At 63.8% G+C, this 227,860-nt stretch carries 225 protein-coding genes, 1 tRNA gene and 3 pseudogenes (2 of these 229 only partly in view); 164 read left to right on the forward strand and 65 right to left on the reverse strand.

The window, feature by feature from the left end; translation table 11 throughout:
* On the forward strand, positions 1–243 hold the final stretch of the coding sequence (locus tag AC5RWO_RS09015) for a LuxR C-terminal-related transcriptional regulator (RefSeq protein WP_139005717.1). 408 nt of this gene lie to the left of the window's left edge; only the last 243 of its 651 coding nucleotides appear in the window; its start codon lies off the left edge, out of view; it ends in the stop codon at positions 241–243.
* A 69-nt stretch (positions 244–312) separates the two neighbouring features.
* On the opposite strand, the gene AC5RWO_RS09020 is transcribed toward AC5RWO_RS09015, so the two are convergent.
* Positions 313–1,521, reverse strand: coding sequence for a pyridoxal phosphate-dependent aminotransferase (locus tag AC5RWO_RS09020; RefSeq protein WP_498731082.1), 1,209 nt, complete (start codon positions 1,519–1,521; stop codon positions 313–315).
* Positions 1,522–1,815: 294 nt separating this feature from the next.
* On the opposite strand from AC5RWO_RS09020, the gene AC5RWO_RS09025 reads away from it, so the two are divergent.
* The 6 genes from AC5RWO_RS09025 to AC5RWO_RS09050 all read left to right on the forward strand — a co-directional run bounded on the left by AC5RWO_RS09025 (position 1,816) and on the right by AC5RWO_RS09050 (position 4,855).
* Positions 1,816–1,888, forward strand: a tRNA-Trp gene (locus AC5RWO_RS09025).
* A gap of 114 nt (positions 1,889–2,002) precedes the next feature.
* The gene (gene secE, locus AC5RWO_RS09030; RefSeq protein ID WP_083339782.1) at positions 2,003–2,272 is read left to right on the forward strand and encodes a preprotein translocase subunit SecE; all 270 of its coding nucleotides are present in this window, start codon (positions 2,003–2,005) and stop codon (positions 2,270–2,272) included.
* A gap of 107 nt (positions 2,273–2,379) precedes the next feature.
* Complete coding sequence (gene nusG / locus AC5RWO_RS09035) at positions 2,380–3,246, forward strand: transcription termination/antitermination protein NusG (RefSeq protein WP_498731083.1); 867 nt, start codon at positions 2,380–2,382, stop codon at positions 3,244–3,246.
* A gap of 125 nt (positions 3,247–3,371) precedes the next feature.
* A complete protein-coding gene (rplK, locus tag AC5RWO_RS09040; protein WP_074701258.1) occupies positions 3,372–3,803 on the forward strand; it encodes a 50S ribosomal protein L11 in 432 nt (143 codons plus the stop codon).
* Between the two features lie 174 nt (positions 3,804–3,977).
* Positions 3,978–4,685, forward strand: a complete 708-nt coding sequence (rplA, locus tag AC5RWO_RS09045; protein WP_074701259.1) for a 50S ribosomal protein L1 — start codon at positions 3,978–3,980, stop codon at positions 4,683–4,685.
* A 59-nt stretch (positions 4,686–4,744) separates the two neighbouring features.
* Positions 4,745–4,855 (forward strand): pentapeptide repeat-containing protein, encoded by a 111-nt coding sequence (locus tag AC5RWO_RS09050; RefSeq protein ID WP_498731382.1) that lies wholly within the window; start codon positions 4,745–4,747, stop codon positions 4,853–4,855.
* Here the strand turns inward: AC5RWO_RS09050 and AC5RWO_RS09055 are convergent.
* Positions 4,852–5,319, reverse strand: a complete 468-nt coding sequence (locus AC5RWO_RS09055) for a hypothetical protein (RefSeq protein ID WP_498731084.1) — start codon at positions 5,317–5,319, stop codon at positions 4,852–4,854. The genes AC5RWO_RS09050 and AC5RWO_RS09055 overlap by 4 nt on opposite strands.
* A 137-nt stretch (positions 5,320–5,456) precedes the next feature.
* On the opposite strand from AC5RWO_RS09055, the gene AC5RWO_RS09060 reads away from it, so the two are divergent.
* The 3 genes from AC5RWO_RS09060 to rplL all read left to right on the forward strand — a co-directional run bounded on the left by AC5RWO_RS09060 (position 5,457) and on the right by rplL (position 7,868).
* Entirely contained in the window at positions 5,457–6,557 is a 1,101-nt protein-coding gene (locus AC5RWO_RS09060; RefSeq protein ID WP_498731085.1) for a GNAT family N-acetyltransferase, read from the forward strand.
* A 256-nt stretch (positions 6,558–6,813) separates the two neighbouring features.
* Positions 6,814–7,416 (forward strand): 50S ribosomal protein L10, encoded by a 603-nt coding sequence (rplJ, locus tag AC5RWO_RS09065; RefSeq protein WP_074701262.1) that lies wholly within the window; start codon positions 6,814–6,816, stop codon positions 7,414–7,416.
* Between the two features lie 74 nt (positions 7,417–7,490).
* Positions 7,491–7,868, forward strand: coding sequence for a 50S ribosomal protein L7/L12 (gene rplL, locus AC5RWO_RS09070; RefSeq protein ID WP_498731086.1), 378 nt, complete (start codon positions 7,491–7,493; stop codon positions 7,866–7,868).
* 76 nt (positions 7,869–7,944) lie between these two features.
* Here the strand turns inward: rplL and AC5RWO_RS09075 are convergent, their stop codons facing one another.
* Together AC5RWO_RS09075 and AC5RWO_RS09080 are read right to left on the reverse strand one after the other, a co-directional pair.
* The gene (locus tag AC5RWO_RS09075) at positions 7,945–8,424 is read right to left on the reverse strand and encodes an aminoacyl-tRNA deacylase (protein ID WP_498731087.1); all 480 of its coding nucleotides are present in this window, start codon (positions 8,422–8,424) and stop codon (positions 7,945–7,947) included.
* A 3-nt stretch (positions 8,425–8,427) separates the two neighbouring features.
* The gene (locus tag AC5RWO_RS09080; RefSeq protein WP_498731088.1) at positions 8,428–9,627 is read right to left on the reverse strand and encodes an acetyl-CoA C-acetyltransferase; all 1,200 of its coding nucleotides are present in this window, start codon (positions 9,625–9,627) and stop codon (positions 8,428–8,430) included.
* A gap of 515 nt (positions 9,628–10,142) precedes the next feature.
* Here AC5RWO_RS09080 and rpoB point away from each other — a divergent pair.
* The 19 genes from rpoB to tuf all read left to right on the forward strand — a co-directional run bounded on the left by rpoB (position 10,143) and on the right by tuf (position 36,867).
* Positions 10,143–13,661 carry a DNA-directed RNA polymerase subunit beta gene (gene rpoB / locus AC5RWO_RS09085; protein WP_498731089.1) on the forward strand — a complete coding sequence of 1,173 codons (3,519 nt, stop codon included), beginning with the start codon at positions 10,143–10,145 and terminating at the stop codon, positions 13,659–13,661.
* 114 nt (positions 13,662–13,775) lie between these two features.
* Complete coding sequence (locus AC5RWO_RS09090; RefSeq protein WP_498731090.1) at positions 13,776–17,669, forward strand: DNA-directed RNA polymerase subunit beta'; 3,894 nt, start codon at positions 13,776–13,778, stop codon at positions 17,667–17,669.
* A gap of 267 nt (positions 17,670–17,936) precedes the next feature.
* Complete coding sequence (locus tag AC5RWO_RS09095) at positions 17,937–18,692, forward strand: IclR family transcriptional regulator (protein ID WP_498731091.1); 756 nt, start codon at positions 17,937–17,939, stop codon at positions 18,690–18,692.
* Positions 18,693–18,796: 104 nt separating this feature from the next.
* Positions 18,797–19,987 (forward strand): 4-hydroxybenzoate 3-monooxygenase, encoded by a 1,191-nt coding sequence (locus AC5RWO_RS09100; protein ID WP_498731092.1) that lies wholly within the window; start codon positions 18,797–18,799, stop codon positions 19,985–19,987.
* A 37-nt stretch (positions 19,988–20,024) separates the two neighbouring features.
* A complete protein-coding gene (gene pcaH, locus AC5RWO_RS09105; protein WP_498731093.1) occupies positions 20,025–20,870 on the forward strand; it encodes a protocatechuate 3,4-dioxygenase subunit beta in 846 nt (281 codons plus the stop codon).
* Entirely contained in the window at positions 20,870–21,442 is a 573-nt protein-coding gene (gene pcaG / locus AC5RWO_RS09110; RefSeq protein WP_498731094.1) for a protocatechuate 3,4-dioxygenase subunit alpha, read from the forward strand. Before pcaH ends, pcaG begins: the two co-directional genes overlap by 1 nt.
* Positions 21,443–21,448: 6 nt before the next feature.
* A complete protein-coding gene (locus AC5RWO_RS09115) occupies positions 21,449–22,873 on the forward strand; it encodes a lyase family protein (protein WP_498731095.1) in 1,425 nt (474 codons plus the stop codon).
* Entirely contained in the window at positions 22,870–23,664 is a 795-nt protein-coding gene (locus AC5RWO_RS09120; RefSeq protein ID WP_498731096.1) for an alpha/beta fold hydrolase, read from the forward strand. The genes AC5RWO_RS09115 and AC5RWO_RS09120 overlap by 4 nt, the downstream gene beginning before the upstream one ends.
* A gap of 60 nt (positions 23,665–23,724) precedes the next feature.
* Positions 23,725–24,150 carry a 4-carboxymuconolactone decarboxylase gene (gene pcaC / locus AC5RWO_RS09125; protein WP_498731097.1) on the forward strand — a complete coding sequence of 142 codons (426 nt, stop codon included), beginning with the start codon at positions 23,725–23,727 and terminating at the stop codon, positions 24,148–24,150.
* A gap of 187 nt (positions 24,151–24,337) precedes the next feature.
* On the forward strand, positions 24,338–25,543 hold the full coding sequence (locus AC5RWO_RS09130) for a thiolase family protein (protein ID WP_498731098.1): 1,206 nt from the start codon (positions 24,338–24,340) through the stop codon (positions 25,541–25,543).
* Positions 25,544–25,564: 21 nt separating this feature from the next.
* Complete coding sequence (locus AC5RWO_RS09135; protein WP_074701276.1) at positions 25,565–26,263, forward strand: 3-oxoacid CoA-transferase subunit A; 699 nt, start codon at positions 25,565–25,567, stop codon at positions 26,261–26,263.
* On the forward strand, positions 26,260–26,901 hold the full coding sequence (locus tag AC5RWO_RS09140; protein ID WP_074701277.1) for a 3-oxoacid CoA-transferase subunit B: 642 nt from the start codon (positions 26,260–26,262) through the stop codon (positions 26,899–26,901). The genes AC5RWO_RS09135 and AC5RWO_RS09140 overlap by 4 nt, the downstream gene beginning before the upstream one ends.
* 35 nt (positions 26,902–26,936) lie before the next feature.
* The gene (locus AC5RWO_RS09145) at positions 26,937–27,725 is read left to right on the forward strand and encodes an IclR family transcriptional regulator domain-containing protein (RefSeq protein WP_498731099.1); all 789 of its coding nucleotides are present in this window, start codon (positions 26,937–26,939) and stop codon (positions 27,723–27,725) included.
* Between the two features lie 123 nt (positions 27,726–27,848).
* On the forward strand, positions 27,849–29,960 hold the full coding sequence (locus AC5RWO_RS09150; protein ID WP_498731100.1) for an acyltransferase family protein: 2,112 nt from the start codon (positions 27,849–27,851) through the stop codon (positions 29,958–29,960).
* A 72-nt stretch (positions 29,961–30,032) separates the two neighbouring features.
* The gene (locus AC5RWO_RS09155; protein WP_498731101.1) at positions 30,033–32,138 is read left to right on the forward strand and encodes an acyltransferase family protein; all 2,106 of its coding nucleotides are present in this window, start codon (positions 30,033–30,035) and stop codon (positions 32,136–32,138) included.
* Positions 32,139–32,404: 266 nt separating this feature from the next.
* Positions 32,405–32,779, forward strand: a complete 375-nt coding sequence (gene rpsL / locus AC5RWO_RS09160) for a 30S ribosomal protein S12 (protein WP_074701279.1) — start codon at positions 32,405–32,407, stop codon at positions 32,777–32,779.
* Between the two features lies 1 nt (position 32,780).
* Positions 32,781–33,251, forward strand: coding sequence for a 30S ribosomal protein S7 (gene rpsG, locus AC5RWO_RS09165; protein ID WP_139005738.1), 471 nt, complete (start codon positions 32,781–32,783; stop codon positions 33,249–33,251).
* 84 nt (positions 33,252–33,335) lie between these two features.
* Entirely contained in the window at positions 33,336–35,450 is a 2,115-nt protein-coding gene (fusA, locus tag AC5RWO_RS09170) for an elongation factor G (RefSeq protein WP_498731102.1), read from the forward strand.
* A gap of 226 nt (positions 35,451–35,676) precedes the next feature.
* A complete protein-coding gene (gene tuf / locus AC5RWO_RS09175) occupies positions 35,677–36,867 on the forward strand; it encodes an elongation factor Tu (protein ID WP_139005740.1) in 1,191 nt (396 codons plus the stop codon).
* Positions 36,868–37,035: 168 nt separating this feature from the next.
* On the opposite strand, the gene AC5RWO_RS09180 is transcribed toward tuf, so the two are convergent.
* Entirely contained in the window at positions 37,036–37,416 is a 381-nt protein-coding gene (locus AC5RWO_RS09180) for a VOC family protein (RefSeq protein ID WP_498731103.1), read from the reverse strand.
* Between the two features lie 692 nt (positions 37,417–38,108).
* On the opposite strand from AC5RWO_RS09180, the gene AC5RWO_RS09185 reads away from it, so the two are divergent.
* Positions 38,109–41,417: a hypothetical protein gene (locus tag AC5RWO_RS09185; RefSeq protein WP_498731104.1), complete on the forward strand. Its 3,309-nt coding sequence runs from the start codon at positions 38,109–38,111 to the stop codon at positions 41,415–41,417.
* A 21-nt stretch (positions 41,418–41,438) separates the two neighbouring features.
* Positions 41,439–41,567, forward strand: coding sequence for a hypothetical protein (locus AC5RWO_RS09190; RefSeq protein WP_498731105.1), 129 nt, complete (start codon positions 41,439–41,441; stop codon positions 41,565–41,567).
* A gap of 71 nt (positions 41,568–41,638) precedes the next feature.
* Here AC5RWO_RS09190 and AC5RWO_RS09195 read toward each other — a convergent pair whose 3' ends face one another.
* Positions 41,639–43,111 carry a GH1 family beta-glucosidase gene (locus AC5RWO_RS09195; protein WP_498731106.1) on the reverse strand — a complete coding sequence of 491 codons (1,473 nt, stop codon included), beginning with the start codon at positions 43,109–43,111 and terminating at the stop codon, positions 41,639–41,641.
* Between the two features lie 540 nt (positions 43,112–43,651).
* Here AC5RWO_RS09195 and rpsJ point away from each other — a divergent pair.
* From rpsJ to AC5RWO_RS09375, 36 genes are all read left to right on the forward strand, one after another.
* Positions 43,652–43,960, forward strand: coding sequence for a 30S ribosomal protein S10 (gene rpsJ, locus AC5RWO_RS09200; RefSeq protein ID WP_003803825.1), 309 nt, complete (start codon positions 43,652–43,654; stop codon positions 43,958–43,960).
* 16 nt (positions 43,961–43,976) lie between these two features.
* Positions 43,977–44,630 (forward strand): 50S ribosomal protein L3, encoded by a 654-nt coding sequence (rplC, locus tag AC5RWO_RS09205; RefSeq protein ID WP_139005742.1) that lies wholly within the window; start codon positions 43,977–43,979, stop codon positions 44,628–44,630.
* A gap of 4 nt (positions 44,631–44,634) precedes the next feature.
* Positions 44,635–45,237, forward strand: a complete 603-nt coding sequence (gene rplD, locus AC5RWO_RS09210; protein ID WP_074701286.1) for a 50S ribosomal protein L4 — start codon at positions 44,635–44,637, stop codon at positions 45,235–45,237.
* Complete coding sequence (gene rplW / locus AC5RWO_RS09215) at positions 45,234–45,539, forward strand: 50S ribosomal protein L23 (RefSeq protein ID WP_074701287.1); 306 nt, start codon at positions 45,234–45,236, stop codon at positions 45,537–45,539. The genes rplD and rplW overlap by 4 nt, the downstream gene beginning before the upstream one ends.
* 30 nt (positions 45,540–45,569) lie before the next feature.
* On the forward strand, positions 45,570–46,409 hold the full coding sequence (gene rplB, locus AC5RWO_RS09220) for a 50S ribosomal protein L2 (protein WP_074701288.1): 840 nt from the start codon (positions 45,570–45,572) through the stop codon (positions 46,407–46,409).
* Positions 46,410–46,421: 12 nt separating this feature from the next.
* Positions 46,422–46,703 (forward strand): 30S ribosomal protein S19, encoded by a 282-nt coding sequence (gene rpsS, locus AC5RWO_RS09225; protein WP_074701289.1) that lies wholly within the window; start codon positions 46,422–46,424, stop codon positions 46,701–46,703.
* 39 nt (positions 46,704–46,742) lie between these two features.
* Positions 46,743–47,108, forward strand: a complete 366-nt coding sequence (gene rplV / locus AC5RWO_RS09230; protein WP_074701290.1) for a 50S ribosomal protein L22 — start codon at positions 46,743–46,745, stop codon at positions 47,106–47,108.
* The gene (gene rpsC / locus AC5RWO_RS09235; RefSeq protein WP_074701291.1) at positions 47,109–47,951 is read left to right on the forward strand and encodes a 30S ribosomal protein S3; all 843 of its coding nucleotides are present in this window, start codon (positions 47,109–47,111) and stop codon (positions 47,949–47,951) included.
* Positions 47,952–48,368, forward strand: coding sequence for a 50S ribosomal protein L16 (rplP, locus tag AC5RWO_RS09240; protein WP_074701292.1), 417 nt, complete (start codon positions 47,952–47,954; stop codon positions 48,366–48,368).
* 2 nt (positions 48,369–48,370) lie between these two features.
* Entirely contained in the window at positions 48,371–48,703 is a 333-nt protein-coding gene (rpmC, locus tag AC5RWO_RS09245) for a 50S ribosomal protein L29 (protein WP_498731107.1), read from the forward strand.
* Entirely contained in the window at positions 48,700–48,990 is a 291-nt protein-coding gene (gene rpsQ / locus AC5RWO_RS09250) for a 30S ribosomal protein S17 (RefSeq protein ID WP_074701294.1), read from the forward strand. The genes rpmC and rpsQ overlap by 4 nt, the downstream gene beginning before the upstream one ends.
* Positions 48,991–49,386: 396 nt before the next feature.
* Positions 49,387–49,755, forward strand: a complete 369-nt coding sequence (rplN, locus tag AC5RWO_RS09255) for a 50S ribosomal protein L14 (RefSeq protein ID WP_074701295.1) — start codon at positions 49,387–49,389, stop codon at positions 49,753–49,755.
* Positions 49,756–49,758: 3 nt separating this feature from the next.
* On the forward strand, positions 49,759–50,127 hold the full coding sequence (gene rplX / locus AC5RWO_RS09260) for a 50S ribosomal protein L24 (RefSeq protein ID WP_074701296.1): 369 nt from the start codon (positions 49,759–49,761) through the stop codon (positions 50,125–50,127).
* On the forward strand, positions 50,127–50,696 hold the full coding sequence (gene rplE, locus AC5RWO_RS09265; protein WP_074701297.1) for a 50S ribosomal protein L5: 570 nt from the start codon (positions 50,127–50,129) through the stop codon (positions 50,694–50,696). The genes rplX and rplE overlap by 1 nt, the downstream gene beginning before the upstream one ends.
* A gap of 82 nt (positions 50,697–50,778) precedes the next feature.
* Entirely contained in the window at positions 50,779–51,177 is a 399-nt protein-coding gene (rpsH, locus tag AC5RWO_RS09270; RefSeq protein ID WP_074701298.1) for a 30S ribosomal protein S8, read from the forward strand.
* A gap of 18 nt (positions 51,178–51,195) precedes the next feature.
* Positions 51,196–51,732 (forward strand): 50S ribosomal protein L6, encoded by a 537-nt coding sequence (gene rplF / locus AC5RWO_RS09275; protein WP_498731108.1) that lies wholly within the window; start codon positions 51,196–51,198, stop codon positions 51,730–51,732.
* Positions 51,733–51,734: 2 nt separating this feature from the next.
* Entirely contained in the window at positions 51,735–52,106 is a 372-nt protein-coding gene (gene rplR, locus AC5RWO_RS09280) for a 50S ribosomal protein L18 (protein WP_074701300.1), read from the forward strand.
* Positions 52,103–52,819, forward strand: coding sequence for a 30S ribosomal protein S5 (gene rpsE, locus AC5RWO_RS09285; RefSeq protein WP_074701301.1), 717 nt, complete (start codon positions 52,103–52,105; stop codon positions 52,817–52,819). The genes rplR and rpsE overlap by 4 nt, the downstream gene beginning before the upstream one ends.
* Positions 52,819–53,037, forward strand: coding sequence for a 50S ribosomal protein L30 (rpmD, locus tag AC5RWO_RS09290; RefSeq protein ID WP_139005753.1), 219 nt, complete (start codon positions 52,819–52,821; stop codon positions 53,035–53,037). The genes rpsE and rpmD overlap by 1 nt, the downstream gene beginning before the upstream one ends.
* A 2-nt stretch (positions 53,038–53,039) precedes the next feature.
* Positions 53,040–53,495: a 50S ribosomal protein L15 gene (gene rplO / locus AC5RWO_RS09295; protein ID WP_498731109.1), complete on the forward strand. Its 456-nt coding sequence runs from the start codon at positions 53,040–53,042 to the stop codon at positions 53,493–53,495.
* Positions 53,496–53,693: 198 nt separating this feature from the next.
* A complete protein-coding gene (gene secY, locus AC5RWO_RS09300; protein WP_498635766.1) occupies positions 53,694–55,007 on the forward strand; it encodes a preprotein translocase subunit SecY in 1,314 nt (437 codons plus the stop codon).
* Entirely contained in the window at positions 55,004–55,579 is a 576-nt protein-coding gene (locus tag AC5RWO_RS09305) for an adenylate kinase (protein ID WP_498731110.1), read from the forward strand. Before secY ends, AC5RWO_RS09305 begins: the two co-directional genes overlap by 4 nt.
* A gap of 100 nt (positions 55,580–55,679) precedes the next feature.
* Complete coding sequence (gene map / locus AC5RWO_RS09310; protein WP_498731111.1) at positions 55,680–56,507, forward strand: type I methionyl aminopeptidase; 828 nt, start codon at positions 55,680–55,682, stop codon at positions 56,505–56,507.
* A gap of 338 nt (positions 56,508–56,845) precedes the next feature.
* On the forward strand, positions 56,846–57,604 hold the full coding sequence (locus AC5RWO_RS09315) for a hypothetical protein (RefSeq protein ID WP_498731112.1): 759 nt from the start codon (positions 56,846–56,848) through the stop codon (positions 57,602–57,604).
* Positions 57,605–58,201 (forward strand): RNA polymerase sigma factor, encoded by a 597-nt coding sequence (locus AC5RWO_RS09320; RefSeq protein WP_498731113.1) that lies wholly within the window; start codon positions 57,605–57,607, stop codon positions 58,199–58,201. It begins immediately after the preceding gene.
* A 2-nt stretch (positions 58,202–58,203) separates the two neighbouring features.
* Complete coding sequence (locus AC5RWO_RS09325) at positions 58,204–58,800, forward strand: hypothetical protein (RefSeq protein ID WP_498731114.1); 597 nt, start codon at positions 58,204–58,206, stop codon at positions 58,798–58,800.
* Positions 58,801–58,807: 7 nt separating this feature from the next.
* A complete protein-coding gene (locus AC5RWO_RS09330; protein WP_498731115.1) occupies positions 58,808–59,614 on the forward strand; it encodes a phosphotransferase enzyme family protein in 807 nt (268 codons plus the stop codon).
* A gap of 9 nt (positions 59,615–59,623) precedes the next feature.
* Positions 59,624–60,604 carry a P1 family peptidase gene (locus tag AC5RWO_RS09335; RefSeq protein ID WP_498731116.1) on the forward strand — a complete coding sequence of 327 codons (981 nt, stop codon included), beginning with the start codon at positions 59,624–59,626 and terminating at the stop codon, positions 60,602–60,604.
* 161 nt (positions 60,605–60,765) lie between these two features.
* Positions 60,766–60,987: a translation initiation factor IF-1 gene (gene infA, locus AC5RWO_RS09340; protein WP_005267757.1), complete on the forward strand. Its 222-nt coding sequence runs from the start codon at positions 60,766–60,768 to the stop codon at positions 60,985–60,987.
* A 72-nt stretch (positions 60,988–61,059) separates the two neighbouring features.
* Positions 61,060–61,173 (forward strand): 50S ribosomal protein L36, encoded by a 114-nt coding sequence (gene rpmJ / locus AC5RWO_RS09345; RefSeq protein WP_005267758.1) that lies wholly within the window; start codon positions 61,060–61,062, stop codon positions 61,171–61,173.
* A gap of 152 nt (positions 61,174–61,325) precedes the next feature.
* Positions 61,326–61,700, forward strand: coding sequence for a 30S ribosomal protein S13 (rpsM, locus tag AC5RWO_RS09350; protein WP_074701314.1), 375 nt, complete (start codon positions 61,326–61,328; stop codon positions 61,698–61,700).
* A 44-nt stretch (positions 61,701–61,744) separates the two neighbouring features.
* Positions 61,745–62,146, forward strand: a complete 402-nt coding sequence (rpsK, locus tag AC5RWO_RS09355; RefSeq protein WP_074701315.1) for a 30S ribosomal protein S11 — start codon at positions 61,745–61,747, stop codon at positions 62,144–62,146.
* 151 nt (positions 62,147–62,297) lie between these two features.
* Positions 62,298–63,308 carry a DNA-directed RNA polymerase subunit alpha gene (locus AC5RWO_RS09360; protein ID WP_074701316.1) on the forward strand — a complete coding sequence of 337 codons (1,011 nt, stop codon included), beginning with the start codon at positions 62,298–62,300 and terminating at the stop codon, positions 63,306–63,308.
* Positions 63,309–63,376: 68 nt separating this feature from the next.
* A complete protein-coding gene (gene rplQ / locus AC5RWO_RS09365) occupies positions 63,377–63,934 on the forward strand; it encodes a 50S ribosomal protein L17 (protein ID WP_498731117.1) in 558 nt (185 codons plus the stop codon).
* A gap of 34 nt (positions 63,935–63,968) precedes the next feature.
* Complete coding sequence (locus tag AC5RWO_RS09370) at positions 63,969–64,895, forward strand: tRNA pseudouridine synthase A (protein WP_498731118.1); 927 nt, start codon at positions 63,969–63,971, stop codon at positions 64,893–64,895.
* Between the two features lie 124 nt (positions 64,896–65,019).
* Entirely contained in the window at positions 65,020–65,877 is an 858-nt protein-coding gene (locus AC5RWO_RS09375; protein ID WP_498731119.1) for a Rieske (2Fe-2S) protein, read from the forward strand.
* Here the strand turns inward: AC5RWO_RS09375 and AC5RWO_RS09380 are convergent.
* The 12 genes and pseudogenes from AC5RWO_RS09380 to AC5RWO_RS09435 form a co-directional block, all read right to left on the reverse strand.
* Positions 65,863–66,498 carry a prepilin peptidase gene (locus AC5RWO_RS09380; protein ID WP_498731120.1) on the reverse strand — a complete coding sequence of 212 codons (636 nt, stop codon included), beginning with the start codon at positions 66,496–66,498 and terminating at the stop codon, positions 65,863–65,865. The genes AC5RWO_RS09375 and AC5RWO_RS09380 overlap by 15 nt on opposite strands.
* A 22-nt stretch (positions 66,499–66,520) precedes the next feature.
* Positions 66,521–67,405 carry a type II secretion system F family protein gene (locus AC5RWO_RS09385; RefSeq protein ID WP_498731121.1) on the reverse strand — a complete coding sequence of 295 codons (885 nt, stop codon included), beginning with the start codon at positions 67,403–67,405 and terminating at the stop codon, positions 66,521–66,523.
* 13 nt (positions 67,406–67,418) lie between these two features.
* Positions 67,419–68,354 (reverse strand): type II secretion system F family protein, encoded by a 936-nt coding sequence (locus tag AC5RWO_RS09390; protein WP_498731122.1) that lies wholly within the window; start codon positions 68,352–68,354, stop codon positions 67,419–67,421.
* 2 nt (positions 68,355–68,356) lie between these two features.
* Positions 68,357–69,808, reverse strand: a complete 1,452-nt coding sequence (locus tag AC5RWO_RS09395) for a TadA family conjugal transfer-associated ATPase (protein ID WP_498731123.1) — start codon at positions 69,806–69,808, stop codon at positions 68,357–68,359.
* Positions 69,805–71,001, reverse strand: a complete 1,197-nt coding sequence (locus AC5RWO_RS09400; RefSeq protein WP_498731124.1) for a CpaE/TadZ family protein — start codon at positions 70,999–71,001, stop codon at positions 69,805–69,807. The genes AC5RWO_RS09395 and AC5RWO_RS09400 overlap by 4 nt, the downstream gene beginning before the upstream one ends.
* Positions 70,998–71,738, reverse strand: coding sequence for a Flp pilus assembly protein CpaB (gene cpaB, locus AC5RWO_RS09405; RefSeq protein ID WP_498731125.1), 741 nt, complete (start codon positions 71,736–71,738; stop codon positions 70,998–71,000). The genes AC5RWO_RS09400 and cpaB (AC5RWO_RS09405) overlap by 4 nt, the downstream gene beginning before the upstream one ends.
* 24 nt (positions 71,739–71,762) lie before the next feature.
* Positions 71,763–72,563: a hypothetical protein gene (locus tag AC5RWO_RS09410; RefSeq protein WP_498731396.1), complete on the reverse strand. Its 801-nt coding sequence runs from the start codon at positions 72,561–72,563 to the stop codon at positions 71,763–71,765.
* Positions 72,564–72,614: 51 nt separating this feature from the next.
* A pseudogene (locus AC5RWO_RS09415) lies at positions 72,615–72,779 on the reverse strand (pilus assembly protein TadG-related protein); the annotation flags it as partial.
* On the reverse strand, positions 72,767–73,171 hold the full coding sequence (locus tag AC5RWO_RS09420) for a TadE/TadG family type IV pilus assembly protein (RefSeq protein ID WP_498731126.1): 405 nt from the start codon (positions 73,169–73,171) through the stop codon (positions 72,767–72,769). The gene AC5RWO_RS09420 and the pseudogene AC5RWO_RS09415, both read right to left, overlap by 13 nt.
* 95 nt (positions 73,172–73,266) lie before the next feature.
* Positions 73,267–73,500 carry a Flp family type IVb pilin gene (locus AC5RWO_RS09425; protein ID WP_498731127.1) on the reverse strand — a complete coding sequence of 78 codons (234 nt, stop codon included), beginning with the start codon at positions 73,498–73,500 and terminating at the stop codon, positions 73,267–73,269.
* A 344-nt stretch (positions 73,501–73,844) separates the two neighbouring features.
* Positions 73,845–74,109, reverse strand: a pseudogene (locus tag AC5RWO_RS09430) (HPr family phosphocarrier protein).
* Positions 74,110–74,121: 12 nt separating this feature from the next.
* A pseudogene (locus tag AC5RWO_RS09435) lies at positions 74,122–75,818 on the reverse strand (putative PEP-binding protein).
* Positions 75,819–75,885: 67 nt separating this feature from the next.
* On the opposite strand from AC5RWO_RS09435, the gene AC5RWO_RS09440 reads away from it, so the two are divergent.
* From AC5RWO_RS09440 to glmM, 7 genes are all read left to right on the forward strand, one after another.
* A complete protein-coding gene (locus tag AC5RWO_RS09440; RefSeq protein WP_498731128.1) occupies positions 75,886–76,611 on the forward strand; it encodes a TetR/AcrR family transcriptional regulator in 726 nt (241 codons plus the stop codon).
* Positions 76,612–76,675: 64 nt separating this feature from the next.
* Positions 76,676–78,715 carry a PTS mannitol transporter subunit IICBA gene (locus AC5RWO_RS09445; RefSeq protein ID WP_498731129.1) on the forward strand — a complete coding sequence of 680 codons (2,040 nt, stop codon included), beginning with the start codon at positions 76,676–76,678 and terminating at the stop codon, positions 78,713–78,715.
* Entirely contained in the window at positions 78,715–79,863 is a 1,149-nt protein-coding gene (locus AC5RWO_RS09450; RefSeq protein ID WP_498731130.1) for a mannitol-1-phosphate 5-dehydrogenase, read from the forward strand. The genes AC5RWO_RS09445 and AC5RWO_RS09450 overlap by 1 nt, the downstream gene beginning before the upstream one ends.
* A gap of 145 nt (positions 79,864–80,008) precedes the next feature.
* Complete coding sequence (locus AC5RWO_RS09455; protein WP_498731131.1) at positions 80,009–81,094, forward strand: inositol-3-phosphate synthase; 1,086 nt, start codon at positions 80,009–80,011, stop codon at positions 81,092–81,094.
* A gap of 389 nt (positions 81,095–81,483) precedes the next feature.
* Positions 81,484–81,927, forward strand: a complete 444-nt coding sequence (gene rplM, locus AC5RWO_RS09460; RefSeq protein ID WP_074701333.1) for a 50S ribosomal protein L13 — start codon at positions 81,484–81,486, stop codon at positions 81,925–81,927.
* Positions 81,928–81,966: 39 nt separating this feature from the next.
* Positions 81,967–82,467: a 30S ribosomal protein S9 gene (gene rpsI / locus AC5RWO_RS09465; RefSeq protein ID WP_498731132.1), complete on the forward strand. Its 501-nt coding sequence runs from the start codon at positions 81,967–81,969 to the stop codon at positions 82,465–82,467.
* 153 nt (positions 82,468–82,620) lie between these two features.
* Positions 82,621–83,988 carry a phosphoglucosamine mutase gene (glmM, locus tag AC5RWO_RS09470; protein WP_498731133.1) on the forward strand — a complete coding sequence of 456 codons (1,368 nt, stop codon included), beginning with the start codon at positions 82,621–82,623 and terminating at the stop codon, positions 83,986–83,988.
* Positions 83,989–84,006: 18 nt separating this feature from the next.
* Here the strand turns inward: glmM and AC5RWO_RS09475 are convergent, their stop codons facing one another.
* On the reverse strand, positions 84,007–84,999 hold the full coding sequence (locus AC5RWO_RS09475) for an SMP-30/gluconolactonase/LRE family protein (protein WP_498731134.1): 993 nt from the start codon (positions 84,997–84,999) through the stop codon (positions 84,007–84,009).
* 163 nt (positions 85,000–85,162) lie between these two features.
* Here AC5RWO_RS09475 and AC5RWO_RS09480 point away from each other — a divergent pair, with 163 nt between their 5' ends.
* Positions 85,163–86,242: a cation:dicarboxylate symporter family transporter gene (locus tag AC5RWO_RS09480; protein WP_498731135.1), complete on the forward strand. Its 1,080-nt coding sequence runs from the start codon at positions 85,163–85,165 to the stop codon at positions 86,240–86,242.
* Positions 86,243–86,380: 138 nt separating this feature from the next.
* Here AC5RWO_RS09480 and mscL read toward each other — a convergent pair whose 3' ends face one another.
* The 3 genes from mscL to coaA all read right to left on the reverse strand — a co-directional run bounded on the left by mscL (position 86,381) and on the right by coaA (position 88,696).
* Positions 86,381–86,761, reverse strand: a complete 381-nt coding sequence (gene mscL, locus AC5RWO_RS09485) for a large conductance mechanosensitive channel protein MscL (protein WP_498731136.1) — start codon at positions 86,759–86,761, stop codon at positions 86,381–86,383.
* Positions 86,762–86,826: 65 nt separating this feature from the next.
* Entirely contained in the window at positions 86,827–87,717 is an 891-nt protein-coding gene (locus tag AC5RWO_RS09490; RefSeq protein ID WP_498731137.1) for a M15 family metallopeptidase, read from the reverse strand.
* A gap of 1 nt (position 87,718) precedes the next feature.
* Positions 87,719–88,696, reverse strand: a complete 978-nt coding sequence (coaA, locus tag AC5RWO_RS09495) for a type I pantothenate kinase (RefSeq protein ID WP_498731138.1) — start codon at positions 88,694–88,696, stop codon at positions 87,719–87,721.
* A 147-nt stretch (positions 88,697–88,843) separates the two neighbouring features.
* On the opposite strand from coaA, the gene glmS reads away from it, so the two are divergent.
* Positions 88,844–90,766 (forward strand): glutamine--fructose-6-phosphate transaminase (isomerizing), encoded by a 1,923-nt coding sequence (glmS, locus tag AC5RWO_RS09500; RefSeq protein WP_498731139.1) that lies wholly within the window; start codon positions 88,844–88,846, stop codon positions 90,764–90,766.
* A gap of 110 nt (positions 90,767–90,876) precedes the next feature.
* Positions 90,877–91,227: a holo-ACP synthase gene (locus tag AC5RWO_RS09505; protein ID WP_498731140.1), complete on the forward strand. Its 351-nt coding sequence runs from the start codon at positions 90,877–90,879 to the stop codon at positions 91,225–91,227.
* Positions 91,228–91,362: 135 nt separating this feature from the next.
* On the opposite strand, the gene AC5RWO_RS09510 is transcribed toward AC5RWO_RS09505, so the two are convergent.
* The 3 genes from AC5RWO_RS09510 to AC5RWO_RS09520 all read right to left on the reverse strand — a co-directional run bounded on the left by AC5RWO_RS09510 (position 91,363) and on the right by AC5RWO_RS09520 (position 94,399).
* Entirely contained in the window at positions 91,363–92,424 is a 1,062-nt protein-coding gene (locus tag AC5RWO_RS09510; RefSeq protein ID WP_498731141.1) for a CHAT domain-containing protein, read from the reverse strand.
* A gap of 143 nt (positions 92,425–92,567) precedes the next feature.
* Positions 92,568–93,236, reverse strand: a complete 669-nt coding sequence (locus AC5RWO_RS09515) for a response regulator transcription factor (protein WP_498731142.1) — start codon at positions 93,234–93,236, stop codon at positions 92,568–92,570.
* The gene (locus AC5RWO_RS09520; protein WP_498731143.1) at positions 93,233–94,399 is read right to left on the reverse strand and encodes a sensor histidine kinase; all 1,167 of its coding nucleotides are present in this window, start codon (positions 94,397–94,399) and stop codon (positions 93,233–93,235) included. The genes AC5RWO_RS09515 and AC5RWO_RS09520 overlap by 4 nt, the downstream gene beginning before the upstream one ends.
* A gap of 145 nt (positions 94,400–94,544) precedes the next feature.
* Here AC5RWO_RS09520 and AC5RWO_RS09525 point away from each other — a divergent pair, with 145 nt between their 5' ends.
* Genes AC5RWO_RS09525 through AC5RWO_RS09535 form a run of 3 tightly spaced genes read left to right on the forward strand, consistent with a single transcriptional unit; the run spans position 94,545 to position 97,667 of the window.
* Positions 94,545–94,970: a hypothetical protein gene (locus tag AC5RWO_RS09525; RefSeq protein WP_498731144.1), complete on the forward strand. Its 426-nt coding sequence runs from the start codon at positions 94,545–94,547 to the stop codon at positions 94,968–94,970.
* Entirely contained in the window at positions 94,967–96,469 is a 1,503-nt protein-coding gene (locus tag AC5RWO_RS09530) for a multicopper oxidase family protein (RefSeq protein ID WP_498731145.1), read from the forward strand. The genes AC5RWO_RS09525 and AC5RWO_RS09530 overlap by 4 nt, the downstream gene beginning before the upstream one ends.
* Positions 96,470–96,512: 43 nt before the next feature.
* Positions 96,513–97,667, forward strand: coding sequence for a DUF6226 family protein (locus tag AC5RWO_RS09535; RefSeq protein ID WP_498731146.1), 1,155 nt, complete (start codon positions 96,513–96,515; stop codon positions 97,665–97,667).
* A gap of 42 nt (positions 97,668–97,709) precedes the next feature.
* Here AC5RWO_RS09535 and AC5RWO_RS09540 read toward each other — a convergent pair whose 3' ends face one another.
* Entirely contained in the window at positions 97,710–99,386 is a 1,677-nt protein-coding gene (locus tag AC5RWO_RS09540) for a glycoside hydrolase family 10-like protein (RefSeq protein WP_498731147.1), read from the reverse strand.
* Between the two features lie 102 nt (positions 99,387–99,488).
* Here AC5RWO_RS09540 and AC5RWO_RS09545 point away from each other — a divergent pair, with 102 nt between their 5' ends.
* Positions 99,489–99,839, forward strand: a complete 351-nt coding sequence (locus AC5RWO_RS09545) for a VOC family protein (protein WP_498731148.1) — start codon at positions 99,489–99,491, stop codon at positions 99,837–99,839.
* Between the two features lie 64 nt (positions 99,840–99,903).
* Positions 99,904–100,131, forward strand: a complete 228-nt coding sequence (locus AC5RWO_RS09550) for a hypothetical protein (protein ID WP_498731149.1) — start codon at positions 99,904–99,906, stop codon at positions 100,129–100,131.
* A gap of 18 nt (positions 100,132–100,149) precedes the next feature.
* Here the strand turns inward: AC5RWO_RS09550 and AC5RWO_RS09555 are convergent, their stop codons facing one another.
* Entirely contained in the window at positions 100,150–100,515 is a 366-nt protein-coding gene (locus AC5RWO_RS09555) for a TfoX/Sxy family protein (protein ID WP_498731150.1), read from the reverse strand.
* Between the two features lie 158 nt (positions 100,516–100,673).
* Between AC5RWO_RS09555 and glgX the strand changes: the two genes are divergently transcribed.
* From glgX to AC5RWO_RS09575, 4 genes are read left to right on the forward strand one after another with little or no spacing between them, the layout of a single operon-like run.
* A complete protein-coding gene (glgX, locus tag AC5RWO_RS09560) occupies positions 100,674–102,863 on the forward strand; it encodes a glycogen debranching protein GlgX (RefSeq protein ID WP_498731151.1) in 2,190 nt (729 codons plus the stop codon).
* Positions 102,860–105,163: a malto-oligosyltrehalose synthase gene (treY, locus tag AC5RWO_RS09565; protein ID WP_498731152.1), complete on the forward strand. Its 2,304-nt coding sequence runs from the start codon at positions 102,860–102,862 to the stop codon at positions 105,161–105,163. Before glgX ends, treY begins: the two co-directional genes overlap by 4 nt.
* Positions 105,160–106,920: a malto-oligosyltrehalose trehalohydrolase gene (gene treZ / locus AC5RWO_RS09570; RefSeq protein ID WP_498731153.1), complete on the forward strand. Its 1,761-nt coding sequence runs from the start codon at positions 105,160–105,162 to the stop codon at positions 106,918–106,920. Before treY ends, treZ begins: the two co-directional genes overlap by 4 nt.
* A 4-nt stretch (positions 106,921–106,924) precedes the next feature.
* A complete protein-coding gene (locus AC5RWO_RS09575; protein ID WP_498731154.1) occupies positions 106,925–108,514 on the forward strand; it encodes an NAD(P)H-hydrate epimerase in 1,590 nt (529 codons plus the stop codon).
* A gap of 43 nt (positions 108,515–108,557) precedes the next feature.
* Here the strand turns inward: AC5RWO_RS09575 and AC5RWO_RS09580 are convergent, their stop codons facing one another.
* The gene (locus AC5RWO_RS09580; protein ID WP_498731155.1) at positions 108,558–109,229 is read right to left on the reverse strand and encodes a helix-turn-helix transcriptional regulator; all 672 of its coding nucleotides are present in this window, start codon (positions 109,227–109,229) and stop codon (positions 108,558–108,560) included.
* 91 nt (positions 109,230–109,320) lie between these two features.
* Here AC5RWO_RS09580 and AC5RWO_RS09585 point away from each other — a divergent pair, with 91 nt between their 5' ends.
* Together AC5RWO_RS09585 and mgrA are read left to right on the forward strand one after the other, a co-directional pair.
* Positions 109,321–109,731, forward strand: coding sequence for a hypothetical protein (locus tag AC5RWO_RS09585; RefSeq protein WP_498731156.1), 411 nt, complete (start codon positions 109,321–109,323; stop codon positions 109,729–109,731).
* A 45-nt stretch (positions 109,732–109,776) separates the two neighbouring features.
* Positions 109,777–110,814, forward strand: coding sequence for an L-glyceraldehyde 3-phosphate reductase (mgrA, locus tag AC5RWO_RS09590; protein ID WP_498731157.1), 1,038 nt, complete (start codon positions 109,777–109,779; stop codon positions 110,812–110,814).
* On the opposite strand, the gene AC5RWO_RS09595 is transcribed toward mgrA, so the two are convergent.
* Positions 110,792–111,385: a hypothetical protein gene (locus AC5RWO_RS09595; RefSeq protein WP_498731158.1), complete on the reverse strand. Its 594-nt coding sequence runs from the start codon at positions 111,383–111,385 to the stop codon at positions 110,792–110,794. The genes mgrA and AC5RWO_RS09595 overlap by 23 nt on opposite strands.
* A gap of 325 nt (positions 111,386–111,710) precedes the next feature.
* On the opposite strand from AC5RWO_RS09595, the gene AC5RWO_RS09600 reads away from it, so the two are divergent.
* The 4 genes from AC5RWO_RS09600 to AC5RWO_RS09615 all read left to right on the forward strand — a co-directional run bounded on the left by AC5RWO_RS09600 (position 111,711) and on the right by AC5RWO_RS09615 (position 116,212).
* Complete coding sequence (locus AC5RWO_RS09600) at positions 111,711–112,313, forward strand: hypothetical protein (protein WP_498731159.1); 603 nt, start codon at positions 111,711–111,713, stop codon at positions 112,311–112,313.
* A gap of 55 nt (positions 112,314–112,368) precedes the next feature.
* On the forward strand, positions 112,369–113,007 hold the full coding sequence (locus AC5RWO_RS09605; protein WP_498731160.1) for a TetR/AcrR family transcriptional regulator: 639 nt from the start codon (positions 112,369–112,371) through the stop codon (positions 113,005–113,007).
* Positions 113,008–113,010: 3 nt separating this feature from the next.
* Positions 113,011–115,629, forward strand: coding sequence for an MMPL family transporter (locus AC5RWO_RS09610; RefSeq protein ID WP_498731161.1), 2,619 nt, complete (start codon positions 113,011–113,013; stop codon positions 115,627–115,629).
* Between the two features lie 88 nt (positions 115,630–115,717).
* Positions 115,718–116,212, forward strand: coding sequence for a GNAT family N-acetyltransferase (locus tag AC5RWO_RS09615; protein ID WP_498731162.1), 495 nt, complete (start codon positions 115,718–115,720; stop codon positions 116,210–116,212).
* Here the strand turns inward: AC5RWO_RS09615 and AC5RWO_RS09620 are convergent.
* On the reverse strand, positions 116,209–116,523 hold the full coding sequence (locus tag AC5RWO_RS09620) for an MmcQ/YjbR family DNA-binding protein (protein WP_498731163.1): 315 nt from the start codon (positions 116,521–116,523) through the stop codon (positions 116,209–116,211). The genes AC5RWO_RS09615 and AC5RWO_RS09620 overlap by 4 nt on opposite strands.
* Before the next feature lie 235 nt (positions 116,524–116,758).
* On the opposite strand from AC5RWO_RS09620, the gene AC5RWO_RS09625 reads away from it, so the two are divergent.
* Together AC5RWO_RS09625 and AC5RWO_RS09630 are read left to right on the forward strand one after the other, a co-directional pair.
* Positions 116,759–116,977: a hypothetical protein gene (locus AC5RWO_RS09625; protein ID WP_498731164.1), complete on the forward strand. Its 219-nt coding sequence runs from the start codon at positions 116,759–116,761 to the stop codon at positions 116,975–116,977.
* Positions 116,978–117,380: 403 nt separating this feature from the next.
* Positions 117,381–119,543, forward strand: coding sequence for an HNH endonuclease signature motif containing protein (locus tag AC5RWO_RS09630; protein ID WP_498731165.1), 2,163 nt, complete (start codon positions 117,381–117,383; stop codon positions 119,541–119,543).
* Positions 119,544–119,641: 98 nt separating this feature from the next.
* Here the strand turns inward: AC5RWO_RS09630 and AC5RWO_RS09635 are convergent, their stop codons facing one another.
* Positions 119,642–120,991 (reverse strand): GAF domain-containing protein, encoded by a 1,350-nt coding sequence (locus AC5RWO_RS09635; RefSeq protein WP_498731166.1) that lies wholly within the window; start codon positions 120,989–120,991, stop codon positions 119,642–119,644.
* A 177-nt stretch (positions 120,992–121,168) separates the two neighbouring features.
* On the opposite strand from AC5RWO_RS09635, the gene AC5RWO_RS09640 reads away from it, so the two are divergent.
* On the forward strand, positions 121,169–122,959 hold the full coding sequence (locus AC5RWO_RS09640; protein ID WP_498731167.1) for an NAD(P)-binding domain-containing protein: 1,791 nt from the start codon (positions 121,169–121,171) through the stop codon (positions 122,957–122,959).
* Positions 122,960–123,098: 139 nt separating this feature from the next.
* Here AC5RWO_RS09640 and AC5RWO_RS09645 read toward each other — a convergent pair whose 3' ends face one another.
* Positions 123,099–124,439, reverse strand: coding sequence for a family 4 glycosyl hydrolase (locus AC5RWO_RS09645; protein ID WP_498731168.1), 1,341 nt, complete (start codon positions 124,437–124,439; stop codon positions 123,099–123,101).
* A 72-nt stretch (positions 124,440–124,511) separates the two neighbouring features.
* Here AC5RWO_RS09645 and AC5RWO_RS09650 point away from each other — a divergent pair, with 72 nt between their 5' ends.
* The 9 genes from AC5RWO_RS09650 to tsaD all read left to right on the forward strand — a co-directional run bounded on the left by AC5RWO_RS09650 (position 124,512) and on the right by tsaD (position 131,758).
* Positions 124,512–125,609: a carbohydrate kinase family protein gene (locus AC5RWO_RS09650; protein ID WP_498731169.1), complete on the forward strand. Its 1,098-nt coding sequence runs from the start codon at positions 124,512–124,514 to the stop codon at positions 125,607–125,609.
* Positions 125,610–125,685: 76 nt separating this feature from the next.
* Positions 125,686–126,966, forward strand: a complete 1,281-nt coding sequence (gene alr / locus AC5RWO_RS09655; RefSeq protein WP_498731383.1) for an alanine racemase — start codon at positions 125,686–125,688, stop codon at positions 126,964–126,966.
* 23 nt (positions 126,967–126,989) lie between these two features.
* On the forward strand, positions 126,990–127,580 hold the full coding sequence (gene tsaE, locus AC5RWO_RS09660; protein WP_498731384.1) for a tRNA (adenosine(37)-N6)-threonylcarbamoyltransferase complex ATPase subunit type 1 TsaE: 591 nt from the start codon (positions 126,990–126,992) through the stop codon (positions 127,578–127,580).
* 208 nt (positions 127,581–127,788) lie between these two features.
* Positions 127,789–128,202: a hypothetical protein gene (locus AC5RWO_RS09665; RefSeq protein ID WP_498731170.1), complete on the forward strand. Its 414-nt coding sequence runs from the start codon at positions 127,789–127,791 to the stop codon at positions 128,200–128,202.
* The gene (locus AC5RWO_RS09670) at positions 128,199–129,059 is read left to right on the forward strand and encodes a hypothetical protein (RefSeq protein WP_498731171.1); all 861 of its coding nucleotides are present in this window, start codon (positions 128,199–128,201) and stop codon (positions 129,057–129,059) included. The genes AC5RWO_RS09665 and AC5RWO_RS09670 overlap by 4 nt, the downstream gene beginning before the upstream one ends.
* A 40-nt stretch (positions 129,060–129,099) precedes the next feature.
* Positions 129,100–129,456, forward strand: coding sequence for a hypothetical protein (locus AC5RWO_RS09675; RefSeq protein ID WP_498731172.1), 357 nt, complete (start codon positions 129,100–129,102; stop codon positions 129,454–129,456).
* Positions 129,457–129,474: 18 nt separating this feature from the next.
* Entirely contained in the window at positions 129,475–130,143 is a 669-nt protein-coding gene (tsaB, locus tag AC5RWO_RS09680; RefSeq protein WP_498731173.1) for a tRNA (adenosine(37)-N6)-threonylcarbamoyltransferase complex dimerization subunit type 1 TsaB, read from the forward strand.
* A 41-nt stretch (positions 130,144–130,184) separates the two neighbouring features.
* A complete protein-coding gene (gene rimI / locus AC5RWO_RS09685; RefSeq protein ID WP_498731174.1) occupies positions 130,185–130,694 on the forward strand; it encodes a ribosomal protein S18-alanine N-acetyltransferase in 510 nt (169 codons plus the stop codon).
* Positions 130,691–131,758, forward strand: a complete 1,068-nt coding sequence (gene tsaD / locus AC5RWO_RS09690; RefSeq protein WP_498731175.1) for a tRNA (adenosine(37)-N6)-threonylcarbamoyltransferase complex transferase subunit TsaD — start codon at positions 130,691–130,693, stop codon at positions 131,756–131,758. The genes rimI and tsaD overlap by 4 nt, the downstream gene beginning before the upstream one ends.
* 102 nt (positions 131,759–131,860) lie before the next feature.
* Here tsaD and AC5RWO_RS09695 read toward each other — a convergent pair whose 3' ends face one another.
* Entirely contained in the window at positions 131,861–133,009 is a 1,149-nt protein-coding gene (locus tag AC5RWO_RS09695) for a glutamate--cysteine ligase (protein ID WP_498731176.1), read from the reverse strand.
* 111 nt (positions 133,010–133,120) lie between these two features.
* Here AC5RWO_RS09695 and AC5RWO_RS09700 point away from each other — a divergent pair, with 111 nt between their 5' ends.
* A complete protein-coding gene (locus tag AC5RWO_RS09700) occupies positions 133,121–134,764 on the forward strand; it encodes a glycoside hydrolase family 3 protein (RefSeq protein ID WP_498731177.1) in 1,644 nt (547 codons plus the stop codon).
* Between the two features lie 76 nt (positions 134,765–134,840).
* Here the strand turns inward: AC5RWO_RS09700 and AC5RWO_RS09705 are convergent, their stop codons facing one another.
* The gene (locus AC5RWO_RS09705) at positions 134,841–136,103 is read right to left on the reverse strand and encodes a THUMP-like domain-containing protein (protein ID WP_498731178.1); all 1,263 of its coding nucleotides are present in this window, start codon (positions 136,101–136,103) and stop codon (positions 134,841–134,843) included.
* A gap of 118 nt (positions 136,104–136,221) precedes the next feature.
* On the opposite strand from AC5RWO_RS09705, the gene AC5RWO_RS09710 reads away from it, so the two are divergent.
* The 7 genes from AC5RWO_RS09710 (at position 136,222) to AC5RWO_RS09740 (ending at position 140,370) form a co-directional block, all read left to right on the forward strand.
* A complete protein-coding gene (locus tag AC5RWO_RS09710; protein WP_498731179.1) occupies positions 136,222–136,569 on the forward strand; it encodes a DUF6507 family protein in 348 nt (115 codons plus the stop codon).
* Position 136,570: 1 nt separating this feature from the next.
* Entirely contained in the window at positions 136,571–137,902 is a 1,332-nt protein-coding gene (locus AC5RWO_RS09715) for a hypothetical protein (RefSeq protein WP_498731180.1), read from the forward strand.
* A gap of 76 nt (positions 137,903–137,978) precedes the next feature.
* Complete coding sequence (locus AC5RWO_RS09720; protein WP_498731181.1) at positions 137,979–138,392, forward strand: hypothetical protein; 414 nt, start codon at positions 137,979–137,981, stop codon at positions 138,390–138,392.
* Positions 138,389–138,868: a hypothetical protein gene (locus AC5RWO_RS09725; RefSeq protein ID WP_498731182.1), complete on the forward strand. Its 480-nt coding sequence runs from the start codon at positions 138,389–138,391 to the stop codon at positions 138,866–138,868. The genes AC5RWO_RS09720 and AC5RWO_RS09725 overlap by 4 nt, the downstream gene beginning before the upstream one ends.
* Complete coding sequence (locus AC5RWO_RS09730) at positions 138,868–139,719, forward strand: hypothetical protein (RefSeq protein WP_498731183.1); 852 nt, start codon at positions 138,868–138,870, stop codon at positions 139,717–139,719. The genes AC5RWO_RS09725 and AC5RWO_RS09730 overlap by 1 nt, the downstream gene beginning before the upstream one ends.
* A gap of 52 nt (positions 139,720–139,771) precedes the next feature.
* On the forward strand, positions 139,772–140,113 hold the full coding sequence (locus AC5RWO_RS09735) for a maleylpyruvate isomerase N-terminal domain-containing protein (RefSeq protein ID WP_498731184.1): 342 nt from the start codon (positions 139,772–139,774) through the stop codon (positions 140,111–140,113).
* A gap of 35 nt (positions 140,114–140,148) precedes the next feature.
* Complete coding sequence (locus AC5RWO_RS09740; protein ID WP_498731185.1) at positions 140,149–140,370, forward strand: hypothetical protein; 222 nt, start codon at positions 140,149–140,151, stop codon at positions 140,368–140,370.
* Positions 140,371–140,377: 7 nt separating this feature from the next.
* On the opposite strand, the gene AC5RWO_RS09745 is transcribed toward AC5RWO_RS09740, so the two are convergent.
* A complete protein-coding gene (locus AC5RWO_RS09745; protein WP_498731186.1) occupies positions 140,378–141,532 on the reverse strand; it encodes a sulfite oxidase in 1,155 nt (384 codons plus the stop codon).
* 31 nt (positions 141,533–141,563) lie between these two features.
* Entirely contained in the window at positions 141,564–142,328 is a 765-nt protein-coding gene (locus AC5RWO_RS09750) for a Crp/Fnr family transcriptional regulator (protein WP_498731187.1), read from the reverse strand.
* A gap of 195 nt (positions 142,329–142,523) precedes the next feature.
* Between AC5RWO_RS09750 and AC5RWO_RS09755 the strand changes: the two genes are divergently transcribed.
* Positions 142,524–142,901, forward strand: coding sequence for a VOC family protein (locus AC5RWO_RS09755; protein ID WP_498731188.1), 378 nt, complete (start codon positions 142,524–142,526; stop codon positions 142,899–142,901).
* A 39-nt stretch (positions 142,902–142,940) separates the two neighbouring features.
* Here the strand turns inward: AC5RWO_RS09755 and AC5RWO_RS09760 are convergent, their stop codons facing one another.
* The 4 genes from AC5RWO_RS09760 to AC5RWO_RS09775 are packed head-to-tail and all read right to left on the reverse strand — an operon-like array spanning position 142,941 to position 146,732.
* Complete coding sequence (locus tag AC5RWO_RS09760; RefSeq protein ID WP_498731189.1) at positions 142,941–143,699, reverse strand: iron ABC transporter ATP-binding protein; 759 nt, start codon at positions 143,697–143,699, stop codon at positions 142,941–142,943.
* Complete coding sequence (locus AC5RWO_RS09765; RefSeq protein ID WP_498731190.1) at positions 143,696–144,712, reverse strand: iron chelate uptake ABC transporter family permease subunit; 1,017 nt, start codon at positions 144,710–144,712, stop codon at positions 143,696–143,698. The genes AC5RWO_RS09760 and AC5RWO_RS09765 overlap by 4 nt, the downstream gene beginning before the upstream one ends.
* On the reverse strand, positions 144,696–145,727 hold the full coding sequence (locus tag AC5RWO_RS09770; protein WP_498731191.1) for an ABC transporter permease: 1,032 nt from the start codon (positions 145,725–145,727) through the stop codon (positions 144,696–144,698). The genes AC5RWO_RS09765 and AC5RWO_RS09770 overlap by 17 nt, the downstream gene beginning before the upstream one ends.
* Positions 145,728–145,778: 51 nt before the next feature.
* Positions 145,779–146,732, reverse strand: coding sequence for a siderophore ABC transporter substrate-binding protein (locus AC5RWO_RS09775; RefSeq protein ID WP_498731192.1), 954 nt, complete (start codon positions 146,730–146,732; stop codon positions 145,779–145,781).
* A gap of 442 nt (positions 146,733–147,174) precedes the next feature.
* Here AC5RWO_RS09775 and groES point away from each other — a divergent pair, with 442 nt between their 5' ends.
* The 11 genes from groES (at position 147,175) to AC5RWO_RS09830 (ending at position 163,352) form a co-directional block, all read left to right on the forward strand.
* Positions 147,175–147,471 carry a co-chaperone GroES gene (groES, locus tag AC5RWO_RS09780; protein ID WP_074701392.1) on the forward strand — a complete coding sequence of 99 codons (297 nt, stop codon included), beginning with the start codon at positions 147,175–147,177 and terminating at the stop codon, positions 147,469–147,471.
* Between the two features lie 63 nt (positions 147,472–147,534).
* Positions 147,535–149,145, forward strand: a complete 1,611-nt coding sequence (gene groL / locus AC5RWO_RS09785) for a chaperonin GroEL (RefSeq protein WP_498731193.1) — start codon at positions 147,535–147,537, stop codon at positions 149,143–149,145.
* 246 nt (positions 149,146–149,391) lie between these two features.
* Entirely contained in the window at positions 149,392–150,897 is a 1,506-nt protein-coding gene (gene guaB, locus AC5RWO_RS09790) for an IMP dehydrogenase (RefSeq protein ID WP_074701396.1), read from the forward strand.
* 403 nt (positions 150,898–151,300) lie between these two features.
* Positions 151,301–152,491: a BtrH N-terminal domain-containing protein gene (locus AC5RWO_RS09795; RefSeq protein ID WP_498731194.1), complete on the forward strand. Its 1,191-nt coding sequence runs from the start codon at positions 151,301–151,303 to the stop codon at positions 152,489–152,491.
* A gap of 106 nt (positions 152,492–152,597) precedes the next feature.
* A complete protein-coding gene (locus AC5RWO_RS09800; RefSeq protein WP_498731195.1) occupies positions 152,598–153,737 on the forward strand; it encodes a GuaB3 family IMP dehydrogenase-related protein in 1,140 nt (379 codons plus the stop codon).
* A gap of 28 nt (positions 153,738–153,765) precedes the next feature.
* A complete protein-coding gene (locus AC5RWO_RS09805; protein ID WP_498731196.1) occupies positions 153,766–155,490 on the forward strand; it encodes a glycerol-3-phosphate dehydrogenase/oxidase in 1,725 nt (574 codons plus the stop codon).
* A gap of 38 nt (positions 155,491–155,528) precedes the next feature.
* Positions 155,529–155,999 carry a PTS sugar transporter subunit IIA gene (locus AC5RWO_RS09810; RefSeq protein ID WP_074701402.1) on the forward strand — a complete coding sequence of 157 codons (471 nt, stop codon included), beginning with the start codon at positions 155,529–155,531 and terminating at the stop codon, positions 155,997–155,999.
* A gap of 80 nt (positions 156,000–156,079) precedes the next feature.
* Positions 156,080–156,916, forward strand: a complete 837-nt coding sequence (locus AC5RWO_RS09815; RefSeq protein ID WP_498731197.1) for an SURF1 family protein — start codon at positions 156,080–156,082, stop codon at positions 156,914–156,916.
* Positions 156,917–156,924: 8 nt separating this feature from the next.
* The gene (locus AC5RWO_RS09820) at positions 156,925–157,422 is read left to right on the forward strand and encodes a DUF3817 domain-containing protein (protein ID WP_074703308.1); all 498 of its coding nucleotides are present in this window, start codon (positions 156,925–156,927) and stop codon (positions 157,420–157,422) included.
* Between the two features lie 202 nt (positions 157,423–157,624).
* Positions 157,625–159,214 carry a glutamine-hydrolyzing GMP synthase gene (gene guaA / locus AC5RWO_RS09825; RefSeq protein ID WP_498731198.1) on the forward strand — a complete coding sequence of 530 codons (1,590 nt, stop codon included), beginning with the start codon at positions 157,625–157,627 and terminating at the stop codon, positions 159,212–159,214.
* A gap of 115 nt (positions 159,215–159,329) precedes the next feature.
* Positions 159,330–163,352, forward strand: a complete 4,023-nt coding sequence (locus AC5RWO_RS09830; protein WP_498731199.1) for a DUF4011 domain-containing protein — start codon at positions 159,330–159,332, stop codon at positions 163,350–163,352.
* A 3-nt stretch (positions 163,353–163,355) separates the two neighbouring features.
* On the opposite strand, the gene cpaB (AC5RWO_RS09835) is transcribed toward AC5RWO_RS09830, so the two are convergent.
* The 3 genes from cpaB (AC5RWO_RS09835) to AC5RWO_RS09845 form a co-directional block, all read right to left on the reverse strand.
* Positions 163,356–164,015, reverse strand: coding sequence for a Flp pilus assembly protein CpaB (gene cpaB, locus AC5RWO_RS09835; RefSeq protein ID WP_498731200.1), 660 nt, complete (start codon positions 164,013–164,015; stop codon positions 163,356–163,358).
* Between the two features lie 162 nt (positions 164,016–164,177).
* On the reverse strand, positions 164,178–164,459 hold the full coding sequence (locus tag AC5RWO_RS09840; protein ID WP_498731201.1) for an FmdB family zinc ribbon protein: 282 nt from the start codon (positions 164,457–164,459) through the stop codon (positions 164,178–164,180).
* Between the two features lie 80 nt (positions 164,460–164,539).
* Positions 164,540–165,154: a 5-formyltetrahydrofolate cyclo-ligase gene (locus tag AC5RWO_RS09845; protein WP_498731202.1), complete on the reverse strand. Its 615-nt coding sequence runs from the start codon at positions 165,152–165,154 to the stop codon at positions 164,540–164,542.
* Positions 165,155–165,258: 104 nt separating this feature from the next.
* On the opposite strand from AC5RWO_RS09845, the gene galU reads away from it, so the two are divergent.
* The 4 genes from galU to AC5RWO_RS09865 all read left to right on the forward strand — a co-directional run bounded on the left by galU (position 165,259) and on the right by AC5RWO_RS09865 (position 169,231).
* Positions 165,259–166,161 carry a UTP--glucose-1-phosphate uridylyltransferase GalU gene (gene galU / locus AC5RWO_RS09850; protein ID WP_498731203.1) on the forward strand — a complete coding sequence of 301 codons (903 nt, stop codon included), beginning with the start codon at positions 165,259–165,261 and terminating at the stop codon, positions 166,159–166,161.
* Between the two features lie 19 nt (positions 166,162–166,180).
* A complete protein-coding gene (locus tag AC5RWO_RS09855; protein ID WP_498731385.1) occupies positions 166,181–166,804 on the forward strand; it encodes a GNAT family N-acetyltransferase in 624 nt (207 codons plus the stop codon).
* A 269-nt stretch (positions 166,805–167,073) separates the two neighbouring features.
* A complete protein-coding gene (locus AC5RWO_RS09860; protein ID WP_498731204.1) occupies positions 167,074–167,883 on the forward strand; it encodes a hypothetical protein in 810 nt (269 codons plus the stop codon).
* Positions 167,884–167,998: 115 nt separating this feature from the next.
* Positions 167,999–169,231 (forward strand): aminoglycoside phosphotransferase family protein, encoded by a 1,233-nt coding sequence (locus tag AC5RWO_RS09865; RefSeq protein ID WP_498731205.1) that lies wholly within the window; start codon positions 167,999–168,001, stop codon positions 169,229–169,231.
* Here AC5RWO_RS09865 and AC5RWO_RS09870 read toward each other — a convergent pair.
* The 4 genes from AC5RWO_RS09870 to AC5RWO_RS09885 are packed head-to-tail and all read right to left on the reverse strand — an operon-like array spanning position 169,207 to position 173,528.
* Positions 169,207–169,875, reverse strand: a complete 669-nt coding sequence (locus AC5RWO_RS09870; RefSeq protein WP_498635623.1) for a response regulator transcription factor — start codon at positions 169,873–169,875, stop codon at positions 169,207–169,209. The genes AC5RWO_RS09865 and AC5RWO_RS09870 overlap by 25 nt on opposite strands.
* On the reverse strand, positions 169,872–171,308 hold the full coding sequence (locus AC5RWO_RS09875) for a sensor histidine kinase (RefSeq protein ID WP_498731206.1): 1,437 nt from the start codon (positions 171,306–171,308) through the stop codon (positions 169,872–169,874). Before AC5RWO_RS09875 ends, AC5RWO_RS09870 begins: the two co-directional genes overlap by 4 nt.
* A gap of 26 nt (positions 171,309–171,334) precedes the next feature.
* Entirely contained in the window at positions 171,335–171,766 is a 432-nt protein-coding gene (locus tag AC5RWO_RS09880; protein WP_498731207.1) for a hypothetical protein, read from the reverse strand.
* Between the two features lie 46 nt (positions 171,767–171,812).
* Entirely contained in the window at positions 171,813–173,528 is a 1,716-nt protein-coding gene (locus tag AC5RWO_RS09885) for a tetratricopeptide repeat protein (RefSeq protein WP_498731208.1), read from the reverse strand.
* Positions 173,529–173,732: 204 nt separating this feature from the next.
* Here AC5RWO_RS09885 and AC5RWO_RS09890 point away from each other — a divergent pair, with 204 nt between their 5' ends.
* From AC5RWO_RS09890 to AC5RWO_RS09920, 7 genes are read left to right on the forward strand one after another with little or no spacing between them, the layout of a single operon-like run.
* Positions 173,733–174,254, forward strand: coding sequence for an NUDIX hydrolase (locus AC5RWO_RS09890; protein WP_498731209.1), 522 nt, complete (start codon positions 173,733–173,735; stop codon positions 174,252–174,254).
* A gap of 47 nt (positions 174,255–174,301) precedes the next feature.
* The gene (locus AC5RWO_RS09895; protein ID WP_498731386.1) at positions 174,302–175,369 is read left to right on the forward strand and encodes an ABC transporter ATP-binding protein; all 1,068 of its coding nucleotides are present in this window, start codon (positions 174,302–174,304) and stop codon (positions 175,367–175,369) included.
* Positions 175,369–176,124, forward strand: coding sequence for an ABC transporter permease (locus AC5RWO_RS09900; RefSeq protein WP_498731210.1), 756 nt, complete (start codon positions 175,369–175,371; stop codon positions 176,122–176,124). The genes AC5RWO_RS09895 and AC5RWO_RS09900 overlap by 1 nt, the downstream gene beginning before the upstream one ends.
* A complete protein-coding gene (locus AC5RWO_RS09905; RefSeq protein ID WP_498731211.1) occupies positions 176,111–176,830 on the forward strand; it encodes an ABC transporter permease in 720 nt (239 codons plus the stop codon). Before AC5RWO_RS09900 ends, AC5RWO_RS09905 begins: the two co-directional genes overlap by 14 nt.
* Before the next feature lie 40 nt (positions 176,831–176,870).
* Positions 176,871–177,791, forward strand: coding sequence for an ABC transporter substrate-binding protein (locus AC5RWO_RS09910; protein WP_498731387.1), 921 nt, complete (start codon positions 176,871–176,873; stop codon positions 177,789–177,791).
* Between the two features lie 27 nt (positions 177,792–177,818).
* Positions 177,819–179,033: a pyridoxal phosphate-dependent aminotransferase gene (locus AC5RWO_RS09915; protein ID WP_498731212.1), complete on the forward strand. Its 1,215-nt coding sequence runs from the start codon at positions 177,819–177,821 to the stop codon at positions 179,031–179,033.
* A gap of 25 nt (positions 179,034–179,058) precedes the next feature.
* A complete protein-coding gene (locus AC5RWO_RS09920) occupies positions 179,059–179,910 on the forward strand; it encodes a PPK2 family polyphosphate kinase (RefSeq protein ID WP_498731213.1) in 852 nt (283 codons plus the stop codon).
* Positions 179,911–179,920: 10 nt separating this feature from the next.
* Here the strand turns inward: AC5RWO_RS09920 and AC5RWO_RS09925 are convergent, their stop codons facing one another.
* Together AC5RWO_RS09925 and xseA are read right to left on the reverse strand one after the other, a co-directional pair.
* Positions 179,921–180,187 carry an exodeoxyribonuclease VII small subunit gene (locus tag AC5RWO_RS09925; protein ID WP_498731214.1) on the reverse strand — a complete coding sequence of 89 codons (267 nt, stop codon included), beginning with the start codon at positions 180,185–180,187 and terminating at the stop codon, positions 179,921–179,923.
* 38 nt (positions 180,188–180,225) lie between these two features.
* Positions 180,226–181,500 (reverse strand): exodeoxyribonuclease VII large subunit, encoded by a 1,275-nt coding sequence (gene xseA, locus AC5RWO_RS09930; RefSeq protein WP_498731215.1) that lies wholly within the window; start codon positions 181,498–181,500, stop codon positions 180,226–180,228.
* 148 nt (positions 181,501–181,648) lie between these two features.
* Here xseA and AC5RWO_RS09935 point away from each other — a divergent pair, with 148 nt between their 5' ends.
* Entirely contained in the window at positions 181,649–182,473 is an 825-nt protein-coding gene (locus AC5RWO_RS09935) for a hypothetical protein (protein WP_498731216.1), read from the forward strand.
* 16 nt (positions 182,474–182,489) lie between these two features.
* Complete coding sequence (locus AC5RWO_RS09940; RefSeq protein ID WP_498731217.1) at positions 182,490–183,575, forward strand: 4-hydroxy-3-methylbut-2-enyl diphosphate reductase; 1,086 nt, start codon at positions 182,490–182,492, stop codon at positions 183,573–183,575.
* A gap of 33 nt (positions 183,576–183,608) precedes the next feature.
* On the opposite strand, the gene AC5RWO_RS09945 is transcribed toward AC5RWO_RS09940, so the two are convergent.
* A complete protein-coding gene (locus AC5RWO_RS09945; protein WP_498731218.1) occupies positions 183,609–184,820 on the reverse strand; it encodes a DNA recombination protein RmuC in 1,212 nt (403 codons plus the stop codon).
* 112 nt (positions 184,821–184,932) lie between these two features.
* Here AC5RWO_RS09945 and ychF point away from each other — a divergent pair, with 112 nt between their 5' ends.
* The 5 genes from ychF to AC5RWO_RS09970 all read left to right on the forward strand — a co-directional run bounded on the left by ychF (position 184,933) and on the right by AC5RWO_RS09970 (position 191,388).
* Positions 184,933–186,018, forward strand: coding sequence for a redox-regulated ATPase YchF (ychF, locus tag AC5RWO_RS09950; RefSeq protein WP_498731219.1), 1,086 nt, complete (start codon positions 184,933–184,935; stop codon positions 186,016–186,018).
* 29 nt (positions 186,019–186,047) lie between these two features.
* On the forward strand, positions 186,048–186,419 hold the full coding sequence (locus tag AC5RWO_RS09955; RefSeq protein ID WP_498731220.1) for an iron chaperone: 372 nt from the start codon (positions 186,048–186,050) through the stop codon (positions 186,417–186,419).
* 392 nt (positions 186,420–186,811) lie between these two features.
* On the forward strand, positions 186,812–188,623 hold the full coding sequence (locus tag AC5RWO_RS09960) for an ABC transporter family substrate-binding protein (protein ID WP_498731221.1): 1,812 nt from the start codon (positions 186,812–186,814) through the stop codon (positions 188,621–188,623).
* A 192-nt stretch (positions 188,624–188,815) separates the two neighbouring features.
* Positions 188,816–190,357 carry an ABC transporter permease gene (locus AC5RWO_RS09965; RefSeq protein WP_498731222.1) on the forward strand — a complete coding sequence of 514 codons (1,542 nt, stop codon included), beginning with the start codon at positions 188,816–188,818 and terminating at the stop codon, positions 190,355–190,357.
* Positions 190,354–191,388: an ABC transporter permease gene (locus AC5RWO_RS09970; RefSeq protein ID WP_498731223.1), complete on the forward strand. Its 1,035-nt coding sequence runs from the start codon at positions 190,354–190,356 to the stop codon at positions 191,386–191,388. Before AC5RWO_RS09965 ends, AC5RWO_RS09970 begins: the two co-directional genes overlap by 4 nt.
* Positions 191,389–191,422: 34 nt before the next feature.
* Here the strand turns inward: AC5RWO_RS09970 and AC5RWO_RS09975 are convergent, their stop codons facing one another.
* Positions 191,423–192,046, reverse strand: a complete 624-nt coding sequence (locus AC5RWO_RS09975; RefSeq protein WP_498731224.1) for a PH domain-containing protein — start codon at positions 192,044–192,046, stop codon at positions 191,423–191,425.
* Between the two features lie 88 nt (positions 192,047–192,134).
* On the opposite strand from AC5RWO_RS09975, the gene AC5RWO_RS09980 reads away from it, so the two are divergent.
* The 8 genes from AC5RWO_RS09980 (at position 192,135) to AC5RWO_RS10015 (ending at position 202,811) form a co-directional block, all read left to right on the forward strand.
* A complete protein-coding gene (locus AC5RWO_RS09980) occupies positions 192,135–193,952 on the forward strand; it encodes an ABC transporter ATP-binding protein (protein WP_498731388.1) in 1,818 nt (605 codons plus the stop codon).
* A gap of 112 nt (positions 193,953–194,064) precedes the next feature.
* Positions 194,065–194,601, forward strand: coding sequence for a hypothetical protein (locus AC5RWO_RS09985; RefSeq protein ID WP_498731225.1), 537 nt, complete (start codon positions 194,065–194,067; stop codon positions 194,599–194,601).
* 275 nt (positions 194,602–194,876) lie between these two features.
* On the forward strand, positions 194,877–196,508 hold the full coding sequence (locus AC5RWO_RS09990) for a peptide ABC transporter substrate-binding protein (RefSeq protein ID WP_498731226.1): 1,632 nt from the start codon (positions 194,877–194,879) through the stop codon (positions 196,506–196,508).
* Between the two features lie 125 nt (positions 196,509–196,633).
* Complete coding sequence (locus tag AC5RWO_RS09995; protein WP_139004726.1) at positions 196,634–197,560, forward strand: ABC transporter permease; 927 nt, start codon at positions 196,634–196,636, stop codon at positions 197,558–197,560.
* On the forward strand, positions 197,553–198,509 hold the full coding sequence (locus AC5RWO_RS10000) for an ABC transporter permease (protein ID WP_498731227.1): 957 nt from the start codon (positions 197,553–197,555) through the stop codon (positions 198,507–198,509). The genes AC5RWO_RS09995 and AC5RWO_RS10000 overlap by 8 nt, the downstream gene beginning before the upstream one ends.
* Positions 198,506–200,197 (forward strand): dipeptide ABC transporter ATP-binding protein, encoded by a 1,692-nt coding sequence (locus AC5RWO_RS10005; RefSeq protein ID WP_498731228.1) that lies wholly within the window; start codon positions 198,506–198,508, stop codon positions 200,195–200,197. Before AC5RWO_RS10000 ends, AC5RWO_RS10005 begins: the two co-directional genes overlap by 4 nt.
* Positions 200,198–200,387: 190 nt before the next feature.
* A complete protein-coding gene (gene typA, locus AC5RWO_RS10010) occupies positions 200,388–202,310 on the forward strand; it encodes a translational GTPase TypA (RefSeq protein ID WP_498731229.1) in 1,923 nt (640 codons plus the stop codon).
* Between the two features lie 48 nt (positions 202,311–202,358).
* On the forward strand, positions 202,359–202,811 hold the full coding sequence (locus AC5RWO_RS10015; RefSeq protein WP_498731230.1) for a hypothetical protein: 453 nt from the start codon (positions 202,359–202,361) through the stop codon (positions 202,809–202,811).
* Here the strand turns inward: AC5RWO_RS10015 and AC5RWO_RS10020 are convergent.
* Positions 202,808–203,302 (reverse strand): ArsR/SmtB family transcription factor, encoded by a 495-nt coding sequence (locus AC5RWO_RS10020; protein ID WP_498731231.1) that lies wholly within the window; start codon positions 203,300–203,302, stop codon positions 202,808–202,810. The genes AC5RWO_RS10015 and AC5RWO_RS10020 overlap by 4 nt on opposite strands.
* A 72-nt stretch (positions 203,303–203,374) precedes the next feature.
* Entirely contained in the window at positions 203,375–203,617 is a 243-nt protein-coding gene (locus AC5RWO_RS10025; RefSeq protein WP_498731232.1) for a putative acetyltransferase, read from the reverse strand.
* Positions 203,618–203,708: 91 nt separating this feature from the next.
* On the opposite strand from AC5RWO_RS10025, the gene fdxA reads away from it, so the two are divergent.
* The 3 genes from fdxA to AC5RWO_RS10040 all read left to right on the forward strand — a co-directional run bounded on the left by fdxA (position 203,709) and on the right by AC5RWO_RS10040 (position 206,639).
* The gene (fdxA, locus tag AC5RWO_RS10030; protein WP_074703313.1) at positions 203,709–204,032 is read left to right on the forward strand and encodes a ferredoxin; all 324 of its coding nucleotides are present in this window, start codon (positions 203,709–203,711) and stop codon (positions 204,030–204,032) included.
* A 2-nt stretch (positions 204,033–204,034) separates the two neighbouring features.
* Positions 204,035–205,162, forward strand: coding sequence for a succinyldiaminopimelate transaminase (gene dapC, locus AC5RWO_RS10035; protein WP_498731233.1), 1,128 nt, complete (start codon positions 204,035–204,037; stop codon positions 205,160–205,162).
* A gap of 193 nt (positions 205,163–205,355) precedes the next feature.
* Positions 205,356–206,639, forward strand: coding sequence for a citrate synthase (locus AC5RWO_RS10040; RefSeq protein WP_139004734.1), 1,284 nt, complete (start codon positions 205,356–205,358; stop codon positions 206,637–206,639).
* 153 nt (positions 206,640–206,792) lie between these two features.
* Here the strand turns inward: AC5RWO_RS10040 and galE are convergent, their stop codons facing one another.
* The gene (galE, locus tag AC5RWO_RS10045; RefSeq protein WP_498731234.1) at positions 206,793–207,806 is read right to left on the reverse strand and encodes a UDP-glucose 4-epimerase GalE; all 1,014 of its coding nucleotides are present in this window, start codon (positions 207,804–207,806) and stop codon (positions 206,793–206,795) included.
* A gap of 107 nt (positions 207,807–207,913) precedes the next feature.
* On the opposite strand from galE, the gene AC5RWO_RS10050 reads away from it, so the two are divergent.
* Positions 207,914–208,525 carry a hypothetical protein gene (locus AC5RWO_RS10050; protein WP_498731235.1) on the forward strand — a complete coding sequence of 204 codons (612 nt, stop codon included), beginning with the start codon at positions 207,914–207,916 and terminating at the stop codon, positions 208,523–208,525.
* A 22-nt stretch (positions 208,526–208,547) separates the two neighbouring features.
* Here the strand turns inward: AC5RWO_RS10050 and AC5RWO_RS10055 are convergent, their stop codons facing one another.
* Positions 208,548–209,396, reverse strand: a complete 849-nt coding sequence (locus tag AC5RWO_RS10055; RefSeq protein WP_498731236.1) for a hypothetical protein — start codon at positions 209,394–209,396, stop codon at positions 208,548–208,550.
* Between the two features lie 18 nt (positions 209,397–209,414).
* Entirely contained in the window at positions 209,415–210,383 is a 969-nt protein-coding gene (gene dapD / locus AC5RWO_RS10060) for a 2,3,4,5-tetrahydropyridine-2,6-dicarboxylate N-succinyltransferase (protein WP_498731237.1), read from the reverse strand.
* A 54-nt stretch (positions 210,384–210,437) separates the two neighbouring features.
* Here dapD and dapE point away from each other — a divergent pair, with 54 nt between their 5' ends.
* On the forward strand, positions 210,438–211,529 hold the full coding sequence (dapE, locus tag AC5RWO_RS10065) for a succinyl-diaminopimelate desuccinylase (RefSeq protein WP_498731238.1): 1,092 nt from the start codon (positions 210,438–210,440) through the stop codon (positions 211,527–211,529).
* A 73-nt stretch (positions 211,530–211,602) separates the two neighbouring features.
* On the opposite strand, the gene AC5RWO_RS10070 is transcribed toward dapE, so the two are convergent.
* The 4 genes from AC5RWO_RS10070 to AC5RWO_RS10085 form a co-directional block, all read right to left on the reverse strand.
* Positions 211,603–212,466 carry an amino acid ABC transporter permease gene (locus AC5RWO_RS10070; protein WP_498731239.1) on the reverse strand — a complete coding sequence of 288 codons (864 nt, stop codon included), beginning with the start codon at positions 212,464–212,466 and terminating at the stop codon, positions 211,603–211,605.
* A complete protein-coding gene (locus AC5RWO_RS10075) occupies positions 212,463–213,158 on the reverse strand; it encodes an amino acid ABC transporter permease (protein WP_498731240.1) in 696 nt (231 codons plus the stop codon). Before AC5RWO_RS10075 ends, AC5RWO_RS10070 begins: the two co-directional genes overlap by 4 nt.
* A 69-nt stretch (positions 213,159–213,227) precedes the next feature.
* Positions 213,228–214,076, reverse strand: coding sequence for a glutamate ABC transporter substrate-binding protein (locus tag AC5RWO_RS10080; RefSeq protein WP_498731241.1), 849 nt, complete (start codon positions 214,074–214,076; stop codon positions 213,228–213,230).
* Between the two features lie 50 nt (positions 214,077–214,126).
* A complete protein-coding gene (locus AC5RWO_RS10085) occupies positions 214,127–214,942 on the reverse strand; it encodes an amino acid ABC transporter ATP-binding protein (protein ID WP_498731242.1) in 816 nt (271 codons plus the stop codon).
* A gap of 156 nt (positions 214,943–215,098) precedes the next feature.
* Here AC5RWO_RS10085 and AC5RWO_RS10090 point away from each other — a divergent pair, with 156 nt between their 5' ends.
* The 5 genes from AC5RWO_RS10090 (at position 215,099) to AC5RWO_RS10110 (ending at position 219,537) form a co-directional block, all read left to right on the forward strand.
* Positions 215,099–215,908: an LOG family protein gene (locus AC5RWO_RS10090; protein WP_498731243.1), complete on the forward strand. Its 810-nt coding sequence runs from the start codon at positions 215,099–215,101 to the stop codon at positions 215,906–215,908.
* A gap of 30 nt (positions 215,909–215,938) precedes the next feature.
* Positions 215,939–216,313 (forward strand): DivIVA domain-containing protein, encoded by a 375-nt coding sequence (locus tag AC5RWO_RS10095; protein ID WP_498731244.1) that lies wholly within the window; start codon positions 215,939–215,941, stop codon positions 216,311–216,313.
* 95 nt (positions 216,314–216,408) lie between these two features.
* Positions 216,409–217,542: a hypothetical protein gene (locus AC5RWO_RS10100; protein WP_498731245.1), complete on the forward strand. Its 1,134-nt coding sequence runs from the start codon at positions 216,409–216,411 to the stop codon at positions 217,540–217,542.
* Positions 217,543–217,723: 181 nt separating this feature from the next.
* Entirely contained in the window at positions 217,724–217,903 is a 180-nt protein-coding gene (locus AC5RWO_RS10105) for a DUF3117 domain-containing protein (RefSeq protein WP_074703315.1), read from the forward strand.
* Positions 217,904–217,914: 11 nt separating this feature from the next.
* Positions 217,915–219,537: a leucyl aminopeptidase family protein gene (locus tag AC5RWO_RS10110; RefSeq protein ID WP_498731246.1), complete on the forward strand. Its 1,623-nt coding sequence runs from the start codon at positions 217,915–217,917 to the stop codon at positions 219,535–219,537.
* A gap of 2 nt (positions 219,538–219,539) precedes the next feature.
* Here the strand turns inward: AC5RWO_RS10110 and AC5RWO_RS10115 are convergent, their stop codons facing one another.
* Positions 219,540–220,172, reverse strand: a complete 633-nt coding sequence (locus AC5RWO_RS10115) for an O-methyltransferase (RefSeq protein ID WP_498731247.1) — start codon at positions 220,170–220,172, stop codon at positions 219,540–219,542.
* A 255-nt stretch (positions 220,173–220,427) separates the two neighbouring features.
* On the opposite strand from AC5RWO_RS10115, the gene sigE reads away from it, so the two are divergent.
* The 3 genes from sigE to AC5RWO_RS10130 are packed head-to-tail and all read left to right on the forward strand — an operon-like array spanning position 220,428 to position 222,584.
* The gene (gene sigE / locus AC5RWO_RS10120; protein ID WP_498731248.1) at positions 220,428–221,045 is read left to right on the forward strand and encodes an RNA polymerase sigma factor SigE; all 618 of its coding nucleotides are present in this window, start codon (positions 220,428–220,430) and stop codon (positions 221,043–221,045) included.
* Between the two features lie 7 nt (positions 221,046–221,052).
* Positions 221,053–222,069, forward strand: a complete 1,017-nt coding sequence (locus AC5RWO_RS10125) for a zf-HC2 domain-containing protein (protein ID WP_498731249.1) — start codon at positions 221,053–221,055, stop codon at positions 222,067–222,069.
* 50 nt (positions 222,070–222,119) lie between these two features.
* Entirely contained in the window at positions 222,120–222,584 is a 465-nt protein-coding gene (locus tag AC5RWO_RS10130) for a twin-arginine translocase TatA/TatE family subunit (RefSeq protein ID WP_498731250.1), read from the forward strand.
* On the opposite strand, the gene AC5RWO_RS10135 is transcribed toward AC5RWO_RS10130, so the two are convergent.
* The 3 genes from AC5RWO_RS10135 to AC5RWO_RS10145 are packed head-to-tail and all read right to left on the reverse strand — an operon-like array spanning position 222,581 to position 225,605.
* Positions 222,581–223,729, reverse strand: a complete 1,149-nt coding sequence (locus AC5RWO_RS10135; RefSeq protein WP_498731251.1) for an Mrp/NBP35 family ATP-binding protein — start codon at positions 223,727–223,729, stop codon at positions 222,581–222,583. The two genes, AC5RWO_RS10130 and AC5RWO_RS10135, sit on opposite strands and share 4 nt — an antisense overlap.
* 3 nt (positions 223,730–223,732) lie before the next feature.
* Positions 223,733–224,329: a DUF1003 domain-containing protein gene (locus AC5RWO_RS10140; RefSeq protein WP_139004750.1), complete on the reverse strand. Its 597-nt coding sequence runs from the start codon at positions 224,327–224,329 to the stop codon at positions 223,733–223,735.
* Positions 224,322–225,605, reverse strand: coding sequence for a magnesium transporter MgtE N-terminal domain-containing protein (locus AC5RWO_RS10145; RefSeq protein WP_498731252.1), 1,284 nt, complete (start codon positions 225,603–225,605; stop codon positions 224,322–224,324). The genes AC5RWO_RS10140 and AC5RWO_RS10145 overlap by 8 nt, the downstream gene beginning before the upstream one ends.
* A gap of 119 nt (positions 225,606–225,724) precedes the next feature.
* Here AC5RWO_RS10145 and AC5RWO_RS10150 point away from each other — a divergent pair, with 119 nt between their 5' ends.
* The gene (locus tag AC5RWO_RS10150; protein ID WP_498731253.1) at positions 225,725–226,615 is read left to right on the forward strand and encodes a YflT domain-containing protein; all 891 of its coding nucleotides are present in this window, start codon (positions 225,725–225,727) and stop codon (positions 226,613–226,615) included.
* Between the two features lie 125 nt (positions 226,616–226,740).
* Here the strand turns inward: AC5RWO_RS10150 and AC5RWO_RS10155 are convergent, their stop codons facing one another.
* Positions 226,741–227,860 carry the 3' portion of an aminopeptidase P family protein gene (locus AC5RWO_RS10155; RefSeq protein WP_498731389.1) on the reverse strand. The gene runs 338 nt beyond the window's last position, so the window shows 1,120 of its 1,458 coding nt (coding positions 339–1,458); the start codon falls outside the window, past its right edge; it ends in the stop codon at positions 226,741–226,743.

The following is a 227,860-nucleotide window of genomic DNA, read 5'->3' on the forward strand; positions in this document are numbered from 1 at the left end:
GTGCTGGATGCCTTCGGTACCGCCGCTGTTGCTTCCGTTGACGACGAGCTGGACAAGCTCTCGGCCCGCGAGCTGGAGGTCATGCGGCTGATCGCCCGCGGCTACAGCTACAAGGAGGTGGCCAAGGAACTGTTCATCTCCATCAAGACCGTGGAAACACATGTGTCGGCTGTGCTGCGCAAACTCCAGCTGTCCTCCCGCCACGAGCTGACCCGCTGGGCAGTGGACCGCCGGATTCTCTGAACACGGTTATAAAGACGGGATGCCGGCCCCGCAAGGAGGCCGGCACCCGAATAGCGGTGCTGGATTGGTTTACTTGGCGGTACCCAGGAAGTCCTGCAGGCGGCCGATGCCGGTGGCCAGGTCCTCGTCGCCGAGCGCGTAGGAGAGGCGCACGAAGCCGGACGGACCGAAGGCTTCACCGGGAACGATGGCGACCTCCACCTTGTCCAGCACCAGCGAAGCCAGTTCGGCCGAGGTTGACGGGCGGACGCCGTCGATCTCCTTGCCCAGCAGCCCGCGGACATCCGCATACGCGTAGAAGGCACCCTTCGGCGTCGGGCATTCGATGCCTTCGATGGCGTTGAGCCCGTCAACCATGGCCTTACGGCGGCGGTCGAAGGCGACCTTCATCTCGTCCACAGCCGTCAGCGGCCCGGAGACGGCGGCCAGCGCAGCCATCTGCGAAACGTTTGCGACATTGGAGGTGGCGTGGGACTGCATGTTGGTGGCGGCCTTGATGACATCCTTCGGGCCGATCATCCAGCCCACCCGCCAGCCGGTCATGGCATAGGTCTTGGCCACACCGTTGAGGATGACCACCTTGTCTCCGAGTTCCGGAGCTGCCGTGGCAATGGAAGTGAACGGCACGCCGTCGTACGTGAGGTGTTCGTAGATTTCGTCGGTAATGACCCACAGGCCCTTGGACGCGGCCCACCGGCCAATTTCCGCAACCTGCTCCGGCGAGTACACAGCACCCGTGGGGTTGGACGGCGAAACAAACAGCAGGACTTTGGTGTTCTTGGTCACCGCTGCTTCAAGCTGGTCGATGTTCACCAGGTAGCCCTGTTCGGGGCCGGCGAAAATCTCCACAGGGACACCGCCGGCCAGCCGGATGGCTTCCGGGTAGGTGGTCCAGTACGGAGTCGGCACCAGAACCTCGTCCCCCGGATCCAGCAGCGTGGCGAAGGATTCGTAGACGGCCTGCTTGCCGCCGTTGGTGACCAGCACCTGGGCGGCATCGATCTGGTAGCCCGAGTCCCGCATCGTCTTCTCGGCGATAGCCTGCTTCAGCTCCGGAAGCCCGCCGGCGGGGGAGTAGCGGTGGAACCGCGGCTCGCGGGCGGCCTTCACAGCGGCCTCGACAACGTAGTCCGGGGTGGGGAAGTCGGGCTCGCCCGCGCCGAAGCCAATGACCGGACGCCCGGCTGCCTTCAGTGCCTTGGCTTTTGCGTCAACAGCCAGGGTGGCGGATTCGGCGATGGAGGCTATGCGCTGTGAGATGCGCGCGTTGGCAGGCATGGATTTCCCGTCTTTGAGGCGTCAGAACAAATGGTCCATGGCCCAGTTTAGGGGCTTGCCCCGCGGCCTGTCCTGCCTCGGGCCGGCAAAAGCGTCCAGATGAATGCCCCGCGAGCCGTTCGGTTTAATAACGACGCCGGAAATGTTGCATAATGGAGAGTCGCTTGGTGAAGGCGGCATGAGGGCTGGTTCGACGTGAGGGTTTCCCTGACGTAGACTTAGACCTCGGTGTTGAAAAACGCCATGATGGTTTGCGCCCGTATTCCGGACGCTCGCCTCTTGGTTTCAACGCATAGGGTAGTGGCGCAATTGGTAGCGCAGCGGTCTCCAAAACCGCAGGTTGCAGGTTCGAGTCCTGTCTGCCCTGCGCATAACCGTCTTGGACGGGAAGCAGCAGTTCAGCAATCCAACGTATGAAGCTAGCGGCGTTGCCGGCCTCCGCCGGCGGGCCGTGTACCGGACTAGATGAGTGAGGCACAGGTTGACCGAAACGGCTGCCAACAGCTCCAAGGGACGCCCCTCAGGCAGGAAGTCCGACAAGCGCGGATTCTTCGGCAAGATCGTCCTTTTTGTCCGCCAGGTAATCGGTGAGCTGAAAAAGGTGGTCACACCCACCCGCAAGGAACTGCTGAATTACACCCTCGTGGTGATTGCCTTCGTGGTCATCATGATGCTGATCGTGACAGTTTTGGATCTGGCTTTCGGCCAGGGCTCGCTCTACATCTTCGGTGACGGAGCGCCCGAACGGTAGCGTCTTTGCTCAGGATTCTGCCGTGTGCACCGGAGACGGCAACGCGCCGGGCCTGAGCGTCAGGCGCCATTGAATCAACAGAGCTGAAGAAGAAAGCAGGAAGCTAAGTGTCCGAGCAGGAACTCGAGTCGCAGACCACCGAGGAAACCGCTGATCTGGAAGCCGAGGATCAGGCTACTGAGACCGGTGCCGATCAGGCACCGGCTTCCGACGTTTCCGGGGAAGTTTCCGAGGAAGCGGAACCGGCCGACGAAGCAACCGTTGAAACCGCACCGGCCGAAGGCGAAGAGCTTGCCGAAGGCGAAGAGCCGGCCGACGCCGACGCAGAAGAAGCTTCCGCAGTGGAGCCCGCCGCAGCCCCTGAAGAGGATCCGGTCGAGGCATTCCGTGCAAAGCTGCGCCGCCAGGAGGGTGACTGGTACGTCATCCACTCGTACGCCGGCTACGAAAACCGTGTGAAGGTCAATCTGGAGACCCGTATCCAGACCCTGAACATGGAGGACTACATCTTCGAGATCCAGGTCCCCATGGAAGAGGTCGTGGAAATCAAGAACACCACGCGTAAGATCGTCAACCGCGTGCGCATCCCCGGCTACGTGCTGGTCCGCATGGAACTGACGGATGCTTCGTGGGGCGCCGTGCGTCACACTCCCGGTGTGACCGGCTTTGTCGGCAACGCCCACAACCCGGTTCCGCTAAGCCTGAACGAAGTGTTCTCCATGCTGGAGCACACCGTCACCGCGGGCAAGACCGAGGGTGGCAAGCCCTCCAAGGCCGCACAGCCCTCGGCCCCGATCACGGTGGACTTCGAGGTCGGCGAATCGGTCACGGTCAACGACGGTCCGTTCGAGACCCTGCCTGCGACGATCTCCGAGATCAAGCCGGAATCCCAGCAGCTGGTGGTACTGGTGACCATCTTCGAGCGCGAGACCCCGGTTACGCTCTCGTTCAACCAGGTCACCAAGATCCAGTAGTAAAGACTTCGCGCAGCCCGGCCCGCTTTAGCCGGACCTGCGCGGGCGGCCGCCACGCCATGGCGGCCAAACCACCGCCGGCACGCTCCTGTGTCTGCGGTACGTAAATTAGAGAAGGACCCGATATGGCCCCGAAGAAAAAGGTCACCGGCCTCATCAAGCTGCAGATCCAGGCAGGCGCCGCCAACCCGGCACCGCCGATTGGTCCGGCACTTGGTCAGCACGGTGTCAACATCATGGAATTCTGCAAGGCGTACAACGCCGCTACGGAAGCCCAGCGCGGAAATGTGATCCCGGTTGAAATCACGGTTTACGAAGACCGTTCCTTCACCTTCATCACCAAGACCCCGCCGGCTGCAGAACTGATCAAGAAGGCTGCTGGCGTGCAGAAGGGTTCCGCAACCCCGCACACCACCAAGGTAGCCAAGCTGACCCAGGCTCAGGTTGAAGAGATCGCTTCCACCAAGATGGATGACCTCAACGCCAACGACATCCAGGCTGCTGCCAAGATCATCGCCGGCACCGCCCGCTCCATGGGTATCACCGTCGAGGGCTAATTCCCCTAGGCGTTACCGCTGAACGGCTGCAGGTTTTCCCAGGCCGGAAAGCAAACAAGACAAAACTAAAGAACGACGGCGCCGAAAACGTCACCTTTCCAAGGTGGCAACGCCGTCGTAGTGGCAGGGCCGGGCGCGGTCCGCAGACCACAACTGCACAAGGAGAAAAAGCAGATGGCAAAGCGCAGCAAAGCATATGAGGCAGCTGTAGCCAAGATCGAGGCGGACAAGCAGTACGCCCCGGTCGAGGCAATCACCCTGGCGAAGGAAAGCAATCCTTCCAAGTTCGACGCCACCGTTGAGGTTGCACTGCGCCTCAGCGTCGACCCCCGTAAGGCCGACCAGATGGTCCGCGGTACGGTCAACCTGCCGCACGGCACCGGTAAGACCGCCCGCGTCCTCGTTTTCGCAACGGGTGACAAGGCTGAAGCCGCAATCGCGGCCGGCGCCGACTTCGTTGGTTCCGATGACCTGATCGAAAAGATCCAGGGCGGCTGGACCGACTTCGACGCCGCCGTGGCAACCCCGGACCTGATGGGCAAGGTTGGACGCCTCGGTAAGGTCCTCGGCCCGCGTAACCTGATGCCGAACCCGAAGACCGGCACCGTGACCCCGGACGTAGCCAAGGCTGTCAACGACATCAAGGGTGGCAAGATCGACTTCCGTGTCGACAAGCACGCCAACCTTCACTTCATCATCGGCAAGGTGTCCTTCGACACCAACAAGCTGGTGGAGAACTACGCAGCCGCACTGGAAGAGGTCCTTCGCCTGAAGCCGTCCGCTTCCAAGGGCCGCTACATCTCGAAGGCCACCGTGGCAACGACCTTCGGCCCGGGCATCTCCATGGACCCGAACGTCACCAAGGTTTCCACCGAAGCCTAAGGAAGCAATCCTTCCGGATTTTCCATAACAGAACGGCCCAGCATCACGCTGCGGCCGTTCTGTTTTTAAGCGGCACCGACCTAAGCGGCACCGACCTAAGCGGCACCGACCTAAGCGGCACTGGCCCTGGCCCGGCCCTGGCCCGGCCGCGGTTGTCGGCAGCCGGCTAGGCCTTGGGTCCCAGCAGGCGGTCAAAGACGAGCCCCGTCGCCTGGGCCTGGACATAGATGTCCACGACGTCCACGGTCCAGTCCTGTGCGCTCCATTCGGACGGCCGGGAGAAACCGGACAGCGATCCGCCAAGCAACTCACCCCCGTACACGACGGCGAAGACGATATTGATGGCCTTCTGGCCGTGCAGCCCCAGTGCCGCGGCGATGCCATAGGCTGCTCCCCACATGGCTCCGATGGCGAAATGCGTACTGTAGTTCAGCAGTTTCCGTCCGCGGATCGACTCAACCTCCACCGGCAGGAACTTCTCCGCGAGCTCTGCGGGCGCATAACTCTCCGGGCGGCCGGTGATCGGCATTTCCACCAGCCTCTGGAAGGCTGTCATGACCGCCGTTCCGGCCATTCCTGCCAGCATGCCGCGACCGATGTATGCCACCGCTCGTTTGCCAGCGCGTCCGCTCAAGAGCTCCATACTGCATCGTAGGTCCGTTGAGGGATGCCTGGGAAAGGCTTTGTCGGAAAGGCCGGATCCCGCTGGCATCGAATTGATGGAGCGGGTAATCTGATTGGGGAAGGTCAATCACTCTAGCGAGGGACGCCATGTCGACGACGTCGATCACCGTACAGCCCATCCGCATTCCGGTCTCATTGGAGACCGGGGATGCAGAGGATTTCGTTGCTTCCTCCGAGCTGGCCAATCTGGTGACCGGTTTGCTGTGGGGCAATAACGACCTGTGGGTCAGCCCTGCCGTGCGGCTGGAGGGCGCCCGTTCCAATGATTACGAGCAGTCGTTGCTGTGGGCGGCCAAGGACGGGGACAGGCACGTTGGCCGTGCCGTCTTGGAAATGACGAAACAGGACAACGTGCACAGCGCCTACGTCCACGTCATGGTCCATCCCGGCTTCCGCAGGCAGGGGATCGCAGGCGAGCTGCTGCGGACAGCTGAAATCTCGGCCCGAGACCACGGCAGAAGTGTGCTGCAGTCATATAGTGAGCACCCGGCAGGCTTTGACCCGGATGCCGCGGACGTCCTGCGGCCGAAGACCGGTGCAGGATCCCTGCCGGGCAATTCGGCGGCCGTCCGCTTCGCGCAGTCCCATGGATATGAGTTGGAGCAGGTGGACCGCTTCAGTGTACTTGGGCTGCCACCGGACGTTGCCAAGGTCGAGTTCCTGGAGTCGCGGGCGGCTGCGAAGGCTGCCGGTTACCGGTTGGTGGTTTGGGGGGACACTTGCCCGGAGGAATTCGTCGACCAATATGCCTTGCTGCGCCAGAGAATGAGCACGGACATGCCGTTGGGTGAGATCGATTATGAGGAGGAGGCCTGGGATCGCGCGAGGGTCCGCCAAGGCGAAGAAGAACTTCGGCGTAAAGGCGGCCATTCCCTCGTCGTCGCCGCCCTGCATGACCCTAGTGGGGAACTGGCCGGACATACTTTTTTGGATTACTACCCGGAGAAGCCGGACGTCGTTTACCAGGAGGACACTTTGGTCCTGCGTGCCCACCGCGGCCACAGTCTTGGCATGCTCATGAAGGCGCATAACCTGCTGCGGGTCGGGACGCTCTGGCCTGAGGGGCAGCGCATGCTGACCTGGAACGCGGCCGAGAACGAGCACATGCTCGCCATCAACGTTGCCCTGGGTTTTGCCCCCGCCGGGTATGAAGCTGCATGGCAGAAAAGGCTGGGCGCCGGTGGCTGACCGGAACGATAGTACGGCCGATTTGGCCGTGGTCATCCCTTCGCGTAAGCTTGAACTACCAAAGACCGTCGGTCGTTGATTTCCCCTAAGAATTCAACCGAAAGTCCCATGCCTGGGACGGCCTGCGCAGGTGAACGAAGCAATCCTCCATTTCCGGTCCCGCCGGTAGTGTGAAGGCCAAGCCCCGTGCATCTGCCCGGGGCGTTTTTTATGCGTGCGACCCGAACCACCGGCACTATTCCCCGGAAGGAGGGTTATGGCAACGCCAAACAAGGTGGCAGCAGTTGAAGAGATCACCACTGATTTCAAGGAATCCAACGCTGCAGTCCTAACCGAATACCGCGGGCTTACCGTTGCACAGCTCAAGGAGCTGCGTGTTTCTCTCGGCCAGGAGACCAAGTTCTCCGTCGTCAAGAACACCCTGACTGGCATTGCAGCCAAGGAAGCCGGCATCGATGCATTCGATGACCAGCTCTCCGGACCCACTGCTATCGCCTTCATCAAGGGTGACGCTGTTGCAGCCGCAAAGTCCCTGACGGATTTCGCAAAGTCCAACCCGCAGCTCGTCATCAAGACCGGTTTCTTCGAGGGCAAAGCCCTGGACGCACCCGGTGTTGCAGCGCTGGCCGCACTCGAGTCCCGTGAGTTCCAGCTGGCACGCGTTGCCGGCGTCCTCAAGGCCCCGATGGCTGCCCTGGCCCGCACTGTCGAGGCACTGCGCGTCAAGCAGGAGGAGAACGGCGGTGCGGCAGACACTGCTGCTGCCGAAGCTCCGGCCGCAGAAGCACCCGCTGCTGAAGAAGCTCCCGCTGCCGAGGCAACCGAGGCTCCGGCCGAGGCTGCTGCCGAAGAGAAGTAAGACTCTCTTCCCAATCCACAACTCTTGGTGCGCGGCCAATGCGCTGAACACCACCTATAGGAAGGACGCCAACCATGGCGAAGCTCACCAACGAAGAGCTCATTGAAGCTTTCAAGGAACTGTCCATCATCGAGCTCTCCGACTTCGTGAAGCTCTTCGAAGAGACCTTCGACGTCACGGCTGCTGCCGTTGCCGTTGCCGGCCCCGCTGCCGGTGGCGCCGCTGAGGCTGCTGAAGAGCAGACCGAATTCGACGTTATCCTCGAAGCTGCTGGCGACAAGAAGATCGCAGTGATCAAGGAAGTTCGCGCCCTGACCTCCCTGGGTCTGAAGGAAGCCAAGGACGTTGTCGACAGCGCTCCGAAGGCTGTTCTCGAAGGTGCAACCAAGGAAGCTGCCGAGAAGGCCAAGGAAGCTCTCGAAGCTGCCGGCGCCACCGTCACGGTCAAGTAAGCTTTTCGCAACACCCAAAAGAGCCCCGCACTCAGGTGCGGGGCTCTTTTGTCGGCTCTGGCGGAATGCCGAGGTGCTATTCCGGGTCGCTGATATCCGCGACGGTAGCGTCCAGTGCCTTGATCAGGGCATCCGAATCCACAAAAGCCGAATAGCCGTGCTCCCCGGCGCCCATGGAGATGCGCCGGCCGGCGATCGCGGAATCGGCATAGACCGGCCAGGCCGTGGTGCTGCCCAGCGGCGTGATGGTACCGCGCTGATAGCCGGTGGCCTCGAAGGCGACGTCTGCAGCAGGCATGGACAGCTTGTTCACTCCGAGCAAGGCGCGCAGCTTCGGCCAGGAGATCTGCCGGTCCCCGGGAATCAGCGCGAACAGGAACGTGCCGTCCTTGTGCTTTACCACGAGGGACTTGACGATGTCAGCCGGTGCGATCCCGAGCAGCTGCGCCGCCTCCACCAGGCTCCGAGCCGCCGGACGGGCGATCAATTCCACGTCTAGCCCGCGGTCTCCCGCGTTAGCCAGGAACCTGTCCTTGCCGGCAGCAATGTCAGCCACTGGCTACTCCTCGTCGCGGTACAGCAGCAGCGCCTCGCCCTGGCCTCCGCCGCCGCACAGCGAAACGGCAGCCTTGCCCTGCTTGCGGCGCTTGAGCTCATGGGCCGCATGCAGCGCCAGCCGCGCACCTGAGGCTCCGATCGGGTGCCCCAGTGCGATGGCGCCACCATGGAGATTGCACTTCTCCAGCGGGTAATCCAGGTCCTTCAGCGACTGCACGGCAACGGAACCGAAGGCCTCGTTGATTTCGATGAAGTCAAGGTCCGAGGTGCTCCAGCCGGCGCGCTTCAAAGCCTGGGCAATGGCGTTGGACGGCTGCGAATGCAGGGAGGTGTCCGGTCCGGCCACCTGGCCCGGTTTGCCGACGACGGCGAGCCACTGAAGTCCGTTGTCTTCGGCATAACCGCGGGTCGCCAGGACGACGGCGGCTGCGCCGTCGGAAAGCGGTGACGAGTTGCCTGCCGTGATGGTGCCGTCCTTGTCAAAGGCCGGCCTCAGCGGCGCCAGCGATTCCACCGTGGTCTGCGGGCGGATACCTTCGTCTTTGGTCAGCACCAGGTCATCGCCTTTGCGCTGGGGGACCGCGACCGGGACGATCTCCGCATCGAACACACCGGACTCGGTGGCAGCGGCGGCGCGCTGGTGCGATGCCGCGGCGACCTCGTCCTGGGCGGTGCGGTCGATGGCTAGTTCGGTATTCCGCCGTTCCGTTGAGGCACCCATGGACTCGTGGTCGAAAGCATCGGTCAGTCCGTCATGGGCCACCGAGTCGACGACGTTGATGTTGCCGTAGGTCCAGCCCTGCCGGGAACCGGGAAGGACATGCGGTCCGTTGGTCATGGATTCCTGGCCGCCGGCAACGACTACCTCTGCCTCGCCGGCGCGGATCAAGCGGGCCGCATCGGTGATCGCCGCCAGGCCGGAGAGGCACACCTTGTTGATGGTCACGGTGGGAACGTCCCAGCCGATGCCGGCTCCGATGGCGCTCTGCCGGGCCGGATTCTGCCCGGCGCCGGCCTGGATGACCTGTCCCATGATGACCGAGTCGACGTTCTCCGCCGGTACGCCGGAGCGCTCGAGGGCCGCTGCGATGGCCTTGCTGCCGAGCTCTACGGCGCTGAAAGCCGCCAGCTGTCCGTTGAGCCGGCCCTGCGGAGTGCGTGCGCCGCCGAGAATTACCACGTCGTTTCTATTACCTGACACTGTCCTGTGCTCGCTTTCATCCTTGAAATAGCTGTTCCCGACAGGCTACAGTTAGCTGGCGCGGGAGTTCGATAAGCTTCCAATCAGTGGAACGCGGCAACAGCCGCAGATGTTCCGCAGGATGGCCGCCGCAGGATAAGCAGGGAAGCTGCTGCAGGGGAGCCGCGCGGAAGACAATGCGCTCCGTTGGCAGGGGAGCAGGGCCGGGGCCGGAGATTACGATTCGGCTTCCGCGGCCCGACACGCCGGAGGCAGTTCACCGGCGCAGACAGGCCAGGGGATACTCTGCCTGCTGGACAATTTAGGGGACGTGGCGTAGAGTATAAATCTGCGTCTTCCCTCTTAACCTTCAGCCTTCATATAGCGGTGGGCTTTGCCACGCCTTCCTGTATTTAACAGGAATCCGGGCGGGCCTGGATCATATAGCGGATCCGGTCTGGTTGTGCTTGGCATCTCATGATGCCGGTAGTGCGGAAGCGCGTACAAGCCTGAAGGTCTGTGGAAGGATCCCTCTCTTGGTCGCCTCGAGCACCTCTAATACTGACACCGCTAACAGCCTGCTTGACGCTTCATCGAACGATGGCGCCACCCGCAGGATCTCATTCGCTAAGATTCACGAACCTCTGGACGTTCCCAATCTTCTCGCCCTGCAGACCCACAGCTTCGATTGGCTGGTCGGCAACGAGCGCTGGAAGACCCGCCTTCAGCAGGCGCTGGCCGAAGGCCAGAAGGGCATGGCCACCACATCGGGTCTGGCGGACATCTTCGAAGAGATCTCCCCGATCGAGGACTTCCAGGGCACCATGTCCCTGAGCTTCTCCGAGCCGGAGTTCGCTGATCCGAAGTACACGATGGCGGAGTGCAAGGACCGCGACGCCACCTATTCCGCTCCGCTGTACGTCAAGGCGGAGTTCATGAACAACAACACGGGCGAAATCAAGCAGCAGACCGTGTTCATGGGCGACTTCCCGCTGATGACCGACAAGGGTACCTTCGTCATCAACGGCACCGAGCGTGTTGTCGTCTCCCAGCTGGTCCGTTCCCCGGGCGCTTACTTCGAGCGTTCCGCCGACAAGACCAGTGACAAGGACATCTTCACCGCCAAGATCATCCCGTCGCGCGGTGCCTGGTTCGAGCTGGAGATCGACAAGCGCGACCAGGTCGGCGTACGCCTCGACCGCAAGCGCAAGCAGTCCGTCACCGTCCTGCTGAAGGCCCTCGGCTGGACCGAAGGCCAGATCCTGGAGACCTTCGGCGAGTACGACTCCATCCGTGCCACGCTGGAGAAGGACACAACCGAGACCCAGGAAGACGCACTCCTGGATATCTACCGCAAGCTCCGTCCAGGCGAGCCGCCCACGGTGGAAGCTGCCCAGTCCCTGCTGGACAACCTCTACTTCAACCCGAAGCGCTACGATCTGGCCAAGGTTGGCCGCTACAAGATCAACCGCAAGCTGGGCATCGACAAGCCGCTGGATGATCCGGACGCGTCGGTTCTGAACAATGACGACATTGTCGCCATGATCAAGTTCCTCGTAGCCCTGCACGCCGGCGAGAAGTCCATCTCGGGCAAGCGCGACGGCGAGGACCACGAGATCCGCGTCGAGGTCGACGACATCGACCACTTCGGCAACCGCCGCATCCGCGCCGTCGGCGAACTGATCGAGAACCAGGTCCGCACCGGTCTTTCCCGTATGGAGCGTGTCGTCCGCGAGCGGATGACCACCCAGGACGTGGAGGCCATCACTCCGCAGACCCTGATCAACATCCGTCCCGTTGTGGCAGCCATCAAGGAGTTCTTCGGAACCTCCCAGCTGTCCCAGTTCATGGACCAGAACAACCCGCTGGCCGGCCTGACGCACAAGCGTCGTCTGTCCGCACTGGGCCCGGGTGGTCTGTCCCGTGACCGTGCAGGCATGGAAGTCCGTGACGTTCACCCGTCGCACTACGGACGTATGTGCCCCATCGAAACCCCTGAAGGCCCGAACATCGGCCTGATCGGTTCGCTGGCTTCCTACGGCCGCATCAACGCCTTCGGCTTCATCGAGACCCCGTACCGCAAGGTCGTGGACGGCCTGGTCACCGACCAGATCGACTACCTGACCGCGGATGACGAGATCGAGGCCGTGATCGCCCAGGCCAACGCGCCGCTGGACGAGGACAACCGCTTCTCCGAAGAGCTGGTCCTCTGCCGCGAACGCGGTGGCGGTGGCGAGCCGATCCTGACCGAGCCGACCGAGATCGACTACATGGACGTTTCCCCGCGCCAGATGGTGTCCGTGGCAACCGCCCTGATCCCGTTCCTCGAGCACGACGACGCCAACCGCGCCCTCATGGGTGCGAACATGCAGCGCCAGGCTGTGCCGCTGCTGCGTTCGGAAGCTCCGCTGGTCGGTACCGGCATGGAGCGCTACGCCGCTGTTGACGCCGGTGACTCCGTGGTTGCCGCCAAGGCTGGTGTGGTCACCGAGGTTTCGGCTGACATGGTCACCACCTTGAACGACGACGGCACCGAAACGCACTACCCGATCATGAAGTTCGCGCGCTCCAACCAGGGCAACGCCTACAACCAGCGCGTGCTGGTTGCTGAAGGCCAGCGGGTTGAGGTCAAGAGCATCATCGCCGACGGTCCCTCCACGGACCAGGGCGAACTGGCTCTGGGCAAGAACCTGCTCGTTGCGTTCATGTCCTGGGAAGGCCACAACTACGAGGATGCGATCATCCTGAGCCAGCGCATCGTCTCCGACGACGTGCTGACCTCCATCCACATCGAGGAGCACGAGGTTGACGCCCGCGACACCAAGCTTGGTGCCGAGGAAATCACCCGCGATATCCCCAACGTGAGCGAAGAGGTCCTCTCCCAGCTGGACGAGCGCGGCATCATCCACATCGGTGCCGAGGTCGAAGCAGGAGACATCCTGGTTGGCCGTGTGACCCCGAAGGGTGAAACCGAGCTGACCCCCGAAGAGCGCCTGCTGCGCGCCATCTTCGGTGAGAAGTCGCGCGAAGTCCGCGACACCTCGCTGAAGGTTCCGCACGGCGAGTCCGGTACGGTCATCGGCGTACGCATCTTCGAGCGCGACAACGACGACGAACTGCCCCCGGGCGTGAACCAGCTGGTCCGCGTCTACGTGGCACAGAAGCGTAAGATCACCGACGGCGACAAGCTCGCCGGCCGCCACGGCAACAAGGGCGTCATCTCCAAGATCCTGCCGATCGAGGACATGCCGTTCATGGAAGACGGCACTCCGGTCGACATCGTCCTGAACCCGCTGGGTGTTCCGGGCCGTATGAACGTCGGCCAGGTACTGGAAATCCACCTCGGCTGGGCCGCCAAGCAGGGCTGGACCATCGAAGGGGATCCGGATTGGGTCAAGAACCTGCCGAACCTGCCCCGCGAGAGTGGTTCCACCACCGTTGCCACCCCGGTGTTCGACGGTGCTTCCGAGCATGAGATCACCGGCCTGCTGGACTCGACCAACGTGACCCGCGACGGCGAACGCCTGATCGGTTCCTCCGGCAAGGCGCGTCTGTTTGACGGCCGCTCCGGTGAGCCGTTCCCGGACCCGATCTCCGTGGGCTACATGTACATCCTGAAGCTGCACCACCTTGTCGACGACAAGATCCACGCACGCTCCACCGGTCCGTACTCCATGATCACCCAGCAGCCGCTGGGTGGTAAGGCCCAGTTCGGTGGCCAGCGCTTCGGTGAGATGGAAGTGTGGGCCCTGGAAGCCTACGGTGCCGCGTACACCCTGCAGGAACTCCTGACCATCAAGTCCGATGACATCCACGGCCGCGTCAAGGTCTACGAAGCCATTGTCAAGGGCGAGAACATCCCCGAACCGGGTGTTCCGGAGTCCTTCAAGGTCTTGATCAAGGAAATGCAGTCGCTGTGCCTGAACGTGGAAGTCCTTTCCACCGACGGCACCACGATTGAAATGCGTGACTCGGATGAAGAAGTCTTCCGGGCCGCGGAGGAACTGGGTATCGATCTGTCCCGTGCAGAGCCCAGCTCCGTCGAAGAGGTCTAGATGAGCGGGCTGGCACGGAACCTTCGGAACCCGTGCCGGCTGCCGCCGTCGTACCTCTTTCCGTACCCGACACAAGACATTCAGATTTAGAGAACAAGAGAGAACAGGGACCATATGTCCAGCGAATCCTCCTTCGGCCTCATGCGAATTGGCCTTGCCACCGCGGAAGAAATCCGCGACTGGTCTTACGGCGAGGTCAAGAAGCCGGAAACCATCAACTACCGCACTCTCAAGCCCGAGAAGGACGGACTCTTCTGCGAGAAGATCTTCGGCCCGTCCCGGGACTGGGAATGCTACTGCGGTAAGTACAAGCGCGTGCGCTTCAAGGGCATCATCTGCGAGCGTTGTGGCGTTGAGGTCACCCGCGCCAAGGTCCGCCGTGAGCGCATGGGCCACATCGAACTGGCCGCACCTGTCACGCACATCTGGTACTTCAAGGGCGTGCCCTCCCGTCTGGGCTACCTCCTTGACCTGGCACCGAAGGACCTCGAAAAGGTCATCTACTTCGCCGCCTACATGATCACCAGCGTGGACGAAGAGCGCCGCCACGAAGAACTGCCGAACCTGCAGGCCGAACACGACCTGGAGAAGAAGCAGCTCTCCGACACCCGCGACTCGGACATCGCCGCGATCGCCCGCGACCTGGAAGACGAGCTTGCCCGTCTCGAGGGCGAAGGCGCCAAAGCACCCGAGAAGAAGAAGGCCCGCGACTCCGCCGACCGCCAGATGGCCAACGTCCGCAAGCGCGCGGATGCCGACATCGAGCGCCTCGAGCAGGTCTGGGACCGCTTCAAGAACCTCAAGGTCGCCGACCTCGAAGGTGACGAGGGCCTGTACCGCGAACTGCGTGACCGCTACGGTCTGTACTTCGAGGGCTCCATGGGTGCCGAGTCGATCAAGAAGCGCCTGGAAACCTTCGACATGGTTGCCGAGGCAGAGTCCCTGCGCGACACCATCAAGAACGGCAAGGGCCAGCGCAAGACGCGTGCCCTGAAGCGCCTGAAGGTTGTCAACGCGTTCCTGACCACCACTAACAGCCCGCTGGGCATGGTGTTGGACGCCGTCCCGGTGATCCCGCCGGAACTGCGCCCGATGGTCCAGCTAGACGGTGGCCGTTTCGCTACCTCGGACCTGAACGACCTGTACCGCCGCGTGATCAACCGCAACAACCGCCTGAAGCGCCTGCTGGATCTCGGTGCCCCCGAGATCATCGTGAACAACGAAAAGCGCATGCTTCAGGAAGCTGTTGACTCGCTGTTCGACAACGGCCGCCGCGGCCGTCCGGTCACCGGACCGGGCAACCGTCCGCTGAAGTCGCTGTCCGACATGCTCAAGGGCAAGCAGGGACGTTTCCGTCAGAACCTGCTGGGTAAGCGCGTTGACTACTCCGGCCGTTCGGTCATTGTTGTCGGCCCGCAGCTGAAGCTGCACCAGTGTGGTCTGCCCAAGCAGATGGCGCTGGAGCTCTTCAAGCCGTTCGTGATGAAGCGCCTGGTTGACCTCAACCACGCACAGAACATCAAGAGCGCCAAGCGCATGGTGGAGCGTTACCGTCCGCAGGTTTGGGACGTGCTCGAAGAGATCATCACCGAGCACCCCGTCCTGCTGAACCGTGCACCAACCCTGCACCGCCTGGGCATCCAGGCCTTCGAGCCGCAGCTCGTTGAAGGTAAGGCTCTCCAGCTGCACCCGCTGGTTTGTGGCGCGTTCAACGCCGACTTCGACGGCGACCAGATGGCAGTCCACCTGCCGCTGAGCCCCGAAGCGCAGGCTGAAGCCCGCATCCTGATGCTGTCCTCGAACAACATCCTGAAGCCGTCGGACGGCCGTCCGGTCACCCTGCCCTCGCAGGATATGATCATCGGTCTGCACCACCTGACGACCAAGCGAGAAGGTTCCGCAGGCGAAGGCCGCGTGTTCACCTCGCCGGCCGAAGCCATCATGGCGTTCGACGCCGGGGAACTGCACCTGAACTCCGTGGTCAAGATCCGGATCTCCACCGGGTATGTGCCCAGTCCCGACCAGCCGGCTCCGGAAGGTTGGGAAGAAGGCCAGCCGGTGCTCCTCGAGACATCGCTGGGCCAGGTCATCTTCAACCAGACGCTGCCCGATGACTACCCCTGGGTAGAGAAGGTTGCGGACAAGGGCCAGCTCTCCACGATCGTCAACGATCTGGCCGAGCGCTACCCGAAGGTTGTTACGGCGTCAACGCTGGACAACCTGAAGGATGCCGGTTTCTACTGGGCTACCCGCTCCGGTGTGACCGTGGCTATCTCGGACATCGAGGCACCGGCCGAGAAGCCCGCCATTATGGAGGGCTACGAAGCGCAGGCTGCCAAGGTTGAGTCCCAGTACGGCAAGGGCCTGATTGCGGATGACGAGCGCCGCCAGGAACTGATCGACATCTGGAACAAGGCCACCAACGAGGTTGCCGACGCGATGCGCAAGAACATGACCAAGGAGAACACCATCAACCGCATGGTGTCTTCGGGTGCACGTGGTAACTGGCTGCAGGTCCGCCAGATTGCCGGTATCCGTGGTCTGGTGGCTAACCCGAAGGGTGAAATCATCCCGCGTCCGATCAAGTCCTCCTACCGCGAGGGCCTGTCGGTTCTGGAATACTTCATCGCCACCCACGGTGCCCGTAAGGGTCTTGCCGATACCGCTCTGCGTACCGCCAACTCGGGTTACCTGACCCGTCGTCTGGTGGACGTGTCCCAGGACGTCATCGTCCGCGAAGAGGACTGCGGTACCGAGCGCGGACTGAACACCCCGATTGCAGTAGCGGACGCCAATGGCGAGCTGCACCTGCATGAGGACGTGGAGAACTCGGCTTACGCACGTACCCTCGCCACCGACGTCGTTGACGCCGACGGCAAGGTACTGGCTGCGGGCGGTTCCGACGTGGGCGACGTGCTCATCCGCGAGCTGTTCGAGGCCGGCATCACCGACATCAAGGTCCGCTCCGTACTCACCTGTGAGTCCGCCGTCGGTACCTGTGCACTGTGCTACGGCCGCTCCCTGGCCACGGGCAAGACCGTGGACATCGGCGAGGCCGTCGGCATCATCGCGGCACAGTCCATCGGTGAGCCCGGTACCCAGCTGACCATGCGTACCTTCCACACCGGTGGTGTTGCCTCCGCAGGCGATATCACCCAGGGTCTGCCGCGTATCCAGGAGCTCTTCGAGGCACGTACCCCCAAGGGTGTTGCTCCGATCTCCGAGGTTGCCGGCCGTGTCACCATCGAGGACGGGGAGCGCCAGATGCGCCTCATCGTCACTCCGGATGACGGCTCCGAGGAAATCGCCTACCCGGTGCTGCGCCGTGCGCGTCTGCTGGTCGAAGACGGCCAGCACGTCGAGGTCGGCCAGCAGCTGGTGGTCGGTGCCATCGACCCGAAGCAGGTTCTGCGTATCCTCGGCCCGCGCCAGGCACAGAAGTTCCTGGTAGACGAGGTCCAGCTGGTGTACCGCAGCCAGGGTGTTGGTATCCACGACAAGCACGTCGAGGTTATCGTCCGCCAGATGCTCCGCCGCGTGACCGTCATCGAATCCGGTGAAACGGATCTGCTGCCGGGCGAACTGGCAGAGCGCAGCCGCTTCCAGAAGGAGAACCGCAAGGCGGTATCCGAGGGCAAGACCCCGGCCAACGGCCGTGACGAGCTCATGGGTATCACCAAGGCCTCTCTGGCGACCGAGTCGTGGCTGTCCGCGGCTTCCTTCCAAGAGACCACCCGCGTCCTGACGCAGGCGGCCATGGAAGGCAAGTCGGATCCGCTGCTGGGTCTGAAGGAGAACGTCATCATCGGTAAGCTGATCCCGGCCGGTACCGGCCTGGACCGCTACAACAACGTCACTGTTGAACCGACTGAGGAAGCAAAGGCCAACCTGTTCACCGGCCCGAGCGCGTTCAGCGACTTCGATTACCCCGGTGTCGACGGCGGTCTGACCCCCGAGTTCCACGCCATCCCGCTGGATGACTACGACATGGGGAACGACTACCGCTAGGAACCGGACCCGGGCGTGCCGGCAATGCCGCCACCTTGGGGCCCTCTAGGCACGTAGCAACAGAACACCCCTTGTACCCGGAAACGGGCGCAAGGGGTGTTCTGCGCTTAACCGCGGAGCCGCTTCCAGGTTTTGGGGCCAGGGGCCTCCCAGGCCATGGCCCTTGAACGCGAGATCGTTCCGTGGCTCCGAGATCGTCCCTTGCACCAGAACCGGCAAACCGGCAGGCGTTCCCGCGGGAACCGGCTGTTGTGAGAACCTGTTGCCATGGCCAATTCGCGTTCGGGTGACTCCATGCTGGAGCGGTTTGTTCGCATCCTCAGCGCTTTCGATGCCACCCGGTCCTCCATGAGCGTGGCCACGCTGTCGCGGCGTGCCGAGGTGCCGCTGGCCACCACCTACCGGCTGGTGGACGAAATGGCCCGTCATGAACTGCTGAGCCGGGAGCCGTCCGGGGAGGTTCGGCTCGGCCTGCGCCTGTGGGAGCTGGCCAACCGCAGCTCGCCGGCGGTCGACCTGCGCCAGGCGGCCATGCCTTTTATGGAGGACATCCAGTCCGTGGTCCGCCAGCACACCCAGCTGGCCGTCCTCAAAGACGATGAAGTACTGATCATCGAGCGGCTCTCGAGCAGGGGATCGGTGGTCAACCAGGCCAAGATCGCCGGCCGGATGCCGGTACACCGCACGGCGATGGGCATGGTGCTGCTGGCCTATGCGCCCAACCATATGCAGGAGTCCTACCTCGCCCGGCACCCCGAAGCGGTCGCCGTGGTGGACGCGGTTTCCTTCGACTTCCGCCGGCATCTGGCGGACATCCGCAAGCGGGGTTATGCCGCCTTCGACGGCAGGGTGGACACCGACACTACCGGCCTGGCTGTTCCCGTCCTGGGCAAGCACGGGCAGGCCATCGCCGCGATCGGCGTGGTGCTGCCGCTCGGCCTGGAAAACCTGACCGCGATCGTTCCCGTGCTGATGGCCGGTGCCCGTGGCATCGCCCGCGCGGTGGGGGAACTGCCGGACTAACGGCCCGTCGTAATTCTCATTCAATGCGAACAGGGGCGCGGGAACGCTGTCGCCGCAGTCACACTGGTTCAAGACGTGCCCCACATTCCTCGAGGAGATTCTCTATGGCTGCCAATGCTCAGATCATCAAGACCCAGGTCGGGATTGTCGGCGGCGGCCCGGCCGGCCTGCTGCTCTCGCACCTGCTGGCGAAGAGCGGCGTCGAGAACATTGTGGTTGAATCCCGCGACCACGACACGATCACCCACACCCATCGCGCAGGCATTCTTGAGGCAGGCTCGGTCAAGCTCCTCACCGATACCGGCGTGGACGGCCGCGTGCTGACCGAGGGCGACGAGCATGCCGGCATCGACCTGCGGTTCAACGGCGAATCGCACCCGCTGGACTTCCGCGATCTGGTTGACGCCACCGTCACCCTCTACGCGCAGAACGAAGTTTTCGTCGATCTGGCGGCGGCGCGAAAGCGCGACGGCGGCGACGTACGTTATGAATCCGAGGTCACCGAGGTGTTTGACCTGGAAACCGAGACCCCGAAGTTCCGTTTCTCCGACAAGGACGGTGCCACGTTCGAGGTCCACTGCGACATCCTCGTGGGCGCAGACGGCTCCCGCAGCTTCTGCCGCCGCGCCGTTCCCGGCACCCAGGACTACAAGACCGAATACCCTTTCGCCTGGTTCGGCATCCTCACCGAAGCACCGAAGAGCGCCCCGGAACTGATCTACGCCAACTCCCCGCACGGCTTCGCGCTGATCTCCCAGCGGAGCGAGACCGTCCAGCGCATGTACTTCCAGTGCAGCCCGGACGAGGACGTCAACCAGTGGAGCGATGACCGGATCTGGACCGAGCTGCAGAAGCGCGTGGACGGACCGGACGGGTTCCAGCTGAAGACCGGCCCGATCTTCGACAAGACGGTGCTGGGCTTCCGCTCCTTCGTCCGCGAACCGCTGAGCCACGGACGCATGTTCCTGGTCGGCGACGCCGGCCATACCGTTCCGCCGACGGGTGCCAAGGGCCTGAACCTCGCGCTGGCCGATGTGAAGGTCCTCTTCGAGGCGATCGACTCCTTCTACTCCACCAAGGATGACGCGCTGCTGCAGGGGTACTCGGACCTGGCGCTCAAGCGTGTCTGGAAGGCGCAGAACTTCTCCTACTGGATGACCTCCATGCTGCACACCTCGCCGAACGCGGATCCGTTCTCGCTCAAGCGCGCGCTCGGGGAGCTGGAGACCGTGACCAGTTCGCGCTACGGGCAGCAGTACCTTGCCGAGTCCTACACGGGCTGGCCGCACAGCTAATCACCACCCACAAGCACCTTAAGAGAGGAGCGCGACCATGACAGCAAATACCGACGAGACGTTTGACGAGAGCCACGTGATCGAAAATGACAGCGCCGTGATTGATTCCGACGCAGCCGCTGACAGCCAGGACTTCATCACCAACCAGATCAATAAGATCCACGATGAGTACCAGCAGGGCAAGGTTGAGGGGAAGCCGGAGGAAACGCAGCCGCGGATCGACTTCGCCCCGTACCGCAGCTCCGTGCTGCGCCACCCCACGAAGGACCTGCACCACGCGGATCCGGAGACCATCGAACTGTGGTCGCCCGCCTTCGGCCACCGCGACGTGCACGCGCTGGAGGCGGACCTGACCATCCAGCACAACGGCGAGCCCCTCGGTGAGCGCATTGTGGTCCGCGGCAAGGTGCTCGACGGCGCCGGCCGGCCGGTCCGCAACCAGCTGGTGGAAATCTGGCAGGCCAACGCCGCCGGCCGCTACATCCACAAGCGCGACCAGCATCCGGCCCCGATCGATCCGAACTTCACCGGCGTCGGCCGCTGCCTGACCGGCGACGACGGCTCGTACGAGTTCACCACCATCAAGCCGGCGCCGTACCCGTGGAAGAACCACCACAACGCGTGGCGCCCGGCGCACATCCACTTCTCGCTGTTCGGCACCGACTTCACCCAGCGCATGATCACGCAGATGTACTTCCCGGGCGATCCGCTCTTCTCCCTGGACCCGATCTACCAGTCCATCACGGACCAGAAGGCCCGCGACCGCCTGGTCGCCACCTACGACCACAATGTCACCAGCCACGAGTGGGCCACCGGCTACACCTGGGACATTGTGCTCTCCGGCAGCAACCGCACCTGGATGGAAGACGAGGACGCAGAGTAATGACGCAGAACTCCACACAGCTTGTAGCAACCCCCGGCCAGACCATCGGCCCGTTCTACGGTTATGCGCTGCCGTACGAGAAGGACAGCCAGTTGGTCCACCGCGCGCACCCCGGCTCCATCCGGCTGCACGGCGTGGTCTACGACGGCCAGGGCGCACCCATCCCGGACGCCCTGCTGGAAATCTGGCAGGCCGACGAAAGCGGTGTCATTTCCCGCGAGACCGGCTCGCTGGTACGCGATGACCACACCTTCACCGGCTTCGGCCGCGTGGCGGTGGACAATGAAGGCCACTACACCTTCACCACGGTCAACCCGGGCGCCACCCAGGAGGGCAAAGCCCCGTTCATCTCGCTGGTGGTTTTCGCCCGCGGCCTGCTGAACAAGCTGCACACCCGCATCTACCTGCCCGAAGACACCGAGGCATTGGCCAAGGATCCGCTGCTTTCTTCGCTGCCGGAGGAGCGCCGCAAGACCCTGATCGCCACGCGTGAGGCCAACGGAGACCTGTATTTCGACATCCGCCTGCAGGGTGAAAACGAGACGGTCTTCCTGAGCTACCCGGGAGCATAACTACACATGAATCCAGCGGATAACGCTGATTTCGGGCTGCTGTCCCCGGCTACGGCCGGGACAGCAGCATCCCGTTTAACCAGCGATTACCAATTCATCCAGGCCATGCTCGACGTCGAACTCGAGTGGGTCCGCGTCCTCGCCGATGCGGGCTATATCGACGCCGGACTCATCCACGCGGTCGAAGCGGCCTGCACCGCCGAGCAATACGATGCGGCGTCGCTGGCCGAACGCGCCCAGGGCGGCGGCAACCCCGTCATCCCGCTGCTCGGCGACCTGCGCGCACGGGTGAAGGAGTCCTCGCCTGCGGCCGCGGCGGCGATCCACAAGGGCGCCACCAGCCAGGACATCCTGGACAGCGCCCTGCTGCTGATGGCCAACCGCACCCTCGACGTGATTCTCGCGGACCTGAAGGCCGCCGCTTCGGCGCTGGCGCGGCTGGCCGATACGCACCGCGGCACGGTCACGGTGGCCCGCACACTGACGCAGCACTCGCTGCCGAGCACATTCGGGCTCAAGGCCGCGAACTGGCTCTCCGGCATCGGACAGGCCGGTGTGCAGCTGTCCGAGGTGGCCGGCAGGCTGCCGCTGCAGTGGGGCGGCGCTGCCGGAACCATGGCGGCGCTGACCTCCGTGGCCGCCAAAGGTCCCCAAAACAAAACCGCAAACAACGACGGCGGGGCGCTGGCTTTGGCGGCGCAGCTCGCCGAACGTCTGGGGCTGGCCGATCCGGTGGCGCCGTGGCAGACCAACCGGCTGCCGGTCACCGCGCTGGCCGCAGCCCTGGCCGATGTGCTCGCCGCTTCGGGCAAAGTGGCCAACGACGTGCTGCTGCTCAGCCGCCCCGAATTCGGCGAACTCTCCGAACCTCGGGCGGAAGGGCGCGGGGTTTCCTCGGCCATGCCACAGAAGCAGAACCCGGTGCTCTCCGTCCTGATCCGCAGTGCAGCCCTGGCCGCACCGGGCCACCTGGCCCAGGTCCAGGCCGCCGCGGCGGGAGCCATCGACGAACGGCCGGATGGTTCCTGGCATGTGGAGTGGCAGGCCCTGCGCCAGCTGCTGCGCCTGGCCGGGGGAGCGGCCGCCAAGCTGGCCGAACTCGCGGACGGCCTGGTGGTGCACGCGGACCGGATGCAGGACAACCTGGCCATCACCGGTCCGCTGGTCGTCAGCGAGAAGATCATGGCCACCGTCGCCCCGCTGCTGGACGAGGGCGTGCCCGGATCAGGCAAGCCCAAGGTACAGGCGCTGGTCAACGAGTCCCTCTCCGGCGGAACACCGTTCGTGCAGCTGCTGCGCGGTGCCGTGCCGGAGGACAAGCTGCCGGATGCGGATCTGCAGGCGCTGCTGGACCCGGCCGCCTACCTGGGCCAAAGCGACGAACTGATCACCCGGATCATTGAACATTTTTCAGATTGGAGCCAAGCATGACCATTCCCCAGATCACCCCCACGCTGCTGTCCGAGGGCCGCGGCAAGCCGGTCCTGATCGCCGGCGCCGGCCTGGGCACGGGCACCAAAGCCCTGTGGATCGACGCCGTGCCGTTCCTGGATGACTTCCAGGTAGTCGGCGTGGACCTGCCCGGCCACGGTGCCAGCCCCGCCTCCACCGAAACCTTCACCGTGGCCGAGCTCGCCTCCGGCGTCGTCAATGCGGTGGAGAAGCTGCGCGCGGCCGGCGACATCGCCGCGGACCAGAAGATCTATTACGCCGGCGTCTCGCTGGGCGGCGCCCTGGGGCTGCAGCTCGGCCTGGACTACCCGGAGTTCTTCGCCGGCATCGGCGTCATCTGCTCGGGCGCCAAGATCGGCGAACCGCAGTCCTGGCTGGACCGCGCGGAGACCGTCCGGGCGTCCGGGACGCCGACCATGGTGACCGGATCGGCGCAGCGCTGGTTCGCCCCGGGCTTCATCGAGAAGAACGCGGAGGCCAGCACCCGCCTGCTGCACACCCTGCAGGACGCGGACCGCTTTGCCTACGCGCACTGCTGCGAGGCGCTGGCCGGCTTCGACGTGCGCGGGCAGCTCGGCGAAATCTCCACCCCGGTGCTGGCGATTGCCGGCGGCCAGGACGAGGTCTGCCCGCCGCCCTTCGCCGAAGCCACGGCGGCCGGCGTACGCAACGGACGCGCCGCCGTCGTCGATTCGGCAGCCCACCAGGCGCCGCTGGAGGCGCCGGAGGAAACGGCCAAGCTGCTGCGCGAATTCTTCCTCGCCGGCTAGCACCAAAGCCAAGCCACCTGAAGAGAACTACCACCACCAAGCCAACAAGGAGCACCACCGGTGAGCGAAACAACCCCGACATTCGATCCGGCCCAGACCCAGCAGGACGTGTACGACGGCGGCATGAAGGTACGCCGCGAAGTGCTCGGCGATGCGCACGTGGACCGGGCCAACAGCTCGATCGACGAATTCACACAGGAGTTCCAGGAACTGATCACGCGCTACGCCTGGGGGACCATCTGGACCCGCGAAGGGCTGCCGCGGACCACCCGCAGCGCCATCACGCTGACCGCCATGATCGCCAACGGCTACTGGGAGGAGTTGGCCATGCATGTGCGGGCCGCGCTGACCAACGGCATGACCCGGGACGAGATCAAGGAAGTCATCCTCCAGTCCGCCATTTACTGCGGTGTTCCCGCTGCCAATGTCGCCTTCAAGGTGGCCCAAGGCGTGTTCGCCACCCTTGACGAGGATCACGCGAAGTAGCTATAGTTCATATCACGTACATCTGTTCGTGAAGCGAACACCATTCCGGTGGTCAGCCGGCGGACAGAGGCGAGAACTTTTTCAGCACCTCATCCGGCCCGGCCGCACATCCTGAGCAAGGCTGCGCGGCCGGGGCCGGGACTGAATCCGCGCCCCGAGTGAAGGGCCGCGGTCTAAGGAGCCCGTAGTGAACCAGGCGTACCTCTATGACGCTATCCGCACTCCCTTCGGTAAATTCGGCGGTGGATTGGCAGGCGTCAGGCCTGACGATCTGGCCGCCGAGGTAGTCAAGGCCTCCGTAGCGCGGGCGCCCGGCCTGGACCCGGAGCGCATTGACGAAGTCATCTTCGGCAACGCCAACGGTGCCGGCGAAGAAAACCGCAACGTGGCCCGCATGGCCACCCTGCTGGCGGGCCTGCCCACCTCCATCCCGGGCACCACGGTGAACCGCCTCTGCGGCTCCAGCCTGGACGCAGCCATCATCGCCTCCCGCCAGATCAATGCCGGTGAAGCCGACGTCACGCTCATCGGCGGCGTCGAGTCCATGAGCCGCGCCCCCTGGGTGCTGCCCAAGACCGCCAAGCCTTACCCGGCCGGCGACATGACGCTGGCTTCCACCACGCTCGGCTGGCGCCTGGTGAACAAGAACATGCCCAAGGAGTGGACCGTCTCGCTGGGCGAGGCCACCGAGCAGTTGCGCGAACGCCACGGCATCAGCCGCGAACGCCAGGACGAGTTCGCCGCCGCCTCGCACAGGCTGGCCGACGCCGCCTGGAACGAGGGCAAGTACGGGAACCTCGTGGTCACCGTCCCCGGCACCGACCTCACACGGGACGAGAGCATCCGCCCCACCAGTACATCGGACGTCCTGACCGGCCTGAAGACCGTGTTCCGCCCGGTCGGCGACGGCCCCGAGGGCGGCACCGTGACCGCCGGCAACGCCTCACCGCTTAACGACGGCGCCTCCGCGGCCCTGCTGGGCAGCGAAGCCGGCGCCGAGGTGCTCGGCATGGAACCGCTGGCCCGCATCGCCGGCCGCGGCGCCGCCGCCCTGGAGCCGCAGTTCTTCGGGTTCGCGCCGGTCGAGGCCGCCAACCAGGCCCTCAAGCGCGCCGGCATCAGCTGGGGCGACGTTGCCGCCGTCGAACTCAATGAGGCCTTCGCCGCGCAGTCGCTGGCGTGCATCGACGCCTGGGACATCGACCCGGCGATCGTCAATGCCTGGGGCGGCGCCGTGGCCATCGGCCACCCACTCGGCGCCTCCGGCATCCGCATTCTCGGCACCCTGGCCCGCCGCCTGCAGGCCAGCGGCCAGCGCTGGGGCGTGGCCGCAATCTGCATCGGCGTGGGCCAGGGCCTCGCCGTCGTGCTTGAAAACGTCAACGCCAAGTAAGTAATCAAGAGAGGCTTGAGCATGCTCAACATTGCACAAACAGCCCAGGAAGCGGTGGCGGGCGTTCATGACGGCGCCACCGTGCTGATCGGCGGCTTCGGCAACGCCGGCCAGCCGATGGAGCTGATCGACGCGCTGCTCGAATGCGGCGCGAAGGACCTGACCGTGGTCAACAACAACGCGGGCCAGGCCGACGCCGGCCTGGCGCTGCTGATCAAGGAACGCCGGGTCAAGAAGATCATCTGCTCCTTCCCGCGGCAGTCCGACTCCTGGCACTTTGACGCCGCCTACCGGGCCGGCGAGATCGAACTGGAACTGGTGCCGCAGGGCAACCTGGCCGAGCGCATCCGTGCCGCCGGGGCCGGCATCGGCGGTTTCTTCACACCCACCGGCTACGGCACCATGCTCGCCGAGGGCAAGGAAACCCGCGAGATCGACGGGCGGGGCTACGTCTACGAGACGCCGATCCACGCCGACTTCGCGCTGATCAAGGCCCTGAAGTCGGACAAGACAGGCAACCTGGTCTACCGCAAGACCGCCCGGAACTTCGGCCCGATAATGGCAGCAGCCGCCAAGAAGTCCATTGTGCAGGTTTCCGAGATCGTGGAAACCGGGCAGCTGGATCCCGAGGTGGTTGTCACCCCGGGCATCTACGTGGACACCGTCGTCAAGATTGCGGCGCCTGCAACCGCCGCGGCAGAACAGAAGGTAAGCAAGTGAGCGAGAAAATCGGCCGCGACGAGCTGGCCCAACTTGTAGCCAAGGACATCAAGCCCGGATCCTTTGTGAACCTGGGCATCGGCCAGCCGACGCTGGTTTCGAACTACCTGACCCCGGAGCAGGACATCACCCTGCACACCGAGAATGGCATGCTGGGCATGGGTCCGGTAGCCCAGGGTGACGAGATCGATGAAGACCTGATCAACGCGGGCAAGATTCCGGTCACGGAACTGCCCGGGGCGTCCTACTTCCACCACGCTGACTCGTTCGCCATCATGCGCGGCGGCCACCTGGATGTCTGTGTGCTCGGGGCCTTCCAGGTCTCCGCCACCGGCGACCTGGCCAACTGGCACACTGGCGCCCCGGACGCCATTCCGGCCGTGGGCGGGGCCATGGACCTGGCCACGGGTGCGAAGGACGTCTACGTGATGATGTCCCTGTTCACCAAGGACGGCCAGTCCAAGCTGGTTCCGGAATGCACCTACCCGGTGACGGGCGTGAACTGCGTGACCCGGATATACACTAATGAGGCTGTATTCCTGATTACGAAGGACGGCGTCCGCGTGCGCGAAACCTTCGGAACCACCATCGAGGAACTGCAGGCCAAGATGGAAGTGAAACTGCTTCCGGCTGAATAACCGCAACTGACCTGCGCACCGCGCAGTAGGGAATGATGACCGAGACCAAACTGCCGGGCGACCAGTTCGTCCAGTCGCTCGCCCGCGGCCTTGCCGTGATCCGTGCCTTCGACGCCGATCACATCAGCATGACCCTCAGCGAGGTCTCCAAACGAACGGGACTGACCCGCGCCACGGCCCGCCGTTTCCTGCACACCCTGGTTGACCTGGGGTACGTGCGGACGGACGGGCGGGTGTTCGAGCTGACGGCCCTGGTGCTGCAGCTCGGATACTCCTACCTGGCCGGGCAGTCCCTTCCCCAACTGGTGCAGCCGCTGCTCGAAGAGCTCTCCGAGGAACTGCACGAATCCACCTCGGCTTCGATTCTCGACGGCGATGACATCGTCTACATCGCGCGCATCCACACCCGGCGGATCATGACTGTGGGCATTACGGTGGGCACCCGGTTCCCGGCCTACGCCACGTCGATGGGACGGGTGCTGCTCGCCGGGCTGCCGGCTGACCAGCTGGACGAGTACCTGTCCCGGGCAGAGCTCAAGCCACTCACCCCGCGGACCATCAGCGACCCCGAGAGGCTCCGCACCGAACTGGACAAAGTCCGCGCCCAGGGCTGGGCGCTGGTGGACCAGGAACTCGAAAACGGCCTGCGTTCCGTGGCCGTCCCGATCCTCCAGCCGGACGGCACGGTGGTCGCCGCGCTGAACATGTCCATGCAGGCCTCGCTGGCCGACGGCACGGACCTGGACCAGGCCGTCTTCGAGGCGCTGCCCAAACTCCAGGCAGTCTCCGCCAAGATCACCGACGCCCTGCGCGCTCAGCACTAACTTTCTGCCGCCGGTTTTTTTTACCGGCGGTTTTCTGCCGGCGGCGGAATCCAATGCCTTTCCGCCGGCGATCCGGACCGCGCCAGGCTCCTGCCTGTTATCTTTTTGTTATATTGGCTGTCTATGCCTGAATCGACCAGACAAGCCGCCGAACCCGGGGGAGAGCAGCCCGCTGCCAAGCCGCAGCGGCGCAAATTCCTGCCCGAAGTCCAGGCCTTGCGCGCCCTTGCCGTGCTCCTCGTGGTGATCTACCACCTGCAGCCCGGCTGGCTGCCCGGCGGATTTGTCGGCGTCGATGTCTTCTTCGTCATCTCCGGGTTCCTGATCACCGGGCACATGCTGCGCGAGGTCCGGCGGACGGGCAGACTCTCGCTGTCCGCATTCTGGGCGGCGCGGGCCCGGCGCATCCTGCCCGCGGCCCTGGTGACCATCGCAGCGGTCTGCCTGGCCACCTTCCTGCTGAGCCCGGCGACCCAGTGGGGCAGGATCGGTTCGCAGGCGCTGGCCTCCACGTTCTACACGCAGAACTGGGTGCTCGCCGCCGACTCCACCGACTACATGGCCGCCGGCAACAGCGCCACGCCGCTGCAGCACTTTTGGTCGCTGGCCGTGGAGGAACAGTTCTACCTGTTCTGGCCGCTGCTGATGCTGCTTGCCGTGGCGCTCGGCCGGCGCTGGCGCGGAAAACACGGGCGACAACTGCCTGCCGTGGTGCCGGTCTTCGCCGTGGTGGCGGCGGCGTCGCTGGTCTTCAGTATCTGGTTTACGGCCACGGGCAATCCGGCCGCGTACTTCATCACCCCCACCCGGATCTGGGAGCTCGCCCTCGGCGGGCTGCTCGCGGCGACCTTGACCTACACAGACCGCTGGCTGCGCACCCGCAAGGTCCTGGCGCTGGCCGGAGCGGCCGCCATTCTTACCGCTGCCGTGGCCTTCAGCGGCGCCACCCCCTTCCCCGGTGCTGCCGCGCTGCTGCCCGTGCTCGGGACCATGGCCGTCATCGCCGCCGGCCGCACCACGGGCGCAGCGTCGCTGCACACCGTCATTGACCGCAGGCCCGTGCAGTGGCTGGGAAACGTTTCCTACTCCCTCTACCTCTGGCACTGGCCGCTGGTGGTGTACTACCGCACCCTCGCGGACCGGCCGCCGGGCCCGTGGGAGAGCCTGCTCCTGCTGGCCGCCTCGCTGGGGCTGGCGGCGGCGAGCTACTACTTTATCGAGACCCCGGTCCGCAAGGCCGGCTGGTTGTCGGCGCATCCGTGGCGTCCCATCGGCGCCGGCGTTGTGGCCATGGGCCTGATCGGGACGCTGGCGCTGGCCCCCGGGCAGCAGCGCGAGCAGCTGGTGGCCGAGCGCGCGGTGCAGACGCAGCAATTGCTGGACGCCCCGCCGTCGCAATTCGGTGCGAAGGCGATGGACCCCGGCGCCGACAAGAGCTTCGCCGGCGCAAACGAAGCCATCGTGCCGGATCCGAACAAGGCGGTGGAGGACGAGTTCGACTTCGGCGACTGCGTGGCGCAGCAGCGCGACGCCGAGACCCCGGAGTGCGAATACGACTACCGCAAGAACGACGGCGGACCCACCGTTGCGCTGGTGGGAGACTCCCATGCGGGGCAGTGGGCGCCCGCGCTGGAAGTCCTGGCCCAGGAGCGTGGCTGGAACCTGGTCACCTACATCCACAACTCGTGCCCGTTCACGCCGGAGCGGCGGGTGCTCGAGGCCGAGGGCAAATCCGTCTGCACCGAACCCAACGCGCAGACCCTTCAGCGGCTGGTCGACCGGGGCGATGTGGATGCGGTCATCACGTCCTACTTCTCCTCCTCGGTCTTCGAGGACACGGCTACCGGCCACCGTCCTGGAGTTGCGGGCATAGCCGGATACTGGAACACGCTGGCCGATGCCGGCATCGATGTCTATCCGATCGTGGACACGCCGGCACCGCGGCCGGGAGCGGACCCGCGGGACTGCGTGGACCTGCACTATGGCGAGCCCGAGCGCTGTAGCCAGCCGCGGGCGGAGGGCTTCGACGGCAAGGACATCACCCGCGAGGCAGCCGCCCTGGCGCCACGGGCCCGGGTGGTCGACCTCTCGGACAAGTTCTGCGGCGCGGATTCCTGCCCGATGGTCATCGGTAACGTCATGCTCTACCGGGACTTCAACCACGTCACCCGGACCTACATGCTGACCCTGGTCGACCGGCTGGGGGAGGAGCTCGAGGCCGCCAAGGCGGAGTGAAACTAGCAGAAGTATGCCGCGTTCATGTCGAGTGCACCGTTTGTTTACCTGGGCATGACTGACTTAGCACCCATGGAGACCAAACAGGCGGAAGGAAAAGTACGCAAGTTCCTGCCCGAAATCCAGGCCCTGCGGGCGCTGGCAGTCCTGATGGTGGTGGTCTACCATCTTGAGCCGCGGTGGCTGCCCGGCGGGTTTGTCGGCGTCGACGTTTTCTTCGTCATTTCCGGTTTCCTGATCACCGGACACATGCTGCGCGAGGTGGCCCGGACGGGTACTGTCTCGCTGCGCCACTTCTGGGGCGCACGCATCCGGCGGATCCTGCCCGCGGCGCTGCTCACCGTCGTCGTTGTCCTGGTGGTCACGCTGATGATCGCTCCGATGACGCAGTGGCCGCAGATCGGCATTCAGGCGCTGGCCTCCACCTTCTACGTGCAGAACTGGGCCTTGGCCTCCAACTCGGTGGACTATCTGGCCGCCACGGAATCCGCCACCGCTCTCCAGCACTTCTGGTCGCTTGCGGTGGAGGAGCAGTTCTATGTGTTCTGGCCGCTGCTGGTCCTGCTGGCGGCCTACCTGGTCCGCAGGTCCAACGCCCGACTGCAGGCCGGCGGGCAGTTGCGCCGTGCGAGTTACTCGGTCACCCGCTGCGTGGGCCTGCTTTTCGCGCTGGTCACCGCGGCCTCGCTGGTCTTCGGGATCTGGTACACCGCAGGCGGCAGCCCGGCTGCCTACTTCATTACGCCTACCCGGATCTGGGAGCTCGGGCTTGGCGGGCTGCTGGCACTCACCCTGACCTACACGGACCGCCTGCCGCATCTGCGCAGCGTCCTCGCGGCCGCGGGCCTGGCCATGATCCTTGCAGCGGCCTTCCTGCTGGACGGGTCGACGCCCTTCCCCGGCACCGCCGCGCTGCTCCCGGTCCTGGGCACCATGGCGATCATTGCCGCCGGCCGTACCGGCGGAGAGCTGTCGCTGCACCGGCTGGTGGACCTGAAACCGGTGCAATGGACCGGCAACATCTCCTACTCCCTCTACCTGTGGCACTGGCCGCTGATCGTCTTCTACAAGACGGTGGCCGGCAGCGAGCCCGGGCCGGTGGCCAGCCTGGCGCTCCTGGCGGCGTCCTTCGGCCTCGCCGCGCTGAGCTACTACTATGTGGAAACCCCGGTGCGCCGCTTCGGTTGGCTCAATACCCAGGCCTGGCGCCCGCTGGCCGCGGGAGCCGCGGCCACCGCGCTGGTGGGCACGCTGGCCTTCGTCCCGGGCAACCAGCAGGAGCGGATCCTGGCGGAACGCGCGGTCCAGACATCGGCACTGCTGGCCGCGCCTCCCGAGGACTTCGGCGCCGAGGCAATGTCACCCGCCGCGGACCGCGCGTTCGCCGCTGAGTCCGAGGTGATCGTGCCGGACCCCAGTCTGGCGAAGGAAGATAATTTCGACGTCGGCGACTGCGCCTCGCTGGCATCGGATCCGGAGACGAAGGAATGCGAATTCGGGGACGAGGACGCGGCGAAGACCGTGGCGCTGGTCGGGGACTCGCACGCCGCGCAATGGTTTGCCGCGCTGGAGCCGGTTGCCGAAAAACAGGACTGGCGGCTGGTGACGTACCTGCACAACTCGTGCCCCTTCACCACGGAAATGCGGGTGGCCGAACGGGACGAGGACCTGCAGTGCACCGAGCCAAACCGCGAAACCCTGGACCGGATCATCGACAGGGGAGACGTGGACGCCGTCGTGACCTCCTACTACGCCAACGTGAACTTCGTGGATTCCGGCACCGGACACCGCCCGGGAGCTGCCGGCTTTGCCGAGAACTGGAACGCGCTGGCCGACGCCGGAATCGAGGTCTATCCACTGATGGATACGCCGCGGCCGCGCGAAGGGGCCATCGCTCCGGACTGTGTCGCGCAGTCCTATGAGGAACCGCAGGAGTGCAACCAGCCGCGCAGCGAAGGGTTCGACGGCCAGGACCTCACGCGGGAAGCCGCGGAACTGGCACCCCGGGCGCGGGTGCTGGACCTCTCGGACGCCTTCTGCGGAGAGGATTCCTGCCCGGCCGTGATCGGCAACGTGCTGCTCTACGCGGACAAGAACCATATCACCAGGACCTACATGAAGACGCTGGTGCCCCGGCTCGAGGAAGAGCTGCTGGCAGCCATGGAAGAGGCGCAGTGAACCTGCTGTCAGATGCTTCGTTAATCTCTGATAGACTATTACCCGATTGTTTTGTGTGGCAGTGGATGAAGGCCGTTCCGAAGTTTCCGCAGGTTGGGAATTTGGGGATGGAGCCTGTTTCCGGTCCGCGGGGTTCTTGCGCGGTGAATGCCACACCTTTGCATGCCTACGGTCGTTTCAATCCGCAGTAGGCGTGGAGACGACTGGAAAGTGCCTGGCCTCGCAAAAGTGGCGGGGCAAAGCCTAGATAAACGGAGATCACGTAAGTGCCTACGATTAACCAGCTGGTCCGCAAGGGCCGCTCACCCAAGGTCAATAAGACCAAGGCGCCCGCGCTTAAGGGCAGCCCCATGAAGCGCGGCGTCTGCACCCGCGTTTACACCACCACCCCGAAGAAGCCGAACTCCGCTCTTCGTAAGGTAGCCCGTGTCCGCCTCAACGGTGGCATCGAAGTTACCGCCTACATCCCCGGTGTAGGCCACAACCTGCAGGAACACTCCATCGTGCTCGTTCGCGGCGGCCGTGTTAAGGACCTGCCGGGTGTCCGCTACAAGATCGTCCGTGGTGCACTCGATACCCAGGGCGTGAAGAACCGCAAGCAGGCTCGTAGCCGCTACGGCGCGAAGATGGAGAAGAAGTAATATGCCCCGCAAGGGTCCGGCCCCCAAGCGGCCGCTAGTTGTAGATCCCGTCCACGGTTCCCCCCTGGTCACCCAGCTGATCAACAAGGTTCTGGTCGACGGCAAGAAGTCCACCGCAGAGCGCATCGTTTACGGTGCCCTTGAAGGTGTCCAGACCAAGACCGGCGGCGATCCCGTTGCCGCTCTGAAGAAGGCCATGGACAACGTCCGGCCCACCCTCGAGGTCCGCTCCCGCCGTGTCGGTGGCGCCACGTACCAGGTTCCCGTTGAGGTCAAGCCGGGCCGTGCCACGGCTCTGGCCCTGCGCTGGCTGGTTGGCTACTCCAAGGCCCGCCGCGAGAAGACCATGACCGAGCGTCTCATGAACGAGATTCTGGACGCCTCGAACGGTCTGGGTGCCGCTGTGAAGCGTCGCGAAGACACCCACAAGATGGCCGAGTCCAACAAGGCCTTCGCTCACTACCGCTGGTAAAAAACCGCTACCGACGACGGCGGCTGGCTGGCTCAGCTGCCCACCGCCGTCGTTGGTTGTGGCTCACCTAAAAAGGGAGAAACTGTGGCACTCGACGTGCTTACCGACCTTAATAAGGTCCGCAATATCGGCATCATGGCCCACATCGATGCCGGCAAGACCACCACTACGGAGCGCATCCTGTTCTACACGGGTGTGAGCCACAAGATCGGCGAAACGCACGACGGTGCTTCGACGACCGACTGGATGGAGCAGGAAAAGGAACGCGGCATCACCATCACCTCTGCCGCGGTGACCTGCTTCTGGGACCAGAACCAGATCAACATCATCGACACTCCGGGCCACGTGGACTTCACGGTTGAGGTCGAGCGCTCCCTGCGGGTCCTCGACGGCGCCGTTGCAGTGTTCGACGGCAAGGAAGGCGTCGAGCCGCAGTCCGAGACTGTGTGGCGCCAGGCCGACAAGTACGAAGTTCCGCGTATCTGCTTCGTCAACAAGATGGACAAGCTCGGTGCGGACTTCTACTACACCGTTGACACCATCATCAACCGCCTGGGTGCCAAGCCGCTGGTTATGCAGCTGCCGATCGGCTCCGAGAGCGAGTTCGTCGGTGTTGTGGACCTGCTGACCATGACGGCCCTGACCTGGCCCGGCGATGCCAAGGGTGACGTCACCATGGGTGCCGCCTACGAGACCGGCCCGATTCCGGCGGAGCTGCAGGCCAAGGCCGAGGAATACCGCGCCAAGCTGGTCGAGGATGTTGCAGAATCTTCCGATGAGCTGATGAACAAGTTCCTCGAGGGCGAAGAGCCCACCATCGAGGAGCTGAAGGCCGGCATCCGCAAGATGGTCGTGAACTCGGAGATCTACCCGGTCTTCTGTGGTTCCGCGTTCAAGAACCGCGGTGTGCAGCCGATGCTGGACGCCGTCATCGATTACCTGCCCTCCCCGCTGGACGTTGCGTCGATGATCGGCCACGACCCGCAGAACGAGGAAAAGGAACTGACGCGTAAGCCGAGCGAGGACGAGCCGTTCTCCGCACTTGCGTTCAAGATCGCCGCTCACCCGTTCTTCGGTCAGCTGAACTTCATCCGCGTCTACTCCGGTAAGGCCGTGGCGGGTCAGCAGCTGCTGAACTCCACCAAGGGCAAGAAGGAGCGCCTGGGCAAGCTGTTCCAGATGCACGCCAACAAGGAAATGCCGGTCGACGAGCTGCATGCCGGCCACATCTACGCCGTCATCGGCCTCAAGGACACCACCACCGGCGACACCCTGTGTGCTCCCGATGCCCCGATCGTCCTCGAATCGATGTCCTTCCCGGAGCCGGTGATCTTCGTGGCCATCGAGCCGAAGACGAAGGGTGACCAGGAGAAGCTGTCCACGGCTATCCAGAAGCTCTCCGCTGAGGACCCGACGTTCACCGTCAGCCTGAACGAAGACACCGGCCAGACCGAAATCGGCGGCATGGGCGAGCTCCACCTGGATATCCTGGTGGACCGCATGCGCCGCGAGTTCAAGGTTGAGGCCAACGTCGGTAAGCCGCAGGTGGCGTACCGCGAAACGATCAAGAAGGCCGTCGACAAGGTCGACTACACCCACAAGAAGCAGACGGGTGGATCCGGCCAGTTCGCAAAGGTCCAGGTGGCCTTCGAGCCGTTGGATACTTCCGAAGGCGTCTTCTACGAATTCGAGAACAAGGTCACTGGTGGCCGTATCCCCCGCGAGTACATTCCCTCGGTGGACCAAGGTATCCAGAGTGCCCTGCAGCTCGGTGTGCTGGCCGGCTACCCGCTGGTCGGCGTGAAGGCCACTCTGCTTGACGGCGCCTACCATGACGTCGACTCTTCGGAAATGGCGTTCAAGATCGCCGGTTCCCAGGTGCTGAAGGAAGGCGTCAAGCGCGCCAACCCGGTCCTGCTCGAACCGCTGATGGCCGTTGAAGTACGTACCCCTGAGGAATACATGGGCGACGTCATCGGTGACCTGAACTCCCGCCGTGGCATGATCCAGTCCATGGAAGATGCCTCGGGTGTGAAGGTTGTCCGCGCCAACGTGCCGCTGTCCGAAATGTTCGGCTACATCGGCGACCTGCGTTCCAAGACGCAGGGCCGTGCTGTGTACTCGATGCAGTTCGAGAGCTACTCTGAGGTCCCGAAGGTAGTTGCCGACGAGATCATCCAGAAGACGCGCGGCGAGTAAGTTCCGGTAGCGTCCCGGTTCGCCGGGGCAACACCAAACGCAGTGGGCCGGTCACTCCGGTGGACGGCCCGCTGCACCGCAGGCCGAGGGTAACGGCAAGTTGCCGGTACCTGAAGAAATCTGTAATTTCACCAAATACAAAAGCCCGAAGTAGACTTGTTCAGGTTTCGGTAACGAAAAGCGTTACCGAAGAGCAATTCTTCTCAAAACGTTCTAGGAGGAACCCGTGGCGAAGGCAAAGTTCGAGCGGACTAAGCCGCACGTCAACATTGGCACCATCGGTCACGTTGACCACGGTAAGACCACGTTGACCGCTGCTATTTCCAAGGTGCTTCATGACAAGTACCCCGATCTCAATGAGCAGCGTGACTTCGCAGCTATCGACTCTGCCCCGGAAGAGCGCCAGCGCGGTATCACCATCAACATCTCGCACATCGAATACCAGACCGAGAAGCGCCACTACGCACACGTAGACGCTCCCGGTCACGCTGACTACATCAAGAACATGATCACTGGTGCAGCTCAGATGGACGGCGCAATCCTCGTGGTTGCCGCTACCGATGGCCCGATGGCTCAGACCCGCGAGCACGTTCTGCTGGCCCGCCAGGTTGGTGTTCCCTACCTGCTGGTCGCGCTGAACAAGTCCGACATGGTTGAAGACGAAGAGCTCCTCGACCTCGTCGAAATGGAAGTTCGCGAACTGCTCAGCTCGCAGGAATTCGACGGCGACAACGCTCCGGTAGTCCGCGTTTCGGGCCTGAAGGCTCTGGAAGGCGACCCGCAGTGGGTCAAGTCCGTTGAGGACCTGATGGAAGCCGTCGACGAAAACGTTCCGGACCCGGTCCGCGACAAGGACAAGCCGTTCCTGATGCCGATCGAGGACGTCTTCACCATCACCGGCCGCGGTACCGTTGTTACCGGCCGCGCCGAGCGTGGTACCCTCGCCATCAACTCCGAGGTCGAGATCGTCGGTATCCGTCCGATCCAGAAGACCACGGTTACCGGTATCGAGATGTTCCACAAGCAGCTCGACGAGGCATGGGCCGGCGAGAACTGTGGTCTGCTGCTCCGCGGTATCAAGCGCGAAGACGTAGAGCGTGGCCAGGTTGTTGTGAAGCCGGGTTCCATCACCCCGCACACCGACTTCGAGGCCAACGTCTACATCCTGTCCAAGGATGAAGGCGGCCGCCACAACCCGTTCTACTCGAACTACCGCCCGCAGTTCTACTTCCGTACCACGGACGTAACCGGCGTTATCACCCTGCCGGAAGGCACGGAAATGGTTATGCCCGGCGACAACACTGAGATGACCGTTGAGCTCATCCAGCCGATCGCTATGGAAGAGGGCCTCGGCTTCGCTATCCGTGAGGGTGGCCGCACCGTTGGATCCGGTCGCGTTACCAAGATCATCAAGTAATTACTTGGTTCTTGGGTAATCGGCCCGGTGCAACTGCACCGGAATGAGACCAGGAAAACCCCCGCTGTTCATGCAGCGGGGGTTTTCTGTCTTAACTTTCGTGGCCCGCTCCGGCTGATCCGGAATATTTCCGGCTGGTCGGAGTGGTGCGTGCCGGCAGGACTCCTCTCAGACGGGCTGGTGGAGGCAGAGAACGTTGCCTTCCGGATCCGCAAACCACGCGCAGCGGAGATTGTCGCTGGTTGCGATGTGGTTGATGGTCTTCAGACCCGGCAGGTCGTAGTCTTCGAACTTGATGCCACGGCCCTCGAGATCCTTCATCTCTGCTTCCAGATCGGCTACCTCGAAACTCACGGCAGTGTTCTGCGACGGAGTGGCATCCGGCCGCCGGAGCAGTTCGAGCGCGGTAGCTCCGTCGGTGGAGAAAATGAAGGTGTCGTCATCCATGAGGCCCTGGGGTTCGAGACCTAGGGACTTCTCGTAGAAATCGCGTGCGCGGTCCAGATCTTTCACGGGCAGGACCGCGGTCATTTTGGTAGTGCTGAGCACTGCGTCCAACTCCCTTCGTGCAATCGGCGTGCGGACACCTACAGAATAGTCTTTCCGGCGCTCTTCGGACCGGCCCAACAGCGACAAATTTCAGCATGCACCGGACTGGTTGAAACGGCCCTGCCCGCGGACGTGCTGCTGGATATCCACAGCCATGGAATGCAGCTGCGTTGCCCCGCCATGTGGCTACATATACTGGCGGAACAGTCTCAAAAAAATGAAGAGGTCCGGGGGATATGGAGCTATTTGGGGTCATCGTGCTGGCCGGCGTGGCGTTTGTTGCGGGATGGTTCAGCAGCCTTCGCAATGCCGGTGCCAGAGAAACCCCGGGAAATTGGGCGGCCAAGCTGCCTCCGCCGGCCCAGGTGTATGAGGAGGGCTACCGCCAGGGATTCCTTGATGCACAGGCAGCAATGGAGCCGGCCGGCGTTCCAGCCGCGTCCGTTGGCGAGGCACCGCCGCCACCGGTTCCCACGCAGCTGGCGCCGTCACCGCAGACTACGACGGTGCAGCCCAGTCCCGCTTTTAGCCCGCCTTCGCAGGACATACCGCAGGTGCCTCTCGACGGGCAGCAGCCCGGCGTTCATCGGGGACAACCTCTGCCCGGATATGGTCCCATGCCAGGGCAACACCCCGTGCCGAACGCTTTGGGGCCCGATATCGCTCCGTCCGGAAGATCGGAGCAGACTCACGTGCTTGATCCTGCAGTGGCCGCGCGTCACCGCGAAGAGGAGGAACGAAAGCGGGTGCGGGCTAAGCAGCGGCGGGACCTGCGCAATATCAACATCACCCTCTACTCTGCGAGCCTGCTGCTAGTGGCCGCGGCGGCGCTGTTCATCGGCTCCGCGGTGCCTGCCGGTGCCCGTGCGGTGACGATATTTGCCGTGACCCTGCTGTTTTACACTGCCGGCTTGGGCGTTTATTCGCGAGCACCACGGCTGCGCCCGGCCGGCATGGCCTTCACCGGTACCGGACTGGCACTGCTGCCAGTGGCAGGCCTGGCGCTGTACAACTTCGTCCTCGCCGATGCCGCCAGCAGCTGGCTGATTACGGCACTGGTGGGCACAGCGGCCTACGCCTACGCCGCCGTGCGGATGCAAAGCCGGGTGGTGGCGTACCTGAGCTTGCCATTCTTTATCTCCATCGCTTGGTCAGCTGTAGCCGTGCTGGGCGGTGCGCTGGTCTGGTACTTCACCTTGTCCATTGCCCTGGCGGTCGGGTTCAGCCTCGTCTCCTACTTCCACCCTCGGTGGATGCCTGGCGTGTATTCCGCGGCCCTGGTAGAGGTGCACCGTTACCTCACACCCCTAGCCGTGCTGGCCGCGTTCTTCGTAGGGGACCAGTTGCAGGCGGGAGACTACGCGCTGCTGCTCGCTATGGCGACGGGATACTACGGGACCATGCTGTTCACAGGCGGCGGGCAGGACAAACTGGCCAACACCTACGGACTCCGCATCGCGGTGACTTTGGCTGCCATGTATCTAGTTGTGGCCGCCGGCGGCAGCTGGCCCTGGGCGTTGTTCACTGTGGCCACAGCGCTGGCGCTTCAGGCTGCGGCGATGGCGGTTTTCGGCCCGGTCTGGCTTCGGTTCCTCAAGGACCAACCGTGGGTGCGGCACCGGACGTCGGACGGTTCCGGCCCGGCCGAATCGATCTTCCGTATTGATCTGGGAACGGTCGTCGTCCTCCAGATACTGCTGACCTTGCTCCAGATCCTTGATGGCATCGGCGCGGCAGGCAGGCCGGGGCCGGAGCCGGTGCTCATGCTGCTGGTCCTTGCCGCTTCCGCCTTCACTATCGCGTGGAAATTCCGTGGCTGGACTGAGCCGTTGATAGTGCTGCCTGTCCTTTTAGCCGTGGTCCTGCTGGAGTGGCATAACCCGTGGCGGCAGGAACTGCTACTGGGTTTGGCCCTGGCCTATCTCTTGGCCCGCATCCGGGCATCGACCGGCCAAGACCGGCTTTGGGCCGTGTCTGCGGCGCGTGGCGCGGCGACGCTGCTATTGCCGATCACGGCCCTGACCCATCTGCCCCAGCTGGGCATGGAGCAGGACCTGACAGGACGAGTGGCCTTGCTCGTCCTGGCGCTGGGCTTCGTGGCGAATCAGGTCGCCAGCACCGTGCTGCTGGACCGCGGCGTCGGCAGTGCGGCACCCCGGCTGACCGTGCTCGTCTCCGCGGCACTAGGTTTCGGGCCCACCTGCGGGCTCGTAGCTGCGGAACTCTCCGCAGACCCGGGTCTTCAAGACAGCGGCGTCCAGTTGGGGTATGTGGCGTTCTGGACCTGGACTGCCGCCTGTGTGGCGTCTTCCTTTATGCTGACGCCGCGGGTCCGGCACGATCCCGCCAAATCCGAAAGACGGGCAGAGACCACGCTGGATGCGCCGGTCGGACTGATGGAACCGCTGGCCCCCGTCGTCCTGGCCGCAGGGGCGTTACTTGGAACATCCTTCCTCGGCATCCGGGGATACGAGATCCTGGTCGGCGTTGCCTTGGTTTACGCCGCGGCCATGGCCGCCGTCTTGCGCAACCGTGGGCGTAAGGGCATGTATCTGCTCGCGGCCCAGCTGTCGCTGACCGGACTGGTGGCACTGGTCGGGCAGGATCTGGACGTTAGCATCCATGTGCTCTTCGTCCTCGTCGCGTGTACAACTGCACTCCAGGAAACCGCGCGGCTGCTCATCCGGCGGCGGCTGGGGGAGTACGGGCTGCAAAGGGTTTCTGCGTGGCTGGGGCTTGCCCTGCTCGCGGTTCTGCCATGGGTATATGCCGCGGCAGTTGCTGCGCCGCAACGCGGCGTCGTCGTACTGCAGCTGCTCCTGTTGATCGCCGTTGCCGCCGCCCGGTTCGGGCAGCGGCAGGGCGCCGGATCCAGCGGGTACGTCAGCGGGTACGGCCTGGCTGCGCTCGTTGCCGCGGTCACCGATGCGGCTCCGCTGGCAGACACGGGATGGCTGCCGGCCCTGCTGTCCGCGGAGGGCGGCTCGGTGGCAGCACTGCTGATCGGGACCGTTGCTGCAGTTCTGCGCGTGTTCAGGCCGGGGGAGCGGCTGCGCTATCTGCTCCTTGCCGCCACGGCTGTTTTCACCTTGGAGGCATTGGCGTTGTCGCTGGTGGAAGATGCCTGGATGACGCCGGTGGCCTTGCTCGGGGCAGCGGTGCTGTTCTTCGTACTTTCGCACCGCGAGCAGCTGCCTTGGCTTTACGCCGGTGGTGCCGTTTCAGTCCTCGCAGCCGCGCTTGCATTGATGCAGCGACTGCAGGAATCGGCATTGCTGGACTTTGCCAGCGGGCCTGCACAATGGCTGGCCGCAGCCTGGCTCACGGCTGTGCTGCTATATGGCTTCCGGCTCACGCTGCGTGAACGGGAAGATGCGGATCCGGTGCGGGCGGTCATCCTGACAGGTATGGCTCTTGGTGTGCTCGGCTTGGTTTCATTGCTTGCCATTTTCCCCGGACCCACTGCTATTGCGGCGTCCTTAACCATCATCGTGGCAGCCGCTCTGGTCGTGATTGAAACTCCGGAGCGGGCGCGCGAGGCGGCGGCTGAGGGGGCCTTCTTTGTGTTCGTCCTCGCTATGCAACGTCTCTATGCGGTCGCCGCGGGCTGGATCGATCCGTTTTGGGCGTTGCAATGGTGGGTGGTTGCCGGCGCTCTGGTGGCTGCCTACGAGTTCGTCCGCGGTCGGGATCAACGCGGCACGATTGTGCTGGCCGTCGCAGCCGGCGGGCTGTCGCTGTCCGGCTTCGGAACGATTATTCTGAGCGACGCCGGCAAGCAGGTCTGGGCCTTGCTGGGCCATGGCGGGCTGCTCGTCGCGGGAGTCATGCTGTCGCGCAAACTGTTCACCGTATGGGGAGAGGTGGGTATTGCCCTGGCTCTGCTGTGGTTTATGCGCGGCTTCACCTTCCTGCTGCTGGCCGTCGCCGCGTTGGCCCTGCTGGCCTTCGCCGTCTGGAAATTGATGCGGCACGGTAAGCAGGACGCGGAGCGGCAGTAGGATCGGACCATGGAGTGGATAGTGTTTTGGATCGTAATCGGCATTGTGGTGGCCGTGGCCGGGGCCGCCATGTGGGGCCGCAAGTACTTTCGGCATGAAATCGACCGGGCCAAGCGGATCCGTCGCGCCAACCAGGACGGCGAACGTTAAGCGCGCACGGGCTCAAGGCGCAAGCGCGGGTCGGTGCCGGGCTGGAGGCTGCAGATTGCCGTGCCGGCACCTCAGCGCCGGAGGCTGCTGGTGTCAGCTGCCCGTAGCGACGTTATTTCCTGGAGCCAGTTATAGGAGGATTTCGGGATGCGCTGCTGGGTTTCGAAGTCCACATAAACCAAGCCGAAACGCTGGCTGTAACCGGCGGCCCATTCGAAGTTGTCCATCAGCGTCCAGATGTAATAGCCGCGCAGGTCGATCGATTCGGCGGGGCCGCCGGGTGCGGTGGCATTCAAGGCAGCCGCCAAATGGTCACCGAGGTAATTGATCCGGTTTACATCGGCAACGTGCGGCTCCGATGTCAGTGCATCCTGGACCACCACATCGGGGAAGCTTGCGCCGCCCTCAGTGATGAAGACGGGGGGCAACCCTGGATACCTGTTGGCCATTTCCGTCAGGGCCACTGCTAGGTACTCCGGTGCGATCGGCCAGCCGAAGGCCGTGCGGTCGTACTGAGGCCAACCGGTGATGTGGAAGGGAAGGTCCGGACTGTCCTCGAGCATATGCTCCGGAACTCCCTCCGGGATGGCATGCGGGCCGGTGTTAGGCCCCGGGCCGGGCGCGATTCGGGTCGGGAAGTAGTAATTGAGGCCATAGAAGTCCAAGGGCTGGCTCATGATCGCCAGGTCTTCCGCGGAAACATCCGTGAGGTAGTGCAGGAACGGCGTCAGCAGCGGATTGAAGTCCGAGTACCGGCCGAGCAGCACTGGGTCCGAGAACATCGCGTTGTGCAGGATATCGAAGAGTTCCACCATCAGGTCGTTGGCAAAGCCGCCGCGGGCGGAGACAACGGGCGAGTACACATTGGTAATGCCTACCTCGCCCGGGACGTTGGCGCTGCGCAGTGCCTGGACGCTTAGCCCGTGGGCCAGGATCATATGGTGCGCTGCGGGCAAGGCTTCGAACAGGCCCGGATAACCCGGGGCATGAATGCCCAGGGCATAGCCGTTGAGGGTTACGGTGGTGGGTTCATTGATAGTGACCCAGCGGTGGACCCGGTCACCGAAGGCCTCCGCGGCGAGCCCGGCGAAGTCAGCCAGCCGATATGCGGTCTCGCGGTTGAGCCATCCACCGGCCTGCTCGAGCGGCAGTGGGGTGTCCCAGTGGTAGAGCGTGCACATGGGTGAAATTCCGCGCTCGAGCAGCTGGTCGAGGAGCCGGTCATAGAAATCGATGCCTGCCTGGTTGACCTGACCGCGGCCGTCGGGCTGGATACGCGGCCAGGAAAGAGAGAAACGGTACGAGTCGACGCCGAGCGCGTGCAGCAGCTCGACGTCTTCGGGCATCCGGTGATAGTGGTCGCAGGCGACGTCGGCCCGGTCACCGTTGACGATGTGGCCTTCCTGCTGGGAGAAGGCGTCCCAACCCGAGGGCCCGCGGCCGTCTTCGGCCACGGCACCTTCAATCTGAAAGGCGGCCGTGGCAACTCCCAGCGTGAAGTCGGGCGGGATCAGTGCTGCCAGGCTCTGCGGTGTCATGCCCATGATCAAGTCCTTAGATCAAGCCGCCGGCGGCCGGAAGAGCCGTCGATAATCAGAAGCATCTCACTTCAAGACGGCTGCGTCACGGCAATTTGTGGCGTCCGCAGCCAAATGGCTATGGTTGGGAAGGAACACCTAGGTTGTTCCAGTCGGGCCGGAGTGTATACCCGGCCGGTGCAGATGCCCGGCAATCCGGCGCAGATTGGCGTTTCATGCCGATATCTGCCACACTAGATGAGTTGTTCAAGCGCTTCCTTATGTCGTCGTGCGAAACCGCGTCCCGCCCGGGATAATGCCCGGGGCCAGGGTCAGGTTCCACTAGGCGGAGAAGCCCAAATATAACCCGCCCCAATTTTGCATGGGTTCGTGCGCAGAATATTCGCGACACGCCCGAGCGCGGGGGTCGGAGCCTCGGCAGGGTGAGGAACCCGGAAATATCCGGATTCAGTCTGTTGGAGGAGCGCCAGGTGCGGACTTGATCCGGCCGGAGGGGCGCAGACCGGAAATTAACAGAGCAGCACTGAGAAAGAGAGCGGAGACGCCATGGCGGGACAGAAAATCCGCATCCGTCTGAAGTCATATGACCATGAGGTCATTGATGTTTCAGCACGGAAGATCGTTGAGACGGTCACGCGTGCAGGCGCAACGGTAGTCGGCCCCGTGCCGCTGCCCACCGAGAAGAACGTGTACTGCGTTATTCGTTCGCCGCACAAGTACAAGGACAGCCGTGAGCACTTTGAAATGCGTACTCACAAGCGTCTGATCGACATTATTGACCCCACGCCGAAGGCCGTTGACTCGCTCATGCGTCTTGACCTGCCTGCTGACGTGAACATCGAAATCAAGCTGTAGGGGAGTGCGGATAAATATGTCTACCACTACACGCCAGGTAAAGGGACTGCTGGGCACCAAGCTCGGCATGACCCAGGTCTGGGACGAGAACAACCGCCTTGTGCCGGTAACTGTCGTCCAGGCTGACTCCAACGTCATCACTCAGCTGCGCAATGCAGATGTTGATGGTTACACCGCCGTTCAGATCGGCTTCGGCCAGATCGACCCCCGCAAGGTGTCCAAGCCGCTGGCTGGCCACTTTGAGAAGGCCGGTGTCACCCCCCGCCGCCACGTAGTTGAACTGCGCACCTCAGATGCAGACACCTACGAGCTGGGCCAGGAGCTCTCCGTGGAGACCTTCGAAGCCGGCCAGAAGGTCGACGTCGTCGGAACCTCCAAGGGTAAGGGCTTCGCCGGTGTTATGAAGCGTCACGGCTTCCATGGTGTTGGTGCCTCCCACGGTGCCCACAAGAACCACCGTAAGCCCGGTTCCATCGGTGGCGCGTCCACCCCGGGCCGCGTCTTCAAGGGCCTCAAAATGGCCGGCCGCATGGGCGCCGTCCGCCACACCACGCTGAACCTGACCGTTCACGCTGTGGACACTGAGAAGTCGCTGCTCTTGATCAAGGGCGCCGTTCCCGGTGCCCGCGGCTCGGTCGTTCTCGTCCGTTCCGCTGTGAAGGGAGCCTAGTTCAATGGCTAACACTGTAAATGTCGATCTGCCTGCAGAGATCTTCGACGTACAGACCAACGTGCCGCTGCTGCACCAGGTTGTCGTCGCGCAGCTCGCTGCCGCCCGCCAGGGCACGCATAAGACCAAGACCCGCGCCGAGGTTTCGGGTGCAGGCCGCAAGCCGTTCAAGCAGAAGGGCACCGGCCGCGCCCGTCAGGGTTCCATCCGTGCACCTCACATGACCGGCGGTGGCGTTGTCCACGGTCCGACCCCGCGCGATTACAGCCAGCGCACCCCCAAGAAGATGAAGGCTGCTGCCCTGCGCGGCGCCCTGTCCGACCGGGCACGCAACGGCCGCATCCACGTTCTCGAGTCTCTGGTTGCCGGCGAGAAGCCGAACACCAAGGGTGCCCTCGAGTCCCTGCGGTCCGTCTCTGACCGTAAGAACCTGCTCGTTGTTATCGAGCGCGCCAACGATGTTGCGGCCCTGAGCCTGCGCAACATCACGGAAGTTCACACGATCTACGTAGATCAGCTGAACACCTACGACGTGCTGGTTTCCGACGACGTGGTCTTCACCAAGGCAGCCTACGAGGCTTTCGTCAACAAGGAGGACGCCAAGTGAGCGCGACCACCGTAAAGGACCCCCGCGACGTCGTCATTGCACCCGTCGTTTCGGAGAAGAGCTACGGCCTGATCGACGAAGGTAAGTACACCTTCCTGGTCGACCCGCGCTCGAACAAGACCGAGATCAAGCTGGCCGTGGAGAAAATCTTCTCCGTGAAGGTCGACTCGATCAACACCATCAACCGTGCCGGGAAGCGCAAGCGCACCCGTTTCGGATGGGGACAGCGCAAGAATACCAAGCGCGCAATTGTCACCCTGAAGGAAGGCACAATCGACATCTTCGGCGGTCCGCTTTCTTAAGCGGAGACCACTTTAACGAGGAAATAAACTATGGGAATCCGTAAACACAAGCCGACTACGCCGGGCCGCCGAGGCTCTAGCGTTGCCGACTTCGCTGAAATCACGCGATCGACGCCGGAAAAGTCGTTGGTTCGTCCCCTGACCAAGTCGGGCGGCCGTAACAACTCCGGTAAGATCACTACCCGCCATAAGGGTGGTGGCCACAAGCGCGCCTACCGTCTGATCGACTTCCGTCGTCATGACAAGGACGGCGTGCCGGCCAAGGTTGCCGAGATCGAATATGATCCGAACCGCACCGCCCGTATCGCGCTGCTGCACTACGTTGATGGCACCAAGCGTTACATCCTTGCTCCGGCCAAGCTGAAGCAGGGCGACGTTGTTGAGGCCGGCGCCAGCGCCGACATCAAGCCCGGCAACAACCTGCCGCTGCGCAACATCCCCGTGGGTACTGTTATCCACGCCGTTGAACTGCGTCCCGGCGGCGGTGCCAAGATGGCCCGCTCCGCCGGTGCCTCGGTACAGCTCGTTGCCAAGGAAGGCAAGTACGGCCAGGTCCGTCTGCCCTCCGGCGAAATCCGCAACGTTGACGTGCGCTGCCGCGCATCCATCGGTGAGGTCGGCAACGCCGAGCAGTCCAACATCAACTGGGGCAAGGCCGGCCGCATGCGCTGGAAGGGCGTTCGCCCGACCGTCCGCGGTGTGGCCATGAACCCGGTCGACCACCCGCACGGTGGTGGTGAAGGTAAGACCTCCGGTGGACGCCACCCGGTCAACCCGAACGGTAAGCCTGAGGGCCGCACCCGCCGTCCCAACAAGGAAAGCGACAAGCTCATTGTGCGTCGCCGTCGTACTGGCAAGAACAAGCGATAGGAGCCTGGAGACATGCCACGCAGCCTGAAGAAAGGCCCCTTCGTCGATCAGCACCTCTTTGTCAAGGTAGCTGCAGAGAACGAAAAGGGCACCAAGAACGTCATTAAGACGTGGTCCCGCCGTTCGATGATCGTCCCCGACATGCTCGGGCACACGATCGCCGTACACGACGGACGCAAGCACATTCCGGTGTTTGTCACCGAGTCGATGGTCGGGCACAAGCTCGGCGAATTCGCCCCGACGCGGACCTTCCGCGGCCATGTGAAGGACGACCGTAAGGGCAAGCGCCGCTAGGCGCTCGCTCGTACGGCAGAAGACGAGAGAAGGAAAGCAATGGAAGCCAAGGCTATTGCGCGCCATATTCGCGTGACGCCTATGAAGGCCCGGCGCGTCGTCAACCTTGTTCGTGGCAAGCAGGCGAATGAGGCTCTGGCAATTCTGAAGTTTGCCCCGCAGGCAGCTTCGGAGCCGGTCAGCAAGGTACTCGCATCGGCAGTCGCCAACGCCCGCGTTCTCGCGGACCGTGACGGCGTCGCCTTTGACGAGAGCGACCTGTACATCAGTGAAGCATTTGTCGATGAAGGCCCGACCATGAAGCGGTTCCAGCCGCGTGCCCAGGGCCGCGCTTACCGCATCAACAAGCGGACCAGCCACATCACACTTGTTGTCGCTACCCCGGAGAAAGAGGAGGACCAGTAAGTGGGACAGAAAGTAAACCCGCACGGATTCCGACTCGGTATCACCACCGACCACGTTTCCCACTGGTTCGCTGACAGCAACAAGGCCGGCCAGCGTTACAAGGACTTCGTTCGCGAAGACGTCAAGATCCGCCAGCTTATGTCCACGGGCATGGAGCGGGCAGGTATTGCCAAGGTTGAGATCGAGCGCACCCGTGACCGTGTCCGCGTGGACATCCACACCGCACGGCCCGGTATTGTTATCGGCCGCCGTGGTGCAGAAGCTGACCGCATCCGCGGCGAGCTCGAAAAGCTGACCGGCAAGCAGGTTCAGCTGAACATCCTTGAGGTCAAGAACCCCGAGATCGAAGCACAGCTCGTTGCCCAGGGCATCGCCGAGCAGCTGACTTCCCGCGTGGCTTTCCGCCGCGCGATGAAGAAGGCCATGCAGTCCGCACAGCGGGCCGGCGCCAAGGGTATCCGCGTTCAGTGCTCCGGCCGCCTGGGTGGCGCCGAAATGAGCCGTTCGGAGTTCTACCGCGAAGGCCGTGTGCCCCTGCACACCCTCCGCGCGAACATCGACTACGGCTTCTTCGAAGCCAAGACCACCTTCGGCCGCATCGGCGTGAAGGTCTGGATCTACAAGGGCGACGTTACTGCCAAGGAACTGGCTGCGCAGCAGGCTGCAGCTCCGTCCCGTGGCCGTGGCGGAGACCGTCCGGGCCGCGGCCCGGCAGACCGCGGTGGCGAACGCCGTCGTCGTAATGACCGTCCTGCACAGGCTTCGGCCGATGCAGCTCCCAAGGCCGAGGCTCCGGCTGCTGAAGCAGCTGCCGCTCCGGCTGCCGAAGGAGGACAGGCTTAAATGCTTATCCCACGTCGAGTCAAGCACCGTAAGCAGCACCACCCGGGTCGTTCCGGCGCTGCAACGGGCGGCACCCAGGTCAGCTTCGGCGAGTGGGGTATTCAGGCGCTCACGCCTGCATACGTCACCAACCGGCAGATCGAAGCAGCCCGTATCGCTATGACCCGCCACATCAAGCGTGGCGGTAAGGTCTGGATCAACATTTATCCGGACCGCCCCCTGACGAAGAAGCCGGCCGAAACCCGTATGGGTTCCGGTAAGGGTTCGCCGGAGTGGTGGGTTGCCAACGTCAAGCCGGGCCGGGTTCTGTTCGAACTCTCCGGTGTCAGTGAAGAGGTAGCTCGCGAGGCACTGCGCCTGGCGATCCACAAGCTCCCGTTGAAGGCACGCATTGTGCGTCGCGAAGGTGGTGAATAGAAATGGCAATTGGTTCAAAAGAATTGGCAACTGACCAGCTCGAGACTTTCGATAAGGACCGTCTCGTAGAAGAGCTGCGCAAGGCCAAGGAGGAACTGTTCAACCTCCGTTTCCAGTCCGCCACCGGTCAGCTGGAGAACCACGGGCGCCTCAAGGCAGTCAAGCGCGACATCGCCCGCATCTACACGGTGCTGCGTGAGCGCGAGCTGGGCATCCGCCCCGAGGTCGTAGCTCCCGTTGAGGAAGCTAAGACCGAGAAGAAGGCAAAGAAGTCCACGAAGGCTGAGTCTGCAGAAGAAGCAGAGGCTCCGGCCGCCGAGGATGATGCCAAATGAGTGAGAAGGAAGCATCTGTGACTGAAGCAGCACAGGCTCGTGGCAATCGGAAGACCGCCCGCGGCTACGTTGTCTCGGACAAGATGGATAAGACCATCGTCGTCGAGATCGAAGACCGCAAGAAGCACGCCCTTTACGGGAAGGTTCTTCGTCGGAATTCCAAGATCAAGGCCCATGACGAGCAGAACACCGCCGGCATCGGCGACCTGGTCGTCGTCGCCGAGACTCGCCCGCTGTCCGCTACCAAGCGGTGGCGTCTGGTCGAGATCGTCGAAAAGGCCAAGTAGACCCTAGGGTTTACGGTTGGGCCCGTCCGTTTCGGCGGGCGGGCCCAACCCCTTAGATTTCCCGCCCCATAGCTGGTTTCCGGCAGTTGCCGCAAACCGGTCGGGACCGGGTTTGAAGGGGAGCGATCCTCTTGAAAAATACGAGCCCCTGGCCGCTTAGTTCTCGGGAAAATCCGGTGAATTTCGCGTCTGGGGTGTCTTAGTAATAAACTAGTAATCTTGCCTGTGCCGTTTGGAAAGACTATCCACCTTTCCGTATGGACAGAATAGGCAAATTCCCACTTCCGCCTTCGGTCCGCGCTTGCGCGCGGGCAGGGGGAGCTCGGGGTGGGGGTATCCCATATCCGTTCCGCAAGGCTCACATGATGAGAACCAGCGCGACGACAGGAGTAATAAGTGATTCAGCAGGAGTCGCGGCTTAAGGTCGCCGACAACACGGGTGCCAAGGAAATCTTGACCATCCGCGTTCTCGGTGGATCTGGACGTCGCTACGCAGGCATTGGCGACGTCATCGTTGCCACCGTTAAGGATGCAATTCCCGGCGGCAACGTCAAGAAGGGTGACATCGTCAAAGCTGTCATCGTTCGTACCAAGAAGGAACGCCGCCGTGTGGACGGTTCCTACATCAAGTTCGATGAAAACGCTGCAGTGATCCTGAAGAACGACGGTGACCCCCGCGGTACCCGTATCTTCGGCCCGGTTGGCCGTGAGCTTCGCGATAAGAAGTTCATGAAGATCATCTCGCTTGCTCCGGAGGTGCTGTAGTTCATGGCTGCAAAGTTCAAGATCAAGAAGGGTGACCTGGTTCAGGTCATCACCGGTGCCAAGCAGGAACGCGGCGGCGACCGCGGCAAGCAGGGCAAGGTCCTCAAGGTTTTCCCGGAGACCAACCGCGTATTGGTTGAAGGCGTCAACACCGTCACCAAGCACACCAAGGTCGGTCAGTCGCAGCGCGGCACGAAGACCGGTGGCATCGAGACCGTAGAGGCCCCGCTGCACATCTCCAACGTTGCCGTTGTTGACCCCGAGACCAAAAAGCCGACCCGTGTTGGCTACCGCACCGAGACCGTCGAGCGTGATGGCCGTGAGCGCACTGTGCGTATCCGCGTTGCCAAGAGCTCCGGGAAGGATCTCTAATGACTGAGACCGTCACCAAGATCGTCCCCCGTCTGAAGACCCGTTACGCAGAAGAGATCAAGCAGACTCTGCGCGACGAGTTCAATTACGTCAACGTCAACCAGGTTCCCCGCCTTGTCAAGGTTGTTGTGAACATGGGTGTTGGAGATGCCGCCAAGGACTCCAAGCTCATCGACGGTGCTGTGCGCGATCTGACCCAGATCACCGGTCAGAAGCCCCAGGTCACCAAGGCCCGCAAGTCCATCGCACAGTTCAAGCTGCGCGAAGGCATGCCGATCGGCGCGCACGCAACACTGCGTGGCGACCGCATGTGGGAATTCGTTGACCGCCTGGTCAGCCTGGCTCTGCCCCGTATCCGCGACTTCCGCGGCCTCAACGGCAAGCAGTTCGACGGCAATGGTAACTACACCTTCGGTCTGACCGAACAGGCGATGTTCCACGAAATCGATCAGGACAAGATCGATCGCGTCCGCGGTATGGATATCACTGTAGTGACTACCGCAAAGACCGACGACGAGGGTCGTGCGCTGCTCAAGGCGCTTGGCTTCCCGTTCAAGACCGAAGATTAATTCAACTACGTAAAAGGTCCCGTTCCGCTGGTTGAGCCTGCCGGAACAAGGAAACCGTTACGAGGAAGGGCAAGAGCCCACAATGACTATGACAGATCCTGTCGCAGACATGCTGACTCGTCTGCGCAATGCAAACTCGGCTTACCACGAATCCGTGTCCATGCCGTACAGCAAACTCAAGGCACGCGTTGCCGACATCCTGAAGGAGCAAGGCTACATCGCCGGCTGGAAGGAAGAGGAAGCTGAGGTTGGCAAGAAGCTGACCATCGAACTGAAGTTCGGCCCGAGCCGCGAGCGTTCTATCGCCGGTATCCGCCGCATTTCCAAGCCCGGTCTCCGTGTTTACGCGAAGTCCACCAACCTGCCGCACGTGCTGGGTGGCCTGGGTATCGCAATCCTGTCCACCTCTTCCGGGCTGATGACTGATCGTCAGGCCGGCAAGAAGGGCGTGGGCGGCGAAGTCCTCGCTTACGTCTGGTAACGGAAAGGAAGAGATAAAATGTCACGTATTGGACGTCTCCCCATCACCGTTCCCGCCGGCGTAGAGGTTAAGGTCGACGGCAACGTTGTCTCCGTCAAGGGCACCAAGGGAGAACTGACCCACGCGGTTGCTTCCCCGATTCAGGTGGCCCTGGACGAGAGCACGCTGACCGTGTCCCGCCCGAACGACGAGCGCGAATCCCGGTCCCTCCACGGCCTGACCCGCACCCTGATCAACAACATGATCATCGGTGTGACCGAAGGCTACAAGAAGAACCTCGAGATCGTTGGAACCGGTTACCGCGTACAGGCCAAGGGCTCGGACCTCGAGTTCGCCCTGGGCTACAGCCACCCGGTTGCCATCAAGGCCCCCGAAGGCATCACCTTTGCAGTAGAGGGTCCGACCAAGCTCTCTGTATCGGGAATCAACAAGCAGCAGGTCGGCGAGGTTGCTGCCAACATCCGCAAGCTGCGGAAGCCGGACCCCTACAAGGGCAAGGGCATCCGTTACGTAGGCGAGCAGATCCGCCGCAAGGTCGGAAAGGCTGGTAAGTAACCATGGCTCTCGGAATTAAGGGTAAGAGCAAGTCCGCTGCACGCGGCCGCCGCCACCTGCGCGTCCGTAAGCGCATCACCGGCAGCGCGGTCCGTCCGCGTCTGGTAGTCAACCGCTCCGCACGCCACGTATTCGTCCAGGTTGTCGATGACAGCAAGGGCATCACCGTGGCTTCGGCTTCCACCATGGAAGCCGATCTGCGCGGATTCGAAGGTGACAAGACCGCAAAGTCCAAGCGCGTTGGCGAGCTCGTAGCAGAGCGCGCCAAGGCTGCCGGCATCGAGGCCGTTGTCTTCGACCGTGGTGGTAACAAGTACCACGGCCGTGTCGCAGCTGTTGCCGAAGGCGCACGTGAAGGTGGGCTGGCACTGTGACCGCAGAGAATAACGAAAAGGATACTCAGGTGACTGAAGCAACTGAGACCACCGCAACCGCGGGTACCGCCGATAAAGCTGCTTCTTCCCAGGATGACCGCCGCGGCGGCCGTCGTGGAGAGCGTGGCGACCGCGGTGGCCGTGGCGAGCGTGGTGGCCGTGGTGGCCGCGACAACGCACGCGACGCCGAGAAGGACAAGTACCTCGAGCGCGTCGTCACTATCAACCGTGTTTCCAAGGTCGTCAAGGGCGGTCGTCGCTTCAGCTTCACCGCTCTGGTAGTTGTCGGCGACGGCAACGGCCTGGTCGGCGTTGGTTACGGCAAGGCGAAGGAAGTTCCCGCAGCTATCGCCAAGGGTGTTGAAGAAGCCAAGAAGTCCTTCTTCCGCGTCCCGATCATCGGCGGCACGGTGCCTCACCGTGTCCAGGGTGAGGCCGCTGCAGGCGTCGTCATGCTCCGTCCGGCCGCCGCCGGTACCGGTGTTATCGCCGGTGGCCCGGTCCGCGCCGTACTAGAGTGCGCCGGCGTCCACGATGTGCTCTCGAAGTCGCTCGGCTCTGCCAACGCGATCAACATTGTGCACGCAACGGTGGACGCACTGCGCCGTCTCGAAGAGCCTCAGGCAGTAGCAGCCCGTCGTGGCCTGCCGCTGGATGAGGTTGTTCCTCCGATCCTGCTCCGCGCAATGCAGCAGCAGAAGGCAGGTGCGTAATGATCCAGACGACTCGTAACAACTTGGTTGCGTCTGATGCACAGTTGGAAATCACCCAGATTAAGTCCGTCATTGGCGGCAAGCAGAATCAGCGCGACACGCTGCGTTCATTGGGCCTGAAGCGTATCGGACACACCGTTGTCCGTAACGCCGATGCCGTGACCGTGGGCATGCTCAACACTGTTTCTCACCTGGTAAAGGTTGAGGAGGCGAAGTAGAGATGGCAGAAGAGAACAACACTCTGAAGGTCCACCACCTGCGTCCTGCCCCCGGCGCCAAGACCGCCAAGACCCGTGTTGGTCGTGGTGAAGGCTCCAAGGGTAAGACTGCAGGCCGTGGTACCAAGGGTACAAAGGCGCGCTACCAGGTCAAGGCAGGATTTGCGGGCGGCCAGTTGCCCCTGCACATGCGCCTGCCGAAGCTGCGTGGCTTCAAGAACCCGAACAAGGTGGAATTCCAGGTTGTGAACCTGGATAAGCTCAACGAGCTGTTCCCCGAGGGTGGCGAGGTCACCGTGGATAACCTGGTCGAAAAGGGCGCGGTTCGCAAGAACCAGCTCGTCAAGGTTCTGGGCACCGGCGACATCACCGTCAAGGTTGATGTGAAGGCTCATGCCTTCTCCGCCAGTGCTGCTGAGAAGATTGCCGCCGCCGGCGGTTCCATCACGGAGCTGTAGCCAAACGGCTTCGGTAGTGATCTCTCACAACCAATGACTAAACTCTTGGTGGTCGGTGTATTCCGGCCACCAAGAGTTTCATTGGGTTAAAGGCAGCTCACTTTTTGTCCGCGAGTTATTCCGGACGCGGCCGAGCAGATAGACTCGGTTCTTGTGCATCGCCGCTCGGCGGCATCAAAAGACTTTTCAGGAGGACGCTTGCTCAGCGCAATTGGCCGGGTTTTCCGGACGCCGGACCTGCGGCGCAAGTTGTTGTTCACCCTCGGCATCATCACCATCTACCGCCTGGGTGCCTTCATCCCTGCCCCCGGTGTTGATTACGGAAACGTTCAGCAATGCTTGGCGCTCGGCAACACCAGTGGCGGGCTGTACCAGTTCGTCAACCTCTTCAGCGGCGGCGCCCTGCTGCAGGTGTCCATCTTCGCCCTCGGCATCATGCCGTACATTACGGCGAGCATCATCGTGCAGTTGCTGCGGGTGGTCATTCCCCGCTTCCAGGAGCTGCATCAGGAAGGCGCGCAGGGCCAGTCGAAGCTGACCCAGTACACCCGCTACCTGACCATTGCCCTCGGCCTGCTGAACGGCACCACGCTCGTCTCGCTGGCCCGCTCCGGTGCCCTGCTGGGCGACTGCCCGGTGCCGATCATCCCGGACGACAGCCTGATCGTGATCGTGCTGCTCATCCTGACGCTGACGGCCGGTACAGGCCTGATCATGTGGATGGGTGAACTGGTCACGGAAAAGGGCGTCGGCAACGGCATGTCCCTGCTGATCTTCGTTTCCATCGCCGCGGGCTTCCCGAGCTCGCTGGGTGAAATCCTGCGCGCTCAGGGCGTCAACATCTTCATCGGCGTGATCATCATCGGCCTCTTCACGGTGGCCGCGGTCATCTTCGTGGAGCAGTCCCAGCGCCGGATCCCGGTCCAGTACGCCAAGCGTATGATCGGCCGCCGCACGCTCGGCGGCACCAGCACCTACATTCCGATCAAGGTGAACATGGCCGGTGTTATCCCGGTCATCTTCGCTTCGTCGATGCTCTACCTACCCTCGCTGGTAGCCCAGTTCAACACTCCGACGGACGGCACCACCCCGCCGCCGGAATGGGTCAACTGGATCAACACCTTCCTGGTCAGCGGCGACCACCCGGTCTACATGGCCGTGTACTTCGGCCTGATCGTCTTCTTCACCTACTTCTATGTGGCCATCACCTTCAACCCCGAAGAGGTGGCGGACAACATGAAGAAGTACGGCGGTTTCATCCCGGGGATCCGGGCCGGCCGCCCCACCGAGGAATACCTCTCCTACGTGCTGTCCCGGATTACCCTTCCGGGCGCGCTCTACCTCGGCGTGATTTCTCTGATTCCGCTGATCGCCCTGGTGCTGATCAACGCGAACCAGAACTTCCCGTTTGGCGGCGTCTCGATCCTCATCATGGTTGGTGTTGGTCTGGAAACCGTGAAACAGATTAATGCCCAGCTACAGCAACGTCACTATGAAGGACTACTGCGATGACAAAGATGCTCATTATTGGCCCGCCCGGATCCGGCAAAGGAACCCAGGCTTCACGTATCTCCGAACGGCTGGGCATCGTCGCCATATCCACCGGTGATATCTTCCGCGCCAACGTCAAGGAAGAGACCCCGCTGGGCCTCGAGGCGAAGAAGTACATCGACAACGGGGACTTCGTACCGGACAGCGTCACCAACAACATGGTGCGCGACCGCCTTTCCAAGGACGACGTCGAACCGGGTTTCCTCCTCGATGGCTACCCGCGCACCACAGCGCAGGTGGATGAGCTGGACAGCATCCTGGCCGAGAGCGAGGATCAGCTGGACGTAGTCCTGCAGCTGACCGCCGACGACGAGGAACTGGTCAAGCGCCTGCTGGGCCGCGCAAAGCAGGAAGGCCGCGCCGATGACAACGAAACCGTCATCCGGCACCGCCTGGACCTGTACCACGAGCAGACCGAGGCAGTCGTCTCCCGCTACCAGGAACGCGGCATCGTGACCAAGGTGGACGGGCTGGGCGCCATCGACGACGTCACCAACCGCATCATGGATGCGCTCAAGAGCGTCACCGCTTAGCAACAGGAGCTGCCGCTCCAACCTGAGCCCAGGCCCTGATCCTTCGGAATCGTTGGACAGGGCCTGCGGCATTTCGCAGAACAGAAGGAATACAGAAACCATGGCATTCGGCCAGCCCAGCATCGAGTACAAGACCAAGGACCAGATCCGCAAAATGCGCAAAGCGGGTCTGGTGGTCAGCCGCGCGCTCGACGCTGCGGTGGCCGCCGCCGTCGTCGGTGCCACCACCAGCGACGTGGACGCTGCCTTCGAAGCGGTGCTCAACGAGGCGGGCGCCAAGAGCAACTTCAAGGGCTACCACGGCTTCCCGGCCACCGTCTGCGTTTCGGTGAACGAGGAAGTTGTCCATGGCATCCCCGGCCCCAAGGTGCTCCAGGACGGGGATATCCTCTCCATCGACGGCGGCTGCAGCATCGACGGCTGGCACGGCGACTCCGCACGGGGAGTCATTGTGGGCACGGCCGATCCTGAAGACCAGCGGCTCTCCGACGTGACCGAGGAAGCCATGTGGCGGGGGATCGCTGCGCTGGCCAACGGCACGCGCGTCGGCGACATCGGCAACGCCATCGATGACTATGTCAGCAGCGTTGAGGGCAAGCCGCTGGGCATCCTAGAGGACTACGTGGGCCACGGCATCGGCACCGCCATGCACCAGGCGCCGGACGTGCTGAACTACCGCACCAGCCACCGCGGGCCGAAGATCCGTCCGGGCCTATGCCTGGCCATTGAGCCCATGCTTGTCCGCGGAGACATCGAGACCAAAACCCTGGACGATGACTGGACCGTCGTCACCACCGATGCCTCGCGCTCGTGCCAGTGGGAACACACGGTTGCCGTGCACGACAAGGGCATCTGGGTCCTCACCGCCGAAGATGGCGGAGTTGCCAAGCTGGCGCCGCTGGGCGTCACCCCGGTTCCGCTGGACTGACCGGCCCTTAATTTCAAGCGAACGACGGCGGCTCTTGGCTTGGCCTTTGACGTTGCGTTCCGCGGGTCTCGCCCGGGATGAAAAAACTTTCATTCCAGGCGAGACCTTTTGCGCTCCCGGCACATTTACTAAGTAGATGGCCCGCAAGGGACCTGAATCCGGCTGAGGAACGAACGGCTTCGGCCCGTCAGGATGCATTGCATGGAGAGAGGGTCATCGAGGGTATGGCCGCGGGGCGGTGGGAGCGAACGGCTCACCGCTCCGTTGGCCGGCCACACCTTTCCTTCCAATCCACAGGGCTTTAGGAGCCCGGGAAGGGGCTCTTATATGGTAGAAACATGGGCCGCAAAGTACTGAAACAGCGCAAGCATGCCGTCTTCGCGGCAGTGATCACGGCAGGACTGATCGGAATAGGCGCCGTTCCAGCGGTCGCCGCCGCCAGCCCAGCTCCCTTCGCAACCTCGGAGACAACCTCGACTAAGCAGTCCACCGGCGCGGAACATTGCTGGTTCAACGCCGTTACCTCGGCGTCCGAATGCTATGGAACTGAAGCCGCCTTGGACACGGCACTTGAGCAGCTGGGTGTGGACCAGCCGGTGGGCACTGTTGAGCAGACCGTAACCGACCAGTTGGCTGAACCCGCCGCAACCACCCATACGATAGAACCGGCCTTGACAACCCCGGCGGCTGAGCCGGCAGCGGCCACGCAGCAAACCGTCGAACCGGCCATGGCAACATCGGCAACAGCGGAGCCCGCGATGGCGACCCAGCCAACAGCTGAGCCGGCACCCGTGACCGAGGAGGCGCCGCCGTCGTCGTTGGTTACAGCGGGAATTGTGTATGCGAACGCCGGGTACTCCGGGGCCTCGTACCGGATCCTGAATTACGGGGGCTGCTCCGCGGGAGGCTCGGCCTTCATCAACCTGGCCGACGTCGGCTGGAATGACCGGGTCACGTCCTTCCGCGGCTACAACGGCTGCAACGTGCGGCTGCACGAAAACCGCGACGGCGAAGGGGCAACTTATGGTGACTACCAGTTCTCAAGCTGGATCGGTGACTTCAACGACCGGGCTTCATCAGCCAGTTTCTTCGGCTAGATGGCAGTGGATGACGAGCCGGCGGCCCCTCCGCCGCCGGATGAGTCCGCGCTGCTCCGGCGCTGCGGAAGCAGGGACGAAGACGCGTTCGGCGTGCTCTACGAGCGCCATGCCGACGGCGTGCTGCGGTACCTGGGCAGGATCACCGGCGATGTCGGGGCCGCGGAGGAGCTTGCCCAGGAAACCTTCTTCCTCATGTGGGAGAAGGCGAAGCGGATCAAGTGCGTCAACGGCTCCGTGTTCCCCTGGCTCTACACCACAGCCAAGTATCTGGCGGCAAACCATCTGCGCAAAAAGGGCAACCAGCACATGCTGGACATCGACCAGATGGACGTCGGGCGGGTCCTCGCCGAGGTCTCGACCGAAGAGAAGGTCATCGCGCAGGACACCCTCAACCGGGTCCACCGCGCGGTGTCGGCCATGCCCGAAGCAGACCAGCGGATCTTCCTGGTCCACTTCGTCGGCGGCCGCCCGCACGGCGACATTGCCAAGGAACTCGGCCTGACCAAGGCCGCCGTCAAGAACCGGGTGCTGCGCCTGCGCAACCGGCTGAAGAACCAGTTTTCGGACGTGCTCACAGCGGAAGAAGGTGAATAGGAATGGACGAACTCCAGCTCAGTAAAGCGCGCGTGCGTTCGGCGCTGAACGCGCGGATTACGCAGGACATCGCCCGCCACAAACGACGACGGCGGGTGGTCACCGCTGCTGTCGCCGTGCCGGTGCTGGCCGGTTCCGCCACCGCGGGCTTTGCCATTCTGAACCTCACCGACGACCAGAAGCGCTTCACCGCAATCTGCTACATGGGCTCCACGCCCGACGCCCCGCAGCAGGAGGCGGGCTTCGCCAGCGGCGGCGAGATCGTCGGCACCAATCCGGACGGCAGCGTCATGGTGGACCTGTCCGGCGTACCGCAGCGGATTGACCCGCAGGAACTCTGCGGCGCACTCTGGCAGGAGGCGCCGTTGCCGGAACCTGGGCAGCCTTCGCCGGAGGAAGCGGCACCGGGGGAGGGCCGGTCCCAGGAAGGACAGGACCAGCAGACCCCGGGAAGCGAACCTCCGGCGATGGTGACCTGCATCCGGGACGACTGGCGCTACGCCGTCTTCGCCACGCCGGATGGGCTGCCCGCGAATGTTGAGCAGTTCTGCGAAGCCGTCGACATGAAGCCCGGAACCATCGACGTCACCAAGCTCTGAGGATCCAATGAACGACGACGGCGGGCAACAGTTGGGCGAGGGCGGCTGGACCGAGGTGGTCAGAATGGGGGACACGGTCCGCCGTCCGGTCCGCCCGTTCACCGCCACCGTCCAGCAGTACCTGGCGCACCTGCACGCCCAGGGCTTCGATGCCGCTCCGGTCCCGCTCGGCTACGACGACGCCGGACGGGAAGTCCTCTCCTACGTCCCGGGCGACATTCCGGCGGAGCCGCTGCCCGCAGAGGCAACGGGTCCGGAGGTTCTGACCGCGCTGGCCCGGCTCATCCGCCGGCTGCATGACGCCGCGCAGGGATGGGCGCCGCCGGAAGGCGCGGTGTTCGGCAGCCTTCCCGGTATCCGTCCGCCAGGTGTCATGCCCCTGTTCGCCACGCCCGAACTGGTATCCCACCAGGACTACTGCCCGGGCAATGTCGTCTTCCGCAACGGCGTGCCGACGGCCCTGATCGACTTCGACCTCGCCAGGCCAACCACCCGCGTCGCCGACATCGTCAACGCGCTCTACTGGTGGGCGCCGCTCCTGCACCCGGCAGACCGGGCTCCGGCCTTGGTCGAAGCTGACATTCCGGCACGGGTGCGGCTGTTCTCCGATGCCTACGGCATGAACGCCGAGCAAAGGCGCACGCTGGTTGATGTCGCCATCCAGCGCGGCCGCAACGCCTCGCTCACCGCCAAAGCTGCCGCCGACGCCGACCCGGTCTTCCGGCGCTGGTGGAACGAAGGGGTAAAGGACCGGATGCCCAGGGCCGAAGCCTGGCTCAGCGACAACGCAGATCTGATCAGGGCAGCCCTCTAGAGTGAAGGCATGACTTCCTCCATCACCGATGTTCCCGGAATCAAGGTCGGCCAGGTCCAGCGGATCGGCGAGGGCTGGCTGTCCGGCGTGACCGTGGTGCTGCCGCCGCCGGGAACCATCGGTTCCGTGCACGTGGGCGGGGGAGGGCCGGCCACCCATGAAACCGATGCGCTCGATCCGACCACGCTGGTTCCCACAGTGGACGCGGTGGTCCTCACCGGCGGCAGCGCATTCGGGCTGATCACTGCCCACGGCGCACAGCGATGGCTCGAGGAGCAGGACAGAGGCTTCCGGACAGATGCCGGTGTGGTGCCGATCGTGCCCGCGGCAGCGATCTTCGACCTCGGCCGCGGCGGCGATGCCAAGGCCCGCCCAACCGAACAGATGGGGTACGACGCCGCCGCTGCAGCAGGTGCCTCTCCAGACTTTGCGTCCGTGCAGCGGGGCAACGCCGGTGCCGGCACCGGAGCGGCGTTGGACTATCAGCGCTATAAAGGGGGAGTGGGCAGCGCTTCGCTGCGGATGAGCGGCGGCAACTCCGACGTGGTCATCGGTGCGATCGCGGTGGTCAACGCGGCCGGCGCACCCGTTGGGCTCGGAACCGAACAGGTCTCGCGTGCTGCCCCCGCGCTGCCGCCGCTGCCTACCCAGGCCCCGCCTCCCACCCAGGCCCCGCTGAACACTACGCTTTGCGTCGTCGCCACCAACGCCGTGCTGGATCCCGCGCAGGTCAAACGCACCGCTTCGGCCTCGCACGCGGGACTGGCCCGCGCGCTCAATCCGTCCCACACGCTGGGCGACGGGGACGTGGTCTTCGGCCTGGCCACCGGCGAGAAGCCGCTGGTACAAGAGGGCCCGGTCACCCCGGTCCTGGAATTACAGATTTTGGCGGCGGAAGCCGTCCGCCTTGCCATCCTTGACGCGGTGGCGAGTGCCGAGACTGTGGAGACTCCCGCCGTCGTACTTGCAAAGCACCCCGATTTAACTTAAAGCGGCGCGCGGAGTACAGTTATCTGTTGGTTGTCTCTACTTTCGTGCCCGTTCCCGGGCCGGGGGCCGCTCAACGAGCGCATTCCACCGGAAGTCTAGTGGCAAGCAACACCCAAAAACTAGCCCCACGCAAGTGGTGGTTACTGACGTTAGCGGAGGATATGGCTAAGAAAGACGGTGTCATAGAGATTGAAGGCACTGTGCAGGAAGCTCTGCCCAACGCGATGTTCCGCGTTGAGCTGACTAACGGACACGTTGTGCTTGCTCACATCTCGGGAAAGATGCGTCAGCACTACATCAGGATCCTCCCAGAGGATCGTGTTGTAGTGGAACTCAGCCCGTACGACCTCTCACGGGGCCGTATCGTCTACCGCTACAAGTAAAGACTTAGCTCCGCGGGCCACCGCGGTAATAGGTAGTTACGCAAGCGACAACTGCAAACGCAAAGGATAACCATGAAGGTCCAGCCGAGCGTCAAGCGGATCTGTGATAAGTGCCAGGTGATTCGTCGCAAGGGCAACGTCATTGTGATCTGCGAGAACCCGCGCCACAAGCAGCGCCAGGGCTAAGCTTCCTGCTTCGAAGCAGGAACTACCCACGCGTAGTAATTCAATAGGCAGTGCAGCAGGATTTCCTGCACACCCCCGGGCTCGGAGGCCGGGGACCTGGTAACAGGGATGCATTGCTTCAGACCTCCGGATACAACAAGGAGAACCGCCATATGGCTCGTCTCGCTGGCGTAGATATTCCCCGCGAAAAGCGGGTAATCATCGCCCTGACTTACATCTACGGCGTGGGTAAGACCCGTGCAGAGCAGATCGTCGCGGAGACCGGCATCAGCCCGGACACCCGCGTCAAGGACCTCACCGATGCAGAGCTCGTGCAGCTGCGTGACTACATCGAGGGCAACTACAAGGTGGAAGGTGACCTCCGCCGTGAGGTTGCCGCCGACATCCGCCGCAAGGTTGAGATCGGTAGCTACGAAGGTATTCGCCACCGTCGTGGCCTGCCCGTTCGCGGTCAGCGCACCAAGACCAACGCTCGCACCCGTAAGGGCCCGAAGCGCACCGTCGCCGGTAAGAAGAAGACCCGCTAAACAGCCGGTCTGCTAGCTACCAACCAACTTTGTAGGAGAAATATATGCCCCCCAAGACTCGTGGAGCGGTACGTAAGCCGCGTCGCAAGGACAAAAAGAATATTGCGCTCGGACAGGCGCACATCAAGAGCACCTTCAACAACACCATCGTGTCCATCACGGACCCGAACGGTGCTGTCATCTCGTGGGCTTCGGCCGGCGAGGTTGGCTTCAAGGGTTCGCGTAAGTCCACCCCGTTCGCAGCGCAGATGGCTGCTGAGTCCGCTGCAAAGCGTGCCCAGGAGCATGGCCTGAAGAAGGTCGACGTTTTCGTGAAGGGTCCGGGTTCCGGACGCGAGACTGCAATCCGTTCGCTGCAGGCCGCTGGCCTCGAGGTTGGCTCCATCTCGGATGTCACCCCCAGCGCCCACAACGGTTGCCGTCCCCCGAAGCGCCGCCGCGTCTAACCAGCCGCCTTTGGTTCCTTCGGCCGCCGTCGGTCCCCATGTAATGGGAATTACGACGGCGGCTGAAGGTTCCGCTCCCGGCTGTCTAGCCGTTCTTTTCCACCAATTCGTGCTGCGTCATATAGCGGACGCTCGCTGAAAGGAAATCTAAGTGCTCATTGCACAGCGCCCCACCCTTACCGAAGAAGTAGTGGCCGACAACCGCTCACGGTTCGTTATCGAACCGCTTGAGCCGGGCTTTGGCTACACCCTGGGAAACTCTCTTCGCCGCACCCTGCTGTCCTCGATCCCCGGTGCTGCTGTTACCAGCATCCGGATCGACGGTGTGCTGCATGAGTTCACCACCGTTCAGGGTGTGAAGGAAGATGTCACCGAGATCATCCTGAACATCAAGAACCTGGCTGTCTCCTCCGAGCATGACGAGCCCGTGGTCGCCTACCTGCGCAAGCAGGGACCCGGTGTTGTCACCGCTGCGGATATTGCACCGCCGGCCGGCGTGGAATTCCACAACCCGGATCTGCACATCGCCACGCTGAACGAGAAGGGCAAGTTCGAGCTCGAACTGACCATCGAACGCGGCCGTGGCTACGTTTCGGCGAGCCAGAACAAGTCCGGCGACTCGGAGATCGGCCGCATTCCGGTTGACTCCATCTACTCGCCGGTCCTGAAGGTTACCTTCAAGGTTGAGGCAACCCGTGTTGAGCAGCGCACCGACTTCGACCGCCTGATTGTCGACGTCGAAACCAAGGATTCCATTGCACCGCGCGACGCCGTCGCCTCTGCCGGAACCACCCTGGTTGAGCTGTTCGGCCTGGCACGCGAGCTGAACACCCAAGCTGAAGGTATCGAAATCGGCCCGAGCCCCACAGATGCCGCGCTGGCAGCTGACATGGCTCTGCCGATCGAGGACCTTGAGCTGACCGTGCGGTCCTACAACTGCCTCAAGCGTGAGGGCATCCACACCGTGGGTGAGCTCGTTGCCCGCTCCGAGGCTGACCTCATGGACATCCGCAACTTCGGTGCGAAGTCCATCGATGAGGTCAAGGCAAAGCTTGTTGAGCTTGGTCTGTCCCTGAAGGATTCCCCTCCAGGATTCGACCTTGCCGCACGTGCCGCAGCCATCGAAGAGGACGAAGAAGCCTTCGGCGAGGACGAACTCTAAATCGCAAGAATTCTGCCGTCATGGTGCTCTGTAGCGCCAAGAGCGGCACCATTTGAGGAGAAAACATAATGCCTACCCCCCCTAAGGGTCCGCGCCTCGGAGGCGGTCCGGCGCACGAGCGACTGATGCTCGCTAACCTGGCCGCTGCTCTGTTCGAGCACAAGCGCATCACCACCACCGTTACCAAGGCAAAGCGTCTGCGTCCGTACGCCGAGCGCCTGGTCACCTTCGCCAAGCGCGGAGACCTGGCCTCGCGTCGTCGCGTGCTGTCCCTGATCAGCAACAAGGGCGTCGTCCACGAGCTGTTCACCGACATCGCTACCGCCGTCGAGAACCGTGATGGTGGCTACACCCGCATCACCAAGATCGGCAACCGCAAGGGCGACAACGCTCCCATGGCTGTCATCGAACTGGTCCTGGATCCGGTTTCCCCGAAGCAGGCCGTCGTGGCCGAAGCTGAGAAGGCTGCCGCCAAGTCCGCTCCCGCTCTGGTTGAGGAAGAGGCCGTTTCGGCCGAATCCGCATCCTCCGCTTCGGCTGAGTCCGCTGACTCACCGGCTTCCGCTCCCTCGGCTCCTTCCGCCGAAGAAGCTGCTGAGGCTCCGGAAGCTGACGAGAAGAAGTAATTCTTCGAGTCTGAATCCGGCTAGCATTTAGAGCATGCATTCCCAGAAGCCCGCTGTCCCGCAACCGGACAGCGGGCTTCTGCGTGTCCGGATGAATTTGGCGTACGACGGCGGTCCGTTCAGTGGGTGGGCAATTCAACCCGGACTGCTGACCGTCCAGGGGGCGCTGGAAGAAGCGCTGGCCACGCTGCTGCGCCGGCCCATCCGGCTGACCGTGGCCGGTCGCACCGACGCCGGTGTCCACGCCCGCGGCCAGGTGGTGCACTTCGATCTGGAACCGGGGGAGTGGGAGTCGCTGGCCCGCGGCAGAATGATCGACCCGTCGGCTTCCCTGCTGCGCCGGCTGCGCGGCGTCATCACCAAGGTTCTCGGCGGCCGGGTCGGCGCGCCGGTGCCATACCGCGATCTCGCCGGCGCCATTGAAGTCCACACCGCTGAGTTGGCTCCGGTCGGTTTCGACGCGCGGTTCTCCGCCCTCTGGCGCCGGTACAGCTACCGCATCGCGGACCGTGCCGAGTCGTGGGATCCGCTGACGCGCAACATCACCCTCTGGCACAGGCACGCCCTCGACGTCGACGCCCTGAACTCCGCGGCGGAACGCATCCTGGGCGTGAACGACTACCTGTCCTTCTGCAAGCCGCGCCAGTTCTCCACCACCATCCGTGAACTGCAGGACTTCAGTTTCACCCGCAATAACGACGGCGTCGTGGTCGCTACCGTACGGGCGGACGCCTTCTGCCACAACATGGTCCGTGCGTTGATCGGCGCCTCGCTGACGGTCGGCGCGGGGGAGGAAAAGCCGGAGTGGCTGCACGAACGGCTCGTCGCCAGGGTCCGGGACTCCAAAACCATACTGGCCCCGCCGCATCCGCTGGTCCTCGAAGAAGTGAAATACCCGGACGACGCCGCCCTATCCGGCCGCGCCGAGCAGACCCGCGCCCTGCGCACCTCCGAAGACTGACTTCAGCGACTTCCCTTGCCAGCCCTCTCGCTCGATGGCAGACTCTGGTGAACCGGGGATGATGCCCGTTGTGCTGGCGTCGTTCCAATCCCGACGCATCAGGTAACGGCACCAGGAGGCTGCAATGAAGATGCTGCATCAGGTAGTGGACAATCTGGAAGGCCTTGAATTCCTGGACAAGATTGCTGAACCATATGCAGCCATCGTTCATCGGGTATTCAAACCGAAAATGCTGCGCAATGTGCTTAGCGGTACCTACGTGGGGCACGCGATGCATCCGCTGCTGACCGACGTCCCCATCGGCGCGTGGAGTATGGCCACCCTCCTTGATGGTGTCGGCGGAGAGTCTTCCGAACCGGCAGCTGATCTGTTGGTTCTGGCTGGGATTATCACAGCGGTTCCGACGGCTGCATCTGGTTCTAACGACTGGTCCGATACACAGGGCAAGGAGCGCCGGATCGGACTGGTGCACGCACTGTCGAACTCGACAGCGGTGAGTCTTTACACGGCATCGCTCATCGCCCGCAAGAAGGGCAACCGCAGAGCAGGCAAGATTCTCGGATTAGCCGGCTTCGGCGTCCTGATGGCCGGAGGCTACCTCGGCGGCCACCTGTCGTACTCCAAGGGTGTCAACGTCAACCGCACGGCGTGGCGTGAAGGGCCAACCGAATGGCAGGCCGTGCTTTCGGAGACAGAGCTGAGCGAGGGCAATCTGCGAAAGGCGGATCTAGACGGGGTGTCCGTGGTGCTCTACCGGGATGGCGGCCAGATCCACGCGCTGGACAGCGTGTGCAGCCACATGGGCGGCCCGCTGGAAGAAGGAACTGTCAGCGAAGGCTGTGTGACGTGCCCCTGGCATGGCAGCACCTTTCGGTTGTCCGATGGCGGCATAGTCCGCGGCCCGGCCAGCAATCCGCAGCCAGTCTATGAAGCTCGTGTCACCGACGGCGGGATAGAAGTCCGCCGCTCATCCGACTCGTGAGAACAGCGGTACTAGAAGGGTCGCCGCGATCATGGACGGGCCAAAGGGGATCTCGGACTTCCTGTTCAAAACGCGTCCCATCATGAGGACCAGTATGACCACGGCATTCAAGACGAACCCTCCGGCCAGAACCAGCAGCCATGCGTGGAGTCCAAGGTAGCCAGCATAAAGCCCGACGACGGCTGCCAACTTCACATCGCCCATGCCTATCCCACCCGGTTTGATCAGTGCTATGACCAGGTAGACGGCGAACATCCCCGCCCCGCCTAGCACTCCTCCGAGCAGTTGCAGCCAATCGCCGTTTATCTGGCTGGCAAAACCGAGGAGGCCGACAGCACCGAGCAGGAACGGCAGAACCAGCCTGTTGGGCAGCAGCTTATGCCGGGCATCGATCGCGCCGAGCACCACCCCCATCACCGCGAAGTAGAGGAACGCAGGCAGAGCGGAGGCAACGCCGAACATCCATGCCAGCAGTCCGCAGAGCAGCCCAACCAGCACCGCTAGCGGCACACGCCAGGTCCCCGACAGCGATGTGCGCTCCTCGCGTTGCGCGAAGGGAAAGAGCAGCCAGGTGGCGATAGTTCCGGCAAGGACACATGCAAGATAAAGGACGATGGTCACGGTCTGAGCCTGACAGCTGCTGTCACCGGCCGCTGAAGGTGTTGAGGGTGTTGATGGCGGCAGGTCCTAGAATCGCGATGAAGAGGACCGGGAAAATGAAGAAAAGCAGTGGAAAGAGAACCTTGACGGGCAGCTTCATGGCCTTCTCTTCGGCGCGTTGGCGCCGCTTGACCCGCATGACCTTGGCTTGGGTACGGAGCACACCGCTGAGGGCGATGCCGTAGGCGTCAGCCTGCACGATCGCCTTTACGAAGCTCTTGAGCTCGGGAATGCTTGTCCGTTCCGCCAGGGCTAGGTACGATTCTCTCCGGCTCCGGCCGACCTGCATATCCTGTAGTGTCCGAACCAGTTCTTCTGCCAAAGGCCCCTTTCCGTTGGCGCCCGCTCGAGCCATGGCCGCTTCGAAGCCAAGACCAGCTTCTACAGAGATCAGCATCTGGTCAAGGGTGTTGGCCAATTCTAATTGCATAGCCTGCTGGCGCTCCTGTCCTTTGCTGTATAGCAGCAGATCCGGAATGAAGTACCCCAGTGTAGTGACGAAGACTCCCAGCAAGAGCATTGTCGACGTCGGGTTGGCCCTGATGATCACGAACGCAAGAAGCAGGCCCAGCAGAGCCAGCGCGGGCTTTCCCGCCAGCAACCGGTTCAACGGCATCGTTGCCGGTCTACCGGCCAACGCCAACAAGCGGTCGAGCTTCTTTACATAACCTTCAGGAGTGAGCCTTTTGCCAATCTGATACAGAGCTCCCAGATCACTACGGCTTTGGACGCCACTCGATTCAACGCCCCGCATCAGATTAGCTCTGACCGCTTTCAATCCCTTCTTGTCATGCGCAAGTAGAGTCCAGACGACAAACCCCGTCGAGCCGCAGATCAGAATGGCTCCGATGATCACTAGTAGGTTCATTTTTGAGCCACCATCAGAATTTAAGATCGATTATTTTGCGCAGCCACAGCCCGCCAATGACCATGAGGACGACTGATACGCCGATCATTACCCAACCAAGAGGCTCAGTGTATAAAACGCCAATATAATCTGGATTCACCACGCTAAGCATAACGACAATACCAAAGGGCAATGCCATCAGAATATAAGCGGAAAACTTGCCTTCCGCGGCCAGAGCCTTGATGTGTCCCTTGATCTCTGTCCGCTCTCGAATAGTGCCACTCACCTGGTCCAGTACCTCTGCGAGATCTCCGCCGACTTCCCTATTGATCTGGATGGCTTGGGCGATCCACATGAAGTCCTCGCTAGCCATGCGGTCCGAGGTGTCATTTAGAGACTGCTGGAGATCTTTGCCGAGGCTTGTCTCCGTGATAATTCGGCGCATTTCCTCTGCTGTAGGGCTGTCAGCTTCAACAGCAGCTGCATCGATGGCCCGGAGTATGCTGTGGCCAGCGCGCAGGCCTCCGGTCAGTAGTTGCAGGGTATCGCCCAGCTGGGAATCGAACTTGGTGCGCCGTCGCATGGTAAGTACCACCAGAACAAAGTGCCCGGCGAACGGGGCAATCAGGAAAAACAGTAGCGCGAGGCCGATGCCGCTCAGGATGAGCCCAATCAAGCCGCCCACGACGGTCCCAGACACAACGAGGATTATGTAGTCCGCTTGGCTGAGCTTGAGGCCAGCCATCTCAAGAAGCTCTCGACGGTAGAGCTTGGTCGGCCGACGTGCCAACTGTTCTTCGATAAAGCGGACGGCAGATCCTGCGAAGCGGGAAAGCTGGGAGGTGGAATCTTCTTCGAATGGGCGTCGCCGGTCCCGCGGAATGCTCGCCTTCTGCGGCTGGAGAGCAAAAAGGCCCAGGACGAAGCCCCCGAACAGCAGCACGGTTCCGACAAATAATAGTGCACTCATGATCAGTCCTTGCCAGATGCACTCATAGCGCTTCCAAAGACTGCTGGCGATACCTTAATGCCCATGTCCTCAAAACGTTCGATGAAGCGTGGACGAATGCCCGTTGGAACAGGCTTGCCAAGGAAACGGCCGTGAGCGTCAACGCCAGCAGAATAGTCAAAGACAAAAGCGTCTTGGAGAGTGACTATGTCACCCTCCATCCCTTGAACCTCCGTGACATGGGTGATTCGTCGTGTTCCATCGCGCAGGCGCGCAATCTGTATGATCAAGTCCACAGCGGAGGCGATTTGTTCACGAATGGCACGCAGAGGCAGGTCCATCCCCGCCATCAGCACTAGTGTTTCCAGCCGGGCCACCGCGTCACGGGGCGAGTTTGAATGCACTGTGGAGAGCGAACCGTCGTGACCGGTGTTCATGGCCTGGAGCATGTCAAGGGATTCTCCGCCGCGGACCTCCCCGACCACGATGCGGTCCGGACGCATTCGCAGTGAGTTTCGTAGCAGATCACGGATGGTCACCGCGCCTTTTCCTTCGGTGTTAGGCGGCCGGCTCTCCAAACGGACCACGTGCTGCTGCTGAATCTGCAACTCAACAGCGTCTTCAATAGTGACGATCCGGTCAGTAGCAGGCAAGAACGAGGAGAGAACGTTCAGCAAAGTAGTCTTACCGGTTCCGGTACCGCCGGAGACGATAATGTTTAGCTTTGCTTTGACACAGGCATCCAATAGCTCGGCCATCTCCGGCGTCATCGTTCCGAAATCGATTAGGTTTTGGACGGTCAGCGGAACCTTGCTGAACTTACGAATAGTCAGGGATGACCCGTTGACTGCCAGTGGCGGGATGACAGCATTCACACGTGAGCCATCTTCGAGACGCGCATCCACAAGTGGTGAGGACTCGTCGATTCTGCGTCCTACTTTCGACACAATACGCTCAATGACTTTCCGCAGGTGCTCCTCCGAGCTGAACCGGCCGTCTGTCAAGGTCACGAGCCCTTTGCGTTCCACGTAAATCTGATCCATGCGGTTCACCATGATTTCGGTGACGCTTGGATCATCCAGGAAGCGTTGCAACGGGCCGTAGCCCATGACATCGTCAGCGACATCTCTGATCAGGCGACGTCGTTCGTCGGCAGAGAGCGGGACTTGTTCCTCGTCAATAATCTGACCGAGCTCTTCGCGCGCAGCAGCACGCAGATCCTCTTCGCTCAGCGTCGAATCATTGAACCGGGCACCCATTCGGTCAAACAGAGAATTCGCGGCCCGGCGTTTGAGCCCTGCCAGCGCATCAATTGGCACCGCGGTAACTTCAATCGCTGTGGGGGCAGCGGCTGCAGACTTGACGGCTTCTTCAACCAGAGCTGCAGGTACCGCTGTTTTCGTCGATTCCCCGGACGACTCTTGGACGAGTTGTTGCTGCTTGAGCGCAGAATTCATGCGGTCGGCGAGCTTCATTGGACAACCGCCCTTCGATGCAGCTTGCGCCGCTTCTCCTTGGTTTTCGGGTCAAATCGCTGCACAAGAGCTTTCAGACTTTTCGTAGCAGGATCTTTCGCATCGTCCTGTAATACTGGAATGCCACGATTTGTCGAGTAGGAAAGAGCTTTGGAACGTGGGATTGCAATATCGATCGGAGCAGCGAGACTCGCTTCGATGTCTTGAACGCTCAAACCGGACTTCGCATCTGCGAAGTTAAGTACCACGTGTCGGCTTTCTGGCGTAAGCTCAAGCTTCCTGAGGACATCAAGTCCAGTACGAAGGCTTCTCACACTGGAAACGTCCATTCCCGCAACCCAGACTGCGTCCGTGCACTGCTCAAGAGCAGCCAGTGTATGCTCGGTCAGCCCAGGTCCGGTATCGACGATCACATATTTGAACTGTGCTGTCAGTTGCTGTAACACGTGCGTTATTTGATCGGCCGTTATCAGATCGGCAGATACTGGATCACGCGGCGCACACAATGCGTAGATGTTTGCCGGGTGAACTGTCAGGAATGCTTTGAGGACCATGGAATCCTGGCTCGCAGAATTCGAGACGGCGTCTGTCATAGTGTGCTCAGGGTTCAGATAGAGGCCCGAAGCGACATCGCCGAACTGCAGATCCAAATCCACGATAACGACATTCATTGGCGCTACTTTGCCGAGCCCGACGGCGAGGTTAGTGGCTATAGTCGTTTTGCCGACGCCGCCCTTTGGCGAAAACACACCAATCACGAGCCCCAGTTCGTTGGGCGGCATCGTCCCCTGAGACCCTGATCGGTATCTACTGGCGAAAACTTGACCTGCCCGCTCCAACCATATCCGGATCGACGGTATGTCGGCTAGTGGACTCATGACGTCCCGGATGCCGGAACGCATGGCTTGGAGAACGAGTTCAGGGGTCGTTTCAGCAACCAGAACGACACTCAGTCCAGGGAGCTGAACGTCCAGGACCATCGCGAGCCGCAATGCGTCCTCTGTCACGAGATCGGGGCCAAGGATAATCACTTCGGGTCGGGTATCCGTCACCAGAGATAGCAGCTCTTGTGTCTCCATCATGGCGGTGCTCGAGTTGACTGTTGCCACTTCACCCGGCAGCCCGCCGGCCACAGCGAGTCTTAGCTTCTCCTCGAAGGAGGCATCTGAGCCGATGAAAAGGAAGCGGCTCATCGGTATACCTTCGTCCTTTGCACTACTTCCGATTTACTTTCCTTGGCATGGCTCGGTTCCTTGCTCAACCAAAGTTTCGCAAACTCAGCGGCGAAAACGATCTTCTGCGCCTGAAGGTCATCGACAGCGACAGTCAGAAGGAGGGAGCCCTGAGGGAGGGCCTGAGCCGCTTCCTCGGCATTCTCCGAAACAACTTCTGGAGCGCGCTGGACAGCCGTCACCAGGACCTTGCGAAGTACCAACTGCGTCGTTTGTTCTTCAGGGGAGTCCTCTGACGCACCGCTGTCGGAGGAAATGAATATCCCCACGCGGTCTCCTGGAACAAGGCGTCCACCTACAACTTTCTGAGGTTCTAGTTGGAAGGACACCTCCTGCAACCCCTTCGGAACTTCTACAGTGCCGCCCATCTTTAAGTCTTCGGGAGCGACCATACGCTCAGCAAGCAACTGTTCGCCAGGCACCAGATCGACGGCGGTAACTTTGCCCTCGAACCCTGATAAATCTTTGACTGCAGAAGCAGCAATGGCTGTGCTGGGAAGGGACGTAGTCTGGACGAATTCTCCCAGGGCTTCGACGGCAGTTCCGGCAGGAACCGGTGAACCAACCACAAGGACATTTGCCGGTTCCATGCCCGCCATGGCCCTGTCATTTGCATTTCCCGCGTATGCGAAGACGAGCAACCCTCCGACTAGGGCGAGCACGACGGCAAGGAAGCCAGCCAGCAAACGAGATTTCATGATTATTCCCCCCCAACTTATGAATCACTCTGTGAGCGATACGATCTTGGCGCCGTATTTCGTACTTCCGCCGAATTCCATGCTGTCGTCGATTTCGACATATTCGACGAACTTACCGATGAATCCAGTCTCGCTGTAACCCGATAGGGGCATGTAGGGCTCAGCTTCAGGAAGAGCGAACTTGCCGGTGCCGTTGTAGAAATTCCAGCCCCGAACATCAAAGGCCACAAATGCCTCGATCCGATACTGTCCGTCGACTATGTTGTCGAATACAGGGAAGAACGCTATAACAGGTTGGCCCTTTTCAAGTTGTTCCTTCCAGTAGGCAAGAACAGCCTCACAGCCGGTTTTGAAGTTACTGCCCGGATCTCCAGTCTCCATTGGGCTCGACAGCGTGATGCTGACACTGCATGACAGTTCTGGTTCTTGAACCAACCACCCGAAACCCCCAGGAAGTTCTTGACCAGAAGATGTTGATGTACAGGCCTTGTCATTGGAACCAACGCCATGGGCCCGTAGGAACTGTAAAGAACCATCAACAGACGGTCCTGAATCGATCTCGCATTGTGAGAAGGCAATGGCGAAAGGAGCCGAACCTGCGGAAGGTCCTCCCCAACGTGCTACGGCAGAGGCATTGACCGAAACGGAGTCGATTCCGAGTGCAGGTGCGAACAGCATCGGAATATCGTTTGGTGCGCGGCCTAGCTCATGAGCGTCAGTTCTAACTGTGACTGAACCAACCGATTTTTCCACAACGAGCTCTTGAAGTTCACTAAGACCATCGTTCGCGTTGGCGCTTGTGAGCATTTTGCCGACGCTGGACATAGTCTCACATCTTGTATCGGCTGAATTTGCCGCGCATATTTGAGCTACGCCAAGTGCGGCGGCATCAGCTCCGTTCTGCAACTGTGCCTTCTCTGCGTATAGTCGTCCAACATCCAAAGCTAGCGCGGCAAAGCCGAGCAGAGCTACTAACAGGAGTGCTACTACCACTCCAACTGCACCGCGCTGATTCTCTGATGGCTCACCTACCCGCCGCATCTCATTGTTCCGATTCCTCTTAATCCATAAGCACTGAAGAATCCCGTGATGGAAGCCAAATCGTATTCGATCTCAACGGTTGCCGCATATTCAGGCTTGCAGTCATCCACGATCACTGCTCCTGACGGGTTGTTCGGGTCATGTGACGAAATGCTGATGGTCATTAATGCGGGATCAAGTAACCCTGCTGAGCTAGTTGCGGCACTTCGGGCAGCGGTCGCGTCGTCAGTTATCGCCATGATTCGGACGCTTTCTCGAGCACTTTGTGACAGCGCAATTTGAGCGCTGTATGCGCGCCCGAACTCCACAATTCCTAAGAGGAGAAGTAGGAGGACGGGAAGTAGGATTGCAAATTCAACGGCCACGGCCCCACGCTCTGATGTATCGCGCATCGGGCAGCCTTTCGATTGGTGCCGGTGCTGTGGGACGAGCGGGAGCCCGCCCCACACGGCACCAGGCAACTTGTCGCGCTGTCTCGGACCTCGAGTTAGGCGGAGCAGGCTGCGACCGCGGTTGCGTCGGCGGCAAGCTTTTCACAGACAGCAACGAACGCGTCACCCAAGCTGCCGCCGATGAGACTGACTGCAACGATGATGACAACTGCAATTAGCGCGACCATGATGCCGTATTCGACGGCAGTGGCGCCCTTTTCAGCGCTCTTTTCTTCGCGGGAAAGGCGATCGGAAACGAAATTGAGCGTGTTGAAGTAAAGACCGAGCATGAGATTCAACTCCTGAAAAGCAAATGACCATAAAGGCCATTGGACGGATATAGACCAATGGCAGGAGGTTTTGCAGAAATTGCCCCCAACTGTTTCGAGAGGGAAGTCTCGAAAGGAGTTGTTTGATGCCCCCAACCAAGAAAAGTGTAAGGGGTAATTGTAAGGTTTCACCACCCTTTTTGAGGCCGTTATGAAACCGTTATGGAAATGTCGTCACCTTTTGGGGTTCGAGCGGCTACAGGACGAGACAGCGCCTCCTGGCGCAGGGCCTGGACAGCCAGAAGCGGAACATCGTCATGATCGATTCGCCCCTCGAACGCGTCCGCCGCCTCCGTTGCGGATGCTTACTCGTCGTCGAGGTCTGTTTCCAGCAAGGCCATCAAGGAATCCGGAGCTGCTGGGACGCCGTCACCCTCGGCTCTGAGCACGACGGAGTCTCCCTGTGCGGCACCGAGGGTCATGAGCGCATGAGCGAGAGGATGCTGCCGGCGTCGAGGGCTTCACCGGCATGCTTCCCGGCCCTGGCGATACTTGCCTCAACGGTCGAATCACCTGCAGCCTCGCCAAGAGGGCGGCGGGGCGGACGTGGAGGCCGAAGCGGCTGGCGATGGTTGCGGTGCGTTAGAGGCCGAGTTCTTCGAGGATGGGCAGCTTGGCGCGGACCCAGGACTTGGCATCGAGTGCGTCCGGGGCGGTCAGAGCCAGGCGGGTGAGTTCCTGCGCCTGCTCCAGCGTGACCGATTTCAGCACGGTTCCGACAGCGGCCAGGGAGCGGGAAGTCATCGAGAGTGTTGAAACGCCTAGGCCAACCAGTACAACGGCGAGGGCCGGGTCGGCGGCTGCCTCGCCGCAGAGACCTACGGGCTTGCCGTTGCCCTCCTCGGCCGCGCCTGCCACGGTCAGCTGGATGAGGCGCAGTACGGCCGGATGCCACGGGGAATTGAGCTGGGCCAAGGGACCGAGTTGCCGGTCCGCGGCCATGGCGTACTGGGTCAGGTCGTTGGTGCCGATGGAAGCGAAGCCCACCTGGCCAAGCACCGAGGCCGCGGTCAGTGCGGCGGATGGGACTTCCACCATGATACCGGGCGTCTGGAGTCCGGCAGCGGTGCACAGCGAGGCGAACCGTGCAGCCTCGGCCGCCATCGAAATCATCGGGGCCATGACCCACACGCCTGCCGAAGATGCGGAGGCTGCCAGGGCAATTGCTTCGAGTTGGCGCTCCAGAATGCCAGGGTTGGTGAAGTCGGTGCGGTAGCCGCGGACGCGGAGTGCCGGATTGGGCTCCGTGGCGTCCGTGAGGAAGGGCAGGGGCTTGTCGGCGCCGGCGTCGAGGGTCCGGAGCACCACCTTCTTGCCCGGTAAGGCATCGAACACGCCTTGGTGGGCGGCGGCCTGTTCCTCGACGCTCGGTTCGGTGTCGCGTTCAAGGAAGCAGTATTCTGTACGGAAGAGGCCCACGCCCTGGGCTCCCAGCGCTGCGGCGGCCACGGCGTCCTTGGCTCCGCCCAGGTTGGCGAGGAGCGGGATCAAGTGGCCGTCCGCCGTCGTGCCGTTGCCGTCAAAGACCGCAAGGGCGGCGGCATTTTCGGCCCAGGCCATTGCGACGGCGCCGTTCCTTCGACAAGTTAACCGTAATGCTGCCGACCGCGCCGTCCACAAAGGCTTCCGCACCGTCCGGTAGTTCGTCCACACCGGGAGCGGCGACGACGGCGGGCAGCCCGAGTGAGCGGGCGATGATGGCCGTGTGGGACTGCGGCTCGCCGCCCGAGGTCACCAGGGCGAGCACGACGTTTGGGTCCAGTGTCGCAGCGTCGGCCGGGGCAAGATTCTCGGCTACAAGGATGAACGGCGTGTCCGAAGCGGGAATGCCCGGAGCAGGAACGCCGGGCAGCTGGGCGACGATCCACGCGCGGACGTCGTCCAGAAGGTCGGTTGCGCGTTCGGCACATGTAGCCGTCCAAATTTTGCAGCATCTCGGCGACGGAGGCCGCTGCTTCCCAAATAGCGCGTTCCGGCGATGTGCCTGGGTTGATGAGCTTGGCAGTCGATTTCGGCAGCATCGTGTCCCTGGCCATCAATGCCGTGGCTTCCAGAACAGCTTTGCCGTCTCCGCTGGCTTTATCCGCCCGGGCCTTGAGCTCGTCGTGCACCTCTTGGGCTGCCGTTTTGAGGTCAGCGACGACGTCCTGACGCTGCTCAAGGCGTCGAGGCGCTCGCCGGAAGGCAGCTTGGCTGACTGGCTTGGGCATCCGGTGGACGGTGCCGATGATGTGGCCGGGGAGTTGTCCCAACCCCTGGCAATTTCTGCGCACCGGCATGTCGAGGCCTAAAAAAGTCTTGTGATTCACTTCATATAGCGATGCTATAGGTGCTAGGGTAGCGGCTATGAGTGTCGATGACCAGCTTCCGGCTAAGACCCGGTTGCTTCGGGCGGCTGCCGAGCTTTTGGCAAGCTCGCACGGCTCCGCGGTCTCAACCCGCCAGATCACCAAGCTGGCCGGCGTCACGGCGCCTACGCTCTATCACCACTTCGGCACCAAGGAAGGCCTGTTTGACGCCGTCGTTGCCGGCGGTTTCGAGGAGTATGTGGCGCGGGAGCGGAAATTTGCCCCGACGGGGGATTCCCTGGAGGACATCAAGAGGATGTGGGACAACCACGTCCAGTTCGGCCTGAACCAGCCGCACCTCTACCTGGTGATGTTCGGCAATATCCGCCCCGAGAGCCGTCCGGCACTCGTGGCCGATGCCGAGGCACTCATGGAGGAGATGCTCAACAAGGCGGCAATCGCGGGCAAGCTCAACGTGCCGCCTCGTGAGGCAGCCCGGAGCATCCTCGCGGCCAACGTGGGCGTCACCCTCATGCTCATTTCGGAACCTGCCGGGGAGCGGAATCTGGAGCTGTCCACGATGACCCGCGACTCCATGATCTCCGCTATTTCGGCAGATCAGGCCAATGCGGCTGCAGCGGAAGACTCGGGCAAATCGTCCGTCGTCGTTGCAGCCATCGCCCTGAATGCGGCCCTCCAGGCCTCGCATTCGGACCAACTATCCGGCCCGGAATTGAGGCTCTTCCTCGAATGGCTCCACAGAATATCGAGCAGCTCGTCATGAGCTCACTCCTTCGACAGGTATCGGCTGACCCCGCATCGCTGCGGGACTCACGTTAGGAATTCACATGGCAACAGAGACCGCTGCGAAGCCCAAGACAAGCTTGCGCGTGGGTGTCCAAAAGTTCGGCACCTTCCTCTCCGGCATGATTATGCCCAACATCGGGGCCTTTATCGCCTGGGGCATCATCACGGCCCTCTTCATCCCGGACGGGTTCCTGCCCAACGAAACCCTGGCCGCACTGGTCGGGCCGATGATCTCCTACCTGCTGCCCCTGCTCATCGGCTACACCGGCGGCCGCATGGTCCACGGCATCCGTGGCGGCGTGGTAGGTGCCGCGGCCACCATGGGTGTCATTGTTGGAACCGATATCCCGATGTTCATCGGCGCCATGATCATGGGGCCGCTGACGGCCTGGATCATGAAGAAGCTGGACAAGATCTGGGAAGGCCGGGTCAAGCCGGGCTTCGAGATGCTGATCGACAACTTCTCCGCCGGCATTCTGGCCTCCATCATGGCGATGGTGGGCATGCTGGTGATTGGCCCAGTGGTGACGGTCTTCAGCAACGCTGCTGCCGCCGTCGTCGAATTCCTGGTCAATAACGGCCTCCTGCCGCTGACCAGCCTCCTGATTGAACCCGCCAAGGTATTGTTCCTCAACAACGCCATCAACCACGGAATCCTGACCCCGCTTGCTACCGAACAGGCGCTCGCCGACGGCAAGTCCATCCTGTTCCTGCTCGAGGCCAACCCCGGCCCGGGCGTGGGCATCCTGCTCGCCTACATGGTCTTCGGCAAGGGCCTGGCCCGCGCGTCGGCACCCGGCGCCGCGCTGATCCAGTTTGTCGGCGGTATCCACGAAATTTATTTCCCGTACGTCCTGATGAAGCCGATCATTATCCTCGCTGCCATCGGCGGCGGCATGACGGGCATCTTCACCCTGGTGCTCACCGGTGCAGGGCTGCGTTCGCCCGCGGCCCCCGGCAGCATTATCGCGGTCTTTGCGGCGACGGCAAGCGACAGCTACTTCGGCGTCGCCCTGTCAGTGCTGCTCGCGGCGGCCGTTTCCTTCCTGATTGCCTCCGTCATCCTCAAGTCCAGCAAGACCACCGACGTGGACGGCCTCGGCGAGGCAACGTCGAAGATGGAAGGGCTCAAGGGCAAGAAGAGCTCGGTGGCGTCCGCCCTGGGCGGCGGAACCGGGGACACAGCCGTCCTGGCCGGACCCGTCCGGAACATTGTGTTCGCTTGCGACGCCGGTATGGGCTCCAGCGCCATGGGTGCCTCTGTGCTCCGCAACAAGATCAAGGCGGCCGGCTTCCCGGACGTGAAGGTCACCAACTCGGCCATCGCCAACCTGAGCGACACGTACGACGTCGTTGTAACGCACCAGGACCTGACCGAGCGTGCCCGCCCGGTCACCTCGAGTGCGGTCCACGTCTCCGTTGACAACTTCATGAACAGTCCGCGGTACGACGAGATCGTGGAACTGGTCAAGGGCAGCGCCGAAGGTTCAGCCGCCGAAGGTTCCAGCGGGGTACCCGCGGCCGAGGCTGCTGCCGAAGAGCTGACCGCAGATGGGGTTGCCGCAGCCGGCTCGGATCCTGCCGCTGTGGCCGCAGCTCCAGCCGCCGAGGTTGGTTCGGGGGCACATGCCGCGGAGCCAGCCGTAGGCAGGGGAGTCCTGTTGGAGGAGAGCATTGTTCTAACGGGAACCGCCACGGACCGCGACTCGGCGATCGACGAGGCAGGCCAACTCCTGCTGGACCGCGGCGCCGTCGATATGAGCTACGTGCACTCGATGCATGAGCGCGAGGAATCCGTCTCCACCTACATGGGCAGCTTCCTGGCCATCCCGCACGGCACCAACGCCGCCAAGGACCACATCATGCACTCCGCGGTATCGCTGGTCCGGTATCCCGAGGGCATCGACTGGAACGGCAAGCAGGTCAAGTTTGTGGTCGGCATCGCCGGCGTTAACAACGAGCATCTCCAGATCCTGGCCTCCATCGCCAAGATCTTCACGAACAAGGCGCAGGTGGCCCAGCTCGAGCAGGCCACGACGGTGGAGGAAGTCATGGAACTCTTCGGAAAGGTGAACGCATAGTGAAGGCAGTGCACTTTGGAGCCGGCAATATCGGCCGCGGCTTCGTGGGGCTGCTGCTCCACGAAGCCGGATATGAAGTGGTGTTCGCTGACGTGGCGGACGCCCTGATCGACCAGCTCTCCGCGACGTCCTCGTACGACGTCCACCAGGTGGGGGAAGACCCTTCGGTCAAGACCGTGGACAACTTCCGTGCGCTGAACTCCGGTAAACAGGAAGCGGACGTCGTCGCGGAAATAACGACGGCGGACGTGGTAACCACTGCTGTGGGCCCGCACATCCTCAAGTTCGTGGCGCCGGTCATCGCGCGCGGACTGGCCGGACGCGGACCGGAACTGCCGCCGCTGCAGGTCATGGCCTGCGAGAACGCGATCAACGCCACCGACATCTTGCGCCGGGAGATCGAGTCCGTCTGGGACGCCTCGGCGGGGGAGCTGTCCGCCGTGGCGGTGTTCGCCAACACCGCGGTGGACCGGATTGTGCCCAACCAGGCGGAGGGCCAGGGCCTGGACGTGACTGTGGAGACGTTCTTCGAGTGGGTCATCGAGCGCGCACCCTTCAGTGCGGCTGCTCCGGAAGTCCCGGGCGCGACGTTCGTGGACGAGCTGGGACCGTATATCGAGCGCAAGCTGTTCACAGTCAACACTGGCCACGCCTCCGCCGCCTACTTCGGCTACGCCGCGGGAATCGAGAAGATTTCCGACGCTATGGCCGATGCAACCGTGGCGGCGAAGGTACGTGCGGTACTGGATGAGACCAAGCAACTGCTGGTGGCCAAGCATAATTTCGCCGAAACCGAGCAGGAAGCCTACGTGCAGAAGATCCTCTCCCGCTTCACCAATCCGTACCTCCCTGACACCGTGAACCGGGTGGGCCGGGCGCCGCTGCGCAAGCTGAGCCGGCACGAACGCTTCGTCGGCCCGGCGGCCGAACTCGCCGAGCGCGGCATCGTGCCCGTGGCGCTGCTCGAGGCGATGTCCGCTGCCCTGCGATTCGACGACGCCGCGGACGCGGAAGCCAAGGAGCTGGCCCGGATCCTGGCCGACTCCGAACCGGCCGAGGCCGCGGAACTGATCACGGGCCTGAAGGCCGAGCACCCGCTGTTCCCGCAGGTGCAGAAGTTGATCGAAGCCCGCCAGACCGAGATGTAGCCGGCAGCCAAGTAGTTCCGGCCAACGATAGCCGCGCTCACAGGCACGGAGATTGTGCACGAGTGCACTGTTTTCGTGCCGCTAGAATGGACAGGCCGCTTCCACCGGACGCGGCCCCAATCGCAGTGTTTGTCAAAGGAGAACCGTGGCAGAGAACCCCATCAGGGTCGCGATCGTTGGCGTTGGTAACTGTGCGGCCTCGCTGGTGCAGGGCGTCCAGTACTACCGGGACGCGGATCCGGATTCGACCATTCCCGGCCTGATGCATGTGCAGTTCGGCAAGTACCACGTGAACGACGTCGAGTTCGTTGCCGCGTTTGATGTGGACAGCAAGAAGGTCGGGCTGGACCTCGCGGACGCCATCGGCGCCAGCGAGAACAACACGATCAAGATCGCCGATGTCCCGGCCACGGGCGTGACGGTGCAGCGCGGCCACACCCTGGACGGCCTGGGCAAGTACTACCGCGAAACCATCGTCGAGGCCCCGGACGAGCCCGTGGACATCGTGGCCGAGCTGCGCGCCGCGAAAGTCGATGTGATGGTCTGCTACCTGCCGGTCGGCTCCGAAGCCGCGGCGAAGTTCTACGCCCAGTGCGCGATCGACGCCGGCGTGGCCTTCGTCAACGCGCTGCCGGTGTTCATTGCGGGCACCAAGGAGTGGGCGGATAAGTTCACCGCCGCCGGTGTCCCGATTGTCGGCGATGACATCAAGAGCCAGATCGGCGCCACGATCACGCACCGGGTGATGGCGAAGCTGTTCGAGGACCGCGGCGTGACCCTGGACCGGACGTACCAGCTGAACGTCGGCGGCAACATGGACTTCAAGAACATGCTCGAGCGGGACCGGCTGGAGTCGAAGAAGATCTCCAAGACCCAGGCCGTGACCTCCAACGTCGAAGCGAAGCTGCATGCCGACGACGTGCACATCGGCCCGTCCGACTACGTGGCCTGGCTTGATGACCGCAAGTGGGCGTTCGTCCGGCTCGAGGGCCGCAACTTCGGCGACGCCCCGGTGTCGCTGGAATACAAGCTCGAGGTCTGGGACTCGCCGAACTCCGCCGGCGTGATCATCGACGCCGTGCGCGCGGCGAAAATCGCCCTGGACCGCGGGGTCGGCGGACCGATCCTGTCGGCGTCGAGCTACTTCATGAAGTCCCCGCCCGAGCAGTACAACGACGACATCGCCCGCGACAAGGTCGAAGCCTTCATCCGCGGCGACGTCGAACGCTAAAATCCACGCACTCAGTACCCAAAGCGTCCGCAGTTTTGGTTCGAATACGGCCGGTTCCGGCCCCATTCCGACCATAACTGCGGACGCGTTTGTGTTCCCCCGACGGCTGTATCCAGGGACCCAGTGGAACAACACGCAGGTCCTTTTGACCTGATCCACCCAACACGGTAACCTTGGTAGTCGTTGTGCGTGTCCAACCTCGATACGTCTATGTCCGTGAGACGGCTCAGTTGCAGAGTCACCTGGTCCATGGAAATAGCCGAGATTCTCTGGACCACTGGTTACATTTCAGTCCTCACCTGAAGTTCCGGTAGCGCATAGATGAACTTGCGTGCGTGTCCGTTACGGATGCGCCGCTACCCTGAGAACAACAAACGAAGGCAAAAACCGTGCGTACGTACACCCCGAAGCCCGGCGATATCAACCGCCAGTGGCACGTCATTGACGCCACCGACGTTGTCCTGGGTCGTCTTGCCAGCCAGACCGCAACACTGCTGCGCGGAAAGCACAAGCCGACCTTTGCTCCGCATATGGACATGGGCGATTTCGTCATCATCATCAACGCTGAGAAGGTTGCCCTGACCGGCGCCAAGCTCGAACAGAAGCGTGCCTACCGCCACTCCGGTTACCCGGGTGGCCTGTCCTCCGTCAACTACGCCGAACTGCTGGAGAAGAACCCGGTTCGCGCAGTCGAGAAGGCAATCCGCGGCATGCTGCCCAAGAACTCCCTGGCTGCCCAGCAGTTGGGCAAGTTGAAGGTCTACGCAGGTGCCGAGCACCCGCACGCTGCCCAGCAGCCGAAGACCTTCGAAATCACCCAGGTCGCCCAGTAGTCCTGGCCACCAAACTAAAGAATTTATTCAAGGAGAATCGTGGCTCAGAATACTGAAGAGCTGAACACCGCTGGCGAGAACCTCACCAGCTACACCTCGGAAAGCGGCACTGAAGCAACGCAGGCCGTTGCCAAGGAGCGCCCGGCCCTGACCGTCCCCGGTTCCGCCGTTGGCCGCCGCAAGGAAGCTGTTGCCCGCGTGCGCATCGTTCCGGGTTCCGGCAAGTGGACCATCAACGGCCGCGAACTGGCCAACTACTTCCCGAACAAGCTGCACCAGCAGGAAGTCAATGATCCGTTCAAGCTGCTTGAACTGGATGACGCTTACGACGTTTTCGCACGCATCAACGGCGGCGGCCCTTCCGGCCAGGCCGGTGCGCTTCGCCTGGGCATCGCCCGCGCGCTGAACGAGATCGACCGCGAGAACAACCGTCCGGCCCTGAAGAAGGCCGGCTTCCTGACCCGCGACGCCCGTATCATCGAGCGTAAGAAGGCTGGTCTGAAGAAGGCCCGTAAGGCACCGCAGTACTCGAAGCGCTAAATCTGCGCTTTCCGGAACCAGCGCTACAGGCGTTACCCGGACTGCTTCAGGACCCCGCCCAGTGCAATCCACTGGGCGGGGTTCTGGCGTTAACATGGGCTTTGGGAGCAACATGTCATGCTGCTCTGTTTCCCTCCCGTAAAATGGTCTCCTGTGTCTAGATTATTTGGTACCGACGGTGTCCGCGGATTGGCCAACGGACTGATCACTGCAGAACTGGCGATGGAAGTTTCCCAGGCCGCTGCAGTAGTCCTTGGCCACCGGCAGGTTCAAGACGGAAAGCGGCCCACCGCCGTCGTCGCACGGGATCCCCGTGCCAGCGGCGAGTTCATCAGCGCTGCCGTCTCCGCAGGGCTCGCCAGTGCCGGCGTGGATGTGTACGACGCCGGCGTGCTGCCCACACCCGCGGCCGCCTACCTGGTCGCGGACCTGGGCGCGGACTTCGGCGTGATGATCTCCGCCTCCCACAACCCGGCGCCTGATAACGGCATCAAGTTCTTCGCCCGCGGCGGCCACAAGCTGCCGGACGAGGTCGAAGACGCCATCGAGACCGAGATGAAGAACCCCCGGCACCGTCCCACGGGCGCCCAGGTGGGGCGTATCTCACGTTTCGCCGACGCCGAGGACCGCTACATCGTCCACCTGCTGCAGACCCTCCCGGCCCGCCTGGACGGCCTGAAAGTCGTTCTGGACTGCGCGCACGGTGCGGCCAGCGGCTGCTCCCCGCAGGTCTTCTCCGACGCCGGTGCCGAGATTGTCGTCATCGGTGCCGAGCCCGACGGCCTGAACATTAACGACGGCGTGGGCTCCACCCATTTGGAGGAGCTGCAGAAGGCCGTGGTGGCCCATGGCGCGAACCTCGGCATCGCGCACGACGGCGACGCGGACCGCTGCCTGGCGGTGGACGAGAATGGCACCGTGATCGACGGTGACCAGATCATGACCATCCTGGCCCTCGCCATGAAGGATGCCGGCAGGCTCAAGGACAACGTCCTCGTTGCCACGGTGATGAGCAACCTGGGCATGAAGCTGGCCCTGCAGGAAGCCGGCGTCCGAATTGAAGAGACCGCGGTGGGGGACCGCTACGTGCTCGAAAGCATGCGCGCCCACGGTTACTCCCTCGGCGGTGAGCAGTCCGGGCACGTGATCTTCTCCGACTACGCCACCACCGGTGACGGGGTCCTCACCGGCCTGCAGGTCGCGGCCCAGGTCGCCAAGACCGGGAAACCGCTCTCGGAACTGGCCAAGGCCATGAACCACCTGCCGCAGGTGCTGATCAACGTCAAGGACGTGGACAAGGCCGCGGTGAAGAGCAACGCCGATCTGCAGGCCGCAATCGCCGCCGCCAGTGCGGTATTGGGCGAAACCGGCCGGGTGCTGCTGCGCCCCTCGGGCACCGAACCCGTGGTCCGCGTGATGGTCGAGGCAGCAGACATGGCCACTGCCCAGAGCACGGCAGACCAGCTCGCAGCGGCGGTCAAGCAGCATCTCGGACTGCAGCAGCCGGTCGCCGCGGACTAGCGGCGGAGCAGCAGGGGATCAGTCTTCGCCGAAGGCGTCTACTATAACCACCTCATAAGTGTCGGCCGTCGGCGGGAGGCCGGTGTCGAACTTGGCGTTGACCACGGCGAGATCATCCCCGATGAGTGCCGCCGTCGTCGGTGTTTGGAAGAGTTCGTCGGTGATGACTTCCTTTACTTCACCGCGGCGCAGGTCATCGGAGACTTTGATCCGGCTCACCTGGTTGATCATGTTCTGAACGGCCCACACATTGCGGCCGTCGATGACGATGCCGTCCACATGGGGCAGGTCCAGATTGCTTATGAGCCGGCTTTCCCCGCTCCGGGCGTTCACCGTAAAGAGCGATGCCTTGGCCGAATGGGCGACCACCAGCGTGCGGCCGTCGTCGGCTACGGCAATCCCGTTGAGATTGAAGTCTCCGGGCGTCTCGCTGGCCGGCCCTTTCAAGTCCAGTGTTCTGGCTTTCCCAAGGTCGCCGTCGTGGCGGTCGATGGGTACGAAGTACAGCTCGCCCTGAAGCGAGTTGGTGAACCACGCACCGCGTCGGGTCAGCGTGACGTCATTGATGAACGCTGTGCCCGCCTTGGCCAGCTGGTACTTGGCCACGGTTTCGCCCGTGTCCGTGTCGTAGAAGTAGGCCTGGCCGGTATCGCCGCCGGCAACGGCGAGCAGATCATGCCGTTTGCTGTAGTCCATGCCCACTGCCTTGCGGCCGTCCGGAGCGTCGATGATCTCCTCGGCGGTTCCGCTGCGCAGGCTGCCGCGGTAGATGTCTCCCTCGAAGAGGTCACCCGCATAGAAGGAGCTGCCCCTTCCGGCGGTGATGCCCTCGGCCGAGGAGGCGTCGGGAAGTTCGATGCTGTCCGGCGGATTGTCCGGACGATCATGATAGTCGGGGTGGGCCGAGACGGGGCCGGCCGAGGCGATCAAGGCGGCTATGCCGAGAAGTCCTGCGGCGGTCTTGCCGAGCCGTGCGCGCCGGGAGGTAATCGGGGCTGGGTTGTTGTGCATGGGTGTCTCCGTGCGGAAAGAAGTCCGGGAGTCACCGGAGCGGGCTCCCAGTGTCTTCTCCAATGCTACGCGGGAACGAATGCTTTGGACCCTTGAAGCTGGCCCTTTTCTATGGTGCTGGAACATGGCCGGTGGGACAGTTATTACATCTGCAGGACCAGCGGTGACAAAGGAGAAAGCCGCAGCCACGGTGGGCAATATCATCCAGCCGGGAGCCGGACTGGACATCGGCGCTACCGAGTTCGAAGCGGGTGGCGAGGAAGAGACCGGCGGGACAGTGGATTTTCTGCTGAGCATCATTCCAACCACGCTGTTCTCCGCGCTTACTTTCGGCAGCATCCTGCAGACGCTGTTCGTCGCGCTGCTGGTGGGCTTTGCCCTGCAGGAAATGGGTCCCAGCGGTGTGCCGATCCTGCGGGGGATCGGCTACCTGCAGACCCTTGTCTTCCGTATCCTCGTCATGATCATGTGGCTTGCCCCGATCGGCGCCTTCGGTGCCATTGCCGCCGTCGTCGGTGAAACAGGGCTGGACGCGATCATCAGCCTGGGCACCCTGATGATCGCCTTCTACATCACCTGCGCTCTCTTCATCGTCGTTATTCTCGGCGGCCTGCTGAAGCTGGTGACGGGAATCAATATCTTCAAACTCATGCGGTACCTGGCACGGGAGTACCTGCTGATCGTGTCCACCTCGTCCTCCGAGGTTGCCCTGCCGCGGCTGATCGCGAAGATGGAACATCTGGGCGTGGCCAAACCGGTGGTCGGTGTCACCGTGCCCACCGGATACTCCTTCAACCTGGACGGGACGGCGATCTACCTGACCATGGCTGCCCTGTTTGTCGCCGAGGCGTTGGGTACGCCCCTCCAGCTGGGGGAGCAGATCTCGCTGCTGGTCTTTATGATCATTGCCTCGAAGGGGGCCGCGGGTGTCACCGGCGCCGGGCTCGCAACCTTGGCCGGCGGCCTGCAGTCCCACCGGCCGGACTTGGTGGAGGGCGTAGGCCTGATTGTGGGCATCGACAGGTTCATGTCGGAGGCACGCGCCTTGACCAACTTCACCGGAAACGCGGTGGCCACCGTCCTGATCGGCAAATGGACCCAGAAAATGGACCCGGAGCAGGTGGACAGGGTGCTGGCCGGTGACGATCCCTTCGATGAAACCACTATGGACGAGGACCACGGGTACACCGGGACGGAACCGGTTGGTACACCGGGACATCCTTACAAGGCACATGCCCACTGAGACCGCCGGCTGGATCGGCAACAACCCCGCTAAGACCGCAAACGGAAGCGCCCCCAACCGAGAGGATGGGGACGCTTCGCTGGATCCGCCGGCAGGATTATCTTGGTTGAGCCGGACGGTGGGCGGATAAGAAGATTCCTACTGGCGGGCGCGCAGGGAATCGCGGATTTCGGTCAGTAGCACGACCTGCGGATCCGCTTCTTCCTCTGCCGGGGTGATGCCGAGGCGGCGGTTGCGGCGTTCAATCATGTGGTTCATGGGAACAACGACGACGAAGTAGATGGCGGCGGCGACGAGCAGGAAGTTGATGACTACGGTCAGGAAGGCGCCGAACTTGACCGCGCCGAAGACCAGGAAGTTGCTGAAGTCGGGGGTTCCGACCAGCATCGAGATCAGCGGCATGAGGACATCTCCGACGAGGGAGTTGACGACAGCGGCAAAAGCGGTGCCGATGACCACTGCGACGGCAAGGTCAATGACGTTGCCCTTCATGATGAATTCCTTGAATCCTTGTAACATGCGCCCCAATGTACCGCTTGTCGTACTGAATGCAATGGATACTTGGCGGCTTGTAGGGAAACAGCTCAAAGATAATCGGGTGCTGCGGGCAATCCGTAGTAGGTCTCCAAGGCCTTCACACCGCTGTTGTACATGTCGGCCGCGTCGGATTTGCCGATGAAACGCAGGTGCCATGGCTCGGGCGAATATCCCGTAACGTCTTCCTGTCCCGGCTGGTAGCGGACCACAAAACCGAAGCGGTGGGCGTTCTGCGCGGCCCAGCTGCCGGCGGCGGTGTCCGCGAAGCAGGCGCTGAGGTTGCAGGCGCCGCTGCTGTCACCGATGTCCAAGGCGAGGCCGGTCTGGTGTTCCGAGTAGCCCGGGCGCGCCGAGACCTCGTCGGCCCCGGCCTTGCCGTTGACGTTGACCCAGTGCTGGTAAGTGGAGACCTGCGTGTCGTAGGAACGGAAGCCGCTCACGATGGTCATGCCGACGCCCTGCACAGCGGCAGCGGCGAACATTTCCTCGGCGGCAGTGGCCGCGGCCGCGCGTAACTGCGCGCCGGCGCCGCCCGGGCCGGTGGTTACGTTGGGGGAGCGGAGGTCTGCCGGGTAGTAATCCATCGGTTCCAGCGGCCGGGCTTTATTAACAACGACGTCGATGCTCGCCGGATCGTCGTGGCCTTCCGCGCCGGGCTGGTCGGCTTGCTGGTCCGGCTCCTCCGGCTGTTCGGGCCGGCTGGTCTCCTCCGGCTCTGCAGGGGCCCGGGGCTCGTCCGTCTCGGGCACGTTGGTTTCTCCCGGTTCCGGGGCTGCCGTTCCCTCGTCGCGCGCCCCCGAAGGTGAGGGTGACGACGTAACTGCGGATGACGCCGTCGTACCTTGGTTGGAACGTTCAGGGGAGGGCCCGGCGCAGCCTGCAAGCACGGCCACCACCGCGGCGATGGCCATTGTCCTGATGACAGTCCTGCTGTTCATCTCAGGTCTTCCGCAGCAGCATCCGGCGGACCGAGTGGTCCGCGTCCTTGGTGAGCACCAGCTGTGCCCGGCCCCGGGTGGGAAGCACGTTCTGCTCCAGATTCGGCTCGTTGATGCGGTGCCAGATGCTCAGCGCCGTTTCCACGGCTTCCTCGTCCGTCAGCGAGGCGTAGCGGTGGAAGTACGATTCCGGATTGGCGAACGCGGAGGTGCGCAGCTTCTGGAACCGGTTGACATACCACTGTTCAATATACGAGGTCTTGGCGTCCACATAAATGGAAAAGTCGAAGAAATCGCTCAGCGCCAGGCCAGAGCGGCCGTCCGCGCGGGGCCGGGCCGGCTGCAGCACGTTCAGCCCCTCGACGATCAGCACGTCGGGACGGCGGACCACAATTTCCTTGCCCGGGACAATGTTGTAGGTCAGGTGCGAGTACCAGGGGGCCCGGACTTCCTCGGCGCCGGACTTGACCTCGCTGACAAAGCGCAACAAGGCGCGGCGGTTGTAGGACTCAGGGAAGCCCTTGCGGTCCATCAGGCCGCGGCGCTCCAGCTCCTCGTTGGGGTAGAGGAAACCGTCCGTGGTGATCAACTCGACGTTCGGCGTGCCCTCCCAGCGCCGGAGCATCTCGCGCAGCACTCGGGCGGTGGTGGATTTACCGACGGCGACCGAACCGGCGACGCCGATGACGAAGGGAGTGCGGCGGGTCTGTTCGCCCAGGAAGGTGGTGGTGGCTTTATGGAGCTCGCCGGCTGCTCCCACGTAGAGGTTCAGCAGCCGGGACAGCGGGAGGTAGACCTCGCGGACCTCGTCCATGTTCAGTTGTTCGCCCAGACCGCGCAGCCGCTCGATGTCTTCCTGATTGAGGGGCTGTTCAATCTCGTTGGAAAGCCGGGACCATGTTTGCCGGTCCAGCTCGACAAAAGGTGTGACGTTACTCTCACCATTGGACGACGCCGTCTTCGGTGTCTCTTCACTCACTTAACGAATTGTGCCTGTTGGGCGGCACATTACCCAAAATCAAGACGACGTATACCCCGCGGCCGGAATATGGTGCTAGCTGGTGGTGCCGCGTTTCATGCCCGCCCGGTGCGACTCTCCGGCGGTGGGGCAGGTACGCTTTATGGCATGTGTGGAATCGTAGGTTATGTAGGCCGCCGCGACTTGCCGGCCGGAAGCAGCAATGCTGATCTTGCTCCTGGAATTGACAGCCACAGTGCCCTCGACGTGGTGCTGGAAGGACTGCGGCGCCTGGAGTACCGCGGGTATGACTCTGCCGGCGTTGCCGTTATTGCCGACGGCGGGATTGAGTCCCGCAAGAAGTCCGGCAAGCTGAGCAACCTGGTCACCGAACTGGAGGAGCGTCCGCTGCCTGTGTCGCTGACCGGCATTGGCCACACCCGCTGGGCAACGCACGGCGGGCCGACCGACCAGAACGCCCACCCGCACCTGGCCGACGACGGCAAGCTCGCCGTCATCCACAACGGCATCATCGAAAACTTCGCCGAAGTCAAGGGATCGCTGCTGGCCAAGGGCCACACCTTCCTGTCCGAAACCGACACCGAGGTAGCCGCCGTATTGCTCGGCGACATCTACCGTTCGCTGGTCAAGGCCAGCGGCGGCCAGGCCGTCCTGGCCGAGGCCATGCAGCAGGCCTGCCAGAAGCTCGAAGGCGCGTTCACGCTGCTGGCCATCCACGCGGATGAGCCCGACGTCGTCGTCGCCGCCCGCCGCAACTCGCCGCTGGTAGTCGGCCTGGGCGAGAACGAGAACTTCCTCGGCTCCGACGTGTCCGGCTTCATCGACTTCACCCGCCGTGCGGTGGAGCTGGGCCAGGACCAGATTGTCACCATCACCCCGGACAGCTTCGAGATCACCGACTTCTTCGGCAAGCCGGCCGAAGGCACCGAGTTCCACGTGGACTGGGACGCTGCCGCCGCGGAAAAGGGCGGCTTCCCCTCCTTCATGGAGAAGGAAATCAACGACCAGCCCGAGGCTGTGGGCCAGACCCTGCTGGGCCGCTCCGACGCCGATGGCCGGCTCACGCTGGATGAGGTCCGGATCGACCCGGCGGAACTGAAGAACGTCAACAAGATCATCGTGCTCGCCTGCGGTACCTCCGCGTACGCCGGGCAGGTGGCCAAGTACGCCATCGAGCACTGGGTCCGGATCCCCACCGAGGTGGAGCTCAGCCACGAGTTCCGCTACCGCGACCCGATTGTGGACGAGCGCACCCTGATCGTCTCGATGTCCCAGTCCGGCGAGACCATGGACACCCTGATGGCCGTGCGCTACGCCAAGGAACAGGGCGCCAAGACCCTGGCGATCTGCAACACCAACGGCTCCACTATCCCGCGTGAATCCGACGCCGTGCTCTACACGCACGCCGGCCCGGAGATCGCCGTCGCCTCCACCAAGGCGTTCCTCGCACAGATCACCGCCGCTTACCTGCTGGGCCTGTACCTGGCGCAGCTGCGCGGCATCAAGTTCCAGGGCGAGATCAAGGACATCCTCTCCGACCTGGCCGCCATCCCGGCGAAGATCCAGTCCGTCCTGGACAACGCGGACCAGATCAAGAAGCTGGCCCGCGAAATGTCCGAGACCCGCTCCGTGCTGTTCCTGGGCCGCCACGTCGGCTTCCCGGTCGCCATGGAAGGGGCGCTGAAGCTCAAGGAACTGGCCTACATCCACGCCGAAGGCTTCGCTGCCGGCGAGCTCAAGCACGGCCCGATCGCGCTGATTGAGGAAGGCCAGCCGGTCTTCGTCGTCGTGCCCTCGCCGCGCGGACGCCACTCGCTGCACTCCAAGGTTGTCTCCAACATCCAGGAGATCCGCGCCCGCGGAGCCAAGACCATCGTCATCGCCGAAGAGGGCGACGAAGCGGTCAAGGCCTACGCCGAGCACGTCTTCTACATCCCGGAGACCCCGACCCTGCTCGCACCGCTGCTGGCCACCGTGCCGCTGCAGATCTTCGCGTGCGAACTGGCCAACGCCAAGGGCTACGACGTGGACCAGCCGCGCAACCTGGCCAAGAGCGTCACCGTCGAGTAGAGGCTTTAGGCCATAACTGACGTAGACAGTAGCTGTCCGATGGGATCTCCCAACGGGCAGCTATTGTTCATTCAAGGCCTGAGCGGCCGCTGTGTGGATAGGTATGAAACATGATCGTGGGAATCGGCGTTGATGTTGTGGAGGTGTCGCGCTTCCGGAAACAGCTGGAGCGGACGCCAGGACTGGTGGACCGGCTGTTCACGCCCGCCGAGCGGGTCCTGAATACTCGCTCTCTGGCAGCGCGCTTCGCCGCCAAGGAAGCGATTGCCAAAGCCCTCGGGGCACCCGCAGGGATGAACTGGCAGGACTGCACTATATGCATTGACGGCGGCGGAGACCCGTATCCGGAGTTTACCGGCACCGTTGCGGCTGCATCCGAGGCGAAGGGCGTGAAGTTCTGGCATCTGTCTATGAGCCACGACGGCGATTTGGCCACTGCGATGGTCGTCGCCGAGAGGTAGCTGAGCTTCGCACCTGCTCGGCCCTCCTGGAAGGTGCGGTGGTTGCCGGAATCATTGAACTCTGAATTTGCGTGGGAAGATCGGGCGTCTGGAGGGGCAACTCGACCAGCGCCTTATGAATCGTCCGTGTCTTTCTCACTCTGCCGGTCTCACAAGGAGAGTCATTGAGGGGTCGACATCATCCGCCCAAACGAGAGTCGGCAGATCTGCACCTGCTAGCCCCGCAAGCTGAAGGGCCGCCTGACCCGAGAGATGAGCGGAGCTGACTGACTGACCGTTAGCCACTGCCGCGTAGAACTGCGCCGCATAGGTGATGGCGTCTCCATCTTCGATCTCGTCAGCCATGCCGATTGCGAATGGAGCAACGTTTTCCACAAGGTCGTCAATCTGAACGGCTGAGTTGCAGGAGTTCAGGAGCACGAGTAGCGGTGGATCATCCGTGGCCTTGACGGCAGAGGCGAATGCCCGAGCTGTAACAATGACGCCTTCGTGTTGCCCGTCGAGTTCATCTTCAAACACGATCAAGTCGTCATTGCTGTGGCCAGAGAAATGCACGACGTGCGGACGAAACCTCGTTATGCCGTCGAGCAGGTCGGCCGTTGTCGCCGCCGGGCGTACATCCAACTCCACGAGATCCCGGTGGAGGGCACTTTCGACGGCTGCACGAATACGTTTCTGCTCTCGCCCTACTCTAAGGTCGCCTTCAGACGCCGCCCCAAGGATCAGGATTCTTAATCTTTCCGGTTTTGGCGCCCGTAGCTCCCGTACCGCTCCACTTACCACCAATTCCGTTCGCTCTAACCGCCGTTGGATGGCGGCGGAAGCAGCCGCGGTATGTCGATTCACCTGAATCTGTTCACGTTTGCGGCGACGTTCCGCGGCATCGGCCTCGGATTTCTCCGCCTTGACGATCTTGGCTTGCAAGCTAAGCTCTTCTTTTGCGTAACCGTTTGCCCGGTCCTGCAATCGATTTGCTTCTTGGCCTGCTCGTGACGCTTCGTTCTCATGTCGCTCGGCTTCGCGCCGCTTGTTTTGAGCAGCGGAGGCGCTCGTAGCTTTGTCTGCAGCGGCGCGTGCTTTGGATGCCGCAGTGCGCTTTGTGGTCTCCTTGTTCCGGTAGCCACCAGCTTTGTTTGCAGCTTCCGCACGTTGCTTGCTCTTGCGCTCCAACTGTCCGCGGTACTGGCTTAGACTCATTTGTTATCTCCTTTGTCACGCCGGCCGTGCTTTATATCGGCGCCTACGAATGAGCCTACAATCGAGCACTGACGTTCACTGATCAGAACGAGACGAGATCGTCCACAGGGAGGTGGGGTTCCGATACGTTCAGAACTCGCCCGTTAGGTTTGGCCGGACCCCGGCGAGACCAGGCCTGTTTCGTAGGCCAGGACGACCAGTTGGGCGCGGTCGCGGGCATGTAGTTTCGCGAGCAGGCGGCTCACATAGGTCCGGGCGGTGGCGGGGCTGATGAAGAGCTGCTGCGCAAGCTCGTCGTTGGACAGGCCGCGGCCAATCTGGGTGAGGACTTCGCGCTCGCGGTCCGTCAGGTTCTGCAAGGGCCGGTGGTCGACCTTCAGTGCAGCACCGCTGGCCAGGGACTGCATAACCTTGCGGGTGATCGACGGCGAGAGCAGCGACTCGCCCTCGGCGACCACCCGGATGGCGTGGCGGAGCTCGGTGGGTGAAATGTCCTTGAGCAGGTAGCCGGCGGCGCCGATCCGGATGGCCTCGAAGACGTTCTCGTCCTCGTCGAACGTGGTCAGGATCAGGACACGGACGCCGGCCAGGGCCTCATCGGCGATGATCTTCGACGTCGCTTCCAGGCCGTCCATGACCGGCATCCGGATGTCCATCAGGACCACGTCGGGCTTGTGCCGTCGGACTGCGTCCAGCCCGGTCCTGCCATTGCCCGCCTCCGCCACAGCCTCGATATCGCCATCATGCTCGGCGAGGGTGCGCAGTCCTGTGCGTACCAGTTCCTGGTCATCGACCAGCACTATCCGAATCATGGTTCCAGTTTCGCTGGTAACTGAGCGCGGACCACAAATCCGGCCGGAGTCTTCTCTGCGCTGAGGTAGCCGCCGAGCTGGGTGGCCCGCTCCCGCATACCGATCAGTCCGTGGCCGGAGGAGGCAGCTGCCTCGGATCCAGAACCGTCGTCTGCTATTTCGAGCCGCAGCACACCGTCCTCCACGCCGGCCGTTACCCTCACGCTGGAGGCATGGGCGTGCCGGATCACGTTGGTCAGCGACTCCTGGACGATCCGGTAGGCCGCCGCATCGATCGTGCCGGACAGCTCATCGGGAGCCACCGTGACGGAGGCATCCACCTCAAGCCCTGTTTCTCGCGCCGAGCCGAAGAGTTGCTCCACGCCGTCGAGGCCCACCGCGGTGCGGCCGTTGCCGGACTCCGGGGAGCGCAGCAGCTTGACGGTGGAGCGCAGCTCTTTCATCGTCTCCGAAGTAGCCGTGCGGATCTGTTCGATGGCGCGAGTGGCGGCGCCGTCGTCGTTCCCTATTGCTTCTGCGGCTACGTTGCTGTGGACCGAGATGACAGACATGGTGTGGCCGATGACGTCATGCAGGTCCCGGGCCATGCGCATGCGCTCGTCGTGGATGCGCTGCTCGGCTTCGCGCGCGTGCTGGGCGGCGGTGAGCAGGTTCAGACGCTCTTGCTGGGCGCGCGACTCGTGGCGCATCCGTACCGTCACGCCGAGGGCGATCGCCGCTGCAATGAGGGCGATGTTGGTGATGAGTTCGTAGCTGACCAGGTACGCCGTGGGCTGGCCTTCCTTGATGCGGAAGTAGGCGGAGACGGCGATCAGGACTGCGCCGGCGCCGGCGGCCCAGCGCGTGTGGTTTGCCTCGGCGGCGGAATAGGCGGCGGCCACGGCAGGCAGCGAGATGCCGATGGGCGGGTAACCCAGCGCGTAATAGGCGAAGATGCCGAGAATGGTCACCGCCAGGACCGTCCGCGGGAAGTGCCGCCGGGCCATCATCAATAGGCCGAAGCAGAGCGCGAACAGATACGCCGCCGGCTGGGCCCGGCCGGTGCCTTCCAGATCCGCGGCGATGACCACGGAGACTGCCAGCGCCATGCCGACCGCCAGCAGGGCATCGACCAGCCGGGGATGGGCCTCTTCGGTCCTGGCAGGTTTGTCCATGCTTGCCATCGTAGGAGCCTTGCCGCCGGGGCGCGTCCACCTGCGGCTGTATTCCATTGTCGCTTTTCAACGACACCCCGGCACACAAGTGACTACCGCAAGTGACGGCAGCGGGCCGATGTGGCCGGCCCGCCCGCTTCCTAGCGTTGAAGCCATGGAACAAACACGTAATTCTTCGCTGCACTGGCCGCTGATTCTGGGGCTGGGCGCCCTGGGCCTCATCCATCCCCTCACCCACCTGACCGGTGTCGCCGAGGCCATTGGGGCGGAGACCGTGGTCCCGGTCCTGATTCTCGCGATCGCGCTGGCCTGGATCCTGATTGTCGGACTGGGCAACGTCGGCCGCCCGGTGCTAACCCTCGTGCTGGCTGGCGTGACGTACGCGGTCTACCTGGTGGCCATCAGCGCGCTCCTGACGCCGATCCTGGCCGGCGAGCTGCAGGGCCCGCTGGCGATGCCGTTCGTTCTCCTCCCGCTGGTACTGACCAACGCGTTCTACGGGCTGGTTGCCGGCCTGCTGGCGTGGGGCGTGCAGGGTCTGCGGCGCGTGCAGGCTGGACAGGCTGGGGAGGCGCGATGAATCGGCGTTCTCCCAGACTCCTGGCGCTCGGCACCGCGGTAATGCTGGCGCTCGCCGGCTGCGGGTCAATTTCGGAAGTGACAATGCCGGCGGACTTCGACCAGCCGCTGCACATCCCGCCGTTGGCCGAATCCAGGATTGACGACGACGGCACCCGGGTTTTCGACCTGACGGCCCGGTCCGGCACTACCGACTTCTCCACTGGAGCTTCCCCCATCGCTTCCGCCACCGAAACCATGGGATTCAACGGCAGCTTCCTCGGCCCCACCCTCCGGGCCAAGCGCGGCGAGAAGGTCGCCGTGAACTTCAAGAACGAGCTGGAGCGGACCACCAGCGTCCACTGGCACGGCATTCACCTGCCCGCGGCGGTGGACGGCGGCCCGCATCAGGAGGTGGAACCGGGAGGTACCTGGCGCCCCGCATGGCGGATCGACCAGCCGGGCGCCACCCTCTGGTACCACCCGCATCCCCATGGCGAGACCGAGGACCAGGTGTACCGCGGCCTCGCCGGAATGTTCATCCTCGACGACGACGACACCGCCGCTTCCGGCCTGCCTTCCGAGTACGGGGCGGACGACATCCCGGTGATCGTGCAGGACAAGCAGTTCACCGAGGACGGCCAGCTGACCCTGCAGAATGATGGCAACGAGATCGGCTTGCTAGGCAGCACGGTCATGGTCAACGGGACCATCGGCGCGCACCACACCGTGACCACCGAGAAGGTCCGGCTCCGGCTGCTCAACGGCTCCACCGCGCGGATCTACAACTTCGGTTTCGAGGACGCCCGGCCGTTCCAGCTGGTGGCTACCGACGGCGGGCTGCTGCGCTCGCCGCTGGAGCAGCGCAACATCCAGCTCTCGCCGGGGGAGCGCGCCGAGATTGTGGTGGATATGAAACCGGGAAGCACGGCGATGCTGCGCTCCTCGGAGCCTGACCTTGGTGCCGTGGCCGCGTCGTTCGCCTTCGGTGCCAACGATTCCTTCGACGTCCTGGAGTTGCGCGCCGCCGGCGAGTTGGCGCCGTCGTCCGCTGTTTCCCCGACCCTGAGCGAATTCGGGATCGACGAATTCGATGCCTCCGTGACCCGCACTTTCGAACTCAAGGGACGCAAGATCAACGGCCGGACCATGGACATGGGCCGGATCGACGAGACCGTCACCGTCGGCGCCACCGAGGTGTGGGAGGTGCGCAACAAGAACCTGTTCCCGCACAATTTCCACATCCACGACGTGCAGTTCCAGATCCTGAGCATCGACGGCGACGCCCCGCCCGCCCGCCTGGCCGGCCGGAAGGACACGGTGTACCTGTCGCCGCAGAAGACCTACCGGCTGATCATGACCTTCGAGGACTACGCGGATCCGCAGGTGCCGTACATGTTCCACTGCCACCTGCTGCTGCATGAAGACGAGGGCATGATGGGCCAGTTCGTCGTGGTCGAGCCGGGCGACTCCGCCGGTTCAGTTCCAACCAACGACGGCGGTGCTCACCACGCGCACTAGCCCCGCCACTGCGGCAGCGGAGGCTACCGGCTAGGATCTGGTCATGGGAGACGAGGATGTTTTCGAGGGACCCGCGGTAGAACTGCCTGAACCGATGCAGCGCTCGCGGGCGCTCTACCGGCCGGAGTCCGAAGTCCAGCCGCCGGTCCGGCACGCGCGTGGGTACGCGCCGTTCCTCGCCTTCTGCAGGGAACAGGACGTGGACCCAGGGCAGCTGGCATCCGATCCGGCCCGGCTCGTGGAGTTCCTGCACTCGTCCGATGCCCGGATCGCCAATGACAGCGCGCTCGAAGCCGCGGCGGGAGTGTTCGCCGGTAACGTGCTGGCCAGCCTGAGGCCGGACGCCCAGTGGCGGACTTTCGAGGGCAGTTCACCGACTGTCGGAAACGATGACCTGCAGTTCGAGATCGAGGGCCTGCCCGCCCGGATCCGCGATGCCGATGCCGAGTGGCTGCAGGGCTTCATCTCCGTCATCCAGGAGTGGGAAAGCGAAGAGGCAGAAAACCTGCCCGCCATGCAGCTGCGGCCGGCGCAGCCGGCGCCAGGCCAACCTCCGTATATCCGGCCGGCGCTGCCTGTGCAGGAGTTCAGCTCGCCGGACGGGCAGCCCATTCCGTACGGCAGCAGGTGGGGCGAGGACGGCCCGCCGCCGGAGGCCTACAGCCTGGACAGCAATACCGAGCGCTTCGCCGGACTGCACACCGTGGCCCGCGCCCTGATCGAGCACCTTGGCGAGGTATACGACGTCGATGTGGATCCTAACCCTGAGCACGTGCCGGATCTGCTGGTGCACTCCTATGAGGTGCGGGAAGCGGTCCGTCTTCGTCCCCGCGACCCTGGCGCCGCGGTCCTGACTATCGGGTTTACCAGTTACCCCGGCGTGGTGGTGCACGCCGGGCTGCTGCACGAGTTCATTTTCCCGTCCTGCGGCTGCGACGCCTGCGACGAAACTGCCGAATCGGAAGCCGACCGGCTGGAGCGGCTGGTGCTTGCGGTCGCCGCCGGCGGCTACGGCGAGCGGTATCCGGTGGGCCGGCGCGGGTGGAGCGAATATGCGTTGACGGCGGCGGACGGTTCCTGGGAGGAAGGCGGCAGGGGAGACCCCGATGCTGCCGCAGGGATCCGGCTCCGCGAGGCTGAGCTGAAGTTGCAGGAGGTTCCGGAGGGCTGGCGTCCCTGGCCGCTGCGGATGGGTTGATGGGCAGGGCCGTCCAAGCGGCGCCTGGCGCGTCCGGCCCTCTCAGGCGCGGATAAAGATTGCCGAAGCGGCGACGGATTCGACCATCAGGTCGCTCAAGCCGACGACGACGTACCAGTACGTGCGTCCCCGCACCGCTCCGGTATCCACGAACTTCTCGGGGTTGCCGCGGCGGCGGTGGACGCGGCGCAGGGCCCCGGCCTGCGAGGGGATGAAGGCGCTGGAATCCGCTTTGGCTTCCCAGCGGTAGATGGCGTAATGCCGCGGCAGGGTCCCACTGTTGGAGCCGCGCCAAATAAGCTCGACGCCGGAGCCGTTCCAGCGCGCACTGCTGATCACAGGGGTGTAGGGACGCTGGGCGCCCAGATGGGACATGACCGGCGTCATGGCCACCCGCTTGTAGTACTTGTCCTTCACCAGGGTGATGCTGCCCAGCTTGTTGGCCCGCACGGACTTGGCCGAGAAATACACCTGGCCGCTGACCCGCGCCGTCGCCCGGCACTTGGCGGTGTGGTTGTACAACTCCCGCCGGTCCTGCCAGTCGGCGCCCTGGGCAGGATCGCCGACCTTGTAGGCAGCCTCGCCGATGTAGAGCTTGCAGCTGGTGCCGCTGACCTGGGCCGACCACCAATTGACCAGCGTGTTGTAGTCCGCAGCCGGATTGCCTTGGTGCCAGTAGAGCTGCGGCACCACATAGTCCAGCCAGCCCTGCTTCACCCAGAGCCGCGAATCGGCGAAGATGCCGTCGTAGCTCTGGAACCCGGAGGTCGCGGAGCCGCGGCTGTCCGTCGACTGGTTGCGCCAGATGCCGAACGGGCTGATGCCGAACAGCATCCGCGGCTTGGTGGCGGCGATCCTGGCGCTCAGGTCGCGGACAAAAACGTTGACGCTGCGCCGCCGGAAGTTCGCCAGGCTCTCACCGGGCAGCCGGTAGGCGTTGTAGGCGGCCGAGTCCGGAATGCTTTGACCGGTCACCGGATAGGGATAGAAGTAGTCGTCCAGATGCACGCCGTCGACGTCGTACTTCGCCACGACCTCGGCAATCACCTTGATGATGAAGCTGCGCACGGCGGGGATGCCGGGGTTGTAGTAGCGGCGGCCGCCGTAGGCGAAGGTCCAGCTGGGGTTCTTCCGCGCCGGGTGCCAGGAGATCAGGTCGGCCAGGTTCGCCGTCATGCCGGCTCGGAACGGGTTGAACCAGGCGTGCAGGTGCAGGTTCCGGGCGTGGGCCTGGCTGACCGCGTAGGCCAGCGGATCGTAGCCGGGGTTCCTGCCCTGGGTTCCGGTCAGGTAGCGGGACCACGGTTCGCCAACTTTGGACGGCCAGAAGACATCGCCGGCCGGGCGGACCTGCAGCAGCACGGCATTCAGGTTCCGGCTCCGGCCCAGGTCCAGCCAGCCGCGGAGCTCGGCCTGCTGGACGGCCGCGGTCAGACCGGAACGCGACGGCCAATCGATATTGACCACGCTCGAGAGCCAGAACCCGCGGAACTCGTGCTTCGGCGCGTCCGTGACCCGCGCGCGCTCCCGCGCGGTGATGCGGTAGACCCTGTTGAGGACCGCCGCGGCGAGGCTGACCTCAAGCGGCCGGGGACCTGCCGCCGTCACCGCCCTGGACAGGCGGCCGCCGAGCAGGCCTGCGGCGCCGAGCACGGTCAACGCCGCCGCAGTATTGAACTGCCGCCGCGAGAATGTAGACCCCAAATCGCTGCCAGTCATGGCCAGCTCACCTCGATAAAGAATGCTGCTAGCTCAACGATACGCTTGCGATCATCACCGCAACAGGGGAGTGTTGAAGACGTGTTCGAAGGAGAATGAGCCATGACAGCACCGAATGAATACGTCAGTGTCCGGTACCTCGTCGACGACGTTCAGGCCGCCGTCGACTTCTACACCGCGCACCTCGGCTTCACCGTCAACATGCAAGCACCGGCCTTTGCGGACGTGCTCCGTGGCCCGCTGCGGCTGCTGCTCTCCGGACCCGCGAGCTCCGGTGCCCGCGCCACCCCGCCGGACTACGCAGCTCCCGGAGCCAACCGCATTCACCTGATTTTTGAGGACCTCGACGCCGAGATCGAGCGGCTGCGCAGCGCCGGCTTGTCTTTCCACACCGAGGTGGTGACCGGGCCCGGCGGGCGCCAAATCCTGCTCGCCGACCCGCGGGAAACCTGATCGAACTGTTCGAATCCGGCCAGCGGCCCTGACCTGAGCAAACGACTATCGAAAGGCACGCCTCATGACGACCAAGATTTCCAAGGGCATCGCCACCCTGGTGGCGCTGTGCGCACTGCTCCTGACCGGTTGTGACAACCCGAACGAGGACGAGGGAAACAACCAGGACATCCAGCAGGAACAGAACGAGAACAATGGCGAGGAGCAAGAGAACGACGGCGGCGGTGAAGAAGGCGGCAACGAACAGGGCGGCCAAGAAGGCGGCCAAGAAGGCGGCGAAGCCGACGACTAGCCGATAGCTTCCCGAACGTCACTCGGGCCCGAGGCTTTTCACATAGGCATACGCTTCATCGACAGCGCGGGACCAGCACTGCTCGGTTTCCTGCGGATCTTCCCAGACTGCAGGGTAGGCCACCCATTCCTTCATGGTCCGCGTCCCCATGGTGACCGGCTCTGCTTCCCCGGCCGCAACGGCCGCCTCCGCCCGGTGCCGCGGGATCTTCACGATCAGCCGGTCGGCGCCGCCCAGGAAGGCGAAGACCTTTTCGCCCACTTTCATGCCGGGGCTGCGGAACATAGTGCCGCGTTCGACCAGAGGGTCCTCGGAAAACCGCAGCGCGAGTTTATCCAGGAGCGCAAGCGAGGCCTCGTTGCCGGACCGGTGCTGGTCCGTCATGATCCGGCGCTCCTTTCTGCATCTTTCCAGTATCGGCGAGCATCGAGCGATAGCCGCTTCCCGCCGTCGTAATTCGTCCGATGTTCCCGAATCATCATCAAACTGTCTTTCGCATACTGTATGAAAGATACAAGAGCGTCTAGCGTCAGGAGCAGTACATGGAAGTTTGGCCCGGAGAAGCCTATCCGCTGGGTGCCACCTATGACGGCAATGGAACGAACTTTGCCTTGTTCAGTGAAGCAGGCGAGCGGGTTTACCTCTGCCTGTTTGACGACGATGGCGAGGAAACCAGGCTTGAACTTAAGGATGTGGACGGCTACGTCTGGCATTGCTACCTTCCGCATGTTTTGCCAGGCCAGAAGTACGGTTTCCGTGTTGACGGACCGTATGATCCGGCGAACGGGCAGCGCTGCAACGTCAACAAGCTGCTGCTGGACCCGTACGCCAAGGCCGTGCACGGGGAGATCGACTGGGACCAGTCGCTGTTCGGCTACAACTTCGGCGACGAGAACTCGCGCAACGACGAGGACTCCGCCGAGCACATGATGATGGGCGTGGTGGTCAGCCCGTTCTTCGACTGGGACGGGGACCGCAAGCCGCGCATTCCTTACCACCGTTCGGTCATTTACGAGGCGCATGTGAAGGGCCTGACGCAGCTGCACCCGGACATCCCCGAGGAGCAGCGCGGGACCTATGCCGCCATTGCGCATCCGTCGGTGATCGCGCACCTGCAGAAGCTGGGCGTCACCGCGATCGAGCTGATGCCGGTGCATCAGTTCGTCAACGACAGCACGCTGCAGGAGAAGGGGCTGTCCAACTACTGGGGCTACAACACCATCGGCTTCTTCGCCCCGCAGAACACGTACTGCTCCACCGGGGACGCCGGGCAGCAGGTCCAGGAGTTCAAGGCCATGGTGCGCGAGCTGCATCTGGCCGGCATCGAGGTCATCCTGGACGTGGTCTACAACCACACCGCCGAGGGCAACCACATGGGCCCCACGCTGTCCTTCCGGGGCATCGACAACTCCGCGTACTACCGCCTCATGGAAGATGAGAAGCAGTACTACATGGACTACACCGGCACCGGCAACTCGCTCAACGTGCGCCACCCGCACTCGCTGCAGCTGCTGATGGACTCGTTGCGGTACTGGGCCACCGAGATGCACGTGGACGGTTTCCGGTTCGACCTGGCCTCCACCCTGGCGCGCGAGTTCTACGACGTGGACCGGCTGTCCACCTTCTTCGAACTCTGCCAGCAGGACCCGGTGGTTTCGCAGAGCAAGCTCATTGCGGAGCCGTGGGACGTTGGCCCCGGCGGCTACCAGGTGGGCAACTTCCCGCCGCTGTGGACGGAGTGGAACGGGCTCTACCGGGACACTGTCCGGGACTTCTGGCGCGGCGAGCCCTCCACCCTGGGTGAATTCGCCTCCCGCATCACCGGCTCGGCGGATCTGTACGAGAGTTCCGGCCGCCGCCCCGTCGCGTCGATCAACTTCGTCACCGCCCATGACGGCTTCACGTTGCGGGACCTGGTCTCCTACAACGAGAAGCACAATGAGGCCAACGGCGAAGACAATAACGACGGCGAATCCCACAACCGCTCGTGGAACTGCGGTGTAGAGGGGGACACAGACGATGCGAAGGTGCAGGGCCTGCGCGCCCGGCAGCAGCGGAACTTCCTGGCCACCCTGCTGCTGAGCCAGGGTGTGCCGATGATTGCGCATGGCGACGAGCTGGGCCGCACCCAGCGGGGCAATAACAACGTGTACTGCCAGGACTCCGAACTGTCCTGGGTGGACTGGGACAAGGTGGACCAGCCGCTGCTCGAGTTCGTCGCCGCGGTGAACAAGCTGCGCACCGAGCATCCTACGTTCCGCCGTCGCCGTTTCTTTGACGGGCGGCCCGTGCGCCGGGGCGAGGGCGAGGCGCTGCCGGACATTGTCTGGCTGACCGCGGACGGAACGCTGATGGAGCCCGAGGACTGGGACGCGGCGCTGGGCCGGTGCATCGGCGTCTTCCTTAACGGCCAGGGGATCCAAGGCCGCGACGAGCGCGGGCAGCGGATCACGGACGAGAACTTCCTGATCTACTTCAACGCGGACGACAATGATGTGGAGTTCGTCCTGCCGCCGAAGGAGTACTCGGAAAAGTGGGACGAGGTTATTGACACCGCCGGTAAGTACGCCGACTCCGCCCCGATTGCGGCAGGCAAGAAGATGACGGTGCAGGCCAAGGCGATGGTGGTGCTGCGCGCGCACACCCCGCCCGTCGAAGAGCCGGACCATTCCGTGGCGGCGTCGCTGGCAGCCATGGCGGATGCCAAGGGCACTGGCAAGGGGGCCGCGTGAAAACGCCGCTCTCCACCTACCGGCTGCAGATCCGTGAGTCCTTCAACCTGTTCGACGCCGCGCGGCTGGTGCCGTATCTGCGCGAACTCGGGGCGGACTGGGTGTACCTCTCGCCGATCCTCACCGCGGAGCCCGGTTCGGACCATGGGTACGACGTCGTCGACTTCACCGTGGTGGACCCGGCGCGGGGCGGGGCCGAGGGGCTGAAGGCGCTCTCCGAGGCCGCGCATGCGGCCGGGATGGGCGTGCTGGTGGACATCGTACCCAACCACATGGGCGTGGCCACGCCGGTGAACAACCGCTGGTGGTGGTCGCTGCTGGCCGAGGGGCGCGGCTCACGGTATGCGGAGGCGTTCGACGTCGATTGGGACGCCGCGGGCGGGAAGCTCCGGCTGCCGGTCCTGGGCGACGGCGGCGCGGAGCTGGACGTCTTGGAGCTGGTGGACGGCGAACTGCGCTACTACGAAAACCGGTTCCCCGTCGCCGCGGGAACGGCCGATGACGGCGCCGATGCCCGGACGGTTCATGAGCGACAGCACTACCAGCTGGTGAACTGGCGCCGGGCGGACAGCGAGCTGAACTACCGCCGGTTCTTCGGCGTGAACTCGCTCGCCGGGGTGCGCGTGGAAGTGCCGTGGGTGTTCGAGGAATCGCACGCTGAAATCAGGCGCTGGTTCACGGAGGGCCTGGTGGACGGGCTGCGCATCGACCATCCGGACGGCCTCGCGGATCCCGGCGGCTACCTACGCCAGCTGCACGAGCTGACCGGCGGCGCGTATGTGCTGGTGGAGAAGATTCTGGAACCGGGGGAGAGCCTGCCTGCGGGCTGGTTCTGCCACGGCACCACCGGATACGACGCGCTCGCGGACGTGGACCGGCTGTTCGTGGACCCGGAGGGCCGTGAGCAGCTGACCGATGTGGCCCCGGTGGAGCCCTACCGGCACATGATCCACGACACCAAGCGCGCCATTGCAGACGGCATCCTGCGCTCCGAGGTGCTCCGGCTGACCCGGCTCATCCCTGCGGAAGCGGATCTGGAGCAGGACATTGCGGCGGACGCGCTCGCCGAACTGCTGGCCTGCTTCCCGGTCTACCGCAGCTACCTGCCGCAGGGCGCGGAGTACCTGGAGGAAGCGGTGATCGCCGCGCAGGTCCGCCGCCCGGACCTGGCCGAAACGATCACCGCCCTGCAGCCGCTGCTGAATCCTGAAGGCGGGCTGACGGCGCTGGCCGTCCGTTTCCAGCAGACCTCGGGCATGGTGATGGCCAAGGGGGTAGAGGACACCGCGTTCTACCGCTACTCCCGGCTGACCTCGCTGAACGAGGTCGGCGCGGACCCCTCCATCTTTGCCATCGAGCCGTTCGATCTGCACACCAAGCTGGTCCGCCGGCAGCTGGAACAACCGCTGGGCATGACCGCGCTGAGCACGCATGACACCAAGCGCAGCGAGGACACCCGCGCCCGGATCAGCGTCCTCTCCGAGATGGCCGGCGAGTGGTCCGGGAAGTTCGCGGAGCTGGATGCGGCCGCGCCGCTGGGTGACGTGCCGTTCGCGGACCTGCTGTGGCAGGCGGCCCTGGGCGCGTGGCCGTTCAGCCGCAAGCGTGCCCACGCCTACGCGGAGAAGGCTGCGCGGGAAGCGGGAAACAGCACCTCCTGGCTGGATCCGGACGAGCAGTTCGAAGAACAGCTGCATGCCGCCGTGGATGCCGCCTTCGACAACCCTGAAGTCAACCGGATCCTGAGCACGCTGGCGGAAGAGACCAAGCTGCCCGGCTGGACCAACTCGCTCTCGGCCAAGCTGGTGCAGCTGACCATGCCCGGCGTTCCGGATGTCTACCAAGGCACCGAGTTCTGGGACCATTCGCTGGTGGATCCGGACAACCGGCGGCCGGTGGACTTCGACGCCCGGCACAAGGCCCTCGCCCGGCTCGGCGAGGGGACGGTTCCGGCCATCGACGAGGGCGCCCAGGCCAAGATGCTGGTGGTGGCCCGGGCTTTGCGGCTGCGCCGCGACCGGCCGGACCTGTTCACCGGTTACGAAGCGGTCAACGCCGAGGGCGCTGCCGCGGAGCATGTCTTCGGTTTCGACCGCGGCGGAGCCATCACGCTAGTCACCCGATTGCCGCTGGGACTGCAGCGCGGCGGCGGATGGCGGGACACCGCCGTCGTTATTCCGGCCGGACGCTACCAGGACGTGCTCACCGGGCTGGTCTTCAGCAGCGCCGGGTCGCTCCCGGTGGGTGACGTCTTCGCCGGCCTGCCCGTGGCCCTGCTGGTCAAGGAGGAAGAACAGTGAGTACCGGATTTGCCCCAGCGCGCTTTGACGTCTGGGCTCCGCTGGCCAAAACCGTCGAGTTGAAGGCCGCCGGACAACTGCTGTCCATGGTTCAGAGCCAGGGCGGCTGGTGGTCGCTGGCCGATCCGGCAGCGGCGCCCGCGGGGGAGACGGATTACGGTTACCTGCTGGACGAGGAAACCACGCCGCTGCCGGATCCGCGTTCGCGCCGCCAGCCGGACGGAGTGCACGGGCTGTCCCGCACGTTCGACGCCGGCACCCACCAGTGGACGGATGGCGGCTGGCAGTCACCGGGACTGAACGGCGGCGTGATCTACGAGCTGCACCTGGGCACCTTCACCCCGGAGGGGACACTGGATGCCGCCGCTGCCAAGCTGGACTACCTCGCCGGGCTCGGCATCGACTTCGTGGAGCTGCTGCCGGTCAACGCGTTCAACGGCACGCACAACTGGGGCTACGACGGCGTGCACTGGTACGCCGTGCAGGAAACCTACGGCGGTCCCGCGGCGTACCAGCGGTTCGTGGACGCCGCGCACCGCCACGGCATCGGCGTGATCCAGGACGTGGTCTACAACCATCTGGGCCCCAGCGGGAACTACCTGCCGCGCTTCGGCCCCTACCTCAGCGCTGCCGGCGGCAACAGCTGGGGCGACTCGGTGAACCTGGACGGACCGGATTCGGACGAGGTCCGCCGCTACATCCTCGACAACGTGCTGATGTGGTTCCGCGACTACCATGTGGACGGGCTGCGGCTGGATGCCGTCCACGCGCTGCAGGACGAGCGCGCGGTCCACATCCTCGAGGAGTTCTCGGCCGCCACGGATGAATGTTCGCGGGAGCTGGACAAGCCGTTGTTCCTGATCGCGGAATCGGACCTGAACAACCCGCGGCTGCTGGAGTCCCGGAACGTCAACGGCTACGGGCTCACCGGGCAGTGGAGCGACGATTTCCACCATGCCGTGCACGTGAACCTGACCGGCGAAACCGCCGGCTACTACGCGGACTTCGAGGGCCTGGACGTGCTGGCGAAGGTGCTCACGGAAGGCTTCTTCCACAACGGCACCTACTCCTCTTTCCGGCACCGCCACCACGGCCGGCCGATCAACAAGGAACGGGTGAACGCGCGCCAGCTCGTGGTCTGCACGCAGAACCATGACCAGATCGGCAACCGCGCGGCGGGGGACCGGCTGACAGGAACGCTGGGCTATGGCCGGCTGGCGATGGCCGCCGTGCTGAACCTGACGTCGCCGTTCACGCCCATGCTCTTTATGGGCGAGGAGTTCGCCGCGTCCACCCCCTGGCAGTTCTTCACCTCCCATCCCGAGCCGGAACTGGGCGAGGCCACGTCGGCCGGCCGGCTCCGGGAGTTCGAACGGATGGGCTGGGACCCGGATCTCGTGCCGGACCCGCAGGCCGAATCCACGTTCACCAACTCCAAGCTGGACTGGTCCGAGCCGGAGCGCGGGGACCACGCCCGGCTGCTTGCCCTCTACAAGGACCTGATTGCGCTGCGCCGGCAGACCCCGGAACTTACGGACCCGGATTTCGCCTCGGTCCATGTGGAGTTCGACCAGGAACACGGCTGGTTCATACTGCGCCGCGGCCGGATCAGCGTGTGCTTCAACTTCGCGGACCGGACCTGCACCGTGGATGCGGGCAACGGCCGGCTGCTGCTGGCCACCGCGGACGATACGAAGCTCGACGGTGTGCTGACGCTGCCGGGCAACTCCGCCGCGATCATCCGCGGGCAGGGCTAGGAGCATGATCAGCGCCTGGGCCGGTCGCCAGATCCGCGCCGCCGAGCAGCCGCTGCTCGACGCCGGACAGGGCGACCGGCTCATGGCCACGGCCGCCCACGGCCTGGCCAACGCCGTGGTCCGCGCAGTACAGGAAACCCGCGGACGCACCTACGGCGCGCGGCTGGTGGTGATCGTCGGCAGCGGCAACAACGGGGGAGATGCGCTCTTCGCCGCGGCGACACTTGCGCGTAGGGGAATGAGTACGACGGCGGTGCTCACCTCGGCGCGCAGCCACCCGCAGGCGCTGGCCGCGTTTGAGAAAGCCGGCGGGACCGTGCTGCGGTTAGCCGCTGGCGGCGACGCTACCGGCGGGGGTGCCTATGTTTCCGCCGCTGCGGCAGCCGGTCCCTTCGTCACCCCGGACAAAGCTGCGGCCATGTGCTCCCGTGCGGATGCGCTGATTGACGGGATTCTCGGAACCGGTGCCTCCGGCGGCCTGCGCAGTCCGGCGAAGGATCTGGTGGAGAACATTATTGCGCTGGATGCGCCGGCACTTACCGTCGCCTGTGACCTGCCCAGCGGAGTCTCCGCCGATACCGGGGAAGTCTTCGGGCCTGTCCTGCCGGCCGATCTCACCGTGACTTTCGGCGGAGCCAAAGCCGGACTGCTCACGGATCCCGCCGCCGGGCTCGCAGGCAGACTCCTGACCATAGACATCGGCCTCGGTCCGCATCTCCCGGCACCGGAACTTCGGCGGCTGGAACCGTCGGATCTGGCTGACTGGTGGCCGGTGCCGCAGAGAATCAGTCACAAGTACACGCGCGGTGTACTCGGCATTGTCGCCGGGTCGGCCCAGTATCCGGGAGCGGCACTGCTGTGTACGCAGGCGGCCGCGGCCACCGGTGTGGGCATGGTCCGCTACCTGGGGCCGCAGGAGATCTGCCGGCTGGTCAACCTCGCGACGCCGGAAGCTGTCTGCAGCCAAGGCACTGTGGGGGAGAACCGCGTGCAGGCCTGGCTGGTGGGGCCGGGGGCCACCGGGGACCAGGACCAGCAGGCGCGCGTCCGCGATGCGCTCGCTTCCGGGCTGCCGGTGGTGGCGGACGCCGGCGCGCTGGAAAACTTGCCCGCCGATCTGGGCCCGCAGGTCATCCTGACGCCGCACGCCGGCGAACTCGTCCGTATTCTTGCCGAGCAGGACGTGGAGGTGACGCGCGAGCAGGTGGAGGCATCGCCGTCGGACTTTGCACGCCTTGCCGCCGGATTGACCGGCGCCACCGTGCTGCTCAAGGGCGCAGCCACCGTCATTTCTTCACCATCCGGTGCCCTCTTTACCCAGGACAACGCCACGCACTGGCTGGCGACGGCAGGCTCCGGGGACACGCTCGCCGGGATCCTCGGCGCGCTCGCCGCCACAGTCCAGCACGACCTCCTGGCCGAAGCAGGCCTTGCGGAGCCGGACCATTGGGCGGCGGTGGCTGCCATGGCCGCCGCTGTGCATGGGATTGCCGGAACCGAGGCCGCTGCCGGGGGACCCGTCGCCGCGTCAGACATCAGTCGGGCCGTGCCCGAAACCGTGCGGACGCTGCTGGAACTCCGTCAGGACGGCTGAAGCTCCCACCTGGCGGCTGTACCTCAGGCGGAGTTGCGGGGATTCAGGCGGGATCGGGCGGCAGGATCCTGACGCAGCAGCGCCCGGGCGCAGGATCCAGCACCGCGGTGCAGCCCGGAGGTCCGGTCTTGCCGGTCACCGCCGACAGCAGATCCAGATTCAGCCCGCAGATGGTGGCCGTGTGGCGTTGCGACAGGCGGTGGAACGGACAGTTCTGCAGGACGATGCTGCCGTCCGCTTCCGTCTCGGGCTTGAACCCGTACTTCTCCAGGGCCTGCTCCAAGCTGTCCGCGTCCTTGCCGATGGAGTTCCCGGCCTCGGCGGCCACCCGCCGCAGGGACTCGTCCACCGGCGTTCCGGTGCGGTGCGAATTCTCGACGGCGGCCGCGAGGAGTTCGGCGGCCAGATCGTAGTGGCGCTGGGGCAGGCTGACCGAGACTTCCCGGACCGCCGGGGCATACAGTTTCGTCGGCCGGCCGGACCCGGGTCCGCTACGCCCGGTAAGCCGCCGGTAACTGACAGTCAGCAGTTCTTCCCGCGCCAACCGGTCCAGATGGAAGGCCGCCGTGCCGCGCACCATGCCCAGGGCGCCGGCGACGTCGTCCCGGCTCACCGGCCCCTCCGCTTCGAGGATGTATTCGTAGACACCACGCCGGGAGGAATCCGCTAAAGCGGCAACTGCGCTGACCAAATCGGACTCCGTGCGTGCTTTCATACCTGTGATTTTACTCTAAAAACAACAACCATTGACATAACAGCTCGCTCTTTCTAAAGTCAAGTATTACTACTTTTAGAAAGGAACGGTCATGGTCACCCACCAGCCCCGCCTAGCAGACCGCCCCGGTCTGCGCAGCCACACGCACCAGGCCTTTTTGCTGCTGCGTACCGTCTTTACCATCGCGCCGATTCTCTTCGGCCTCGATAAGTTCTTCAACGTGATGGTCGACTGGACCACCTACCTGGCCCCCATCGCGACCGGCATCATCCCGGTTTCTCCGCAAGCATTCATGTATGCCGTCGGCGTTATAGAGATCCTCGCCGGCATTCTCGTGGCATGGAAGCCGCGGATCGGCTCGCTGGTCGTCGCTGCCTGGCTCGCCGGCATCATCATCAACCTGCTGCTGGTACCCGGCTACTTCGACGTCGCCCTGCGTGATTTCGGACTCCTCGTCGGGGCTCTGGCCCTTAACCGCCTGTCGTCTGACGATAAGCACTGAAGTTTCGATTTGAAAGCGACCGGAGGGTAAACGCATGATGGACGAATGACGTTTGAGGCTGCGGGCAACCGCTACGAGAAGATTCCATACCGCCGGGTAGGACGCAGTGGACTGCGGCTCCCGGCGGTTTCTCTGGGCCTGTGGCACAACTTCGGGGACGACAAGCCGTTCGAAACCCAGCGTGCCATCCTGCGCCGCGCCTTCGATTTGGGTGTCACTCACTTCGACCTCGCCAACAACTACGGGCCGCCGGCCGGCAGCGCCGAGACCAATTTCGGCCGGCACATGCGCGAGGACTTCCTGCCGTACCGTGATGAACTCATCATCTCCACCAAGGCCGGCTACCTGATGTGGCCGGGCCCGTACGGCGAATGGGGATCGCGGAAGTACCTGCTCTCCAGCCTCGACCAGTCGCTGAAGCGGATGGAACTGGACTACGTCGACATCTTCTACAGCCATCGACCGGATCCCCAGACCCCGCTTGAAGAGACCATGGGTGCCCTGGACCAGGCCGTCCGCTCGGGCAAGGCGCTGTACGCCGGCATCTCCTCCTACACACCGGAGCAGACCCGCGACGCCGCACGGATCATGCGCAAACTTGGCACGCCGTTGCTGATCCACCAGCCGTCCTACTCCATGCTCAACCGCTGGGTCGAAGACGGCAGCCCTAACCTGCTCGAAGTCCTCGAAGAAGAGGGCCTCGGTTCCATCGCTTTCTCCCCGCTGGCGCAGGGCCTGCTGACCGACCGCTACCTCGGCGGGATCCCGCACGACTCGCGGGTGGCGCAGAACAAGTCCTTCGCGGCGGACTGGCTGAATGAAGACCGGCTTGCACGTGTCCGTGCCTTGAACCAGATCGCCGCCGGCCGCGGCCAGTCCTTGGCCCAGCTCGCCATCGCCTGGGTGCTCCGTGAGCAGCGCAAGGGCGGCCAGGTCACCTCGGCGCTCATCGGCGCTTCCAGCGTGAATCAGCTCGAGGACAATCTCGCCGCCGTCGGGAACCTGGACTTCTCCCTGGAGGAGATCGACATGATCGACCAGTATGCGGTGGAATCCGGCATTAACCTCTGGGCCCAGCAGTAGCGTCAGGTACGGCGGTCCCGGCCTTCCCTGGACCGGAATCGTCGGAGCCAGAACCATCCCGCGGCGGGCGCAGCAGGAACGTATACTTGTCCAGCAACTGAGCCAGCAGATCCAAGGCCTCATCTACGTCCGACGGCGTTGGCATGGTTGAGTGCGGGTCAAGCTGGGCATGGGTCACATGCTGGTCTACATAGAACTTGATCCCGGCGGTCTTCTCGGTCAGCGCGGCCAGATCCGCGCGCGGCACCGCAGGATTCAGATGCCCGAAGTCCAGCGTGTCTGCCTCTGCCTTGAAAGCAAGATCCAGTTCACGACGGCGCTCCCCGGCCGAGTCGCCGAGGAACCATTCAGCGGCCAACAACTTAGGCTCCTCCGCCATCTTCTGCAGGAGCCGCTTGAACGAGCCGGTCCGGCGGTCGCCGTCGACCATCCGCCGAATTCCCAGTGCTGCATCGCGGTAGTAGAGCGAGGACAGCCAGCTTTGCCTGTCAGGTGAAACTGCAGCACTGCCCCAGCCATCGGCACTCGGGAGGCGCCTGGCGGCCTCCTGCTCTGTAGTACGTCCAGTCATTCTCAACCACGTGCGCCGGTTTTCCAACAGTTCTGTGATCTCAGCGGTGATTCGCTCCAGCAAGATAAACCAGTCGGCAGGAGGCTGTCGGGGTGCAGGCTGCCCTTTTTCCTTCTCCCTGCCGTGTAGTGATGCCATGTAACCATCGTGTCAGTTCGCATTGGCGGTGAGCCAGGGAGCAGCAGTGTCCGCAGCGGACTCATCCCATCGCACGTCTGCCGACTTGAATCTCAATCTGGGACCGTAACACTCCTAGTACGGTCACTCGATAAATGACGTGTCGCATAGTCTTCTAACGTTATTCGTACTGTTGGGGAGAAGTATTTTGAGGAAAGCACTGAGCGTTAATGCTCTGGTACTGGCTTTGGCGCTGACTGCAGGGGCTGTTATTCCGGTGGATGCATTGGCCGAAATCAGCATCGACCAACTCGGCGCGGTCAGCTGGATACTGGCCATCCTGATGGGGTTGTCGATGTACCTGTGGCATCCGCGAAAACTGCAATGGGCGGCGCTTGGCGCCGTATTCACCTTCATCGCGGCCAACGTCGCTTTCGGGATATATGTGGTCGCGCATCCGAAGGATCCACGCTGGACCCATGACCCATCGCTGTCAGCACCATCGTTATCTGATGCCCCTGTGATCGGACAGCACCTGCAACGGCTGGATCTTGTTATGGACAGTGTGGTGGAAGGGATTAATGATTTCAGGGACTATCAGCAGGCCATTCCGGTCGCCCTCGACTTCTTCACGGCGGCCGGCTGGGGATGCTTGGCGGCGATCCCGTTGGTGCTATTCGCCCTCGTTTACAGCTACGTCCAGAAGAGGCAGCAAGCAGCAGAATTCGTGGGCTACAAGCAGGCCATTGAAGCTCTCCAGCAGGAAATCGACGACGTCAAGCGCTTCGTGAACTACCAGGACGGACGATAAACCTGCCTCGTGTGCAACTTTGCATGGTGTGCAAGTTTGGGTTTATCGTAGACAAGTGACATCTGAACAACCACCTCCAGCTGACTCGGGCGGCCGGCGCGAGCTGAACAAGCGCGCCACCCGGACCGCTATATCGACGGCGGCGCTTAGCCTCGCCCGTGCCAATGGGCCCGGCGGCTTCACCGTTGACCAGCTGGCCGAAGAGGCTGGAATCTCCCGCCGCACTTTCTTCAACTATTTCCCGTCCATCGAGGCCGCGCTCACGCGTCCAGTCGAGGAGTTCCTGGAAGGCGCCTTCGCGCAGCTCTATGACCGCCCGGCCGACGAGCCGATCATGGATGCAGTGCTCGCCACCTTGGGCGGGGACGTGTCCCAGGAACAGATGGCGCTGCTCTGCGAGATTTACGCCATGGGGGAGGACGACCCTCAGCTGGAGCGGATGCAGTTGCAAGTCTGGAACAAGGCCCAGCAGAAACTCGAAGAGGGCCTCCGCGTCCGTTTACCCGAGTCCGAGAGCGACCTGCTGATCAATTCGCTCGCCGGTTCCCTGATCGCCTGCGGCCAGGCTGCCATGCGGGAAGCCGCCGCAGAAACTGCCGGCCGCTCGCCGGATGCGGGCTCGTTCCAAAAGCATCTGCTGGTGAGCATCGGCATGCTCCGCACCGGCTTCTATTCACTTTCGAAGGACTCCTGACGCATGGCCTCGTTGCTGTATTCCCTAGGCAAGTTCGCAGCCCGCAAGCGGTGGTGGTTCGTCTCGGCCTGGCTCGCCATCATGGTGGCCGTCGGCGGTTCCCTCGTTGCGTTCAGCGGCACGCTGTCCAACAGCTTCACCATCCCCGGCACCCCTGCGCAGGGCGTGCTGGATGAGCTCAAGGAGAAGATGCCGGAGGCCTCGGGCGGCCTCGGCACCATTGTCTTCACGACTGAGGACGGCACGGCCTTCACCGCCGAGCAGGAAGACGCGATCGCCGCGATCTCGGAGGAACTCACGGACAACGATGCCGTCAAGAGCGCCACCGACCCGCTTGCACTGCAGACCTCCCTGGACGATGCGCCGGAAATGATTGACGACGGCGAAGCCGAGCTGGACGCAGCCAAGCAGCAGCTGGAGGCTGGCCAGACCGAGCTGGACGCCGGCAAGGCTCAGCTTGCACCGGCCCAGCAGCAAATCGAGACCGCCGAAGCGCAGATTCAGCAGCTCGAGGCGGCCGGTCAAGCCGCCATGGCGGAGCAGGCCCGCGCCCAGCTGGAGCCGCAGCGCGCACAGCTGGAAGCGGCCCGGGCCCAGTTGGCCGAAGCGGAGCAGCAGCTGGAAGACGGCCGCGCGGAGTACGAGTCCGGTGTCGCCGAGCTTGAAGCAGCGAAACTGCAGCAGCAGTCCTCCGAAGGCCTGCGCTTCGTTTCCGAGGACGGATCCGCCGCCTTTGTCCAGGTCCAGTTCGAACAGCCCATGATGGAGGTCGCCAAGGCCGACCGCGACCAGGTCCAGCAGATCACCGACGCCGGCCTCGTTCCGGGCCTGCAGGCCGAGTACAGCAAGGACATCGTGGAGGACATCTCGCAGCTCTTCGGCGCTGCGGAGATCATCGGTATCGCCGTGGCCGCGGCCGTCCTGATCCTTATGCTCGGCACCCTCATCGCCGCGGGACTACCGCTGCTGATGGCAGTAATCGGCGTCGGTGTTGGCGTCGGTGGAACCATGGCGCTCAGCGGAGTGGTGGAAATGAGCTCGATCTCGCCGGTCCTGGCCCTGATGCTCGGCCTGGCCGTGGGCATCGACTACTCGCTTTTCATCGTCAACCGCCACCGCACGCAGCTGCTCTCCGGCGTCCCGCTGGTCGAATCCATCGGCCGCGCCACCGGAACCTCGGGCAACGCGGTGCTTTTCGCGGGCCTGACCGTGATCATCGCCCTGGCAGCGCTTGCGGTTCCAGGCATCCCGTTCCTGACCGTGCTGGGACTCGCCGGCGCCGCAACGGTGGCGGTCGCCGTCGTCGTTGCTTTGACGCTGACCCCGGCCATGCTCTCGATCATGGGCAAGCGGATCCTGTCCAAGCGGGCCTGGGCCAAGGCCGGAATGAGCGGCCCCGCCAGTGAAAATACTGTTCAAACAACGACGGCGGGTGGAGAGTTCCACAACGATCCCAAGCGCAGTTGGGGCACGGCCGTCACCCGGCATCCGTGGCTGTCCTTGGTGGCCGGCGTCGCCGTCCTGGGGCTCATGGCGGTTCCCGCCGCCGAACTGCGGCTGGGCCTGCCCGACGGCAGCTCCGAACCCGCGGACTCCACGGCATATCAAGCCTACACGCAGCTCGGCGAGAACTTCGGCGAAGGTATCAACGGTCCGCTGATCATCGTGGCGGACCTGCCGGAAGGCCTCGAAGGCACAGCTAAGGACGAGGCTCTGCTGGAGCTGTCGCAGGAACTGCGCGCCATGGACTACGTCTCCGCCGCGGTGCCTACCGGCACCAGCGAGGACGGCCGCACCGCCGTGCTGCAGGTCATCCCGGAGGAGGGCCCGGCAGCCCAGAGCACCGAGGACCTGGTCCACAATCTTCGGGCCGGAGCCGGCGCGCTTGAGGCGAGCACCGGCGTCGGGGTTTCGCTGACGGGCCAGCCCGCCATGCAGATCGACGTCTCGGACAAGCTTGCCGACGCCATGCCGGTCTACCTGGCCATTGTCATCGGGCTCTCGCTGATCCTGCTGCTGCTGGTCTTCCGCTCCATTCTGGTGCCGCTGCTGGCCACCGCCGGCTTCCTACTGTCGCTCGGCGCGAGCTTCGGCGCCGTGGTGGCGATCTACCAGTGGGGCTGGCTGAGCGAGGTGTTCGGCGTCCACCATCCGGGCCCGATCCTGAGCTTCCTGCCGATGATCCTGATCGGGGTGCTCTTCGGCCTGGCGATGGACTATCAGATGTTCCTCGTCTCGGGCATGCGCGAATCCTTCGCCCACGGGGAGGATGCACGTACCGCGGTGGTCAGTGGCTTCAACCATGGCGCCAAGGTAGTCACGGCCGCCGCGATCATCATGGTTTCCGTGTTCGCCGGCTTCATCTTCTCCCACCTGACCATGGTCCGGCCCATCGGGTTCGCGCTGGCGCTGGGTGTGCTGCTGGATGCCTTCGTGGTGCGCATGACGCTGATCCCCGCAGCCATGCATCTGCTGGGCAAGTCTGCGTGGTGGATGCCGAAGTGGCTGGATAAGATCCTGCCGGACGTCGATGTCGAAGGGGCCAAGCTGGTTTCGGGCGGTCCTGCCGCCGCGGCTGCCGACGGCGGCACGGATACGCTTGAGGAAGCAAGCGTCCGCTAACCGCAAGCTGGCATCTCTCGCACGGCGGACGGGAATTTCCGCCCGCCGTGCAACCTTCCGGCAGGCTGGCCTGGAGATGAGGAGCACTATGCACATTCGCGACGCCACGGCTGACGATTGGCCCGGCATCTGGTCCGTTATGGAACCGATCATCCGGGCGGGGGAGACCTACACGCTGGACCCCGACAGCTCGGAAGAGTCGCTTCGCGCGAAGTGGCTGCATCTGTCCGGCCGGGGCCGCACCTTTGTAGCAATCGACGACGGCGGCGCAGTCACCGGGACTGCCGAGCTCCACCCAAACTACGGCGGGGCCGCGGCCGGGGTGGCTAATGCCGGGTTCATGGTGCACCCGGACCACGGCGGCAAAGGTATCGCGAGGGCGTTGGCCGAGCACGTCCTGCAGCAGGCACGGGCAGACGGCTACCGCGCGATGGTGTTCAACGCCGTCGTTGCTTCCAATGTCAGGGCAGTGCGGCTGTGGCAATCATTGGGCTTCGAAATTCTAGCGACTATTCCGGACGCCTTTGATCATCCGGTTGACGGGCTGGTGGGGCTGCATGTCATGCACCGGAAGCTGGATTAGCCGGCTTTCCTGACCGTGCCTGCGATGCGGTAGGAATCATCCAGAAGTTCGGTCAGCTCCTCAGCGGAGATCTGCTCCAGCCGCACCAGCACCAGCTCGGGCGAGCGTTCATGATGCGGTGTCCAGAAGAAGATATCCGGGGATGTGCCGGCGAGGGCGTCGCGTTCCCGGGTCTTGACCGTGAGCACGCCCTCCTCCCAAATGCGGGCCATTAACGTTCGCGCAAACCATGCCGGATTGCCCCAGCTGAGTCTCTCGGTGACACCCGGAAATGACAGGCAGATGCGGCGGACGTCGTCTTCGGATTGCATGGCACCACCTTTGCATGGCGCTTGCTGGAACGTCTACGAACCTGTCCGCCAGACGTTCCGGGCGGTGCCTTTTCAGCTACTGCCGGCTTTGTTCGAGGCTCTCGGTATTTCCCCTGCGGCAACTATTGCCAGTTTGATGGAACGGCGGTCAAATGGAGAAGTCGATGCGGTAGCAGCCGTTTCGCCGAATTCATTGAGGAGGCCCAGCTTGGGGTAGCTGGAGAAGGGATCTAACATGCCGTTCTCTGCTTTGAAACCATCGGACGAGTTTCCGAAAGATCTTTCAACCCTGTCCGAGCCCGATCTGGAGGTTTTGCAGAGGCGTGTTAATGAGGAACTCTTTCGGGAATGTAATGAACGGCTGGTAGCGGACACTGAAACGATGTTCAGATTCAACGCCGTCGCCCATGAGGTAGCCATCCGCGAAGCCTTTCGCGACCTCAGCGGTCTTTAGCAGGTAAATGCACTTCTACGCGACTGCATGGTTCCTTGGTTCCGACCGGAGTCCTTCCCACGGGGCTAGGGAAAACTGGTGTGGAAAAGATTTTTGAACAATATTCGCGGAACCCGTCAGATGCTGTGAATAAGCCTCTGAACTGTCAGAGCCCGATGACGGACTGGAGTCATGGCAACACAAGAGTTTTCGTCCGCACTGCGCAGGATACGCGCGGCCGGGCTTCAGCCTCGCCGCGCGGTTCGCGCCGGCGTGGTCCGCGCCGGTATGGTGCGCCCCGGTGTGCTTCCTGCCGGGCTCGGGGAAACTGCCGCGGAAAAGATTTTTGAAGAATTTTCGTGGAACCCGTCAGACGCTGTGAATAAGCCTCCGAACTGTCACAGCCGGATGATGGACTGAAGTCATGGCAGCGGAAGAGCGTTCGGCACCGGTTTCCGGTTCCCCGGCCCCCGGACAGGAGTCCGGGGCGCAGGGGCTTGCGGAGCACGGGTTTTCGCTGCGCTGCATTCAGCAGGGCAGGCCCACGACCGCGGAGCAGCGGCAGGAAGCGCTGCGGAAGGCGTTGGAGCGCCTGGACCTGCATGCTGCGCAGGACCGCAAACGCGGCCTGGCCCAGGCCCGCGAATACATTGCGGCCGGCAAACCGCCGAAGCATGCGACGATGGCCGGTTATATGGAGGAGATTTACGCCGAGGCGCGCGGCCCGGTCCTGGACCCGCCGTCGCTGGAGTCCTACGGCGAGGATCCGCTGGCCGGGCAGGAGGTTCCCGGCCGGGTCGGGGAGCCGGAGCATCTGGGTGCCAGCGCCGGCCTCGATGACTTCGCGGCGTGGGATCGCGAGGAAGCCTGGGCCAGTTGGCCGCCGTCCGGCCCGTTCCCCGCCAGCTGGGGTCCCGCCGAGGACCTTGAGGGGCTGCCCGGGGACCTGTTCACCGAAACGCACGGGGAGTATTACGACGAACGCCTCCGCCGGATCACCGCCGGCACCCCGGCCGACTGGTTCAAACTCTTCCACGCCACCGCCACCGCCACCGCCACCGCCAACGCCACCGCCAGCGGCGGCAGCAGCAAAGCGGTGGACACTGCCGGTACTGCTGCCGCTGGCGCGTCGGATGCGGGGGCCGCATCCGACGCCGGGGCCGCGGCCGCCGCTGCGGGTACCGTTCTGGTTGCCGATGCCGATGCCGATGCCGATGCCGATCCCGATGCCGTTGCCGATGCCGGTGTGCGGGGGTATGAGGGACTGGATTACCGGTCGGCGGTGGAGCAGTTGGCCGCGGGGCGGCGGCTGGCGGCGTGGCTGGACGCGGGCCTGGTGCGCCTGGCCCACCGGATCGGGCAGACCGCCATCGAGGAGCTGCCGCCGCGGGAACCGGGCACGCCGTCGCCGGGCCGGGCGGGGCTGGAGGATCTGGCCGAGCAGTCCGTGGTCAGGGAACTGGCCTGCCTGTACCGGATCACGGAGAAGCAGGCCCGCGGCCGGTACGAGACCGCGCAGGAGCTGTGCGAACACTATCCGGGCACGCTGGCCGCGCTCACCGCGGGGGACCTGGACCTGGAACGCGCGGGGGTGATCACCCGGCAGGGCGACACCCTCCCGGACGGCGCGAAACCCGGCTTCGAGCAGGCCCTGCTCGGGGAGGCGCCGGATAAAACGCCGGGCGAGCTGCAGTACGCGGCGCGGAAGCAGCGCGAGAAACTGAATCCGGAAACCATCACCGTCCGCCGCGAACGGCAGGAAAAGTGCCGGAGCGTGCACCTGGAGCCGGCGGATGACGGGATGGCGTTCCTGGGCGCGTACCTGCCCGCCGAGGAAGCATGCGCCGCGTACGACCGGCTCACCCAAGCGGCGCGGGGCCTGCAAACCGGGGCGGAGACCCGCACGGTGGGGCAGCTGCGCGCGGACGTGTTCATCGATTTGCTGCTGCACGCGGGGATGGAGGCCGGGCCGGCGGCCGGGATCCGGCCCGAGGTCGCGCTGACCGTGCCGGTGTTCACGCTGATGGGCCTGGACGAGGAACCGGCCACCCTCGACGGGTACGGGCCGATCCCCGCCGACGCCGCCCGGAAACTCTGCGAGGGCGCCGCGTCGTTCTACCGGATCCTGACGCATCCCGAGACCGGGACCATCCTCTCCTACGGCAAAACGGTGTACCGGCCGCCGGCGGACCTGGCCCGCGCGGTCCGGCACCGCGACACGACGTGCACGGCGCCGGGCTGCCATGTCCCGGCGAAGGACTGCGACCTGGACCACACCATCGATTACCATGCGAACGGCGGGCACGGCCGGACGGATTTCGGCAACCTTGGTCCGCGCTGCGGGTCGGACCACCGGCTTAAATCGCTCGCCGGCTGGAAAGTCACCCAGATCAGGCCCGGCGAATTCATTACCACCACGCCGGGGAACCAGACCTACACCACCAGACCCGGCGATACCGGCGCCGGACCGCCCTCCTTCACCGACCGGGTCCTGGACGCGCTGCCCGACGACTTCCGCCGCCGCCTCAAACGCAAAAAACCACCACCACCGGAACCACCCGACGAAGAAAAAGAACCACCATTCTGACCAATGGTGAAGCGGCTGGCGGGAGTTGGCGCGGGACAGGATCTGTCAGATGCTGTCGGGCGCGGACTCCTCTTCGAAGCCTTTGGCGATCTCACCGGTCAGCTGCGGAGAGTTCGGTCCAGTAAGTCGATCCGGGCACGGAAGGCAGAGCATCGGGGGTGCGAAGGGCCGAGCAGACGTTCCAGAGCGTCAACGGCACCGGCATCGCCCGAGCCCATGTCCGTGGCTAGCCACCGGCTGATCAGTTCGGCTGAGCCGCTGGCGCGTACGGCGGCGCCGACAGCAAGGTTCAGTTCCTCGCGCAGGAGTTCCACGCAGAGCAGACTTGAGCGGGGGAGCAATGGCGCACTATAGGCATCGAGCGCCTCACGTACGTTGCCTTGGCGCAGCAGTTCCATCACCTGTCGGACATCCGATCCCCGCTCGGTCAGCCCGGTCAGCCGATACGGCGACGAAGCGACGACATCGCTGAGCGCACCTCGGATCCGGTGCATTTCTATCCGGACCGTCGAGGGCGTTCCTGTATCGCCGTAGAGCTCGAACGCAAGCTCGTCCGCGCTCCAGCCTTGGCTGCGGGAATCCAACAGTGCCAGGATTTCGGCCCGTCGCAACGTCAGCGGAACCTGCGAGCCATCGGCTAGCACTGCGGTAGGCCTGTCGCCCAGTAGTTCCAGCTTCACGCCTGCAGATGATTGCGGCGCCGTCGGCGGGCGGGAACCCTTGCGGCGCTCCGGTGGGGTGGAAGTGGTAGCCCTGACGCCGCCGTCGTGCTTTGCCAGCAGTTCCTCGGCCACCCGGACGCCGCAGCGCACCATGCGCAAACTGTCCGTGGTCAGCGTGTCCAACGGTCCGGACACATCCAGCACTCCGAAGATGCGGCCGGTTCGCGGATCACGGATCGGCGCCGCCGTGCAAGCCCACTCGTGGTGGGTACGGACGAGGTGTTCGGCGGAGAACAGTTGCACCGGACCGCCAGTGGTCAGTGCTTGGCTGATGGCGTTGGTGCCGATGCCGGCCTCGGACCAGTCCGCGCCCTCGATGAACTCGAGTGAATCCGCCCTGCGCAGCACCGCCGGACTGCCGATCCGCCACAGCACCTCGCCCTGGGCATCTGTGATGATGAGCAGGTGGCGGCCTTCAGAACCCTCCTCGGCAAGCAGGTCTGAGAGCGCGGGCAGCGTTGTCTGGAGACGGTGGCCGCGGCGTAGATCGGCGACGTCGGCCGGATCGTGCAGGTGCCTGGGGCTGTGCTGGTCAGGGTCGATGCCCAAGGCCATGGAACGCCGCCACGAGGCGACCAAAGCGGAAGGAATTTCGGGACGGTGGACCCCACCGATGACCTGCTCGTGCGCGGTGCGCAGCAGCCGGGCGTATTCACGCGGCGCAGTGAAACGCAGCCCCGGCTCCAAGGCAGCACCCGTATGTGGATAGGGCGGGCTTGCAGGCAACCGTGGCTCCTTCGTTCGATGCCAGCCGGAGTGAACGGGGTGCCGGCGGCCTTGTAACGCCGTTGCAACCCCCGCGGGCTGACACTGATGATGTCGATCACGTTCGCACCAGCATACGCGTACCGCCGAAGCTGTTGCGACCCTCAGGACACGAGCAATTGACACAAAGGAGTGGACATGGCGGATTCACCGAACGACGTCGCGCAGGCGTGGCTGGACAACCTGAACGAGGCACTGCAGGCCGGAAATATCGACGGCGCACTGGAACTCTTCGACGACGAGTGCTTCTGGCGGGACTTTGTTTCCTTCACCTGGAACCTGAAGACCCTGGAAGGCAAGGCCGAGATCCGGCGGATGCTCGAAGCCAGGCTGGCCGATGTGCAGCCTTCCGGCTGGAAGCTGGCGGAGGACGCCACCGGGGACGCGGCGGCGACCGAGGCCTGGGTTAATTTCGAGACTGGCGCCGCCCGGGGCTGGGCCCACTTACGGCTGCGCGACGGCAAATGCTGGACCCTGTTGACCACGATGCAGGAGCTCAAGGGGTTCGAGGAGAAAAAGGGGCCCAACCGGGACAAGGGCGTGGCGCACCGCATCACCAAGGGCCGCAAGTCCTGGCTGGAACTGAAGGAAGAGCAGGAGGCCAGGCTCGGCTACGAGGAGCAGCCCTATACCGTCATTGTCGGCGGCGGACAGGGCGGGATCGGGCTGGCGGCACGGCTGCGGCGGCTCGGCGTGCCCACCATCATCATCGAGAAGAACCAGCGGCCGGGGGACTCCTGGCGCAACCGGTACAAGTCCCTGCACCTGCACGATCCGGTCTGGTACGACCACCTCCCGTACATGAAGTTCCCGGATGACTGGCCGGTCTTCGCCGCGAAGGACAAGATCGGCGACTGGCTGGAGCACTACACCCGGATCATGGAGCTGAACTACTGGTCCGGCACGGAGTGCACCAAGGCCGGGTTCGATGAAGCCGCCGGCGAGTGGATCGTGGACGTAGTACGCGACGGCGAACCGGTCACCTTGCGGCCGAAGCAGCTGGTCTTCGCCCTCGGTGTTTCCGGTTACCCGAACATCCCGAAGTTCGACGGCGCGGACTCCTTCCTGGGCCAGCAGCACCACTCCTCCCAGCACCCGGGCGGTGGGGACTGGACCGGCAAGAAGGCCGTGGTTATCGGCTCCAACAATTCGGCGCATGACATCTGCGCCGACCTGTGGGAGCACGGCGCGGACGTGACCATGGTGCAGCGTTCCTCCACGCACATCTCCCGCAGCGAGTCCCTGATGGACCTGGGCCTCGGGGACCTGTACTCGGAGAAGGCGCTGGCCAACGGTGTAACCACCGAGAAGGCGGACATGCTCTTCGCCTCGCTGCCGTACCGGATCCTGCCGGACGCGCAGAAACCGGTCTACGAGAAGATGGCCGAACGTGATGCCGATTTCTACTCCCAGCTCGAGGCCGCGGGGTTCGACCTGGACTTCGGCGAAGACGGTTCCGGCTTGTTCGTGAAGTACCTGCGGCGGGGCTCCGGCTACTACATCGACGTAGGCGCGTCCCAGCTGATCATTGACGGCCGGGTCAAACTGGCCAACGGGGAGGTGGACAAGATCACTGGCAACGCCGTGGTGCTCGACGACGGCACGGAGCTGGAGGCGGACCTGATCGTCTACGCCACCGGCTTCGGCTCAATGAACGGGTGGCTGGCGGACCTGGTGTCGCCGGAAGTGGCCAACCAGGTGGGCAAGTGCTGGGGGTACGGCTCCGACACGTCGAAGGATCCGGGTCCCTGGGAGGGCGAACTGCGCAACATGTGGAAGCCCACGAATGTGGAGAACCTCTGGATCCACGGCGGCAACCTGCACCAGAGCAGGCACTACTCCACCTACCTGGCCCTCCAGCTCAAGGCCCGGATGGAGGGTCTGGAGACCCCGGTGTACGAACTGCAGGAGGCCCACCACGCGCGCTAGCCGGGCAATCCCCGTCCAGGGGACCCTACCGTAGAAGCAATGAACAACGACGCCGGCCGGTCGCCCCAAAGCGATCGGCCGACGTCGTTTCCCGGTCAGCTTTGCGAGCGCGAATCCTTGCGCGGGCGGGACGTCGTTCTTAGGCCCACTTGTAGCCGTGGGCCTGTTCATAGGCCTCCAGCAATCGGTTCGCCACGTGGCCCGACAGGATCAACGGGTGAATCATGAAGGCCCGCAGGGCTGCATCCCGGTCTCCATGGGCTGCCTTGATTGTCTCCTGTTCCACCGCCTTCAGCTGCGCCATGAGGCCGGCCTGGTGAAGAGTCAGCGGCTGCCTCACCGGTAGCGGCCGGGCGCCGTCGGCCGTCACTTCCGAAGGGACCTCAATGACGGCATCCTCAGGAAGCTGCGGCAACGTGGAGCCGTTGCGGACGTTCAGGATCAGCTCGGTCCGTTCCCCGGAGAGCAGTCCCCGCATGGTCTGGAGCGCCACTCGTTCATACCCGCCGCCGGTCACATCGCACTCGTCCCGCGACCCGCCTTCGGGCCGGGCTTCTGCCAGATAGCCCTCTTCGCGCGACCGTCGGACAGCATCCCAGTCCTGGAACGGTGTCGGCGAAGAGTGCAGCTTGGCGTAGAGCTCCTGCTGCTGATCGTGGATGGACTCGCCGCGGGTCCGGGCCGCCCCGGCCATGGCCAGCGTCGCTTCGCGCCGGAAGTAGTAGTAGAACAGGTACTCATTGGGAACGGTTCCGAGCACCCGAAGCATCGGCGCGCCGAACACCCGGCCCTCTTCGAAGGAAGCCAGCGCCCGCTCGTCGGCCAATAACTTGGGAAGCCGATCCTCGCCGTCGTAATTCAGGGCACGCAGCCAGCCCAAGTGGTTCAGGCCCACGTAATCGACGCCGGTTAACCGCCCCTCCTGAAGCGGAACCCCGACAGCCTGGGCCGCGCGCCTGACCAAAGCGACGGGGGAGTCACAGATGCCGATAACCTTGGGGCCAAGGATCTTGTGCAGTGCCTCGGTGACCATGCCCGCGGGATTGGTGAAGTTGATGAGCCATGCGTCCGGACAATGAACCTGCATTTGCCGGCCGATTTCCAAGACGGCGGGAATGGATCGAAGCGCGTAGGCGATGCCGCCGGCTCCGGTGGTTTCCTGGCCGAGGATGTTCAGCCTGGCGGCAACGCGTTCGTCGACGGTTCGGCCGGCAGTGCCGCCCGGGCGGATGGCGCAAAAAACCACATCCGCTCCGGCAAGAGCGTCCTGGAGGTTTTCGGTCAGCGTGAACCGGGGAGGCTGGGCGCCGTCGGGCAGGGGAAGATCGCCGAGTACGCGTGCGATGGCCTGCAGCCGGCTGCCGTCCGTATCCTGCAGCACCAGTTCATCAATGAGCCCCGCATGAGGTCCGGTGGAAAGGGCCCGGTAGACCAACGGGACCCGGAAACCTCCGCCGCCCAGAATTACCAGCTTGACCACAGCACCCCTTTGAGACGAATTACCCGGCTGGATCAAAAATGACAGCCAGCCCCCTGCTTGTATTGTGCCAGTATGACCAACATCCTCAACCAACCACACGGATATGACCCACTGGCTGCAAGCCGGACACCGGAGAGCCCGGCTTTCGACCTGCTGCTGACGGGGCCGGTCTTTCTGGACATTATCTTCACCGGTCTCAGTTCCCTGCCGGAGCCGGGGGAAGAACTGTGGAGCGAGGGAATGGGATCCTGCCCCGGGGGTGTGGCGAACCAGGCCATTGCCGCCAGCAGGCTGGGCTTGAACACCACACTGGCCGCGGCTTTCGGGGACGACGCGTACGGCGAATTCAACCGCAACACGATCGGCGCGCAGGAGTACGTTGACCTGTCCCTGTCGCGGAACTTCCCGGGATGGCATTCGCCGGTCACGGTCTCCCTCTCCACCAGCAGGGACCGTTCGTTTATTACGCATGGCCACGCCGCCCCGCTCAGCGCATCCGAACTGGTCGGCGATCCGCCGCCGTGCTGGGCCGCCATCACATCGCTGGCGCCCGAACTGGAACCGTGGGCATTGGCCGCTGCCGGAAACGGGACAAAACTCTTCGGCGATGTTGGCTGGGACCCTACCGGGCAGTGGTCCGAGTCCACCCTGGCCAATCTCGAAAGATTCCACGCCTTCTTGCCGAACGACGCCGAGGCCATGCACTACACCGGTACCGATGATCCGTGGGCGGCACTGTATGCCCTCGCGGACCGCGTGCCGGTGGCCGTGGTGACCCTGGGTTCGCGCGGGGCGATTGCCATCGATTCGATCACCGGGGAAGAGGACTGGGTCCCCGCACTGCCGGTGAAGGCCTACGATTCCACCGGCGCCGGGGACTGTTTCAGCGCGGCGTTCCTGATGGGCACATTGGCCGGATGGAAGCTGGCCGACCGGCTCGCGTTTGCCAACCTGTGTGCCGCGTTGTCCGTCCAGCAATTCGGCGGATCGCTGGCGGCTCCCGGCTGGGGCGACGTGGCGGACTGGTGGCAGCGGGTGAACGATGCGCGCGAGGGAGTCCGCGGCCAGTGGCTGCGCCGGTATGCCTTCCTGGAGAAGATCATTCCCGAGATTCCGCCGCTGGCCGTCCGCCGGGCCACCGCCACCGTGGCGCGGCATTCGGACGTCTGAAGCGGGCCTGAGGGCGGGCTTGACCCGGTTTTCAGGCTGCTGATGAAAGAATGAACGGGTGAGTTCTCCAGCAGGCATGAGTTATGACCGCCAGGCAGTGATTGACCTGGACGCCATCCGGGCCAACGTCCGGCATTTCCTCGAGATCGCGGCCCCCGCGCGGGTGATGGCCGTGGTGAAGGCGGACGGCTACGGGCACGGCGCCGTTGAGGTTGCCCGCGCGGCCTTGGAAGCCGGGGCGAGCTGGCTTGGCACCGCGCACATATCCGAAGCGCTCAAACTGAGGTCGGCCGGCTTCGACGCGCCGATCCTGGCCTGGTTGCACACTCCGGACAGCGATTTCGACGCCGCCATCAACGCCAACGTGGATCTGGGCATTTCCGGCTGGGAACTGGAATACGTGGCGGCGGCGGCCAAGCGGCAGGAACGGCCGGCGCGCGTGCAGCTCAAGATCGATACCGGGCTGGGCCGCAACGGCTGCCCGCCTGCCCAATGGGAACCGCTGGTCAGCCGGGCCGTGGAGTTCCAAGAGGAAGGGCTGCTGCGCGTGGTCGGGGTCTTCTCGCATCTGGCCGTCGCCGACGAACCGCACCGGCCGGAAACGGATGAGCAGATTGACAGGTTCCGCGAAGCGGTGGCGGTGGCCGAGAACGCCGGCCTGGACCTCGAGGTGCGCCATCTGGCCAACACACCGGGGACCCTGACCCGCCCGGACGCGCACTTCGACTTGGTGCGCGTTGGCCTTGGCCTGTACGGTCTTTCACCGTTTGAGGGGCAGGTGCCGGAGGACCTCAAACTCAAGCCGGCGATGACCCTGCGCGCCAGGGTGGCCAACTGCAAACTCGTTCCCGAGCATCAGGGAGTTTCCTACGGACTCCGCTACCACACGGAGGAGCCCACAACCCTGCTCCTGGTGCCGATGGGATATGGCGACGGCATTCCCCGCAGCGCCAACGGAGCCCAGGTTGCCATCGGCGGCAAGCGCTATGACGTGGTGGGCCGGGTAGCCATGGACCAGTTCGTGGTGGACCTGCGCACCTCCGAGACCGAGGACCTTGTCGGCGCGGAAGTCATCCTGTTCGGCCCCGGCGAGGATGCGCCGGGGGCGGAGGACTGGGCGGCGGCGGCCGGGACCATCAACTATGAGATCGTCACGAGGGTCAGTCCGCGCGTGCCCCGCGTCTACATCGGCCAGGACCTTGAGACCGGTGCGGCCGCCGGCATGGAGCCTTCCGTGGACTTCACCGCGAATTACGACGGCGCGCACCGCAACTCGGGGAATCACAACTCGGGGGATTACGACGGCGGGCCCTCCGCCGCTGCGGACGGCAGCCACGGCGCGGGGGACCGCGAGTGACGGGCCCCGAGGAACCGACACCGATGTGGGAAGCGGAGTATTCGGTAGCCAGTGCGGAAGAAACCCAGATCCTGGCTGCCCGGATCGGTGCACAGCTGCAGGCGGGGGATCTGATCGTCCTGACCGGGGAACTCGGGGCCGGCAAGACCACTTTCACCCAGGGGCTGGGCGAAGGCCTCGGCGTGCGCCCCGGCATCATCTCGCCCACTTTTGTGCTGGTGCGGGTCCACCCGAGCCTGGGCGACGGGCCGGATCTGGTGCATGTGGACGCCTACCGGCTGGAGTCGTCCGGTGAAATTGACGATATCGACCTGGAAAACACGATGGACAGCGCGGTGACCGTGGTCGAGTGGGGCCGCGACCGGGTGGAGCACCTGACGGAGAGCCGGCTGGACATCACGCTGGTGCGCGCCACCGGAGCTGATCTGGCCGCAGCCGGAACGAACACCGCGAGCACCGTGAACTCAGCCAGCTCAGCGGGCTCAACGGACACCGCGGAAGCTGGCGGCAGCCCCGCCGTCGTACTCGATTTTGATGAACCGGACGATGCTGAAGACCGGCAGATCCGCATCAGTGCCTACGGTCCGCGCTGGGCTGGCGGCAATCCTTTCTAGGAGTCTCGCCTGAGCACGTCTTCGCCCCAACCTGCGCTGGCCCATACCGGTGCTGCGGTGTCAACGAGCAGGCATGGGCAGTCCTCCCCATCGCGCGGGCACGGCCGGTCTGCCTACGGTGGGGAGCACAATTTGAACGGGTTGATCGAGGAGCTCCAGCGTGGCCGGATGGGTGAAAAGGACTATCCGTCCGCCCCTCGAAGTGGCCGTGAGCGCCCCCGCCGGTTGGGAACGGATCGACGTCGAACACACCGAGCTGGTCCTGGCACTGGCCGGCATGCCCGCCGGTGTCTTCCGCCCCAGCCTCGTGGTGGTGAGCTACTTCTCCGAAGAACCGCTGCCGCAGATCGCGCTGCGCGCCGCCGAGGAGGCCCAGCAGCATTACGAGGACCCGCTGCTGATCTCCAGCGAGTACTTGGAACATTTTGGCCGGGCGGGCGGACGGATCGAGTTCACCTACCGGATCGGCGAGACCACGGTATTTGTGCGCCGCTGGATCCTGAAGCTCGACAGCCGCTGCCTGGACGTCATCGCCAGCAGCACCGTCGGGCAGGTGCCGCTGGTCCGGGGTGCCTTCGACGCGATGTTCAGCTCGCTGGCGTGGGAAAGCGCTGCCGCGTGAGCGTGTTGATGCAGCCGGAGTTGCCGGCCAAGGCAGCCGGCGGGCGGCCTTCTGGCCCTACAGCGCCGGCGCTCGAAGACCTGGCTTCCCTCGCCAGACGCCAGGGCTACTTTTCCACCGGGCCGTGGCTTTCGGCGGACGCGGCTGAAGTCTTGATTAACAGTGCCTCCCGCGGCTCGGCCAGATTCGGCCGGGTTGCGGCACTGCGCCGGCCGGATATTGCCCGCGAGTTTGCCAGCTGGGGCTTCACCAATCCGCGCGGCACCTACACGGCGGACAGCAGGTTCTTTCGCCACGCTGTCCTGGCCGCCCGAACAACGGCCCGCATTGATGGTTGGCATTTGGGGAAGCGGACAAGCCTGCGGCTGTGGATCGGCGGCCGCTGGACCGCCGTGGTTGCCGGAACCTCAGCCGGTGCCCTGCTGCGCGGGTACGAATCCGGCGACCGCGGAACTATGGTCCAGCTGGATGTCGCAGGAGTGGACGATGCGGCTTCCGTCATGGCCGCCTGGTCCGGGCTTGCCCCGGCGTGGTCCAGTACCGGAACAGCCGGCACCATTGACACCGTCACCCGCGGCCTGTTCGAGCGCAGGCTCCGGAATGCGAAGGTGCCCGTGCCTTCCAACGCGGACGGCCAGCTGCGCCGATTGTGGCCCGAGCCCTGGTTCGTCTGGGTAGTCACCGTAGGCCGGGAGAGATTCCGCCGTGGTTTCATCAACGCCGGGGCCGCCGGACATTTCCTCTTTGGCCTGAATAACGACGGCGATGTGCAGCTGGCTCCGCAGCCCTCCTCCCTGGTTTGGCACACCCTGCGCGACGCCGTGGAAGACGCGCGGTTCCAGGAACGGTATTACTAAGCAACAGCGGTGAAGGGATCAAGAGCGCGTGGATGTCTCTGTGGGATTAGCCGCCATCGCGGCAGGTGCGGCGATGGTGTTTGCCGGTTGGAGGGCCTACTCTGGCCGCTGGCGCAGGTGGCTCGCGTACGGCGGCCTGATCCCAGGCATACGCAGCTACCCTGGGCTTGGCTTGTTCTACGGGGGAATTGCATTCGTGCTGGCGCCCGCGGCGGCGTGGCTTGCTGGAGCCGGTGCGGCCAAGACGGTGGTGGCCGCGATAGTCATTCCCGCCATCGTTGGCATGCTGATTTCGCTGCTTAGCCTTGCCTGGCTTCCGCGTTTTATGCGTCCGGCATGGGTGCGGGCAACCGAGCAGAACGAAGAGCTGCCCGCACGGCAGCAGGGCGACGGCTAAACCACGTAAAATGGTCTGGTGCTGATTCTCTCCATCGATACCTCCGCCATTGCCAGCGCGGCTCTCATCACCGGAGACGGAGAGACCCTGCAGGCATTCACCACCGAGGACACCCGGACCCATGCCGAGGTCCTGGCCCCCGGCATCCGGGAAATACTCACGACGGCGGACGTCACCGCCGCCGACATCGACGCCTTGGTCGTGGGCGTGGGGCCGGGACCGTTCACCGGCCTTCGCTCCGGCATCGCTACCGCCAGATCGCTGGCTTTCGCCTGGAACAAGCCCCTGCACGGGGTGATGAGTCTGGATGCCATCGCCGCGGAGGCAGCGCTGGATGCCTGGCGGTTGGGGATCGACGAGTTCATCGTGGCCACGGACGCGCGACGCAAGGAAGTCTACTGGGCGCGGTACCGCAGCACCGGCGGAACCCTCGAACTGCTGGACGGCCCGCACGTCTCCGCGCCGGCGGACGTGCCGGAGCTGCCGGCCTACGGCAAGGGCGCGGGCATCTATCCGGACCAGCTGCACGCCGTCCCGGACTTCAGCGGCATCCAACCGACCGCCGAAGCGCTCGGCCGCACCGCCGTCGTCAAGCTGACACGGGGTCTGCCCCTGCTGGAAACCACGCCGCTGTACCTGCGCGAATCCGATGCCAAGGTCCCCGGGCCGCGGAAGCGTGCGCTGTGAAGGCGGCGGACAGGGCCATACAGCGCGGAGGCATCCGCCCGATGACCGAGGCCGACATTCCTGAGGTCGACGCCCTGGAGCAGAGCCTGTTTCCCATGGACGCTTGGCCCACCCAGATGTTCTTCGACGAGCTGTCCCAGCCCGAAACCCGGAGCTACTATGTCGCCGTCGATCCAGCTGGGACGGTGATCGCGTACGCCGGACTGATGTGCATCGAGCCGATCGCGGACGTGCAGACCATCGCCGTGGTGCCGGAGCGGGAAGGGCAGGGGATCGGCAGCCTGATGCTGACCCGTCTGATCGAGGAGGCCGCGCGGCGCAAGGCCAAGGACGTGCTGCTCGAGGTCCGGGCGGACAACCCGCGGGCGCAGCGGCTGTACCAATGGTTCGGGTTCGAACAGATCCACCGCCGCCCGCGCTACTACCGCGACGGCGCGGATGCGCTGATCATGCGGCTGGAACTGGCCGGCTGGACCGGAGCGCCCGGCGCACAGCTTGAAACGACCACGTCCACGACGACGACCTCGACCACTTCGGAGGAGACCCCATGAACCGCAGCGAACCGCTGGTACTGGGCATCGAGTCCTCCTGCGACGAAACCGGTGTAGGCATAGTCCGCGGTGACACCCTGCTGACCAACACCGTCTCCTCCTCGATGGAGGAACACGTGCGATTCGGCGGCGTGATCCCGGAGATCGCCTCGCGCGCCCATTTGGATGCCTTTGTCCCCACGCTCCAGCAGGCGCTGGATGAAGCCGGGGTGACCCTGGACGAAGTCGACGCTTTGGCCGTGACGTCCGGCCCGGGTTTGGCAGGTGCACTGATGGTGGGAGTCTGTGCGGCCAAGGCGCTCGCCGTCGCCACGGGCAAACCGCTCTACGCGATCAACCACTTGGTAGCGCACGTTGGCGTGGGCCTGCTGGACGGCGGCGAATTGCCCGAAAACCTCGGCGCGCTGCTGGTTTCCGGCGGCCATACGGAGATCCTGCGAGTGAAGTCCATTACCGACGACGTCGAACTGCTCGGCTCCACCATCGACGACGCCGCCGGCGAAGCCTATGACAAGGTGGCCCGCATCCTCGGCCTGGGTTACCCGGGCGGACCGGTGATCGACAAGCTGGCCAAGGAGGGGAATCCCAAGGCCATCCGTTTCCCCCGCGGCCTGAGCCAGCCCAAGTACATGGGCTCGGCCGAGCAGCCCGGGCGGCACCGCTACGACTGGTCCTTTTCCGGGCTGAAGACCGCCGTGGCCCGCGCGGTGGAGCAGTTCGAGGCGGCCGGCCAGGAGGTTCCGGTGGCCGACATCGCCGCGTCCTTCCAAGAAGCAGTGGTGGACGTCATCACCGCCAAGGCCATGCTCGCCTGCACCGAACAGGGCATCACCAACCTGCTGCTCGGCGGGGGAGTGGCTGCCAATTCACGCCTGCGCGAGCTGACCGCGGAACGCTGTGCGGCCAACGGGATCACGCTGCGCGTCCCGCCGATCAACCTCTGCACGGACAACGGGGCCATGGTCGCGGCACTGGGCTCGCAGATCGTCATGGCCGGGGGAGAACCGTCCGGGATCGATTTCGCCCCGGATTCCTCCATGCCGGTTACCAGCGTCCACCTGTAGACCCGCCTCTCCCCGTTACCCCTCAATCGAGGAAGCAGATAACGCCCTTCCCGGCCTTGGGAAGGGCGTTATCTGCTTCCTCGATTGAGCAGGCGGCGGTAGCTAGGCTTCGCCGCGCATCTGCCGGACCACATCGAGCACGACGGCGCGCAGGTCGCCGTCGTTCTCTGCCGCAATCCGGCGCTGGCGCTGGTAGCCGGCGCCGCGCTCGATGATCTTCTCCACGTCCGCCAGTTCGTTGCTGCAGCCGAGCTTCTTTGCCACCGGTTCCAGCCGGTTGAGCACGTCTTCGCGCAGGTGCTCGGTGACCAGCTTTTCCTTGCCGGCGCCGTCGAGGATGACGATCGCCTCCATGCCGTAGCGGGCCGCGCGCCACTTGTTCTCCTGCACATGCCACGGGGGCATGGTGGGGATGGCCCAGCCGTCGTCGAGCACGGTGGAGAACTCGTCCACCAGGCACTGGGTCAGCGCGGCGATGGCGCCGACATCCTGCAGCGAGGACATGCCGTCGCAGATGCGCATCTCGATGGTGCCCAGGGCGGCCACCGGGCGGACGTCCCAGCGGATCTCGCTGAGTGTGTCGATCACCCCGGTGTTGAACATGTCCTGCACATAGTCTTCGTAGTTGGCCCAGGCGGGGAACTGGAACGGCAGGCCGGCCGTCGGCAACTGCTGGAACATCAGCGCGCGCTGCGAGGCATAGCCGGTATCTTCGCCGCCCCAGAAGGGGGACGATGCGGACAGTGCCTGGAAGTGCGGGAAGTAGTTGACCAGGCCGTCCAGCACGGGCAAAGCCTTGTCCCGGTGGTCCAGGCCCACGTGGACATGCACGCCGTAGATCACCATCTGCTGGCCCCACCACTGGGTCCGGTCGATCAGCTTGGCATAGCGTTCCTTGTCCGTCACCGGCTGGGACCGCGGCGCGGCAAAGGGGTGGCTGCCGGCGCAGAACAGCTCCACGCCCATCGGATCCGTCACATCGCGGACCGCCGTCAGGGCATCGCTAAGTTCGCCCTTGGCCTGCTCCACCGATGTGCAGATGCCCGTGACGAGTTCCACCGTGTTCAGCAGCAGCTCCTGCTTGATGTGGGGGTGCTCGTCGTCGTCCTTGAGCTCGGGATGGCTGGCAGCGACGTTGCGCAGCACCTCGGAGGCCGCGGACACCAGCTCGCCGCTCCGGCCGTCCACCAGCGCCAGTTCCCACTCGACACCGAGGGTGGACTGGGCGGACGGTGCGAACTCGATATTCAAACTGACTCCTGATCTGCGCGGCTTGCCGGGTGCGCCCCGGCTGTGCTCCCGTCACGCGGCTTGCGGCAGAGAACCCAAGTCAGATTCTACGGCAGTGGTACCGTCAAAGACGTGAAAAAGTTCGGTTCCCGGCGTCTGGCGCTGGGTGTGTTGGCGGCCACGTCCGCACTCCTCATTTCCTCCTGTACCGCCCCCGGCCCCGCACCCAAAGGCGGCAGCTCGGCGCCGCCGTCGTCCGTTGCCGCGCCCACCGAAGCGTCCGCGCTGTCCTGGGGGCCGAACCAAGATCATTACGACGACGCCGCTGCCGCCGTCGAGGCGATGAGCCTTGAAGAAAAGGCCGGGCAGGTCATGGTGTCCTTCTACTCCGGAACGGATCCGGCACCGCAGTTGGCCGCCATTGAGGAACTGCATCTGGGCGGCAGCATCATCATGGGCGATAACGTCCCGCTGACCGCAGAGGGCACGGTGGACGTGGCGGCCATGGCGCAGATCAACAAGTCGCTGCAGGACGCAATGTTCAACGCGCGGGACTGGCCCGGAATCATCTCGGTAGACCAGGAAGGCGGCATGGTGGCCCGGCTGGGCGCGCCGCTGACCGAGTGGCCCACACCGATGACCTACGGTGCCGCGGCGGATGAGGCTGTCTCGCGGGACTCCATGGCGGCGATGGCCACCGAACTGGCCGCGCTCGGCTTCACTATGGACCACGCGCCGGGGCTGGACCTGACGATCGGACCGGCGGATCCGACCATCGGCGCCCGGTCCCTGGGCAGCGACCCGGAACGAGCCTCGGCGCAGGCCCCGGCGCTGCTGGAGGGCTTCGAGAAGGCCGGGGTCATGCCCAGCGTGAAGCACTTCCCGGGCCATGGCTCCGTGACCACGGATTCGCATCTGGCTCTGCCGGTGCAGGACGCCTCCGTGGCGGAACTGCAGTCGCGGGACTGGAAGCCGTTCAAAGCGGCGATCGACGCCGGGGCCCCGGTGATGATGATGGGCCACATTGCCGTCCCCGCGCTGGAACCGGGTATTCCGTCGTCGCTGTCGGCACCGAGCTACCAGGCGCTGCGGGAGCTGGGGTTTGAAGGCGTCATCATCACGGATGCGCTGAACATGGGCGCGGTGGAGAACCAGTACCCGGGCGGCCAGGCTGCTCCGATGGCGCTCGCCGCCGGCGCCGATCTGCTGCTGATGCCTACAGACCCGTATGCCGCGCACGCCGCGATTCTTGCCGCGGTGGAGGACGGCACGCTGGCCGAGGAGCGACTGGATGAAGCCGCCACCCGGGTAGTCACCATGCAGCTGTGGCAGAAGTCCATCGCGCAAACGCCGTCGCTCGCGGAGATCGGTACCCACGCGCAGGACTCGCAGGAAGCCTCGGCCGCCGCGCTGACCGTTCTGACCGGACAGTGCTCGCGCGAGGACCAGTTGGACGGCTCGCTGACCATCCAGGGTGCAGACCCGGCCGCCAACCAGCGGCTGGCGGCTGCCGCTGAGGCGCGCGGGCTGACGGTAGGCTCGGGGCCAACGGTCACCCTGCTGGCCGGGCCCGAGAGCGGAACCGGGGACATTGTTGTTTCGCTGGATGCGCCGTGGGGGTTGGAACTGTCCTCAGCCGAAGTAAAGGCCGCGCTCTTCGGAGACACCCCGGCAGCCTTCGAAGCGCTGCTGGATTACCTCACCGGTGAGACCGGCGCGCCCGGGACCCTGCCGGTGGATGTCGGCGAATACGAAACCGGCACTGGCTGCGGATAGCACCGGCCGCAGCTAACAGCAGCTGCGGATAGCACTGGCCGCAGGTTACGGCCGGGCGCAAGGCGAAACTCGGAGTTTACGGCCGGGCGCTGCGGCTTCGGCTGCGGTGGCCGGCAGGCGGGATGGGCTCGACGACAATGGCCACGCGCTCCTCGCCCATGCGGGTCAGTACCAGCGTGGCCTTGTTTGGTCCCTTGCCGGAACCCGTGAGCAGGGTCTTGCGCAGTTCTTCCGGCGTGACCGAGGTGCCGCGCTTCTTGATTTCCAAGGTGCCGATTCTGCTGGCCTTCACCCACGCCTTGAGCTTCTTGACGTTGTACGGGCGGACCTCCAGCACCTTGTAGGCACGGGCGAACGGAGTCTCCAGCAGGTCCGGCGCGCAGAAGTAGGCGATGTGCTCATCGAGCAGATGCCCGCCGAGCTGCCGTGCCACGTCAGCCACCAGCCCCGCCCGGATCACGGCGCCGTCCGGTTCATACAGGTAGCCCTCGGCCGGTCCAACCGACACATCCTGCTCCGCGGGCACGTAGCCGATGTCACTGGTGAGCTCAGCCGAACCGCCGTTTGAGATGACCAGGGCGGCCCGCCGGACACCCGGGCGGGCCAGGCTATTGAACCACAAGGTCGCCTCCGTCACGTCGCCGTCCACCGAAACCCACTGGGCCTCGCAGTCCGCCGGCAGTGCGTCATGCGGAATGCCAGGGCCCATCTTGACGCCGACCGGAAGGCCCTGGTCAGCCAGTTTTTCGACGAAGGACAGCGGCGGTGAGAAGGCTTCGGGATCGAACAAGCGCGTGGTGCCGGACGTCGTCGTCGTTCGTCTTGCAGGATCCAGCCAGACGCCGTCGACGCCGTTCAGGTCCACCTGCTCCGCATCGGCGTTAACGACGGTGGCATTGGGCCAGGGCATGAGGTTAATGGTGGCCACCGCGGCGGTGGTTTCATCACGTTCGACGGCGGTGACCTTCCGTTCCAGCGTGGCCAGCGCGAGCGCGTCCGCGCCGATCCCGCAGCCAAGGTCCGCGACGTGCTCGACGCCGGCCTGGACGAACCGCTGGGCATGCAGCGCCGCGATGTTGAGCCGGGTTGCCTGTTCCAGGCCCGCCTTGGTGAACAGCATCTGCTCGGCGAAAGGGCCGAACTTGGTGGCGGCCTTGGCCCGCAGTTTGGACTGGGTCAGCGCGGCCGCGACCAGTTCCGGGGAGTGGCCGGCCTTGCGCAGCGCCGTGCTGGTCTTGAGGCTGTCCGCTTCCGAATACGGCTCCAGGGAGTTCAGCAACTCCCAGCCTTCCGGCGTGAGGATGGGAGCAATATTCTCGGCGGAGTTCTCGGATGCCATGCTTTCAAGCCTAGACCAGCGCGTGCCGTCGGTCGGACACGGGTAGTTCTCCCCATCGCGGCAAGACAACAGGTCCGCTAACGTCTATCAGCGGGAGAAGCACCGACGGGGAGATTTCATGGCATTGAATGGATACGACATCAACACGGCAGCGTGCCAGGGCATCCTGACCAACGTCGAGATCGAGGCGGAGGACATTGCAACCAAGAGGTCCAACCTCAGCGACGAGGTCGATAACGCCGTCGAGGCCTGCAAGAGCCGCCAGATCGGCAGTGCCCTGATCGATCTTTGGAATAACGTGCTGGCCGTTCAATGCGAGGCCGCCACCACACGGATCGAGAACGCGGCAGGCGGTGTGCGGGGAGCCGTCAACGCCTACGTTATCGGTGATGAGGCCATGGCAGAGAACAGTCGGAAACGGGTCACGGATTTGCCGGACATTAGCGTCGAGGACGCGAAAAAGTAGCATGGCACTGGATGCGAGCCCATTGCAGGACTGGCCTGCCCCGTCCGCTATTAACGCGGCAGCCGGAGCCATCGCGAAACAAGGGGCGGCTGTCGACACCGCTGTGGGAAGTGTTGCCACAACGTGGTCGTTCCTGGAGCGCCATTACGAAGCACCCGAACAAAATGATGTCCTGACGGTATTCCGGAACATCACTCCGCACGGGGAGGCGGTCAAGACAGCCGCCGAGGACGCCAAGAAGGCATTGGAAACCTTTTCTTCCGGCGTGGAAAGGCTGTTGGAGACCCGACGAGCACTGTTGTTGGATGTCCAGGAGTTCCGGAACGACCCGCCCCGCGTGGATCCGTCGGACCCTGACTCGGAGGTTCTGCCGTTGGCCGAGGCGCAGTTGGACTTTCGGATCCAGGACCTGGTTTACCGGTATCAGGAACTTGAGACAGCCTGTGTCTCTGCCATTATGGCCATCAACGGCGGCCCGAGGTCCGACATGGGCGCTCTGGCCGGGCCGAATTTCGCGCTGATTCCGGCAGCCACGGGCAACTACGGCAGTCTGTACACCTTCAAATCGGTTGAGGTAGAGGCTTACCGGACGGTGCCGGTTCCGTGGCAGGACTACCGCTTCACCCCAATCGACCCGGACACGTTGAACGCAGCGGAAAGAGCGGGCAACAGATTCCTGCGCATCGATGGGCGTGAAATCAGTGTTCATGATCCGGAGCATCCGGACTACGGGCGCACCAAGCAGGAGCGGTACTGGCGGACGACCTATGGAACCAAAATGGATTGGCGTCCGGAAGTCAACAAGAAGTTCTACGATCGTTTCGACTGGTACAGCAAGAAAGTTGATGCGGACCGGAGCAATTGGAAGCCTGATCTTTCCGCTTCTGAACGACCAAGGTTCAGCCAGTTGCCGAACGAGCTTAAAGGGATCAAGGCAGGTGGACTGGCTCTTGGCGTCGTCATGGCCGGCGTGACTTTTGCGGATGAGCGAGCGAAGGAATACAACAACCTGCTGCAGGAAAATCCCTCGATGTCGGAGAGCGATCGTGAGTTCCGGGCTAACGAGGTTGGTACGGTCAAGACCGCAGCAAAGACAACTGTGGATCTTGGAGCCGGGTTGGCAGGAGCGGCCGTGGGAACGGCGATTGGCGGTCCGGTCGGAACCGTTGTGGGATTCGGCGTCGGAATGTTCGTCTCCTACGCGTCAGATGTCGAACTTCCGGATTGGCTGGGTGGAAAGAGCATCAAGGATCAGGCAGCGGACGGAGCCGTGGAACTCTACGACGGTGCCAAAGACCTGGTTTCCGACGGTTGGAATGCCGTTTTCGGCTAATCTGGTCACTCTCCGGAACGGTACGGTGGAAGTACCGGACTCCTCGCCCCTCTCCTTCAAAAATAGTTAGGCACCTGTGTTTTCACCTGCGCTACTTCTGTTCTTATTGCCGCTCGGGCTTTTCCTACTGGTGTGCGGTCTCGGGATGTACACCAATAAGTGGCCGGTGCTGTTGGTGGTGGACGGCTTCCTGCCGGGGCAAGGCGGTCTGGCAGCAACATACATCGGTGCCTGGATGGCGACGTTGCCGTTCGGTGATTGGTGGCTGTCCTGGGACATTCCGGTCCTTCCCGGAATCTTGTCCCTGCTCAACACCGCCTGCCTGGTCATTGGGCTCGTGGGCTGTTTCTGGATGCCTCGGTTCATGCAACCAACCTGGATCAAGGAGCTGGATGACAGGAGCAAACGCGGTGAGGATGCATATTCCCTGAAGTATCTGCGTCCGTCCGACGATGGCGGCACGTCCCTGAAACGTGAGGAACAGCCATGAGTGGTGGAAGCGAGTGGGTCTGGGAAAGCATTGACAGGTTTTCAATGCCGCGTCTGAGCAATTGGGAGCGGCTTCAGGAACCGCAGGCTGCTCTGGTGCTGGCACATCCGCCGGTTCCCCACGGTGTTTTCCGGCCGAATCTGGTGGCGCGGGTTGAACCTGCAAACGCAGTGACATTGACCAGGATGGCCACTGCCGCCTTGGCCTCGACGATGAAGCTTTGGGACGACGTCCATGTCATCGCCAATGAGGAGGCGCTCAAACAAGACCTGCGCGGGCGCAAGCAGAAGTTCGTGTACCAGGCCAACGACCAGACAATCTGTGTGGACCGGTGGCTTTGGCTGGTGGCTGGTGACGCCGTGGAGCTGACCGCGAGCTACACCGTCGAGCAACTGGTTGGCATGGAGCCATTGTTCGACCACATGATCGGTGGTCTCGAATTTCGGGGAACCGATCGCGAAGGAGTGGCAGCGTAGTGGAGACCCTGGACAGTATTGCTCCCCGCGAGCCTCGTCTTGATGCTTTCGCATCAGCACGGTCGGGTTCCCAACTCGAAGATCTGTCCCGCGTCGCTTCTGCCCAGCCGTACCGTTCCAAGGGGCCTGTTCTGGGCACCAGCACGGTTCAGCTGTTCGAATCCATTGCGGATAGTGGGGCTGTCGGCCGGTTCCAGCGGGGCGGTAAGAAGTACGAGATCGCCGAGCTGTCCGCTTCTGGTTACGCCGACGAGAAGGGGCAGCTGACTTCCTCGGGAAAGGCGTTTGCAACGCCCTGGCGTGAGTTCGAATTCGGTCTATCCATTGCGGCCCAGCGAGAAGAGATGAATACGGGCATGCAGATCTGGGCAGGAGGCGGACTGGCGATACTAGCGGCCGGCCCCTCTCCGTTCACCGCGGAGACTGTGGGCATCGGTCCCAACCAGCTGGCGCTTGATCTCGTCACGGTTGCGCAGCTGCCGATGGCCATAGCCTCGTGGTGTTCAATCGGGCCCGCCTGGACAACGCACGGCGATCTGCGCTCCCTGCAGCCGAAGCAGTTTTATGCCCGACTTGCCTCGGCAGCGGAACCTGCCCCGGCCGATGCCGATGGAGCCTGGTTTCGAATGTGGCACCAACCCTGGACCGCGTGGAATATCCGGCGTTCCGGGTCGCAGTCCGGCCACAGCTGGTTGAACGCCGGATCCGCCGGGCATTACCGAGTAGGAACCAAGGCCGGCGACGTCACGCTGGAACCTGAGCCGTCCGCCGTCGTTTGGAATACCTTGGTCCGTTTCATCCACCAGGCAGTGACTGCTCCCCAGCAGACGCTGAACGGCATGGGAGCGTAGGATTCCAGTCTCCGGATGTCCGGAGGCTCCCTCACGGTGGCATGATGAGGCCATGATTCAGGGAGCGGCAACATACCTAGAGGCGGCACGGCACTTTCGCGAGGTGCTCGCCGGGATCCCGGACAGTGCCTGGGACGAGCCGGGGCTGGGCGACTGGAACGTGCGGACGCTGGCCGGACATACCAGCCGTGCGCTGATTACGGTCCTGACCTATCTGGAGCGGCCGGCTCAAAATATTGACGTCGGATCCACCGCCGAATACTACTCCGGGCTGGACTTCACCTCGTCGCCTGACATTACCGCCAGGGCGGTGGCGGCCGGGGAGGATCTGGGAGCGAAGCCCCTTGAGACCGTGGACCGGCTGCTGGCGCAGCTGGGAATGTGGTGCCGCTAGTCTCGGACCGCGTCATCGAGACGATAGCAGGCGGGATGCGGCTAAGCGACTACCTCCCAACCAGGATTTTCGAGCTGGCGGTACACAGCCTGGATCTGGCTGCCGCCTGCGGCGTTCCGGCGTCGTTGTCTTCTGACGTGGAGAAGGCGGCGATGAAGGTGGCGGTGGAAATTGCCGCCGCGCGTGGCGAGGGCAGCCTGTTGTTGCTGGCATTGACCGGCCGGACGACTCTGCCACCCGGTTTTTCCGTCGTGTGAAAGAAGGCTAAGGCAATGCCGTTCCGTCGGAAATCGATGGCAGCACGGTGACCTGCAACCGCTGGACCGCGTTGTTGGCCATGCCCTGGTAGTTCCACTCCGGTTCCAGCGGCTGGATGTTCCCTGCGTCGTCTTCGGCACGGCAGATCAATTCGTGATCGCCCTCTTCGGCCTGCCAGAAGCAGGACCAGCCCCGCCAGGCGTGCCTGCCATCCTGCTCGTCCAGCTGCGCCGGTAGCCACCGCCCATCGACGCCCACCTGGACAGACTTGATGAGGCCGTAGCCGGACCAGGCCCGGCCCACGAGTTTGGTCGCGCCGGCGGGAACAATGGGCCGGCGGGACATAAAATCGGGAATGCCCGGGGGAGCCATGAGCGAGCGGACACGTATCCGCGTGACCGGTTCGCCCGGATCATCGGCGTCCTGCTGCAAACGGTAGGCAAAACGCTGCTGGAACCCCTCGAAAGCCTGGGTGACGGCGTCGATGCGGTGCAGCCACTTCACGCTCGCCATGCCGTACCAGCAGGGAACGACCAGACGAAGGGGAAAGCCGTGCTGCGGCGGGAGCGGCTGGCCGTTCATTTCGTAGGCGAGCAGGACATCACCGGAGACGGCGGTGCGTACGGGCAGACTGCGTTCATACGCGTGCGCCGCTCCGCCCTGAAATCCGCGGTCCAGTCCGCTGAAAACCAGCTCCACAGCGTCCGGCCGCAGCCCGGCTTCGTCCATCAGGCCTACGAGCGGGGTGCCCGTCCACTCAGCCGTGCTAACACCCCCATGGACCCAAGGCTGTGATACCGGGCGCGGTTGCAACAAGCTCCGGCCGTTGCCTGCGCATTCAATGGTGACCCCCAAGGACATCCTGTCCCGGGCACGCAGATCAGCCAGCGAGAACTCTACTGGCTCGGCGACCGCTCCACCGATTTTCAGGCGCCAGGCCACCGGATCGACCATCGGAACATCCCAGTGCATGACCAGAAAGTGCATGCCTGCCGGCGTCCGGTCCCAGTGCAGCAGTTCCAACGGCATTGCGTGGTTGCGGGAGGCCAGCAGCACCTCATCCCGGCTGAAATCGCCGGTGGTGGGTTCCGCAACGTGCGGCCGTGGCGTGCTGCTGGCCGTGGGTTCCGCTGCGTGCACCGGACCTGTTGTTGTCGTCATGCTTTGATGGTGCGCTTCTTCTGTCCGCATGTCAGTAACCTGGGTTCCATTTGCTCAGTTCGATGAGCCTTTCCGGTTCGAGAATCACGATTCGGTCCCGTTCAGTACGGACTGTCCCGCTTTCACGAAGTTCGCGGAGAATCCGTACGACAACTTCCCGGGCGGATCCTACGGCCTCGGCAAGCTCCCGCTGGCTGGTCGTCACGGCGAACTGGCGGTTTCCCGCTCCAAGGTTTCCGGTTTCGTGCGGGGAAGGGGACAGCCGGCCGGACGGACCGCCGGGACCGGCAAGATCCAGCAGGTGCCGTGCCACCCGCTGGCGGACGGAGGTGAAGGCAGCTCCCGGAGTTTCCGCGATGAAATGAAGCACCCGGTCGTTGAGCTCACGGATGAGGGCCACGGCCACGCGGCTGTCGCGCGCCGTCGCTTGTCGGACCATTGCCGGGGAGAACTGCAGCAGTTTCATGTCCGTGAGCGCAAGCCCCGTTGCCGGCATGCTGAAGTCGTCGCTGAACAACGAGACCACACCGATCAGCGATCCGCTCCGGCAGTACCGGACCGTGGCCGTTTTGCCATCGGGGGCAGTCACGAAGATCTTTGCCAGCCCGGCGACCACGAGCTCGAAGTGTGCGGTGGTATCGCCGGCATGATGGATTACCGCCCCGGCACTCACCGTTGCCAGCGAGCTGCCGGTCAGCAGTTCTTCGAGCAGTTGGGGCGGGAGCGGGCGCAGGCGGGAATCAGCTATGGCCCTGGCCGTGGCAGCATCCGCAGTGGCCGATTCCAACCTGACCATGCTGTCCTCCGTGTCAAGGGGAGACAGCCCGCGGCGTCTCCTTGTTCCATGGTAGGAGCCTTCAGAGAGAAGATCGAGGGGCACCACGTGGCCGAAAGGCGCCGGGCAGAAACGCGCCGCCCGTGGTATGGCAAACCCGCCGCCGCGGTGCCAAGCTGGGTAATGTCCAGTTATCCGTCCTCAAGGGAGAACACCGTGTTCACTGCCAAGCAAGCGGTCAGCAGCTTCAGCGTCAATGACACAGCTGCAGCGAAAAATTTCTATGGCCAGACCCTCGGCCTTTCTGTCCAGGACGGGGACATGGGCACGGTGGAGGTGACGATACCGGGCGGAGCCACCGTCATGATCTACCCCAAAGAGAATCACGAGCCTGCTTCCTTCACCGTCCTGAACTTCGTCGTGGACGATGTCGAAGCCGCCGTGGACGAGCTCAACCGGGCCGGGGTGAAGACGGATATCTATGCCAGCCCGGATCTTCCCACGGACGCCAAGGGGATCATGCGCGGCAACGGTCCGGACATCGCCTGGTTCACGGACCCGGCGGGAAACGTCCTGTCAGTGCTCAAAGCCTGAAATAACGACGGCGGGCGGCTGTCCTTAGCACAGGGTGACTTAGGCGAAATAGACGCCGATCCGGTTGCCCTCGATCTCCTCGATACGGATGTCGATCTCGTAGACATCGCGCAGCACCTCCGGCTGCATGATCTGCGCGGGCGCGCCCTGATGCACCAGCTGGCCATCGCGCATGGCCACAATGTTGTCCGAATAGCATGAGGCGAAGTTGATGTCGTGGATGACCAGGACCACCGTCTTGCCTAGCTCGTCCGTCAAACGCCGGAGCAGGCGCATCATCTCCACCGCGTGCTTCATGTCCAGGTTGTTCAGCGGCTCATCGAGCAGCAGGTAGTCGGTGTCCTGCGCGAGCACCATGGCAATGAACGCGCGCTGGCGCTGGCCGCCGGAGAGTTCGTCCACGAACTTGTCCGCCAGGGCGCCCAGATCCAGGTACTCCAGTGCCTGGTCAATGTACGCCTTGTCCTCCATACGGGGCCGCCCGCCATGGTGCGGGAAGCGTCCGAAACCCACCAGATCGCGCACCGTCAGCCGGACCGTGAGCTGGTTGTCCTGCCGCAGGATGGCCATTTTCCGCGCGAGTTCCCGGCCAGGGGTGTCGTTGACGTCGAGACCATCGATGGTGACGGAGCCGGCGTCCATGTCCAGCAGCCGGCTGATCATGGACAGCAGCGTGGATTTCCCGGCGCCGTTGGGGCCGATGATCGAGGTGATGCCGCCGTCCTTGATGTAGCAGCTGACGTCGTCGACGACGGTCTGGGTGCCGTAGCGCTTGGAGACGCCGGAGACGTGGATCATTTGACTTTGCCTTTCAGCAGCAGGGCGATGAAGACGATGCCGCCCACAAATTCAATGACGATGCTCAGCGCCGTGTCGAAGGCGAAGACCTGCTCCAGCACCAGCTGGCCGCCCACCAGGGCGATGATGCCGAGCAGGACGGCGATGGCCAGCACTGAGGTGTGCCGGAAGTGTGAGCACAGCTGGTAGGCCAGGCTGGCCACCAGCAGCCCGAAGAACGTGATCGGGCCGACCAACGCGGTGGACACGGCCACCAGGACCGAGCAGATGATCAAGACCGAGATGACGGACCGCTTGTGGTCCACGCCGAGGTTGATCGCGGTTTCGCGGCCCAGCGAGAGCACGTCCAGCTGGTGGCGCATGCGCCAGGCCAGCGTGCTGACTGCGGCGACGGCCAGCGCGGAAACGAGCAGCAGCAGCCCGTCCACGTTGTTGAAGCTGGCGAAGAAGAGGTCCTGCAGGATGATGAACTCGCTGGGATCGATCAGCCGCTGCAGCAGGGAGGAGATGCCGCGGAACATGGTGCCGAAGACAATGCCCACCAGCAGCATCAGGTGCAGGCTCTTGCCCCCGCCGGTGAACAGCCAGCGGTAGAGCAGGAAGGAGAACGCCACCATGAGGGCCACTTCGATGACAAAGCGCGCCGGGGCGCCCATGGTCAGCAGCGCCTGGCCGCCGATGGCGAACGTCAGCCCGGTCTGGATTAGCATGTAGAGGGCATCAAAACCCATGATCGACGGCGTGAGGATCCGGTTGGAGGTGACGGTCTGGAACAGCACGGTGGAGACCCCAACGGCGTAGGCCACCAGGATCATCGAGCCCACTTTGATCGCCCGGCGGGGGAGGATGTAGCCGATGTTGCCGCGCAGGTCGATCAGCATGAAGGCCGCCACCAGGGCCGCGGCCAGCACCGACAGGGCGATGATCCACGTCTTCGGGGAGACGCCCTTGATGGGCCGGCGCTGATGCTGGGTCAGAGCCGTGGGGAGGCCGGTGCTAACCACGGCGTTCACGCTTTCGAAGGAGCAGGTACAGGAACATGGCGCTGCCGATCGCCGAGACGATGACGCCGACGGGGATTTCGTAGGGGAAGCGGATGGTCCGGCCGATGATGTCGCAGACCAGGACAAACCCCGCGCCGAAAACGGCCACCCAGGGTACGGCCCGGCGGACATTGTCGCCAAAAATAATGGACACCAGGTTCGGCACGATCAGCCCGAGGAACGGAATCGACCCGATATTGACGACGACGACGGCGCTGATCAGCGAGACAATGATCAGGCCGAGGGTCATCACGCGGTTGTAGTTCAGCCCGAGGTTGGTGGAAAACTCCTGGCCCATGCCGGCCATGGTGAAGCGGTCCGCGCAGAGGTAGCCGACCAAAGTCAGCACGGCGACGATCCAAAGCAGTTCGTAGCGGCCGCGCAGCACGCCGGAGAAGTCGCCGATCATCCAGCTGTTGAGCGTCTGCAGCAGGTCGTAGCGGTAGGCGAAGAAGGTGGTGATGGCCGCAATCACGCCGCCCAGCATGATGCCCACCAAGGGAACCAGCAGCGTGTTGCGCAGCGGTATCCGGCGCAGCACCAGCAGGAAGAGCGCGGTGCCGGCGGCCGCGAAAACGGTAGCCGTGGACATCTTTGCCAGCAGGGAGGCACCGGGGACGGCCACCGTGACCACGAGGATGCCCAGCGACGCGGATTCAACCGTGCCCACGGTGGAGGGTTCAACGAATTTGTTGCGCGCCATGAGCTGCATGATCAGGCCCGCAACGCTCATGGCCATACCCGCCAGGATGACGGAGATGGTCCGCGGCACCCGGCTGATCCAGAAAATATCCCACGCCGTCTGGTCGCCCGCGAGCAGCGCGGGCAGCGAAACGTCGCTGACCCCAACAAACATGCTGGCAATCGCGAGGGCGATAACGGCGGCACCGGCCACCGCCAACTGGCCGCCGGAACCGCGCGGGCGTGCCAGAGCTACCCGGCCGGAGACTGCCGGGGTGGAGCGGGTCATCGTCGAGGAAGCCATGGTAGGTGTCTTCCGTTGCGGGCCGGATGGGCCGGCCCGCAACGGTATTGACTACTTGACCAGTGCTGCCTGTACGGCGCCGACCATGGAGTCGACGTTGTTCAGGCCGTAGCCCACCAGGTACCAGGAAGCGGAATCCAGGTAGGTGATGTTGTCGTTCTTGGCGGCGTCGGTGCCGGCGACCAGTTCGTTGTCCAGGACCGCGGCGGCGGCCTGGCCTGCAGCCTCGCCGATGGCCGCATCGCGGTCGATCACGAAGAGATGAGCCGGGTTCTTCTCGGCGATGTACTCGAAGGAGATGGCCTCGCCGTGGGAGCCTTCGGACTTCACGTCGGCAGCGGTCTCCACGCGCAGGACATCGTGGACGATACCGAAGCGCGAACCGGCGCCATAGGCGGTGAGTTCGCCGCCGCTGGTCATCACCACCAGGCCGGTGCCGGCATCGGCAGCGGCGGCCTTGGTCTCCTCGATCTTGGTATCGATCGCGGCCAGCTGCTTCTCGACCTCGGCTTCCTTGCCGAAGATCTCGCCGAGCGTGGTGGAAACTTCCTTGAAGCTCTCCACCGGTGCGGCGGCATCAACGCTGAGGTCGATGGTCGGGGCGATCTTGCTCAGTTCCTCGTAGGCACCGGCGGTGCGGCCCGAAATGATGATCAGATCCGGAGCGCCTTCGCTGATCACTTCGAAATCCGGTTCCTTCATGGAACCGATCTTGGTGACGGCATCCTCGCCGTACTTGGCCAGCGACGCCGGGTACTGTGCGGTCGGAGCGCCGTCAACCTCTACGCCGAGGGAATCCAGGCTGTCCAGCGCGCCAAGGTCAAAGCTGTAGACGGTTTCCGGGTTGGCCGGAACCTCGGTGGAGCCCTGCGCATGCTCAACCGTAATCGTCTCCGCGTTGGCACCGGCGTCGGCTGCCCCGACGTCCTGGCCGCAGGCGCTCAGCGCCAGCAGCGAGGCAACGGCCGAGACTGCCAGGAGGCGGGACTTCACTGACTTATTCATAAATGGCTCCAGGAAATTCGGGTGCTCGGGCACCTCCCGGTACCCGCCGCAATAGATCACAAAATGATTGGCTAATTCTTGCGCGCCTTCGAACCGTATCGAGTTAGGTTAGCCTTAGGCAACTTTCCTGCAGAAAAATGTCCTCAAGCAACAACAGCACCAAACAGCGACGGCGGACGGTGCCATCAGGGTGCACTCCGGCTGGCGCTGGAACCGGTAGCGGGGCGGTGCCACGAGCTGATGGCGGGGCTCGCGCAAGGGGGCGTTGCGACGCTTTTGGCACTCACCTTGACCGAGTGCTAATCCGGCACATAGAGTCTTATTAGCACTCTCCCCGTGCGGGTGCTAATTACTCAAGGAACCTCCTGCCGGCACCGCGACGACGGCAGAAAATTCCTTGGCCAAAGAACCTATTCGTAGCTCATGCAAAGGAGAGAGCCGAGTGTCGGTCTCTATTAAGCCTCTTGAGGATCGTATTGTTGTCCGCCCGCTCGAAGCAGAGCAGACCACGGCTTCCGGCCTGGTTATCCCGGACACCGCCAAGGAAAAGCCGCAGGAAGGTGAAGTTGTCGCAGTAGGCCCCGGCCGCGTTGACGACAACGGAAACCGCGTCCCGGTCGATGTAGCCGAGGGCGACGTCGTTATCTACTCCAAGTACGGCGGAACCGAAGTCAAGCACAGCGGCCAGGAGTACCTCGTACTCTCCGCCCGCGACGTGCTGGCGATCGTCGTCAAGTAGTTTTCCGATGACCCCGGCCAGGCAACTGGCCGGGGTTTTTGGTCCAATAAGGAGAATTAATAAATGGCAAAGCAGTTGAAGTTTGACGATGCCGCCCGCAAAGCTCTGGAAGCCGGCGTCGACAAGCTGGCCAACACCGTCAAGGTGACCCTGGGCCCGCGCGGACGCAACGTCGTGCTGGACAAGAAGTGGGGCGCACCCACCATCACCAACGACGGCGTGACCATCGCCCGCGAGGTTGAACTCGAGGACGCCTACGAGAACCTTGGCGCACAGCTGGCCAAGGAAGTCGCCACCAAGACCAATGACGTCGCCGGTGACGGAACCACCACGGCGACCGTCCTGGCCCAGGCCCTGGTCAAGGAAGGCCTGCGCAATGTAGCCGCAGGCGCAGCCCCCGGCGCCCTCAAGCGCGGCATCGAGGTTGCTGTCGAGGCAGTCTCGGCACGTCTGCTGGAGAACGCCCGCGAGGTCGAGGGCAAGGTTGCCGAAGTGGCAACCATCTCGGCCCAGAGCCCCGAGGTTGGCGAGCTGCTGGCCAAGGCTTTCGAGCAGGTCGGCAAGGACGGCGTCATCACCATCGAGGAGGCCTCCGGTCTGCAGACCGAACTCGTCCTCACCGAAGGCATGCAGTTCGACAAGGGCTACCTGTCGCCGTACTTCGTCACCGACGCTGAACGCCAGGAAGCTGTCCTGGAAGACGCCATGATCCTGATCAACCAGGGAAAGATCTCCACGGTGCAGGAATTCCTGCCGCTGCTGGAGAAGGCGCTGCAGGCCGGCAAGCCGCTGTTCATCATCGCCGAAGACATCGACGGCGAAGCCCTGTCCACCCTCGTGGTCAACAAGATCCGCGGCACCCTGAATGTTGTTGCCGTCAAGGCTCCGGGCTTCGGCGACCGCCGCAAGGCCATGCTGCAGGACATTGCTACCCTGACCGGCGCCCAGGTTGTTTCTCCGGACCTCGGTCTGAAGCTGGACCAGGTCGGCCTGGAAGTTCTGGGTTCGGCACGCCGCATCACCGTGACCAAGGACGCCACCACCATCGTTGACGGTGCCGGCTCCGAATCCGATGTTGCAGACCGCGTCGCGCAGATCCGCGCCGAGATCGAGCGCACCGATTCCGATTGGGACCGCGAGAAGCTGCAGGAACGTCTGGCCAAGCTGGCTGGCGGCATTGGCGTTATCAAGGTCGGCGCAGCCACCGAAGTTGAGATGAAGGAAAAGAAGCACCGCATCGAGGACGCAGTGTCCTCCACGCGTGCTGCCCTGGAAGAGGGCATCGTGGCCGGCGGCGGTTCCGCACTGGTCCACGCAGCCCAGGCCCTGGACACCGATCCCAACGTTCTGGCTCTCGAAGGCGACGCAGCCACCGCCGTCGGACTTGTCCGCCGCGCGCTGGTCCAGCCGCTGCGCTGGATCGCCGAGAACGCCGGATACGAAGGCTTTGTCGTCGTATCCAAGGTGGGCGAGCTTGAGGTCAACAACGGCTTCAACGCCGCCACCGGGAAGTACGAGGACCTGGTTGCTGCCGGCGTCATCGACCCGGTCAAGGTCACCCGTTCGGCGCTGGTCAACGCGGCATCCATTGCCGCGCTGGTCCTGACCACCGAAACTCTGGTCGTCGACAAGCCGGCCGAGGACGAGGACGCCCATGCAGGGCACAGCCACTAAGACCGCAGCGCCCGCGCTTCGGTTCCAGTAGCAGCAGAAGGGGATCCGGCCAGTTCGCACTGGTCGGGTCCCCTTCGCATTTAAGCCCTGAATGTTCGAAGTTGAGTTAGTTCCGCCACATGGGTGCGGGAACGAAATAGAGCCGGGTGGCAAATGGTTTTAGGATGTAACTATCCACCTCTGTACCGGTAACCCCCCGCGACATTGGCCGCTCCCCATTCCGGTGTATCTCCGAAAGGCCGCACAGTGACTCAAGAATTTAACCCGTTCGCCTTCGAGGGCTTGACCTACGACGACGTGCTGCTGCTGCCCGGCCCGACAGATGTCATCCCTTCCGAGGCTGACACCAGCTCCCGGTTGTCCAAGCGCATTACGGTCCAGACCCCGCTGCTCTCGGCGGCCATGGATACCGTGACCGAGTCCCGGATGGCCATCGCGATGGCACGTCAGGGCGGTCTTGGGGTAATCCACCGCAACCTTTCCATCCAGGACCAGGCCGAGCACGTGGACCGGGTCAAGCGCAGCGAATCCGGCATGATCACCAATCCGGTGACCATCTCCCCGGACGCGACCCTGGCCGAACTGGACGAACTCTGCTTCAACTACCGCGTGTCCGGACTGCCCGTGGTGGACACGGACGGGAAGCTGCTTGGCATCTGCACCAATCGCGATACCCGCTTTGTGCCGCGCGCGGACTACCCGACCACTAAAGTGCATGAGGTGATGACCGCGATGCCACTGATCACCGGCAAGGTCGGCATCAGCCGGCCCGAGGTGATCGAACTGCTGGGCAAGAACCGGATCGAGAAGCTGCCGCTGGTCGACGACGCCGGAATGCTTCAGGGCCTGATTACGGTCAAGGACTTCGACAAGGCCGAGCAGTACCCGCTGGCCACCAAGGACGATGAGGGCCGTCTGCGTGTGGGCGCCGCTATCGGCTTCTTCGGCGACGGTTACGAACGCGGCATGGCCATGATCGACGCCGGCGCCGACCTCCTCGTGGTCGATACGGCCAACGGCCACAGCAGCGGTGTGCTGGATATGATCGCTCGGCTAAAGAAGGATCCGGCCGCGGCTCATGTGGACATTATCGGCGGACAGGCCGCCACCCGCGAGGGTGCCCAGGCCCTGATCGACGCCGGTGCCGATGCCATCAAGGTGGGCGTGGGCCCGGGCTCGATCTGCACCACCCGCGTGGTGGCCGGCGTCGGCGTGCCGCAGGTGACCGCGATCTACGAGTCCGCCAAGGCAGCTATTCCGGCCGGCGTGCCGCTGATCGCCGACGGCGGTCTGCAGTACTCGGGCGATATCGGCAAGGCCTTGGTTGCCGGCGCCGATACCGTGATGCTGGGGTCGCTGCTCGCCGGTGCTGCCGAAAGCCCGGGTGACTTGGTCTTCGTCAACGGCAAGCAGTTCAAGGCCTACCGCGGCATGGGTTCGCTGGGCGCCATGCAGACCCGCGGCAAGAACACGTCCTACTCGAAGGACCGCTACTTCCAGGCCGACGTACCGGACGACGAGAAGCTCATCCCCGAAGGCATCGAAGGACAGGTGCCGTACCGCGGCCCCCTCTCCGCCGTCGCGCACCAGCTGGTCGGCGGTCTGCGCCAGACGATGTTCTACACCGGCGCCCGCACCATCGCCGAACTCAAGGAAAAGGGCAAGTTCGTCCGTATCACCGGGGCCGGGCTCAAGGAGTCCCACCCGCACGACATCATGATCACGGCGGAGGCACCGAACTACAAGCGGTAGCCAACAGCAGTACAAGCGGTAGCCGCACTGCGCAGCGGCCGGTTTCCAGCAACCGGCGGCGCCATCGCCAGTAGCGTCAGACGAAGGCCCGGGCACCCAAGCCCGGGCCTTCGCCGTCGTTGGGTGCATCCGGTTATCGCATGCGTTTCGCGCTCCTTCTGCGCCGTGTTGTGCCGCCGGTTGTGCCGCCAGCGCTGTGTCTGTTGTGCGCCCGCGGCGGTCCTACTAGGCTGTGATCGGCGACGCCCATCGCCTAACTCCCTTCACCGGCACCCACGCGGCCGGGAACCGCGGGAGCAAAGGAGGTTGAGCCTCCGGGTGAGCGACCACGTGGACACTCCTTTTGTGACGTGTTGGCGTCAGCGGTGCGTGGGGCCGGACGTCGGCGCGTGCAGAAAGAGGCATGATGGTCCGGCAAAAGCACTTTAAGTCCCGGGTTCGCGAACGCATGCAGAAGACGGACGAGAGTTACACGACAGCCCGCCTGCAGTTGCTCAGGGATCTGCCGGCGGATCCGTCCCTGCCGGGCCTGCTGCCCGGTTACCCGCCCGCCGCGCCGCTGGCGCAGCGCGACGCAGGGCTGTGGCAGCGTGTCCTGGCCCAGGCCGGGGTCGAAAATCCGGTTACCGGCACACCCTTTACCGAAGCGATGCTCTCCGGGCTGGCCGGCGGCATCGGTTTCATGGTGTTCACCTTCGAATACGAACAAATCACGACGGCGACGATAGTCACTCGCTTCCATCCCGGCCCCTACACGGGCAACCTGATCAACCGCAGCGGCGCGCTTGTGGAGGAAAAGTCAACCACTAGCACCAAAGCAGCCCAGGACAATCTGGACGCCGCGCTGGAAGCCGGCCGCGCCGTCGTCGTCAAAGTTACCCAGGGCGCCTTGCCCTGGTACCACTCGGATGCGCTGGAGCACACCGATTCCGTGGATGTGGTGGTGGCTGGCAAGGCCAACGGCGGGTACCTGATTGACGACGGCGGCCGGCAACTGCGTGGGGTAACGGCGGCCGAGCTGGCGGGCGCACGCGGCAAACGCAAGAAGGACAAGCACTGGCAGGCCTCCGTGGTCGATCCCGGCGAGACCACCGTGGATCAGCTGCGCCAGAGCGTACTGGATTCGGTGGCGGAAACGGCGGACGTACTGCTCGGAACGGTACCGCCGGCCGGAATCCCCGCACATGTCGCGAAGAATTTCGGGCTGGCCGGGATGCAGACCTGGACCGCCCGGCTGCGCGATACCAGGACCAAGAAAGGCTGGCCCGCGATGTTCGCCGACGAGCAGCGGCTGCGGTTCGGGCTGGAACGGATCAAGGAGTGCCTGGCGGGAACCGCCTGGGGAGGGCCGGCGGCGCTGCGGCCGCTCTACGCGCAGTTCCTGGCCGAGGCAGCAGCGCTGGACGGCCTGGACCGGCTGCAGCAGCCTGGGCAGTTGTACGCGGCCGCCGGCGAGCGGTGGCAGCAGCTGGCCGACGCCGTCGATCCGCAGTGTCCTGCCGAAGAACGGATCGCGCACTTCGCCGCTCTGGCGGACCGGATGGAGGACATCCAGGCGGCGGAGGAGGCCGCGGCAACGTCCCTGTCCGGGTAGGCCGTCCGGTGGAGGGCCGGCCAGCGCCGGACTGTGGACGGACCCGGGCTGTCCACAGTCGGCGCCCCGGCCCGGTGTGCGCGCCGTGGTGGGATAACCTAGAGCCGTGACTTACGAGATTGAGATTGGCCGTGGCAAGCGTGGGCGCAGAGCCTACTCCCTGGATGATGTAGCGATTGTTCCCTCGAGGCGCACGCGTGACCCCCAGGATGTCTCCGTCAGCTGGCAGATCGATGCCTACCAGTTCGACATGCCGGTGATCGCGGCCCCGATGGACTCGGTCATGTCGCCGGCCACGGCGATTGCGGTCGGTAGGCTGGGCGGCCTGGGTGTGCTCAACCTCGAGGGTTTGTGGACCCGTTACGAAGACCCGGAGCCGATGCTCGATGAGATCACCGCGCTGAGCGAAGAAAACTTCAGCCCCGCCGCCACCAAGCGGATGCAGGAAATCTACGAGGCTCCGATCCAGTCCGACCTGATCACCTCGCGCCTGGCCGAAATCCGCGAAGCCGGGGTGACGGTGGCCGGCTCCCTGACGCCGCAGCGCACCCAGGAGTTCTACAAGACCGTACTCGCCGCCGGCGTGGACATTTTCGTGATCCGCGGCACCACGGTTTCTGCCGAGCACGTTTCGCGCGAGCATGAGCCGCTGAACCTTAAGCAGTTCATCTACGAACTGGACGTTCCCGTGATCGTCGGCGGCGCCGCGGGCTACACCCCCGCCCTGCACCTGATGCGCACCGGCGCAGCCGGTGTGCTCGTGGGCTTCGGCGGCGGCGCAACAACGACGACGCGGCGCGCGCTGGGCATCCATTCGCCCCTCGCCTCGGCGATCTCCGACGTGGCCGCGGCACGCCGCGACTACATGGACGAGTCCGGCGGCCGCTATGTCCACGTGATTGCCGACGGCGGACTGGGCACCAGCGGGGACATCGTCAAGGCCATCGCCATGGGCGCGGATGCCGTCATGCTCGGCGCCGCCCTGGCCCGAGCCGAGGAGGCTCCGGGCCGCGGCTGGCATTGGGGCCAGGAAGCCCACCACCACGAGCTGCCGCGCGGTGACCGCGTCAGGATCGGCACGGTCGGCCCGCTGGCCGAGGTACTCTACGGGCCCTCACACCACACCAACGGCACATCCAACCTGGTGGGCGCGCTGCGCCGGTCCATGGCCACTACCGGCTACTCGGACCTGAAGGAGTTCCAGCGGTGCGAGGTAGTCCTCTCGCCGTACATATCAAACGAGTGATCCGCCGATGCCTGGAGGCTGACTGAGTATGAGTTCCGGAGCTATGAGTCCTGAAAGCCGTGAGGAGGCCCTGGCCGCCCTGCGGGCCACGCAGGACCACGACCGGGAGCTGGACATACTGATTGTCGGCGGGGGAGTGGTCGGCGCCGGCGCTGCGCTGGACGCCGTCACCCGCGGCCTCGACGTCGGCATTGTGGAGGCCCGGGACTGGTCCTCCGGCACGTCCTCCCGGTCCTCCAAGCTCATCCACGGCGGGCTTCGCTACCTGGAGATGCTGGACTTTGCCCTGGTCCGTGAAGCCCTCCAGGAACGCGGCCTGCTGCTGCAGCGCATCGCGCCGCACCTGGTCCGCCCGGTGCCTTTCCTCTATCCGCTGACCAAACGGTTCGTCGAGCGTCCCTACGTGGGCGCCGGCGTCGCGCTTTATGACGCGCTGTCGGTGGCCAGCGGCCACGGCCGCGGAGTGCCGTTCCACAAGCACCTGTCGCGGCACGGCACCTTGCGGGCGGCGCCGAGCCTGAAGAAGGACGCCTTCGTTGGATCCATCCGCTACTACGACGCCCAGGTCGACGACGCGCGGCTGGTAGTCAACCTCGTCCGGACGGCGGCGGAGTACGGGGCGCATGCAGCCAACCGGCTGAAGGTCATCAACTTCCTGCGCGAGGGCGAACGTGTGGTTGGCGCGCGCGTCCGCAATCAGGAGGACGGCACCGAGTTCGATATCCGGGCCAAACAGGTTGTTAACGCCACCGGGATCTGGACCGACGAAACCCAGGCCATGGTTACCGAGCGCGGCCAGCTGAAAGTGCGGGCCTCGAAGGGCATCCACCTGGTGGTGCCCCGGGACCGCTTCCAGTCCACCGTGGGGCTGATCCTGCGGACCGAAAAGTCCGTGCTGTTCGTCATCCCGTGGGGCCGGCATTGGATCATCGGCACCACGGATACCAGCTGGGACCTGGACAAGGCCCACCCTGCGGCGTCGTCCAAGGACATTGACTATCTGCTCGAGCATGTGAACCAGGTGCTCAGCCGCCCGCTGACGCGCGAGGATGTGGAGGGCGTTTATGCCGGGCTGCGGCCCCTGCTGGCCGGCGAGAACGACGACACGGCCAAGCTCTCCCGCGAACACGTTGTCGCGCATCCGGTTCCCGGGCTGGTAGTGGTGGCGGGCGGCAAGTACACCACCTACCGGGTCATGGCCAGGGACGCAGTGGACGAAGCCGCACGTGCCCTGGACGAACGCGTGCCGCCGAGCTGCACGGAGATTGTTCCGCTGCTCGGCGCCTCCGGGTTCAAGGCGAAGTGGAACAAGCGCAGCCGCATGGCCGACCGTGCGGGAGTCCATGTGGCACGGGTGGAGCACCTGCTCAACCGCTACGGTTCCATGACGGATGAAGTGCTGGACATCATCACAGGCAGCCCCGAGCTGGCGGAGCCGCTGCCGGGCGCGGATGACTATTTGCAGGCCGAAATCGTCTACGCCACCACGCATGAGGGCGCCCGCCATATCGACGACGTGCTCACCCGGCGTACCCGGATCTCCATTGAAGCCTGGGACCGCGGTGTCTCGGCCGCCCCCGTGGTAGCGGCCCTCATGGCGCCGCTGCTGCGCTGGAGCGATGAGCAGGAAGCGCGGGAAGTCAAGCACTACCTTGCCCGGGTGGAAGCCGAGCGGCTGAGCCAGGAACAGCCTGACGATATCTCCGCCGACAGTGCGCGCATGGGTGTGGACGACATTGTTCCGCTCAGCTGAGGCGCCGGCTGTGAACACGGACGGAGGCACTGACGCGCATGACTGAACTCGATCTCACCACGCCGGCACTGGTGCTGCTGGACCTGGTGGCGGTGGATAAGCAGGACGCCGCCGCGCAGCTGGCCGGAACACTGCATGCAGCCGGCCGCATCTCGGATCTGGACGGTTTTCTGGCACAGGTCAACGCCCGGGAACACCAGCTGGCCACGGGCCTGCCCGGCGGCGTGGGCCTGCCGCACGCGCGCAGCGAGTTCGTGCAGCACACGTCCATCGCCGTGGGCGTGACGAAATTCGGCCACAGCCTCGATTTCGGTGCCGTGGACGGACCGGCCAACCTCGTGCTGCTGATGGCGACACCGGCCGCCTCGTTTTCGGAGCACCTGGAGGTGCTGGCCACGCTGGCGCGGTCCCTGATGAAAGAGAACTTCCGTGAGTCGCTCCGCAGGGCCTATGACCCGGGCGTCATTGCCGAGCTGATCAACTCCACCATCGACTTCTCCGATTCCTGAGACACCGCCGGTCCTAAGGAAGCCTTTCGGGACGCGCAGGCAGATTCGTTTTCTACAGGGGCACGAAGTAGGGTTAATAGGTGCTGAAAACTGCCCTCAAACCCCGCTGGATCGCGGCGTTGGTGCTGGCACTGGTCGTTTCGACAGTCTTTGTACTCTTGAGCCAGTGGCAGTTTTCTGCATCCCAAAGCGAGGCCCCGCCGCCTCCCGGCCAGACTGAAACCGTCCAGCCGCTGACCGAGGTCTTTGAGCCCGGCAGCCCGATGCATGCCTCGCAGGCCGACCAGATGGTCAGTCTCGACGGCCGGTTCCGTCCGGCGGACCAGGTGCTGGTGCAGACCCGGCTGCAGGACGGCGAGGAAGGGTACTGGGTAGTCACCAGGTTTACCGTTGACGGTGCTCCCGAACAGAACGACGAAGACGTTTTCGTCCCCGTAGTCCGCGGTTGGGTGGCGGATCCGGCGGACGCGACGACGGCACCGGAAGGTGAGGCGACCGTCGTCGGACGCCTGCTGCCGACCGAAGCACCAGTGCCTGGGCAGACCCCTGCGGGGGAAGTGGCGACCCTGTCCGTGGCGGAACTGATCAACCTCTGGAACGCCCCGGCGTATGCAGGTTTTGTGGTCGGCACGGACTTTACGGTGGCGGGCGAGGATCTGGACAAGGCCACCGCCGGCACCGCCATGGAGCCGGTTATCGTGGACCCGCAGCCGCAGGAGACGCCGGTCAACTGGATGAACATCTTCTATGCGGTGGAGTGGGTAGTCTTCGCCGGCTTCGCCATCTTCCTTTGGTGGCGGCTTGTCGCTGACGACTACCGCCGGACGCTCGAGGACGAAGAATTCGCCGCCGAAGAGGCCCGCCATCTGGCCGGCCTCCAGGGCGGCACCGATAAAAACAACGAGGTAAGCAAGTGACAGATAACGTGAACCAGCCGAACCCGGATGCCCCGCAGGCTCCCGCCAAGGCCCGTCCGGCCAAGCGGCGCTACGGCGGCACGCACGCGCAGATCCGCTCGGCGCTGACGTTCTACAAGGTCACTTCGTACATCACCGGCGTCATGCTGCTGCTGCTCTGCGCGGAGATGATCCTGCGCTATGGCTTCAACCTGTTCCTCTTCGCCGGAGCCACCAATACGCTCACCGGGGAGACCTTTGCACTTGGCTTGGCGCAGGCGGAACCTTCGGTGGTGGAAGGCGTCAACCTCTCCATCGCCGTCCTGATTGCCCACGGCTGGCTGTACGTGCTGTACCTGATCGCCGACTTCCGCCTGTGGTCCCTGATGCGCTGGCCGTTCACCCGGTTCATCCTGATCGCCTTGGGCGGTGTCATCCCGTTCCTCTCGATCCTGCTGGAAAAGCGCGTCCACCGGCAGGTGGAAGAAGACCTGGCCGAGCATCCCGAAGCAGCCAAGCGCTACTAAGCCAGCGCGCAATTCCACGGATAAACCTCAACGCATCAAATCCAAGCGGACGACGGCGGGTACCCACCCGCCGTCGTCCGCTGGCGTTAACAGCCGGGACGCCCTGCGCGGACGGAGCATCCCGAACAGCCGGAACAGTACGCCGACGGCGCCGCCGGAGGCCAATGTGCAAGCAGCCGCGCGCGGCGACTATCCTTAGTGGGTGACTAATCCAGCCCCCGCCGCCACGGACCACCGGCCCGTACTTGTCGTTGACTACGGGGCCCAGTATGCGCAGCTGATCGCCCGCCGCGTACGCGAGGCCAACGTGTATTCCGAAATCGTTCCGCACACCCACACCACAGAGCAGCTGCTGGCCAAGAACCCGGCCGCCATCATCCTCTCCGGCGGGCCGTCCAGCGTTTACGCCGACGGCGCACCGCGCGTCGGCGCCGACCTGTTCGAAGCCGGCGTCCCGGTTCTCGGCATCTGCTACGGCTTCCAGGCCATGGCCAACGCCCTCGGCGGCAAGGTGGCCCAGACCGGACTCCGCGAATACGGGGCCACGGACACCACCACGGTGGGCCAGGCGCGCTCCATTCTCGAAGGTGTGCCGGAAACGCAGAACACCTGGATGAGCCACGGTGACTCGGTGCACGAGGCTCCGGATGGCTTCGAGGTCCTCGCCAGCACGGCCGGTGCCCCGGTAGCCGCCTTCGCCAACGAGGAGAAGGCGCTGTACGGAGTGCAGTGGCACCCGGAGGTCAAGCACTCGGCCCACGGCCAGCAGGTTCTGGAGAACTTCCTGTTCAAGGGCGCCAAGGTGGAGCCGAACTGGACCACCGGCAACATTCTCGAAGAGCAAGTCGAGCGCATCCGCGAGCAGGTCGGCACCTCGCGCGTGATCTGCGGACTCTCCGGCGGGGTGGACTCCGCCGTGGCCGCCGCCCTGGTGCAGCGCGCCGTAGGGGACCAGCTGACCTGTGTGTTCGTGGACCACGGTCTGCTGCGCGAAGGCGAAGCCGAACAGGTGGAGCGGGACTTCGTCGCCGCCACCGGCGTGAACCTGTACGTGGCCAACGAGCAGGAGCGCTTCCTGTCCGCGCTGGCCGGTGTCAGCGATCCGGAAACCAAGCGCAAGATCATCGGCCGCGAGTTCATCCGCGCCTTCGAAGAGGCCGAACGCGCCATCATCGCCGAAGCGGCGGCCGAGGGCGAAAGCATCAAGTTCCTGGTCCAAGGCACGTTGTACCCGGACGTCGTCGAGTCCGGCGGCGGCGAGGGTGCTGCCAACATCAAGAGCCACCACAACGTCGGCGGCCTGCCCGAGGACCTGCAGTTCGAATTGGTGGAGCCGCTGCGCACTCTGTTCAAGGACGAAGTCCGTTCCGTTGGCGCCCAGCTGGGCCTGCCGGCCGAGATCGTCGGCCGCCAGCCGTTCCCCGGCCCCGGGCTGGGCATCCGCATAGTCGGCGACATCACGGCCGAGCGCCTGGAGCTGCTGCGCAAGGCGGATGCGATCGCCCGCGCTGAGCTGACTGCTGCCGGCCTGGATAACGAAGTCTGGCAGATGCCTGTGGTGCTGCTGGCCGACGTGCGCAGCGTCGGAGTCCAGGGCGACGGCCGCACCTATGGCCACCCGATCGTGCTCCGCCCCGTCTCCAGCGAGGACGCCATGACCGCTGACTGGTCCCGGTTGCCCTATGACCTGCTGGCGCGGATCTCGAACCGCATCACCAACGAGGTCGACGGCGTGAACCGCGTGGTTCTCGATGTCACCAGCAAGCCGCCGGGAACCATTGAGTGGGAGTAACCCGGACGGGTGGCCGCAGCCTCGCAGCAGGTAATGCTGTGAACTCCCCGGCAAATTCTGCCGGGGAGCGTTGCGGTCACCCGTTTGCCATGTCCTATCCGATAGTTTGAGACACATGCCAATTTGGTCAAGGCTTGTGCCCGAGAGTGAAGAAAAGAGAGTAGCCGTGTCGCGCGATCGCACTGACGAGGCTGCCGAGGATATTCTGACGCACTGGCTGAAACAGCTGGGCCAGCACGCGGGAACAGATACCCTGCTGTACTTCGCGCCGTCCTCGACGAACAGCATCGACCTCACCCACGCCCATCCGTCCGGTCTTGCCCAGTTGCTGACCGGCCGGCGCACCCGGCTGTCCACCTTGCTGCGGGATCACGCCCAGTACTCGGCGGCGATGAAGACCGCCCGCAGCCTGCGTTCCAAAATCTTCGAGCTCAGCACGGAGCGCGGCATCGACGTCGGCTATCTTGCGGCGGGCACCGCCTCCTGGCGTGTGCCCGAGGTAGGCCGGTCCGAGACGCTGAACGCCCCGATCATGCTCACCCCGGTGGCGCTGACGGTCCGGCCCAGCCAGGATGACTACGAACTCCAGCTCACGGACCAGACCAGGCTCAACCCGGCACTGGTGAGGCACCTTGAAGCCGAGCAGGGCGTCGACATCGACCCCGAAGGCGTGGCCCGGCTGGCGTACAGCACCGCACGGTTCGACCCGCATCCGGTGCTGGAGCGGCTGCGGTCGCTGACCCAGGACGTGCGCAGCATGACCATCGAGCATCATCTGCTGGTCTCCACCTTCGCCGATGTGGCGAACAGTGCCGATACCTCCGCCCTGGATTCCGCGCACCCGCTGCTGAACGCCATGATGGCGGCAGATCTGGATCCGGAAACCGGCTACCACGTGCCCGTGCCCGAGGTGGACCTGCCGCCGCTGGACGAGCGCGCACCGCAGGACGAGTTCCTGGTGCTTGACGCAGACCCGGCCCAGCAGCACGTCCTGGATCTGGTCCAGAGCGGCCACTCGGTGGTCGTCTCCGCACCGCCGGGGACAGGCCAGACCCAGACCGCCATCAACGCCGCGGCGACGCTGGCCTTCGAAGGCAAATCCGTCCTGGTGGTCGCGGAGCGGCGCACCACGCTGAACCAGTTCGCCAAGCAGCTCGACGAGCTCAAGCTGGGCTCCCTGGTGCTGCAGCTGAACGCCAACATCACCAGCCAGCAGCTTAAGGACCAGCTGGTCCGGGCCATCATGCGCAATGAGCAGGCCACGGCGCCGCAGCTGGAAAAACTGCACACCACGCTCAGCGACCACCGCCACCAGCTGATGGACCATGTGCAGTCGCTGCACAACGTCCGCAAGCGCTGGAACTGCTCGCCGTACCAGGCCATGCAGTCGCTGGCCAAGCTCACCTCGCTGGATCGGGCCCCGGCCACCACCGTCCGGCTCAAGCGCTCCGTGCTGGACAGCATCGCAGACCGGGCGGAACTGACCGGCCGGCTGCGCCGCGCGGCGGAACTGGGCAGCTTCAGCAAGTCCTCGACCAACAGCCCGTGGTTCGGCGCCAAGCTGCTCAACCGCAAGGAAACCGAAGACGCCCACCAGCTCTCTGTTGACCTTGCGCGCGACATCCCCAAGCTGCGCGAGCAGATGAACCGGGTGGCGGAGCATTCCCAGATTTCCCTGGGCACCAGCTTCCGCGAATGGGGGCAGCAGCTCCTGTTGCTGGTCGCCGTGCGCGGCAGCCTGGACAAGTTCACGCCGGACATTTTCGACCGGCCGGTCACGGACCTGATTTCCGCAACGGCCTCTTCCGGCTGGCGGCGCGAGCGCGGCATCGAAATGAGCTCCATGACCCGGTCCCGGCTGCGGCGGGTGGCCAAGGAATATGTGCGTCCCGGTGTTCACATTTCGGACCTGCACGAGTCCCTGGCAGACGTGCAGCAGCAGCGCAGCAAGTGGGCCGAATACGCCACCACGCAGCGTCACCCGTCGGTGCCGTCCGGCCTGGCGGAGCTGAACAGTTTCTACCTCGGTATCCACAAGAAGCTGCAGAAGCTTTCCGGGCTCCTGGCGGAACCGGCGGACGGCGTGCTGCTGGCCGACCTGGACCAGGACGCATTGGTGGAGCGGCTGGAAGCACTGGCGGCCGACCGCGAGACGCTGGTGAACCTGCCGGAGCGGACCCTGCTGCTGGAGCAGATGCGCGAGCACGGCCTGGGCGAACTGCTGGATGATCTGGCCGAGCGTGAAGTGGCTACCGAGAATGTCGGCGCCGAACTGGACCTTGCCTGGTGGCAGTCGGCCCTGGAAGCCATGATCAGCGGCGACGACTACCTGGCCATGTCCGACGGCGACAACCTGCGCAAGCTGGAAGCGGTCTACCGGCTGGCCGATAACGCCCATATCGCGTCCGGCGCGGCACGCCTGCGGTGGGAGCTGGCCCAGAACTGGCGGCACGCCATCAAGAGCCAGCCCAAGGCGGCGGAGCGGCTGCGGGAGATGCTCAAGACGTCCGAACCGACTCTGCGGTCCTTGAGCGAGCAGTCGGGCCAGCTGGTGTCGTCATTGATGCCAGTCTGGGCGGCCTCTCCGCTGGTTCTGCCGATGGTACTGCCGGCCGAGAAACGGTTCGATGCCGTCATTATTCTCGACGCCGAAGCCACCAGCCTGCAGTCCGCGGTCGGAGCCATGGCACGGGCCGAGCAGGTCATCGCCTTCGGCGACGGCCAGTTGGGCACGGCGGAACCGTTTGAAGTCAATGTGGACCGGAAGCGTGACCTGGCGCCCGGCACCGAGGCGGATCCTGTCATCAGCAGCTACCACGCGCTGGCGCGCGTCCTGCCGGTACTGCCGTTGACCACCTTGTACCGCGCGGTCGATATGGAACTGGCGCAGTCGTTGAGCAAGGAATTTTACGACGGCGCCCTCACCCGGCTCCCGTCCGCCTGCGAAATCACCGGCGGTGACGGACTCGTGGTGGAATACCTGCCGGACGGAACAGGCCTGCCCGGTGCCGGCCACGAGGGCGTTGAAAGCGTCCCGGCGGAAATCAACCGGGTTGTGGATCTGGTCTTTGAACACGCACGCCACCGGCCCCAGCGTTCGCTGGCCGTCATCACCTCCACCGTCCGCCATGCGGCACGCGTGGCCGAGGCGATCCGTCTGCAAATGCCCAATTATCCTGCTGCTTCGGAGTTCTTCAAGCGGGCGGAGGATTCCTTCCGTGTGGTTCCCGTGGAGCGGTCCTCCGGGCTGGTCCGAGACGACATCGTCTTTTCCCTTGGTTACGGGCGCACCCCGCATGGCCGGGCAGTGCATAACTTTGGTCCCTTGTCGGAGCCGGATGGCCGGAGTAGGTTCGCCATGGCTATGACGCGGGCGCGGCGTTCGCTGCGCGTGCTCACATGTTTCCGCCCGGAAGACCTTGACCCCGAACGGCTGAGCCATGGGGCCATCGATTTCTATGAACTGATCAACCGCAAGCTCGGTACAGGCAGGGTAACCGTATCGGCTGCCACTGCCGGGATTGATGATCCACTCGTCGCGGATCTGGTCGAGCGGATCCGCAGCCGGGGCGCGCAGGTGCAGGACCACTACCGGGGAATCCTGGACATTGTCGCAGCGGCAGACCCCTTGCAGCTGCCGGGAGACCACCATCCGACCCTGCCGGTGGCGTTGGAGTCGGACGGCACACCGCAGTACCGGAAGATGAGTGTGCGCGAGCGCAGCCGGCTGCGGCCACAGCTGCTGGAGCGGCTCGGTTGGCGTCCGCTGACGCTGTGGACCATCGAAGTTTTTGCCGACCCGGAGAAGTGCGCGCAGCTGATCGGAGGATACTTGGGACTACAGGATTCGGATCATGAAGGAACGGGGAGGCACGTGGCCAAGGACGACAAGCCTGCGGAGCGTTCCGCGGACCGGCAGGCAGGCGGCACGGACAATTCCGCCAACGCCACGGAAGGCGCCGCAACCCAGGCAGAACTCCAGGACCAGCAACCGCAAACACGGAAGGCTGCCGCGGCGGCGCTTCGCGGCAGCGCCATCCCGGACCGGGCCAAAGAGGACGATCCGAGTGCCTGGGGCGACAACCGTGAGGACCGGGACGCCTGGCTAAAGGAACAGCGCCCGCCCCACTGGGGCTGACGCCTAACCCACAAGTACCAGGAAGACCTTGCCCCGGCTCGACGCGCTTGCCAGTGCCGTGGCCTCAGTTGGTGATGCTGCCACCACCACGAGGCCTTCGCTTTCCTGGCGGCCCAGCAGCCCGGAACTGTCGGTGGTGCTCCCGGCCTTCCACAGCACGGGTACGTCGCTTGCCAGCACTTCCGAGGCTGCCGGTTCTTCATAACCGTCGCCGGTGCTTAGCACGATATCCACCCGTTGCCCGGGGCTGAGCAATTGCACTGTCGATTGGTCAGCGGGCCTAACCGGAACCGCGACGGTGCCCGGCGGACTGCCGGCCAGGAGGCCGGGGCCGACGATGGAGGTATCCAGGACAGGGGAACCGGACCGCATTGCGGTGGCCAGCCGTTTTCCCGCCAGGTCGTGGACCGAAGCCGCTGATCCGGAGGGCACGGCCGAGGCAGGAAGTCTGCCGGTCACCAGATCCGATTCGGCCAGGATGGTTCCCGCAGGCAGATCCGCGGCCGCAGTGACCACGGGGACGGTCTCAAGCGGGGCCGGAGTGAGCTCGTGGACGGTGAGTCCGGCGGCTGCACAAAGCAGGGCGGCTGCGATCAGACGGTAATGGCGCCTGACCAGACGCCGGACAAGGAGCGGGAGGGTCGCCCGGGGTGAATGCTGCATAGGGCCACAGTAAGGACGCCGGGAGCCAGCGGAGCAGGGGCTTGCGGCAGATTGTGCACGGGGGCAGCGGTAGTTCCTGTTGTGGAGGAAAGGAACGTCACCGGACGCAGAACACCCGGGGAGCCGTGGCATCCCCGGGTGGCGTACTGCTAAGAGAGCTTGCTAGCTGGCAGCGGGGGCGGCAGCGGCCGGTGCGGGTGCTGCTGCCGGTGCCGACGCCGGGCTGTCGGACTTGCCGGCGGCCGGAACCGTGCTGGTGCTCTTGGTATCGCGTGAATCGGTCCGGTAGAAGCCGGAACCCTTGAAAACGACGCCGACACTGTTGAACTTTTTGCGCAGGTTGCCGCTGCACTCAGGGCAAACGCTCAGCGAGTTGTCGCTGAAGGACTGCTGGATCTCGAAAGCGTGGCTGCAATCTTTGCAGGCATAGGCGTACGTGGGCACTTGAATCCTCCTGAAAATTCCCGGGGAACACATCCGGGGCCACCCGCTGGGCTGGCACTCGATAGTTCCGAGTGCTAATTCTACACTGTCCCGGGGCCGAACCATATCCAGCCCTCTGCCGTCACAGCGCCGTCCAGCGGGGCGTCCAGTTCAGTGACCTCGAAGCTGCCGGGAGCGACGACCTCGTGAGGGTAAAAGACCCCGACTTCCTTCGGCTGCTCAGGCAGCCGGGCGACCCCTGCCAGGAACCGGTCGTAGTAACCGCCGCCCTGGCCTATCCGGTTGCCATCGGCGTCAACCGCCAGGCCGGGTACCAGGATCAGCGGGACATCGGCCATGATGGCTGAGGGCAGCCGTTCCCCGACCGGCTCGTAGACCCAGGCCCGTGGACTGCGGACCAGTTCCACGCCGTCGTACCACTGCACCCATGAGAGCTGGTACTCCGGCTCGCAGACGGGGACGACCACGCGGTAGCCGGCCCGGGTCAGAGCAGGCAGCAGCAGTTCGGTGGAAGGCTCTGCGCCCGTTGAGAGATAGCCGGCAACGGTGCTGCCGCGTTCCGCTCCGGCCGCTTCTAGTCCCGCCATGACATGTTTGGCCAGCTGTTCTGCAGCCGCGCGCCGGTCGGTCTCCGGCAGATCCTGCCGCAGCTTGCGGAAATGTGCACGGGCAGCGTCTTTATCCAGAGGTGTCACGGCAATCCTTGTTCGAAGGGGTCGTTGCCGCCGTCGGATGCACTGAGGCGGCAGCTGTCATGCTAATTCATATTTTGACGCCGCGGATGGGTAATCTTATTTCCATGAAGTCTCATCGCACCGTACGCAAGGCAGTCATTCCGGCCGCTGGTCTCGGCACCCGCTTCCTGCCCGCAACCAAAGCCATGCCCAAAGAGATGCTGCCGGTAGTGGACAAACCGGCCATCCAGTATGTGGTTGAGGAAGCGGTCCGCGCGGACATCCAGGACATCCTGATGATTACCGGACGGAACAAGCGACCGCTGGAAGACCACTTCGACAGGGTGCCCAACATCGAGTTCGTCCTCGAGGAAAAGGGTGACCTCGACAAGCTGGCCTTGGTGCGCGAGGCATCGAACCTGGCTGATATCCACTACGTGCGCCAAGGCGATCCCAAGGGACTGGGGCATGCCGTGCTGCGCAGCCGCCAGCACGTCGGCGACGAGCCGTTTGCTGTGCTGCTCGGCGATGACCTCATCGACGAAAACGATGAGCTGCTGCGCCGGATGATCGACGTCCAGGAGAAGACCGGTGGATCCGTCGTCGCCCTGATGGAGGTCGAGCCCGCGCAGATCAGTGCCTACGGCTGTGCCGACGTCAGCGAAATGGACGGCATCGACTGCGTGCAGGTCAACCGGCTGGTTGAAAAGCCGTCGCCCGAAGAGGCTCCCTCGAACCTGGCCATCATCGGTCGGTACGTACTGCACCCGTCGGTCTTCGACGTGCTGGAAGAGACCGGTCCCGGACGGGGCGGCGAAATCCAGCTGACCGATGCGCTGGAGACACTCGCGTCCCGTGAAGGCGAAGGCGGGGGCGTCTACGGTGTGATCTTCCGCGGACGGCGGTACGACACGGGTGACAAGCTGAGTTACCTGAAGGCTGTAGTGACCATCGCCTCGGAACGCGCCGACATCGGTGAGGATCTGCGCTCCTGGCTGAAGGAATTCACCGAAGGCGCACAGGGCTGAGACCAGGCTGGCGGCGGTGCTGAGTTCGGCCATCTGGCCCGTCAGAGTTGAATGCGGTAATTTGGCGCTGCGCCCGATCTCCCGTCGGGACAAGCGCGAGTGGCTGCAGTTGCGCCAGCAGAACGCGGCGTGGCTCGCCCCTTGGGAAGCCTCCAACCCGGATCCCAACGGCTCCTTGCCGCAGTTTGCCGAGATGGTTCGATCGCTGAACCGGCAGGCGAAGCTGGCAACAGCGCTGCCGTGGATCATCACCGAGGTCCAGCCGGGCCGGCCGGCACCGGTGATCGTCGGGCAGCTGACAGTGTCCAGCATCGTCTGGGGATCGGCCATGATGGCTACGCTCGGATACTGGGTGGACCAGGCTTCGGCCGGTCGGGGCATCGCGCCAACGGCGGTAGCAATGGCCACGGACCACTGCTTTCGCGCCCTGGGACTGCACCGGATGGAAATCAACATCCGTCCGGAGAATTCCGCCAGCTTGCGGGTAGTGGAAAAACTAGGCTTCCGGGACGAAGGACTGCGCCCTCGCTACCTCCACATCAATGGTTCATGGGCCGATCACAGGTCTTTCGCGCTGACAGCGGAGGAAGTTCCGGACGGACTTCTTCCGGGCTGGCTCGAAAGTAGCGGACGTTCGTGCTGACCTGCTGGTTTATCAATTTCCGGTGACTTTCGCCGACACACCGTGACTAATACCGCATCCGGCATGTTTTAGCTTCTACGGTTTTGATTGTGGACATTCAAAGCTCAGTGATCTTCGTAGTGATCGTGGGGCTTTGGCTTGTCTGGGTAGGACCGTACTTGCTTCGCTTTCTTGGAACCGCAACGCTGGCCGAGGCACTTCCGGGCCAGGGAATATCATTCGACTCAGGACCCGTCACGGCCACAGGCAGTGCAGCTCAGGGGATCATCATGGAAAATAACGCCCATTCCGGAACAGCCCGCGCCGCCTCCGGGCCTGAGCGCGTTGGCCCGGAGGGCGCTGCCCGGGAGCAACGTACGCCCGCGCCCTTGAACATCCGCTACGGCCGTACTGCTCTGGCTCTGGTGGGAGCCGGCGCATTGCTGACTTTCGTCATCGGCGGGGGACTGGCCCTCTTCGGCGTGGTCTCGGGCAGTGTCCCGGGGGTCGCACTGCTGGCTGTCGCCGCCGTCGTTCTTATGCTGCGTGGGCTGGTGCGCCGTGACCGGCGCCGCCGTGCAGCCGCCCGCGTGAACAGGGCCTTTGAAGAAGCGATGAATCCGCCGGTCCACCATCTCTCACCAAGTCCGCAGCGGGAAACGGTGCTTTTCGACGCGGCGGCCGAAGCAGACGCCGCAGCAGCGTCCGGTTCGGAAAAGCAGGAACCGGTTGCCGCGCCCGAACCACGGCGCCTGACGCCGGAGGAACTCCGCGCGGAGGCACTCAAAGTTGCGGCCGAAGCTGAATCAAAAAGCGCAGCGAATTCCGCGCCTGGATCCGGTCCCACCTGGCAGCCCGTAGAAGTGCCGAAGCCGACTTATGTTGCATCGGCCAAAGCGGAACGGCCGGCCCCCGCACCGCTGCCGGCCCCGGAAGTGAAAAAGCCGACGGCGAAGACGCCGATCAAGCAGGCCGCCGTGGCTCCGAAGACCGACCTGCCGGTCGCTGCGAAGGACGGGGCGTCTCCGGCTGCCAAGGAAGCGGCGCCCCAGCCGGGCAAGATCAATCTGGACGCAGTGCTGCAGCGGCGCCGGGCGTGAAGTCCGCAGTACTGGCAACTGGCGATCAGAGGGTCCGCTCCGGTAAGGGGCGGGCCTTCTGCCTTTCTCCGGCCGGAGGGAGCCGTTCCTGCAGCGGGATGATATGAAAAGGAGTATGAACGCTCCGAGCCGCGACCTGATGCGGGCCGAGACCGATGGCATCGACCTGCTGGAGAGCATGAAGATGCAACAGCCGCTGGAACTCGCGGTCGGCACGCTCGGCGCGAGCATCCGAGGATGGAAACTGGCCAAGCTGCAACATCGGCCGGGCGCCGGAGCGACCGGGATCTACAGCGTGGACGTGCGGATCCCTGACGGGACTGTTCGCACCGAATACGTCTGCGTCAGCACTTCAGTGGTTCCGGATAGCGGCGTTCCCGTGGTACGGCTGGATGACGGAAACATTGCGTTGACCGCTTGGCTGTATCCCGCGGATCCGGTGTTAACCGGGTTGGCAACAGCCTGTGATTCCGCCGCTATGGCACGCGCCGCCTTCGGCGGCGGAGACGCCGATCTGCGGATGATCAATTACCGTCCGCTCCGCCGGGCTGTGCTGGAAGCCTCGCAGGGAGCATCGCGCGTGTTCATTAAAGTGGTGCGCCCAGACAAGGCCGACGCGCTGTTGCGGCGCCATCGGCTGCTCACGGAGGCCGGGCTGCCATCGCCGGAGCTGATACCCGGCCCGGCTATCGGCGTTGTGCTGCTGCGTGAGGTCCAGGGTACGCCGCTGGCCCAAGCGCTGATGAATGACGGCGCGTCGCAACTAGCCCCCGACACCCTGCTGGAGCTTCTGGACCGGTTGCCCGCCGGGGTGATGAAGCTGTCCCGCCGCCCGGCATGGGCCGAACGCGCGGCAGACTACGCGCGGGCGGCCGCGGCCGCCCTTCCGCTGGAGCAGGAACGGATTTTCCGCCTGGAGGAGAAGATCTCGAAGGTGCTGGCGGCGACGAAGCCTGGTCCGTTGGTACCAACGCACGGCGACTTTTACGAAGCGAATCTGCTGATCGACGGCGGCACGGTCACGGGATTGCTGGACGTGGACTCGCTGGGTCCCGGCTACCGGATCGATGATCTCGCCTGCTTCATCGGCCATCTGGCGGTACTGCCGGCTGTTCATGAGGGATACATCCACGTACCGCAGGCAACGGAGCGCTACCTGGCCGCCTTTGACAAAGCTGTTGATCCGGCAGGGCTGAGAGCCCGCTCCGCCGGAGTGGCTTTGTCCTTGGTAGCCGGCGCCAAGACCTTTGGCCAGGGTGAAGGCTGGCAGCGGGACGCACTGGAGCGCCTGGCCATCGCGGAGCGGCTTGCGGCCGAAGCGGTTCAGCTGTCCGCAGCCAGCCGGTAACCCATGCCCCGTACGGTGGCGAAGCGCTCGGCCCCAAGCTTGTTGCGCAGGTAGCGCACATAGACGTCGACCACATTGGAGCCGGGATCGAAATCGTAGCCCCAGACGCGTGAGAGGAGCTGCTCGCGGCTGAGGACCTGGCCGGGGTTGCGCAGGAAGGCTTCAGCCAAAGCGAATTCGCGGGCCGACAGGTCGATCTCTTTACCGTCAATGGTGGCACGACGGGTGCGCAGATCGAGCTGCAGGTTTCCGCTGCTGAGAGTGCTCATATCCGACGTCGGTGCTTCCGTCCGCAGCCGTAAGCGCACCCGGGCGAGCAGCTCTTCAAAGCGGAAGGGCTTGGCCATGTAGTCATCGGCACCGTTTTCGAGGCCCGCCACGGTGTCGTCGACCGAGCTGCGTGCGGTCAGGATAATGACCGGAGTGTCGTTCCTGGCCTCGCGGATCCGGCGGAGCACCGTAAAACCATCCTGGTCCGGTAGACCGAGATCCAGCACGATCAACTCGAAATCACCCGTCATGGCCAGGTGGTAGCCCTCACGGCCCGTGGCTGCAACAGTAGGTACGTAGCCGGCCGACTTCAGGCCCTTGGCGACAAACGAACTGATCCTGTCCTCGTCTTCGATTACCAGAATCTGGCTCATACTGGATCCTCCTGCTCGGGCTCGCGTTCTTGGATAACGATAGTGAAAGTGGAACCGTGTCCGGGCGCGCTAGCCAGTTCAACGGTCCCGCCGTGGGCATGGGCGATGGCGTTGACGATGGTCAATCCCAGTCCCGATCCTTCCGCCCTGGTCCCGTTGGCGCCGCGGGCGAAGCGCTCGAAGATCCGGCTCTGGTCCTCGGGGGCGATCCCCGCGCCCTCGTCGCGGATCCAAAGGCGCAGTTCTCCGGGGACGGCACGGGATCCGACGGCAATGGTCGAACCTGTTGGGGAAAACTTGACGGCATTCGCAGCCAGCTGCAGCCAGGCCTGGGTCATGCGTTTCGGATCGAGGCTCCACATGTGTTCGGCGCGGGAGTCGACAACCCACCGCCGGTCGCCCAGTGTGCGGGCTTTGTCCAACACATCATCCGTCAGCTGCCCGACCTCCAGCGGGCGGGGTTTGACGAATTCAGGGCGTTCGGCGCCCGCGAGCGTAACAAGGTCATCAACCAGCAGCCGCATGCGGTCCAGTTCGTCGAGGGCAATAGCGCGGACGGAGTCAACATCTTCCGGATCGCGTGAGTCCTGCAGTTCCAGGTGCCCCTGGACAATGGTGATCGGCGTACGCAGCTCGTGTCCGACGTCGTCGAGCAGCTGGCGCTGGGCTGTCATTGAGCCCTGGAGCCGGTCCAGCATCTCGTTGAAGGTCTGCGAAAGCTCGGAGAGGTCATCGTGCCCGCTGACCGGGATGCGGCGGGACAGATCGGTTTCGGTGATCTTCTGGGCGGTTTCCCGCACCAGTCGGATAGGTGCCAGTAACCTTCCGGCCACCAGCCAGCCCACGCCGGAAATGAGGACAAGCGCGGCCAGGCTGATCAGCGTGTAGGTCCGGAAGTTGTCTCCGAGCTCCTCGAGTTCCGCATCGTAGTCGAACGCCAGCAAGAATATGCTGTGGGTGGGATCCGAGGAGAGCTGGACAGGTACGGTCACGGCCCGGTAAGTGGTCTGCTCGGTTTGGATGGAGGTGAGGATGATCCGCTCAGTCTCCGGCTGGGCCACGACCTTGTCGATGAGTTCGCGATCGTTTTCCAGCCGCAGCTGGACCGAGTTGTTGGCGGTCAGCGCAACCTGTCCATTAACGATGCCAACCATGCCTTCGTTCTCTGCCGGTGCCGTGCGCGCCATCACGGTCCGGACCAGCTGGCTGCCCCGGGTGAATTCCTGTCCCGTTTCGGGGTCGATGCCGATGTCGGCCAAGGTATCGAACTCTTCGACGGACCGTCTCAGCGAGTCATCGATGCGTTGATTGATCTGCCCACGCTGGAGGCCAAAGAGCACGGCGCCGGCTACCGCGAGGCCCAACGCGGAAAGTGCGAGTACGGCCGCGAGGACACGGGTGCGGACGGACAGGCCGTCCAGGCGCCTAAACATCCGTCCCGGTCATCATCAGGTTGATTTTAGTCGTCATCGTCATCGCCGTCGTCATCATCGAAATCGTCGTCGCCGTCGTCGTAATCAACCGGTGGTGCGGGCGGTACCGGGACGGGGTCAGGAGCAGGAGCGGGAGCAGGCGCGGGCGCGGGCGGTGGCTCGGGGGCAGGAGCCGGGGCCGGTGCCGGATCAGGTGCCGGCTCTGGTTCTGGCTCTGGTTCCGGCTTCGAAGTCCGTCCGGCATCGGGATCGGGTTCTGCCGAAGCGTCTCCGGAACCGGTACCCGGCGATTCCGCCGGCGCCGTGGAGGCCGAAGGGGAGGGCGTGAATACTATCGACGGTCCCAGGTCGGAGGGGTCCGGGCTGCGGAGAGTGCTCGCCACGGCATAGCCTGCCAGCCCCATGCCGAGCACGATGGCAACGGCCGTGAGCACATAACGGATGGTCGCGCGCTGCATGCTTCAAGTATTCCGACGCAAGATGAGACGAATATGAGAAGCGGCGTCAGTTGTCGGCTGCCTCTTCCGCCGCGCGGCGTGCCTCCTCGGCTTCATCCTTGCGCCCGAGCGAGTCCAGGGCGGATGACAGCCCGAGGTTGGCAGCCACCCGGAGCATCCGGCTGACCTCGGGCTGGGCCAGCACCATCCGGAACATCGGCACCGCGTCCGCGGGACGGTCAAGCTCCGCCAGGACGTGCGCGGCGAAAAGTTCGGAGTTGCCAGCCGAAGCAGCGTCGTCCGCCGCGGAGTACAGGTCCGCGGCCTGCAGGGCAGCGGAGACGGCAGCCGGCCCATGGTCGAGGGCCCAAAGCCCGCGTGCCCTGGTGTCGCTGTAGTCCGCCTCGTACCAGTGCGCCCCGTAGTCCCGCGCCAGCCGGATTGCCTCGTCCAGCTGGGCGATGCCATCCTGGTCGCCGGCTTCGCACATCGCGTGGCCGAGAGCGTGGAGAGCCTGTGGCAGGGCTGCTGCGTCGTCGGAAGATTTGCGGGCGGCGGCAACGGCCGCCTCGAAGCAGACGATCGCGTCCGCGTCGTGGTCTTCCCGCGACAGCAAGGTGCCGATGGCCAGCAGCGACCGTGCAGCCTCGCCGTACTCTCCGCCGCCGGTGAACTCGGCTACTGCCTCGCGCCAGCAGTCCAGGGTATCGGCCGTGCGTTCGGCATGGCGGTGTGCATGTCCCAGGCTCATCAGAGTGCGGGCCTTGTCCGAGTGCGGGGCATCGGTCAGCCGCTGGCGCTGGAGCAGCTTGCCCAGCACCTGGGCAGCGAGTTCATACTCCTCCGCCTCCAGCAGTTGGTTGCCCAGCGCCAGGCGCAGCGTCAGTTCCTCCTGGACTTCGCCGCGTTCGGCCTGCTGCACTGCCGCGCGCCAGGCCAGTACCGAACTCTCCGCGTCCCCGGCGGCAGCACACAGCTGTGCCACGACAACCGCGGCGGAAATGGCACCCTTGCGGACGCCGCAGGCAGCGTAGAGCTCAAGGGCCGTCAGGGCATACTCGATGGCTTCGTCGTCGTGCTCCCCGGTGTTGGCGAGGTTGGCTTTCAGCAGCCACATCGAGGCCGCCAGCGCACGATTGGCCGGAATAGCCAGCAACCGGTCTGCCGCGGCGACGGCCTGCCCGGGCTGGTCCAGCTGCAGGTAGGTGTGCGCCAGATACATCAGCGCCCCGGCGAGACTGTCAGTGCGCTCGCCGGCGGAATAGCCCTCCACCGCGTCTTCAAGGAGGGCGATCGCCGTGGACCGGACCCCTTTTTGCGAATGCGCGACGGCGATGGCCAGTTTGACGTCGGCCAGGACGCCAACGGGGGCCTTGGCCGCCTCAAGCTGCTCCAACGCCGCTTCCAGCACGGGCAGTTCTGCGGCGGTCGCTTCGCGGAAGAGGACCGTCCCGAGGTCTGCCTCGACGGAGGCTTGGACATCGCGTCCGGCACGGCGCAGCCGGTCCACCCGCTGCGCCAGATAGTACTCGGCGTCCGAAGCCTGGTCTTGAATCTGGGCAACGGCTATCAGGACCGAATACAACGCCAGCACGGTGTCGGTGTCGGATTCGGTAGCCTGCTCAAGTCCCAGGCGTGCCAAGGTAACCGCCCCGTAGTGGTCCTCTGCGTAGGCCGCTTCATAGGCCCGGTCGAGGCAGTCACGGGGATTCGCCGGCGTTGCGGCAGGATCCGGCCCGGCGGCAGCCAGGACTTCCAGAAGCCGCCGCTCGATGGCGGGCATAGCCACGCTCCAATCCGGCGGGACGGGGTCCGCGCGATGCCTTGCTGGCCTGATCCCCATGCATTCAGTTGTAGTCCCCGCTGGCCCCGGACGCAACGCTCGGGTCGCCAAAGATACGTTGCCGAAAGTATAGCTGCGGGTTCATCGCCAAACGCGGCCCGGCGCTTCTGGGGCGCAGGATGAAGCCCGCATAGACTGAAAGGCATGTCCTTCGATACCCGCATCGGCGCCTACGGCGTGATCGTTCAGGAGAATGCCGTGCTGCTGGCACGCTGGACCGGATCCGGAACCCCGCGCTGGACGTTGCCCGGCGGAGGACTTGAAGCGGGGGAAGATGCTCCCACGGCGGCCTTGCGGGAAATCACCGAAGAAACCGGCTACACCGTGGAACTGGGCCGCCTGCTCGGCGTCGACAGCAAGTTCATCCCGGCAGATCGGCGGCTGCACGGCGGGAATGTGCCGCTGCACGCTCTGCGGATTGTCTACGCTGCTACGGTGACGGGCGGTGATTTAACGCACGAGCTCCAGGGGTCCACGGACCAGGCAAAGTGGGTCCCCTTGGACGAGGTGCCGGCACTCGACCGCGTGGACCTGGTGGACGTCGGCCTGAAGCTCTATTTTGCGGAACCTTCTGCGGCGCCGGCCGCCGTCAGCCAAGCTGTCAGCGGTTCCGAGGCCGTGGCGCAAAACGGTTCCCCGACCAGGACGGAGAGCGAGACACGATGACCGAAGCGCAGTCGATGGCCCCGCTGGCCAGCCCGGGCAGCTCGCCCATGGTCCAGTTCCGCAACGTATCGAAGAGCTATGCTTCGGGGCAGCCGGCGGTGCATGACCTGAACCTGGAGATCGACCGGGCTGCCATCACCGTGTTTGTCGGTCCGTCCGGCTGCGGCAAGACCACGTCCCTGCGGATGATCAACCGCATGGTGGAGCCCACTGAGGGAACCGTCCTGGTGGACGGGCAGGACGTCTCGGAGCAGCCCGCTGCTGCGCTGCGGCGTTCAATGGGCTACGTGCTGCAGTCCTCGGGCCTGTTGCCGCACCGTAGCGTGCTGGACAACATCGCCACCGTTCCCCGCCTTAATGGTGTCCCGCGGCGGCAGGCGAGAATCCGCGCCGAGGAGCTGCTCGCCGTCGTCGGTCTTTCTCCGGCGCTGGGCAAGCGTTACCCGGCGCAGCTCTCCGGTGGCCAGCAGCAGCGGGTGGGGGTGGCACGTGCGCTCGCCGCGGATCCGCCGATCCTGCTGATGGACGAGCCCTTCAGCGCAGTGGATCCGGTGGTGCGCGCGGAACTGCAGCAGGAGTTGCTGCGGTTGCAGCAGGAACTGGCGAAAACGATTGTGTTTGTCACCCACGACATCGACGAGGCTACGGTCATCGGGGACAAGGTGGCGGTCTTCGCCACCGGCGGCCGCCTGGCGCAGTACGCGCCGCCGGAGGAGCTCTTGCGCGCGCCGGTGGACGATTTCGTGGCCGGGTTCGTCGGCCGGGACCGCGGATTCCGCTCGCTCTCGTTTGCCTCTGCCCGGAACTTGCCGCTGCAGCCGGCGGTCACAGCGACGGCTGGGACGCTGGCGTCTGCGCCGGCCGAAGGCTGGCTGCTGATAACCGACGACGGCGGTGCTCCCCTCGGGTGGCAGCCGCCCGGACAGCGCGCGTCCGCGGCCATGGTCACCGGCGGCTCCTTGTTCACCGTAGGCAGTTCGCTCCGGCAGGCGCTGGATGCTGCGCTGTCCTCTCCCTCCGGCCAAGGCGTGGCAGTGGACGCCGCGGGCAAGGTAGCAGGGCTGGTTGACGCGGGCGAGGTACTGCAGCGGCTGGATGCGGAGCGCCGCGGCTGATGGACTGGTTCCTGGCCAATCTGCCCTTTGTGCTGGAGCTTTCCGGGCACCACCTCTACCAGTCGGTGCTGCCGCTGGTGCTGGGCTTGCTGATCTCCGTACCCCTCGGCTACCTGGCCTGGCGCATTCCGGCGGTGCGCGGCGTCATCCTGTCGGCCAGTTCGGTGCTCTACACCATTCCGTCCCTGGCCCTGTTCGTCATTCTTCCGGTCATCCTGGGCACCAGGATTCTGGACACGGCCAATCTGATTGTCGCCCTGACCGTCTACGCCGTCGCCCTGTTGGTGCGCTCCGTCGTGGACGCACTGGAGTCGATTGACGACGGCGTCCGGCAAGCCGCCGTGGCCATGGGATACCGGCCGTTGAGGCGGTTCTTCGCCGTGGACCTGCCGCTGGCCGTACCCGTCCTGTTTGCCGGCCTGCGCGTGGTGTCGGTCAGCAATATTTCGCTGGCCAGCGTGGGCGCCCTGATCGGCATCCGCAATCTCGGCGTGCTCTTCACTGACGGGCTGCTGCGCCACTTCCTGACCGAGATCGTTGTCGGCATCGTGATGACGCTGGTCCTGGCGCTGCTGATGGACTTTGTCCTCGTGGGCCTGGAGCACCTGCTCACGCCCTGGAACCGGCACCGTAGGGCCGGACACAAACAGGTCGCGGCGACGTCAGGCTGGGACGACTCCGGCAGCAGGGACAGCGCCGGTGCCGCGCGCCGACCGGATGCGGCTGAAACGGCGGTGCTGCATGAATCTCTTTGACCAGGTTGGTCTGTGGTTCGCGGACCCCGCACAATGGGCCGGACCCGCCGGAATTCCGGCCCGGCTGGGGGAACACCTCTGGTATACGGTCCTGACGCTGCTGATCGCCGCGGCGATCGCCATTCCGGCGGGCATGTACGTGGGGCATACCGGTAAGGGCAAGGTCGCTGTGGTCTCGGTGGCCAGCGCACTGCGGGCACTGCCCACGCTGGGCCTGCTGACGCTGTTTGTCATCCTGATGGGCTTGGGCCTGATGCCGCCCATCTACGCGCTCGTCATCCTGACTGTCCCGCCGTTGCTGGCCGGCACCTACTCGGGCATCGCCGCGGTGGACCGGCAGTTGCTGGACGCCGCCCGCGGTCTCGGCATGACCGAGTGGCAGGTTCTGCTGCGGGTGGAACTGCCCAACGCGCTGCCGGTCATGCTCGGCGGTATCAGGGCCGCGGTCCTGCAGGTCATCTCGACTGTCGCCGTCGTTGCCTATATCAATCTGGGCGGGCTGGGCCGGTATCTGATCGATGGATTAGCCGTCAGCGACCCCGTCCGGCTGTTTGCGGGCGCTATTCTGATTGCGGTGCTGGCGCTGATTGTCGATTTGATCCTCTCGATGGTGCAAAAGTACGCGGTCTCACCAGGTTTGAAGTCTGCCCCGGCCTCGCCGGGGCAGGGAACGAAGAATGTTGGCGCCCCGGGTGCCGGCCAGTAAAGGAGAAGCCTTGAAGATCCAGACATCCTCACGCCGGGCAATGTTGGCGGCGGCAGCTGTGACCGCCTTGACCGTCACGTTGACGGCATGCGGCGCCAATTCCAATCCCTTGGAGGGGTCATCCGATACGGCCGCTTCTTCAGGCGCAACCGGTTCGCTGGTGGTCGGATCCGCCAACTTCCCTGAAAGCCAGATCGTCGCCGAGATCTATGCCGGCGCGCTCACCGCTGCAGGGTTCGACGCCACCACCAAGCCCGGCATCGGCTCCCGCGAGGTGTATGTCAAGGCGGTCGAAGAAGGATCCGTTGACATCATTCCGGACTACAGCGGAAACCTGCTGCTGTTCCTGGATCCGGAGGCAGCGGCCGCTTCCGCCGGAGAAATCATGGATGCCCTGCCCGCCGCCCTGCCGGAGGGGCTGGGCGTCCTGGAACCGGCGTCCGCCGAAAGCAAGGACGCCATGGTGGTCACCAAAGCAACCGCCGAAAAGTACCAACTCGAGAACATCGCAGACTTGGGGCCGGTGTGTGACGAACTGGTGCTCGGAGCGAATCCTGAATTCGCCGAGCGGGAATACGGACTGCCCGGGCTGAAGGAGAATTACGGCTGCGAGCCGAAATCCTTCGAACCGATTAACGACGGCGGCGGCCCGGCCACTCTGCAGGCGCTGATTAACGACCAGATCCAGATCGCCGACATCTACACGACCACCCCGTCGATCGAGGATAACGACCTGGTGGTGCTGGAAGACCCGAAGAACAACTTCATCGCCCAGCAGGTGCTTCCCCTGGTTAATCAGGACAAGGTCAGCGAGGAAGCAGCAGAAGTGCTGAACGACGTTTCGGCCGCGCTGACCACGGAAGACCTGGTTGACCTCAACCGACAGGTCAGCGGGGACGAAAAGCGCAATCCGGCCGACGCGGCTGCTGACTGGCTGAGCGAAAACGGGCTGACCAAGTAAACCGGTCCAATATGCGAAGATGCTTAAATGGCCCAGTTCAAGCAGTCCAACAAGCTTCATAACGTCCTTTACGATATCCGCGGTCCGCTGCTTGAGCATGCCCACCGCATGGAGTCCGAGGGCCACCGGATCCTGAAGCTGAACATCGGCAATCCGGCACCCTTCGGATTCGAAGCGCCGGATGCCATCCTCGTGGACATGATCCGGAACCTGCCCGATGCCCAGGGCTACAGCGATTCCCGCGGGATCTTCTCGGCCAGGACCGCGGTGTCGCAGTATTACCAGACCCGGGGCATCCAGGACATCGGCGTTGACGATGTCTATCTGGGCAATGGGGTCAGCGAACTGATCACCATGAGCCTGCAGGCATTGCTCAACAACGGCGACGAGGTGCTGATCCCCGCGCCGGACTATCCGCTCTGGACTGCCTCCGTGAGCCTGGCCGGCGGCCATCCCATCCACTACCTGTGCGTGGAGGAAGAAGGATGGCTGCCGGATCTGGAGGATCTGGAACGAAAAATTACGCCCAACACCAAGGGCATCGTGATCATCAACCCGAACAACCCCACCGGCGCCGTGTACCCGAAACAGGTGCTCGAGGGCATGCTCGAACTGGCCCGGAAGCACAATCTGGTGGTGTTCTCGGACGAAATCTACGAGAAGATTCTTTATGAGGATGCCCAGCATGTAAATACAGCCTTGCTGGCCGACGATGTGCTGGTCATGACCTTCAGCGGGCTGTCCAAGGCATACCGCGTCTGCGGATTCCGCAGCGGGTGGATGGCCATCTCCGGGCCGAAACACCTGGCCACGGATTACATCGAAGGCATCAACCTGTTGACCAACATGCGCCTGTGCGCGAACGTCCCGGCACAGCATGCCATCCAGACTGCACTCGGGGGCTACCAAAGCATCAACGATCTGATCCTGCCCGGTGGCCGCTTGCTGGAACAGCGGGACAAGGCCTATGAGATGCTCAACGCCATTCCCGGCGTCAGCACCCAGCAGGCCAGGGGAGCGCTCTACCTGTTTCCCAAGCTGGATCCGGACGTGTACCCGATCAAGGACGACGAGAAGTTTGCGCTGGATCTGCTCAAGCAGCAAAAGATCCTCATCTCCCACGGGAGCGCTTTCAACTGGCACAAACCGGACCATTTCCGGCTAGTGACCCTGCCCAATGTCGGCGTCCTCGAGGAAGCCGTGAACCGGATTGCCGAATTCCTGAGTACGTACAAACCGTAAGCGGCACGCGCAGAGGAAGGCCACCATGGAGACAACTGCATTCAGGCAGAGTCCGACCACCCTGCTGCGCGTGCAGAAGGGCTTCGACCTGCTCCGTGTCGACGCCAAATCGACCCCGGGGTTTACCGGCGACAAAGATGCGGGCAAGGAACTGCTAGACAGGGAGGACGAACAGCTCACGGAACTGCAGGAGAAGCTCTTCGCGCAGAGCCGCTTCGGCGCCCGCGACAGCGTGCTGCTGGTCCTGCAGGCCATGGACACCGGCGGCAAGGGCGGCATCGTCCGCCATGTCATCGGCGCAGCCGATCCACAAGGCATCCACCACAAGGCGTTCAAGGCACCGACGGCGGAAGAACAGTCCAAGGGCTTCCTGTGGCGGATCGAAAAAGAGCTACCGGCGCCCGGGATCATCGGGGTCTTTGACCGCTCGCACTACGAGGATGTGCTGGTCCAACGGGTCCGCAAGCTTTCTCCGGCCGACGAGATTGAACAGCGCTACAGCCTCATCAGGGACTTTGAGGCCAAGGTCGCCGCGGGTGGGACCCGCATCATCAAAGTCATGCTGCATATCAGCAAAGAGGAGCAGAAGGGCCGGCTGCAGGAACGGCTGGACCGGCCGGATAAGCACTGGAAGTACAACCCCGGCGACGTCGATGACCGCTCATTCTGGGACCAGTACCAACAGGCTTACCAGATCGCCCTGGAACGTACTAGCACAGATACCGCGCCCTGGTATGTGGTCCCGGCGGACAAGAAATGGTACGCCCGGATCGCGGTCCAACAGTTGCTGATCGATGTACTCGAAGACATCAATCCCCAGTGGCCCAGCGCGGATTTCGACGTGGCGGCAGAGAGAAAGCGCCTGTCGGAGAGCTGACCCGCGATGGTCAGTCCCTGCCTGGTTCCGCCATTCCCGTCGTCGCGGATCCGTCTGCCGCGTTGGCCCTGGCTGCGTCGAGGCGCTGCCTGGCCCCTTCCAGCCACGCTTCGCACCGGGCCGCCAGAGCTTCGCCGCGTTCCCACAAGGCCAACGACTGTTCGAGACTGGCTCCGCCGGTTTCGAGCTGGCTTACGACGGCGACGAGCTCCTCCCGAGCCTGTTCGTAGCTCAGCGATGCGACATCGGCATTTTCGACGGAATTCTTGGCATCCACGCTGGTTCCCGCTTTCGGATTGATGGTGTTGTTCAGTATTACGGAGCGACGTCGGCCGACAGTTCGCCGACGGCAACACGTACGCGCAGCCGCGTTCCAGCTGCGGCGTCAGAGCTGTCGCGCAGGACGCTGCCATCCGGAAGCTGTACGACGGCGTAGCCACGGTCCAGGGTGTTTTGCGGCGAGAGGGAACGAACCTGTGCCCTGAGATGGGTAATCCGGTCCGAGTCCCGGTGTACGGCGGCCGAGATGCAGTTATAGGCGCGTGTGGTCAGTCGCTGCAGGTCTTCGTGCCGGGCTTCCACCATGCTGGCTGGATTGGCCAGCACGGGACGGGAACGGATTGCGGTCAGCCGCTCGCTCTCGACCCGGATCAGCTGGTCCACCCTGCGGTCCAGCATCTGCCGTGCCTGGGCTATTCTGGCGAGCTCCTCGTTGACGTCCGGGACAATGCGCTTTGCTGCATCGGTGGGAGTGGAAGCACGCAGATCCGCCACTTCGTCCAGCAGGGGACGATCCGCTTCGTGTCCGATGGCGCTGACCACCGGCGTACGGGCAGCGGAAACCGCGCGGATCAGATCCTCGCTGCTGAAGGGCAGCAGGTCTTCAAGGGATCCGCCGCCGCGGGCAATGACGATGACGTCGACATCCTCGCGGGCGTCCAGTTCCAGCAGTGCGCGCTGGATCTGGCTAACGGCATTAACACCCTGGACGGCGACTTCCCGGACTTCGAAGGCCACGGCGGGCCAGCGCAGGGAAGCGTTGCGGATAACGTCCTTCATAGCATCCGAATCCCGACCGGTAATCAGCCCGATGCGGTGCGGCAGCATGGGAAGCGTTTTCTTTCGTTCGAGCGCGAAGAGTCCCTCGGCGGTCAGGGCCTGGCGAAGCCGTTCGAGCCGCGCCAACAGATCGCCCAGCCCAACAGGGCGGATATCGCGGGTCTGCATCGAGAGCCGGCCGGTCTTCACGTACAGATCCGGCTTCAACTGCGCCACGACACGCGATCCCGGCTCAAGGGGAAACTCCAGCCGGGCCATGACACTTCCCCAGGCCACGAGGCTGAACGATGCTTCCGCTTCCGTATCCCGCAGGGTGAGGTACGTGACATTGTTCCGCCTGTTGAGCTCAATCACCTGGCCTTCGATCCAGGTGGGCGGGACACGGTCAATGTGGCTCTTGAGCTTTTGCGAAAGTAGCCGCAATGGCCAGGGATTTTCCGCCGAGGTCTCCAGGGCGGTGGCAGGCAGTGTGGATGGCTTGGCCGGGGCATCCAGTTGGCCACCGGCGGGTGGCCCCGGGTTCTGGTTCACGTAGTGTCCCTCTCGGCGATGCTTGGCGCAGCTACTGTACAGCGATCCTTACATTCTTATCAGCTATCGCAGACATTATTGATTCTGTTCTACTTATCCCAAGAGGCATCCTGCGCCTCTCGGGAAGCCGGCGGAGAGGAGCCTGCGGATGCGTACCGTCCTTGCCTTGGTCCTGGGCCTGGTCACATTGGTGATGACAGCCGTCGCGGTGCCGGCGGCGTGGAGCAGCCAGAACCTGACGAACCAGCAAGGCTTCGTCGAATTGGCGGCACCCATGGGGCAGGACGCCCAGTTCCGCAGCGCGCTGGCGGCGGCGATCGCGGAAGAGGTGCGCAATCAAAGCCAGTTGCCGCCGGGGCTCCAGGAGTTGGTTGACCCGATTATCGCCAGAGCGGCCGGAGCCGTCACCGGATTGGAAGAGTTCCCGCAGGCGTGGAATGAAGCTTTGGCGAAGTCCCATACCCTGACGCTGGAGGCAGAAGGCCCGGATGAAGGGGCGCTCCGGCTTGATATCGCTCCCATAGCGGCCTTGGCGATTCAGCGGGTAGCGGACACCTTGGGCACAGAGATCCCCGTGCAAGAGGAGCTCATCGTCGATATCGGCCAGGCAGATCAGCAGCAATCCGTCGACCTTGTACAGCGTGTTGCCAACGAGTGGCGCTGGATTGCGGCAGGAGCGTTGGCCGGCCTGTTGCTGACCCTGTTGGTAGCGCGGAGGGCGTCGACTGCCCTTGCCTGGCTTGGTATTGGCGCCGTCATTCTCAGCGTCGGGTTCTGGCTGGCAGCGGAGGCGGCCCCGGATATGGCGGCGCAACACGATGCCGCCGGCCCTGTTGCCGATGTCTTCACCGCTCGGTTCGTCGAACTCGCGGCAACGTCATTCCAGCCCTGGGCCGTCGTGCTCGCGGGGGCGGGATTGGCGGCCGCGGTGATTGGTGTAACAGCCCGCCAGCTCTCGGGTCGAAAGGTCTAACGGCTAGCATGGAGGTATGAGTAGCACTGCTGTCTCCGTTCCGATGCCCACTATTCCGCGCAGGCGCCGCAGCCCCGAAGACGTTGCCTCCGCCGCACTGGTCGAAGGCCGCCGAAAAGTCCTGCTCGCTGCTCCACGCGGGTACTGCGCCGGCGTCGATCGCGCCGTCATCGCCGTCGAAAAGGCACTCGAGCATTACGGCCCGCCGGTTTACGTGCGTAAGCAGATTGTGCACAACCTCCATGTGGTCAGCACGTTGGAAGAAAAGGGCGCGATCTTTGTCGAAGAGACCGACGAGGTGCCCGAGGGCGCACTGGTTATCTTCTCCGCCCACGGTGTTTCGCCGGCCGTCGTGCAGTCTGCCGACGAGCGCGGGCTGCAGACGATCGACGCTACATGCCCCTTGGTGACGAAGGTGCACCGGGAGGCCGTTCGTTTCGCGAAGGACGATTTCGACATTCTGCTCATCGGACATGAGGGCCACGAGGAGGTCGAGGGAACCGCTGGGGAGGCTCCTGAGCATATCCAGATCGTGAACGGTCCTGAAGATGTCGACAAGGTTCAGGTCCGTGATCCGAACAAGGTGATCTGGCTGTCGCAGACCACGCTGAGCGTGGACGAGACAATGCTGACCGTCAACCTGCTCAAGGAGCGCTTCCCGACTCTGCAGGATCCGCCCAGCGACGACATTTGCTATGCAACCTCGAACCGGCAGGCTGCGATCAAGAAGATCGCCCCGCAGGCGGAACTGGTCATCGTGGTGGGGTCTGCGAATTCCTCCAACTCCGTGCGCCTGGTGGAGGTGGCTCTGGAATACGGCGCCAAGGCTTCCTACCGCGTCGACTTCGCGAACCAGGTAGACGAGTCCTGGTTTGAAGGCATCTCCACCGTCGGTGTGACCTCAGGAGCCTCCGTGCCGGAGGTTCTCGTGCGCGAAGTTCTGAGCCTCCTTGCTGACTACGGTTATGCCGATGTTGAGGAAGTGGTTACCGCGGAAGAGGACATCTTGTTCTCGCTGCCCAAGGAACTGCGTGCCACTCTCAAGGAAAAGGGCGACGTTTCACGCGGCCTTGGTGGCAGGGGCGCCCGGCCCGCACACTAGACGTGGCGGGCCGGGGCGCTGCGCTTTCAATGGCTAAGCGCTGCGCTCCTGATCCACAATGAGCTCCGGTGCCGCCAACAGCCGTGGTGTGCTCTCCAAGGCTTGGGGCGCGGGTGCTTCCTTCAGCGAGGACGGGTCAAACGCACTGATCTTCCGCGCTGTAGGCAGGACTCTGGACTCCAGAGTTCCGACGAAGGCGTTGTACTTTTCCACCGATCCCTTCAGGGACGAGCCAAGCTTCGTCACATGCTCACCAAGGGTGCCCAGCCGGTCGTAGAGCTGACGCGAAAGCTCGAAGATCTCCCGGGCGTTCTCGGTGAGGACTTCCTGGCGCCAGGTGAAGGCAACCGACTTCAGCGTTGCCAGCAGGGAGACGGGGGAGACCAGAGCGACATTGCGGGAGAAGGCGTAATCCAACAGGCCCGGTTCACTGTGCAAGGCAGCCGAAAGAACGGACTCGGCGGGCAGGAAGCACAGGACGAGCTCGGGGGAGGCGTCCACTCCGTCCCAGTATTTCTTGTTTGCGAGGGCGTCAACGTGTGCCTTGACGGCCTTGGCGTGTGTAGTCAGCAGGCCGGCCCGCTTTTCACGTTCCTCCGCGGAGCCGAAGGACGGAAGTTCCTGAGCTTCCAAATATGCCCGAAGCGGCACCTTGGCATCCACCACGAGTGATTTGGAGCCGGGCAAATGGATCAGCATGTCAGGCCGAAGGGTACGCTCGGCCCCCACCAGATGGACCTGCTCGCTAAAGTCCACGTGGGCCAGCATGCCGGCGGCCTCCACCACCCGGCGGAGCTGAACTTCTCCCCACTGTCCGCGGGCGGAGTTTGACTGCAATGCCGCCGTCAGCGTCTGTGTGGAGCGCAGCAACTGCTCATCGTTGAGTTGCGCAGCGCGAAGTTGCTCGGCCAGCTGGCCGAATTGCTCGATGCGGTCCCGCTCAAGCACACTGACCTGCTGCTGGACGGTCTTCAGCTTTTCCCCCACCGGGACTAGGGCGCGAAGGACAGAGTTGTCCTGCTCGCTGCTGGCGGTAAGCTGCCGGTTCTGCTGGACGAGCAACCGGCTTTCCGCCTCTGCCGCCGCCAAGCGGGCCGTTGCGTTGCCAAGCCGGGCACCGGCGTCGTCAATTTCTTCCGCTAGCACTGCGACCCTGCGGCGGTAGGCCACCGCAGTTCCCGCGGCCCCCGCCGCTGCCCCAATAACCAGCATGAGCAATGTGAGCACAATCTGAAACGCATCCATAGCTCAACCATGCCAGCCGGCTATGACAATTTAGGCGAAGCCGGGGCGTCGTTTGCGCCACCGTTCCGGCCGAATCGCTGAGCCGGGTACCTCACCGGTATCCTTGGATACCGTGGCTCTTACTATTGGCATCGTCGGACTGCCCAACGTCGGCAAATCAACTCTCTTCAACGCACTGACCCGCAATCAGGTTCTGGCGGCGAATTATCCGTTCGCGACCATCGAGCCGAATGTTGGCGTGGTGCCCCTGCCGGATTCCCGGCTGGATCGGCTGGCCGAGATCTTCGGCTCCCAGCGCATCCTGCCGGCGACCGTGTCGTTTGTCGATATCGCCGGCATTGTCCGGGGCGCCTCCGAAGGCGAAGGGCTGGGCAACCAGTTCCTTGCCAACATCCGTGAAGCCCAGGCCATCGCCCAGGTCATCCGTGTGTTCGACGACCCCGATGTGGTCCACGTTGAAGGCAAGGTGGACCCGCGCTCCGATCTGGAAACCATCAACACCGAACTGATCCTGGCGGATCTGCAGACGCTGGAAAAGGCACTGCCCCGGGTTGAAAAAGAAGTGAAGATCAAGAAGCGCGACGCCGCTGAACTGGCCGCCATGGAGGCAGCCCGGAAGGTGCTTGAGCGCGGGGACACGATCTTCTCGTCCGTCGAGAGCGACAAGCTCGACGTCGAAAACCTGCGGGAGCTGAGCCTGTTGACGGCCAAGCCCTTTATCTATGTCTTCAATGTCGATGACACGATTTTGGGCAGCACCGAGCGCCAGGCGGAGTTGCGCGAACTGGTGGCTCCGGCGGACTGCGTGTTCCTTGACGCGAAGCTGGAGTCGGATCTGGTGGAGCTGGAACCGGAAGAAGCCCGCGAGATGTTGGAGATGAACGGCCAGGATGAATCCGGTCTGGACCAGCTGGCAAGGGTCGGCTTCCATACGCTGGGCCTCCAGACTTACCTGACGGCCGGGCCGAAGGAAGCACGCGCCTGGACGATCAACCAGGGCGATACCGCTCCGCAGGCAGCCGGAGTCATACACTCCGATTTCCAGCGCGGCTTCATCAAAGCTGAAGTGGTCTCCTTCGCCGATCTCGTCGACGCCGGTTCGATGGCAGAGGCCAAGGCCCGCGGCAAGGTCAGGATCGAAGGCAAGGAATACGTCATGTCCGACGGCGACGTCGTGGAATTTAGGTTCAACGTCTAAGTCTGTGCCGCCGATGGCAAGGTAGTCCTATGACCATGCAGCATAAGAGCGTTGACGAGTACATCGGTTCGTTCGCTGAGGACGTCCAGTTGCGGCTTCGGGAGTTGCGGGAAATAAGCCGCGCCGGCGCTCCCAACGCCACCGAAGGACTGAAATGGGGCCACCCTGCCTACTCCCTGGGAACAATCCTATTCGTCTTCAGCGGCCATCAGAAGCACGCAAATTTCGTCTTCACGCCGTCCACCCTAGATGCTTTCCGCGACCAGCTCACTGATGGATACAAGACAGGGAAAGGCTCGATACAGCTGCCGTACGGCGAACCTGTACCCGCAGCCGTGCTCAGCAGGATGATTGGCTATCGCATTCGGGAGTACGAGAAGGACGGCGTGAAGTGGATGTAGCTTGCCCGCTTGCTGCCGCAATGCGTGAAACCGGTTAGCAACCAATAACTAAAATTCCTCCCACCCAGCGGTTCCGGCTCGACAAGAGCGGAGCCGCTGGTTCTTTTTTGCCCGTTCCTTCCGCGTGTTTACGCGGATCAGCTGATCTTCTTCTCGGAGTGGGGAGGCTCGTTCACGACGTTGTGTTGCGCCGCCGTTTGGTTGCATCTCGATAACAACCCGTTGTGAAGCAACTTTTTTATACCCAAGAGTAGGTGTAACGGTTTACGCTCTATTGCATGTGAGGCACGCCACTTCCATGGCAGTCATTCAGGGGCAACCAATCCGTGCTTTTGCCGGATCCCGATCGGCGAACCGGCCACACACATCACTCTGAGGAACTAGGAGGCGGAATGCGTTTCGGACGTACTTCCAAAGCAATCGGTGTTGCTGCTGTTGCGGCTATGGCACTGAGTGCCTGCGCGTCGACGGGTGGCGGAAATACCGCATCCGAAGGTGCAGGCGATACCGCGGCTACCGGTGGAACCATTAGCGTCGCTGAGACCAATGCGTTCAGTTCGTTCAACTCGGACACCGCCGCAGGCAACGTTGATATCAACGGCAAGATCGCCTACATGACCCGCGGCGGTTTCTACCACATCGACAATGAACTCAACGTCGTCCGGAACGAAGAATTCGGAACGTACGAGAAGCTTTCCGATGACCCACTGGTCGTGAAATACACAGTCAACGATGGCGTCCAGTGGTCTGACGGCAATGCCGTCGACGCGGCCGACCTCATGCTGAACTGGGTCTCCGAATCCGGCTACGCCAATGATGCGACGGTCGACCCGGAAACAGGTGAAGTCACCGAAGGGACTTCCTACTTCGACTATGCCGGCGACACGAGCGGCCTGGCTCTGACCGAGATCCCCGAGATCGGCGACGACGGCCGCTCCATCACATTGAACTACTCCAAGCCGTACGCCGACTGGGAGATTGTCTTCGGTGGACTGAACGACGGCGGTATCGGCATGCCAGCGCATGTCATTGCTGAAAAGGCCGGTCTGGCTGACGAGCAAGCCCTTATCGACCTCATCCAGGGACTGGAACGCGGTGACGCGGAGAACCCTGCCGACCCGAATGCCGAGCTGCAGGCAGTCGCTGATGTTTATAACACTGGATTCGACACGAAGTCCCTGCCCAGCGAAGAATCGCTGTATCTCTCCAGCGGGCCTTTCGTAGTGGACAGCATCACGCCGGACCAGTCAATCACCCTGGTGCGTAATGAGTCCTATGACTGGGGCCCCACCCCGAACGTGAACGAAATTACGGTCCGGTTCATCGGGGCCGCCCCCGACCAGGTCCAGGCGCTGGAGAACGGCGAGGTGGACATCATCGCACCCCAGCCCTCCGCGGACACCGTCGAACTGCTCGAATCCATTGAAGGCGTCACGGTAGAAGTTGATGACCAGCTGGCCTACGACCATATCGACCTCAATTACACGGGTGTCTTCGCAGACGAGAACGTCCGGGAAGCTTTCATGAAAGCTGTTCCACGGCAGACCATCGTGGACCGCATCGTGAAGCCGCTGAAGGAAGACGCTGCACCGCTGGACTCGCAGTTCTTCGTTCCTGCCCAGGAAGCCTATGAAGCATCCGCGGCCTCCAACGGCTCAGGGGCCTACCAGGAAGCTGATATCGAGGGCGCCAAGGAGTTGCTCAACGGTGAGACTCCCGAAGTGCGGATCATGTACAACAAGGACAACCCGAACCGCGTCGATGCCTTTGCCCTGATCCAGGAATCTGCCGAGCAGGCAGGGTTCGAAATTGTCGACGGCGGTCTTGGCGCCTCTGACTGGGGTGCTGCCCTGGGAACCGGCACCTATGATGCGTCCATCTACGGCTGGATCAACTCCGGCGTTGGGGTCAGCGGCGTACCGCAGATCTTCCGTACGGACAGCGGCTCAAACTACAACGGCTTCTCCGATCCGGAGGCCGACAAGCTGATGGACGAACTCATGGTCACCACGGACGCTGCTGCACAGGATGAGATCATCACCAAGATCGACAAGCTGGTGTGGGACTCGTTCTACGGCCTGCCGCTCTTCCAATCGGTGGGGCTGGATGCTTACAACAGCGAACGTGTCGAAGGCGTTGTTTACCAGCCGAACCAGACCGGTGTCTTCTGGAACTTCTGGGACTGGAAAGTCAAGGGCGAGTAACTCCCGTACGTTCTAACGCGCAGGATACTGCAAGGCGCTGGGACCATATGCATCAACGGTCCCGGCGCCTTTGCAGTCTCCTGAAACGTCCCTGACCCATTGCGGCCCTGGATCTTCCCTCGCAGATCGGGGTCCAGCGGCGGGCAACCGGATTACGTCGTCCGGGAAGTGAAAACGAGGTTTATACATACGATGGTGACCTATATTGTGCGGCGGCTATTCACAGCCGTACTGATTCTCCTGGGTGCCTCATTCTTGGTTTATCAGCTAACAGCACTGTCCGGCGACCCTCTTGCTGACCTACGCACGAGCAACCAGCCGAATAAGGAAGAGCTCATCCAGCAGCGTATCGAGCTTCTGGACCTGAATGTGCCTGCACCCATACGTTATTTCCACTGGTTGGGAGGCGCAGCAAAATGCCTGGTGCCGTTCGCCGGGCAGTGCGATCTCGGGTTTTCCATCACCGGACAGCCCGTGACCGAGGCGCTGGGCAGAGCGATGGGCATGACGATACTTCTGGTCAGCGCGGCGGCAATTCTGGCGGTGCTTATCGGCGTTTCGCTCGGCATTGTGACAGCGCTGCGTCAGTACAGCACGCTGGATTATGGTGTCACCTTTATGGCGTTCCTCTTCTTCTCGCTGCCGGTTTTCTGGGTAGCAGTTCTGCTCAAGGAATACGTTGCCATCGGGTTCAACAACTTCCTGCGGGAACCGCAGATCCCCTTGGTAACCATAATCATCGTGAGCGTGGTTAGCGCCTTGATCTGGTTCATCTGCGCCCGTGGAACAGTGCCGGCCCGACTCAAGGCTGCTGGCATCGGGTTCGTGCTGGCCGGCGGCGTACTCTGGCTGCTGTCGGCGACATCCTGGTTCAGCTCGCCAGGGCTTGGGCTGCCGGTTATTGCAGTCACAGGTGCAGGAATCGCCTTCGGCGCAACCTTGTTGACCGCGGGCTTGAAGAACCGGCGGGCACTGTATTCGTCCCTGACAATGGTGGCCGTCGGAATATTGCTGTATTTTCCCATCCAGCCGCTGCTGGCCCAGGCAACGGGCCTGATGGTTTTCCTGCTGGCCGTAGCCACAATCCTGGTAGGGCTGGGCGTTGGATACGTCATGGGCGGATACGACCGACGCCAGAACATGAGCGCGGCAGTCATTACGTCGTTCCTGACCGCAGGACTGGTCTTTCTGGACCGGTACATGCAGGCGTGGCCTGCATACTTCAACAACAACAGAGTCAACGGTCGGCCCATCGCCACCATCGGAGCGGAGACGCCGAATCTGGAGGGCGACTTCTGGGTGCACGGCTTGGACACTTTTACCCACCTGCTCCTGCCCACCATTGCCCTCCTGCTGATATCGCTGGCTTCCTACAGCCGGTATTCGCGGTCTTCGATGCTGGAAATCATGAACATGGACTACATCCGTACCGCGCGGGCGAAGGGGCTCGGTGAGCGGACCGTGGTTATGCGCCACGCATTCAGGAACGCGCTGATCCCCATTGCCACCATCGTGGCCTATGACATCGGCGGACTGATCGGCGGTGCGGTCATCACGGAGCGGGTCTTCGCGTTCGCTGGCATGGGGCAACTCTTCATACAGGCGCTGGATCGAGTTGACCCGAATCCCGTCATGGGAGTCTTCCTGGTCACGGGCATCCTGGCGCTCGTCTTCAACCTCATAGCGGACCTCGTATACTCCGCCCTGGATCCGAGAGTGAGGGTCAAGGCATGACCACCACGAGTACTGTTTCAACCGAACCTGCGGCACATCAAGAAAAAGCCGGACTAAGCCAAGGCCAGATTGTCCGCAAGCGGTTCATGGGCAACACCGCGGCGCTGATCAGCCTGGTGCTGTTCTTGCTCATTCTGGTTCTGGCTTATTCGGCCGGCGGTTTCTTCGGCCTGCCGGGGTGGTGGAAATTCACCTATAACGAGGTCAATGACCTGGCCAATGGCGGAAAGCCAACACTGCAGCTCTTCCCGTTCAGCTTGGGCGAGCACCCGTTCGGCCAGGATCGGCTGGGCCGGGATACCTTCGCCCAGACGATGCGGGGCGTGCAAATTTCCGTAGCCGTGATGTTTATCATCGGCGTCGTAGGCGGCGCGATTGGCGTCGTGGTTGGAGCTGTCTCCGGCTTCTTCCGCGGCAGGATCGAAGCGGTGCTCATGCGACTGACGGACATCGTCATCGTGATTCCGCTGATTATTCTGGCAGCCGTTCTCGGTCAGCTCGCTGCACGCTGGATTCCAGCCGGAATCCAGCCCTATTTTCTGGGCCTCTTTGTCGGGCTCGTCGCGTGGACCGGTCTCGCCCGGCTGGTCCGAGCAGAATTTCTCTCCCTGCGCGAGCGCGAATTTGTGGATGCAGCCCGCATCGCGGGCGCCTCGAACGCACGAATCATCTTTAAGCACATTCTGCCCAACGCCGTGGGAGTCATCATTGTCAGCGTGACGCTGAGTATGTCCGCTGCCATTCTATTGGAGACCAGCCTGTCCTACATCGGCATGGGTGTGAAGGCGCCAGATGTTTCGCTGGGCTCGCTGATCAGCCAGAACCAGGAAGCGTTTTCCACCCGTCCGTGGCTCTTCTGGTGGCCGGGCATTTTTATTGTGGCCATTTGCTTGTGCATCAACTTCATCGGCGACGGACTGCGGGATGCCTTTGACCCCCGGCAGAAGAAGTTCAATGCCAGGAAAGCAGGTGCGGCAGCAGGACCGGATGATGGTCATGGAGCCGAAGGCTTCCGGACAACGAAGGTCTGAGATGATGGCTGGAAATCTTCTGAATGCGCGGTGCTCAGCCGGTCAACGACAGCATGCTGGCTACGATCAGGGCTGCTGCCGCAATGAGAACCAACCAGTTCGGCCTTTTCGCGACTGTGGCAGTGTCGGCCTCGCCAGTCGCCACCGCGCCGGACGCGATCAGCTCGGCCCAACGGGAGCGGACATGGAAGGCCGCGGCACCGGAATCCGAATTGGAAAGGTCACCGGGACGCACGGACTCACCCGGCCCATATGTCACCTCCGGGAGCCCACGGACATGCCCCGGCTGTGCCCGCTGGACGCCGAAGATGCCCGGCGCCGGCGCCGCCCATGCGGCGAACTTTTCCTCTGGGGTCACCAATGTCAGCGCGTATTTCGTATCAACCATGATCAGGGCATTCCACGGGACCTGTACCGTCAGCAGAGGATTGCGCAGCGCCACCCCGTCGTTGGAAACAACGACGGCGGGATACCAGGCCAGCCACCACGCCAGGTACCCGAGGGCTACCAAAGGCACAAGCTGCACGAGAGCCGGGAATCCATGCGTCACGGCCGCGGAAAGCACGCTGAACAACACAACGAGCCAGACAACACCCGTCAACCAAGCGGCACTTCTCGGCCGGAAAACAACAGGAGCGTTGGTGTCATGACTGGACATGCTTCCATCGTGTCAGGGACGTGTGCCACATCACTAATGGAACAAGCCGGCTGGGAGCAGTTGGAAGGAAAAACCCGCAATGACTGAAATGATCGATCCTGCCATCCCCATCTATACCGGAACCCCCGCTGGCGGCTCAGAACCGCCGGTGCTGGAGGTTTCGGATCTGAGCGTCGATTTTGGTGTTGAGAAGGAATGGGTGCCGGCTGCCATTGATCTGAACTACCAGGTCTCGGCAGGGGAGGTGCTCGCCATTGTCGGTGAGTCCGGTTCGGGCAAAAGCGCCAGCTCCATGGCGCTGCTGGGACTGCTGCCGGCCAATAGCCGAGTGCGCGGCAGCGTGAAGCTCAATGGCAAAGAGATCTTGGGACTCAACCCCAACAAACTGCGGCAACTTCGCGGCAATGACGTGGCTGTTATTTTCCAGGAACCGATGACAGCGATGAACCCGGTCTACACCATCGGCTTTCAGATTGTGGAGACGCTGCGCCTGCACAACGCCATTTCTCCCGAGGAGGCCAAGGACCGGGCCATCCGCCTGCTCGAGCTGGTCGAACTGCCCGATCCGGAGAAGGCGTTCAGGTCCTATCCTCACCAGTTGTCTGGCGGACAACGGCAGCGGGCGATGATCGCCCAGTCGCTGTCATGTGATCCGAAGCTGCTGATCGCCGACGAACCGACCACCGCTCTCGACGTGACGGTTCAGGCGGAGATCCTGGACCTGATGCGCAATCTCCGCAACAAGCTGGATAGCGCGATCGTCCTGATTACCCATGACATGGGTGTGGTCGCTGATCTGGCGGACCGCATCGCCGTGATGCGTCGTGGCCGGATCGTCGAAACGGGAACGGCACAGGAGATCTTCAACGATCCGCGGCATGAATACACCCAGCAACTGCTGGCTGCCGTTCCTCACCTGGGAGGCCACAACACAGGCAGCGACGACATCGATATCACCGCAGCTCTCGCTGCAGCAACAGGCATTACGCTTCACGAGGTTGATGAGACGGAGTTGCAGCGCAGGGAAGCCGCTAACGAGGCGGCACTGGACATGGCTGCCAGAGAGAGCACACACGGCGAGCCGGTCCTGGAACTCACCAACGTCGCCATCGAATACCCCAAACAAGGCAGAGTGCCGGCGTTCCGGGCGGTGGAAGGAGCGAACCTGGCGATCTATCCGGGCCAGGTCGTTGGCCTTGTCGGCGAATCGGGCTCCGGGAAAACGACTATCGGCCGTGCCGCCGTCGGACTTCTGCCGGTGGCCGAGGGCTCCCTGAAAGTTGTCGGACGCGAGATAGCGGGCGCTAGCCGCAAGCAACTGCACGCACTCCGTCGCCAAGTCGGCATGGTTTTCCAGGATCCTTCTTCGTCGCTGAATCCAAGGCTCCCTATTGGTGAAAGCATTGGCGAGCCCATGTTCCTTGCCGGTGTCGCTAAAGGTGCGGCCCTGCAACGGAACATCGAGACACTGCTCGATCAAGTTGAGCTGCCCCGTAACTACCGGAACCGTTATCCGCACGAGCTCTCCGGCGGGCAGAAGCAGCGGGTAGGTATTGCCCGGGCCCTGTCCTTGGAACCGAAGCTGATGGTTGCTGACGAACCGACGTCGGCGCTTGACGTCTCCGTCCAAGCCACTGTGCTGGAACTTTTCCAGACTCTGCAACGTGAACTTGGTTTCGCCTGTCTTTTCGTTACCCACGACCTGGCAGTCATTGATGTCTTGGCTGACCGGATCTGCGTTATGCGGCACGGCAACATCGTTGAGCAGGGCACGCGCGACCAGATACTCCGCCATCCGCAGGAGCTGTATACGCAGCGTCTGCTGGCAGCGGTACCGCTGCCGGATCCGGACAAACAGCGTGAGCGCAGGGAATTGCGCGCCCAACTGCTGGCCACGGCGGATTAGGCGGCCGTCCCTACGATCTCCCACCATCCATAGCACCGGGGTCCGGACCGTGAAAGGATGCTGTCCGGACCCCTGCGGTCCCCACTGAATGGTCGAAACAAAGGAGTGACCGATGATCCGCACCATGAACATCGAGGCGATCGAACGCGGCATCGGACGGCCATGGACCGCGGTCGAAGAGTTCCTGGCCTCCATCGATGCCAAAGAGAAGAGTCATAAGGAGATTGCCCAAGCCCTGCAGGATGCCGGTCTGGCCAAGGACTGGTGGGCGCAATCTGCCACAGTCGCTTTTGAGCAGTTGATTGGGCGGCGTGTGCCGGGGCAGGACTGTGATGGCAGGTTCCAGACTTCTGCGAGCAAGACAGTGGCCGGCACGATGGACGAGGCGAGGGACAAGTGGGTAGCCCTGATAGGTGCCGCTGAGGATTTTTCCGGAGTGGGCGTAAGCCGAGGTCCGGAACTGAGTGAAACCGACAAGTGGCGCTACTGGCGCTGCGGACTGGCCGACGGCTCACGAGTGAACGTCAACATCTATGAAAAGGCCCCGGGTAAGTCGGCGCTGTCCCTGCAGCACGAGAAGCTGGAGACCCCTGAGCAGTTGGACCATTGGAAGTCCTTTTGGAAGGCAACGCTAAGCCAGCTCTCCTAGCCGCATTAAGAGGGTCATGACACGCCCGGGTAGCGGCTCGCTTCTCCGATGCAAAAACGTTACATCCCGATTTTGGGTAATGCCGCCACTTTCCTGCGCTGACGCGGGACAATGGCGCTGAAAGGGCTTGCCGGCCGCCTCTTCGGGCAAATTGCAACCTAATAGAAAACCCAATACTGTTACCGAGGTCACACGTCGGGAATATCCTGATCACGACCAAGAGTTGGTCCGGCGCAATCCGATGCCGGGCGTTCCGACTGCAAAGAGGAATCGACATGCGTTTCGCGCGAACATCGAAACTGATTGGTCTGGCCGCAGCTGCTGCCTTGGCCCTGAGTGCATGCGGCGGGGGAGGTGGCACCGAAGGCGGAGAGGGCAACGCTGCTGCAGTTATTACCGCCAACAGTACGGAGCCGCAAAATCCGCTGATCCCAACCAACACGAACGAGGTCGGCGGCGGCCGCGTGGTGGACCTCCTCTTCGAAGGACTCATCAGTTACGACGCCGAGGGCAAACCGGTCAACGAGATGGCAGAGTCCATCGAGACCGAGGATTCGCAGACCTACACGATCAAGCTCAAGGCCGACCAGACGTTCACGAACGGCGAGCCCGTTACTGCCAACTCCTTCGTGGATGCTTGGAACTATGGCGCTGCAGCCGAGAACGCGCAGCTGGGCCAGTACTTTTTCGAGAGCATCGCCGGGTACGACGAAGTCAGCGCCGAAGGCAGTACCCAGACCGAGATGTCCGGCCTGAAGGTCGTCGACGACCTGACGTTCACCGCCGAACTGGCCCAGCCGGAATCCGACTGGCCGCTGCGGCTTGGCTACACGGCCTTCTCGCCGCTTCCGCAGGTTGCCTTTGAAGACATGGAAGCCTTTGGCAACAACCCGGCGGGCAACGGCCCGTACATGCTGGCAGACGAGGACGCGTGGCAGCACGATGTCCAGATCGCGTTGACGCCCAACCCTGATTACCAAGGCACCCGCACGCCGAAGAATGGCGGCATCACCTTCAAGTTCTACTCCGGCTTCGAAGCCGCGTACCAGGACCTGCTGGCGAACAACCTCGATCTGCTCGATACGATCCCGCCGAGCTCGCTGGCGAACTTCAAGACGGACCTTGGAGAGGGCCGCTGGCTGGAAAAGGCCTACGCCGGCAACCAGACCATCACCATTCCGCAGTACCTCGATGAGTGGACCGGCGAGGCCGGCGAACTGCGCCGCAAGGCCATTTCGATGGCCATCAACCGGGACGAAATTACCGAGGTCATTTTCTCGGGTGGACGCCAGCCGGCAACGGAATTCACCGCTCCTGTGCTCGACGGATACGACGAGAGCATTCCCGGCAGCGAAGTGCTTGAATACAACCCCGAAGAAGCCAAGAAGCTTTGGGAACAGGCAGATGAAATCGATCCCTGGGGCGACAAGACCTTCACCATCGCATCGAATGCCGACGGTGGACACAAGGAATGGATCGAAGCCGTGGTCAACGGCCTGAAGAACGACCTGGGCATTGACGCGCAGTTTGAACCGTACGCCACCTTTGCCGAAGTCCGTACCAAGATCACGGCTAAGGACATGACCGGAGCATTCCGCACGGGCTGGCAGGCGGACTACCCGTCGCTGTACAACTTCCTTGGCCCGCTGTTCGGCACTGGCGCTGGTTCCAACGACGGCCAGTATTCCAGCGAGGAATTCGACAAGAAACTCAACGAGGGCCTGAACGCCGAAACCCCTGAACAGGGCAACGCCATCTTCAACGAGTCGCAGGAGATCCTGCTCCAGGATCTGCCGGCGATCCCGCTGTGGTACCAAGTGCGGCAGGTGGGCTGGAGCGAAAACGTTGAGAACGTCGACACCGCTTGGAATGGTGTCCCGATCTACCACAACATCACCGGCAAGTAAGAACTATCTAACGGCTGTTCGGGGGCCGGCCATCCTTTGGCCGGCCCCCGTGCTGTGCCGGACTCGCAAAGAACAGGCATGTGAATGACTAGTCTCCTGCTGGTTCCGTCGGAAGAAGCTACACAATGACGTGGTACATCATCCGGCGGTTCCTCCAAATGATCCCCGTCTTCTTCGGGGCAACCTTCCTCGTATATTTCCTGGTGTTTTCGCTGCCAGGCGACCCCATTCAGGCGCTGTTCGGCGACCGTCCGGTCAATGAAGCAGTTGCCGCCCAGCTCAGAGAGCAATACAACCTCGACGAGCCGTTCCTGGTGCAGTATTTCCTGTACCTGAAGAACCTGGTCACCTTTAACTTGGGCAATGATTTTTCGGGCAGGCCCGTCGCCGAAGTACTGGTCCAGATCTTCCCCGTGACGATCAGGCTGGCGATCCTGGCACTGATCTTCGAGGCCGTATTCGGCATTATCTTCGGCGTCATCGCCGGCCTGCGGAAGGGCAAGTTGTTCGACGGCACCGTCCTGGTGGCCTCGCTGATCGTCATCGCCATTCCCATCTTCGTGCTGGGTTTTGTGATGCAGTTTGTGGTCGGAGTGAAACTTGGCTGGGCCAAGCCCACGGTCGGCGGCGATGCCGGTTGGCTTGACCTGATCCTGCCGGCGATCGTGCTCGGACTGGTGTCCTTTGCCTACGTGCTGCGCCTAACCCGAACCTCCATTATCGAAAATATGCACGCGGACTACGTGCGCACCGCGACGGCGAAAGGCTTGAGCCGGCAACGCGTCGTCGTCGTCCATATCCTGCGGAACTCGATGATTCCCGTAGTCACCTTCCTTGGAGCGGATCTCGGCGCCCTCATGGGCGGCGCGATCGTAACGGAAGGAATCTTCAATGTGCCCGGTGTCGGCCAGCGGCTCTACCAGTCCGTGCTCCGCGGCGAAGGGCCAACCATTGTGTCCATTGTCAGCGTGCTGGTGATGGTCTACATCCTGGCAAACCTGCTGGTCGATGTTCTTTACGCCTGGCTTGATCCGAGGATTCGTTATGCCTGAGAAACCCACTGAAAAGATCGAACACTACGTCGCTCCGCTGGATGAGACCCCGCTCCAGGCCACGGACAATGTGGCCGAGGACGTACAGCCGCTGAGCCTCTGGGCCGAGGCATGGCGGAATCTGCGCAAGCAACCGCTGTTCATCATTTCCACCCTGTTGATTGTCCTGATTGTCTTCGTGGCACTGTTCCCCGGCGTTTTCACCCAGACGCCGCCCAACCAGAACTGCCTGCTGGCGAATTCCGACGGCGATCCGGCACCCGGACACCCGCTGGGCTTCACGCTGCAGGGCTGTGATGTCTTTTCCCGGATTGTCTACGGTACGCAGGCGTCGCTCACAGTGGGCATCTTCGCCACCTTGGGGGCACTGATTATCGGTGGAACCCTTGGTGCCATCGCAGGCTTCTACGGCGGCTGGCTCGATGCAGTGATCGCGCGTCTGGGCGACGTATTCTTCGCCCTGCCGCTGATTCTTGGCGCCATCATCATCATGCAGTTGCCGTTCTTCCGGGAAAACCGAAATGTCTGGACAGTGGTGATCACGCTGACGGTGTTCGGATGGCCACAGATTGCCCGGATCACCCGCGGCGCGGTCCTTTCCGTGCGGAACGCGGACTTTGTGACCGCGGCCAGATCATTGGGCGTCTCCCGGCCCGCCGCGCTGGTGCGCCATGTCATTCCGAACTCGTTGGCGCCGGTCATCGTTGTGGCCACGGTTAACCTCGGCATCTTCATCGTCGCCGAGGCAACACTGTCCTTCCTCGGTATCGGGCTGCCGCCGGACGTGATGAGCTGGGGCAACGACATCTCCTCGGCGCAGGTTTCCCTGCGCTCGAATCCCTCCACCCTGCTGTGGCCCGCTGCCGCACTCTCCGTGACCGTCCTGAGCTTCATCATGCTTGGGGACGCTCTCCGGGATGCCCTGGACCCGAAGGCCAGAAAACGATGACAGTAATCAACGAAGTCAATAGCAACGAACCCCTGCTGGAAATCCGCGACCTGGCCATCAGCTTCGCCACGTCCACCGGTGAGGTACAGGCAGTCAAGGATGCCCATCTGACAGTCATGCCGGGTGAGACGGTAGCCATCGTGGGGGAGTCCGGATCGGGAAAGTCCACGACGGCACTGGCCGCCATCGGACTGCTGCCGGGGAACGGCAGGGTCAGCGGCGGCCGGATTACCTTCGCCGGCGAAGACCTGACGGGGGCCAGCAGCAAGCGAATTGTGGAGCTGCGGGGCAGTTCCATCGGCATGGTCCCCCAGGATCCCATGTCCAATTTGAACCCGGTCTGGAAGATCGGCTTCCAGGTGCGGGAGACGCTGAAGGCCAACGGTCTTCCGGCCGGGCCTTCCGACGTCGCCAAGGTGCTGGCCGAGGCGGGGCTGCCGGACGCAGAACGGCGCGCCAGGCAGTTCCCGCATGAGTTCTCCGGCGGCATGCGCCAGCGCGCGCTGATCGCGATCGGGCTGTCCTGCCGTCCGCGGCTGCTGATCGCAGATGAGCCGACGTCGGCCCTGGACGTTACCGTGCAGCGGCAGATCCTGGACCATCTGGAAACCATGACGGCGGAGCTGGGCACGGCGGTGCTGCTGATTACCCATGACCTGGGACTGGCCGCCGAACGCGCGCGGAAAGTGGTGGTCATGTACAAGGGCCGCGTAGTGGAATCCGGTCCCGCCCAGGAGATTCTGACCAATCCGCGCCACCCGTACACCAAGCGGTTGGTGGAGGCGGCGCCGTCGCTCGCTTCCCGACGGATCCAGTCGGCCAAGGCGGCGGGAATCGAGACAGGGGAGTTGCTCGCTCCCGCAGAGGCCGCCGCGGAAACAGCCGACAACGTTATCGAGGTCAGCAACTTGACCAAGGTGTTTAAGTTGCGGGGAGGGTTCGGTAAGTCCACCGACTTCACAGCTGTGGATGATGTGTCCTTTGCGATCAAACGCGGAACCACCACGGCGGTAGTGGGGGAGTCCGGCTCGGGCAAATCCACCGTCGCCAGGATGGTGCTGAACCTCGAGGATCCTACGAGCGGGAAAATCCGGTTCGACGGCGTCGATATGGGCTCGCTCAAGGGCAAGGAATTGCTGGCTTTCCGCCGGCGGGTCCAGCCGATCTTCCAGGACCCGTACGGCTCGCTGGATCCGATGTACAACATTTTCCGCACCATCGAGGAGCCGCTGCGCGTCCACAACATCGGCGACAAAAAGAGCCGCGAAGCCAAAGTGCGCAAACTGCTGGACCAAGTGGCTCTGCCCGCTTCCGTCATGCGGAGATTCCCGAACGAGCTCTCGGGCGGCCAGCGGCAGCGAATCGCCATTGCCCGTGCGCTGGCACTCGATCCCGAAGTGGTGATCTGCGACGAAGCGGTATCTGCCCTGGACGTGCTGGTGCAGGACCAGATCCTGAACCTGCTGGCCGATCTGCAGCACGAACTGGGGCTGAGCTATCTGTTCATCACCCATGACCTCGCGGTGGTGCGGCAGATTGCGGATCATGTTTGCGTCATGGAGAAGGGCCGGGTGGTCGAAGCAGGCACTACGGATGCGGTCTTCGACGAGCCTGAGCAGGAATACACGCGCGCATTGCTGGCGGCTATTCCGGGATCAAGTCTGGAGCTGCCTCCACAGGTAGCCTGACCGAAACCCACCTAAGTGGATGGAGAGCCGGGGCTGCGCGTGATACGCAGCCCCGGTTCGGCGTGCCCGGAAAATCTGCATTAGGTGAGGATTTGCCTATGCCGCTAGAATATACATGCCCCCTTTTGAGGGCGCACGGCTGCGCATTTCGCCGTCCCTTTAGTTCTCCACCTGAATTGAGCATTCTCGCATGTCTGAAACCACCACGTCGACGCAGAGCGCCGTCCGCAGCGACCTTCGTAACGTCGCTATCGTTGCCCACGTTGACCACGGTAAGACCACTCTGGTGGACGCCATGCTGAAGCAGACCGGGGCATTCTCAAGCCATGGCGATGTCGAAGAGCGCGTCATGGACTCCGGTGACCTGGAGCGCGAAAAGGGAATTACCATTTTGGCGAAGAACACCACCGTGTTCTATTCCGGTCCCTCCGCCAAGGGTGAAAATGTCACCATCAACGTCATCGACACTCCCGGCCACGCCGACTTCGGTGGCGAGGTTGAGCGCGGCCTGTCCATGGTCGACGGCGTTGTGCTGCTGGTTGATGCTTCCGAGGGCCCGCTGCCGCAGACCCGCTTCGTGCTGCGCAAGGCACTGGCTGCCAAGCTGCCCGTCGTGCTGCTGGTCAACAAGACCGACCGCCCCGATGCCCGCATTGACGACGTCGTCGCCGAATCGATGGATCTGCTGCTCGGCCTCGCCTCGGACCTCTCCGACGAAGTTCCGGACCTGGACCTGGACGCCGTGTTGAACGTGCCGGTTGTCTACGCCTCCGGAAAGCTCGGACGCGCCTCGCTGGAGCAGCCCGCGGACGGCACCGCTCCCGACAATGAGGACCTGGAGCCGCTCTTCGCGACCATCATGGAGCACATCCCGGCACCTACCTACGATCCGGCCGGTGTGCTGCAGGCGCACGTGACCAACCTGGATGCTTCCCCGTTCCTTGGCCGCCTGGCCCTGCTGCGCATCTACAACGGCACCCTGAAGAAGGGCCAGACGGTTGCCTGGGCCCGCCAGAACGGCGAGCTGAAGAATGTGCGTATTTCGGAACTGCTGGCAACCAAGGGCCTGACCCGCGTTCCGGCCGAAGAAGCCGGCCCGGGCGAGATTGTCGCCGTCGCCGGCATCGAGGAAATCACCATCGGTGAAACCCTGACAGATGCCGATAACCCGCAGCCGCTGCCCATGATCACCGTCGATGATCCGGCCATCTCCATGACCATCGGCATCAACACTTCCCCGCTGGCCGGCAAGGTCAAGGGCGCCAAGGTCACCGCGCGCCAGGTCAAAGACCGTCTGGACAAGGAACTGATCGGCAACGTCTCGCTCAAGGTCCTGCCGACCGAGCGTCCTGATTCCTGGGAGGTCCAGGGCCGCGGCGAGCTGGCGCTGGCCATCCTGGTGGAGCAGATGCGCCGCGAGGGCTTCGAGCTCACCGTCGGCAAGCCGCAGGTGGTTACCAAGACCATCGACGGCAAGATCCATGAGCCGATGGAGCACATGACCATCGACGTACCGGAAGAGTACCTCGGCGCCGTCACCCAGCTGATGGCCGCCCGCAAGGGCCGCATGGTCAACATGGCCAACCACGGCACCGGCTGGGTCCGGATGGAATTCATCGTTCCCGCCCGCGGCCTGATCGGGTTCCGCACCCGGTTCCTGACCGAGACCCGCGGTGCCGGCATCGCCGCGTCCATCTCCGAAGGCTACGAGCCGTGGGCCGGCCCGATCGAATACCGCACCAACGGCTCCATGGTTGCCGACCGCGCCGGCGTCGTGACGCCGTTCGCCATGATCAACCTGCAGGAACGCGGTTCCTTCTTCGTTCCGCCGACCTCCGAGGTCTACGAGGGCATGATCGTGGGCGAGAACTCCCGCGCCGACGACATGGACGTGAACATCACCAAGGAAAAAAAGCTCACCAACATGCGTGCCGCTTCCTCGGACAGCTTCGAGAACCTGACCCCGCCGCGGATCCTCACCCTGGAGGAGTCCCTCGAATTTGCCCGCGAGGACGAATGCGTCGAGGTCACTCCTGAATCCATCAGGATCCGCAAGCTGATTCTTGACTCCAACGAACGGGCCAAGGCAAACCGCGCCCGCGCCAAGGCCTAAACTGGTCCTATGACTGAGCAGAGGCAACCCACGGACTATGGAAGTGGGTTGCCTCCGGCGTTTAAAACCCCGGATGCCCCGGATCTGCGAACCAGAGTACGACGGCGGCAACATCCGTTCGCAGGGTGGGGCACCGCCGTCGTTGGTGGCGTTATCGCCGCTGTGCTGGGCACCAATCTCCACGGCCAGCTTGCCTACGCGGGGGACCAGGCCTACCCCTGGGGAGCGGTCCTGGCGCTGGTTCTCGCTTTCGCGGTGATGGTCTGGGTCGGCATGCGGGCGAATAATGTTCTGGCCACGGGCCTGACCGGCATGGTGACCTACCTGCTGGTGGGCATCATGGCCACCAGCGTCTTCGGGGATCCGCTCATTGTTACCGAGACCACCGCCGAGATGCCGCTGGGCATCGAACTCGCCGGAAAGATCTGGATGATCGGGCTGGCGGTCGCCGTCGTGCTGGCCATCATGCCCGCCGCCTGGGCGCTCAAACCGCGGCGCTAGTTGGCTGTACGGTCCACGTGGTGGGCCAGGAAGATCGACGTCGCGGTGCCGTCCTCATCTGCCGGCCGGCGGGCATACTCTTCCAGCACGGCGCGGATCTTGTCCATCATTTCCTTGCGGTTGGCATCATTGAGCTTGATGCCCATCCGGGTGGTTTCGATCTCATCCGGGGCGAGCCCGTCGATCTCCTGCAGGAACGTCTCGACCAGCACGGGTGCGGCGTCGGGCATTTTGGCGCCCCAGGACATCCGGGTGGCCCGATAGGGAACTTCTTTGGCCCCTCGGTTGCCCTTGCGCGATTCTTCCGCTTCGAGGAAGCCGGTGTTGAGCAGGGTCCGCACGTGGTGCAGCGAGGTTGCCGGATTCATCGCCAGCAGCTCTGCAATCTCCTTATTGGTCCGCGAGCGGTGCAGGCAGAGGCGGAGTATGCGGAGGCGGACAGGGGAGCTGAGCGCGCGTCCGGTAGCTTGAAGGTCCTGGTCCGTTGGCATGTTTCCAGCATACGTGAGGCAGAGCCGACGATTGATGTTTCTCAATCACAAGTCCGGATTTTGTGCCTGAAGCTAGCGGGCCGGGTAGCGGGGTGCCCTCGGTGCCGGGGGAGGAGGCACTTCCTTCGCGGCTTCGACCCGGTCCAGCGGGACCGCCACGTCACCGCGGCGGGTGCGGACCGTGCACTCGGCGCTGCCCATGTTGATCAGGTAGCCCAGCGCGTCCGTAACGCCGTCGTCAAGGCGGTAGCGTACCACTACCCGGGTTCCGGGCGCGGCTCCTCGCAGGAAGTCCAAGGGCGTAGCCGATCTCACCCCTTCATAGTACGTGTGACCTCGGCCGCTGTTGGATAATGGACCAAGCGATACCCTTGGTGGTAGCTGACAACGAAAGGTGCTCAAGGACGTGACGTATGTAATCGCACAGCCGTGCGTGGATGTCAAAGACAAGGCGTGCATTGAAGAATGCCCGGTGGACTGCATCTATGAAGGCGAGCGTTCTCTCTACATCCACCCCGACGAGTGTGTGGACTGCGGCGCGTGTGAACCCGTGTGTCCGGTCGAGGCCATTTATTACGAAGATGACACTCCGGAGCAGTGGGCCGAGTACTACAAGGCCAATGTCGAGTTCTTCGACGATCTCGGTTCTCCGGGCGGTGCCGCCAAGATCGGCAACACGCACAAGGACCACCCGATCATCGCCGTGCTTCCTCCCCAGAACCAAGAGTAGGCATGGAAGGTTTTGGTCTCCGGCTGCCCGAGTACCCATGGAACGCGATGCAGCCTTATCTCGAAAAGGCCTCGCTTCATCCGGACGGGGCAGTTAATCTCTCCATCGGTACGCCGGTAGATCCCACACCGGCCGTGGTGCAGGACGCCCTGAAGGCAGCTTCGGACGCCCCTGGCTATCCCACCACGCACGGTACGCCGGCGCTGCGTGAAGCGATCGCGGACTGGTTTGCCAGCCGCCGCAACGTTCCCGGTCTGGATCCAGCGGCGATTATGCCCACAGTTGGTTCCAAGGAGCTGGTGGCGTGGCTGCCGCTGCTGCTGGGCCTGGGTAAGAACGACGTCGTTGTGCGGCCCGTGGTGGCTTACCCGACTTACGACATCGGCGCGCTGCTTGCAGGCGCCACCCCTGTTGCGGCAGACAACCTGGACGACCTTGAGCCCGACGTCCGCCGGCGCGTTAAGCTCGTCTGGGTGAACTCGCCCGGGAATCCCACCGGCATTGTCCGGGGCCGCGAATCGGTGCGCGAGATCGTGGACCAGGCCCGGGCTATCGGCGCCGTCGTTGCGTCGGACGAATGTTACGCCGAACTGGGCTGGGGCCAGTGGGATCCGGAACGCGGCGGGGAAACCGTTCCCAGCGTGCTGGATCCGTTCGTGGCCCAGGGCAGCCACGAGGGACTCTTGAGCATCTACTCGCTCAGCAAGCAGTCGAACCTGGCCGGTTATCGTGCAGCGTTCATTGCTGGCGACCCGGTGCTGATGCCGAACCTGATCAACAGCCGCAAGCATGCCGGCATGATCGTCCCGTACCCCATCCAGGAAGCGATGCGCACCGCGCTGGCGGACAACGGCCACGTGCAGGCGCAGAAGGATCTCTACCGCCGCCGCCGCGAACGCCTGCTGCCGGCCCTGCGGAAATTCGGCATCGACATCCAGCATTCGGAGGCCGGGCTGTATCTGTGGGGAACCGCGGGCGAAGATACCTGGACCACGGTGGACCGCCTGGCCCAGCTTGGCGTCGTCGTCGGGCCCGGAGTCTTCTACGGCGAACAGGGCAAGGGGTTCATCCGGGTTGCGTTGACCGGCAGCGATGAACGGATCGACGCCGCCGTCGAGCGGTTGAGCTGACTTGACGTGATTCGCGCGGTCACGTAAGCACAAATCCGGGCCTCTGTTGCCTGCGTTAGTGACCAAAAAGTGACCGTACGATTAGTTATCCCGGGCACTATGCGGGTAGCGTTTTACCCGAGTATGCATACGTTCGGCGCCCCAATACCGCCGTGTGTGCGCTAGTTTCCATACACCTCCTGAAGGGGACTCAATGACTGAGCAATCCGGTGCTACCCTGCATTACGATGGCGGCGAACTCGACCTCCCGCGGCTCAAAGCGGCCGAAGGCAATGACGGCTACGACGTTTCGAAGCTGCTGAAGCAGACCGGTGCCGTCACGTTTGACCCCGGTTTCATGAACACCGCGGCCACCACGTCGGCCATCACCTACATTGACGGCGACGCCGGCATCCTGCGCTACCGCGGGTACCCCATTGACCAGCTGGCCGAGAACTCGAGCTTCCTCGAGGTTTCCTACCTGCTGATCTACGGCAACCTGCCCACCCCTTCCGAACTGGAAAACTTCGACCAGCGCATCCGCCGCCACACCCTGCTGCACGAAGAGCTCAAGGGCTTCTTCGGTGGCTTCCCCCGTGACGCGCACCCGATGCCGGTGCTCTCCTCGGCCGTTTCCGCGCTGTCCACGTTCTACCAGGACTCCCTGGACCCGTTCGACGACGAGCAGGTGGAGCTGTCCACCATCCGCCTGATGGCCAAGATGCCCGTGATCGCGGCCTACGCGCACAAGAAGTCCATCGGCCAGGCGCTGCTGTATCCGGACAACTCCATGAATCTCGTGGAGAACTTCATGCGGCTGAGCTTCGGGCTCCCGGCCGAGCCGTATGAAATGGACCCCACCATGGTCAAGGCGCTGGATCTGCTGCTGATCCTGCACGCGGACCACGAGCAGAACTGCTCGACCTCCACGGTGCGTTTGGTGGGCAGCTCGAACGCGAACATGTTCGCTTCCGTCTCCGCCGGCATCAACGCCCTCTTCGGCCCGCTCCACGGCGGCGCCAACGAGGCCGTCCTCAACATGCTGCGCCAGATCCAGTCCTCCGACATGCAGCCCGAGGACTTCATGGAGAAGGTCAAAAACAAGGAAGCCGGCGTCCGGCTGATGGGCTTCGGCCACCGGGTCTACAAGAACTACGACCCGCGCGCCAGGATCGTGAAGGCAACCGCGCACGAGATCCTCAGCAAGCTCGGTGGCAACGACGAACTGCTGGACATCGCCATGCGGCTGGAAGAAAAGGCCCTGGCCGATGACTACTTCATCGAGCGCAAGCTGTACCCGAACGTGGACTTCTACACCGGCCTGATCTACAAGGCCATGGGCTTCCCCGAGAAGATGTTCACGGTCCTGTTCGCCATCGGCCGCCTGCCGGGCTGGATCGCCCAGTGGCGCGAAATGATGAAGGACCCGCAGACCAAGATCGGCCGTCCGCGCCAGCTCTACACGGGCGAGGGCGAGCGACAGTACCCCATGCGTTAACCCGCAGTTGTGCCAAAGCCAGGGCCCCGGATTTCCGGGGCCCTGGCTCTTTAATGCTTGGCCGAAGACTTAATGCTTAGACGACGACGGCGGCAGTCCTCCTTGCGCTGGAAGGCTGCCGCCGGCGTCGTTGTTGGCTTTATATTGCTGGCATTATTCGGCGTAGCCGTTGGGATTGTTCTTCTGCCAGCGCCAGTGGTCTTCGCACATCGTCTCCAGCGTCCGGTGCGCCGACCAGCCGAGTTCCGCCAAGGCAGCGGAAGCGTCGGCGTAGCTGATGGCGGCATCGCCGGGCCGGCGGTCGGTTAGCTCGTAGGGAATCTCGAAGCCGGCAGCCTTGCCGAACGCCGAGAGGACCTCCAGGACTGAAGAGCCGCGGCCTGTGCCCAGATTCCACCGGCGCACGCCGGGCCTGCCGGCGATGAAGTCCAGCGCCGCCAGGTGGCCTGCGGCGAGGTCCATCACGTGGATGTAGTCGCGCACTCCGGTGCCGTCCGGCGTCGGATAGTCGCTGCCGAAGACCCGCACCTTGTCGCGGCGGCCCACGGCCACCTGGGCGACGAATGGCAGCAGGTTGTTGGGGACGCCCGTGGGATCCTCGCCAATAAGGCCGGACTCGTGCGCGCCCACGGGGTTGAAGTAACGCAGCAGGGCAACGTGCCAGCGCTCATCCGAGGCGCCGAGATCGGAGAGGATGTCCTCGATCTGTTCCTTGGTCCGGCCGTAGGGGTTGGTGGCGTCCAGCGGCATCTTCTCCGTCAGCGGCACTTCATCGGAGTTCCCGTAGACGGTGGCGGATGAGCTGAAAACGATGGTGCGGACGTTGTGCGCTTCCATGGCGCGCAGCAGGTTGAGCGTGCCGCCGACGTTGTTGTGGTAGTAATGCAGCGGCTGGTCCACGGATTCGCCTACGGCCTTCAGACCGGCGAAATGGATCACCGCGTCGACGCGCTCGGCATCGAAGACTTCGCCGAGACGGACCTCGTCGAGAAGATCCGCCTTATGGAACGAGACCTTCCGCCCGGCCAGCTCCTGCACGCGGCGCAGCGATTCCTCGCTGGAGTTGGCCAGATTATCCACGACTACCACGTCGTGTCCCGCCTCAAGCAAGGCCAATGTTGTATGCGAGCCGATGTAGCCGGTGCCTCCGGTGACCAGAATCTTCATACCATCAAGCCTAGTAGCTGATGCCGAATGCGCTGTATTTTGCGGTGGTCGCCTGCCTCACCACGGTCTAGAGTGGATCTTAGGGCGGTTCGAAAGGATCTTGGTCTATGCATCACACCGGCGGGCCCGGGTGGCGGATAACAACCGACACCTCGGCGCATTTGCTTCTGGCCTTGTACTTGCATGATGTCGCCGGCCTGGACGGCGCAGGCCTGCCTGCCGTGTGCGGTGCTGATCCACCGGTCAGGAAAGCCGATCCGCGCCAGCTGACCGCGCATGTTGGCGGGACGAGGGCGTTGCGGCGGGAATGGGAGCAGTGGTGGTCGCTCCTGATCCAGGAGGACCCTGCCGCGGCGGATGCTTTGGTACCGCCTGCCTTCCCGGCCTTCGACGGCAGCCCGGCGCTGCAGAAGCTGCTGCAGGCCCACTTCGGGGCGGCAATGAGCTGGTCCAGCGAACGCGTGGCGGATTACCGGCTGCTGGCCGAGGAGCGCGAAGCCAGCGGCAAGACCAAGCTGGTCGGGCAGATGGTGCAGGACCGGGAAATGGAGCTGGGCCGCGATGCCCGCGGGTTCGAGCTCAAGTTCATCGAGTTGCCGTTGCGCGAACGCCGCGCCTGGTTTGTGGAACCGAACAAGGTGCTCCTGAACCAGTACCTGATCGATGACGAGGGGTCGTACCGGAGCTTCATCCAACCGATCGTTGAACTGCTCGTCTGATCACGGCTGTAGCTGGCCGGCTTCAGGGCTGGTCAGCCACCGTGATGACCACGGTTCCGGTTTCGGAGCCGGCAGCGAGCCATTCGCCGTCGGAACGCTGCCAGCTCAGGCCGGCGAAGGACACGGAATCGATATTGAGTTCCTTGGCTGACGCCACGGCCCATTGGGCCACCGCCCAGCCGGTCCTGTCGCCTGCCTGCACGCGCAGGGTCCCGTCCTCGACCGCAGTTTCCAACCCGGGGTGCGAGACCTCCAGGGCGCCTTCAACGTCGGCAGGATCTCCGGCCGACTCGGCTTCCTTGAGCACGCAGTTCAGGGCGGCGGGGGAGTGTCCGGTCAACGCTGAGGCGAAGGCTTTGGCCTCGCCTTCGTGGTCCGCATAGGCATCAGGGTAAGCGCTGCGCTGAACCTGCTGCGCCGCGACGGTAACCGGCAGGCTTTCGTAGTCGGGAATCTCTTCCAGCACGGAGAAAAAGCGGTTGGTCGCATAGACCGGATCCATGACCTGCTCCTCGGAGCCCCAGCCCTGCGTCGGCCGCTGCTGGAACAGGCCGCGTGAATCCGGGCCGGCGTCGTCTCCGTGCCCAATGTTGCGCAGCTTCGACTCCTGGATCGCCGTGGCCAAGGCAATCGAGGCAGCGCGGGCGGGCAGCCCGCGTTGCATGGAAATGCCGGCGATGAGGGCTGCGTTGGCCGCCTGGTCCGGAGCCAGTTCAAAGGTCTCCGGACCCACCACAGCCGTGCAGCGCTCACGGACGAGCAACTGGGAACGGTCGATGGAGGTGGCGGACAGCCAGAGGCCACCCACTACCAGGGCAAGCAGCACCAGCAGCACGAGAAGACTGCGTCGGCGCCGCCGTGAACGGGCCATTGTGGTTACACGTACCTTCTAGTTGGCGTGCAGGGCAGCGTTGAGCTCAACGGTCTGGCCCTTGCGGGGCAGGACTTCAACGACGCCGGAAATGGAGTTGCGGCGGAAAAGCAGGTTCGATACGCCGGACAGCTCCACTGCCTTGATCTGACGGGCTTCGCCGTCGGCCGACAGCAGGCTGACCCGGGTGCCGGCGGTGACGTAGAGACCGGCCTCCACCACACAGTCATCACCGATGCTGATGCCGACGCCGGAGTTGGCGCCGAGCAGGACACGTTGGCCGATGCTGATGCGTTCCTTGCCGCCGCCCGAGAGGGTACCCATGATGGAGGCGCCGCCGCCCACATCGGAGCCGTCCGCGACTATGACTCCTGCGGAGATCCGGCCCTCGACCATGGACGTGCCGAGCGTGCCGGCGTTGAAGTTGACGAAGCCTTCGTGCATGACCGTGGTGCCTGCCGCCAGGTGTGCACCGAGCCGCACGCGGTCCGCATCGGCAACGCGCACGCCGGAGGGCAGGACGTAGTCCACCATGCGCGGGAACTTGTCCACGCCGTAGACGGTGACCGCGCCGCGGCGGCGCAGCCGCAGACGCGTTGCCTCGAAGTTCTCCGCGGAACAGGGACCGAAGTTGGTCCAGACGACATTGGCCAGCAGGCCGAAAATGCCGTCCATGTTCAGCGAGTTGGGGGTGACTAGGCGGTGCGAGAGCAGGTGCAGCCGCAGGTAGGCATCGGCTGTGTCTGCCGGGGCGGCGTCAAGCTCAATGCTGCGGCTGACCAGCTCAAGCCGGGTGCCGCGCTCGGCGTCCTCACCCTGCTCTGCGAGGGACTCTAGCTCGGGATCAGTCTCAGCAGCGGCGGGAGCCTGGCCGAGGCCGGGAGCCGGATACCAGACATCCAGAACAGTGCCGTTGGAGGCGACGGTGGCAAGGCCAGTGCCGTAGGCGGTGCGGAAGACAGTTGCAGCGGTGTTGTTCTCAGGCATGCACTCAAGTCTACCGACGAGATCTAAGCGCCCTGACACGGTTACGCTAGGGGAGTGACTGCTTTCACCACTGCCCTGGATCTGACCTCCGATGTTGCCGACCTCACTGCGGCGCTCATTGATATTAACAGTGTCTCCGGTAACGAGCGGGAACTGGCCGATGCCGTAGAAGCCGCGCTGCGGGCACTTCCGCACCTACGGGTCACGCGCGACGGCGATGCCATTGTTGCCCGGACCGATCTGGGCCGCGACGAGCGCGTTATCCTGGCCGGCCACCTGGACACTGTCCCGCTGCCGTTGACGGCCGGATCCCGCGGAACCGTCCCGTCCAGCTGGGACGGTGAGGTCCTCTATGGCCGCGGCACCACGGACATGAAGGGCGGCGTCGCTGTCCAGCTGGCACTGGCCGCCCGCCTGGTCGATCCGGCCCGGGACGTGACCTATGTTTTTTACGACCATGAAGAAGTTGAAGCTTCGCTCAGCGGATTGGGCCGGTTGGTCGATAACTATCCGGAGTTGCTGCAGGGGGATTTCGCCATCCTGCTGGAGCCGACAGACGGCACGGTGGAGGGCGGCTGCAACGGTACCAGCCGGTTCGAAGTGACCACTGTCGGCAAGGCGGCGCATTCCGCCCGTGCCTGGATGGGGCAGAACGCCATTCATGCCGCTGCGGAGATCCTGACGCGGCTCAGGGACCACGAGCCTGCCAGGGTCACGGTGGACGGCCTCGAGTACCGGGAGAGCCTGAATGCGGTGAAGATCCACGGCGGCACCGCCGGAAACGTCATTCCGGACCGTACTGTCATCGAAATCAACTACCGTTTCGCTCCGGATAAGACCCCGGACGATGCCGAGGCCTACGTCCGGGACCTGCTGGACGGCTTCGCCGTGGTCCGGACCGATGTGGCAGCGGGCGCTCGTCCCGGCCTGCACCATCCCGCCGCCGCAGATTTCGTGGCGGCTGTCGGCGCGGAGCCGAAGCCTAAATACGGTTGGACCGATGTGGCCCGTTTCAGCGCGCTTGGTATTCCCGCCGTTAATTTCGGTCCCGGAGACGCGCTCCTTGCCCACACGGACAATGAGCATGTTCCGGCAGAGGCCATACGCGAATGCTTCCGGGCCTTGGACAGGTGGCTCTCGACCTAGCCTTAAGGCCAAACGACGCGGGGTTCCCGGCAGCGATGCTGCCAGGAACCCCGCGTCGTTAAAAAGCTGTTTGTCAGATTTTGGCTACCAGCGTTGGCACACTGGTGGGCCGCGTCTTTCCGGAGGTCCGGCTGCTGAGCAGCCCGGAGAGTTTCTGGGCCACCCACGAAAGCGCAAAGTTGATGATGATGAACAGTAACGCGGCCACCGTCAGCGCCTGCAGGATGGGGCCAGCAGAGCCGTAGATCTGCATGCCACGCAGCAGTTCGGAGTAGGTGATGATCGAGCCGAGTGCGGAGTCCTTCAAGATGACCACGAACTGGCTGATCAGCGAGGGCAGCATCGCTACCAGAGCTTGCGGCAACTCGATGTTCCGCAGCGACTGTCCGCGCGTCATGCCGATGGCCATGCCCGCCTCGCGCTGTCCCTTGGGCAGCCCGTAGACGCCGGAGCGGACCAGTTCCGCGATCACCGAACCGTTGTAAAGCGTCAGTGCTATTACGACGGCGAAGAACGGAGTGTCGGCGGGTTCTACGATTTGGAGACGGCCAAGCAGCAGCCAGAAGAAGATCATCATCAGCAGTACGGGCACGGCCCGGAAGAATTCTACGATGATGCCGCAGAGCCAGCGGACAGCGCGGTTGGTAGCGAGTCGTCCGACGCCGAAGAGCAGGCCGAATATCACGGACGTGACAATGGCCGCGGCCGCTGCCTTGAAGGTGTTCATCAACCCCGGAAGAATGGCGAACTGCCACACATCGGCGGTCAGGAACGGTGCCCATAATTCCGCCTCGAGCTGGCCTTGGTCGTTCAGTCCTTTGAGGACGAACGCGGCGGCACCGAGGAAGAGGATGATGCCGAGCACGTTGGTGGCAAGGATCCGACGCTGGGCCTTCGGCCCGGGTGCATCGAAGAGGACGCTTTGCTGGATTTTCATCGTGCCACCGCCAGTTTCGAGGAAAGCCAGGTTGTCACAAGGCCAATGGGTATGACGATGATGACGAAGCCCAGGGCGAAGGTGGCGAAGATGGCCATGATGACGTCCGGACGGAACTCGATCATGGTCTTCATCAGACCGGCGGCTTCGGCAACGGATGCGACCGTTGCAACGGTGGTGTTCTTCGTCAACGCGATCAGTGTGTTGCCCAGGGGAGCGACGGCACCGCGGAAGGCCTGGGGCAGGATCACCAGGCGTGCTGCCGGAAGAAAGCTTAGGCCGATGGCGCGGGCCGCCTCGGCCTGTCCCAGCGGCACCGTATTGACGCCGCTTCGGATGGCTTCGCAGACGAAGGCGGCGTGGTAGACCGACAGGCCGACGATGGCCCATAGGAAGAAGTTGAAGTTGAAGTCGCTGGAGAGGTTCAGCTGGAGCTGGAAGATGGCCACCAGGATGCAGAAGACCATGATGATGGTCAGGGGCGTGTTCCGGAAAATGTTGACATACGCCGTGCCGGCCCAGCGGAAGCTCGGCACCGGCGAAATCCGCATCAGCGCCAGGACGGTGCCGAGTACCAGCGAGCACAGGGCGGACCAAAACGTGAGTTGGATATTGACCCACAGGGCCGCGACGACGTCATAGGTCTCCAGCGCCGTTAGATAGCTCTGGAAATACTCTGTCAAACTGTCCATCCCCTCTCATGGGAGTGACTTTGGGTGACTGTGGGGCAGACCAGTTGGCCCGCCCCACAGGATGTGCAATTACGCGCAGGTGTCGCCCGGCGTCGGCGGGTTCAGTTCCTCGTTGAACTTGTAGTCGACACCTTCGGTATTCGCCGCCAGGGCTTCCTCCCAGGCGCCTTCTTCGACCATCTTGTTGATCGCCGCGTTGATGTCAGCGCAGAGTTCGGTGCCCTTGGGCAGGCCGACGCCGTAGCGCTCTTCGGAGAACGGATTGCCGACAACCTTGAACTGCCCGGCGAAGTTCTCCTGTGCGGCCAGGCCGGCCAGGATGATGTCGTCGGTGGTCACGGCGTCGATCTGGCCGCTCTGCATGGCGGTCACGCACTCGGCGTAGCCCGGTCGTTCGAGGAGGTTTACTTCCTCGGCGTGGTCGTCCTTGATGCGCTGGGCCGAGGTGGAACCGGTGACGGAGCACAGGTTCTTCCCGTTGAGGTCATCCGGGCCCTGGATCTCGGTGTCTTCGGCCCGTACCAGCAGGTCCTGGCCGGCAACGAAGTACGGTCCGGCGAAGTCCACGGTCTCCTTGCGCTCGTCGGTGATGGAGTACGTCGCGAAGATCATGTCCACCTGGCCATTGGCCAGCATGTTCTCGCGGTTGGCCGAAGGGGATTCCACGAACTCGATCTGTTCCTCGGTGTAGCCCAGTTCGTTGGCGACGTACTTGGCGACATCTACGTCGAAACCGGTGAACTCGCCGCCGGAGGAAAAGCCGAGGCCCGGCTGATCGTACTTAATACCGACACGTAGGGTTTCGCCCTCTCCGCTGCCGGCCGTCTCGCCCCCGTCGCCGCCGTCGCCGCCACAGGCGGACAGTGTCAGTGCGGCAATGGCACCCATTGCCGCCATTGCAAAGCGGGTCTTGCGCATGTTTTCTCCTTGCTAGTGATTACTTCGGATGAAATTTCCGGTCGGGGAGGTCAGTGGTTGAGGATCTTGCCCAAGAAGTCCTTGGCACGGTCGCTCTTGGGATTGGTGAAGAATTCTTCCGGCGTGGCCTGCTCCACGATCTGGCCATCGGCCATGAAGATCACCCGGTCCGCCGCCTTGCGCGCGAAGCCCATTTCGTGGGTCACCACGATCATGGTCATGCCTTCTTTGGCGAGCTGGACCATGGTGTCCAGCACTTCGTTGATCATCTCCGGGTCCAGCGCGGACGTCGGCTCGTCGAACAGCATGACTTTCGGCTTCATCGCCAGGGCACGGGCAATCGCAACGCGCTGCTGCTGGCCGCCGGAGAGCTGGGCCGGCAACTTATCCGCCTGGTTTGCGACGCCGACGCGCTTGAGCAGGCTCATCGCCAGCTCCTTGGCCTCGCCGTTCTTCATCTTTTTGACCTTCAGCGGCCCGAGCGTGACGTTTTCCAGGATGGACTTGTGCGCGAACAGGTTGAAGGACTGGAACACCATGCCGACATCGGCGCGCAGATTGGCCAGCTCCTTGCCCTCGGCCGGAAGCTTCCTGCCGTCGATGAGAATGTCGCCGTCGTCGATCGTTTCCAAGCGGTTGATAGCACGGCAGAGCGTGGACTTACCGGACCCCGAAGGGCCAATAACGACGACGACCTCGCCCTTGGTGACTTCAAGATTGATGTTCTGCAGCACATGCAGCGAACCGAAGTGCTTGTTGACGTCTTTGAGCAGGACCAGAGGCTGGGTTGCGTGTGGAGTACGGCCGGCAGCCGCGCTGCTGGAAGCCGCCGGCGTCGATTCACTGTGTTGGGCGTCACGGGTCATGACTTGAATCTAGCGAAAGATTCCCACGGAGCAATGCATTTGGGGGAACGAATGGCCGAATCGTGATTGAAGTTTAATGTGGCCGATTCGGCTATCGGTTGGATAAACGTCGCTAAAACCGCGTCGCCGCGCGGGTTTGGTAGGTAGCCTTGGGGAATGAGTAACCACCAGCATGAAATTCCGCTGCCGTCCGAGATCGCGGCACGGATGCCTTCCCGGCATAAAGGTTCCGTGGAACTGCGCCGGTCCCAGGCGAATATTCCGCAGGCCGACCAGTATCTCTTGGACACTCGCGATAAAGCGGATTTCACCCATACGGACCCCTGGCGAGTGCTGCGGATCCAAAGTGAATTTGTGGAAGGTTTCGGCACACTCGCCGAGCTGGGGCCTGCCGTCAGTGTTTTCGGGTCGGCCCGCACCCGCCCCGGCACCAAGCACTACGACATCGCCGAACAGATCGGACGACGGCTGGTGGAGAATAATTTCGCTGTCATCACCGGCGGCGGTCCTGGTTCGATGGAAGCGGCGAACAAAGGTGCCAGCGAAGCCGGCGGGCTCTCCGTGGGGCTGGGGATTGAACTGCCATTCGAGCAGGGGCTGAACGACTGGGTTGATCTCGGGATCAACTTCCGGTACTTCTTCGCCCGCAAGACCATGTTTGTCAAGTACGCGCAGGGCTTCATCGTGTTGCCCGGCGGCCTCGGAACCATGGACGAGCTGTTCGAAGCCATGGTGCTGGTGCAGACGCAGAAGGTGACGTCGTTTCCCATCGTGCTGGTGGGAAGTGCCTTCTGGGGCCCGCTGATCGAATGGGTCCGCGGCACGTTGCTGGAGGAGGGCATGATCGCGGAGGTCGATCTGGACCTGGTGCGCGTGGTGGATACCGCTGAGGATGCGGTGGAGGGGATCCTGGAGGGACTCTTGCAGAGCCGCGGCCGCCCCTCTGAGAGCATCGTGGACGTGTAAGGTCATGGCCGCATCTGGCACGATGGTTCCGTGAGCCTGTTCCTGGTCTTCCTCGCCATAGCCGCCGCAGGTGCCGTGGCCGTGGTTGTCTCCGGACGGGTCAGCCGGCGCGCCAAGACGGAGGCCGGCCAGGGCTGGGAACGAGGTGAAGTTCCGGCGTTGGACGGTTTGAGCGAAGCCGATCCGCGGCTGCCGGCAGTGCTGTTGCCCGAACACCCGGTTGCCTCAGACATTGACCGGCTGCGGTTCTCGGTGGCCTTCCGCGGGTACCGCATGGATCAGGTGGACCAGGTCCTGGACAGGCTGCGCCGGGAACTGGCGGCGAGGGACGAACTCATCAGCGAATTCAGGAGAGAAAGACACTGGAAGAACGACGACGGAACTCCGCTCCCGCCGGCCTCATGACTAGTCCGCCGCGCCAAGGCAGAGCCGGCAGCTTTCTCAGGGACGAACTGGCGTTTTGGAAAAAGCGGGTGGCGGCCTGGCCTTGGTGGGTCCACGTGGTCGTCCTTTACGCAATGGCCCGGATCTACTCGCTGTTTGTCTTCCTCGCGGTTGCGCGCCAACAAGGACCGAGCCCCTGGGGCGGCGCCCATCCCGACTACCTGTCCTTCATCGGTATCTGGGACAGCGCCTGGTATGAGCAGATCTACCGCGACGGGTATCCATCCGAAATCCCCCGCGCCGGGGATGGTCAGGCACAGGAAAATTCGTGGGCGTTCTACGCGTTGTTCCCGGCGATCATCCGTGGGCTGAATGCTGCCACGGGTCAGGATTGGGAGGTTCTGGCCCCTGTTGCGGCGACGCTGGCCGGTTTCGTGGCAGCAGTGATCGTTTACAAGCTGTTCCGGCTGTATGCCGGGCACGGCACAGCCCTTTGGGCCGTGGTGTTTGTGGCCGTCTTTCCGGTATCGCCGATACTGCAGGTTCCCTACGCCGAATCACTGAACCTTGCGCTGCTGGCCGGCAGTCTGTATCTGGTCATCACCCGGCGCTATCTATTAGCGGTCCCGGTGGTCCTGTTGATGTGCCTGTCCCGGCCTACAGGTGTGCCGTTCGCCGCAATGATGGGGGCGTACTTGTTGTGGCGGCTTTGGCGCCGGCAACGGGACGAACTTCAGACACCCGAATTCCTGCGCATCGTAGCGCTGGCGCTCGTTAGTTGCGCCGGCGCGCTCATTTGGCCTGCGCTCGCCTGGGCCGTTACGGGCGAAATGGATGCGTATACGGCAACGGAAACGGCGTGGCGCGGGGATGACCTGGTGCTCTTCATGCCGTGGTTCGATATGGGCAAGGACCTGTTCGGCCCCGTAGGCGGCGTACTGGCTCCGCTGGTCCTGGTGGCAGCGGCAGTGTTGTGTCTGAGCAGCGGGCCGGCGCGGAGAATCGGCATGGAACTGCGGCTGTGGTGTGCCGCCTATGCCGCCTACCTTTTCGCGTTCCTGCATCCGCAAACCAGTACGTTCCGCTTGCTGCTGCCGCTGTTCCCTTTGGCGCTCGTGGCCGCAATGGCCTCGCGCAGTACCGCCTACCGGGTGTGCCTGGGTGTGATGTTCCTTGCCGGACAGATTGTCTGGGTGGCCTGGCTGTGGTCCTGGGCGGAATTGCCCGGTGGGGGAGACTACCCGCCGTAACGCTGGCGGTAGCGTTCCGACACGAAGCCTGACACGTGGCGCGGTGATTAGCACCGGCCTGTGATGTACGCGATAATGGTGAATGGATGACGCACGGCCGACCGCCAAATCTTGCCGTGCTGACATGTTGACGGGCGAACAGGTCACCGACTTGTCCGCCCACGGTGAAAGGGAAAACCAAATGGCTGCGATGAAACCGCGTACAGGTGACGGACCCATGGAAGTCACCAAGGAGGGGCGCAGCCTCATTCTGCGGGTTCCGATCGACGGCGGCGGCCGCTTGGTACTGGAACTCAACGCCGAAGAGGCCGGCAATCTCAAGGACTGCCTGCTCGGCGTCACCGACAGCGTCGCCAGCTAAGGCCTGAGCGAGTGGGCCACCCTGTAGCTACCCCAGACGAACTGACAACCAGGTCGCTCGAAGAAGCGCTGGCCGCACCCAGGCCCTCCACAATCGTGGCCCGGCCCGGGCTGGGCAAGGACCACGTGGTACCGGAACCGGGCACGGGCGTCAGCGTGCTGGTGGTTCCCATCGGCACCTCCGGCGTCTCCGGCGTCCCGGGCGGGAATTCCGACGAGCGGGCAACGCCGCAGCCGCGGCAGGGTGCAGCGGAAGCTGCCGCCAGGTACGACGTCGACGTAGCTGTCCTGGCAGAGGCGAACTCGGTGACCGGCAAGGCCGCCGAAATTCTGGCCGTTACTGCGCCTCGCCGCGAACCGGGCCTGCCCCAACGGCTGCTGTTCCTTGGTGTCGGAGACGAATCGCCGGCGAGCCTGCGCAAGGCCGGAGCGGCTCTGGCCAAGGCGACTTTTGGCGTGGAAACCATCCGGGCCAGCGTCGTCGACGGGCTGGACGCGCAGGCACAGCAGGCCTTCGTCGAGGGTTTCCTGCTCGGTGGCTACCGTCCGCCGAGGGCCGGCACCTCGCCTGCCCCGAAGCCGATGGCCCGCACCCTGGAGCTGACGGGCGCGTCCGAGACCGCCTTGGCCGCGGCGGGTGCCACGGCCAGGGCCGTCTGGCTGGCCCGCAACCTGGCGAACATGCCTTCCAACGTCAAGAACCCGGCGTGGATGGCAGGACAGGCCGAACGCCTCGCGGCCGAGAGCGGGCTCGAGGTGCGCCTTTGGAATGACGCCGAGCTCGCAGCCGGCGGATTTGGCGGCCTGCTGGCCGTGGGCCGGGGGTCCGAGCATGAATCCCGGCTGGTCCAGCTGTCCTATACTCCGGCGGGTGCGGCCCCGGATGCGCAGCACATTGTCCTGGTGGGCAAGGGCATTACGTTTGACACCGGCGGAATATCCCTGAAGCCGCGTGAAGCAATGGTGCCGATGAAAACGGACATGGCGGGTGCCGGCGTCGTCCTGGCCGTGCTGAACGCCGCCGCCGAACTTGGTGTTCCGCACCGTGTCACCGGCCTGCTGGCACTGGCCGAAAATTCGATTGGTGCCGCCTCCTATCGTCCGGGTGACGTCGTCAGGACCTATGACGGCACCACCGTTGAAATCGGCAATACCGACGCCGAAGGACGCATGGTGCTCGCCGATGCCCTAGCGTTTGCCCGTGAGGAACTGGCACCGGATGTGCTGATCGACATTGCAACGCTGACGGGCGCGGCTTCACTGGGACTGGGCCGGCGGCATGCCGCACTGTACGGAACCAGGCAGGATCTGGTGGGCGGTTTCGAACGTGCAGCCGAGCTGTCGGGGGAGCGGGTGTGGCATATGCCCTTGGCGGAGGCAGCGGAGGAATACCGGTCCTCGCTGGATTCCACGGTGGCTGACCTGTCCCATATTTCTTCACCGAAATCCAAGGTCCAGGCCGGTTCGATCACGGCCGCGCTGTTCCTTCGGGAGTTTGTCGGCCGGACCCCGTGGATCCACCTGGACATCGCCGGTCCGGCCCGGGCCACCGCCGATGAAGCAGAGGTCACCAAGGGCGCTACCGGCTACGGCGCGCGCCTGCTGCTGTCGTTCCTGGCCGGCTACCGCGGCTAGCCTCAGCGTTTGACGGCCAGCAACAGTCCGTCACCGGTGGGCAGGACGGTCGAGATCAGGTCCTCGTTTTCCCGGACGCTCTTGCCCACCTGCCGCAAGGTGTTGGTGGCCTCCTCCCGGATGGCAGGGTCCGAGACACGGTCCTTGTCCAGCGCGTCGTTAATGATCAGCATTCCGCCGCTCTTGAGCAGGCGCACGGCCCGCTCCACATAAAGGGGGTAGGAGGGCTTATCGGCATCCACAAAGACCAGATCGTAGGCGCCGTCGGTCAGCCGCGGCAGCACGTCGGCCGCCCGGCCGGAAATGGTCCGGGTGCGGTTGCTGGGAATTCCTGCCTCGGCGTAGGCTTCGCGTGCGGCCCTCAAATGGTCCACGTCGGAATCGATGGTCGTAAGCACGGCATTGGCGGGCAGGCCGCGCAGCAGGCAGACGCCCGAAACGCCTGCGCCCGAACCGATCTCGACCACCGTGTGTGCTTTGGAACCCGCGGCCAGAACTGTCAACGCGGCGGCAACGCCGGGACTGACCGTGGCGACGCCGAGTTCGTAGGAGCGTTCACGTGCGCGGAGCAATACCTCATCCTCGGTGGGCAGTCCCTCCGTGTAGGACCAGCTGGTTTGCTTATCGGCGCTCATGAACCATCACTTTCTCAGGAAGAATCTTCATATTCCAGCCCCAGCCTACTGCTACCGCCGCGTATCCGTGCCGCGGGAGAGCGAGACGCCCTAGTGTTGCGCCTTCGTGCAGGTGGCTAACAGAATTCTCCCAGCTTTCTGGGTGAGGATGGACATCCGTAGGTCAAATGTGTTTCACGGTTGCCGGGGGACGTACCGCAGACCCGAACGTAGCCAGGGGCTGAAGCGAACGGGCAACCGCCGAGGGGAGTAGCTATGACTAAGTTGCAGCAGGACGCCACTGAAGAGCCGGCCGCTGCCGGGGCGGAGACGCCGTGGGTTGCTCCGACCTGGGAAGAAGTAGTTACCAATCACTCGGCCAAGGTTTATCGGCTCGCCTACCGCCTTACCGGCAATAAGCACGACGCCGAAGACCTCACCCAGGAAGTCTTCGTCCGGGTGTTCCGTTCCCTCGAGAACTTCAAGCCGGGCACGCTTGACGGCTGGCTGCACAGGATTACCACCAACCTCTTTCTGGACCAGGCCCGGCGGAAGAGCCGGATCCGTTTCGACGGGCTCGCCGATGATGCCGAAGCACGTATTCCCGGCCGCGATCCGGGGCCGGAACGCAGCTTCGAATTCAACAATCTCGACGTCGATGTGCAGGCAGCGCTTGAAGATCTTCCGCCCGACTTCCGGGCGGCGGTTGTACTGTGCGACCTGGAGGGTCTTTCCTACGACGAAGTCTCCGCGGCATTGGGCGTCAAGCTCGGCACTGTCCGTTCGCGCATTCACCGCGGACGGACCATGCTGCGTGAGAAGCTGGCACACCGCGACCCGGCTGCCAAGCGGCCTTCCCGGCTAAAGCTGCCCCGCGTGGCCGGAGCACACTGAATCCACCATGCGCCACCCCGAACGTGATTTGGCGGAGTATCTGGACGGCGAACTTGCTGACGAGCGCCGGCCAGGTTTTGAACGCCACCTGCAGCGCTGTGGGCGATGCCGTGAGTCTGTTGCGGAACATCGCGTCATTCAGGAGCGCCTGCGTGCCCTCGACGTGCCGCCGCCCGGCCCAGACCTGGCCAGTAGAATCCTGAGCCGCAGTTCCCACGCCTTCGTAGCCGTCTCCACGGGTACGCCCGATGCTGCGCCAGCCTCGCCGGCGGCCGCGCTGCCGTCCGCGGAGGGTGAAGCAGCAGGGTCTCCGCGCCACCGCACTGCGCTGACGCTGTGCAGCGTTTTGACGGGCTTCGCGGCGCTGACTGCGGGGACGGCCTATGTGCTCGGCGGTGAAGACTCCCGTCCCGTTGCCAGCGGTGCCGGTTCCTCCGGCGCGGACTGGCAGGGATCGCAGGAACTGCAGTCCAATCTCGCCGGCAGCGTCCATGAACTGGACCGCGAAGGCCTCGCCGAACTCCGTGGCCACGGGTGGAATTGCCCGCAGCTTGTCGGAATGGGTTATGAGTTCGTCTCCGCGCGAAAAATCGAGATTGCCGGTGCACCGGCCGTCCGGATAGAGCTCGCGAATGAAGAGACCGGGACTGTTGTGGTTACCGAACAACGTCGCGGCACGGAGCGGATCAGGAACGAGGAGCCCGATGCCGCCCGCGCCGGGGCCGCAGTGAATGCCGTGACAGGAAACACCGTGGCAGCCGACGGGTTCCATCCTGTGGACGGTATGGACCGGGAGATGTGGGTGCACTCGGCCAATGACTGGACCGTTGTGCTGGACTCGGAGAACGTGACCTACACGGTGTGGGCGGACATCCCGCTCTCGGCGCTGCCGGAGACGGTCAACCAGATCATCGTGACGGAGAAGTCACGACTGATGCTTCCGGAAGAAGAACCCGCGGACGATCCGGTCAACCGGATCATCCGGGGGTTGGGCAAGCTGATCGAACCTGCAGGCGAGCGATGATCCCCGACCAAAGTTGGCTGTTACAGGGCCGGAACAGGTAATCTTCAAACGTGCTCGGAATTAACGGATCGGAACTGATCATTCTCGCGGTAATTGCCGTGATAGTGCTCGGTCCTGAGCGTTTGCCCGAATACGCCGCCCAGCTGGGCCGGCTTGTTAAGCAGCTGCGCAGGATGGCGGCCGGGGCCAAAGACCAGCTCCGCGAAGAAGTCGGCGACGAAATTGTTGATATGGACTGGCGCAAGCTCGATCCACGTCAGTATGACCCGCGCCGGATCATCAAGGAAGCTCTGCTTGACGACGATGAAGACGACGATTTCGGTCCGCAGCGCAGCACGGCGAAGTCAACTCCTGCCCTGGCGGCCGGAGCCGCTGGTGCGGCCGCTGCCGCAACGGCGACGAAACCGGCCGGAACTTCTACGGCAGCAGCGGGTCCAGGGGCAGGCCCCGGGACCAGACCCATTGAGCGGCTCGAGCCGGGTCAGGCTGCCCCTTTCGACGTCGAAGCCACCTAGGCCGGGCTGACCCCCAAGGGACGGCCGGCGAGACCGCGGGGGCGGGATGCCAGCTCCGCAGCGATGCTCCGCAAAGCCTTGGCTGCCGGTGAAGACCCTGCCGGGCCGCCCGCCAGAACGATGGGTTCGCCGCGGTCGCCGCCTTCCCGAAGCCGCGGATCCAAGGGGACACTGCCCAGCAGCTTAATATTTTTGTCCAGGGTGCTGCTCAACCGCTCGGCCACCACCTGCCCGCCGCCGGCGCCGAAAACTTCCACCCGGCTGCCGTCCTCCAGCTCAAGCCAGGACATGTTCTCGATGACACCCGCGATCTGCTGGCCCGTTTGCACCGCGATGGACCCGGCCCGTTCTGCGACATCGGCGGCAGCGCTTTGCGGCGTGGTGACCACCAGTATCCGGGACTCGGGCAGCAGTTGCGATACGGAGATGGCGATGTCCCCGGTGCCGGGCGGCAAGTCCAGGAACAGCGCATCAAGGTCGCCGAAGTAGACATCGGTCAGGAACTGCTCGAGTGCACGGTGGAGCATCGGTCCGCGCCACGCCACCGGCTGGTTTCCCGAGACGAACATGCCGATGGAGATGGTTTTGACGCCGTAGGCCACCGGCGGCAGGATCATTTCGTCCACGCGCGTGGGGGCACCGGTGATGCCCATCAGGCCGGGGATAGAGAAACCGTAAACGTCCGCGTCGATGATCCCTACACGCAAACCCTGGGCCGCCATGGCACACGCGAGATTCACCGTGACGCTGGATTTGCCCACGCCGCCCTTACCGCTGGCCACGGCGTAAATCCTGGTCAACGAGGACGGATCGTTGAAGGGAATGCCGCGCTCCGCGCCGGGCCCCTTGAGCCGTTCCTTCAAAGCGGTCCGCTGTTCCTGCGTCATCACATCCAGCACCACCGAAACCGCGCTGATGCCTGGTACGGCGGCCAGGGACTTCTCCACATCGCTGGTAATGGTGTCACGAAGGGGGCACCCGGCGATGGTGAGCAGCACTTCCACGGTGACAGCGCCGCCGTCGTCAATGGAAAAACCCTTCAGCATGCCCAGTTCGGTAATCGGCCGGCGCAGTTCCGGGTCGATGACTTTTTCCAGGGCCCGCTGGACGGACTGCCTGTCGGGTAGGGGATGATGCGGTGTCACGGCCTAGCTTTCGGATTGTTTCTGGGGACGCGCGGAAATGCGGGGCAAGGCAGCAGTCGCGTCCGAGACTTTCTTCTTGCCCCTGCGGACGGGACGCTCGTCGCCGTCGTCGGACTCAAGGAGTTCCTCGAGGACGCTTCGAAGTTCGCTGCGGACGAAGTCGCGGGTGGCCACTTCCTGCAGCGCGATGCGCAGCGCGGCCAGTTCACGCGTCAGGTACTCCGTATCGGAAAGGTTCCGCTCGGCGCGCTGCCGGTCCTGCTGGAGCGAGACCTTGTCCCGGTCGTCCTGACGGTTCTGGGCCAGCAGCAGCAACGGTGCCGCGTAGGACGCCTGCAAGGAAAGCATCAGCGTCAGCGCGGTGAAACCCAGTGCCGCGCTGTCGAAGCGCAGCGACGGCGGCCCCCACGTATTCCAGCCGAGCCAAATCAGGCAGAAGACCGACATCCAGACCAGGAACTGCGGGGTGCCCATGAACCGGGCGAAGTTCTCGGTGGCGCTGCCGAAGGCATCCGGGTTGGGCCGCAACCGCGGAAGCAGACGGGCGCGCGCCTCGCGGGGGATGTCCAGCGCACCGGCGGTATTCTTCTTCTCAGCCATTTCGGCCCACCTTCCGGCTCAGTGATACCTCATCATCCTGCGCCCTCCAGTCATCGGGCAGCAGATGGTCGAGCACATCATCCACCGTAACCGCACCAACGAGCCTGTCGTCCTCGTTCACCACGGCGAGCGAGTTCAGGTTGTAGGTGGCCAGCATCCGCGCCACTTCGCTGACGTCCGCCTGATCCGACACCGGGTCAAGGTCCGTATCCACAATATTGCCCAATGCCTCCGGCGGCGGATAGCGCAGCAACTGCTGGATATGCACGACGCCGAGATAGCGGCCCGTGGGTGTTTCCAGCGGCGGCCGACAGACGAAAATGGCCGACGCCAACGCGGGCGTCAGTTCCTCGCGGCGTACGTGGGCCAGGGCTTGGGCTACGGTAGCTTCCGGAGGCAGGATGACCGGAACCGGGGTCATGATGGAGCCGGCGGTGTTCTCCTCATACTCCATGAGGCGTCGGACGTCTTTGGCTTCCTCTGGCTCCATGCGCTGGAGCAGTTCTTCTTTCTGCTCTTCGGGCAGTTCCGCCAGCAGGTCTGCAGCGTCGTCGGGGTCCATTTCTTCCAGGACATCGGCGGCACGCTCAATGTCCAGCGAGGACAGGATCTGGACCTGGTCGTCATCCGGAAGCTCCTGGAGCACCGCCGCGAGCCGCTGGTCCTGCAGCTCGCTGGCTACCTCGATCCGGCGTTTACCCGTCATCTCGTGCAGGGCTTCGGCAAAGTCCGCTGCTTTGAGGTCCTCGTGGCTGGCCACGAACGCCGTTGCGGCCTGCGGCTCGTTCTGGGCGCCCTGCTGGGCCTCGTTCCAGTCAATGATGAGCGTCTCGTTGCGGCGAAGGCTGCGTAGCGGGGATGTGGAGTGGCCACGCCGGACAAACAGCTGGGAAACGTACCAGTCACCGTTCCTGGACTTTTCCATCGCGATGTCTTCGATGGTGGCGTCGCCGCTGCCATCCGCCAGAGTGACCCGGCGGTCGAACATCTCCGCGACCATCAGCATTTCCGCGCCACGCTGTTCGAACCGGCGCAGGTTGACCAATCCGGTACAGATGATCTGGCTGGCGTTGATCGAGGTAATTCTGGTCATGGGCACAAAGACGCGTTTCTTGCCGGGGACCTCGACGACAATGCCCACGACCTGGGGCGGTTTGGCCCCGCCGCGGTCAAGCGCTACGGCATCACGCAGCCGACCCAGACGGTCGCCCAAAGGGTCGAAAACGTCCAGGCCGAGCAGGCGTGCAACGAAGACTCTGGTTGGATTTGTGCTCACCCCATTAGGCTACGTGGTATGTGCCGTTCAAGCCGCACCGGGGCGCGCCAAAGGCCACAGACGTTCACCTGAAGCGATACCGGGCACACTGCCGGGACTATGTGGGGGACAATGAGGGTATGTCAATGCTTGGCCGTACCGAATCACGTGACCTGAAGCCGGGGCTTCCGCAAGGCGAGCTGCTCGGCAATTACCGGACTTATCTGGACGCGCAGAAAGTGGTGGACTACCTTGCGGACCAGGAGTTCCCCGTCCAGCACGTGACAATTGTAGGCAATGACCTCAAGTCCGTGGAACGCGTGACTGGCAGGCTGAGCTATCCGAAGGTTGCTCTTTCCGGGGCGGCAACGGGTGCATGGTTCGGTCTGTTCGTCGGGCTTCTGCTGATGCTGTTCGGCGGTGGCGGAAGCTACATGCTGGTGCTCTCTTCGATGGCCATGGGCGCCGCATTCTGGATCCTGTTCGGTGTGGTCAGCTATGCGTTTACCCGCGGCAAGCGGGACTTCACCTCGACCCAGCAGACGGTTGCAACCAGCTACGACGTCGTCGTTGCCACCGAAGTGGCGCACGAGGCCCGCCGACTGGCCTCACAGCTGCCGATGCCCGGCCATGCTTTCCACCCCGGTGCACAGGGGCCCGGCCCCGGGCAGCAACGGCAGCAACCGCAGCAATCCCAGCAGCAGCCGCCGATGCCTGACCGTCCGGCGCAGTGGGGCGATCCGTACCAGCAGCCCGGCCAGAACCAGTCCGGCCAGCCAGGCATCCCGCCGCAGCCAAACAGCCAGCCGTCGGCCGGTGCCGGTGAGGAAAACGGCGCCGAGACGACGGGTGCGCCGGTGCGTGGCCGTTTCCCGGATCTGCCGGACGGCCGTCCCCAGTACGGCGTCCGCATCTCGCCGGAGCAGGAGCAGGGCCAGCCGGATGACCGCGGTGGGCCTTCCGGCAACCCGGAAGTACAACGGAAACAGGACCAGAAACCAGAGGGTCCCTCGGAGCAGCCGCGCCAGTAAGGCCGCCGGCCTCCAGCGACATCCAAACAGTAGGGGACGGATTTATTGCGGATATCCGTCCCCTACTGTTTCTGCTGTCTGGTCCTGCAGCGCCTGGCCGGGCAGAGTCTGCCCGGCCGAGCCGGCTATTCCCCGGTGGGGCTGTAGATGCCGGCCATCCAGGACTCGACCTCGTCTGGCTTGCGTGGCAGGGCTGCGCTGAGGTTTACCGGGCCATCGGCGGTCATCAGGATGTCATCCTCGATCCGGATACCGATGCCGCGGTATTCCTCCGGAACCGCCAGGTCTTCGTTCTTGAAGTAGAGGCCCGGTTCGATGGTGAAAACCATGCCTTCAGTGAGGATGCCGTCCAGATAGAGCTCGCGCTTGGCCTGCGCACAGTCGTGGACGTCCAGCCCCAGGTGATGGCTGGTTCCGTGTGGCATCCAGCGCCGGTGATGCTGGCCGTGCTCCGACAGCGCCTCGTCCAAAGAAACGGGCAGCACACCCCACTCGTCCAGCCGCTCGGCCAGTACCGTTACGGCAGCCGTGTGCACATCACGGAACTTCGCGCCCGGCTGGGCCGCGGCGAAGCCGGCATCCGCCGCGTCCAGCACGGCCTGGTAGATCTTGCGCTGGATCTCGCTGAAGCTGCCGTTGACCGGAAGGGTCCGGGTTACGTCCGCGGTGTACAGGGAATCGGCCTCCACCCCGGCATCGAGCAGCAACAGATCGCCGGCGTTGACCCGGCCGTTGTTGCGGATCCAGTGCAGGATCGTTGCATTGTTGCCGGCTGCGGCAATCGTGTCGTAGCCGAGATCATTGCCCTCTTCACGGGCGCGGGCGAAGAACGCCCCTTCGACCACGCGCTCACCCCGGTCATGGATGATCGCGCGCGGCAGAACCTTGACCACTTCATGGAAGCCGTTGATGGTGGCGGCTACGGCCTTTTTGATTTCCGCAATTTCCCACTCGTCCTTGAGCAGGCGCAGTTCGGACAGGGCTTCGGCAAGCAAGGCGTCGAGCTTGTCGGACTCTTCCAGGTCCACCCCCGTGTTGATGCGGGAAGTGTCGACGAGCGCGTCCACGTTCATGTCCACTTCGCGCAGCAGGCGGATCCGCATGCCGCCGACACTGACCACGCCGGCGCCTTTGGTAATGGCTACCTCGAGCTCGCTCAGCTCAGCGGTGTCCAGGTCCAGCAGCTGGTTGAGCTCGGGCAGGGTGGGCCGCGGGCCGATCCAGAATTCGCCGTAGCGGGCGTTG

The sequence above is a fragment of the Arthrobacter sp. B055-34 genome (assembly GCF_059090425.1).

Excerpts from the sequence above, each read along its gene's own strand:
- rplX (WP_074701296.1), top strand. The coding sequence starts at position 49,759 with ATGGCTGCAAAGTTCAAGATCAAGAAGGGTGACCTGGTTCAGGTCATC.
- AC5RWO_RS10070 (WP_498731239.1), bottom strand. The coding sequence starts at position 212,466 with ATGAAAATCCAGCAAAGCGTCCTCTTCGATGCACCCGGGCCGAAGGCC.
- rpsG (WP_139005738.1), top strand. The coding sequence starts at position 32,781 with ATGCCCCGCAAGGGTCCGGCCCCCAAGCGGCCGCTAGTTGTAGATCCC.
- AC5RWO_RS10125 (WP_498731249.1), top strand. The coding sequence starts at position 221,053 with ATGCGCCACCCCGAACGTGATTTGGCGGAGTATCTGGACGGCGAACTT.
- AC5RWO_RS09860 (WP_498731204.1), top strand. The coding sequence starts at position 167,074 with ATGGAAAATAACGCCCATTCCGGAACAGCCCGCGCCGCCTCCGGGCCT.
- rplR (WP_074701300.1), top strand. The coding sequence starts at position 51,735 with ATGGCTCTCGGAATTAAGGGTAAGAGCAAGTCCGCTGCACGCGGCCGC.
- AC5RWO_RS09650 (WP_498731169.1), top strand. The coding sequence starts at position 124,512 with ATGACCAACATCCTCAACCAACCACACGGATATGACCCACTGGCTGCA.
- AC5RWO_RS09830 (WP_498731199.1), top strand. The coding sequence starts at position 159,330 with ATGCCAATTTGGTCAAGGCTTGTGCCCGAGAGTGAAGAAAAGAGAGTA.
- rplC (WP_139005742.1), top strand. The coding sequence starts at position 43,977 with ATGTCTACCACTACACGCCAGGTAAAGGGACTGCTGGGCACCAAGCTC.
- AC5RWO_RS10055 (WP_498731236.1), bottom strand. The coding sequence starts at position 209,396 with ATGGCCCGTTCACGGCGGCGCCGACGCAGTCTTCTCGTGCTGCTGGTG.
- AC5RWO_RS09315 (WP_498731112.1), top strand. The coding sequence starts at position 56,846 with ATGGGCCGCAAAGTACTGAAACAGCGCAAGCATGCCGTCTTCGCGGCA.
- AC5RWO_RS09525 (WP_498731144.1), top strand. The coding sequence starts at position 94,545 with ATGGAACAAACACGTAATTCTTCGCTGCACTGGCCGCTGATTCTGGGG.
- AC5RWO_RS09120 (WP_498731096.1), top strand. The coding sequence starts at position 22,870 with ATGACCATTCCCCAGATCACCCCCACGCTGCTGTCCGAGGGCCGCGGC.
- AC5RWO_RS09740 (WP_498731185.1), top strand. The coding sequence starts at position 140,149 with ATGCGGCTAAGCGACTACCTCCCAACCAGGATTTTCGAGCTGGCGGTA.
- AC5RWO_RS09370 (WP_498731118.1), top strand. The coding sequence starts at position 63,969 with ATGCATTCCCAGAAGCCCGCTGTCCCGCAACCGGACAGCGGGCTTCTG.
- AC5RWO_RS09965 (WP_498731222.1), top strand. The coding sequence starts at position 188,816 with ATGGTGACCTATATTGTGCGGCGGCTATTCACAGCCGTACTGATTCTC.
- AC5RWO_RS09615 (WP_498731162.1), top strand. The coding sequence starts at position 115,718 with ATGCACATTCGCGACGCCACGGCTGACGATTGGCCCGGCATCTGGTCC.
- AC5RWO_RS09775 (WP_498731192.1), bottom strand. The coding sequence starts at position 146,732 with ATGAATAAGTCAGTGAAGTCCCGCCTCCTGGCAGTCTCGGCCGTTGCC.
- AC5RWO_RS09320 (WP_498731113.1), top strand. The coding sequence starts at position 57,605 with ATGGCAGTGGATGACGAGCCGGCGGCCCCTCCGCCGCCGGATGAGTCC.
- AC5RWO_RS09550 (WP_498731149.1), top strand. The coding sequence starts at position 99,904 with ATGACGACCAAGATTTCCAAGGGCATCGCCACCCTGGTGGCGCTGTGC.
- AC5RWO_RS09880 (WP_498731207.1), bottom strand. The coding sequence starts at position 171,766 with ATGCAGCGCGCGACCATCCGTTATGTGCTCACGGCCGTTGCCATCGTG.
- AC5RWO_RS09135 (WP_074701276.1), top strand. The coding sequence starts at position 25,565 with ATGCTCAACATTGCACAAACAGCCCAGGAAGCGGTGGCGGGCGTTCAT.
- rpsS (WP_074701289.1), top strand. The coding sequence starts at position 46,422 with ATGCCACGCAGCCTGAAGAAAGGCCCCTTCGTCGATCAGCACCTCTTT.
- AC5RWO_RS09810 (WP_074701402.1), top strand. The coding sequence starts at position 155,529 with ATGACTGAACTCGATCTCACCACGCCGGCACTGGTGCTGCTGGACCTG.
- AC5RWO_RS09735 (WP_498731184.1), top strand. The coding sequence starts at position 139,772 with ATGATTCAGGGAGCGGCAACATACCTAGAGGCGGCACGGCACTTTCGC.
- mscL (WP_498731136.1), bottom strand. The coding sequence starts at position 86,761 with ATGTTACAAGGATTCAAGGAATTCATCATGAAGGGCAACGTCATTGAC.
- glgX (WP_498731151.1), top strand. The coding sequence starts at position 100,674 with ATGGAAGTTTGGCCCGGAGAAGCCTATCCGCTGGGTGCCACCTATGAC.
- dapC (WP_498731233.1), top strand. The coding sequence starts at position 204,035 with ATGGAAGGTTTTGGTCTCCGGCTGCCCGAGTACCCATGGAACGCGATG.
- AC5RWO_RS09555 (WP_498731150.1), bottom strand. The coding sequence starts at position 100,515 with ATGACGGACCAGCACCGGTCCGGCAACGAGGCCTCGCTTGCGCTCCTG.
- AC5RWO_RS09390 (WP_498731122.1), bottom strand. The coding sequence starts at position 68,354 with ATGAGTGCACTATTATTTGTCGGAACCGTGCTGCTGTTCGGGGGCTTC.
- AC5RWO_RS09870 (WP_498635623.1), bottom strand. The coding sequence starts at position 169,875 with ATGAGCCAGATTCTGGTAATCGAAGACGAGGACAGGATCAGTTCGTTT.
- rplF (WP_498731108.1), top strand. The coding sequence starts at position 51,196 with ATGTCACGTATTGGACGTCTCCCCATCACCGTTCCCGCCGGCGTAGAG.
- AC5RWO_RS10085 (WP_498731242.1), bottom strand. The coding sequence starts at position 214,942 with ATGACCCGTGACGCCCAACACAGTGAATCGACGCCGGCGGCTTCCAGC.
- AC5RWO_RS09330 (WP_498731115.1), top strand. The coding sequence starts at position 58,808 with ATGAACGACGACGGCGGGCAACAGTTGGGCGAGGGCGGCTGGACCGAG.
- AC5RWO_RS09385 (WP_498731121.1), bottom strand. The coding sequence starts at position 67,405 with ATGAACCTACTAGTGATCATCGGAGCCATTCTGATCTGCGGCTCGACG.
- AC5RWO_RS09625 (WP_498731164.1), top strand. The coding sequence starts at position 116,759 with ATGCCGTTCTCTGCTTTGAAACCATCGGACGAGTTTCCGAAAGATCTT.
- AC5RWO_RS09445 (WP_498731129.1), top strand. The coding sequence starts at position 76,676 with ATGGCAACAGAGACCGCTGCGAAGCCCAAGACAAGCTTGCGCGTGGGT.
- AC5RWO_RS09995 (WP_139004726.1), top strand. The coding sequence starts at position 196,634 with ATGACGTGGTACATCATCCGGCGGTTCCTCCAAATGATCCCCGTCTTC.
- AC5RWO_RS09305 (WP_498731110.1), top strand. The coding sequence starts at position 55,004 with ATGACAAAGATGCTCATTATTGGCCCGCCCGGATCCGGCAAAGGAACC.
- AC5RWO_RS09195 (WP_498731106.1), bottom strand. The coding sequence starts at position 43,111 with ATGGGCATGACACCGCAGAGCCTGGCAGCACTGATCCCGCCCGACTTC.
- AC5RWO_RS09595 (WP_498731158.1), bottom strand. The coding sequence starts at position 111,385 with ATGACTGGACGTACTACAGAGCAGGAGGCCGCCAGGCGCCTCCCGAGT.
- AC5RWO_RS09425 (WP_498731127.1), bottom strand. The coding sequence starts at position 73,500 with ATGCTCGGTCTTTACTTCAACACGCTCAATTTCGTTTCCGATCGCCTT.
- AC5RWO_RS09795 (WP_498731194.1), top strand. The coding sequence starts at position 151,301 with ATGATGGTCCGGCAAAAGCACTTTAAGTCCCGGGTTCGCGAACGCATG.
- rplV (WP_074701290.1), top strand. The coding sequence starts at position 46,743 with ATGGAAGCCAAGGCTATTGCGCGCCATATTCGCGTGACGCCTATGAAG.
- rpsM (WP_074701314.1), top strand. The coding sequence starts at position 61,326 with ATGGCTCGTCTCGCTGGCGTAGATATTCCCCGCGAAAAGCGGGTAATC.
- dapD (WP_498731237.1), bottom strand. The coding sequence starts at position 210,383 with ATGCCTGAGAACAACACCGCTGCAACTGTCTTCCGCACCGCCTACGGC.
- AC5RWO_RS09325 (WP_498731114.1), top strand. The coding sequence starts at position 58,204 with ATGGACGAACTCCAGCTCAGTAAAGCGCGCGTGCGTTCGGCGCTGAAC.
- AC5RWO_RS09515 (WP_498731142.1), bottom strand. The coding sequence starts at position 93,236 with ATGATTCGGATAGTGCTGGTCGATGACCAGGAACTGGTACGCACAGGA.
- AC5RWO_RS09540 (WP_498731147.1), bottom strand. The coding sequence starts at position 99,386 with ATGACTGGCAGCGATTTGGGGTCTACATTCTCGCGGCGGCAGTTCAAT.
- glmS (WP_498731139.1), top strand. The coding sequence starts at position 88,844 with ATGTGTGGAATCGTAGGTTATGTAGGCCGCCGCGACTTGCCGGCCGGA.
- AC5RWO_RS09475 (WP_498731134.1), bottom strand. The coding sequence starts at position 84,999 with ATGCACAACAACCCAGCCCCGATTACCTCCCGGCGCGCACGGCTCGGC.
- cpaB (WP_498731200.1), bottom strand. The coding sequence starts at position 164,015 with ATGCAGCATTCACCCCGGGCGACCCTCCCGCTCCTTGTCCGGCGTCTG.
- rplD (WP_074701286.1), top strand. The coding sequence starts at position 44,635 with ATGGCTAACACTGTAAATGTCGATCTGCCTGCAGAGATCTTCGACGTA.
- AC5RWO_RS09095 (WP_498731091.1), top strand. The coding sequence starts at position 17,937 with ATGGCCAATTCGCGTTCGGGTGACTCCATGCTGGAGCGGTTTGTTCGC.
- groL (WP_498731193.1), top strand. The coding sequence starts at position 147,535 with ATGGCAAAGCAGTTGAAGTTTGACGATGCCGCCCGCAAAGCTCTGGAA.
- AC5RWO_RS09585 (WP_498731156.1), top strand. The coding sequence starts at position 109,321 with ATGGTCACCCACCAGCCCCGCCTAGCAGACCGCCCCGGTCTGCGCAGC.
- tsaD (WP_498731175.1), top strand. The coding sequence starts at position 130,691 with ATGAACCGCAGCGAACCGCTGGTACTGGGCATCGAGTCCTCCTGCGAC.
- AC5RWO_RS09945 (WP_498731218.1), bottom strand. The coding sequence starts at position 184,820 with ATGGATGCGTTTCAGATTGTGCTCACATTGCTCATGCTGGTTATTGGG.
- infA (WP_005267757.1), top strand. The coding sequence starts at position 60,766 with ATGGCTAAGAAAGACGGTGTCATAGAGATTGAAGGCACTGTGCAGGAA.
- rpmD (WP_139005753.1), top strand. The coding sequence starts at position 52,819 with ATGATCCAGACGACTCGTAACAACTTGGTTGCGTCTGATGCACAGTTG.
- AC5RWO_RS10050 (WP_498731235.1), top strand. The coding sequence starts at position 207,914 with ATGCATCACACCGGCGGGCCCGGGTGGCGGATAACAACCGACACCTCG.
- AC5RWO_RS10140 (WP_139004750.1), bottom strand. The coding sequence starts at position 224,329 with ATGGCTGAGAAGAAGAATACCGCCGGTGCGCTGGACATCCCCCGCGAG.
- AC5RWO_RS09715 (WP_498731180.1), top strand. The coding sequence starts at position 136,571 with ATGGCACTGGATGCGAGCCCATTGCAGGACTGGCCTGCCCCGTCCGCT.
- alr (WP_498731383.1), top strand. The coding sequence starts at position 125,686 with ATGAGTTATGACCGCCAGGCAGTGATTGACCTGGACGCCATCCGGGCC.
- AC5RWO_RS09100 (WP_498731092.1), top strand. The coding sequence starts at position 18,797 with ATGGCTGCCAATGCTCAGATCATCAAGACCCAGGTCGGGATTGTCGGC.
- AC5RWO_RS09890 (WP_498731209.1), top strand. The coding sequence starts at position 173,733 with ATGTCCTTCGATACCCGCATCGGCGCCTACGGCGTGATCGTTCAGGAG.
- AC5RWO_RS09745 (WP_498731186.1), bottom strand. The coding sequence starts at position 141,532 with ATGACGACAACAACAGGTCCGGTGCACGCAGCGGAACCCACGGCCAGC.
- AC5RWO_RS09960 (WP_498731221.1), top strand. The coding sequence starts at position 186,812 with ATGCGTTTCGGACGTACTTCCAAAGCAATCGGTGTTGCTGCTGTTGCG.
- AC5RWO_RS09760 (WP_498731189.1), bottom strand. The coding sequence starts at position 143,699 with ATGATCCACGTCTCCGGCGTCTCCAAGCGCTACGGCACCCAGACCGTC.
- AC5RWO_RS09115 (WP_498731095.1), top strand. The coding sequence starts at position 21,449 with ATGAATCCAGCGGATAACGCTGATTTCGGGCTGCTGTCCCCGGCTACG.
- rpsJ (WP_003803825.1), top strand. The coding sequence starts at position 43,652 with ATGGCGGGACAGAAAATCCGCATCCGTCTGAAGTCATATGACCATGAG.
- AC5RWO_RS09975 (WP_498731224.1), bottom strand. The coding sequence starts at position 192,046 with ATGTCCAGTCATGACACCAACGCTCCTGTTGTTTTCCGGCCGAGAAGT.
- AC5RWO_RS09620 (WP_498731163.1), bottom strand. The coding sequence starts at position 116,523 with ATGCAATCCGAAGACGACGTCCGCCGCATCTGCCTGTCATTTCCGGGT.
- AC5RWO_RS09895 (WP_498731386.1), top strand. The coding sequence starts at position 174,302 with ATGGTCCAGTTCCGCAACGTATCGAAGAGCTATGCTTCGGGGCAGCCG.
- AC5RWO_RS09750 (WP_498731187.1), bottom strand. The coding sequence starts at position 142,328 with ATGGTCAGGTTGGAATCGGCCACTGCGGATGCTGCCACGGCCAGGGCC.
- rplP (WP_074701292.1), top strand. The coding sequence starts at position 47,952 with ATGCTTATCCCACGTCGAGTCAAGCACCGTAAGCAGCACCACCCGGGT.
- tsaE (WP_498731384.1), top strand. The coding sequence starts at position 126,990 with ATGTGGGAAGCGGAGTATTCGGTAGCCAGTGCGGAAGAAACCCAGATC.
- rplJ (WP_074701262.1), top strand. The coding sequence starts at position 6,814 with ATGGCAACGCCAAACAAGGTGGCAGCAGTTGAAGAGATCACCACTGAT.
- rpsK (WP_074701315.1), top strand. The coding sequence starts at position 61,745 with ATGCCCCCCAAGACTCGTGGAGCGGTACGTAAGCCGCGTCGCAAGGAC.
- AC5RWO_RS09440 (WP_498731128.1), top strand. The coding sequence starts at position 75,886 with ATGAGTGTCGATGACCAGCTTCCGGCTAAGACCCGGTTGCTTCGGGCG.
- rpmJ (WP_005267758.1), top strand. The coding sequence starts at position 61,060 with ATGAAGGTCCAGCCGAGCGTCAAGCGGATCTGTGATAAGTGCCAGGTG.
- AC5RWO_RS09710 (WP_498731179.1), top strand. The coding sequence starts at position 136,222 with ATGGCATTGAATGGATACGACATCAACACGGCAGCGTGCCAGGGCATC.
- AC5RWO_RS09580 (WP_498731155.1), bottom strand. The coding sequence starts at position 109,229 with ATGAAAGCACGCACGGAGTCCGATTTGGTCAGCGCAGTTGCCGCTTTA.
- AC5RWO_RS09545 (WP_498731148.1), top strand. The coding sequence starts at position 99,489 with ATGACAGCACCGAATGAATACGTCAGTGTCCGGTACCTCGTCGACGAC.
- AC5RWO_RS10020 (WP_498731231.1), bottom strand. The coding sequence starts at position 203,302 with ATGCCAACGGACCAGGACCTTCAAGCTACCGGACGCGCGCTCAGCTCC.
- sigE (WP_498731248.1), top strand. The coding sequence starts at position 220,428 with ATGACTAAGTTGCAGCAGGACGCCACTGAAGAGCCGGCCGCTGCCGGG.
- AC5RWO_RS09910 (WP_498731387.1), top strand. The coding sequence starts at position 176,871 with ATGTTGGCGGCGGCAGCTGTGACCGCCTTGACCGTCACGTTGACGGCA.
- AC5RWO_RS09490 (WP_498731137.1), bottom strand. The coding sequence starts at position 87,717 with ATGAACAGCAGGACTGTCATCAGGACAATGGCCATCGCCGCGGTGGTG.
- rplB (WP_074701288.1), top strand. The coding sequence starts at position 45,570 with ATGGGAATCCGTAAACACAAGCCGACTACGCCGGGCCGCCGAGGCTCT.
- rpmC (WP_498731107.1), top strand. The coding sequence starts at position 48,371 with ATGGCAATTGGTTCAAAAGAATTGGCAACTGACCAGCTCGAGACTTTC.
- AC5RWO_RS09505 (WP_498731140.1), top strand. The coding sequence starts at position 90,877 with ATGATCGTGGGAATCGGCGTTGATGTTGTGGAGGTGTCGCGCTTCCGG.
- AC5RWO_RS09920 (WP_498731213.1), top strand. The coding sequence starts at position 179,059 with ATGGAGACAACTGCATTCAGGCAGAGTCCGACCACCCTGCTGCGCGTG.
- AC5RWO_RS09955 (WP_498731220.1), top strand. The coding sequence starts at position 186,048 with ATGACCATGCAGCATAAGAGCGTTGACGAGTACATCGGTTCGTTCGCT.
- AC5RWO_RS09940 (WP_498731217.1), top strand. The coding sequence starts at position 182,490 with ATGAGTAGCACTGCTGTCTCCGTTCCGATGCCCACTATTCCGCGCAGG.
- AC5RWO_RS09900 (WP_498731210.1), top strand. The coding sequence starts at position 175,369 with ATGGACTGGTTCCTGGCCAATCTGCCCTTTGTGCTGGAGCTTTCCGGG.
- AC5RWO_RS09375 (WP_498731119.1), top strand. The coding sequence starts at position 65,020 with ATGAAGATGCTGCATCAGGTAGTGGACAATCTGGAAGGCCTTGAATTC.
- AC5RWO_RS09725 (WP_498731182.1), top strand. The coding sequence starts at position 138,389 with ATGAGTGGTGGAAGCGAGTGGGTCTGGGAAAGCATTGACAGGTTTTCA.
- AC5RWO_RS09145 (WP_498731099.1), top strand. The coding sequence starts at position 26,937 with ATGACCGAGACCAAACTGCCGGGCGACCAGTTCGTCCAGTCGCTCGCC.
- rimI (WP_498731174.1), top strand. The coding sequence starts at position 130,185 with ATGACCGAGGCCGACATTCCTGAGGTCGACGCCCTGGAGCAGAGCCTG.
- AC5RWO_RS09520 (WP_498731143.1), bottom strand. The coding sequence starts at position 94,399 with ATGGCAAGCATGGACAAACCTGCCAGGACCGAAGAGGCCCATCCCCGG.
- AC5RWO_RS09980 (WP_498731388.1), top strand. The coding sequence starts at position 192,135 with ATGATCGATCCTGCCATCCCCATCTATACCGGAACCCCCGCTGGCGGC.
- AC5RWO_RS10075 (WP_498731240.1), bottom strand. The coding sequence starts at position 213,158 with ATGGACAGTTTGACAGAGTATTTCCAGAGCTATCTAACGGCGCTGGAG.
- pcaH (WP_498731093.1), top strand. The coding sequence starts at position 20,025 with ATGACAGCAAATACCGACGAGACGTTTGACGAGAGCCACGTGATCGAA.
- rpsH (WP_074701298.1), top strand. The coding sequence starts at position 50,779 with ATGACTATGACAGATCCTGTCGCAGACATGCTGACTCGTCTGCGCAAT.
- AC5RWO_RS09875 (WP_498731206.1), bottom strand. The coding sequence starts at position 171,308 with ATGTTTAGGCGCCTGGACGGCCTGTCCGTCCGCACCCGTGTCCTCGCG.
- AC5RWO_RS09530 (WP_498731145.1), top strand. The coding sequence starts at position 94,967 with ATGAATCGGCGTTCTCCCAGACTCCTGGCGCTCGGCACCGCGGTAATG.
- rpsQ (WP_074701294.1), top strand. The coding sequence starts at position 48,700 with ATGAGTGAGAAGGAAGCATCTGTGACTGAAGCAGCACAGGCTCGTGGC.
- AC5RWO_RS10040 (WP_139004734.1), top strand. The coding sequence starts at position 205,356 with ATGACTGAGCAATCCGGTGCTACCCTGCATTACGATGGCGGCGAACTC.
- AC5RWO_RS09905 (WP_498731211.1), top strand. The coding sequence starts at position 176,111 with ATGAATCTCTTTGACCAGGTTGGTCTGTGGTTCGCGGACCCCGCACAA.
- AC5RWO_RS09410 (WP_498731396.1), bottom strand. The coding sequence starts at position 72,563 with ATGTCCAGCGTCGGCAAAATGCTCACAAGCGCCAACGCGAACGATGGT.
- AC5RWO_RS09155 (WP_498731101.1), top strand. The coding sequence starts at position 30,033 with ATGGAGACCAAACAGGCGGAAGGAAAAGTACGCAAGTTCCTGCCCGAA.
- AC5RWO_RS09335 (WP_498731116.1), top strand. The coding sequence starts at position 59,624 with ATGACTTCCTCCATCACCGATGTTCCCGGAATCAAGGTCGGCCAGGTC.
- typA (WP_498731229.1), top strand. The coding sequence starts at position 200,388 with ATGTCTGAAACCACCACGTCGACGCAGAGCGCCGTCCGCAGCGACCTT.
- AC5RWO_RS09970 (WP_498731223.1), top strand. The coding sequence starts at position 190,354 with ATGACCACCACGAGTACTGTTTCAACCGAACCTGCGGCACATCAAGAA.
- AC5RWO_RS09985 (WP_498731225.1), top strand. The coding sequence starts at position 194,065 with ATGATCCGCACCATGAACATCGAGGCGATCGAACGCGGCATCGGACGG.
- AC5RWO_RS10105 (WP_074703315.1), top strand. The coding sequence starts at position 217,724 with ATGGCTGCGATGAAACCGCGTACAGGTGACGGACCCATGGAAGTCACC.
- AC5RWO_RS09610 (WP_498731161.1), top strand. The coding sequence starts at position 113,011 with ATGGCCTCGTTGCTGTATTCCCTAGGCAAGTTCGCAGCCCGCAAGCGG.
- AC5RWO_RS09020 (WP_498731082.1), bottom strand. The coding sequence starts at position 1,521 with ATGCCTGCCAACGCGCGCATCTCACAGCGCATAGCCTCCATCGCCGAA.
- AC5RWO_RS09420 (WP_498731126.1), bottom strand. The coding sequence starts at position 73,171 with ATGCGCGATACATCAGAGCGTGGGGCCGTGGCCGTTGAATTTGCAATC.
- AC5RWO_RS09915 (WP_498731212.1), top strand. The coding sequence starts at position 177,819 with ATGGCCCAGTTCAAGCAGTCCAACAAGCTTCATAACGTCCTTTACGAT.
- AC5RWO_RS09090 (WP_498731090.1), top strand. The coding sequence starts at position 13,776 with ATGTCCAGCGAATCCTCCTTCGGCCTCATGCGAATTGGCCTTGCCACC.
- rplO (WP_498731109.1), top strand. The coding sequence starts at position 53,040 with ATGGCAGAAGAGAACAACACTCTGAAGGTCCACCACCTGCGTCCTGCC.
- AC5RWO_RS09060 (WP_498731085.1), top strand. The coding sequence starts at position 5,457 with ATGTCGACGACGTCGATCACCGTACAGCCCATCCGCATTCCGGTCTCA.
- map (WP_498731111.1), top strand. The coding sequence starts at position 55,680 with ATGGCATTCGGCCAGCCCAGCATCGAGTACAAGACCAAGGACCAGATC.
- cpaB (WP_498731125.1), bottom strand. The coding sequence starts at position 71,738 with ATGAAATCTCGTTTGCTGGCTGGCTTCCTTGCCGTCGTGCTCGCCCTA.
- AC5RWO_RS09150 (WP_498731100.1), top strand. The coding sequence starts at position 27,849 with ATGCCTGAATCGACCAGACAAGCCGCCGAACCCGGGGGAGAGCAGCCC.
- rplA (WP_074701259.1), top strand. The coding sequence starts at position 3,978 with ATGGCAAAGCGCAGCAAAGCATATGAGGCAGCTGTAGCCAAGATCGAG.
- AC5RWO_RS10000 (WP_498731227.1), top strand. The coding sequence starts at position 197,553 with ATGCCTGAGAAACCCACTGAAAAGATCGAACACTACGTCGCTCCGCTG.
- AC5RWO_RS09640 (WP_498731167.1), top strand. The coding sequence starts at position 121,169 with ATGGCGGATTCACCGAACGACGTCGCGCAGGCGTGGCTGGACAACCTG.
- AC5RWO_RS09770 (WP_498731191.1), bottom strand. The coding sequence starts at position 145,727 with ATGGCTTCCTCGACGATGACCCGCTCCACCCCGGCAGTCTCCGGCCGG.
- AC5RWO_RS09885 (WP_498731208.1), bottom strand. The coding sequence starts at position 173,528 with ATGCCCGCCATCGAGCGGCGGCTTCTGGAAGTCCTGGCTGCCGCCGGG.
- rplQ (WP_498731117.1), top strand. The coding sequence starts at position 63,377 with ATGCCTACCCCCCCTAAGGGTCCGCGCCTCGGAGGCGGTCCGGCGCAC.
- rplK (WP_074701258.1), top strand. The coding sequence starts at position 3,372 with ATGGCCCCGAAGAAAAAGGTCACCGGCCTCATCAAGCTGCAGATCCAG.
- rplL (WP_498731086.1), top strand. The coding sequence starts at position 7,491 with ATGGCGAAGCTCACCAACGAAGAGCTCATTGAAGCTTTCAAGGAACTG.
- rplE (WP_074701297.1), top strand. The coding sequence starts at position 50,127 with ATGACTGAGACCGTCACCAAGATCGTCCCCCGTCTGAAGACCCGTTAC.
- galE (WP_498731234.1), bottom strand. The coding sequence starts at position 207,806 with ATGAAGATTCTGGTCACCGGAGGCACCGGCTACATCGGCTCGCATACA.
- AC5RWO_RS09630 (WP_498731165.1), top strand. The coding sequence starts at position 117,381 with ATGGCAGCGGAAGAGCGTTCGGCACCGGTTTCCGGTTCCCCGGCCCCC.
- galU (WP_498731203.1), top strand. The coding sequence starts at position 165,259 with ATGAAGTCTCATCGCACCGTACGCAAGGCAGTCATTCCGGCCGCTGGT.
- AC5RWO_RS09395 (WP_498731123.1), bottom strand. The coding sequence starts at position 69,808 with ATGAAGCTCGCCGACCGCATGAATTCTGCGCTCAAGCAGCAACAACTC.
- AC5RWO_RS09990 (WP_498731226.1), top strand. The coding sequence starts at position 194,877 with ATGCGTTTCGCGCGAACATCGAAACTGATTGGTCTGGCCGCAGCTGCT.
- AC5RWO_RS09865 (WP_498731205.1), top strand. The coding sequence starts at position 167,999 with ATGAACGCTCCGAGCCGCGACCTGATGCGGGCCGAGACCGATGGCATC.
- AC5RWO_RS09705 (WP_498731178.1), bottom strand. The coding sequence starts at position 136,103 with ATGGCATCCGAGAACTCCGCCGAGAATATTGCTCCCATCCTCACGCCG.
- AC5RWO_RS09575 (WP_498731154.1), top strand. The coding sequence starts at position 106,925 with ATGATCAGCGCCTGGGCCGGTCGCCAGATCCGCGCCGCCGAGCAGCCG.
- AC5RWO_RS09805 (WP_498731196.1), top strand. The coding sequence starts at position 153,766 with ATGAGTTCCGGAGCTATGAGTCCTGAAAGCCGTGAGGAGGCCCTGGCC.
- AC5RWO_RS10150 (WP_498731253.1), top strand. The coding sequence starts at position 225,725 with ATGTCAATGCTTGGCCGTACCGAATCACGTGACCTGAAGCCGGGGCTT.
- AC5RWO_RS09510 (WP_498731141.1), bottom strand. The coding sequence starts at position 92,424 with ATGAGTCTAAGCCAGTACCGCGGACAGTTGGAGCGCAAGAGCAAGCAA.
- mgrA (WP_498731157.1), top strand. The coding sequence starts at position 109,777 with ATGACGTTTGAGGCTGCGGGCAACCGCTACGAGAAGATTCCATACCGC.
- AC5RWO_RS10090 (WP_498731243.1), top strand. The coding sequence starts at position 215,099 with ATGAGTAACCACCAGCATGAAATTCCGCTGCCGTCCGAGATCGCGGCA.
- pcaG (WP_498731094.1), top strand. The coding sequence starts at position 20,870 with ATGACGCAGAACTCCACACAGCTTGTAGCAACCCCCGGCCAGACCATC.
- AC5RWO_RS10005 (WP_498731228.1), top strand. The coding sequence starts at position 198,506 with ATGACAGTAATCAACGAAGTCAATAGCAACGAACCCCTGCTGGAAATC.
- AC5RWO_RS09535 (WP_498731146.1), top strand. The coding sequence starts at position 96,513 with ATGGGAGACGAGGATGTTTTCGAGGGACCCGCGGTAGAACTGCCTGAA.
- AC5RWO_RS09935 (WP_498731216.1), top strand. The coding sequence starts at position 181,649 with ATGCGTACCGTCCTTGCCTTGGTCCTGGGCCTGGTCACATTGGTGATG.
- AC5RWO_RS10080 (WP_498731241.1), bottom strand. The coding sequence starts at position 214,076 with ATGCGCAAGACCCGCTTTGCAATGGCGGCAATGGGTGCCATTGCCGCA.
- AC5RWO_RS10115 (WP_498731247.1), bottom strand. The coding sequence starts at position 220,172 with ATGAGCGCCGATAAGCAAACCAGCTGGTCCTACACGGAGGGACTGCCC.
- AC5RWO_RS09400 (WP_498731124.1), bottom strand. The coding sequence starts at position 71,001 with ATGAGCCGCTTCCTTTTCATCGGCTCAGATGCCTCCTTCGAGGAGAAG.